This is a genomic window from Acinetobacter sp. WU_MDCI_Abxb74 (assembly GCF_025513915.1).
In the GTDB taxonomy this organism is placed as follows: domain Bacteria; phylum Pseudomonadota; class Gammaproteobacteria; order Pseudomonadales; family Moraxellaceae; genus Acinetobacter; species Acinetobacter calcoaceticus_C.
Window position 1 is genome coordinate 1 of the sequence record NZ_JAHPRP010000002.1, and the last position, 230,686, is coordinate 230,686.

At 38.2% G+C, this 230,686-nt stretch carries 201 protein-coding genes, 5 tRNA genes and 4 pseudogenes (1 of these 210 cut by a window edge); 115 read left to right on the forward strand and 95 right to left on the reverse strand.

All coding sequences use genetic code 11. The features are described from left to right. From KTH84_RS06105 to KTH84_RS06115, 3 genes are all read left to right on the forward strand, one after another. The coding region (locus tag KTH84_RS06105) for a beta strand repeat-containing protein (protein ID WP_262472494.1) at positions 1–4,419 on the forward strand (4,419 nt) is incomplete at its 5' end. A gap of 144 nt (positions 4,420–4,563) precedes the next feature. Then, entirely contained in the window at positions 4,564–6,219 is a 1,656-nt protein-coding gene (locus tag KTH84_RS06110) for a poly alpha-glucosyltransferase (protein WP_262472495.1), read from the forward strand. After that, a complete protein-coding gene (locus tag KTH84_RS06115; RefSeq protein ID WP_262472496.1) occupies positions 6,216–7,946 on the forward strand; it encodes a CapA family protein in 1,731 nt (576 codons plus the stop codon). Before KTH84_RS06110 ends, KTH84_RS06115 begins: the two co-directional genes overlap by 4 nt. 6 nt (positions 7,947–7,952) lie before the next feature. Here the strand turns inward: KTH84_RS06115 and KTH84_RS06120 are convergent, their stop codons facing one another. Continuing rightward, on the reverse strand, positions 7,953–8,672 hold the full coding sequence (locus KTH84_RS06120; protein ID WP_262472498.1) for a metalloprotease: 720 nt from the start codon (positions 8,670–8,672) through the stop codon (positions 7,953–7,955). An 81-nt stretch (positions 8,673–8,753) separates the two neighbouring features. Between KTH84_RS06120 and KTH84_RS06125 the strand changes: the two genes are divergently transcribed. Continuing rightward, positions 8,754–9,083: an MGMT family protein gene (locus tag KTH84_RS06125; RefSeq protein WP_080645654.1), complete on the forward strand. Its 330-nt coding sequence runs from the start codon at positions 8,754–8,756 to the stop codon at positions 9,081–9,083. 71 nt (positions 9,084–9,154) lie between these two features. Here the strand turns inward: KTH84_RS06125 and KTH84_RS06130 are convergent, their stop codons facing one another. From KTH84_RS06130 to carA, 5 genes are all read right to left on the reverse strand, one after another. Then, entirely contained in the window at positions 9,155–9,592 is a 438-nt protein-coding gene (locus KTH84_RS06130) for a universal stress protein (RefSeq protein ID WP_133972085.1), read from the reverse strand. A 115-nt stretch (positions 9,593–9,707) separates the two neighbouring features. After that, positions 9,708–10,346 carry a CatB-related O-acetyltransferase gene (locus KTH84_RS06135; RefSeq protein WP_262472499.1) on the reverse strand — a complete coding sequence of 213 codons (639 nt, stop codon included), beginning with the start codon at positions 10,344–10,346 and terminating at the stop codon, positions 9,708–9,710. Between the two features lie 74 nt (positions 10,347–10,420). Further along, a complete protein-coding gene (gene greA / locus KTH84_RS06140) occupies positions 10,421–10,897 on the reverse strand; it encodes a transcription elongation factor GreA (RefSeq protein ID WP_003650066.1) in 477 nt (158 codons plus the stop codon). Between the two features lie 87 nt (positions 10,898–10,984). Next, positions 10,985–14,215 (reverse strand): carbamoyl-phosphate synthase large subunit, encoded by a 3,231-nt coding sequence (carB, locus tag KTH84_RS06145; RefSeq protein ID WP_133972089.1) that lies wholly within the window; start codon positions 14,213–14,215, stop codon positions 10,985–10,987. 14 nt (positions 14,216–14,229) lie between these two features. Continuing rightward, positions 14,230–15,369: a glutamine-hydrolyzing carbamoyl-phosphate synthase small subunit gene (gene carA, locus KTH84_RS06150; protein ID WP_262472500.1), complete on the reverse strand. Its 1,140-nt coding sequence runs from the start codon at positions 15,367–15,369 to the stop codon at positions 14,230–14,232. Between the two features lie 123 nt (positions 15,370–15,492). Here carA and KTH84_RS06155 point away from each other — a divergent pair. Beyond that, a pseudogene (locus KTH84_RS06155) lies at positions 15,493–15,650 on the forward strand (hypothetical protein). Between the two features lie 29 nt (positions 15,651–15,679). Continuing rightward, entirely contained in the window at positions 15,680–16,267 is a 588-nt protein-coding gene (locus KTH84_RS06160) for a hypothetical protein (RefSeq protein ID WP_262472501.1), read from the forward strand. A 59-nt stretch (positions 16,268–16,326) separates the two neighbouring features. Here KTH84_RS06160 and KTH84_RS06165 read toward each other — a convergent pair whose 3' ends face one another. Together KTH84_RS06165 and yhbY are read right to left on the reverse strand one after the other, a co-directional pair. Further along, positions 16,327–16,863, reverse strand: coding sequence for a DOMON-like domain-containing protein (locus KTH84_RS06165; protein WP_042898475.1), 537 nt, complete (start codon positions 16,861–16,863; stop codon positions 16,327–16,329). 16 nt (positions 16,864–16,879) lie between these two features. After that, positions 16,880–17,203, reverse strand: a complete 324-nt coding sequence (gene yhbY, locus KTH84_RS06170) for a ribosome assembly RNA-binding protein YhbY (RefSeq protein WP_003650075.1) — start codon at positions 17,201–17,203, stop codon at positions 16,880–16,882. A 199-nt stretch (positions 17,204–17,402) separates the two neighbouring features. On the opposite strand from yhbY, the gene rlmE reads away from it, so the two are divergent. The 4 genes from rlmE to KTH84_RS06190 all read left to right on the forward strand — a co-directional run bounded on the left by rlmE (position 17,403) and on the right by KTH84_RS06190 (position 21,515). After that, positions 17,403–18,053 (forward strand): 23S rRNA (uridine(2552)-2'-O)-methyltransferase RlmE, encoded by a 651-nt coding sequence (rlmE, locus tag KTH84_RS06175; protein WP_042898476.1) that lies wholly within the window; start codon positions 17,403–17,405, stop codon positions 18,051–18,053. A 133-nt stretch (positions 18,054–18,186) separates the two neighbouring features. Continuing rightward, a complete protein-coding gene (gene ftsH / locus KTH84_RS06180) occupies positions 18,187–20,082 on the forward strand; it encodes an ATP-dependent zinc metalloprotease FtsH (protein ID WP_262472778.1) in 1,896 nt (631 codons plus the stop codon). Between the two features lie 134 nt (positions 20,083–20,216). Then, positions 20,217–21,068 carry a dihydropteroate synthase gene (gene folP / locus KTH84_RS06185; protein ID WP_262472502.1) on the forward strand — a complete coding sequence of 284 codons (852 nt, stop codon included), beginning with the start codon at positions 20,217–20,219 and terminating at the stop codon, positions 21,066–21,068. A gap of 132 nt (positions 21,069–21,200) precedes the next feature. Continuing rightward, complete coding sequence (locus KTH84_RS06190) at positions 21,201–21,515, forward strand: DUF5713 family protein (protein ID WP_003650079.1); 315 nt, start codon at positions 21,201–21,203, stop codon at positions 21,513–21,515. Here KTH84_RS06190 and KTH84_RS06195 read toward each other — a convergent pair whose 3' ends face one another. Then, on the reverse strand, positions 21,516–21,857 hold the full coding sequence (locus KTH84_RS06195; RefSeq protein WP_262472503.1) for a hypothetical protein: 342 nt from the start codon (positions 21,855–21,857) through the stop codon (positions 21,516–21,518). A gap of 76 nt (positions 21,858–21,933) precedes the next feature. Beyond that, positions 21,934–22,019: transfer RNA gene (locus KTH84_RS06200), tRNA-Leu, on the reverse strand. A 195-nt stretch (positions 22,020–22,214) separates the two neighbouring features. On the opposite strand from KTH84_RS06200, the gene KTH84_RS06205 reads away from it, so the two are divergent. Next, complete coding sequence (locus tag KTH84_RS06205) at positions 22,215–23,978, forward strand: alkaline phosphatase D family protein (RefSeq protein WP_262472504.1); 1,764 nt, start codon at positions 22,215–22,217, stop codon at positions 23,976–23,978. Between the two features lie 99 nt (positions 23,979–24,077). On the opposite strand, the gene KTH84_RS06210 is transcribed toward KTH84_RS06205, so the two are convergent. Then, positions 24,078–24,163: transfer RNA gene (locus KTH84_RS06210), tRNA-Leu, on the reverse strand. An 11-nt stretch (positions 24,164–24,174) separates the two neighbouring features. Then, positions 24,175–24,248, reverse strand: a tRNA-Cys gene (locus KTH84_RS06215). 152 nt (positions 24,249–24,400) lie between these two features. On the opposite strand from KTH84_RS06215, the gene folD reads away from it, so the two are divergent. Continuing rightward, complete coding sequence (gene folD / locus KTH84_RS06220) at positions 24,401–25,249, forward strand: bifunctional methylenetetrahydrofolate dehydrogenase/methenyltetrahydrofolate cyclohydrolase FolD (RefSeq protein ID WP_042898479.1); 849 nt, start codon at positions 24,401–24,403, stop codon at positions 25,247–25,249. 268 nt (positions 25,250–25,517) lie between these two features. Next, positions 25,518–26,186, forward strand: coding sequence for a class I SAM-dependent methyltransferase (locus KTH84_RS06225; protein WP_262472779.1), 669 nt, complete (start codon positions 25,518–25,520; stop codon positions 26,184–26,186). 21 nt (positions 26,187–26,207) lie between these two features. Here the strand turns inward: KTH84_RS06225 and KTH84_RS06230 are convergent, their stop codons facing one another. After that, positions 26,208–26,630: a hypothetical protein gene (locus KTH84_RS06230; protein WP_042898480.1), complete on the reverse strand. Its 423-nt coding sequence runs from the start codon at positions 26,628–26,630 to the stop codon at positions 26,208–26,210. Between the two features lie 117 nt (positions 26,631–26,747). Further along, positions 26,748–28,079: an MFS transporter gene (locus KTH84_RS06235; protein ID WP_262472505.1), complete on the reverse strand. Its 1,332-nt coding sequence runs from the start codon at positions 28,077–28,079 to the stop codon at positions 26,748–26,750. A 373-nt stretch (positions 28,080–28,452) separates the two neighbouring features. Here KTH84_RS06235 and glpK point away from each other — a divergent pair, with 373 nt between their 5' ends. Further along, on the forward strand, positions 28,453–29,961 hold the full coding sequence (glpK, locus tag KTH84_RS06240; RefSeq protein ID WP_262472506.1) for a glycerol kinase GlpK: 1,509 nt from the start codon (positions 28,453–28,455) through the stop codon (positions 29,959–29,961). A 150-nt stretch (positions 29,962–30,111) separates the two neighbouring features. Next, entirely contained in the window at positions 30,112–31,629 is a 1,518-nt protein-coding gene (glpD, locus tag KTH84_RS06245; protein WP_262472508.1) for a glycerol-3-phosphate dehydrogenase, read from the forward strand. Positions 31,630–31,670: 41 nt separating this feature from the next. Here glpD and KTH84_RS06250 read toward each other — a convergent pair whose 3' ends face one another. Continuing rightward, positions 31,671–33,503 (reverse strand): phosphoenolpyruvate carboxykinase (GTP), encoded by a 1,833-nt coding sequence (locus KTH84_RS06250; protein ID WP_042898484.1) that lies wholly within the window; start codon positions 33,501–33,503, stop codon positions 31,671–31,673. A 392-nt stretch (positions 33,504–33,895) separates the two neighbouring features. Between KTH84_RS06250 and KTH84_RS06255 the strand changes: the two genes are divergently transcribed. From KTH84_RS06255 to groL, 5 genes are all read left to right on the forward strand, one after another. After that, positions 33,896–34,834 (forward strand): diacylglycerol/lipid kinase family protein, encoded by a 939-nt coding sequence (locus KTH84_RS06255; RefSeq protein ID WP_202743092.1) that lies wholly within the window; start codon positions 33,896–33,898, stop codon positions 34,832–34,834. Further along, a complete protein-coding gene (locus tag KTH84_RS06260; protein ID WP_133972113.1) occupies positions 34,815–35,573 on the forward strand; it encodes a metallophosphoesterase family protein in 759 nt (252 codons plus the stop codon). The genes KTH84_RS06255 and KTH84_RS06260 overlap by 20 nt, the downstream gene beginning before the upstream one ends. Before the next feature lie 305 nt (positions 35,574–35,878). Continuing rightward, complete coding sequence (blp1, locus tag KTH84_RS06265; RefSeq protein ID WP_262472512.1) at positions 35,879–45,535, forward strand: biofilm-associated Ig-like repeat protein Blp1; 9,657 nt, start codon at positions 35,879–35,881, stop codon at positions 45,533–45,535. A gap of 240 nt (positions 45,536–45,775) precedes the next feature. Continuing rightward, positions 45,776–46,066: a co-chaperone GroES gene (gene groES, locus KTH84_RS06270; protein ID WP_002120604.1), complete on the forward strand. Its 291-nt coding sequence runs from the start codon at positions 45,776–45,778 to the stop codon at positions 46,064–46,066. A 58-nt stretch (positions 46,067–46,124) separates the two neighbouring features. Beyond that, positions 46,125–47,759 carry a chaperonin GroEL gene (gene groL / locus KTH84_RS06275; protein ID WP_042898487.1) on the forward strand — a complete coding sequence of 545 codons (1,635 nt, stop codon included), beginning with the start codon at positions 46,125–46,127 and terminating at the stop codon, positions 47,757–47,759. 174 nt (positions 47,760–47,933) lie between these two features. Here the strand turns inward: groL and KTH84_RS06280 are convergent, their stop codons facing one another. Beyond that, positions 47,934–48,308: a diacylglycerol kinase gene (locus KTH84_RS06280; RefSeq protein ID WP_202743090.1), complete on the reverse strand. Its 375-nt coding sequence runs from the start codon at positions 48,306–48,308 to the stop codon at positions 47,934–47,936. A 106-nt stretch (positions 48,309–48,414) separates the two neighbouring features. On the opposite strand from KTH84_RS06280, the gene KTH84_RS06285 reads away from it, so the two are divergent. Next, the gene (locus tag KTH84_RS06285; protein ID WP_262472515.1) at positions 48,415–49,377 is read left to right on the forward strand and encodes an MBL fold metallo-hydrolase; all 963 of its coding nucleotides are present in this window, start codon (positions 48,415–48,417) and stop codon (positions 49,375–49,377) included. Positions 49,378–49,421: 44 nt separating this feature from the next. Here the strand turns inward: KTH84_RS06285 and KTH84_RS06290 are convergent, their stop codons facing one another. Continuing rightward, entirely contained in the window at positions 49,422–50,564 is a 1,143-nt protein-coding gene (locus KTH84_RS06290) for a glycerophosphodiester phosphodiesterase (RefSeq protein WP_262472517.1), read from the reverse strand. A gap of 263 nt (positions 50,565–50,827) precedes the next feature. Between KTH84_RS06290 and KTH84_RS06295 the strand changes: the two genes are divergently transcribed. Continuing rightward, entirely contained in the window at positions 50,828–53,923 is a 3,096-nt protein-coding gene (locus tag KTH84_RS06295; protein WP_262472519.1) for a multidrug efflux RND transporter permease subunit, read from the forward strand. A gap of 72 nt (positions 53,924–53,995) precedes the next feature. Then, complete coding sequence (locus KTH84_RS06300) at positions 53,996–54,574, forward strand: DUF4112 domain-containing protein (RefSeq protein WP_262472521.1); 579 nt, start codon at positions 53,996–53,998, stop codon at positions 54,572–54,574. 48 nt (positions 54,575–54,622) lie between these two features. On the opposite strand, the gene htpX is transcribed toward KTH84_RS06300, so the two are convergent. Next, the gene (gene htpX, locus KTH84_RS06305; protein ID WP_133972127.1) at positions 54,623–55,528 is read right to left on the reverse strand and encodes a protease HtpX; all 906 of its coding nucleotides are present in this window, start codon (positions 55,526–55,528) and stop codon (positions 54,623–54,625) included. A gap of 247 nt (positions 55,529–55,775) precedes the next feature. Beyond that, entirely contained in the window at positions 55,776–56,636 is an 861-nt protein-coding gene (locus KTH84_RS06310; RefSeq protein WP_262472524.1) for a lytic transglycosylase domain-containing protein, read from the reverse strand. 504 nt (positions 56,637–57,140) lie between these two features. On the opposite strand from KTH84_RS06310, the gene ttcA reads away from it, so the two are divergent. Beyond that, a complete protein-coding gene (gene ttcA / locus KTH84_RS06315) occupies positions 57,141–58,046 on the forward strand; it encodes a tRNA 2-thiocytidine(32) synthetase TtcA (RefSeq protein WP_003650120.1) in 906 nt (301 codons plus the stop codon). 205 nt (positions 58,047–58,251) lie between these two features. After that, a complete protein-coding gene (locus tag KTH84_RS06320; RefSeq protein WP_002118641.1) occupies positions 58,252–58,635 on the forward strand; it encodes an SCP2 sterol-binding domain-containing protein in 384 nt (127 codons plus the stop codon). 91 nt (positions 58,636–58,726) lie between these two features. On the opposite strand, the gene KTH84_RS06325 is transcribed toward KTH84_RS06320, so the two are convergent. After that, positions 58,727–59,839: a transglycosylase SLT domain-containing protein gene (locus tag KTH84_RS06325; RefSeq protein WP_262472525.1), complete on the reverse strand. Its 1,113-nt coding sequence runs from the start codon at positions 59,837–59,839 to the stop codon at positions 58,727–58,729. 372 nt (positions 59,840–60,211) lie between these two features. On the opposite strand from KTH84_RS06325, the gene greB reads away from it, so the two are divergent. The 3 genes from greB (at position 60,212) to KTH84_RS06340 (ending at position 62,212) form a co-directional block, all read left to right on the forward strand. Then, positions 60,212–60,706 (forward strand): transcription elongation factor GreB, encoded by a 495-nt coding sequence (gene greB / locus KTH84_RS06330; RefSeq protein ID WP_133972131.1) that lies wholly within the window; start codon positions 60,212–60,214, stop codon positions 60,704–60,706. An 89-nt stretch (positions 60,707–60,795) separates the two neighbouring features. Further along, a tRNA-Ser gene (locus KTH84_RS06335) sits at positions 60,796–60,885 on the forward strand. A 448-nt stretch (positions 60,886–61,333) separates the two neighbouring features. Next, the gene (locus KTH84_RS06340) at positions 61,334–62,212 is read left to right on the forward strand and encodes a MetQ/NlpA family ABC transporter substrate-binding protein (protein ID WP_133972133.1); all 879 of its coding nucleotides are present in this window, start codon (positions 61,334–61,336) and stop codon (positions 62,210–62,212) included. Between the two features lie 157 nt (positions 62,213–62,369). On the opposite strand, the gene KTH84_RS06345 is transcribed toward KTH84_RS06340, so the two are convergent. The 3 genes from KTH84_RS06345 to KTH84_RS06355 are packed head-to-tail and all read right to left on the reverse strand — an operon-like array spanning position 62,370 to position 65,108. Continuing rightward, the gene (locus tag KTH84_RS06345) at positions 62,370–63,113 is read right to left on the reverse strand and encodes a TSUP family transporter (protein ID WP_202743109.1); all 744 of its coding nucleotides are present in this window, start codon (positions 63,111–63,113) and stop codon (positions 62,370–62,372) included. 43 nt (positions 63,114–63,156) lie between these two features. Next, entirely contained in the window at positions 63,157–64,221 is a 1,065-nt protein-coding gene (locus tag KTH84_RS06350; protein ID WP_202743082.1) for a hypothetical protein, read from the reverse strand. 35 nt (positions 64,222–64,256) lie between these two features. Further along, positions 64,257–65,108, reverse strand: a complete 852-nt coding sequence (locus tag KTH84_RS06355) for an alpha/beta fold hydrolase (RefSeq protein WP_262472528.1) — start codon at positions 65,106–65,108, stop codon at positions 64,257–64,259. Between the two features lie 163 nt (positions 65,109–65,271). On the opposite strand from KTH84_RS06355, the pseudogene KTH84_RS06360 reads away from it, so the two are divergent. Together KTH84_RS06360 and KTH84_RS06365 are read left to right on the forward strand one after the other, a co-directional pair. Further along, a pseudogene (locus KTH84_RS06360) lies at positions 65,272–66,196 on the forward strand (aminoglycoside phosphotransferase family protein). A gap of 204 nt (positions 66,197–66,400) precedes the next feature. Next, positions 66,401–67,114, forward strand: a complete 714-nt coding sequence (locus KTH84_RS06365; protein ID WP_202743079.1) for a DUF4882 family protein — start codon at positions 66,401–66,403, stop codon at positions 67,112–67,114. 231 nt (positions 67,115–67,345) lie between these two features. Here KTH84_RS06365 and KTH84_RS06370 read toward each other — a convergent pair whose 3' ends face one another. Then, the gene (locus tag KTH84_RS06370) at positions 67,346–67,624 is read right to left on the reverse strand and encodes a hypothetical protein (RefSeq protein WP_227574861.1); all 279 of its coding nucleotides are present in this window, start codon (positions 67,622–67,624) and stop codon (positions 67,346–67,348) included. 48 nt (positions 67,625–67,672) lie between these two features. After that, entirely contained in the window at positions 67,673–67,945 is a 273-nt protein-coding gene (locus tag KTH84_RS06375; protein ID WP_202743078.1) for a hypothetical protein, read from the reverse strand. A gap of 220 nt (positions 67,946–68,165) precedes the next feature. On the opposite strand from KTH84_RS06375, the gene KTH84_RS06380 reads away from it, so the two are divergent. The 4 genes from KTH84_RS06380 (at position 68,166) to KTH84_RS06400 (ending at position 71,206) form a co-directional block, all read left to right on the forward strand. Continuing rightward, positions 68,166–68,636: an Imm30 family immunity protein gene (locus KTH84_RS06380; protein ID WP_202743077.1), complete on the forward strand. Its 471-nt coding sequence runs from the start codon at positions 68,166–68,168 to the stop codon at positions 68,634–68,636. 84 nt (positions 68,637–68,720) lie between these two features. Next, positions 68,721–69,152 (forward strand): hypothetical protein, encoded by a 432-nt coding sequence (locus KTH84_RS06385; protein ID WP_262472532.1) that lies wholly within the window; start codon positions 68,721–68,723, stop codon positions 69,150–69,152. Positions 69,153–69,839: 687 nt separating this feature from the next. Beyond that, the gene (locus KTH84_RS06395) at positions 69,840–70,397 is read left to right on the forward strand and encodes a TetR/AcrR family transcriptional regulator (protein ID WP_262472781.1); all 558 of its coding nucleotides are present in this window, start codon (positions 69,840–69,842) and stop codon (positions 70,395–70,397) included. A 359-nt stretch (positions 70,398–70,756) separates the two neighbouring features. Next, entirely contained in the window at positions 70,757–71,206 is a 450-nt protein-coding gene (locus tag KTH84_RS06400; RefSeq protein WP_262472533.1) for a hypothetical protein, read from the forward strand. A 182-nt stretch (positions 71,207–71,388) separates the two neighbouring features. On the opposite strand, the gene KTH84_RS06405 is transcribed toward KTH84_RS06400, so the two are convergent. Together KTH84_RS06405 and KTH84_RS06410 are read right to left on the reverse strand one after the other, a co-directional pair. Beyond that, a complete protein-coding gene (locus tag KTH84_RS06405; RefSeq protein ID WP_133972155.1) occupies positions 71,389–71,994 on the reverse strand; it encodes a nitroreductase family protein in 606 nt (201 codons plus the stop codon). 50 nt (positions 71,995–72,044) lie between these two features. After that, complete coding sequence (locus KTH84_RS06410) at positions 72,045–73,187, reverse strand: glycerate kinase (protein WP_262472534.1); 1,143 nt, start codon at positions 73,185–73,187, stop codon at positions 72,045–72,047. 399 nt (positions 73,188–73,586) lie between these two features. Here KTH84_RS06410 and KTH84_RS06415 point away from each other — a divergent pair, with 399 nt between their 5' ends. The 5 genes from KTH84_RS06415 (at position 73,587) to epmA (ending at position 79,549) form a co-directional block, all read left to right on the forward strand. After that, the gene (locus tag KTH84_RS06415) at positions 73,587–75,995 is read left to right on the forward strand and encodes an FdhF/YdeP family oxidoreductase (protein ID WP_262472535.1); all 2,409 of its coding nucleotides are present in this window, start codon (positions 73,587–73,589) and stop codon (positions 75,993–75,995) included. 82 nt (positions 75,996–76,077) lie between these two features. After that, positions 76,078–76,869, forward strand: coding sequence for a formate dehydrogenase accessory sulfurtransferase FdhD (gene fdhD / locus KTH84_RS06420; RefSeq protein ID WP_262472536.1), 792 nt, complete (start codon positions 76,078–76,080; stop codon positions 76,867–76,869). Positions 76,870–77,012: 143 nt separating this feature from the next. After that, a complete protein-coding gene (locus tag KTH84_RS06425; RefSeq protein WP_133972163.1) occupies positions 77,013–77,405 on the forward strand; it encodes a YkvA family protein in 393 nt (130 codons plus the stop codon). Positions 77,406–77,510: 105 nt separating this feature from the next. Beyond that, positions 77,511–78,578: a 4-phosphoerythronate dehydrogenase gene (locus KTH84_RS06430; protein ID WP_262472537.1), complete on the forward strand. Its 1,068-nt coding sequence runs from the start codon at positions 77,511–77,513 to the stop codon at positions 78,576–78,578. Continuing rightward, positions 78,575–79,549: an EF-P lysine aminoacylase EpmA gene (epmA, locus tag KTH84_RS06435; protein WP_133972167.1), complete on the forward strand. Its 975-nt coding sequence runs from the start codon at positions 78,575–78,577 to the stop codon at positions 79,547–79,549. The genes KTH84_RS06430 and epmA overlap by 4 nt, the downstream gene beginning before the upstream one ends. A gap of 57 nt (positions 79,550–79,606) precedes the next feature. Here the strand turns inward: epmA and KTH84_RS06440 are convergent, their stop codons facing one another. Both KTH84_RS06440 and radA read right to left on the reverse strand, forming a co-directional pair. Next, entirely contained in the window at positions 79,607–80,578 is a 972-nt protein-coding gene (locus KTH84_RS06440; protein ID WP_202743068.1) for a Tim44 domain-containing protein, read from the reverse strand. 81 nt (positions 80,579–80,659) lie between these two features. Next, positions 80,660–82,048, reverse strand: coding sequence for a DNA repair protein RadA (gene radA, locus KTH84_RS06445; RefSeq protein ID WP_003650164.1), 1,389 nt, complete (start codon positions 82,046–82,048; stop codon positions 80,660–80,662). Between the two features lie 343 nt (positions 82,049–82,391). Between radA and KTH84_RS06450 the strand changes: the two genes are divergently transcribed. The 6 genes from KTH84_RS06450 (at position 82,392) to KTH84_RS06475 (ending at position 88,804) form a co-directional block, all read left to right on the forward strand. After that, complete coding sequence (locus KTH84_RS06450; RefSeq protein ID WP_262472539.1) at positions 82,392–83,885, forward strand: alanine/glycine:cation symporter family protein; 1,494 nt, start codon at positions 82,392–82,394, stop codon at positions 83,883–83,885. A gap of 316 nt (positions 83,886–84,201) precedes the next feature. Further along, positions 84,202–85,608, forward strand: coding sequence for an amino acid permease (locus KTH84_RS06455; RefSeq protein ID WP_262472540.1), 1,407 nt, complete (start codon positions 84,202–84,204; stop codon positions 85,606–85,608). Between the two features lie 139 nt (positions 85,609–85,747). Continuing rightward, positions 85,748–85,972, forward strand: a complete 225-nt coding sequence (gene lptM, locus KTH84_RS06460; RefSeq protein WP_262472542.1) for an LPS translocon maturation chaperone LptM — start codon at positions 85,748–85,750, stop codon at positions 85,970–85,972. Between the two features lie 22 nt (positions 85,973–85,994). Then, positions 85,995–87,245, forward strand: coding sequence for a diaminopimelate decarboxylase (gene lysA, locus KTH84_RS06465; protein WP_262472544.1), 1,251 nt, complete (start codon positions 85,995–85,997; stop codon positions 87,243–87,245). A gap of 5 nt (positions 87,246–87,250) precedes the next feature. Continuing rightward, positions 87,251–88,096 carry a diaminopimelate epimerase gene (gene dapF, locus KTH84_RS06470; RefSeq protein ID WP_262472546.1) on the forward strand — a complete coding sequence of 282 codons (846 nt, stop codon included), beginning with the start codon at positions 87,251–87,253 and terminating at the stop codon, positions 88,094–88,096. Positions 88,097–88,198: 102 nt separating this feature from the next. Then, the gene (locus KTH84_RS06475; protein ID WP_262472547.1) at positions 88,199–88,804 is read left to right on the forward strand and encodes an alpha/beta fold hydrolase; all 606 of its coding nucleotides are present in this window, start codon (positions 88,199–88,201) and stop codon (positions 88,802–88,804) included. 48 nt (positions 88,805–88,852) lie between these two features. Here the strand turns inward: KTH84_RS06475 and KTH84_RS06480 are convergent, their stop codons facing one another. Further along, positions 88,853–89,476: a LysE family translocator gene (locus KTH84_RS06480; RefSeq protein WP_262472548.1), complete on the reverse strand. Its 624-nt coding sequence runs from the start codon at positions 89,474–89,476 to the stop codon at positions 88,853–88,855. Positions 89,477–89,645: 169 nt separating this feature from the next. On the opposite strand from KTH84_RS06480, the gene xerA reads away from it, so the two are divergent. The 4 genes from xerA to gyrA all read left to right on the forward strand — a co-directional run bounded on the left by xerA (position 89,646) and on the right by gyrA (position 95,781). Further along, positions 89,646–90,536 (forward strand): site-specific tyrosine recombinase/integron integrase, encoded by an 891-nt coding sequence (xerA, locus tag KTH84_RS06485; protein ID WP_262472782.1) that lies wholly within the window; start codon positions 89,646–89,648, stop codon positions 90,534–90,536. Between the two features lie 461 nt (positions 90,537–90,997). Continuing rightward, the gene (locus KTH84_RS06490) at positions 90,998–91,747 is read left to right on the forward strand and encodes an electron transfer flavoprotein subunit beta/FixA family protein (RefSeq protein WP_003650176.1); all 750 of its coding nucleotides are present in this window, start codon (positions 90,998–91,000) and stop codon (positions 91,745–91,747) included. Between the two features lie 17 nt (positions 91,748–91,764). After that, entirely contained in the window at positions 91,765–92,697 is a 933-nt protein-coding gene (locus KTH84_RS06495; protein ID WP_016137313.1) for an electron transfer flavoprotein subunit alpha/FixB family protein, read from the forward strand. A gap of 366 nt (positions 92,698–93,063) precedes the next feature. Beyond that, complete coding sequence (gyrA, locus tag KTH84_RS06500; protein WP_262472551.1) at positions 93,064–95,781, forward strand: DNA gyrase subunit A; 2,718 nt, start codon at positions 93,064–93,066, stop codon at positions 95,779–95,781. Between the two features lie 44 nt (positions 95,782–95,825). On the opposite strand, the gene KTH84_RS06505 is transcribed toward gyrA, so the two are convergent. The 4 genes from KTH84_RS06505 to KTH84_RS06520 are packed head-to-tail and all read right to left on the reverse strand — an operon-like array spanning position 95,826 to position 100,675. Beyond that, entirely contained in the window at positions 95,826–96,923 is a 1,098-nt protein-coding gene (locus KTH84_RS06505; RefSeq protein ID WP_262472553.1) for an ABC transporter permease, read from the reverse strand. Continuing rightward, complete coding sequence (locus tag KTH84_RS06510; RefSeq protein ID WP_262472554.1) at positions 96,920–98,050, reverse strand: ABC transporter permease; 1,131 nt, start codon at positions 98,048–98,050, stop codon at positions 96,920–96,922. The genes KTH84_RS06505 and KTH84_RS06510 overlap by 4 nt, the downstream gene beginning before the upstream one ends. 3 nt (positions 98,051–98,053) lie before the next feature. Then, positions 98,054–99,175 (reverse strand): HlyD family secretion protein, encoded by a 1,122-nt coding sequence (locus tag KTH84_RS06515; RefSeq protein WP_262472555.1) that lies wholly within the window; start codon positions 99,173–99,175, stop codon positions 98,054–98,056. Positions 99,176–99,187: 12 nt separating this feature from the next. After that, positions 99,188–100,675, reverse strand: a complete 1,488-nt coding sequence (locus KTH84_RS06520; protein WP_042898529.1) for a TolC family protein — start codon at positions 100,673–100,675, stop codon at positions 99,188–99,190. Positions 100,676–101,060: 385 nt separating this feature from the next. Between KTH84_RS06520 and serC the strand changes: the two genes are divergently transcribed. After that, on the forward strand, positions 101,061–102,140 hold the full coding sequence (gene serC / locus KTH84_RS06525) for a 3-phosphoserine/phosphohydroxythreonine transaminase (protein WP_042898530.1): 1,080 nt from the start codon (positions 101,061–101,063) through the stop codon (positions 102,138–102,140). Positions 102,141–102,199: 59 nt separating this feature from the next. Here the strand turns inward: serC and KTH84_RS06530 are convergent, their stop codons facing one another. Both KTH84_RS06530 and KTH84_RS06535 read right to left on the reverse strand, forming a co-directional pair. Then, positions 102,200–102,346, reverse strand: coding sequence for a hypothetical protein (locus KTH84_RS06530; RefSeq protein ID WP_171061988.1), 147 nt, complete (start codon positions 102,344–102,346; stop codon positions 102,200–102,202). A gap of 33 nt (positions 102,347–102,379) precedes the next feature. Beyond that, complete coding sequence (locus KTH84_RS06535; protein WP_262472556.1) at positions 102,380–103,321, reverse strand: hypothetical protein; 942 nt, start codon at positions 103,319–103,321, stop codon at positions 102,380–102,382. A 245-nt stretch (positions 103,322–103,566) separates the two neighbouring features. Here KTH84_RS06535 and KTH84_RS06540 point away from each other — a divergent pair, with 245 nt between their 5' ends. Continuing rightward, positions 103,567–104,055, forward strand: a complete 489-nt coding sequence (locus tag KTH84_RS06540; protein ID WP_128814564.1) for a YaiI/YqxD family protein — start codon at positions 103,567–103,569, stop codon at positions 104,053–104,055. A gap of 7 nt (positions 104,056–104,062) precedes the next feature. Then, positions 104,063–104,971 carry a DMT family transporter gene (locus KTH84_RS06545; protein WP_042898533.1) on the forward strand — a complete coding sequence of 303 codons (909 nt, stop codon included), beginning with the start codon at positions 104,063–104,065 and terminating at the stop codon, positions 104,969–104,971. 29 nt (positions 104,972–105,000) lie between these two features. Here the strand turns inward: KTH84_RS06545 and KTH84_RS06550 are convergent. Then, a pseudogene (locus KTH84_RS06550) lies at positions 105,001–105,081 on the reverse strand (PilZ domain-containing protein); the annotation flags it as partial. A 147-nt stretch (positions 105,082–105,228) separates the two neighbouring features. On the opposite strand from KTH84_RS06550, the gene KTH84_RS06555 reads away from it, so the two are divergent. The 3 genes from KTH84_RS06555 to KTH84_RS06565 all read left to right on the forward strand — a co-directional run bounded on the left by KTH84_RS06555 (position 105,229) and on the right by KTH84_RS06565 (position 109,659). Continuing rightward, the gene (locus KTH84_RS06555) at positions 105,229–106,464 is read left to right on the forward strand and encodes a lipoprotein-releasing ABC transporter permease subunit (RefSeq protein WP_262472783.1); all 1,236 of its coding nucleotides are present in this window, start codon (positions 105,229–105,231) and stop codon (positions 106,462–106,464) included. After that, entirely contained in the window at positions 106,457–107,143 is a 687-nt protein-coding gene (locus tag KTH84_RS06560; protein ID WP_004643715.1) for an ABC transporter ATP-binding protein, read from the forward strand. The genes KTH84_RS06555 and KTH84_RS06560 overlap by 8 nt, the downstream gene beginning before the upstream one ends. Before the next feature lie 83 nt (positions 107,144–107,226). After that, complete coding sequence (locus KTH84_RS06565) at positions 107,227–109,659, forward strand: DNA internalization-related competence protein ComEC/Rec2 (RefSeq protein ID WP_262472558.1); 2,433 nt, start codon at positions 107,227–107,229, stop codon at positions 109,657–109,659. Here the strand turns inward: KTH84_RS06565 and KTH84_RS06570 are convergent. Next, entirely contained in the window at positions 109,612–110,595 is a 984-nt protein-coding gene (locus tag KTH84_RS06570) for a lysophospholipid acyltransferase family protein (RefSeq protein ID WP_128814565.1), read from the reverse strand. The two genes, KTH84_RS06565 and KTH84_RS06570, sit on opposite strands and share 48 nt — an antisense overlap. Positions 110,596–110,727: 132 nt before the next feature. On the opposite strand from KTH84_RS06570, the gene sppA reads away from it, so the two are divergent. Continuing rightward, a complete protein-coding gene (gene sppA, locus KTH84_RS06575) occupies positions 110,728–111,744 on the forward strand; it encodes a signal peptide peptidase SppA (RefSeq protein ID WP_262472559.1) in 1,017 nt (338 codons plus the stop codon). 21 nt (positions 111,745–111,765) lie between these two features. Further along, positions 111,766–112,575, forward strand: coding sequence for an alpha/beta fold hydrolase (locus KTH84_RS06580; protein ID WP_262472560.1), 810 nt, complete (start codon positions 111,766–111,768; stop codon positions 112,573–112,575). A gap of 66 nt (positions 112,576–112,641) precedes the next feature. On the opposite strand, the gene purN is transcribed toward KTH84_RS06580, so the two are convergent. Together purN and purM are read right to left on the reverse strand one after the other, a co-directional pair. After that, complete coding sequence (purN, locus tag KTH84_RS06585) at positions 112,642–113,271, reverse strand: phosphoribosylglycinamide formyltransferase (RefSeq protein ID WP_009393679.1); 630 nt, start codon at positions 113,269–113,271, stop codon at positions 112,642–112,644. Then, positions 113,268–114,338: a phosphoribosylformylglycinamidine cyclo-ligase gene (gene purM / locus KTH84_RS06590; RefSeq protein ID WP_262472561.1), complete on the reverse strand. Its 1,071-nt coding sequence runs from the start codon at positions 114,336–114,338 to the stop codon at positions 113,268–113,270. Before purM ends, purN begins: the two co-directional genes overlap by 4 nt. Positions 114,339–114,473: 135 nt before the next feature. On the opposite strand from purM, the gene cxpE reads away from it, so the two are divergent. The 4 genes from cxpE (at position 114,474) to KTH84_RS06610 (ending at position 121,023) form a co-directional block, all read left to right on the forward strand. Then, positions 114,474–115,667, forward strand: coding sequence for a chloramphenicol efflux transporter CxpE (gene cxpE / locus KTH84_RS06595; protein WP_262472562.1), 1,194 nt, complete (start codon positions 114,474–114,476; stop codon positions 115,665–115,667). A gap of 20 nt (positions 115,668–115,687) precedes the next feature. After that, on the forward strand, positions 115,688–116,386 hold the full coding sequence (gene hda / locus KTH84_RS06600; protein WP_042898540.1) for a DnaA regulatory inactivator Hda: 699 nt from the start codon (positions 115,688–115,690) through the stop codon (positions 116,384–116,386). Between the two features lie 330 nt (positions 116,387–116,716). Then, entirely contained in the window at positions 116,717–118,576 is a 1,860-nt protein-coding gene (gene rbtA, locus KTH84_RS06605) for a rhombotarget A (RefSeq protein ID WP_262472563.1), read from the forward strand. A 17-nt stretch (positions 118,577–118,593) separates the two neighbouring features. After that, positions 118,594–121,023, forward strand: a complete 2,430-nt coding sequence (locus KTH84_RS06610) for a CSLREA domain-containing protein (protein ID WP_262472564.1) — start codon at positions 118,594–118,596, stop codon at positions 121,021–121,023. 92 nt (positions 121,024–121,115) lie between these two features. Here KTH84_RS06610 and KTH84_RS06615 read toward each other — a convergent pair whose 3' ends face one another. The 5 genes from KTH84_RS06615 to KTH84_RS06635 form a co-directional block, all read right to left on the reverse strand. After that, positions 121,116–121,505: a DUF3106 domain-containing protein gene (locus tag KTH84_RS06615; protein ID WP_133972211.1), complete on the reverse strand. Its 390-nt coding sequence runs from the start codon at positions 121,503–121,505 to the stop codon at positions 121,116–121,118. Beyond that, on the reverse strand, positions 121,495–121,815 hold the full coding sequence (locus tag KTH84_RS06620; RefSeq protein WP_004643705.1) for a hypothetical protein: 321 nt from the start codon (positions 121,813–121,815) through the stop codon (positions 121,495–121,497). The genes KTH84_RS06615 and KTH84_RS06620 overlap by 11 nt, the downstream gene beginning before the upstream one ends. Next, positions 121,805–122,419 carry an RNA polymerase sigma factor gene (locus tag KTH84_RS06625; RefSeq protein WP_262472784.1) on the reverse strand — a complete coding sequence of 205 codons (615 nt, stop codon included), beginning with the start codon at positions 122,417–122,419 and terminating at the stop codon, positions 121,805–121,807. Before KTH84_RS06625 ends, KTH84_RS06620 begins: the two co-directional genes overlap by 11 nt. 159 nt (positions 122,420–122,578) lie before the next feature. Next, the gene (locus KTH84_RS06630) at positions 122,579–123,355 is read right to left on the reverse strand and encodes a TrmH family RNA methyltransferase (protein ID WP_075431506.1); all 777 of its coding nucleotides are present in this window, start codon (positions 123,353–123,355) and stop codon (positions 122,579–122,581) included. 59 nt (positions 123,356–123,414) lie between these two features. Then, positions 123,415–124,386, reverse strand: coding sequence for a class 1 fructose-bisphosphatase (locus tag KTH84_RS06635; RefSeq protein ID WP_262472565.1), 972 nt, complete (start codon positions 124,384–124,386; stop codon positions 123,415–123,417). 185 nt (positions 124,387–124,571) lie between these two features. On the opposite strand from KTH84_RS06635, the gene KTH84_RS06640 reads away from it, so the two are divergent. Continuing rightward, entirely contained in the window at positions 124,572–124,757 is a 186-nt protein-coding gene (locus KTH84_RS06640) for an NF038105 family protein (RefSeq protein ID WP_009393678.1), read from the forward strand. Positions 124,758–124,811: 54 nt separating this feature from the next. Here KTH84_RS06640 and pal read toward each other — a convergent pair whose 3' ends face one another. From pal to KTH84_RS06685, 9 genes are all read right to left on the reverse strand, one after another. Next, positions 124,812–125,372 carry a peptidoglycan-associated lipoprotein Pal gene (gene pal, locus KTH84_RS06645; protein ID WP_009393712.1) on the reverse strand — a complete coding sequence of 187 codons (561 nt, stop codon included), beginning with the start codon at positions 125,370–125,372 and terminating at the stop codon, positions 124,812–124,814. Positions 125,373–125,399: 27 nt separating this feature from the next. Then, positions 125,400–126,680 (reverse strand): Tol-Pal system beta propeller repeat protein TolB, encoded by a 1,281-nt coding sequence (tolB, locus tag KTH84_RS06650; protein WP_262472566.1) that lies wholly within the window; start codon positions 126,678–126,680, stop codon positions 125,400–125,402. Positions 126,681–126,773: 93 nt separating this feature from the next. Then, positions 126,774–128,207, reverse strand: a complete 1,434-nt coding sequence (tolA, locus tag KTH84_RS06655; protein WP_262472568.1) for a cell envelope integrity protein TolA — start codon at positions 128,205–128,207, stop codon at positions 126,774–126,776. Between the two features lie 3 nt (positions 128,208–128,210). Then, the gene (tolR, locus tag KTH84_RS06660; protein WP_042898128.1) at positions 128,211–128,663 is read right to left on the reverse strand and encodes a protein TolR; all 453 of its coding nucleotides are present in this window, start codon (positions 128,661–128,663) and stop codon (positions 128,211–128,213) included. Beyond that, on the reverse strand, positions 128,663–129,361 hold the full coding sequence (gene tolQ, locus KTH84_RS06665) for a protein TolQ (protein ID WP_003650232.1): 699 nt from the start codon (positions 129,359–129,361) through the stop codon (positions 128,663–128,665). Before tolQ ends, tolR begins: the two co-directional genes overlap by 1 nt. 23 nt (positions 129,362–129,384) lie before the next feature. Then, positions 129,385–129,792 carry a tol-pal system-associated acyl-CoA thioesterase gene (gene ybgC, locus KTH84_RS06670; RefSeq protein ID WP_042898140.1) on the reverse strand — a complete coding sequence of 136 codons (408 nt, stop codon included), beginning with the start codon at positions 129,790–129,792 and terminating at the stop codon, positions 129,385–129,387. A gap of 313 nt (positions 129,793–130,105) precedes the next feature. Further along, the gene (gene ruvB, locus KTH84_RS06675; RefSeq protein ID WP_042898127.1) at positions 130,106–131,110 is read right to left on the reverse strand and encodes a Holliday junction branch migration DNA helicase RuvB; all 1,005 of its coding nucleotides are present in this window, start codon (positions 131,108–131,110) and stop codon (positions 130,106–130,108) included. 7 nt (positions 131,111–131,117) lie between these two features. Then, positions 131,118–131,717, reverse strand: a complete 600-nt coding sequence (ruvA, locus tag KTH84_RS06680) for a Holliday junction branch migration protein RuvA (protein ID WP_151988359.1) — start codon at positions 131,715–131,717, stop codon at positions 131,118–131,120. Positions 131,718–131,807: 90 nt separating this feature from the next. Beyond that, positions 131,808–133,148 carry a deoxyguanosinetriphosphate triphosphohydrolase gene (locus KTH84_RS06685; protein ID WP_042898125.1) on the reverse strand — a complete coding sequence of 447 codons (1,341 nt, stop codon included), beginning with the start codon at positions 133,146–133,148 and terminating at the stop codon, positions 131,808–131,810. A gap of 310 nt (positions 133,149–133,458) precedes the next feature. Here KTH84_RS06685 and purL point away from each other — a divergent pair, with 310 nt between their 5' ends. The 4 genes from purL (at position 133,459) to KTH84_RS06705 (ending at position 139,290) form a co-directional block, all read left to right on the forward strand. Beyond that, complete coding sequence (gene purL, locus KTH84_RS06690; RefSeq protein WP_262472573.1) at positions 133,459–137,292, forward strand: phosphoribosylformylglycinamidine synthase; 3,834 nt, start codon at positions 133,459–133,461, stop codon at positions 137,290–137,292. Between the two features lie 76 nt (positions 137,293–137,368). Continuing rightward, on the forward strand, positions 137,369–138,574 hold the full coding sequence (locus KTH84_RS06695) for a multidrug effflux MFS transporter (RefSeq protein WP_262472574.1): 1,206 nt from the start codon (positions 137,369–137,371) through the stop codon (positions 138,572–138,574). A 201-nt stretch (positions 138,575–138,775) separates the two neighbouring features. Beyond that, positions 138,776–138,901, forward strand: a complete 126-nt coding sequence (locus KTH84_RS06700) for a KGW motif small protein (RefSeq protein WP_262472576.1) — start codon at positions 138,776–138,778, stop codon at positions 138,899–138,901. A gap of 68 nt (positions 138,902–138,969) precedes the next feature. Beyond that, complete coding sequence (locus KTH84_RS06705; RefSeq protein WP_262472577.1) at positions 138,970–139,290, forward strand: NGG1p interacting factor NIF3; 321 nt, start codon at positions 138,970–138,972, stop codon at positions 139,288–139,290. On the opposite strand, the gene KTH84_RS06710 is transcribed toward KTH84_RS06705, so the two are convergent. After that, on the reverse strand, positions 139,283–140,083 hold the full coding sequence (locus KTH84_RS06710; protein ID WP_262472579.1) for an enoyl-CoA hydratase: 801 nt from the start codon (positions 140,081–140,083) through the stop codon (positions 139,283–139,285). The genes KTH84_RS06705 and KTH84_RS06710 overlap by 8 nt on opposite strands. Positions 140,084–140,192: 109 nt before the next feature. On the opposite strand from KTH84_RS06710, the gene KTH84_RS06715 reads away from it, so the two are divergent. Beyond that, entirely contained in the window at positions 140,193–140,768 is a 576-nt protein-coding gene (locus tag KTH84_RS06715; RefSeq protein WP_133972231.1) for a nicotinate-nicotinamide nucleotide adenylyltransferase, read from the forward strand. Positions 140,769–140,783: 15 nt separating this feature from the next. Here the strand turns inward: KTH84_RS06715 and KTH84_RS06720 are convergent, their stop codons facing one another. The 8 genes from KTH84_RS06720 to dapD form a co-directional block, all read right to left on the reverse strand. Continuing rightward, positions 140,784–141,146 carry a glyoxalase superfamily protein gene (locus KTH84_RS06720; protein WP_133972233.1) on the reverse strand — a complete coding sequence of 121 codons (363 nt, stop codon included), beginning with the start codon at positions 141,144–141,146 and terminating at the stop codon, positions 140,784–140,786. A gap of 11 nt (positions 141,147–141,157) precedes the next feature. Further along, the gene (locus KTH84_RS06725; RefSeq protein ID WP_262472580.1) at positions 141,158–141,727 is read right to left on the reverse strand and encodes a CAP domain-containing protein; all 570 of its coding nucleotides are present in this window, start codon (positions 141,725–141,727) and stop codon (positions 141,158–141,160) included. Between the two features lie 118 nt (positions 141,728–141,845). After that, complete coding sequence (locus KTH84_RS06730) at positions 141,846–142,307, reverse strand: peroxiredoxin (RefSeq protein WP_262472581.1); 462 nt, start codon at positions 142,305–142,307, stop codon at positions 141,846–141,848. Positions 142,308–142,324: 17 nt separating this feature from the next. Next, positions 142,325–143,011 carry a diphthine--ammonia ligase gene (locus KTH84_RS06735; protein ID WP_262472583.1) on the reverse strand — a complete coding sequence of 229 codons (687 nt, stop codon included), beginning with the start codon at positions 143,009–143,011 and terminating at the stop codon, positions 142,325–142,327. A gap of 96 nt (positions 143,012–143,107) precedes the next feature. Beyond that, entirely contained in the window at positions 143,108–143,524 is a 417-nt protein-coding gene (locus tag KTH84_RS06740) for a hypothetical protein (RefSeq protein ID WP_003650267.1), read from the reverse strand. A gap of 16 nt (positions 143,525–143,540) precedes the next feature. Continuing rightward, on the reverse strand, positions 143,541–144,209 hold the full coding sequence (gene queC, locus KTH84_RS06745; RefSeq protein WP_004643680.1) for a 7-cyano-7-deazaguanine synthase QueC: 669 nt from the start codon (positions 144,207–144,209) through the stop codon (positions 143,541–143,543). A 40-nt stretch (positions 144,210–144,249) separates the two neighbouring features. After that, positions 144,250–144,960 (reverse strand): 7-carboxy-7-deazaguanine synthase QueE, encoded by a 711-nt coding sequence (queE, locus tag KTH84_RS06750; protein WP_133972243.1) that lies wholly within the window; start codon positions 144,958–144,960, stop codon positions 144,250–144,252. A 77-nt stretch (positions 144,961–145,037) separates the two neighbouring features. Continuing rightward, the gene (dapD, locus tag KTH84_RS06755; RefSeq protein ID WP_262472587.1) at positions 145,038–145,859 is read right to left on the reverse strand and encodes a 2,3,4,5-tetrahydropyridine-2,6-dicarboxylate N-succinyltransferase; all 822 of its coding nucleotides are present in this window, start codon (positions 145,857–145,859) and stop codon (positions 145,038–145,040) included. Between the two features lie 295 nt (positions 145,860–146,154). Here dapD and carO point away from each other — a divergent pair, with 295 nt between their 5' ends. Further along, positions 146,155–146,904, forward strand: coding sequence for an ornithine uptake porin CarO type 1 (gene carO / locus KTH84_RS06760; RefSeq protein WP_133972245.1), 750 nt, complete (start codon positions 146,155–146,157; stop codon positions 146,902–146,904). Between the two features lie 88 nt (positions 146,905–146,992). On the opposite strand, the gene KTH84_RS06765 is transcribed toward carO, so the two are convergent. The 6 genes from KTH84_RS06765 to KTH84_RS06790 form a co-directional block, all read right to left on the reverse strand. Continuing rightward, positions 146,993–147,916 (reverse strand): CysB family HTH-type transcriptional regulator, encoded by a 924-nt coding sequence (locus KTH84_RS06765; protein ID WP_003650277.1) that lies wholly within the window; start codon positions 147,914–147,916, stop codon positions 146,993–146,995. A 71-nt stretch (positions 147,917–147,987) separates the two neighbouring features. After that, on the reverse strand, positions 147,988–149,049 hold the full coding sequence (locus KTH84_RS06770) for a sulfate/molybdate ABC transporter ATP-binding protein (protein WP_003650279.1): 1,062 nt from the start codon (positions 149,047–149,049) through the stop codon (positions 147,988–147,990). A gap of 11 nt (positions 149,050–149,060) precedes the next feature. Next, positions 149,061–149,945: a sulfate ABC transporter permease subunit CysW gene (gene cysW / locus KTH84_RS06775; RefSeq protein WP_262472590.1), complete on the reverse strand. Its 885-nt coding sequence runs from the start codon at positions 149,943–149,945 to the stop codon at positions 149,061–149,063. Next, positions 149,942–150,775: a sulfate ABC transporter permease subunit CysT gene (cysT, locus tag KTH84_RS06780; protein ID WP_202743030.1), complete on the reverse strand. Its 834-nt coding sequence runs from the start codon at positions 150,773–150,775 to the stop codon at positions 149,942–149,944. Before cysT ends, cysW begins: the two co-directional genes overlap by 4 nt. An 81-nt stretch (positions 150,776–150,856) precedes the next feature. Continuing rightward, entirely contained in the window at positions 150,857–151,465 is a 609-nt protein-coding gene (locus KTH84_RS06785; protein WP_262472591.1) for an RBBP9/YdeN family alpha/beta hydrolase, read from the reverse strand. A gap of 30 nt (positions 151,466–151,495) precedes the next feature. Further along, a complete protein-coding gene (locus KTH84_RS06790; RefSeq protein WP_042898110.1) occupies positions 151,496–152,503 on the reverse strand; it encodes a sulfate ABC transporter substrate-binding protein in 1,008 nt (335 codons plus the stop codon). 263 nt (positions 152,504–152,766) lie between these two features. On the opposite strand from KTH84_RS06790, the gene pabC reads away from it, so the two are divergent. From pabC to KTH84_RS06810, 4 genes are all read left to right on the forward strand, one after another. After that, the gene (gene pabC / locus KTH84_RS06795; RefSeq protein WP_262472592.1) at positions 152,767–153,579 is read left to right on the forward strand and encodes an aminodeoxychorismate lyase; all 813 of its coding nucleotides are present in this window, start codon (positions 152,767–152,769) and stop codon (positions 153,577–153,579) included. A 1-nt stretch (position 153,580) separates the two neighbouring features. Further along, positions 153,581–154,651, forward strand: coding sequence for an endolytic transglycosylase MltG (gene mltG / locus KTH84_RS06800; RefSeq protein ID WP_202743026.1), 1,071 nt, complete (start codon positions 153,581–153,583; stop codon positions 154,649–154,651). Positions 154,652–154,660: 9 nt separating this feature from the next. Continuing rightward, complete coding sequence (gene tmk / locus KTH84_RS06805; RefSeq protein ID WP_262472594.1) at positions 154,661–155,260, forward strand: dTMP kinase; 600 nt, start codon at positions 154,661–154,663, stop codon at positions 155,258–155,260. 137 nt (positions 155,261–155,397) lie between these two features. After that, positions 155,398–155,814: a PaaI family thioesterase gene (locus tag KTH84_RS06810; RefSeq protein ID WP_202743024.1), complete on the forward strand. Its 417-nt coding sequence runs from the start codon at positions 155,398–155,400 to the stop codon at positions 155,812–155,814. 55 nt (positions 155,815–155,869) lie between these two features. Here KTH84_RS06810 and nadB read toward each other — a convergent pair whose 3' ends face one another. After that, positions 155,870–157,513 (reverse strand): L-aspartate oxidase, encoded by a 1,644-nt coding sequence (gene nadB, locus KTH84_RS06815; protein ID WP_262472595.1) that lies wholly within the window; start codon positions 157,511–157,513, stop codon positions 155,870–155,872. Positions 157,514–157,743: 230 nt separating this feature from the next. Here nadB and KTH84_RS06820 point away from each other — a divergent pair, with 230 nt between their 5' ends. From KTH84_RS06820 to KTH84_RS06875, 12 genes are all read left to right on the forward strand, one after another. Then, positions 157,744–159,120 carry a Do family serine endopeptidase gene (locus KTH84_RS06820; protein ID WP_197730988.1) on the forward strand — a complete coding sequence of 459 codons (1,377 nt, stop codon included), beginning with the start codon at positions 157,744–157,746 and terminating at the stop codon, positions 159,118–159,120. A 124-nt stretch (positions 159,121–159,244) separates the two neighbouring features. Beyond that, positions 159,245–159,694 (forward strand): acyl-CoA thioesterase, encoded by a 450-nt coding sequence (locus KTH84_RS06825; RefSeq protein WP_262472598.1) that lies wholly within the window; start codon positions 159,245–159,247, stop codon positions 159,692–159,694. A gap of 176 nt (positions 159,695–159,870) precedes the next feature. Beyond that, the gene (gene lepA / locus KTH84_RS06830) at positions 159,871–161,688 is read left to right on the forward strand and encodes a translation elongation factor 4 (RefSeq protein WP_133972255.1); all 1,818 of its coding nucleotides are present in this window, start codon (positions 159,871–159,873) and stop codon (positions 161,686–161,688) included. A 76-nt stretch (positions 161,689–161,764) separates the two neighbouring features. Next, positions 161,765–162,592 (forward strand): signal peptidase I, encoded by an 828-nt coding sequence (gene lepB / locus KTH84_RS06835; RefSeq protein WP_262472601.1) that lies wholly within the window; start codon positions 161,765–161,767, stop codon positions 162,590–162,592. A 24-nt stretch (positions 162,593–162,616) separates the two neighbouring features. Next, positions 162,617–162,991, forward strand: a complete 375-nt coding sequence (locus tag KTH84_RS06840; RefSeq protein ID WP_133972257.1) for a DUF4845 domain-containing protein — start codon at positions 162,617–162,619, stop codon at positions 162,989–162,991. After that, positions 162,963–163,655: a ribonuclease III gene (gene rnc / locus KTH84_RS06845; protein ID WP_004643662.1), complete on the forward strand. Its 693-nt coding sequence runs from the start codon at positions 162,963–162,965 to the stop codon at positions 163,653–163,655. Before KTH84_RS06840 ends, rnc begins: the two co-directional genes overlap by 29 nt. 11 nt (positions 163,656–163,666) lie before the next feature. After that, positions 163,667–164,689, forward strand: a complete 1,023-nt coding sequence (gene era / locus KTH84_RS06850) for a GTPase Era (RefSeq protein ID WP_133976197.1) — start codon at positions 163,667–163,669, stop codon at positions 164,687–164,689. A gap of 29 nt (positions 164,690–164,718) precedes the next feature. After that, complete coding sequence (locus KTH84_RS06855) at positions 164,719–164,922, forward strand: NF038104 family lipoprotein (RefSeq protein WP_133972259.1); 204 nt, start codon at positions 164,719–164,721, stop codon at positions 164,920–164,922. A gap of 9 nt (positions 164,923–164,931) precedes the next feature. Beyond that, the gene (locus KTH84_RS06860; protein ID WP_262472604.1) at positions 164,932–165,645 is read left to right on the forward strand and encodes a DNA repair protein RecO; all 714 of its coding nucleotides are present in this window, start codon (positions 164,932–164,934) and stop codon (positions 165,643–165,645) included. 13 nt (positions 165,646–165,658) lie between these two features. Beyond that, the gene (gene pdxJ, locus KTH84_RS06865; protein WP_133972261.1) at positions 165,659–166,384 is read left to right on the forward strand and encodes a pyridoxine 5'-phosphate synthase; all 726 of its coding nucleotides are present in this window, start codon (positions 165,659–165,661) and stop codon (positions 166,382–166,384) included. Between the two features lie 6 nt (positions 166,385–166,390). Next, positions 166,391–167,035, forward strand: coding sequence for a tRNA-(ms[2]io[6]A)-hydroxylase (locus KTH84_RS06870; RefSeq protein WP_262472607.1), 645 nt, complete (start codon positions 166,391–166,393; stop codon positions 167,033–167,035). A 289-nt stretch (positions 167,036–167,324) separates the two neighbouring features. Next, positions 167,325–168,083, forward strand: coding sequence for an SDR family NAD(P)-dependent oxidoreductase (locus KTH84_RS06875; RefSeq protein WP_262472608.1), 759 nt, complete (start codon positions 167,325–167,327; stop codon positions 168,081–168,083). Positions 168,084–168,261: 178 nt separating this feature from the next. Here KTH84_RS06875 and KTH84_RS06880 read toward each other — a convergent pair. Then, positions 168,262–168,337, reverse strand: a tRNA-Asn gene (locus KTH84_RS06880). Positions 168,338–168,383: 46 nt separating this feature from the next. Between KTH84_RS06880 and KTH84_RS06885 the strand changes: the two genes are divergently transcribed. Further along, positions 168,384–168,530 (forward strand): hypothetical protein, encoded by a 147-nt coding sequence (locus tag KTH84_RS06885; RefSeq protein ID WP_133976199.1) that lies wholly within the window; start codon positions 168,384–168,386, stop codon positions 168,528–168,530. Between the two features lie 42 nt (positions 168,531–168,572). Continuing rightward, entirely contained in the window at positions 168,573–169,004 is a 432-nt protein-coding gene (locus KTH84_RS06890) for a hypothetical protein (RefSeq protein ID WP_262472610.1), read from the forward strand. 15 nt (positions 169,005–169,019) lie between these two features. On the opposite strand, the gene KTH84_RS06895 is transcribed toward KTH84_RS06890, so the two are convergent. Continuing rightward, complete coding sequence (locus KTH84_RS06895; protein ID WP_262472611.1) at positions 169,020–169,457, reverse strand: PaaI family thioesterase; 438 nt, start codon at positions 169,455–169,457, stop codon at positions 169,020–169,022. A gap of 239 nt (positions 169,458–169,696) precedes the next feature. Here KTH84_RS06895 and KTH84_RS06900 point away from each other — a divergent pair, with 239 nt between their 5' ends. Next, positions 169,697–170,536 carry a DMT family transporter gene (locus KTH84_RS06900; protein WP_262472612.1) on the forward strand — a complete coding sequence of 280 codons (840 nt, stop codon included), beginning with the start codon at positions 169,697–169,699 and terminating at the stop codon, positions 170,534–170,536. A 55-nt stretch (positions 170,537–170,591) separates the two neighbouring features. Here the strand turns inward: KTH84_RS06900 and KTH84_RS06905 are convergent, their stop codons facing one another. Next, entirely contained in the window at positions 170,592–171,827 is a 1,236-nt protein-coding gene (locus KTH84_RS06905) for a pyridoxal phosphate-dependent aminotransferase (protein WP_262472613.1), read from the reverse strand. 207 nt (positions 171,828–172,034) lie between these two features. On the opposite strand from KTH84_RS06905, the gene KTH84_RS06910 reads away from it, so the two are divergent. Beyond that, positions 172,035–172,214 (forward strand): hypothetical protein, encoded by a 180-nt coding sequence (locus KTH84_RS06910; RefSeq protein ID WP_005038911.1) that lies wholly within the window; start codon positions 172,035–172,037, stop codon positions 172,212–172,214. 32 nt (positions 172,215–172,246) lie between these two features. Here the strand turns inward: KTH84_RS06910 and KTH84_RS06915 are convergent. Further along, positions 172,247–173,683, reverse strand: a pseudogene (locus tag KTH84_RS06915) (diguanylate cyclase domain-containing protein); the annotation flags it as partial. Positions 173,684–173,847: 164 nt separating this feature from the next. Continuing rightward, the gene (locus tag KTH84_RS06920; protein ID WP_042898096.1) at positions 173,848–174,639 is read right to left on the reverse strand and encodes a hypothetical protein; all 792 of its coding nucleotides are present in this window, start codon (positions 174,637–174,639) and stop codon (positions 173,848–173,850) included. 180 nt (positions 174,640–174,819) lie between these two features. Between KTH84_RS06920 and uvrB the strand changes: the two genes are divergently transcribed. The 8 genes from uvrB (at position 174,820) to proB (ending at position 184,367) form a co-directional block, all read left to right on the forward strand. Beyond that, positions 174,820–176,841 carry an excinuclease ABC subunit UvrB gene (gene uvrB, locus KTH84_RS06925; RefSeq protein ID WP_133972277.1) on the forward strand — a complete coding sequence of 674 codons (2,022 nt, stop codon included), beginning with the start codon at positions 174,820–174,822 and terminating at the stop codon, positions 176,839–176,841. A gap of 93 nt (positions 176,842–176,934) precedes the next feature. Then, on the forward strand, positions 176,935–177,522 hold the full coding sequence (locus tag KTH84_RS06930) for a lipocalin family protein (protein WP_042898094.1): 588 nt from the start codon (positions 176,935–176,937) through the stop codon (positions 177,520–177,522). 110 nt (positions 177,523–177,632) lie between these two features. Next, a complete protein-coding gene (gene rarD, locus KTH84_RS06935; protein WP_262472616.1) occupies positions 177,633–178,580 on the forward strand; it encodes an EamA family transporter RarD in 948 nt (315 codons plus the stop codon). A 216-nt stretch (positions 178,581–178,796) separates the two neighbouring features. Then, a complete protein-coding gene (locus KTH84_RS06940; protein WP_003650341.1) occupies positions 178,797–180,254 on the forward strand; it encodes a glyceraldehyde-3-phosphate dehydrogenase in 1,458 nt (485 codons plus the stop codon). 149 nt (positions 180,255–180,403) lie between these two features. Beyond that, the gene (locus tag KTH84_RS06945) at positions 180,404–181,129 is read left to right on the forward strand and encodes a hypothetical protein (RefSeq protein WP_042898092.1); all 726 of its coding nucleotides are present in this window, start codon (positions 180,404–180,406) and stop codon (positions 181,127–181,129) included. Between the two features lie 11 nt (positions 181,130–181,140). Then, positions 181,141–181,815 carry a hypothetical protein gene (locus KTH84_RS06950; RefSeq protein ID WP_202743007.1) on the forward strand — a complete coding sequence of 225 codons (675 nt, stop codon included), beginning with the start codon at positions 181,141–181,143 and terminating at the stop codon, positions 181,813–181,815. A gap of 182 nt (positions 181,816–181,997) precedes the next feature. After that, positions 181,998–183,218 carry an Obg family GTPase CgtA gene (gene cgtA, locus KTH84_RS06955; RefSeq protein ID WP_133972279.1) on the forward strand — a complete coding sequence of 407 codons (1,221 nt, stop codon included), beginning with the start codon at positions 181,998–182,000 and terminating at the stop codon, positions 183,216–183,218. Positions 183,219–183,233: 15 nt separating this feature from the next. Next, entirely contained in the window at positions 183,234–184,367 is a 1,134-nt protein-coding gene (gene proB, locus KTH84_RS06960; protein ID WP_133972281.1) for a glutamate 5-kinase, read from the forward strand. A 27-nt stretch (positions 184,368–184,394) separates the two neighbouring features. Here proB and KTH84_RS06965 read toward each other — a convergent pair whose 3' ends face one another. Together KTH84_RS06965 and KTH84_RS06970 are read right to left on the reverse strand one after the other, a co-directional pair. Continuing rightward, the gene (locus tag KTH84_RS06965) at positions 184,395–185,051 is read right to left on the reverse strand and encodes an HAD-IB family hydrolase (RefSeq protein WP_262472622.1); all 657 of its coding nucleotides are present in this window, start codon (positions 185,049–185,051) and stop codon (positions 184,395–184,397) included. Continuing rightward, positions 185,018–186,226: a DUF1615 domain-containing protein gene (locus KTH84_RS06970; RefSeq protein WP_262472623.1), complete on the reverse strand. Its 1,209-nt coding sequence runs from the start codon at positions 186,224–186,226 to the stop codon at positions 185,018–185,020. Before KTH84_RS06970 ends, KTH84_RS06965 begins: the two co-directional genes overlap by 34 nt. Positions 186,227–186,310: 84 nt before the next feature. Between KTH84_RS06970 and dusB the strand changes: the two genes are divergently transcribed. Beyond that, positions 186,311–187,336 (forward strand): tRNA dihydrouridine synthase DusB, encoded by a 1,026-nt coding sequence (gene dusB / locus KTH84_RS06975; protein ID WP_133972285.1) that lies wholly within the window; start codon positions 186,311–186,313, stop codon positions 187,334–187,336. Between the two features lie 36 nt (positions 187,337–187,372). Here the strand turns inward: dusB and KTH84_RS06980 are convergent, their stop codons facing one another. Together KTH84_RS06980 and KTH84_RS06985 are read right to left on the reverse strand one after the other, a co-directional pair. Next, positions 187,373–188,419 carry an NAD(P)H-dependent flavin oxidoreductase gene (locus KTH84_RS06980; protein WP_262472625.1) on the reverse strand — a complete coding sequence of 349 codons (1,047 nt, stop codon included), beginning with the start codon at positions 188,417–188,419 and terminating at the stop codon, positions 187,373–187,375. Positions 188,420–188,533: 114 nt separating this feature from the next. Next, positions 188,534–189,235 (reverse strand): VIT family protein, encoded by a 702-nt coding sequence (locus KTH84_RS06985; protein WP_133972289.1) that lies wholly within the window; start codon positions 189,233–189,235, stop codon positions 188,534–188,536. A gap of 251 nt (positions 189,236–189,486) precedes the next feature. Between KTH84_RS06985 and KTH84_RS06990 the strand changes: the two genes are divergently transcribed. Next, positions 189,487–190,707 (forward strand): tetratricopeptide repeat protein, encoded by a 1,221-nt coding sequence (locus KTH84_RS06990; RefSeq protein WP_262472626.1) that lies wholly within the window; start codon positions 189,487–189,489, stop codon positions 190,705–190,707. Position 190,708: 1 nt separating this feature from the next. Next, complete coding sequence (wecB, locus tag KTH84_RS06995; protein WP_133972291.1) at positions 190,709–191,851, forward strand: non-hydrolyzing UDP-N-acetylglucosamine 2-epimerase; 1,143 nt, start codon at positions 190,709–190,711, stop codon at positions 191,849–191,851. Here wecB and KTH84_RS07000 read toward each other — a convergent pair. From KTH84_RS07000 to KTH84_RS07040, 9 genes are all read right to left on the reverse strand, one after another. After that, positions 191,836–192,759, reverse strand: a complete 924-nt coding sequence (locus KTH84_RS07000; RefSeq protein WP_262472627.1) for a hypothetical protein — start codon at positions 192,757–192,759, stop codon at positions 191,836–191,838. The two genes, wecB and KTH84_RS07000, sit on opposite strands and share 16 nt — an antisense overlap. Beyond that, the gene (locus KTH84_RS07005; RefSeq protein ID WP_262472628.1) at positions 192,737–194,581 is read right to left on the reverse strand and encodes a hypothetical protein; all 1,845 of its coding nucleotides are present in this window, start codon (positions 194,579–194,581) and stop codon (positions 192,737–192,739) included. The genes KTH84_RS07000 and KTH84_RS07005 overlap by 23 nt, the downstream gene beginning before the upstream one ends. After that, complete coding sequence (locus KTH84_RS07010) at positions 194,578–195,831, reverse strand: glycosyltransferase family 2 protein (RefSeq protein ID WP_202743000.1); 1,254 nt, start codon at positions 195,829–195,831, stop codon at positions 194,578–194,580. The genes KTH84_RS07005 and KTH84_RS07010 overlap by 4 nt, the downstream gene beginning before the upstream one ends. Then, positions 195,818–196,714: a hypothetical protein gene (locus KTH84_RS07015; RefSeq protein WP_202742999.1), complete on the reverse strand. Its 897-nt coding sequence runs from the start codon at positions 196,712–196,714 to the stop codon at positions 195,818–195,820. The genes KTH84_RS07010 and KTH84_RS07015 overlap by 14 nt, the downstream gene beginning before the upstream one ends. Next, positions 196,714–197,457: a hypothetical protein gene (locus KTH84_RS07020; RefSeq protein WP_202742998.1), complete on the reverse strand. Its 744-nt coding sequence runs from the start codon at positions 197,455–197,457 to the stop codon at positions 196,714–196,716. Before KTH84_RS07020 ends, KTH84_RS07015 begins: the two co-directional genes overlap by 1 nt. Positions 197,458–197,653: 196 nt before the next feature. Further along, positions 197,654–199,096, reverse strand: a complete 1,443-nt coding sequence (locus KTH84_RS07025) for a cryptochrome/photolyase family protein (RefSeq protein WP_262472631.1) — start codon at positions 199,094–199,096, stop codon at positions 197,654–197,656. 117 nt (positions 199,097–199,213) lie between these two features. Further along, a complete protein-coding gene (locus KTH84_RS07030; RefSeq protein ID WP_003650377.1) occupies positions 199,214–199,696 on the reverse strand; it encodes a peptidylprolyl isomerase in 483 nt (160 codons plus the stop codon). A 136-nt stretch (positions 199,697–199,832) separates the two neighbouring features. Then, complete coding sequence (locus tag KTH84_RS07035; protein ID WP_262472633.1) at positions 199,833–201,119, reverse strand: NAD(P)/FAD-dependent oxidoreductase; 1,287 nt, start codon at positions 201,117–201,119, stop codon at positions 199,833–199,835. 99 nt (positions 201,120–201,218) lie between these two features. Next, positions 201,219–202,538, reverse strand: a complete 1,320-nt coding sequence (locus KTH84_RS07040; RefSeq protein WP_262472634.1) for a D-alanyl-D-alanine carboxypeptidase PBP6B — start codon at positions 202,536–202,538, stop codon at positions 201,219–201,221. A 170-nt stretch (positions 202,539–202,708) separates the two neighbouring features. On the opposite strand from KTH84_RS07040, the gene KTH84_RS07045 reads away from it, so the two are divergent. Continuing rightward, positions 202,709–204,412: a M61 family metallopeptidase gene (locus KTH84_RS07045; RefSeq protein WP_262472635.1), complete on the forward strand. Its 1,704-nt coding sequence runs from the start codon at positions 202,709–202,711 to the stop codon at positions 204,410–204,412. Positions 204,413–204,810: 398 nt separating this feature from the next. Next, positions 204,811–207,048 carry an NADP-dependent isocitrate dehydrogenase gene (locus KTH84_RS07050; protein ID WP_262472636.1) on the forward strand — a complete coding sequence of 746 codons (2,238 nt, stop codon included), beginning with the start codon at positions 204,811–204,813 and terminating at the stop codon, positions 207,046–207,048. Positions 207,049–207,165: 117 nt separating this feature from the next. On the opposite strand, the gene KTH84_RS07055 is transcribed toward KTH84_RS07050, so the two are convergent. Then, positions 207,166–207,954 carry an rRNA large subunit pseudouridine synthase E gene (locus tag KTH84_RS07055; RefSeq protein ID WP_075431495.1) on the reverse strand — a complete coding sequence of 263 codons (789 nt, stop codon included), beginning with the start codon at positions 207,952–207,954 and terminating at the stop codon, positions 207,166–207,168. A 196-nt stretch (positions 207,955–208,150) separates the two neighbouring features. Between KTH84_RS07055 and icd the strand changes: the two genes are divergently transcribed. Continuing rightward, on the forward strand, positions 208,151–209,407 hold the full coding sequence (icd, locus tag KTH84_RS07060; protein WP_202742992.1) for an NADP-dependent isocitrate dehydrogenase: 1,257 nt from the start codon (positions 208,151–208,153) through the stop codon (positions 209,405–209,407). 41 nt (positions 209,408–209,448) lie between these two features. Here the strand turns inward: icd and KTH84_RS07065 are convergent, their stop codons facing one another. Beyond that, a complete protein-coding gene (locus tag KTH84_RS07065; RefSeq protein WP_227574860.1) occupies positions 209,449–209,574 on the reverse strand; it encodes a hypothetical protein in 126 nt (41 codons plus the stop codon). Further along, positions 209,571–210,797 (reverse strand): MFS transporter, encoded by a 1,227-nt coding sequence (locus tag KTH84_RS07070; RefSeq protein ID WP_262472640.1) that lies wholly within the window; start codon positions 210,795–210,797, stop codon positions 209,571–209,573. Before KTH84_RS07070 ends, KTH84_RS07065 begins: the two co-directional genes overlap by 4 nt. Positions 210,798–210,845: 48 nt before the next feature. Here KTH84_RS07070 and KTH84_RS07075 point away from each other — a divergent pair, with 48 nt between their 5' ends. From KTH84_RS07075 to KTH84_RS07090, 4 genes are all read left to right on the forward strand, one after another. Further along, positions 210,846–211,727, forward strand: a complete 882-nt coding sequence (locus tag KTH84_RS07075; protein WP_262472642.1) for a LysR family transcriptional regulator — start codon at positions 210,846–210,848, stop codon at positions 211,725–211,727. 208 nt (positions 211,728–211,935) lie between these two features. Then, a complete protein-coding gene (locus tag KTH84_RS07080) occupies positions 211,936–213,327 on the forward strand; it encodes an L-cystine transporter (RefSeq protein WP_145988274.1) in 1,392 nt (463 codons plus the stop codon). Between the two features lie 147 nt (positions 213,328–213,474). Further along, positions 213,475–214,290, forward strand: coding sequence for a PhzF family phenazine biosynthesis protein (locus tag KTH84_RS07085; protein ID WP_262472644.1), 816 nt, complete (start codon positions 213,475–213,477; stop codon positions 214,288–214,290). A 128-nt stretch (positions 214,291–214,418) separates the two neighbouring features. Further along, entirely contained in the window at positions 214,419–217,181 is a 2,763-nt protein-coding gene (locus tag KTH84_RS07090; RefSeq protein ID WP_262472646.1) for a M16 family metallopeptidase, read from the forward strand. A 61-nt stretch (positions 217,182–217,242) separates the two neighbouring features. Here the strand turns inward: KTH84_RS07090 and KTH84_RS07095 are convergent, their stop codons facing one another. Continuing rightward, complete coding sequence (locus KTH84_RS07095; RefSeq protein WP_017387905.1) at positions 217,243–217,626, reverse strand: DUF3144 domain-containing protein; 384 nt, start codon at positions 217,624–217,626, stop codon at positions 217,243–217,245. 107 nt (positions 217,627–217,733) lie between these two features. On the opposite strand from KTH84_RS07095, the gene KTH84_RS07100 reads away from it, so the two are divergent. Further along, the gene (locus KTH84_RS07100; RefSeq protein ID WP_042898068.1) at positions 217,734–218,366 is read left to right on the forward strand and encodes a hypothetical protein; all 633 of its coding nucleotides are present in this window, start codon (positions 217,734–217,736) and stop codon (positions 218,364–218,366) included. A gap of 34 nt (positions 218,367–218,400) precedes the next feature. Here the strand turns inward: KTH84_RS07100 and KTH84_RS07105 are convergent, their stop codons facing one another. Next, a complete protein-coding gene (locus tag KTH84_RS07105) occupies positions 218,401–219,864 on the reverse strand; it encodes a CYTH and CHAD domain-containing protein (RefSeq protein ID WP_262472649.1) in 1,464 nt (487 codons plus the stop codon). A gap of 167 nt (positions 219,865–220,031) precedes the next feature. On the opposite strand from KTH84_RS07105, the gene KTH84_RS07110 reads away from it, so the two are divergent. The 6 genes from KTH84_RS07110 to rapA all read left to right on the forward strand — a co-directional run bounded on the left by KTH84_RS07110 (position 220,032) and on the right by rapA (position 227,013). After that, positions 220,032–220,415 carry a DUF962 domain-containing protein gene (locus tag KTH84_RS07110; RefSeq protein WP_262472650.1) on the forward strand — a complete coding sequence of 128 codons (384 nt, stop codon included), beginning with the start codon at positions 220,032–220,034 and terminating at the stop codon, positions 220,413–220,415. A gap of 116 nt (positions 220,416–220,531) precedes the next feature. Then, complete coding sequence (gene thiE / locus KTH84_RS07115) at positions 220,532–221,143, forward strand: thiamine phosphate synthase (protein ID WP_133972330.1); 612 nt, start codon at positions 220,532–220,534, stop codon at positions 221,141–221,143. 42 nt (positions 221,144–221,185) lie between these two features. Further along, positions 221,186–222,484 (forward strand): glutamate-1-semialdehyde 2,1-aminomutase, encoded by a 1,299-nt coding sequence (gene hemL, locus KTH84_RS07120; RefSeq protein ID WP_262472652.1) that lies wholly within the window; start codon positions 221,186–221,188, stop codon positions 222,482–222,484. Between the two features lie 62 nt (positions 222,485–222,546). Further along, positions 222,547–223,251, forward strand: coding sequence for an acyl carrier protein (locus KTH84_RS07125; protein ID WP_262472653.1), 705 nt, complete (start codon positions 222,547–222,549; stop codon positions 223,249–223,251). A gap of 132 nt (positions 223,252–223,383) precedes the next feature. Next, positions 223,384–224,022: an RluA family pseudouridine synthase gene (locus tag KTH84_RS07130; RefSeq protein WP_262472655.1), complete on the forward strand. Its 639-nt coding sequence runs from the start codon at positions 223,384–223,386 to the stop codon at positions 224,020–224,022. A 153-nt stretch (positions 224,023–224,175) separates the two neighbouring features. After that, positions 224,176–227,013: an RNA polymerase-associated protein RapA gene (gene rapA, locus KTH84_RS07135; protein ID WP_133972336.1), complete on the forward strand. Its 2,838-nt coding sequence runs from the start codon at positions 224,176–224,178 to the stop codon at positions 227,011–227,013. A gap of 57 nt (positions 227,014–227,070) precedes the next feature. Here rapA and KTH84_RS07140 read toward each other — a convergent pair whose 3' ends face one another. Both KTH84_RS07140 and fabR read right to left on the reverse strand, forming a co-directional pair. Then, entirely contained in the window at positions 227,071–228,087 is a 1,017-nt protein-coding gene (locus tag KTH84_RS07140) for an AI-2E family transporter (protein ID WP_133972338.1), read from the reverse strand. Between the two features lie 166 nt (positions 228,088–228,253). Then, complete coding sequence (fabR, locus tag KTH84_RS07145) at positions 228,254–228,949, reverse strand: HTH-type transcriptional repressor FabR (RefSeq protein ID WP_003650423.1); 696 nt, start codon at positions 228,947–228,949, stop codon at positions 228,254–228,256. A 139-nt stretch (positions 228,950–229,088) separates the two neighbouring features. Between fabR and KTH84_RS07150 the strand changes: the two genes are divergently transcribed. Together KTH84_RS07150 and KTH84_RS07155 are read left to right on the forward strand one after the other, a co-directional pair. Continuing rightward, entirely contained in the window at positions 229,089–230,156 is a 1,068-nt protein-coding gene (locus tag KTH84_RS07150) for a ferredoxin reductase (RefSeq protein ID WP_202742980.1), read from the forward strand. A 12-nt stretch (positions 230,157–230,168) separates the two neighbouring features. Beyond that, positions 230,169–230,686: the beginning of a fatty acid desaturase family protein gene (locus KTH84_RS07155; protein ID WP_042898060.1), read on the forward strand. Its footprint extends 577 nt past the window's final position; only the first 518 of its 1,095 coding nucleotides appear in the window; the start codon lies at positions 230,169–230,171; its stop codon lies beyond the right edge, outside the window.

The following is a 230,686-nucleotide window of genomic DNA, read 5'->3' on the forward strand; positions in this document are numbered from 1 at the left end:
GGCTTTATCACAGCAACTCTTGCGGCAACAGCGGCAGATCCTGTGACTGGTCAGATTGTGATTCACGCTGAGGCTGTAGATGCGCAAGGTAACGTAGATGTTGCAGATGCAGACGTGACCTTAACCATCGACACAACTCCACAAGACCTGATTACAGCAATTACGGTTCCTGAAGACTTAAATGGCGACGGTATCTTAAACGCTGCGGAACTTGGTACAGACGGTACTTTCAATGCACAAGTGGCATTGGGACCAGATGCAATTGATGGCACAGTGGTCAATGTTAACGGTACTAACTACACCGTAACAGCAGCTGACCTTACAAATGGCTTTATCACAGCAACTCTTGCGGCAACAGCGGCAGATCCTGTGACTGGTCAGATTGTGATTCACGCTGAGGCTGTAGATGCACAAGGTAACGTAGATGTTGCAGATGCAGACGTGATAGTAACACTCGATGTTACTCCACCAGATATCACTACAACAGTGTTAGCAATTGACCCAGTTACTGCTGATAACATCCTAGATGCCACCGAAGCTGGCGGAACTGTGACCTTAACGGGTACGTTGACCAACATACCTGCGGATGCGGTCACAACAGGTGTTGTGGTAACTGTAAATGGTGTTGAATACGTTGCGACAGTAGATACAGCAGCAGGTACTTGGACCGTTGACGTAGCAGGTAGTGGCCTTGCAGTGGATACAGACTTAACAGTTGATGCTACGGCTACCTTCACAGACCTCGCTGGAAACAGTAGTACTCTTCAAGATACACAAACTTATACTCTTGCAAGTTCTATTGTTGCCTTTGATAACACTGATACAGCCGTACTTGCTCCTCAACCATTGCTTGTACAAGATGATGCCTCTTTAGGTAGCGAAACTTACCTAGCCTTGGTTTCACTTGCTGGACTTGATTTACAGCTTGGTTCTGAAGCAATTGATTTTACAGTGGGTGCTGGTCAAGAAGGCAATGCGACCTTTACCTACAGTGCCTTAATTGGTGTAGATGCACTATCTGACTACTCGCTAGTTGTTCAGAAATTTGACACCGCAACAGGCGAATGGACTTCGGTCTATGGCGGTGGTGAAGCTGATATCCTTGATCTTACTTTACTAGGCTCAACTCCTGGTGTGGTTCTTGAGGGTCTAGAAGAAGGTCAATACCGTGCATTCATGACTTACAACGGTCTTCTAGGCATCGGTTTACTTGGTACCTTAACAGGGACAATGGATGTCTATGATACGACACAAGTAGGCGGATACTACACCGAAGTTGCCGATGGTAATGTTATTACTGATATTAATACCGGTGGTGAAATAGACATCGTAACTCCTACGACTGTAGTTACAGCGGTAAATGGTCAGCCTGTTACAGCGGTAGATACAGTGATCAACGGGTTGTATGGTACTTTGGTAATTGACCCAGACGGTACATACACTTACACACCTAACTTAGATTCCGCTGGAGTTGGTCAAACAGATGTGTTTGTCTACACATTAACTGATCCTCTAACTGGTGATACTGCTCAAGCAAATCTCAATATTCAATTGAGCTCTGTGAAAGCGGTAGACAATGTAGTAACGGCAGAAATTAACCCAGAGCCATTGCTTGTTGCAGATGATGTAGCTCTTGGAGATGCATCTTATCTTGCAGCCGTATCGTTGGCTGGTCTGGATTTACAATTGCTTGGTAACGAGGCAATTGAATTTACTGTTGATCCAAACCGTGAAGGTACAGCAACGTTCACATTCGATGCGATAATCACTGCCGATTTACTCAGTGATTATGCGATTGTTGTTCAGAAGTTTGATGAAGCAACAGGGCAATGGGTATCCATTGGTGGAACTAATCCAGAAGCTTCGCTTATCGATCTATCACTCATCGGTGGTACACCAACAGCCGTGCTTGAAGGATTGGATGCTGGTCAGTACCGTGCATTTATCGGATATGAAGGTTTGCTAGGCATAGGCTTAGGCGGAACATTAACTGGTACGATGGATGTCTATAATCCATACATCGTGGCTGGTTACTCTGTTGAACCGATCTCTGGTAATGTCATCAAAGATGCAAGCCTCACTGGTGAAGTTGATGCGGCAAGCAGCAGTGCTGTGATCTCTCAAGTTAACGGTGTTGCTGTTGATCCAGCTACTGGTGCAACAATTGTTGGTACTTACGGTACCTTGGTGATCGATCAAGATGGTAACTATACATATACACCAACTGTAAATGGGGCAAACCTTGGTCAGGTAGATCAATTTACCTACACCTTGCTTGATCCAGTAACAGGTAACACTTCTGAGGCAACACTTTATGTCCGCCTTGACAGTGACAGTGTAGATATGACTTGGAACGATGCAGATCCATCTCAACCAGCTGTAATTACTAGTCCGCTTCCAGTAGATGCAATGGATAACGTTGCTTCGGCTGAAATAGACATGGTGTACCCAGTAACAACTGAGGTACTTGATAATGCGATCAGCTATAACTGGTTACTCGGTGTAGGTGGAATTGTTATCGGTTCTAAAGAAGGTACTGCAACATTTACAGTTGACCCAGGTAACCTTACTGATGCCATTATTGCAGTGAACTTTGGTTCGGTTGCAACGGTTGTTGATGGTTTACATGTGGTATTAACACGATTAAATCCAGATGGCACGCGTACTGTAGTTGCTGATAGTTCTGATACTGGCGTGATTGATTTGTTAGGTATCTTTGGTTCTGAAGTTCAATTCAAGATTGATAACTTAAGTGCCGGTACTTATGAATTGTTCATGGAAAGCAACACACTTCTAACAGCTCTAGGTAGTGTTACTGCGGATATCACACTAAATCATGGTGATATTACTCAGCCTCCTGTACTGGTTGTTGATCCTGTGATTGGTAACGTACTTGCTGATGATAATTCTGCTGTTTACGGTACAAACTATGTACCAGACTACATTACGACAACTTCAGTAGTAACTACGGTTACAGCTGAAAATGGTAATACGTCTGCGGTTGTAGCAGGTACCCCAGCAACGATTGTTGGTGCATACGGAACTCTGACTATTGGTGCAGATGGTACTTATAGTTACCAAGCAACTGCAAATATGGCGAATGTAGGTAAAGTTGATAGCTTCACTTACACCGTCACAGACCCAGTGACCGGTAGAACTGATACAGCTACATTACATGTTCAAGTTGGTTCACCAGATGTTGATGTAACCTGGAACACAGCGGATCCTTCGGCAGACGCTACACTTCCAACACCTGCTGTAACAGCTGATACAGATGATGCAACGATCAGTATGGCACCAGTGGTAGATCCACTTGTGGATGTAACAAGTCCGAATGTTTCAATTAGTCTTTTTGATAATAGTAATACTGTGTTGTCAAATAACTTTACTGTAGCTGCTAATACTGTAGCGGATGTTAATCTACAGATGCTTTATACAGCTACTTTAAGTTTATCAGCCTTGCCAACTGTAGGTTATGTAATTCAACGTTCTACAGATGGTGGCACAACTTGGGTAGATACAGTGTACTCTGGCTCTCAAACTGCTTTAGCTGGCGTTCTTGGTGCACCTGCTTTATCTGATTCAGTGGCTCATCTGTCAGAAGGCCTATACCGAGTACAATTCAGCTTATCTAGTTTGATATCAATTGGTAACGTAACTCTAGATACTGTAGTGAATACAACAACTACACATCTAGACCAATACACACCAGATGGACAAACAGACTGGATTACTGGCAACGTACTTACTAATGATGTCGTAGAAGGTACTCAGCTCTATGTAATGAACTCAACAACTGGCACATATGAGCTAGCTGCTGGTCAAGGAGTGAATACTGGTGAAGGCACATTGTATCTATACAATGATGGTTCTTACTTCTACAAACCATTAGACAGTGCTGCTAATGCGACAGTTGATGTGATTGATTACAAATTAGTTTCGGTGATTGATGGTACTGAATATCCTTCTTCATTGACAATTAACTTGAGTCAAGAGTTGAATAGCCTTGCAGTAAGCACTGCGGCAAATGACACATTTGCTCTTGGTAACGGATCGGATACCTTGATCTACAACACATTAACAGCTGCGAGTGTCACTAACGCAACTGGCGGTAACACAACAGGTGGTGGTGTAGATATATGGACTGACTTCCATGTAGGGGATACTACAACTGATGATCAGGCTGATAAGATTGACTTGAGTAACTTGTTAATTGGTTCTCAATCTAACTTAACAATCGGTCAATATGTGTCAGTAAGCTACGATGCTGGTACGCAAACTGCCACAATCAGCGTAGACCGTGATGGTGGACTAGTATTAGAAGGTACTTATACTGAAACACCATTGCTTCAATTGACTAACCTCACAGGCCCAGTCACATTGAATGACTTGATCAACAATGGTCAAATCATTTTCTAATCTGACAATCGACTTATAGAAAAAAGGGCCTTCGGGCTCTTTTTTTATGTTTAAACAATACGTTAACTTTGCTTTTAGAAGGGGCATGATATGATGCTTGATTAGCGCTTTATAGAACAACAAACAATTAGGGACTGAATTCGAGTGACGGCATTTTTAAATTTCCAAAGACAACTTAACCTTTGGTTAGAACAAGTTGTTAAGCACGTTCCGAGTCTTAAACAGGATATTATTTTATTTTTATCTTATGGCCCCAAAGACCAAAGATGTAGCGTATGGCACAGTGAGAAAACCAATTTAGAGCAGGCTAAAAAACAATTATTAGATTTTATTAATGACCAATTTACACAGGCACCACTCGCTGATTATATAAAAATCGATATCACATATAATTTAATGCAACAGGTGTGGAAAGAAGTAGAACAACAGGTCCACCATCAATTTCACAACAACCATTACCGTAAAGGCATTGGCTTTGATGAACACTGTTCGGTGGCTTTTCTTGAACAAGAGATCTATGGAAAAGCAATTATTCGAGGCTTGAGCTACGACAAGCCGAACTTCTTTGATGAAACCAATCTGAATTATGCAGTTAAGCAAAAATATAACGCTACAAAACCGCAGATTAAACTACAAGAGTTGCAAGACATTTGGACTTTTGATACCTACGGAGCATTTTATGAAAATGGTCAATTCATTAATTTAGCGAGTCGCTATGATGTAAATGGTATTAGAGGAATTTCAAACAATAAGAAACAGCATTTTAAGCAGTTAATTGAGCAAAACTCTGCATTTCTACATGACCAGATTCAAGAAAATGGCAAATTTATTTATGGCTATTTTTCTGCCTATGATCGGGACATTCGTAACTACAATACGGTACGTCATTGTACCTCGGCGTATGCCTTACTAGAAACATTTGAGGTGCAAAATAAGCCTGAATATTGGCCTAAAATTCATGCCGCGATTCACTATGCACTGACCAACTTTTATAAAGAAAAAGATTCATCAACCGCTTTTATGATTGATGGAAAAGAAGGGGAGTTGGAAATTAAACTGGGTGCTAATGCGGCAGCTATTTTAATGCTAACAAAATATCAAGAAATTACCCAAAAAACTGATTATCAAAAATATGCAGAGAAACTCGCAAAAGGTATTTTAACGCTAGTAGATTCAAATGGATCAACGAATCATGTATTAAATTATCCAGATTATGATTTAAAAGAAAAATTCAGGATTATTTATTATGACGGTGAAGCTGCTTTAGCTTTATTACGTTTATACCAAATTAACCAAGATTCTAGATTATTAGAAACGGTTAAGTTAATGTTTGAATATTTTATTAAAAATAGATATGAGAAATATCATGATCATTGGTTAAGTTACTGTACCAATGAACTCACTAAAATATGTCCTGAAGATAAATATTTTATTTTTGGTTTAAATAATTATTTAAAACATTTTATTTTTATTCGAAATCGAAAAACGACATATGCAACTTTGTTAGAGATGTTAATGGCTGCTTATAAAATGGTGAGCCGTTTAAAAGAGCAGGGGCGTACAGCGCTTTTTGAGCAAGCTTATATGCCTGAGCTTCAAAAGCTAATTGAGTTTAGAGCTGATTTTCAAACCACTGGATTTTTCTATCCAGAAATGGCTATGTATATGGCGCGGCCAGATAAAATTTTACATACATTTTATATTCGACATGACCGTTTTCGAGTGCGGATTGATGACCAAGAACATAACTTGTCGGGTTACATCGCCTACGTTAAAGATTACAAGGGTGATGAGCCATGAAGTATCAACCCGTTGAGATCAAATTATTAGCACATGTCGATACTACAAGTTTTGATGAAACTTTATGGCAATTCGAATTTGATGATGATATTTCAACGCTATTACTTATCGACTATGCATTAGAGCAATTTCAGCAAAAAAATATACAGGCTCAAGATGTGTATGTTGTGCCTGACCAAATACTTGAGCACATAGGTCAGCAAACTCTGGGCTTAAAACCCTCTGAACATTACACCTTTACTGAGCTATTACAGTTCTTAATTTTTACCCAAGCAGCAGATGTAAAAAATGCTTTAAGTAATATGCTTTTTGGTACAACTGGACAAGCAACTTTAATTTTGTCTGAAAGAGCTGCTACCTATAACTTAACCATAAAAAATGAAGGTATCCAAAATCAGCTAAAACATTTGTTTTTATTAGTCAAAAATATTTATACCTATCCAGCTGAAATCAGAAAAGTTTTCTTTACTAAAGAGCTTATTTTTAAAGGAAAGCCTTATCTTCCCCAGACGCCATTAATGGCTCAGTCAGTCGTAACGGTCTTATATCTTTCTAATTCATTTAGAACAATTTATCTGACGTTCTTTGAAGAAAACCAGACCATCGGTTTCTTTTCATTTTTAGATGATATTCATCGAATTGAACATTTGGTTCCTTACTACCACTGCTTTCAAGAGCAGAACGTAAAAGCTAAAGTTTGCTCTACTCAAAGTGGCATGATCAACATTTTGGGAGATACTTACTTTGGGGAGTTCTATACAGAAAAACGTAAATCTAAGGGCCAAAGAGATGCTCTACAACAATATGGATACAGCCATTCATTCGAAAAAATAAAAGCCTTTTTATGTGAAAGTGACTTAAATATTGCTAACTTTGAAGCAGTATTTTCTTTAGAAGATCAATCACCATTAGTGCGTAAAAAGCCATTTATTCTTAAAGCTGAAGCTGAAAAAACATTAGCAGAGTTTAAGAATATTCACCTTAATCATGTTGTGCTGGCCAATAATCATCTAAAAGATTATGGGGATCGCGGATTAGCTTATACATTACAACAATTTGATCAGGCCAAAATTTCTTATATTGGCGCAGGATTGAACCAAAAAGATGCCCATAGTTACTTTGAAATTACGTTTAATAACAAGCATTATGCTATTTTTAATGGCTATTGGCACAGAGATACAGCGTATCTAGATTATGATTTTTATGCCTTAGGCGATAAGAGTGGGGTGGCTTGTCTAAATGGAGTTTTGCTTGAACAAATAAGCCGTTATAAGTTGGCTAATTCTCACCATAAAGTCATCGTTATTTGTCATTGGGGCATGGATTTTAAGCCGATTACAAAAGAACAAAGTAAACTCGCCAATATTTTGACCCAAGCTGGGGCTGACCTTGTGATTGGTCATGGTGCTCACACTGTTCAGCCCGTTCAATTCATTCATCAAAAGCCTGTAGTATTTGGTATTGGCAATGCAGTTTTTAATAGTAACGGTGAGTATGCAGAGCACAATGCTCTACCATATGGATGTATAGCACGGCTAGATTTGTCAAAAGATCGCCTTAGTTTATATCCGATCTATACCAATAATTTGAAAACATTTTGGCAGCCATATCCAGTCAATGAGGAAGATTTTTCAAAGGCCAGCAGTTATATGACTTCATTACTTGCCCATGAAAATTATAGTTTGGCTCAAGATAAATTAGGTTTTTATGTAGAGCTTGGTTTTTAAAATATTTTAAGGATAACTTTGATAATTCGATAAAATTGTTTGAAGTTGCACAGGTGTAAAACCTAAATTCCTAAGCCCACCGCTACCACGTTTACATTCAGCACTTGCCATAATATTTGTTGGCGTACGTTTTGTAGCATTCGGCGCACAAACATGTTTTAGTCCAAACACATGTCCCATTTCATGTACGCTACCAGCCTGAATATTATAATTTAGGCGGTTCCAGTCTAACAAAACAAAGGGTTCACCATTGTTGCGAAAAGCTCTACTGGTTACATCTGCAAATTTCCATTTGGGCGAATACGCATCATAAATGAAAACAATGACTTCCTTGCTAGCAGTCCGTTTTGGAAAACAGGTCTTTATGCTTGCCGGAATCGTTTCGAGGGAAATAGGATAGGGCTGATTAATTTGCTGCTTAAGGTCACATCGTAACTGAATGAACTGTTCATATGGGATATAACGGTTTAATTTGAACTTAAAAATCTTATTATTTTTATCATCTACATAATATTTATTTAATATTTTAATTTCTTTCCGCATTTGTTGGTAATTATCAAACTTTGTAGCTTCTGGAGAATCGGTGGTAAAAACGAAAGTGACTGGAACGATAGGACGGCCATCTGTAGCTACCTTAGGTATTTCCCCTGAAGGAAGAATAGGGGGGCGAGTAGTACAAGAAATACATAGTAAAGTTCCAGTGACTACCAGTATGGCTTTTTTCATGCAGATCTCCCTCAAACCTACCTTGGAATACATTTAATTTTAGTCAAATTTTTTTATATGATATGAAGAATGTCAATTTTTATGGAGTCCATTTTGACAACTCAGTATGAACTACATCGGCAGATTTTAGAAGTCATTGCTTTGATTCCTTACGGAAAAGTTGCAACTTATGGGCAAGTCGCTCGTATGGCAGGTTTACCTAAACATGCCAGATTAGTCGGCTATGTTTTGAAACATCTTGAAGCAGATCATCAAGTCCCTTGGTATCGGGTTATTAATTCTCAAGGCAAAATTAGCCTAAGCAAATTTAATGAAAAGGGTGAAAATGTTCAACAATTAAAGCTAGAAGCTGAAGGAGTTTACTTATTAAATAGTAAAGTCAATTTAAAGCAATTTGCTTGGCAGCCTTAAATTGACTTAAAGGTTGTTGATTAAAAATAATGCCTAAATTATTAAGATCAACAAGATAGGCAATATGGAAATTATCGAACAATCAAAACAGGAATATGACTTTCGCCTAAGACTTTTTGTGCAACGCTACCCAGCACCAGTTTTCGGACACCAGTACGACCATGTGAACCCATAACAATCAGATCTGCCTTTAAGTCTTGAGCAGCCTGAATAATTTCTTCATGTACGACAAAACCTTCAAGTAGTTTGGCTTCGACAGTAATGCCTTCATTAGCAAATTTTTGTTTTGCTTGTTCTAAAATGTCGAGTAAATAAGTTCTTGTGCGTTCAATTAATTCGTTAGTTTGCCCAGTTTTTACGTAGGCATCGGCAATATATGGGTCAAGAGCCATAACTTGCACTACGGTAATTTTGCTATTTATAGCTTTTGCGAGTTTAATCGCTTCATTCATGGCGACTACAGAAGTTTCAGAACCGTCAATTGGTACAAGAATATGTTGATATAACATGAGTCTTTTCCTTATTGTAATGATGCTTATTTATTCAATACTTTATACTTATTTTTTGACGATTTAAATTCAAGCACGTAATCATTTGTGTTTTATAACATTCAATTTTATAGCTCTATTTTTTATAAAGTCGCAAATTTTCTATATGGCTAGATAAAGCATTTATATCATCAGTTTGTAAATATTCACGTATTTTCAGAATTTGCTTCTCATCTAAATCATAAAGTTTTAAAGCAAGCAGTTTATCGATTTGTTCTTGAGGAAAGCGATATTTAATAATTTTCGCAGGCACGCCACCTACAATTGCATAGGGCGGAACATCTTTAGTTACTACAGCTCCAGTTGCAACCACTGCACCTTCACCAAGTTTGACACCTTGCATAATCATTGCGCGACTGCCAATCCAGCAACCATCAGCAATAATTGTATTACCAGCCGCTAAGAAGCTACGCGTATCAAAAGGGAAAGTCGAAATCCAGTCTGGTCGATGAAGTTGGTTACCGCCCATCATGATTACACATTCAGCGCCAAAGCAAACGAAATTACCAATATAAAGTTGATCAATCGGTTTGTCAGGTGTTGAGGCTTTGTCATGTAAATAACGTACCACACAACGCTCAAAACCTTGGTCCCAATAGGCTGAATAGTAGGAATAATTGCCTTTAATATGAATATTCGGGTTTTTAACCGTTTTATGGATAAATTCAAATTCACACCAATGACGAACTGGGGTGTTAATTAAAGAATTATCCATTTGTGATTTCCCAAAAATATATCAATGGTATTGAATAAAAACCCCTCATAAAGAGGGGCTAGTTGTGTATTATCTTAGAGATATTCTACACTTACGATTTCATATTCGACTTCGCCTTGAGGAGTCACGATTTTTACTTCATCGCCTTCACTCTTACTCAAAAGGCCACGTGCGATTGGTGAGTTCACAGAGATTTTATTAATTTTAAAATCTGCTTCGTCATCACCAACAATTTTATAAGTCTTACGTTCTTCGGTATCTAAGTTTTCAATGGTGACAGTCACACCAAATACAACACGACCATTTTGCTCAAGTGTTTTGACATCAATTTCTTGAACTGCACCCAATTTCCCTTCGATATCTTGGATGCGTCCTTCACAGAAACCTTGCTGTTCACGAGCAGCATGATATTCTGCATTTTCTTTTAAATCGCCATGTTCACGTGCTTCAGCAATCGCCTGAATAATACGTGGACGTTCAACAGATTTTAAATGTTGTAATTCTTTCTCTAAGGCAATTTTACCTTCAGGGGTCATTGGATAACGTTGCATTTTGGTCCCTCTTAAGTTGAGAAAACACAGTAAAAAAAATGAAAAAATCCCGCCACCGATAAGGTGGCGGGACTTATCGGTAATAAATTAACCTACAGTTAAATCTTGCAAGCGGTATACATCCATTGGCAATTTCACAGCAAAGGCTTGGCAAACAGCTTCAGCACCATTGATAGTCGTTGTGTAATACACTTTGCCTTGTAGGGCAGCACGACGAATCATGGCAGAATCATATTGAGCTTGTTTACCTTCAGTTGTATTGACAATAAGGTGTATTTCACCATTTTTCAAGCGGTCAACAATATGTGGACGACCTTCAGTTACTTTATTCACAGATTCACATTCTAAACCTGCTTCTTTAAGTACTTGGTATGTACCACCTGTTGCAATAAGCTTGAAGCCATACGCAACTAATTTCTTAGCAATATCTACAATGTATTTCTTGTCAGATTCACGTACAGATAAGAAAGCATTTTTTACTTCGCCTTCGGTTGGTAAACCAGGTAAGCGTTCATTTGAGCCTAAAACAGCTTTATAGAATGCTTCACCAAATGTTTTACCCACACCCATCACTTCACCTGTAGATTTCATCTCAGGTCCAAGCATTGGATCTACGCCTTGGAATTTAGCGAATGGGAAAACAGCTTCTTTCACAGCAAAGTGTTTTGGAATGATTTCTTTAGTAAATCCTTGAGATTCAAGTGATTGACCTGCCATACAACGTGCAGCAACTTTAGCTAAAGAATCACCAATACATTTCGATACGAATGGAACAGTACGTGATGCACGTGGGTTAACTTCAAGAATGTAAACATCATCACCTTTAACAGCGAATTGAACATTCATCAAACCAACCACACCAAGTTCTTTTGCCATCGCAACAGTTTGACGACGCATTTCATCCTGAATTTCTTTTGATAAAGAATAAGGAGGAATCGAACATGCAGAGTCACCTGAGTGAATACCAGCTTGTTCGATGTGCTGCATGATACCGCCGATCACAACGTCTTTACCGTCAGATACACAGTCAACATCAACTTCAGTTGCATCATCTAGGAAACGGTCAAGAAGAACAGGGGCTTCGTTAGATGCCTGAACTGCTTCACGAAGGTAACGTTTAAGTTCTTCTTCGTTATATACGATTTCCATTGCACGACCACCTAATACATAAGATGGGCGAACAACTAACGGATAACCTACTTTTGCAGCTTCAGAAATACCTTCTTCAGCAGATTTTACAATACTGTTGTTTGGTTGACGAAGCTGTAAACGCTGAATCATTTGCTGGAAACGTTCACGGTCTTCTGCACGGTCAATAGCATCTGGTGATGTACCAATAATTGGTGTACCTGCTTCTTCTAAAGCACGTGCCAATTTAAGAGGAGTTTGACCACCGTACTGTACGATCACACCTTTTGGCTTCTCTGTACGTACAATTTCAAGCACATCTTCAAGTGTTACAGGTTCGAAGTACAAACGGTCCGATGTGTCATAGTCAGTAGAAACAGTTTCAGGGTTACAGTTAACCATGATTGTTTCATAACCATCTTCACGCATAGCAAGCGCCGCGTGTACACAGCAGTAGTCAAATTCGATACCTTGACCAATACGGTTTGGACCACCACCAATGACCATGATCTTGTCACGATTTGATGGATTTGCTTCACATTCTTCATCGTAAGTTGAATACATGTATGCAGTACCAGATTCAAACTCGGCAGCACATGTATCAACACGTTTGTAAACTGGATAAACACCCAAATTCCAACGTTGTTTACGGAATTGCTTTTGTGAAATACCCATGAGGTCAGCAATACGCAGGTCAGATAAACCTTTGCGTTTGAAAGCACGGATATTGTCAGCGTTTAAGTCACCAAAACCTAAAGTTTTTACTTCAGCTTCAGTTTTAACAATGTCTTGAATTTGAATGAGGAACCAACGATCAATTTTGGTTGCTTCAAACACTTCATCTAAAGAGAAGCCATGACGGAAAGCATCTGCTACATACCAGATACGCTCAGGGCCTGGAACTTTAAGCTCTTTTAAAATGGTTTCTCTTGCATTTGTTGCACCAGCTTCGATTTTTTCATCAAAACCGCTTACACCAACTTCAAGACCACGTAATGCTTTTTGTACAGATTCCTGGAAGTTACGGCCAATTGCCATTACTTCACCAACAGACTTCATCTGAGTGGTTAATACAGGTTCTGCTTGTGGGAATTTCTCGAAGTTAAAACGAGGAATCTTCGTTACAACATAGTCAATCGATGGTTCAAAGCTTGCTGGAGTCACGCCACCAGTGATGTCATTTTTCAATTCATCAAGGGTGTAGCCAACAGCAAGTTTTGCTGCGATTTTTGCGATTGGGAAACCTGTTGCTTTAGAAGCAAGAGCAGATGAACGAGATACACGAGGGTTCATCTCAATGACAACCATACGTCCGTCTTTCGGGTTAATACCGAACTGAACGTTAGATCCACCTGTTTCAACACCAATTTCACGAAGAACTGCAACCGAAGCATTACGCATCAATTGATATTCTTTATCTGTTAATGTCTGAGCAGGAGCAACGGTAATTGAATCACCAGTGTGGACGCCCATTGGATCGAAGTTTTCGATAGCACATACGATAATACAGTTGTCGTTTTTGTCACGAACAACTTCCATTTCGTATTCTTTCCAGCCAATTAAAGATTCATCAATCAATAACTGGTGAGTAGGAGAGAGGTCAAAACCACGTTCACAAATTTCAAGGAATTCTTCGCGGTTATATGCAATACCACCGCCCGAACCACCCATTGTAAATGATGGACGGATAATTACTGGAAAACCAAAGCGTGACTGGATTGTTAAAGCTTCTTCCATTGTTTCAGCAATGGCAGCTTTTGGACATTCCAAGCCAATTTTACGCATAGCGATATCGAAGAGTTTACGATCTTCGGCTTTCTCAATCGCTTCTTTGCTTGCACCAATTAATTCAACATTATATTTAGCAAGAACGCCATGCTCATCAAGTGCGAGGGCACAGTTCAATGCAGTTTGACCACCCATAGTTGGTAATACTGCATCTGGACGTTCTTTTTCAATAATCTGTGCAACTGTTTGCCAAGTAATCGGCTCAATATAAGTTGCATCAGCCATTGAAGGGTCTGTCATGATGGTTGCTGGATTAGAGTTAACCAAAATAACACGATAGCCTTCTTCACGAAGTGCTTTACACGCTTGAGCACCTGAGTAGTCAAACTCACATGCCTGTCCAATCACAATCGGGCCAGCACCAATAATTAAGATGCTTTTAATATCCGTACGTTTAGGCATTATTCGCTCCGTAATTACTGTTTAGATGCTTCGATAAGTTCGATAAAATGATCGAACAAAGGTGCACAATCATGTGGACCAGGACTTGCTTCAGGATGACCTTGGAAGCTGAAAGCTGGTTTATCTGTACGGTGGATACCTTGTAAGGTGCCATCAAACAATGATTTATGCGTTGCTTTTAAGTTAGCCGGTAAAGTTTCTGCATCTACAGCAAAACCATGGTTCTGTGAAGTAATCATCACTGTACCATCTTCAAGATCTTGTACAGGATGGTTAGCGCCGTGGTGACCATGGTTCATTTTTACAGTTTTTGCACCAGAAGCGAGTGCCAGAATTTGGTGACCTAAGCAGATCCCAAATACAGGTAATGTTGTGGTTTCAACAATAGTTTTTACAGATTCGATCGCGTAATCACAAGCAGCTGGATCGCCAGGACCATTTGAGAGGAATACGCCATCCGGATTAAGTGCCAATACTTTTTCAGCCGGAGTTTCTGCAGGAACAACGGTTAGTTTGCAACCGCGATCTGCAAGCATACGCAAGATGTTGGTTTTGACACCGTAATCGTATGCAACTACATGGTATTTTAATTCAGGTTGAGAGAAGCCTTGGCCTAAGGTCCATGAACCTTCAGACCATTCAAAACCTGTTGGATCACAACATTCTTTTGCAAGGTCTAAACCATTTAAGCCACCAAAAGCACGTGCTTTTGCAATTGCCTCTTCTTCCGTAATATTTTCGCCAGCAAGGATACATCCGTTTTGAGCGCCAGTCTGACGTAAAATACGAGTCAGTTTACGAGTATCGATATCTGCAATAGCAACAACATTATGCGCTTGCAAATATTCACTCAACGACTGCTCAGCACGGAAATTACTGTGTAGTAGTGGAAGGTCACGAATAATTAAACCATTCGCCCATACTTTATGGATACGACCAGATTCAACGTCTTCCGCGTTGCAACCAGTGTTACCAATATGAGGGTAAGTTAATGTCACAATTTGTTGTGCATAACTTGGGTCAGTCAAAATTTCTTGATAGCCTGTCATGGCTGTGTTAAAAACGACTTCTCCAGTCGTACTTCCCGATGCGCCGATTGACGTTCCTTTAAAGATCGTTCCATCTGCGAGGGCTAAAATGGCGGGGATGCTCAAACCAAAGCTCCTGAATTTCGGCTGTAAAAAAGCGAGTAGACCCAAAAAAGATCGGCAATGCTTTGATAAAACATGCCCTCCCTATCGGTCTGCCCGCTTGTAACTTAACAGCGCATTATACGCATGGAACCCTCTAAAGTCTATTTCTTTTCTGCTAAAAAATATAATTCATCGCTTGCTTTTTACAAAAAAATATCCGCTTATCTGAATTAGATACTTTTGATAAATTGTCTAACAATTTGCATGAGGAATTCTTGGAACTGGATTTATTGTATTGCTAGTTAAAAAATAAACAATATGAGGAAATAGTATGAGCAATAATGAAGTTTCAAAAGATGTGAGTGAAAAAACTCAAGCAGTAGTTGAGTCGGTAAAAGCTGAGGTTAATGAAGTGAAAGAAACCATAGCTGCTACTACAACTAAGGCTAAAAAAACAGTAACCGCTAAAACAGCACAGGTAAAAGAAACTGTTGCTGAAAAAACTGAGCAAGTTAAAGAAGTTGCTACAGAAGCAAAAGCTCAGGTAAAAGAAGCAATTACTGAAACTCAAGAACACGTCAAAGAAGTTTTAAGCGAGACTCAAGAGAAAATTGAAGCTGAAACTCAAGAATTAAATAAGAACATTCAAAATCAACTTGTTCAGATTAAGCAAGATATTTTACAACGTCTGGATGTGATTAAAGCTCAGTTTAGTACTTCACAAGAAGGATTGTCTGACCTTAAAAATGCTTTGAAAGCAGAAATTAATGCCCTTATTGAAGATTTAACGAAAGTGAGCAAAGAGCTTAAGGGTGATATTAGTCAGATTTCTTTGAAACACAAAGATTCTCTAAGTGAAAGTATTAAGCGTACTAAAAGTAATGCAGTCGAAGCTTGGAATAAAGCACGAGACAATTAATGATCTCTGCTTTGATCCAGCTATAAAAAAGCGAGAATTAATTTCTCGCTTTTTTATTTTTAGAACTGATGTAACCAGTCACGTTTATTATGGAAATCTGCACTTTTTCCACTATGCTGCATTGCATAGTACTGCATACCTTCTTTAGTCTTTAAAACTGTAGTTAAACCTAAATAAAGGTTTGACCATTTCAAGCGATGCTGTTGCATAAATTGCCCTAAATCGAGACTAACATTTAAGCCATAGTGAGTGCGCTTGAGATGATTCAGTTCAATATCGTAAGCAGCAAGGGGAGGTATACTTTCTGGATAGCGATATTCTTCAAACTGATATGACTGCCATGCTTGAGAAGGGGAGAGATTAATTTCCCGATAATAATCTTCATCATGCACGCCAACAAAAATTTCGAAACAAGTTTCTTCCCACAAAAAATCTTGACGTGGATGAGCCGAGACTTCTTGAGGCCAGACAATAAGTTGATTTGGATCACGAATCCAAAAACCGATATTTAAAGTAGAGGATGCTTGCTGTTCAATTGCGCCAACAACGGAAACAGCATAAAAACGATCAAAAGCTGAAAGTTCGTAACTTGCCATAGTTTGTCAAATTAAATTAGTTTGCTAGGTGAGCGTGACGAACAAGATTAGACAAATGTTGGTTTTGTTTAGCTGCCTTTTTGTAAAGCAAAACAATTTTACCAATTTTTTGTACAGCTTGAGCACCTGTTGCTTCTACAATTGCATCAATTGTTGCAGTACGCGCTTCACGGTCTTCACCAGCAATCTTAACTTTAATAAGCTCGTGGTCATTTAAAGCACGAAGTGTTTCTTCGATTACTGCGTCTGTTAAGCCTTGTCCACCAATCATGACAACCGGATTAAGCACATGACCAATTTGACGTAAACGTTTACGTTCATGGATAGATAAAGCGGCCATTAAAAATACCTGATTTTAAAAACGGCTTAGTATAGCAAAAAACTTAAATCCAGATGTACGAAAAACTGTATAAATAATCGATCAACATTATTGGAAAAAAACTGTAAAACTTAGTGAGATTACGCTACATCCGTACTGTAATGAGAGTAATTTTCACGTACAATGAACGATCAGAAGTTTTTTTGATATTTAGTGAGTTATGGCAACACGCATTACAAACCAGAAATTGTCGAAAAGTAGTCGTGTATGGATGAGGGAACATCTAGACGATCCTTTTGTAAAAAAAGCACAAAAGGAAGGATATCGTGCTCGAGCAGCCTATAAACTTCTTGAAATTCAAGAAAAATATAAGTTGATCAAGCCAGGCATGACTGTAGTGGATTTAGGTGCAGCTCCTGGTAGTTGGTCTCAAATCGCTGGGAAACTCGTTGGTAGCAAAGGTTTAGTGATTGCTTCCGATATTTTACCCATGGATGCTTTGCCTGATGTCACTTTTTTACAAGGCGATTTTAGAGAAGAAGATGTATTTGAAAAATTGTTAAATATTTTAAATGGGCGACAAGTAGACATTGTAATTTCTGATATGGCCCCCAATACATCAGGTAATAGGGCCGTTGATCAACCTAGACAGATTTACTTATGTGAACTGGCTTTAGATTTTGCTCAAAAGGTTCTGGCTCCTCATGGACAGTTTGTTGTTAAAGTGTTCCAGGGCACAGGATTCGATGAGTTTCGTAAACAAGTAGTTGATAGTTTTGATGTGTTAAAGACAGCAAAACCAGCAGCTTCTCGGGCGCGGTCTAAAGAGGTTTTTTTGATTGGACAAGGGCGTAAGAAAGCATTGCGATAAAGTTTACTTGCCAAGCTCCTAAAAATTGTGCATTTTGTACTTTTAGGTTATCCGCAAGCAATACAGTTGCTGCTTTTATGACGATCGGCCAAGATTGGGCATGATCAAATTAGATCGATATGGGAATAAAGCTTTGAGCGATTACTTCAAGAATGCCGTATTGTGGCTAATAATACTTGGTGTTCTGATTTTAATTTTCAGTAATATCAGTGACCGCAATAAGCCTACTGCGATGAAATATTCAGATTTTGTTGCAGCGGTGAATAGTGGTCAAATTAAGCAAGTCACAATTGACGGTTTAAATATTAATGGTGAAAAAACTAACGGATCACAGTTTGAAACTGTTCGTCCGCAAGTTGAAGACACTGAGCTTATGCCAAGCTTAAATAAACAAAATGTTGTTGTAGAGGGAACAGCTCCGCAACGTCAAGGCATTTTGATGCAACTTCTCATTGCTAGTTTCCCTGTACTGTTAATCATTTTGTTATTCATGTTCTTTATGCGTAACATGGGTGGTGGTGCAGGCGGAAAGAATGGACCGATGAGTTTTGGTAAATCAAAGGCAAAAATGCTTTCTGAAGACCAGATTAAACTCAATTTTTCTGATGTCGCCGGCTGTGATGAAGCAAAACAAGAAGTTGTTGAAATTGTAGATTTCTTAAAAGACCCTGCAAAATTCAAACGTTTGGGCGCTACTATTCCTCGTGGCGTACTTATGGTTGGCCCTCCGGGTACTGGTAAAACGTTATTAGCTAAAGCAATTGCTGGTGAAGCCAAGGTTCCTTTCTTCAGCATTTCAGGTTCTGACTTTGTAGAAATGTTCGTGGGGGTGGGCGCGTCCCGTGTCCGTGATATGTTTGAGCAAGCGAAGCGTCACGCGCCATGTATCATCTTTATTGATGAGATTGATGCAGTGGGTCGTCACCGTGGTTCAGGTACAGGTGGTGGTCATGATGAGCGTGAACAAACCTTAAACCAAATGCTTGTAGAAATGGACGGTTTTGAAGGTAATGAAGGCGTAATTGTTATTGCTGCAACTAACCGTGCTGATGTGCTTGATAAAGCATTATTGCGTCCGGGTCGTTTTGACCGTCAAGTCATGGTTGGTTTACCTGATATTCGTGGTCGTGAGCAAATTCTAAATGTACATTTGAAAAAGTTACCTTCAGTCACGGGTGTGGATATGCAAGTCTTAGCGCGTGGTACACCAGGTTTCTCTGGTGCGCAGTTGGCAAACCTTGTTAACGAAGCTGCATTATTTGCTGCACGTCGTAATAAGAATACTGTTGACATGCATGACTTTGAAGATGCAAAAGACAAAATCTACATGGGTCCAGAACGTAAGTCGATGGTTCTACGTGAAGAAGAGCGTCGTGCTACTGCTTATCATGAAGCTGGTCATGCAATTGTTGCAGAGATTTTGCCTGGTACAGATCCTGTTCATAAAGTAACAATCATGCCGCGTGGTTGGGCTTTGGGTGTAACTTGGCAGTTACCTGAACAAGACCAGATTAGCCATTATAAAGACAAGATGCTAAACGAAATTGCGATTTTGTTTGGTGGTCGTATTGCTGAGGAAGTGTTTATCCAACAGCAATCTACTGGTGCTTCAAATGACTTTGAGCGAGCTACTAAAATGGCGCGTGCAATGGTTACTAAGTACGGTATGTCTGACAAAATGGGCGTAATGGTTTACGAAGACGAAAACCAGAATGGTTTCTTTGGAAATGTAGGTAATCGTACCATCTCTGAAGCAACTCAACAGTTGGTTGATGAAGAAGTACGCCGTATTCTTGATGAGCAATATAAAGTTGCGCGTAATATCTTAGAAGGTAATAAAGATATTGCACATGCAATGGTAAAAGCTTTGATGGAGTGGGAAACCATTGATCGTGATCAAATTCGTGACATTATGGAAGGTCGTGAACCACAACCACCTAAGGTCTATGTTGCTGAAAATCCAGTGGCTGCATTTGAACCACCAAAAGATGGTCCATCTACACCACCACCATTGCCAGCAATGAACTAAATAATTAAAAAAAAGAGCCACAGTCATGTGGCTCTTTTTTTATACGTGTATTTCAGGCAAAGCCGAAAAGAAATCAGCAGTATATCGAGCAGAGACTTGTTAAAATGTTGCCGAATATTAAATTGGAGCTTGTCATGCAGTTAATGCCTTTACCTAAGCAAATTTTACAATGTGGACAGCTTCAGTTGGATTTATCACACCCTCACATTATGGGTATTTTAAATGTCACTCCAGACTCTTTTAGTGATGGTGGAAAGCATAATAAGTTAGATCAAGCTGTGGCGTATGCATTAAATATGATTGAACAAGGCGCCACAATTATAGATGTTGGCGGGGAATCTACTCGACCAGGTGCATCAGAAGTAAGTGTAGAAGAAGAGGTACGACGAGTTGTTCCTGTAGTTGAAGCTTTGTCTAAATATGATGTGGTTCTTTCGATTGATACAAGTCAGCCAGATGTTATCCGTGCAGCGAAAGAAGCGGGTGCGCATATTTGGAATGATGTACGTGCGCTTACTCGACCAGATGCATTAAAAACCGCAGCAGAGTTAGATATACCTGTGGTGATCATGCATATGCGTGGTGAGCCCACCACAATGAATCAGCTAGATCAGTATACGGATGTTACATTGGATGTGATGCAAGAGCTTCAGCAGCGCATTAATGAGGCTTTAACTGCGGGTGTAAAAAAGCATAATATTATTATTGATCCGGGATTTGGTTTTGCAAAAAATGCTCAGCAGAATTTAAAACTATTAAAAGAGTTTTGGAAGCTTAATGATATGGGTTATCCAATTTTATCGGGTCTTTCTCGTAAACGTTTTATTGGTGAAGCTTTACAGGGTGCAGCAGCAGATCAGCGTGCAGTAGGAAGCGCTACGGGGCATTTGCTTAGTATTCAGCAAGGAGCATCCATTGTTCGTGCACATGATGTAAAAGCCATGCATGATGCAATTCTCGTTTGGAAAGCGATGGAACAAGCTTGAAAAATAAGCTTTTATAAACAAATCATAATTAATTAATTTCATAGATTGGATGATTGAGTCAGGGAAAATTGTCGTTATTATTTTGAAAATATGTTATAAGCGGCAGGTTTCTGCTGCTGTGTAAACTTTTGTATGTTCGAAGACTTACTTCTCCCAATGTTTGATGATGAGTATTATCCAGATATTTTAGTCGCTGAACTCAAGCAGTTAATTGAACAATTTGCCAAAAAAGTTCAAAAGTCTGCTTTAGCTGATCAGGATATCTATCGATATGCTCATCAAACTGTTATTGAAATTAATGAAATGAAACCACAGTTCGAAGATCTGGATTCTTCACTAGATGATAGTGCTGCTGACTATATTGCTGAGGCAATGATGATGGTGGCGCAGGGTGCAGGATATTTAGATCTTGAGATGGAAGAGCTGGTTGTGAATCGAGAGTGGTGATTACTCTCGATTCTCAATATTTTCAAATGCATCTAATAAATGACAAGATGCCTTTGAATGAATTTCGTTTATTTCTTTAATTTTTAACACTAAAACACCATTCTCTTGATAATCGGCATCTGCTAATAAACTGATCCAATAGGGTTCTCGTTCTTGTTGTAATGCTTTGAATTTATCTATGATCTGCTCAGGTGCTTTAATTAAGTAATCATCTTTGGTAATAGAGCAGCGTGAAAAGTACCAGTTGTCATCTTTGAAAGAAATAGTGCCAGAAAAAAGATCTGTAGCGTAAACCTTGGATATAGAAAGGATACTACACAGAAATAATAATATTCTTATCATAAAATTCATTTTAATTAGGCATAAAAAAACCAGCTTACGCTGGATTCTTTGTAACACCAAATTCAGTATTAGAAAATGGTGCCCGGGGCCGGACTCGAACCGGCACGCTTTGTGGGCGGGGGATTTTAAATCCCCTGTGTCTACCTATTTCACCACCCGGGCATGTGCGCAATAATAGATGACAAGACAGAGATTGGCAAGAGAAAATCAGATAGTTTGCTTTATTTTCAATCAGTTCGTACATGTATTTAAAAATAAGATCTACTTAAGTCATAATTTCTTCATCAAATTGAGATCAGTTGTTCATCTTATCTACTTAAGTTTAAGGCACTCATTGCTTAAAACTTAGGTAGTTGTATGTCAGAGAAAATTTCACGCCGAGAATTAATTCAAAAAAGTCTATTCGGTTTTGGGGCATTGTCTTTGCCTGTAGCTTTTACGGGTTGTAATGATGGCTCAGACGATGAAAGTACAGAGGCACAAGCAGATTTTTTACATGGAGTTGCGAGCGGCGACCCTTTGCAGGATAAAGTGATTTTATGGACGCGATTAACACCAGTAGATCTTAGTGCGCGCCTTAAAGTTATGTGGGAAATTGCCACTGATAACCAGTTTAAGCAGAATTTAAAGACGGGGATGGTTGAAACGACCAAGACTGACGACTTCACGGTGAAGGTGGATGCAGCAGGACTACAGGCGAATACCATTTATTATTATCGTTTCCGTTTTGGTAATAAAATTTCATCTGTCGGTCAAACTAAAACACTACCAATAAGCACCAATAAAGTTAGTTTTGCCGTATGTTCTTGTTCGAATTATCCCGCTGGTTACTTTTATGTTTACCGTGAAATGGCAAAGCAGAATGTTGATGTCATTATTCATTTAGGTGATTATATTTATGAGTATGGGGCAGATGGTTATGCGGCGGAAGATGCAGAAAAACTTGGTCGAACCTTACCAACAGATAATAATAAAGAAATTATAAAACTAGAGGATTATCGCAAACGTTATGCACTTTATCGTCAGGACAAAGATTTGCAGGTAGCTCACCAGCGTCATCCTTTTATTGTAATTTGGGATGATCATGAGTTAGCAAATGATACTTGGCGTGATGGGGCCGAAAATCATGAAAGTGATGAAGGGTCTTTTTCTGATCGTAAATTAGCTGCTCTACAAGCTTATTTTGAATGGATGCCTATTCGCCCAGTTTCTAGCACAGATCATTTAAATATTTATCGACAGTTTAATTTTGGCTCACTGGTTGAGTTGACGATGTTGGATACACGTATTATTGCGCGTGATAAACAGCTTGAATATGCTGATTATATGACAGCTGTTGGTTTGGATGCTCAAAAGTTTCAGGCTGACTTAACGGATCCAAAGCGTACTTTAATGGGTTATACACAAAGGGATTGGTTGATTGATAGATTGAAGCAATCTACAGCAACATGGAATGTGATTGGTCAGCAAGTTCTAATGAGTAAAATGTGGATTCCTGCCGAGTTATTGTTGTCTTTAGGACAAATTACTTCGGGTGGAGCTTCGGCTGAAATCTTGGCTAAAATGAATGCTCAAATTACAGAGCTAGTCACCTTGAAATTACGATTGGAACAGGGCGATCCAACTTTAACTGTTCAGGAAAAGACACGAGTCACAACAGTAGTGCCATATAATCTTGATGCTTGGGATGGTTATTATGCTGAACGTGAAACCGTATATGAAAACTTAGCTAGTTTGAATAAGAAAGTTATTGTTCTGGCAGGCGATACTCATAATGCTTGGGCATCTTATTTGTATAGTCAAAAAGGTCAATATGTAGGTGTTGAACTAGCAACGAGTTCCGTTTCTTCGCCAGGGCTAGAAAAATATTTAAGTATTCCAATGGCTCAATTACAACAATTTGAATTTGCTTTTACTACGCTTATTGATGAGTTAGCTTATTGTAATTTAAACCAGCGTGGCTATTTGGTGGTTACACTAGATGATAAGCGGGTGCAGTCGGACTGGATATTTGTAGATTCAATTAAAAATGCAGAATATAAATTAGATACAAGTAGGCAATATCAATTGGTGTTAGATATGAATTTGACGCCTGAAAAAGATAAGCAAAAAACTGCTTAAATAGACGGGAGAGGGGTGCTAATAAGTACCCTTTTTTATAGACATAAAAAAACCAGCTTACGCTGGATTTTTTATTGCACCACTTTCAGTATTAGAAAATGGTGCCCGGGGCCGGACTCGAACCGGCACGCTTTGTGGGCGGGGGATTTTAAATCCCCTGTGTCTACCTATTTCACCACCCGGGCTTTACCAAATTTGGAGGCGGAGGTCGGAATCGAACCGGCGTCCACGGAGTTGCAGTCCGCTGCATGACCACTCTGCCACCCCGCCTACATTTGGTGATGCACATATTAGCAACCTTTACAGAAAAAACAATACTGTTTTTAGAGAAGATGAACATAAAAGCAACATCTAGAATAAAATTGTCCAAATAATCATGTATTATTGGCACATTGAATTCATGTCTACCTTGGAGATGTGCTGTGGCATTGGTTTTAGACGGTCGTGCATTAGCAAAGCAAATTGAAGAAAATTTGTCGGTACGTGTTGAAGCTTTAAAAGCTAAAACAGGTCGTACCCCGATTTTAGCGACTATTTTGGTTGGGGATGATGGCGCATCTGCAACTTATGTGCGCATGAAAGGAAATGCTTGCCGTCGAGTAGGCATGGACTCTTTGAAAATTGAATTATCACAAGAAACAACAACAGAACAATTATTAGCAGAAATTGAAAAGCTTAATGCCAATCCAGATGTACACGGTATCCTTTTACAGCATCCAGTACCTGAACAGATTGATGAACGCGCATGTTTTGATGCGATTTCGTTAGCTAAAGATGTAGATGGCGTAACTTGCCTCGGCTTTGGGCGTATGGCAATGGGTGAAGCTGCATATGGTTCAGCGACTCCAGCAGGCATTATGACCATTTTAAAAGAAAACAATATTGAAATTGCTGGCAAACACGCAGTTGTGGTTGGTCGTTCAGCAATTTTAGGTAAACCAATGGCAATGATGCTTTTGCAAGCTAATGCAACGGTAACGATTTGCCATTCACGTACTCAGAATCTACCTGAGCTTGTGAAACAGGCCGATATTATTGTTGGTGCTGTGGGTAAAGCTGAACTTATTCAAAAAGACTGGATTAAACAAGGTGCAGTGGTTGTCGATGCTGGTTTCCATCCTCGTGATGGCGGTGGTGTAGGCGACATCCAACTACAAGGTATCGAAGAAATTGCTTCTGCCTATACACCAGTACCAGGTGGTGTAGGTCCAATGACAATTACAACTTTGATTCGTCAAACTGTAGAAGCTGCTGAAAAAGCTTTAGGTTAATTTAATTAACGCTAGGCAGTTATTGATACGCGTAACCGTCATCCGCAATTGTTTGAGGCAGGATTACATTAAAATTTAATATTTCTGCGATGCTATCGAGTGTAGATAGTATTTGTCGAGTTTTGCGGATGACATGGTTTTGCCTACTTTTCCCGAAAGCCTTGCGAAGCAGGGCTTCTCAGGTTTAACAGAAGGTTATTCTAAAAATTTAAATCATAATGGAATGACTCTGTTATGCTTGTTATATAAACGAATTAAAAGAACTCTGATGAGCTGCACCTTTCAATTGACCAAAGCCCCTGAACATTTACTTCAAGCCTTGCATGAAGTGATCCCTCATTGTGAGTTAATGGCACAACAGTTGCCTGAAACGCTTATTTCTTTATGGTTGATTCCACCAGTTTTTCCAACTGATCGCTTAGATGATGAGGTGATTCGCCGAATCTGGAATGACACGCCGTACTGGATTTTTTGTTGGGCATCTGGTTTAGCAATGGCGCAGTGGTTGCTTGCAGAGCCACATCATGTCAAAGATAAAGTCGTACTAGATTTTGGTGCAGGCTCAGGTGTGGTTGCAATTGCAGCAAAAATGGCTGGTGCTAAAAGAGTAATTTGTTGTGATATTGATCAAATTAGTCTTGCAGCTTGCCGTGAAAATGCTTTGTTAAATGATATTGAACTGGAATATCTGGACGATTTATATAAAGCAGAGCAAGTTGATATTTTATTGGCTGCTGATGTGTTGTATGACCAATGTAATCGTTTCTTTTTAGATGAGTTCTTGAAATTTGCGCCAGAGGTCTGGGTCGCAGATAGCCGTGTTAAAAACTTTAGCCATCCTAAATATCAAAAGATTGATGAAAGAAGTGCATCAACATGGCCAGACCTTGATGAAGCTAAAGAATTTAGAAATGTAAGTTTTTATAAGACGCTGTAAAAGAACAGCGTCTTATTTATATTATGAACAGGTATAACGAACGACTTTTAGCGTACTTGGACGTGCTTCAAGCGCTTGGCGAGTCGCATAATCTTCGCCATTATTTAAACTTGGCGTATTAGATAAACCAAATGAGGCACGAGTTTCCCCCAATTGAACACCATAATGTTCTTGTTGAGCAGGGTTTGAAATCTCATTAATGCTTAGAACTGATAATTTATAAACTTTTTGAGCACCTAATACATTTTGACAAGCACGTTGTAATTTACGTTCATCTAACTGCTGATTAGTGCGGCTAGCCAATGTATAAGCTAAAGTTGCCGAAGTTTTTGTTTGGTTTTCAATTTGATAGCCAGTTGAGCCATTATATTGTCGAGGGGTGGTCTGACAAGCACTTAAAATAAACATGCTGCTTAATGCCAAACATAAAATACTTCTATTCATCAGTATCATCCTTATATTCTTATCTCTAGTATCTCATAAAACACAACGATTGTTGGGGCTTAATCGCACGATTTAAGCTAACATCGACTGGCGATATTAGCTCTTATTGCTAAAATATTAATGTTCTTTAATTTTTGAATGATGCTTGGTATCTTTCATAAAAATATAAATAATAAGTGAAATGAAGATCATAATACTGACATAAATAAAGTACCAAGATTCATGTCCAGCTTCTTTAAAACTTAAAGCAAAGAACTCTGCTGTGCCGCCAAACAAGGTATTGGCAATCGCGTAGGGTAACGCTACCCCTAAAGCCCGAATATGCGCAGGAAAGAGTTCAGCTTTAACCACGGCATTAATTGAAGTATAACCTGTTACCATGACTAAGCCTGCCAAGCATAACCAGAAAGCAGTCCAATAGTTATGTGTGGTGGCAAGGGCATTAAATAAAATATATGTGAATAAAACCCCAGTCACACCAAAGGCAATCATAAGTGGTTTACGCCCGATTCGGTCTGATAAAGCGCCGGCTACTGGTTGTAAACACATAAAAATGAACAGCGCTAGAGTGGTGATTTGGGTTGCTTCCGGTTTGGTAAAACCTGATGTATTTACTAAATATTTTTGTAGATAAGTAGTGTAAGTATAAAAAGCTAAAGTACCACCGGCTGTTAAGAACAATACTGTAAAAGCTTCTTTAGGATAATGCTTGAATAAGGCAAACATACCTGATTTTGGTTGGTCTGTTTCAGCTTGAGCATTTTTAAAAGATTGTGTTTCTAATAAGCCACGACGAATACGGAACACAACAATTGCAAGTAAAGCGCCAATAAAGAATGGAATGCGCCATCCCCAATCATGCAACTGTTGTTCGGTTAATACCATTTGTAAGATTAAAAGAACACATAAAGCTGTCAGTTGTCCTGCAATTAAGGTTACATATTGGAAGCTTGAGAAAAAACCACGTCGATTTCTTTCAGCCATTTCACTTAAATAGGTGGCGCTTGCACCATATTCACCGCCTACACTTAAACCTTGAATTAAACGAGCGACGACTAATAAAAGCGGGGCAAATACACCAATACTTTCATAACTTGGTGTTACTGCAATAAGAAGTGAACCTACACACATTAACGTGACAGAAAGTGTAAGTCCGGATTTACGGCCTTTACGGTCTGAATAAATCCCCATAATCCATGCACCGATTGGGCGCATTAAGAAACCTACAGCAAAAATGGCGGCAGCTTGAAGTAGTTGTGCAGTTTGGCTACCTTTGGGGAAAAAGGCATGAGCAAAATAGAGTGTAAATGCAGCATATACATACCAGTCATACCATTCGACGAGGTTACCGGCAGACCCACCTAAAATTGATTTTACGCGGGTTTTTGTATCTAAATGACTTTGTGGAGTTGTTGCGGTAGAAGGTTGATCAACCATGGGTCGCTCCATGTTTCGCTTGGGTTGAATATTAAAGAGAAAAAATTATTCCGTTTTACATAGTTATCTAGAGGAGTATTCCACTTTATTTTTTTTATGTCTGTAAAACAATGTTTATTATTTAAGCAAAGAAATATATTGAATATTCATGTGATTTTAAATTAGACAATCAATATTTTTAGCAGCAAAACTTTGCCAATATCTTGAGTGAACTTTAAGTTTGATAGAAAATCGGCAACGAAAAGAGGTGGATTAACGTAAAATACATATATTCGTTAAAATCAATGATATATTCCAAAGAAAATTTTAAAGAATACAGTTAGGCATGGTTCCCTTGGTGACATGAACTAGATGTATATGTGTAAATATAGAAAGGGACATTCAGATGTCAAACTGCCCGAAAAAATATATTGTTGCTTTTGATCAGGGAACGACTAGCTCGAGAGCAATAGTTTTAGATCACGATGCAAATGTTGTAAGTATTGCTCAAAAAGAATTTACCCAGATTTATCCTCAACCAGGTTGGGTGGAACATGACCCCATGGAGATCTGGGCAACACAAAGTGCAGTGTGGGTAGAAGCATTGGCACAGGCTGGAATTAAAAGTGAGCAAGTTGCTGCAATAGGTATTACAAATCAGCGAGAAACCACCATCATATGGGATAAAAAAACAGGAAAACCTATTTACAATGCCATTGTCTGGCAAAGCCGCCAAACTACAGAAATATGCAATCAATTACAAAAGGCAGGTTGGCAAGACCATGTTCGTAAAGTCACAGGTTTAGTGATTGACCCGTATTTTTCTGCTACCAAAATCAAATGGATTTTGGACCATGTAGAGGGAAGTCGTGAACGTGCCGAACGGGGAGAGCTACTATTTGGTACGGTTGACACATGGCTAATCTGGAAACTGACCAATGGCGCCGCACATGTAACTGACTTTACCAATGCATCACGCACTATGTTATTTGATATTGAAAAGCTAGAGTGGGATGAATCACTTTTACAAGCTTTAGATATTCCTAAAGCAATCTTGCCTGAGGTCCGTAGCTCTTCAGAAGTTTATGGTTATACCCATACAATTAGTGGTCAGGAAGTCGGAATTCCAATTGCAGGTATTGCCGGTGATCAACAAGCTGCTCTTTTTGGGCAAATGTGTGTAGAACCGGGACAAGCAAAAAACACTTATGGTACAGGCTGCTTCCTGTTAATGAATACGGGGAAAAAAGCTGTCAGATCAGAGCATGGATTACTGACCACAATTGCGTGTGGTGCAAACGGTGAAGTGAACTATGCTTTAGAGGGCGCCGTATTTAATGGTGGTTCTTGTGTTCAGTGGCTTCGTGATGAGCTGAAAGTGATTAAGAATGCTAAAGACTCGGAGCTTTACGCAACACGTGTAAAGGACAGTAATGGCGTATATGTTGTACCTGCCTTTACAGGATTGGGTGCGCCATATTGGGACCCGACCGCCCGTGGGGCGATTTTTGGTCTCACACGTGGAGCGAGTATAGAACATATTATTCGTGCAACTTTAGAGTCAATTGCTTACCAGACAAGAGATGTACTTGATGCGATGCAGCAAGATGCAGAAGAAGAATTACGTACATTAAGAGTTGATGGTGGCGTAACTGCGAATAACTTCTTAATGCAATTTCAGGCTGATATTTTAGCAACGCCAGTTGAAAGACCAACCATGAAAGAAACAACGGCTTTAGGGGCTGCGTTTCTTGCTGGATTGGCAACAGGTTTCTGGCTAGATTTGAATGAATTAAGGAATAAGTCTGCGATAGAGAAAGTTTTCGAACCACGTATGAGCCTTGAAGAAACTGAAGTAATGTATAAGGGGTGGTTGAAGGCAGTTCAGCGTAGTCAAAACTGGACAGAGGATTGATGTCTTCTTGAATTAATTAAAGAGCAGAGTAATCAATAAAGAGCTAACCTAGTAGCTATTTAAAATTGATTATTCTGCTTTTTTGATTGTTGTTTCATCAATTTGATGTTTTAATTTTTAATAACATAAACAATAAAAAGAAAATGAGAAATGACAGTACAAGCTAATGATTATTCAAAAATATATGATATTGCCGTGATTGGTGGCGGTATTAATGGCGTCGGTATTGCTAATGATGCAGCAGGCCGCGGATTATCCGTATTTTTATGTGAAAAAGACGATTTAGCTAGTCACACTTCATCTGCGAGCAGCAAATTAATTCATGGTGGTTTACGCTATTTAGAACATAAAGAATTCAGGTTGGTTAGAGAAGCTTTAGCAGAGCGTGAAGTCTTGTTGGCTAAAGCGCCTCATATTATTAAACCAATGCGTTTTATTATGCCTCATCGACCACATTTACGTCCTGCGTGGTTAATTAGAGCAGGCTTGTTTTTTTATGATCATTTAGGGAAAAGAGAAAAATTATTAGGGTCAAATCTCATTTATTTCAAAGAAGATAGCCCCTTAAAACCAGCTATAACCCGTGGTTTTGAATATTCTGACTGTACTGTGGATGATGCACGTCTTGTCATGCTAAATGCACTGCAAGCCACAGAGAGTGGCGCCAAAGTTGTAACACGGACACGATGTGTTAAGGCTTATAGACAACAAGAATTGTGGTATCTGGAATTACAAAATGGGGCTGAATTTTACCAAATACGTGCAAAAGCCTTAGTGAATGCAGCAGGCCCTTGGGTCGAAGAAATTGTTAGCGAAAACCTACAGTTAAAATCACCATATCAAGTTCGGCTTATACAAGGAAGTCATATTGTTGTGCCTAAACTGTATGATTGCCATAAAGCTTTTATTATGCAAAACGAAGATCGACGTATCGTGTTTGCCATTCCTTATTTAGAACAATACACATTAATAGGTACGACAGATCAGGAATATTTGGATGATCCACAAAAGGTAGAGATTACGGAAGTAGAAATTGATTACCTTTTAACTGTGACAAATTCTCATTTTAAAAAGCAGCTCACCCGCGCAGATATTGTAAGTCAGTTCTCTGGAGTCCGAGCGTTATGTGATGATGAGTCAGATAATCCTTCAGCAGTGACTCGTGACTATACTGTGGCGTTGCAAGTGGAAGATAAAACCACTCCCTTGCTGTCCGTATTTGGTGGAAAGATTACGACCTACCGGAAATTAGCGGAATCAGCTCTGGAACAACTTAGCCCATTTTTCATAGAAATGGGAGAGGAGTGGACCGCAAATGAAGTATTACCTGGTGCAGAGAATTGGACCACACTTGAAGATTTAGTTATAAGGATTCAAAACCAAGTGGAAGGGGTAACTGAGCAGCTTGCTACGCGCTGGGCAAATGCCTATGGCTCTAGAGTTTGGAATATTTTGCATGAGCAAAAAACTCTTGAGCAGTTAGGACAAGATTTTGGTCATGGTTTATTTGAATCTGAAGTTCAGTATTTATGTGAAAATGAATGGGCAAATACGGCAGAAGATATATTGTGGCGTAGAACTAAGCTAGGTTTGGCATTTGATGAAAAACAAGTAAAAAATTTGGAAAGCTATTTGGCTGGACGTCGACAAAAAGATGATGCCGCATAATAAAAAAGGCCGCACATGGCGACCTTTTTTATATTTAGCAATTAGAAGCCAGTTTTTACAGCTTCAAGTAAAGCTGTTTGACGTTCTTTTAATGCTTTTGGTAAGCGTTCACCAAGTTTATTGAATAATTCAGTGTGGCTTTCAATTTCAGTAACCCACTGATCTTTATTTTGAGCTGTGATAAGGTCAAATTCTTCTTTAGAGAAATCAGTACCTTCCCAGTTCAAGTCATCGTAAGTTGGAACAAGACCAATTGGTGTTTCAACAGCGTTTGCACGACCTTCACAACGGTCAATGATCCACTCAAGAACACGCATGTTTTGACCGAAACCAGGCCATACGAAGTTGCCTTCAGCATCACGACGGAACCAGTTTACGTTGAAGATTTTTGGTAATTTATTACCAGCAGCTTCAGCTTTTGTACTTACTTCTTCACCAAGGCTTAACCAGTGATCGAAGTAGTCAGCCATGTTGTAGCCAGCAAATGGAAGCATCGCGAATGGGTCACGACGAACGATACCTTGTTGACCAACAGCAGCAGCAGTGGTTTCTGAACCCATAGTTGCAGCTTTATAAACGCCATCAACCCAATCAAAAGCTTCAGATACTAAAGGAACCGTATCTGCACGGCGACCACCGAAGATAAATGCAGAAATCGGAACGCCTGCTGGATTTTCCCAGTCAGCATCGATAGAAGGGCATTGACCAGCAGCAACAGTGAAGCGTGCATTTGGATGAGCAGCTTTTTCACCATTTACGTGAGGTTGACCTTTCCAGTTAGTTAAGTTAGTTGGAACTTCTTTAGAAAGACCTTCCCACCATACTTGACCATCATTAGTTACCGCAACGTTTGTATAGATAACATCTTTGTGAAGAGTTGCCATACAGTTAGGGTTAGTTTTGGTATTTGTACCAGGAGCAACACCAAAGAAGCCAGCTTCTGGATTGATCGCGTATAGACGACCATCTTCACCTGGTTTGATCCAAGCAATATCGTCACCTACAGTCTCAATTTTCCAGCCTTCATAGCCTGCTGGTGGAATTAGCATTGCGAAATTTGTTTTACCACATGCAGATGGGAATGCTGCAGCGATATAGTGTTTTTCACCTTGTGGATTAGTTACACCAAGAATAAGCATATGTTCAGCTAACCAACCTTGTTCGCGTCCCATAACAGAAGCGATACGAAGTGCTAAACATTTTTTACCAAGTAATGCGTTACCGCCATAACCAGAACCGTAAGACCAGATTTCACGAGTTTCTGGGTAATGAACGATGTATTTTTCAGGGTTACAAGGCCATGCAACGTCTTTTTGCCCTTCAGTGAGTGGAGCACCTACGGTATGAATACAAGGAATAAATTCGCCGTCTGTACCTAACACGTCATAAACTGCTTTACCCATACGTGCCATTTTGCGCATGCTAACAGCAACGTAAGGAGAGTCAGTTAATTCAATGCCGATATGAGCAATATGGCTTCCAAGTGGACCCATAGAGAAAGGCACAACGTACATTGTACGACCTTCCATTGACCCTTCAAACAAACCATTTAACTTTTCACGCATAACAGCTGGTTCTTCCCAGTTGTTTGTCGCACCAGCATCTTCTTTCTTTTGAGAGCAAATGTAGGTACGATCTTCAACACGCGCAACATCAGATGGATCAGAATTTGCAAGATAAGAACCAGGATGTTTTTCTTGGTTTAATTTCTGCATGGTGCCGTTAGCGATCATCAAGTCGATTAGACGTTGATACTCTTCTTCGCTTCCGTCACACCATTCGATTTTTGCTGGTTTGGTTAAGTTTGCAATTTCTTCAACCCATGCGATAAGCTTAGGATGACGAACGAATTCTGGTGCGTTCACTGTGGTCATGGTGAGGCCTATTCAAAATATGTACAACAATGTACAAGTCATTCATTGAGGTACAATGAAAGATCAAATAAAAAAGTGGCTGTATTAAAGCATAAAATCATAAAAAAAATAAGACTAAAGAATAAGAAATAGATATTTTAGTTTTTAATTTTTCTTTATTAAAATCATTGGTTTATTGTTTTTTAGGGTATTTTATTCTTTACATTTTTATGTTGTATGTGTGTTATTTATATTATTTATTTATTTTAAAATCAATGACTTGATGTTTAAATTTTTCTTGAGAATTATTATTGATTAAACAAATGATCATCATTCGAAATTTACATAAAGAGACTTTTATTAGGCGATTTTCTATACAAAATATAGGGTAAATACTCTCTAAGATAATAAAAATGCGGACTTTAAAACCTCTCTCTATCATCTATAACCAGAAATCGGGTTTTCATGCTTCAAAACATGAAGATATGTATGAACAATTAATGACTGTACTTACCGAATTTGGTTTTGAAATACAAGTTTTTGAATTAGCAGAGGAAGTCACCTTTGATGATTTGATGAATAAAGTCATCCATCGGCATAGTCAAAGTGCAAATTTAGGCGTTGTTGTTGCAGCTGGTGGGGATGGGACGTTAAATGCAGTTGCATCAAAACTTCGACATACCAATATCCCTATGGGAATTTTACCTTTAGGGACTTTTAACTATGTCGCTAAAGTTTTAGATATTCCTTTAGATGTGTTAGAAGCGGCTGAAGTTATCGCTACAGGTACACCTAGATCAGTACATGTGGCAGCAATTAATGATCATATTTATTTGAATAATGCGAGCTTAGGTCTTTATCCATTATTTATAAAAAAACGCGAGCTTTATAATCAATATTTAGGAAGATTACCCTTACATGCATATACATCTGCTTTGGATGTTTTATTAAGAGAAAATAAATCCATGAAACTCTCCGTCACGGTTGATGGAAATAAATATCCAGTTAAAACACCACTAATTTTCTTTGGTAATAATCAATTGCAACTATGTGATATGAAATTAAGAATTGCTGATTGTGCTGCACAGGGGAGAGTTGCTGGAGTGGTCATTACGAAAAGTGATAGGCTTAGTTTATTACACATGTTATGGCAATGGATTCAGGGCAAAGTTGAAGATGCACAAGATGTATATAGCTTTTGTGCAGATCATGTTGTTGTAGATTGTGCAAAAAAATCTAAACTCACAGTTGCATTGGATGGTGAAATAATAGAGATGAAAACACCTTTAAATTTCACTGTAGAGAAGAATGCTTTAAATATTATGGTGCCAAATGTTATTACATCTGTCTGATTTACACTTTGGGACAGAAAAAGAAGAGTGTTTAGATGCAATAAAAAGTTTCTGTATTCAGCAACAGCCTGAAGTTATTGTGGTGAGCGGTGATATTACTCAACGTGCTCGATATGAACAATTCTTTAAATGCCGACAGTTTTTAGATAGCCTTAATATTCCTTATCTTATTGTACCGGGGAATCACGATATTCCTTTGTATCATGTCTGGAACCGGTTTTTTTCTCCGTTTACCCGATATCAGTATTTTTTTGGTCAGCTTGAGCCTACATTAGAAACTGAGCATTTTTATATTGTTGGCGTAAATAGTATACGCCGCCGTTATCATACTCGTGGTCATATTTCGATTGAGCAAATTCAGAATACATATGAACGGCTAGAACAAGGACCAGCTCATAAACTTAAGTTAGTTGTTTTTCATCAGCCTTTTTATACTCCACCTGATGACGAGCACGGTATTAAAGATTGCCCCGTATTAGGGAAAATGGCTTTAGAAAAATGGAGTACAACAGGGCTATTTGGGATGTTACATGGGCATCTGCATAAAACGGCTGTATATGATTTAACACAGATTTATCATCTCGGAATAGATCATCCTATTTATGATATTCACGCAGGTACAGCCACATCTAGCCGTTTGCATTATCATGTTCCTAATAGTTTTAACGTCATTTCAAATGAAGGGAAAATTGATCATTATTGGTTTAATTACGATTTAAAGATTTTTCAATTAATTTAATTTATAAAAATTATATAAGACACTTAATTTAAGAGTAGATTGATAAAATTTTATCCATTACAATTCCTAAGCTTTAAATTCTATATATGGGGAATAGGAAAACATTCTAAATGTTTTATCATTTTAAAATAATATTAATGGATACGTAAAAATTTTTAACTATATAAAAAGCCGCGATTTTTAAGCAGCTATAATAAAGGGTTTAGTATTTTATGGAATTTAATAATATTTTATAAAAATGAGTTTCTATTTTACTTAATATTTTAGAAAAACTTAATAATTATTTAAAATTTCATGGTGGAAAAATGGTACAAGTATCATTAATGGCAAATAACGCTTCAAAAAATAATACAGTTGATATTCATGTAGGCCAGACAAAAAATATTGTAATAGATCCCCAAACAATCGCAAAATTAGATATAAGTCCAGACAAAATTTCCTCAATAACAAGAGAGGGAAATAAAGCAATTATTCATCTAAAAGATGGAACTGAAATTGTTTTAGAAAACTTTTTTATCAGCGAAAACCCACAAATTCTTTTAAATGAAGGGCAGAGTTATTGGACTGCCAATTTGGGTGAAGATGCCACAGGGCAAACTACAGTTAATTATCTAGAATTAAAAGATGCACCAAAATTTATAGATGCTTCATCTTCTGTACCTATCTGGTCTGGGGTGGTCAGTGCTTTAGCGGGTGCAGGAACAATTGCTTTATTGTCGCGGAAAGATCCTAAAGATACGACCCCTCCTGAGTCAGGTAATTTGATTCTCAAAAATCTTTTGGACTCAGGTGCCTCAACAACGGACCAGATCACTCAAGATAAAAACTTCAATTTAAAGATTGAGGGACAAGAAAGTGGTAGTAGAGTAACGTATTTAGTTTCTACTGACGAAGGAAAGACTTGGCAGGAAACAACAGTAACTCAAAAGGATTTAGCTGACGGAAGTTATCTTTATAAAGCTGTAGTGACAGATCGAGCTGGAAATGCATCTGAAACCGCTATACAAAAAGTAGTGGTGGATACTACAGCTGCGCCAAAAGCAGGTGAACTGGCTTTATCTGATTTGAGCGATACAGGCGTTTCAACAACGGATCAAATTACACAAGATAAAACTTTTGATTTAAAGATTAATGGACAAGAAATAAATAGCCAAATCACTTACTGGTTATCGAAAGATGAAGGAAAGACTTGGCAGGAAACAACAGTAGCTCAAAAAGATTTAGCTGATGGTACTTATCAATATAAAGCTGTAGTCACAGATGTTGCAGGTAATACATCCGAAACTGCTGTACAAAAGGTGGTTGTAGATACAACAGCACCTCAAGCAGGTGAACTAACTTTATCTGATTTGAGCGATACAGGTGTTTCGGCAACTGACCAGATTACACAAGATAATAGTTTTACTTTGAAGTTGTCCCAACCGATTGTGATCGGAGAACAAGCAGCTTTACTAGATCATTATGAAATTTCTAAAGATGACGGAAAAACTTGGCAAACTACCACGGCAGATCAAAAAGATTTAGCTGATGGTGTTTACCAATATAAAGCTGTGGTGACGGATCTTGCAGGCAACACGTCAGAAACCGCTGTGCAAAAAGTCGTTATTGATACAGCAGCACCGAAAGCCGGTGAACTGACTTTCTCTGATTTGAACGATACAGGTGCCTCAACAACGGACCAGATCACGCAAGATAATAGTTTTACTTTGAAGTTGACCCAACCGATTGTGATCGGAGAACAAGCAGCTTTACTAGATCATTATGAAATTTCTAAAGATGATGGAAAAACTTGGCAAATTACCACGGCAGATCAAAAAGATTTAGCTGATGGTGTTTACCAATACAAAGCTGTGGTGACAGATCTTGCAGGCAATACATCAGAAACTGCTGTGCAAAAAGTGATGGTAGATAATTCTTTAAATATTCAAGAAAGTACAGTAACTGTTAAACCAATTACTGTAGATAATAAGATAAGTTTAGTTGAAAAAGATCAAGTTATTTCAATAAGGCTTGAAGTAGATAATCTACCAACAGATTTAAACAGCGCGCTGATTACGGTAAATACTACCTTAAATGATGTTCTTTATAACTTTTATTTTGATGAAGTAACCCAAGAATGGGTTGCCGAAATTCCAGCAGATCTTCTGTGGTCAGAACAGTTGGAAACTAATATATTAGTTGATATTAGTCTTACTGACCAAGCTGGTAATACAGCGATTATTCAACAAGTGCATAGTTATAGTGTAGACCATACTCCAAATTCGCCAATACTAGATTCTCTAACTTTCAACAATCTAGATGGAGCTATCATTTCAGGTAGTGCTTATAAAGGAAGCAAGATTGATATCTACAATAAAAATGGTGATTGGCTTGCAAGTACAATAATTAATGATGAGGGTAAATTTACTCTACAAGACCTTTCAATTAGTTCAAATCAAGAAGTTTATGCCGTCGCTACTTATAATGGATACAGCAGTGAACACTCATCAATTGGTCTAGTTACTGAAGTTCCAGCTCTTAGTATTCTACGAATTAGTCCAGAAGGTATAATCATCGGCTATGCGACTGAAGGCAGCCACTTTATTGTAAAAGATCAAGATGGAAATATTCTACAAGAGTTTAATTCGATTGCATTTGATAACTCTGGTATTACTCCATTTAGTGTAATGGCATTAGGTGAAGTAAGACCATTTACTTTGTCTCTCGATCAGCCTTTAGAGGAAGGGACTCATATTATTATCTCTACAGATAAAGATAATATTTCAGGCCATCCGCAATATATTACAGCAGACTATACCCCAGCAGTATTTTTAGAAACTCCACAATTTGATGTAAGTGGTGAAACTTTATCAGTACATGTTAATGAACCTAACAGCTTTATTCTTGTATTTTCCGGAACAGGAAATCTAATCGCTAACGGTGTTACAGATGAGCAAGGTTTTGCAAGCTTATCTGTATTCCAATTTTTAAAAGAAGGCGAATCGGTTACCGTACAAGTAGTAGATAAAAATCAGAATATTAGTGAAGCTCTAATCGAGGTTCCAAACTTTGCTTATATTCCACATGTTGAACGTATTACACAAGAAGGTTTAATTTCTGGGGTTGCTGAAGATAATAGTACGGTAATTGTGCGTGATGCTGAGGGTAATGAATTAGGAAAAGTTACATTAGGTGATGATAATAGTGGGAGTGACTTTAGTCATTTTAGCTTGAGTGTAAACCGTCCTTTAATTGATGGAGAGCAGATTTCCGTTCAAATTGTTGATAATAAAGGTTTGATGAGCCCTGAGCAGAATATCATTGTAGATCTGACTCCTCCACCTGTTCCAACAGATTTAAATTTCAATGATATTGGTGATCTAGTTTATGGTCATGCAGAACCTTTCTCTGAAATTTTAATTAAAGATGGGCAAGGAAACATTCTTAATAAATGGTTTTGGAATAACTGGACCGATGAAAGTGGAAGTTTCTCGATAGAATTAGGTATGTTTTTAACCAATGCTGAGACTGTTTATGTCACGGCTACAGATGTAAATGGAAACGTAAGTTTAGCTGCTCAGATACAGGCACCTAACTATGCTTTTGCCCCATATGTAGATAGCTTTACTTCAGACGGAGTGATAAGTGGGCAAGCTGAAAATAATAGTACTCTTGTTGTTAAAGATGCCAAAGGTGAAGTCGTAGCTGAAATTAAAGTCGGTGAAGATAACGGTTGGAATGGATCAAGTTATTTTAAACTCCAGCTTGACCGTCCTCTTGTCGATGGCGAGCAGCTTTTCTTATCAATTACAGATGCTCGTGGGCAAGTAAGCACTGATACTGTAATTACCGCTGATACGGTTGCTCCTACAGCAGCCAGCAATTTAGTTTTCTCAGAAGACGGTTCATATCTGACAGGTGTAGCAGAACTAAATACTACGATTCAGGTTTTTGATCATAATGGTCAGCTCGTGAATATATGGAATAACAGCATAAATTCGGACGGTACATTTACTATTTCCTTAGGCAGCAATAATTTACATGGAGAGGCATTCACGGTCACTGTTAAAGACCAAGCTGGAAATGTGAGTGAAGCTGTTTCAATAAACGCTCCACTTGATGATATTGCGCCGAATCCAATTAAAAATATTTTACTTGATGCAAACGGTCAAAACTTTACAGCACAAGCAGAAGCAAATAGTCAGATCGAAGTTTTTGACTCATTGGGTAATCAGACAGGTTGGGGCTCTACAGATAGTGCTGGTAATGCCTCTGGTTCTTTTAATCAAATCTATTTACATGGTGAGGAACTTACTTTTGTTGTCATAGATCGAGTTGGTAACCGCAGTGTTGAATTTAAGCAAAATGCTTTAATTGATACCATTGCACCAAATCCGATTGAAAATATCATCTTCAACGAAGATGGCCAAAGCTTTACAGCTCAGGCAGAAGCTGGAAGCTCTATTGATGTATTAGATCAGGCTGGAAATAAGATTGCTTCTGGCTATGCGGATAGCTCAGGTAATGTATTTAGTTATTTCCCGCAAGTTTACTTACACGGCGAGGAACTTACTTTTATCGTGATAGATCGAGCGGGTAACCGCAGTGCAGAGGTCAAGCAGAATGCTTTGAATGATGATATTGCGCCAAATCCGATTGAAAATATTGTATTTGATGTCAATGGTCAGAGCTTTACAGCTCAGGCTGAAGCAAATAGCCAGATTGAAATTAAAAATACCAATGGTGACATTATTGGTTATGGATCAGCAGATAGCACAGGCAATGTTTTTGGTCACTTGTATCAGGTCTATTTACATGGAGAAGAATTAACTTTCATCGTTGTAGATCGAGCGGGTAACCGTAGTACAGAAGTTAAGCAGAATGCTTTGATTGATGATATTGCACCAAATCCGATTGAAAATATTGTACTTGACTCAAACGGTCAAAACTTTACGGCACAAGCAGAAGCAAATACTCAAATTGAAGTTAGAAATGCTGCAGGTGAGGTGGTAGGTTCAGGTTATGTAGATGGTGCTGGTAATGTGTCAGGTTATTTATATCAAGTCTATTTACATGGAGAAGAACTCACTTTTGTTGTCGTTGACCAGGCGGGTAACCGTAGTGCAGAGATCAAGCAAAACGCTTTAACTGATGATGTTGCACCAAATCCGATTGAAAATATTGTACTTGATGCGAACGGACAGAACTTTACAGCTCAGGCAGAAGCAAATACTCAAATTGAAATCAAAAATGCTGCTGGTGAAGTCATAGGATATGGTTCAACCGATAGCATGGGCAATGTTTCAGGTTATTTATATCAAGTCTATTTACATGGAGAAGAACTCACTTTTGTTGTCGTTGACCGAGCGGGGAACCGCAGTGTAGAGGTCAAACAGAATGCTTTAATTGATGACATTGCTCCGAATGCGATTGAAAACATCATTTTCAATGAAAATGGTCAAAACTTTACAGCGCAAGCAGAACCAAATAGCCAAGTTGAAGTTAAAAATGCTGTGGGTGAGCTTGTAGGTACTGGTTATGTAGATAGTGCTGGTAATGTCTCGGGTTACTTGAATCAAGTTTATTTAAAAGGTGAGGAACTCACTTTTGTTGTAATTGATCAAGCCGGTAATCGCAGCGTTGAAGTAAAACAAACAGCCTTTCTTGATAATACTGCACCAGAAAATGCGACTAATTTAGTATTTAGTGAAGATGGCTCATATCTAACTGGTATGGCTGAGCCAAATGCTACGATTCAAATATTTGATCAGAATGGTCAATTGGTAAATCAGTGGAATAATAATGTTAATTGGGATGGAACATTTAACATCTCTTTATACAGTAACTACTTGCATGGCGAAGAGTTTAAGGTAGTTGTAGTAGATCGGGCTGGTAATATGAGTGGTGGGGTTACTGTAAAAGCACCGCTTGATGATATTGCTCCCGCGGCTGCAAGTAATCTTACATTCAATGAAGATGGTTCGTCCCTTTCTGGTGTGGCTGAGCCGAATACCTTCATCCAGATTTTTGATCAAAATGGTCAGCAGATGAATACGTGGGATTATAGTGTAAACGCTGATGGTACATTCACTATTTCTTTCGGTACTTACAATTTACATGGTGAAGAGTTCACAGTCACTGTTAAAGACCGAGCTGGAAATGTGAGTGAAGCTGTTTCAGTTAAGGCTCCATTTGATGATATTGCGCCAAATCCGATTAAAAATATTGTACTTGATACGAACGGTCAAAACTTTACAGCACAAGCGGAAGCAAATAGTCGGATAGAAATCACAAATGCTGCTGGTGAATCTGTAGGATATGGTTATGCAGATGGAGCTGGTAGTGTGACGGGTTACTTCTACCAAGTTTATTTACGTGGAGAAGAAATCACTTTCGTTGTCATAGACCGAGTAGGTAACCGTAGTGATGAAGTGAAGTTAAATGCTTTGGTGGATACCATTGCACCAAAGCCGATTGAAAATATTATCTTTAATGAAAATGGTCAAAGCTTTACGGCACAAGCAGAAGCAAATAGTTTTATTAGTGTCAAAAATGCTGCAGGTGAGTTTGTCGGTTATGGTTATGTTGATAGCACTGGTAATGTGACAGGTCAGTTCAGCCAAGTTTATTTAAAAGGTGAGGAACTCACTTTTATCGTTATAGATAAAGCAGGTAATCAAAGTATTGAGTTTAAGCAAAATGCTTTGATTGATGATATTGCACCGAATCCGATCGAAAACATCGTCTTGAATGAAAATGGACAGAACTTTACAGCACAAGCAGATGTAGATAGTCGAATCGAAGTTACAAATAATGCTGGTGAAGTTATAGGCTCTGGTTATGTAGACAGTGCGGGTAATGTCTCAGGCTCCTTTTATAAATTGTACTTAAATGGAGAGGAGCTTACTTTTGTTGTAGTAGATCGTGCTGGTAACCGTAGTGCTGAAGTGAAGTTAAATACTTTACTTGATGACGTTGTGCCAAATCCGATTGAAAACGTCATTTTCAATGAAAATGGTCAAAACTTTTCAGCACAAGCTGAAGCAAATAGTCATATCGAAGTTAAAAATGCTGCTGGTGACGTGATAGGTTCTAGTTATGTAGACAGTACTGGTAAGGCTTCGGGTTATTTATATCAGGTTTATTTACATGGGGAAGAGCTTACTTTTGTTGTAATTGATCAAGCGGGTAACCGAAGTATAGAAGTTAAACAAAATGCTTTAATTGATAATGTTGCACCGCCAACTGCTTCAAATATTACGTTAACGTCAGACGGATTGCTTTTTGGTGAGGCTGAGCCAAATGCAACGATTGAAATTATTGATCAATATGGTGCAGTTATCACAACAACTGATGTTGGATATGGTGGGGTCTTTAATCAATGGATCAATTTGAGTCAATACCAGACACAAAATTTAAGTATCGTTGTCAAAGATAAAGCTGGTAACCGCAGTGAAGTTGTTCACGAAATAGTACCCTTATTTACCAACTCACCAATTGCTGCAACAGAGCTAAAACTGGATGTAGATGGCCATATTCTGACAGGAAAGGCAACAGCGGGGATGATGGTCGCTGTAACATCAGTCAATGGTCAGAGCATTAATTGGTTGTGGGACAGTACAGTGAATGAGGATGGTAGTTTTGCTATTCAATTAAATGACTATTATTTACAGGAGCAGACATTACAAGTTCGAGTTTATGACCATAATACGAATCAATATAGCCTAATCACTGAAATTATTGCGCCTTTAGACAATATTGCTCCAGTAATTAATGAAGTGGTAATTAACAATGATGGATATGGTATTACTGGGCAAACTGATTCAAAAGCAATCATTCAGGTAATGGATGCGGATGGGAATTTACGAGCAGAATCTCAATCGGATGAATTAGGATATTTCAGTACTAGTATTTATCCACCCCTATTACGTGGAGAGCAGTTATTTATCACGGCAACGGATTTAGCTAATAATAAAAGTACCCCATTTAATATTACTTTTAATCTAGACACTAATGCACCACCATCAGCAGATCATGTTATCGTATCTGCAAACGGTTTCTTTATTGAGGGAACTGCTACACCAGATAGTAGTGTGCGTATTTTTGATATACATAGTAATCCTATTGCCAGTGGTTATGTAGATGAAACGGGGCATTTTAATATCCAGTTATACCCACCTCAGGCAAGTGGGCAAACTTTACGCGTTGTTGTGGAGCATAATGGGTATCAAAGCGCTTATACTGAAATTAAGGCACCTATAGACATCGTCGCGCCAAATGCAGCAACTCAGCTTGTGTTAGAAGATGGAAATGTACTTTCAGGACAAGCGGAAGCATATTCAACTGTTAATATTTTTGATGCTGATAACAATCAGGTTGGGCAAACTACTGTCGGAAGAGAAGGTAGTTTCTTAACACAATTATGGTCACAATATTGGCATGGCGAAACATTGACGGTAAAAGTAGTTGATACCAATCAAAATGTAAGTGTGGGTACAACGGTTGTTGCTATAAATGATACAACAGCACCGAAAGTGGTCACCCAGCTTGCCATAAATGAATGGGGTAATGGGCTGGTAGGACATGCCGAAAGCAATGCTACTATTGAAGTCACTTATTATTTTGCTAATCAAGAACCTTCTGTAACGAGTACTACGGTCATGGCAGATGGAATTTTCTCTACTTATAGGTATGGGAATGCAACATCATTTGACTTTACCGTTATTGATCGTGCTGGAAATCGTAGTGAAACTATCAATAAAGCAATTAGTGATTTAACTACAATCACTGTTGATCAGTTTAAAGGTGACGCTACGGATAATACGTATGTAGTTGATAATACAAGTGATTTTGTTCAAGAGTATGGAGTTGCTCTTGTTGAAGTATTTGAGGATGTCTGGATAGATACAAGTCATTATGAGGAGCAATGGGTAACTTCTGGTTATACTGATAATATATGGGTAGATACAAGCCATTTTGAGAATGTTTGGATTGACACAAGTTACTCCCAAGATATTTGGATTGATACTAGCTATTATCAAGATACATGGATCGTTGATGGCACAAGAGATGTCTATACTGATCAACATGGCGTAAATTACTATTTGGATGATGGTTCGTATAATCAATATGTTAATAGTTATTATGATTATAATTTAAATCAATGGCAGCCAGGATATGGACTAACGGGTCCTTATACTGAAGAGATTGGACATTTTGAACAACAGTTCGTTCAAGATGGACATTATGAATCTCAATGGATTGAGCAAGGCTATTATGAGCAACAATATGTGTTTGATGGTCATAATGAAGAGACTTGGATTGATACAAGCCATTATGAAAATATTTGGGTCCTAAATGGTTATTTGGAACCTCAACTAGTTGGTTTTGATTATAAGGATGTGGATTTAGGCGGGCATGATAAAATTATCAGTTCTGTTAATTACAGTTTGGTTGGTTTATATCAAACAGTAAATGATCCCATGACCGTAGATTCGTTTTTGGAAAGTGGTCGTTATGTTGAAGACTTGGAGCTGGTTGGTTCTGCCCATCTAAATGCAACAGGCAATACTTTAGATAACCTTTTAACAGGTAACTCTGGTAATAACGTTTTGAATGGGCGTGAAGGTAACGATACCTATATGACTAATGAAGGTGCCGATACCATTCTGTTCCAATTGCTAAATAGCCAAGATGCGACTGGCGGGAATGGACATGATACGGTGTTAGATTTTACTTTAGGTGATGTAAGAACTGACCTCCAAGCTGACAAAATCGATTTAAGTGAATTATTAATTGACTACTCTAAAGATGTGAGCACATTAGCGAAATTTATTACTGTAGAGCAAGATGCTGGAAACACGACTATTAGTCTTGACCGAGATGGTGAAGGTACAATGTTTAGTAGTATTTCATTGATTACTTTGAATCATGTAAATACAACATTGGATGAATTGTTAAATAACCAACAACTTGTTGTTTAATATTGTTATTTTTTTTAATAAAAGGGGCTATGAAAATAGTCCCTTTTATTTTGTGCTTTAAATTTAATAAAAACTCTTCACAACCTGTTAAAAAATGACCAAAAAAGATAAGTTTTTTTTCATTTTCCCCTTGAAGCGTTTTTTTTCATCCCCACAAAAGTGACATCTAAATATTTTGTTATTGCTCTGGATTAAGGCAATAGCAATTAATCAAAAAGACTAAGTCTGGTGGAGTTAATTATGAGCAACATTCGTCCATTACATGATCGCGTTGTAATTCGTCGCGTAGAAGAAGAAACCAAAACTGCTGGTGGTATTTTACTTCCAGGTTCTGCTGCTGAGAAACCATCGCAAGGTGAAGTCATTGCAGTAGGTAATGGTCAAATCACTGAGAATGGCGTACGTGCTTTAGATGTTAAAGTTGGTGACAAAGTATTGTTTGGTACTTATGCAGGTACAACAGTGAAAGTAAGTGGTGAAGAACTCTTAATCATGAAAGAGTCAGACATTTTAGCTGTGTTGGAAGGCTAATCAATCCATAACTCAATTCATTATCAGATTCAGTATTTAAAAAGATTCGGAGTTTAATATGTCAGCTAAAGACGTAAAATTTGGTGATTCAGCTCGCTCAAAAATGATTGCAGGCGTAAACGTACTTGCAGATGCTGTTAAAGTGACTTTAGGCCCTAAAGGTCGTAACGTTGTTATTGACCGTTCTTTCGGCGCTCCCCACATCACTAAAGACGGTGTAACTGTTGCTAAAGAAATTTCATTAAAAGACAAGTTTGAAAACATGGGTGCTCAACTTGTTCGTGAAGTTTCAAGCAAAACTAACGACATCGCTGGTGACGGTACAACAACTGCAACTGTACTTGCTCAAGCAATTTTAAATGAAGGGATCAAATCTGTAACTGCAGGTATGAACCCAATGGATTTAAAACGTGGTATCGATATCGCAGTAAGAACTGTGGTTGAAAATATACGTTTAAATTCAAAACCTGCTGATGATTTTAAAGCGATCGAACAAGTTGGTTCTATCTCTGCTAACTCTGATACTACTGTTGGTAAACTTATCGCTCAAGCGATGGAAAAAGTAGGTAAAGAAGGCGTAATCACTGTAGAAGAAGGTTCTGGCTTTGAAGACGCATTAGACGTTGTAGAAGGTATGCAGTTTGACCGTGGTTATATCTCTCCGTACTTTGCAAATAAGCAAGATACTTTAACGGCTGAGCTTGAAAACCCGTTCATTCTTCTTGTTGACAAAAAAATCGGTAACATTCGTGAATTGATTTCTGTTTTAGAAGCAGTTGCGAAAACTGGTAAACCACTTCTTATCATCGCTGAAGATGTTGAAGGCGAAGCGCTTGCTACACTTGTTGTAAACAACATGCGCGGTATTATCAAAGTATGTGCTGTTAAAGCTCCTGGTTTTGGTGATCGTCGTAAAGCAATGCTTCAAGACATCGCGATCTTGACTGGCGCAACTGTTATTTCTGAAGAAGTTGGTATGTCTTTAGAGCAAGCGACTCTTCAAGATTTAGGTACTGCACACAAGATCACTGTTTCTAAAGAAAACACTGTGATTGTTGATGGTTCTGGCGATGCAGCTGCTATTGCTGAGCGTGTTCAACAAATCCGTGCTCAAATTGAAGAATCTTCTTCAGAATATGACCGTGAAAAATTACAAGAACGTGTTGCTAAATTAGCAGGCGGTGTTGCTGTAATTAAAATCGGTGCGGCAACTGAAGTTGAAATGAAAGAGAAGAAAGACCGTGTAGACGATGCACTTCATGCAACTCGCGCAGCAGTTGAAGAAGGCGTGGTTGCTGGTGGTGGTGTTGCGCTAGTACGTGCGGTAAATGCTTTAGACGGCTTAAAAGGCATTAACGAAGATCAAACAGCGGGTATCAATATTTTACGCCGTGCGATCGAAGCTCCACTTCGTCAAATCGTTTCAAATGCTGGTGATGAGCCATCTGTAGTTATCAATGCAGTTAAAGCTGGTGAAGGTAACTTCGGTTATAACGCTGCAACTGGCGAATATGGCGATATGTTAGAAATGGGTATTCTTGACCCTGCTAAAGTAACTCGTTCTGCACTTGAACACGCTGCTTCTGTAGCTGGTTTAATGTTAACTACAGAATGTATGATTACTGATATTCCAGAAGATAAAGCAGCTGTTCCAGATATGGGCGGTATGGGTGGTATGGGCGGGATGATGTGATAACGCATCAACGCTTGAACTAAAAAAAATCCCTGCTTAAGCAGGGATTTTTTTATTTTTTACGTGATTTTAAGAAATAGTTAAGTTCAATTGCTTATATTAAAAAACAGGAACAGCAGCTAGAAGTTCCTCTTTGTTACAGCCATGCTTATTTTCTTATAAGCATGGTTTTTTTTATCCTAATAAAATGAACAGCCATGTAATGGCAGTGATAGAAAGTGCAACAAATTGAGCCGCACTTCCCATATCTTTGGCATTTTTAGAAAGCTGATGTTTTTCAAGAGAAACTCGATCAACCACTGCTTCAATAGCTGAATTGAACAGTTCAACGATCATTGCAAATAAACATACAATAATGAGTAAGACATGTTCACTGCGAGTTACATCAACAAAAAAACTGATTGGAATTAAAATAAGATTAATCAAAACAATTTGACGGAAAGCTGCCTCATTTTTATATGCTGCTTTAAATCCGGAAATAGAGTAGCCCATTGCATTTAATATACGCTTAAGACCAGTTTTGCCCTTATAAGGAGAATAGCTATTCATTTACTTATATTTCTGACACTTTTCATGCATTATATAGTTTGGGTCTTAAAAAATTATTAAATCTTTTTTAAAGATTTTGACTTTATAACTGAATAGAGAAGAAGAGATGAAAAAATTATGTGTAGCTTTGGGTCTTGCATTTTGTAGCATGCATGCAACTTATGCCGAGCAAGCTCCTACCCAACAAGTACCTGGTTATTATCACCATCAATTTGGCAAATATCGTGTAACCTCTTTACTTGATGGCACGATTTATCTAAATCCTAACTTGTTTAAAAATTTAAATCAGACTCAGAAAACTAAAATATTAACTAAATATGCTGCTGTGAATGAGAAGGGGATTCAAACTTCGGTCAATGCATTTTTAGTAGATGATGGCAAAAGTTTGACGCTTGTCGATAGTGGCGCAGCAAGTTGTTTTGGCCCACAACTTGGTTCGATTGCAAAAAATATTGAATTAGCAGGTTATCAACTGGCAAATATAAAAACAGTATTACTCACGCATTTACACCCAGACCATGTATGCGGTATTACTCAAAATGGAAAAGCTGTATTTCCAAATGCAACCGTTTATGCACATGAACGCGAGGCTGATTATTGGTTAAATCCAGCTTCTGAAAAAACAGTACCAGCAGATAAAAAAGAAAGCTACTTAGGTACTGTGAAAAATGTAAAGACTGCTCTTGCCCCATATCAAGCAAAAAAAGCATTTAAGACATTTAAAGATGGTAATGTCATTCAAGGCTTTGAAGTGATCGATACACGTGGTCATACACCTGGTCATCACAGCTTCCGCTTAAAGAGTAATGATCAGCAAATCATTTTTGTCGGAGATATTGTCCACTCACATTCTTTGCAATTTGATGCTCCAAAAACTGGGGTAGATTTTGACGTGAACTCTGAGCAAGCGATTAATACCCGTTTAAAAATGTTTGCTGAAATTTCAAATAAGCAGCAATGGGTCGCTGCACCACATTTACCATTCCCAGGCATTGGTCATGTTTATAAAGTAAATGCCGAGCAATATCAGTGGATCCCACTTTATTTCGATAATGTCGTAGAGAAATAAAAAAACAGGGCATTTATTGCCCTGTTTTTTATTAGAAATTTTGATTATTTTGCTGCTTTTTCATAATTAATAACGGCTTCACGGCCAAGCGCTGGGTCATCTGTAAAGACGCCATCAACACCTGCTTTGAAATAGGCTTCAAATTCTTTTAAAGCACCAGTTGGGCAGCGCTCAGCTGGTTTATCTTGACTGCATTTTAAAGGCGCTGGTAAGAAATTATTTTCTGGACGGAATGTATAAGGATGTACTTTTAAGCCAACAGTATGGGCATCAGAAATAAATGAGGTGGTTTGAACTGAGCCATTGTCATTAAAGTTAAGAATATAGCCTTTACTTGGTCCTACACCGTTTGCATATTTAGCAACATCTTTTAAACCTTGTGCTGTGGCTAAATCAGCATAAGTTTTAGTTTCACCAGATTCAACGAAGTCGGCTGGTTGTGACGTCTTGGCATCATATAGTTGAATGATTTGTGCATGTTTAATCGTTTTATGAAGGTCCAGTTGATCTTTTAGATATTTTAAATTGCTGACTTCAAAAGACTGTAAATAGACAGGTGCAATATCACGTGTATATTTATATTTGGCTAAGGTTTTAAGAAGGTTATCTTCCATCGCCAGATTATGATTTTTAAAGTAAGTCGGATGTTTAGTTTCAATATATAAACCAATGATTTTTCCAGTTTTTTTATAATTCGCTTCAGCCAGCTCAATAACTTGTTCTAGAGTCGGGACAGGGTAAAGGTCATTATAAGCTGTGTTTGCTGGTCGGAATTCTGGAATACGTTCACGCGCTTTAAGTTGCTGTAATTCACTTAAAGTGAAGTCTTCCGTAAACCAGCCTGTTAAGTCTTTACCATCAATATTTTTTGTTATTTTACGGTCTGCAAACTGGCTTAAGGTACTTACATTGGTTGTGCCGCCAATCTCATTTTCATGGCGAGTAACCAATACACCATCTTTTGTGGATACTAGATCTGGTTCAATAAAATCTGCACCATCATCAATGGCTTTTTGATATGAAGCTAATGTGTGTTCTGGACGTAAAGCGCTAGCGCCACGGTGTCCTACTACTAAAATTTTAGGAAGTTGATATTCTGGCGTAGTTGGTGTGTTTTCAGTTTTATCATCGTCATTACAACCAACTAAGCTAATTAAACTTAAGCATAAAATTGCTTTTTTAAACATAATTCTACTCATATTGTTTTAGTCGAAACGCATTTAGTCTGCTCGTTGAGTTTGACGTGATCATGAAGAATTCATGAATTTTCAGTGACACTTGTTAAAACCTTTTTTATGGGTTTGTAGGAAATGCCCATTCTGGCTTTGTTTTTGTCTTAATTGCATTTATTGTGTTAATTCTACTTGTCTTTTATATATCGCTCGTTGATGATCAAGATGCCGAATTCGGTGTTGCCACCTGTTAATTGACGACTTAATTCTGAGCAGCCATGCTATCTAAATTTTTTATTCAGCGACCTATTTTTGCCAGTGTACTCGCAATTATTGTTATGGCATTTGGTATTTTCTCGGTGCTGAATTTACCCGTTGAACGCTATCCCGATATTGCCCCTCCAAAAATTACAGTGTCGGCAAGTTATAGTGGGGCAGATGCGCAAACGGTTGAGCAAAGTGTTACTCAGATTTTAGAGCAGCAAATACAAGGGATTGATCACTTACTTTATTTCAGTTCGACCAGTGACTCGTCGGGCCGTAGCCGAATTACGATTAGTTTTGATAATGGAACCAATCCAGATACAGCACAGGTGCAAGTACAAAATAGCATTAGTGGTGTAATAAGACGTTTACCAGATGAAGTACAGCGCCAAGGAGTGACGGTAAGTAAGTCTCTGGGCGATACTTTTATGGTAGTAGGTTTATATGACTCGACAGGTAAAACGGGCAATATTGAGCTATCGGACTATTTAACTACGCATGTGGTAGATGACCTGAACCGTATTGAAGGGGTGGGTGAGTCAGATGTTTTCGGTTCGCAATATGCAATGCGAATTTGGCTAAATCCCGATAAATTAAAACAATACAATTTAATGCCAAGTGATGTTGCCAGTGCGATTACAGCTCAAAATACTCAAGTTGCCGCGGGTGCACTTGGTGATTTACCCGTTATCGATGGGCAATATTTAAATACTAAAGTTACAGCAGGCTCTCGACTAAAAACAGTCGAAGAGTTTAAAAATATTGTCGTGAAATCAAATCAAGCAGCGAGGTATGTCTATTTAAAAGATATTGCTAGAGTTGAGTTGGGTGCAGAAAACTATCAGTCTTTTAACACCATTAATGGTTATCCCGCCGCAGGTTTAGGTATTTCGCTGTCTTCAGGTGCGAATGCGATTCAAACTTCTAAGCTTATTCATCAGACTTTAGATGAGCTTACAAACAAATTGCCTGCGGGTTATAAAATTGTTTATCCGCGGGATAATACGCCGTTTGTTCAAGAGTCAATTAAGGAAGTCGTAAAAACGCTTGTTGAAGCGATTATTCTTGTTATTTTGGTGATGTTCCTATTTTTACAAAGCTGGCGCGCTACACTCATTCCGAGTATTACCGTGCCGGTTGTTATTTTAGGGACTTTTGCTGTCTTATATCTGCTCGGTTTTAGTATTAACACCTTAACGTTATTTGCACTGGTGCTCGCCATTGGCTTGTTAGTCGATGATGCAATTGTGGTGGTAGAAAACGTTGAGCGGCTCATGCATGAACAGCATTTAACACCGAAAGAAGCAGCCATTGAGTCTATGGGTGAAATTAGTGGAGCCTTAATAGGGATTACATTGGTTTTAACTGCGGTTTTTATTCCAATGTCTTTTTTAGGCGGTTCAATTGGGGTGATTTACCGTCAGTTTTCTATTACCTTAGTTGCCGCTATGGCGTTATCGCTTGTCGTTGCATTAGTCCTCACACCAGCTTTATGCGCCTTAATTTTAAAGCCTAACCCTAAGCCTATGCGTTGGGCAGTTTGGTTTAACCAAAAAATTGATCAACTTAAAAATCAATATATCAAGATCGTACAAACAAGTATTCGTTACAGTAAATCGGTTGTTGTGATTTTTGTGGCTCTGATTGCTGTTTTTATGCTGTTTTATAGTGGTTTAAAAAGTGGGTTTATTCCTAAAGAAGATCAGGGCATTTTAAGCGTTCAAATTAAACTCGTTGATAGTGCCCCAATTTCTCAAAGTCAGAAAATTGGAGAACAAGTTCGTCAATATTTCCTGACTCAAGAAGATAAAAATGTCGACTTGGTTTTAATCCGTTATGGCCGAAATTATTCAGGTACAGGGCAGAACTTGGCCCAAGGATTTATTGCTTTAAAACCGTGGGATGTGCGTACAGGAAAAGAGGATTCGGCAGACGCTATACAAAAGCGTGCGATGAAATATTTTAGCCGTTTTAATAATGCTCAAATCAATGTGACTTTACCTGCTTCAGTCAATGGTCTAGGTCAAACTGATGGTTTGGATTTATGGATTCAAGATTTAAATGGGCAGGGGCAAGATTTTCTAGATAGCACCTTCCGTCAGTTGCAAACTCAAAGTAAAAACTACTCAAGTTTTGAAAACTTTGATAAGCAATCAACCAACAGTAAAGCCAACCTAAATATCAAAATTGACCAGAAACAGGCATTAGCAAATGGGTTAGAGCTACCTGCGATTAATAACACCCTGTCGAGTGCGTGGGGTGGAACTTACGTGAATGACTTTATTGACCGTGGTCGTATCAAGCGTGTCATGATCCAAGGTGATGCTGAATTCAGATCGAAACCTGAAGATTTATATAATTGGTCCGTACGTAATAACCTAAATGAAATGGTGCCTTTTAGTTCCTTCGCTAACTTTAGTTGGGGTGGGGCTCCTGAAATTGTAAAACGCTATATGGGTTATAGTGCTCTACAACTACAGGCTGATGTTGCGAGTGACAGCAGTTCTGGTCAGGCCATGAAAGATGTTGAGCAACTTGTAAATCAGCAAAAGGATGTGGGTTTAGCGTGGACAGGTTTATCTTTTGAAGAACAGAAGTCGACAAATCAGGCAGTCTGGTTATATTTAATTTCAGCAGGCTTTATTTTCTTATGTTTAGCAGCTCTATATGAAAGCTTGAGCATTCCCGCTGCTGTGATGACCTCTATTCCGCTTGGGGTAGGGGGAAGCGTTATTTTCTCTTATATTTTCGGTCTGCCAAATGATGTTTATTTCCAGATCGCATTGTTAACCACGATTGGCTTGTCGTGTAAAAACGCAATTTTAATTGTTGAGTTTGCCGCGTTGGCTCAAGAAAAGGGCAAGAATGCAATTGAAGCGGCTTTAGAAGGCGCTAGCTTGCGTCTAAGACCGATTTTAATGACATCTTTGGCTTTTGGTGCCGGAGTACTTCCTTTGGTCTTTGCACAAGGTGCAGGGGCTGTGAGTCGTCAGGAAATCGGTATTAGTATTTTAGGTGGCGTCATGTTTGGTACTGTGCTGGTTTTATTCTTTATTCCAGTGATGTATGTATTATTGCGTTCATTGTTTCGATCGAAAACTTCGAGTTAACAGCAAACAATTTAAAAACAGGCGTTAAATCAAGTATATTAAGTTCAACTTCTCTTCATATATTTGATTTAGATGCCTCAAGAAAAAAAATTAACAGAGCAGCAGGTCATTGCGCTAGAACGAGACCTTGCCAAGTTTGCCACCATGATGGACAGCGCAGTGCGTATTCCTTTTACAAAGCAGGGTATTGGTGCAGATGCGGCATTAAGTACCATTCCTGTTGCGGGTGATATCGCTGGTTTTGCCCTTACATGCTATGCCATTTATAAAGCTAAACAGATTGGCGTGCCCCAACACAAGTTAACTCCAGTGATTAAGCTGGCTGTTGTAGATGCTGTAGTGGGTTTTGTTCCGGTTGCAGGCACTATTTTTGATATTTTTATACGTCCTAGTAGAAAAGCATTAGATGTAGTGCACGCCCACATACGTGAAGAATATGCGATCCAGAGCGATATTCATGTTGTTCATCCATATTTACATGAAAAGCTCGAAAAGAAGCAGCAGCATTCAGCCTTTTGGCGTAATCCCGTAGTTAGTTGGTTATGGTTACATATCCCCGATTTATTAGGTGCCTTTGTACTGCTTTTAATTGGCTTGGCTATTTGGTGGGGAGCAAGTTATCTCTGGGGTTTATATCAAACCATGTCATAAAAAAATAAAGCCTCCAACTGGAGGCTTTATTACTTCACGTTAAACGTTTTATGGGCAATCTAATTGATGTAAAGCTGCCACACGTTGTTCAATTGTTGGGTGGGTCTGGAACAAGGCAGCTAGACTAAAACCTTGCTCTTTACCTTCCGCAATCGCGAAAGCTTTCATTTCTTTTGGCATTTGATCTGGCATTTCTGTCTCAGCTTGTAGACGTAATAATGCAGAAATCATTGCTTGTTTACCTGCTAAACGCGCACCTGCTTCATCAGCACGGTATTCACGATAACGAGAGAACCACATCACAATCGCAGAAGCGAGAATACCAAAGACGATATCTAATACTATGGTAATAACGAAGTAACCCATACCCGGTGCTTCACCATCTTGACGACCAAAAACATTACGGTCGATAAAATCACCGACTACACGAGCAAAGAACATAACAAAGGCGTTCACGACACCTTGGATGAGTGCTAGGGTAACCATATCACCATTCGCAACGTGACCAATCTCATGCGCAAGCACAGCACGTAGCTCATCTTTATTCATACGTTCAAGTAGACCGGATGAAACGGCAACTAAGGCATCATTCTTATTCCAGCCTGTTGCAAAGGCATTGGATTGATATGATGGAAAAATACCAACCTCTGGCATATTAATACCAGAACGTTGAGAAAGTTCAGCGACTGTTTGCAATAACCAGCTTTCAGCTTGGTTACGGGGAGCATTCGGGTCGATCAGTTCTGTACCGGTCGTTTTCTTAGCCATCCATTTTGACATGAATAACGAGATTAAAGATCCCACCATACCAAATACAAAACAGATCACTAAAAGGTTGCCTAGATTCAAGCCACCCGCGCCATGGTAACTACCGACACCGAAGAGTGACAAAATAATGCCAGCTACAACCAGTACCGCGAGGTTGGTAAGCAAAAACAAACCAATCCGCATCATTGAGAAAACCCTCTTATAAATAAAATGTTATCTGATTTACAAATTCTAAATCATGCAGCTAATATGCGGGGCTTAGGGGAAAAATTCAAGAAAAAAATAAGGAATTGATACATTCTTTCACGTAATAGAATGTACCTAAATTTAAGGAATTATTGGCTAAATTAGCCTAAATGGTAAAGATCAGGTAATAGATCATTACAATTTAAAGCCCAGAAACCTGATGGAATACAACCGTCAATAAATGTTCTTATTCTATTCGAATATGTGCAATTGCAGTGGCATTGTTCGTGACATAAGTACCTGTAGGCGCATCGGTAAATGTTCCATTAGATAAAGTCACAATTTGACGAGAAGAGGAATATTTAGGTGCTGGTGCTGCTGTTTGAGCTGTTGTATTTTCAGCTAAATTAGAAGATTGAGAAGAGACTTGCGCTGAAGTATTAGAAAAAGATGAAAAACCTGAACCAGATGAATATAAGTTTTGATATCGACTCGTTACACGGCGCACATAATCTTGTGTTTCACGAAAAGGTGGAATACCGCCGTATTTATCAACATTACCTTCACCTGCATTATAAGCAGCAAGTGCCATTTGTGTATTGCCACGAAAACGCTTGAGTAACCAGCTTAAATATTTTGCACCTGCAAAAATATTTTGCTGAGCATCAAAGGCATTGGTCACGTTAAATCGACGTGCAGTCGCAGGCATGAGTTGCATAAGACCTTGCGCCCCTACTGGAGAGCGGGCATTTACATTAAATCCTGACTCAGTATGCATAACGGCCTTAATTAAGCCTTCAGATACACCATGCTGTAGAGCAGCTTGTTTAATAATATGATCAAAAGCATTTTTATTTTTATTGTAGCTAGGCAGAACAGAGGCTTCTGATGCTCCCCAGTTCGTATAACTATGGATATTACTGTCAGGGTAGTAAGTCACTTTTACTTTTTTAAGTGATTGATCATAACTTTTTCGGTTAGTCAGCAATGTACTACCATTCTTATCTTGGTAAATATACATTTGGCCTGCTGAAGTCGACGTTATGCCGACCGAAAAAGTGGTCGTCCCCAGTAAACAAGAAAAAAGAAATTGAACCGATTTTTTCATTTTATGTTATTCACAATTTTAAGGTATTCAAAACTTGCCGAAGAGTTTATCAAAAAATATTACAGAAAGAACTTTTGTGTAATTTTTTTTATTTCGACTCTTTCAAAAAATCAAGCTGTTTTGTTCGAATGCTCATCAAAAAAAATTAAAAATTATTTTTAAAATGATTCTATTGACTTGAATAACATGTTGATATTAAAGGTTAAAAAACATTGGTTAAAAAATGATCAATTTAAATAAAACCCTTAACAGAAGGCCTCAACAGTTTGTCAAGTACGAAGAAATCCACAATTTTATCCACAGGTTTTGTGGAAAACTGTGGAAAAGTCCAAAAAGTAAGCACTTTGCACAAATTTTGAACGCTTCAGTCAAAAAATAGCAAGACTTTTGCATCATGCCGGAGCAATGTGACGGCTTCAAGAATTGAAACTATTCTTTTGATGCGATTCTCGTCCGAATCATATAAAATTGCGCGGTATTTTTATTTATGGGTATACCTCGTCTATGTACGCGCCAGTTGAGTCTAATCAGGGATTTAATTTTAAGCCTGAACTTCCAACAAGCTCGGCCTATTACCGTTTGCTCAAGAAGCTTCGCCGTCAAGTTGGGCATGCTATTCGTGACTTCAATATGCTTGAAGAGGGCGATAAGGTCATGGTGTGTGTTTCTGGTGGTAAAGACAGTTATACCTTGCTCGATATCATGTTGCAGTTTAAACGTATTGCCCCAATCAATTTTGATGTGGTCGCTGTTAACCTTGACCAAAAGCAACCGGGCTTTCCTGAAGATGTTTTACCACGTTATATGGAAGAGAATAACATTCCATATTACATTCTTGAAAAAGACACCTATACCATTACTAAGCGTTTAACACCGGAAGGTAAAACCTACTGTGCAGTGTGTTCACGTTTACGCCGTGGTTCTTTATATGGCTTTGCTCAAGAAATCGGTGCGACTAAAGTTGCTTTAGGGCATCACCGTGATGACATTCTTGCAACATTCTTCTTAAATCTTTTTCATGGTGGTAGTTTAAAGGCGATGCCTCCAAAGCTTTTATCATCAGATAAGAAGAATATTCTGATTCGTCCATTGGCATATGTTGAAGAAAAAGACATCATCAAATATGCCGAGTTACGTCAGTTCCCAATCATTCCGTGTAATCTTTGTGGCTCGCAGGAAAACTTACAGCGTGCCATGCTTAATGAAATGCTACGTGACTGGGATAAACAATATCCGAAACGCTTACACAGCATTTTCGGTGCGTTACAAAACGTATCTCCGTCTCAGTTAGCAGACCGTGAACTGTTTGATTTTGAAGCTCTAGATTCTCAGCGTGAGCTGGATTTTAAAGATCCAGAAGAGCTTAAAAACCGTTTAGATGTCGTGAACTTAAGCTTTGCTGCTGAATAAACAATAGACATAAAGAATGTTAAAGGCACTTTATAAATAAGTGCCTTTAATGTATCAAAATACTAAAAAATGAATGTTCCGTACAAAAAGTCATAGCCCTAAATTTAAATTACATGCTATAACAACGCTCAAGCAGAATTGCTTCACATGATGTTGTCTGGATAGACAACTAGAGAAATTGAACAAATAAATTTGAGGAAGAATCATGCCTGCATTTTTAACTGAAGATTGGTTTGCTACTGTCGAAAAATTAACTGCTGAAGCAGGGGATCTTAATTTGCCACCCGCTCTTGCGAATTTGGCAATTAATTTAGTAGTTACAGATGCTTCTGGAAATACCGAATTAGCTTTAGATGGGGGTAAAATCCAAAAAGGTTTGTCTTCAAATGCCAAAACAACTTTAAATATGGATGCTGAAACTTTACGTAAAGTATTCTTAGAGTTTGATATGGCTGCTGCTATGCAGGCATTCATGACTGGTAAAATTAAAGTTCAAGGCGATATGTCTCAATTAATGGCTTTACAAACAGCTAAGCCAAGCCAAGAACAAAAAGATTTGTTCAAAAAAGTATTAGAGCATACAGCTTAAATTTAAAAGAATTCATATAAAAAGCTTACCCATAGAGGTAAGCTTTTTATTTATACAAACAATGAATTTATCAACTTTTAAACAATAAAAATTAGATATTAATTCGCGTTTGCGCCGTTTTGATATGTTCAAGATAAGCACGGATACGAGTGACATATTGAACTGCTTGCTTATATCGACCATTTCGCGTTTTATTACTTTGCAAATAGTCATAGAGATTGACCCATTTGTTCGGATCTTTCCCTTGAGATTGCAAGCGCTTCTGAATTTGACTTACCGCACCCGGTCCCATGTTATAGGCCACAAGCGCATACCAGTTCCGATCAGGGAAGGGAATATTATCAAATTCAGTTAGCATCAAATCGTAATACTTTGCTCCACCTTGAATGCTTTGAGCTGGATCACTACGATTGCTCACACCCATTGCTCGAGCAGTGCTATTGGTGAGCATCATTAAGCCACGAACACCTGTGGGCGAAACAGATTCTGGCTTTAAGTATGATTCTTGATAACCAATTGCGGCAAGTAAATGCCAGTCGAGATCATATTTCGCTGCACTTTGTTTAAAGCTCGCTTTATAAATCGGTAAACGCGTCGTTAAGTCACGTTGAATGGTCGACCAAGCTTCTGGTTTCACCACATTACGATTATAAAAAGAAGCGAGTTGCTGCGTCACACCATTTTGCTTACTTTGGCATACAAAGCCACTGGCAGTCTGGGTGAGGGGGTCATCAGCTTGTTTAAACACCCAGCTTAACTCAGGATTTAAACCATTCTTTTGCAAATTGACGGTATCACCACAACTTGCAGAAAAGGACATTAAACCTTTGTTCTCGATGGTACTTAAACCTGCGGTCGTCATTGCAAAGTTTGCTTTACCTTGCTGAACCCATCTAAGTGCAGTGGCATTGTCTGCCACGATTTTAAAGTCCAGCTTTACATTAAGGGTTTGCGCATAGTTACGAGCTAAGTCATAACCAAAACCGTGTAAAAACTGATCTTCTTTGAAAACAGTTGTCGGGCTTTCTACAGCAACAACAGTTAGAGTGTTTGTATTTACTACAGTATTGTACTGTAGGGTTTTTCCTGCATTGATACTATGAAATGGAAAAAGCATAGTACTGAGTGCAAGTGCTTTTAACGGGAGAGAAGAAAATAAAGAGTTAAGGCAAAGCCTCGACTCTGAACTTGAATTACTGTGCATGTTGTCTCCGCTACAGATAATTTATGCCCAAAAAGTCAGACAATAAGCTGCCATAACTTTTAAAAGTTGATAAATTCAATAAGGGGTGGGCAGTCATGACGTCATTCAAAATGACATGAAATGAAAAAAACAAACTGTGTAGGAAATCTACATAGTTTTCTGAAAGGTTAAAAAATGCTCAACATTTAATCTGCGCGCATCATAATATTGAAAAAAAGTATTGTCAAATTTCGTACAATTAAATATTCGATATAACATTATAAACACATGAATTTCTTAAGGAAGAAAATTTATACACTTCTGATATGAGAAAATAGGGTATAAAATGCTACATCTTGTAAGCGATATGTTGTTGAACAGTGGTTTTTAATCATGAAATCTAACTTAATTACTCGGTCAGGGCATGACAAATTAGTTGCTGAATTAAAACAACTTTGGCATGAAGAACGACCGGAAATCACAAAGAAAGTGAATTGGGCTGCAAGCTTAGGTGATCGCAGCGAAAATGCAGATTATCAGTACAACAAGCAGTTACTTAGAAAAATTGATCGACGAGTACGCTATTTAGGAAAACGTTTAGAAGAATTAAAAATCATTGATTACGCACCAGAACAAGACGGTAAGGTGTATTTCGGCGCTTGGGTAGAAATTGAAAATGAAGAAGGTGAGCAGAAAACTTTACGTATTGTAGGGATCGATGAAATTTATGACCATCACCCGCAGCATATTTCGATTGAATCACCTATGGCCCGCGCACTGCTCGGCAAAGAAGTAGATGATGAGATTGAAGTGCATACGCCATCTGGAAAAAAGCTTTGGTATATCAATACAATTCGCTATGAAAAGAATGAAAACCCAGAAAAATAAATCAATTTGTATTTATTTTGAGCGTTTGAATTGAAAGTTAAATAAAAGATTTGCCAACTTGTGTTTTTGTTTATATTATAGCGCTCGTTGGAAGCGTGGCAGAGCGGTTTAATGCACCGGTCTTGAAAACCGACGAGGGTGTGAGTCCTCCGTGAGTTCGAATCTCACCGCTTCCGCCAAATTCTTAAAAAGCCCTTGTTAATGACGAGGGCTTTTTTTTATGTATAGGACATAAATTACAGTAATAGTTAGCTTAAATTTTGCTAACAACTCCTGAAAATTTCATATAAATCAAATAAGTATATATTTTAATCAAAATTGTTGTATTTATATAATATATTTTTTATTTTCAGTGCCTTACCAAGCACATGTCTATATATCAGAATCGAACAAGTTATTTGTAGAATATTCACTTATTGATATATGATGATCCCATATTTAGAAACTGATTCAAAACATAATTCTATTGTTCAGCGAGCAAGATCAAGGAAGAAATTAGGCTGAATTCAGGCTTCTAAACCCTTATATATCTGGAGTTATTTCCAGCCAAATATTGCATTTCTACCCAATGGTTGGGAATGCCTCGCTCTTTTGTAGAGTAGGCGTTTCCTATTTTAGGATGTATCTATGAAAAAATTATTTAGTGTCTTGTTCAGCGCATCTGTACTCACACTGACTGCATGTAATAAACAACCTGCACAAACTGAAAATACAGCACCAGCTAAAGACAAAACTGAGTCAGTACGCACCATTAAACTTGTTTCAACAGGTTCAGATACTGACGTATGGAAATACGTTGCAACGCTTCCTGAAACTGCTCAAGCGGGCATTAAACTCGAAGTGACCAACCTGACCGACTACGTTGTGTTAAATACATCTGTAGCAAGTGGCGAACAAGACGTAAATGCGTTCCAGTCATTTAACTATTTGGCCGCTTATAACGCTTCAAACACTGCTAAAGTTGCTGCTGTTGCGACAACTTACTTGGAACCAATGGGTCTTTATGCAAATACAGTGAAAACTGTTGATGAGTTCCCACAAGGCGCTACAATCGCAATTCCCAACGATACTGCTAATGAAGCTCGTGCATTAACATTATTACAGTCTGCTAAACTGATTAAACTCAAACCAGACTTTGACCCTATAAAAGGGACAACTAATGATATCGCTGAAAACCCTAAAAATTTGAAGTTAAAACCAATTCAAATGACAACAGCAGTTCGTGTTAAAAACGATGTTGATGCAATTGTATTGGGTAATACTTTGGCACTTGAAGGTGGCTTAAACGTACTGAAAGATTCTATCTTCCGTGAGCCTGTTGACCAGTCTACAAAGCTTTATGTGAACTTATTGGGTGTGGCTGAAGCGAATAAAAATGACCCGATCTATACGAAATTAGGTGAACTTTACCACTTACCTAAAGTACAAAAGTTTGTGAGCGAAAAATTTGCAGGTACAAAAGTTGAAGTCAACAAACCTGTTTCTGAGTTTACAGACATCAAATAAGTAATTTTTTAATTAAAATTATTTTTCAAAGCTAAGTCACGGTAATCGGGGCTTAGCTTTTTTTATAGTATGTTCTGTTTCAGAGTAATGAGCTCTTAATAGATTTAAGAGCTTCTAGAAAATATGCTATTGAGACGCAAATAATATAATAAATAGATTAAAAGAAATGGCTAAAATATATGAAAATTGGATTTTTATGATCCAATAATAATTTTAGAGCCATACATAAGCTTATCAGTATTAACAAAGGCTTAATCACTCTTGAGCCAAATCTTACAGCAAATTTTGCGCCAATCGAAGCCCCAATAAAAGCTCCACCAGCCATCACTAAAGCGATTGGAAAAATGACGTATCCTTTAATGATGAAAATAGATAGAGACCCTAGGTTACAAGCCACATTTGCTAACTTGGTATAAGATAAGGCGCTCACCAACTTAAAACCTAACAGTAGTACAAATGCAACTATGAAAAATGAACCGACTCCAGGGCCAAAAACTCCATCATAAAATCCAAGTAACGGTGCAACTATTAGAGCAAATATAAAGTAAGGGATAAGAGGTTTTTTATCAACATCACTTAATTTGGGTGAAAAAATAAAATATAGGGCTACTAGAATCAAAAGTATTGGAACGATAGTTAAAAGTACGTTTTTAGGCATTAAAGTAACTGAAAGCGCTCCTAATATTCCCCCTAAAAAAGACATACAAGCTATAGGAATTGCCTTTCGCCATTCGATTAGTCCTTTTCTTGCGAAACTAATAGTTGCTGAAAGTGTTGCAGAAGCAGCTTGCAATTTATTGGTAGCTATTGCAGATACAGGAGACACACCTGATATAAGCAATGCAGGTAGAGTTATTAACCCTCCACCACCTGCAATAGCATCAATAAATCCAGCTACCATCGCAACTAGACCTAAAATAAATAGGAGTTCAAAATTCAATTTATTAGCCTTTCACAATAAGAGGATTTTTTTGCAGTACAATATAGTCAAGATTTTTTCTATAACCAAATAAACGAACTAATGTTCTTCGGTTATCTTTAATAGTATCTCGACAATGTAAGCATAAACTATTATTAATAATTAAAACTGTGTTAGGATTTAAATTAATAGAATCAACAATACTAGTTTGTCGAACAATTGATTCAAATTTATAAAAAGCATTTTTAATTTTTATAGAAGCATTATCATTTGGAGTAAATCTATATGAATTGTATTTTATGGCTTTATAACCATATTTATCTACTTCTAGGATAGAAACATTTTCTCCTCCAGACCCTTCGCCCTCATTAAATGTTTCACTTCTTGTGAAATTAAAACTTTCTGTTGTTAAAGCCAGTGTCTCTTCAAGAGTTAATTGGCTTAATACTCTTGATATTGGAATTAAACTTGTAGGTTCATTTAAAGGATTCCATCTTGCTGTTAAAATTAAGGAAGAAGGAGCTGGTGAATGATTATTAACAACTTTAGTAACTGTATGGTAAGGAGCTTCGGTATGTGCCGTTAATTCTATACCTGAATGTGAACTCTTATCAGGATTCTCATTTTCAATTTTTGTAACTCCTCCACCTTTTAAGTTCGCAACGACTCTAACGATTTTACCCACATTATCAATATCAAATGCGAAAGCATCTTCCTCAAGAAGTGACAATATTATTTGTTCAGAAGAAGCTAATGTTAATATATCTATATCTTTTTCGAGTATTTCAAGAGATGGTAGTTGCTTTAATTGAGTAATATCAATTCCACTATGACCTAATTTTCTAATATGTAGCCCTTCAAGTACAAGATATGGTATTTCTCTATGAATATATTTTTCTATAATACTTTTTTCATATGAATTTAACTTTTCACTTAATATTTTTTTAAAATCTAAAATTTTTTCTTGTACATCTAAAGAATCTGGACCTCCTAATAAGGCTAATTCGTATGACATTTCACTAATTAAATGAGAAATCTCAGATGAAAGATAAAGATGATAAGTTTCGAAATTCTTAACTATTTGATTCATGATTTATTTGTATTGATTAAAAATTCCGCTACAGACTAGTCTGTATTTTTTTTAAAATCAATATATTTTGAAAAATTATATTTTTTTATATTTCTTAGAAGATAATGATCTGTGTTCTTTACCATCATTAAATTAAAATTAGCTTTTCGCATAGAAATTTTTTTAAATATTTGGACTATCTCATAGGGAATTGGAGAATACTTAGTCATACCATTGATTTCATAAAATCCTTTTGATTTTCCCTCTTTTGTTTCTACTCCATCTAATTCTCCATAAATTATTAATATTTCTCTTTCATATTTTATTAAAAAAGACCAAATTGATGATGAGAGAAAACTGTATGATTTAGAAATTTCTTTTTTAAAATCATTGCCATAATTTTTGTTTACTGCTTGATCTGAATATATAGCTGGACATAAGAGAACCAATCGATCTATTGTAAATTTTTTTGCTAAATTAATTGCAATATAACCACCTAAACTATATCCAATAACAATATCTACCTTTTTTAAAAGACTGTAAAAAAAAATGGCCTCATTGATGTTTTGGGATAAAGATGATTTTGTTTTACTTGTACTATTTAACCCACTTAAATTAAATGAAAGAGTTCCAATATTTTTATTCCTAAGCAGACTTTCTAACGGGTGCAAGGAGCTTAAATCAGAATTACCGCCATGTATAAGTAAAGCTATTCTTTCTGGAAAACCATCACAATAATTGAATTTGGCTTCTAATTCATAAGTACCAAAATTATGTATAAAAAAGAAAGAGTTTTTATTTTTAACAGGATCCTCATTTTTTAACTTATGCATAGGTAACTTTGTGACTTTAGAAATAGTATTAGAAAGATATCTATGTGCAATTGATATCATGTCTTGGTTTTCCATGACTTATATTCCTATTAGAGGTATTCAGGAGTTTGTTGTATAGAAATAAAACTTAAATAAATAACAATGAAAATTCTAAAAAGCCTTGTAAAACAGGGACTCTTATATATTCTTTATCATATAATGAATAGAGATTATAACTTTATATATTTAATAAAATATTATGAAAAATTTAGATGGCTTACTTAACAGAATCCAAGCAGAGACATTGAGTTTAGTTACTCATAGAGATAGCTACTGTATACAAAGCACAAACTACTCAAGGAGAGGTTTTTGTAAAAGCGTATACACGGAAAGTAGATAATGACAGATATTGTGAAATATTGAATGAGCTTAATGCATGTTCCCTAGTCCCCAAGTTATTAAATAAATTTGAATGGGAAAATTATTCTATTGTTGTAATGAGTGCTTTAGAAGGGCAGCCAGTAAACAATATTTTAAAAAGTTGTTCGAGAACAGAAAAATTATTATTGCTAAAATCCGCGGGATTATCTCTAGGAATTTTTCATCGAGCGATTAATTCTTGTGGTTTACTTGAGATGAATTTCTGGAAGGGACGAGATAATTCTTCTGAAAACCCAACTTTATGGAGCGAACATCTAAAATTAATGACATCAAAGTGGATGTCCCGAATCGATCCCTCTAAAGCTGACTATCAAGAATTTAGTTATGAGCTGAGTGAGTTGCTTTTATATTGCAAAGATTTACGAGAACCCGCCAAGTTGAGTCTTTTGCATTGTGACTATATTGGTCGGAACCTTCTGGCAACTAGTAGTAATAAAATCTCTGGTATTTTAGATTTTGAGGCTGCTCGTATTGGAGATGCGGTTTATGATCTAGCGAAGATGGTCTGGGTAGATATAGATTTCTCTGATTTAGAATTAAGAAATTCATTTCTACGAGGTTGGGAAATCACTTATGGGGAAGAAGTTCCTCAAAGGGAATTTTTATGCTATGTCGGTATTCAATGTCTTGCAGCAATAGCTTGGACAGATAAAAATAAGCCTATGGAAGATAATACTATCTTTAGAACTTCAGCCATTAAGACATTAAAAATAGTATTAGAAGAGTTGCAGATAAAGTTTTAGTAAATTTTTAGTTTCATTAATAAATATTGCTGATGTTTGGTAAGTAATCTTATTTTCATTTAATACATATTATTTTGATTTTAGAAAAACACCTATCTAATAAATCACTATAGAGCTTAACCTATTGTCTCTTTATCTGAAAAATTTCTAAACCTTAAATTTTTACCATACAATCAAAAATCACAATAAAATTAAGGTGAAATAATGAAAAAAAATATATTGATTCTTAGCTTATTAATTGTCAGTGTACAGAGCTGGGCTGAATGTAAAATTGGTGATCTAGAGATTGATCCAAGCGCTTCACAAACACCAGAAGGGACACCAAATCCAAGCAACTATATAACAATAACTGGGCAGAAAGTGTTAACTAAGGCTTTGGCTAATATAAACATAGGAACACTGATAAAAACTAAATCTGATACCAATATTGCTCAGTCTAATGTGATTGCTTTTGAATATATTTTCAAGAAACCAATAAATCTAAATTCAAATGAACTAGCTTCAGGGTTTATCACAGGAACAAGTAATTTTGATGGTATTGTTTTTGCTGCGCCAAGTTTTGGAAGTGCATATGGTTCACAGCAGAATTTATTTATGAGTTCTATTTCTGGAAACATAACCCCAACTCAGACACAAAATGAAGTTTTAGCAAATGAAACAGTGAGAGTTGGGATTTATTACAATCAAATCAGCAAGAAAATTGGTTATATTGTAAATGGCGTAGATAGGGGATACACATGGAGTTATACAACCCCATTAAGCAAAATGAAGTTTGCTATTGCAATTGAAGAGGGATTTTATGCTTCCAACTCTAGTGCTTTAGGTAAAGAAATATCATATGAAATAGTATCTGATCATTCGAAACTACAATTTACCTATCCAACAGGCACCACAGATATTTGTGGAACATCTCTTTAAAATAGACCACATATCCAAATGCTGCCTCGCTATCTAATGAGGCAGTTTTTATTAGTCTATTGAATAATCCATTTCTATACTCGCAATCAAATAAAATATTTTATACATTCTTGTCTATTAATATTGAAAAGATATTCCTTTAAAATTATTTTTAAAGTTATTTATAAAAGTAGTGCAAGCATTTATTAACTCTGGATATGTTGCATAAATATTGTTTTGATATTTATTGAACTAAACTGAGTTAATTCTCCATAAATTATCTTTTTCTTTTCCAAAAGTGAGAATATTTTTTTCATCAAACTCCATAGAGGTGTAAGAAAAATTGGGTTTCTCATCTCTATCAAGCCATTGTTTTATGTAAATGGCAAATTCCAATAAGAGTAGATCCTCTTCATTGAAGATAATTTTATTTTTAACTTTAACTATCAAAGTACCTTCAATTTCTGATGAAATAATAGGATCTATGATAGCGCTTTGTGGGCCATGCGTGATTATATGGGAAATTTCCATATTACCTTTTTTGAGTTTTATATAGTAAAATTTTTAATAAGTGTTCTATTATAAAAGGATTTTATTTAATTCAGTTTTGAGCCAATTAAAAAAATTAATAAAATCTGTTTCAGATTGAAAGTAAATATTTGCTTCCTCTGTAAAGATCTTCCAATCTAATAAATCATCATTTACTAGCTTTGAAATTTCATCAATACATATAGGAATTTCATCAGGATTTTTTTGAAAATAATTTAAAATATCTTGATTACTTTCAAGAATATCTAAATATCCCAGAAAAAATCCTATTAGATATCTATATTTATCTAAATATGTGGCCATGAAACTCCCTTTAGCTAAACCATATACAGGTTCATCTACTTCAAAATTGACATTATATTTTTCTAGTAATAGTGTTGCAGTTTGATGTGTGCGTATATATTTGACACTATTATATGATCAATCTCGGATAATTTTGAACAAATTTCTGCTCAAGGCAATCTATGAAGAGAATAATTTTAAAAAATGGTATGGTATATCCATTAAAGTTTAGAGAAAAAGAATGACAGCTCGTGCTCTTGAACAAGCAATTAAGAATTTAGTTAAAGCTGCACAAATCGATAACTTTGGTGATGTAGAAGCTGTTGATACGGCTCTTGTAGAAGTTATGATTTTTAATGATCCTTCAGTGATTCGACCCTTAATTCGGTTAATAGAAGATAGTGCCCAATACGATGAGGCAATATTTTCGATCATACATAGTATTGAATCTTTTGATGATGATATTTATATCTCTGAAGTTCTGAAAGAGTTACCTTACTTAGTGCATAAATCTCCAAAATGGGCTGATATTTTATTTAAGAGAATATTAAATAGTGATAGAGCAAGAGAAACCCTTACTGAAAAGCTCTATTCGGCCTCTTTAGAGATTAAGTCGGTAGTCTTATGCATTGTTGGAGTAATTAATAAAGAGAGTTCTAAGTTTTTAGAAAAAACAGTTGGTGTGATGGTTGCAGCAAAGACAGGTTTATAAATTATTTAGTGTTGAATTAAATATGTTATATGATGAAAAGCTCTTAATGTATCCTTATAAAATTCTAGAAATTTGAGTAAATTTATGTGGGACACGGTCATTTCTATTTCTATTTCTATTTTTGATCATTGGCTTTCAGAAGTAGAAGCTGATCAATCGAATATCATTTGCTACGACATTTCATTGAAAAATAATAGCTTGGATGAATATTTAAATGGAGAAGAAAAATTCTTAAACTTTTACTATCAACTTTTTGATGAGTATTCTTTTAAAGATAATAAAAAAATAGATTTTGATGAATATAAAGCCACAGTTATACAAAGTCTAAGAGAACAACGGTTAATGGATATTTATATTCAAAATGGAAGAATAAGGTTACAAGGTGGATTTGATAGGACTGATCAGCTCTTTTTAGCTAATAGATCTTTGATCCCAGATATTATGAAAAAACTAGAAATAAGTAAATTACACGTTTTAAAGATAATGAGTTATGAAGATTATTTAAAATTAACGTAATGCAGCTTATACGAAATCGTTCTAGCTCAATAAAAACAGCCTTTCGAGGCTGTTTTTATTTCCCCTTTATAAACCCTCATTTAACAATAACTCACTCATTATTTATCCTTACTTTTTAATGATCTAATTTAAAACAAATGTCATTTTGTGTGCTTGACTGTAAAAGAGCGGAGCACTATCCTTTGCCTGCTGGTCACATTGCCAGTCGGTTTTAGCAGACCGTATATTATCTCCCGCATCAGAGTTATTCCTTCTGAGGAATAGTCTTGTGTGGTAGCCACTCGTTCCTTTCCCGTAGCGGTAGGACGGGAAAGGGACACCTTCGGGTGTGCTAGTTTGAGATAATACTAGTCTGCTAACCCTTTTCCGTTCTGCCACCATAATTCTATAAATGTCTGGCAGAACTCCCAATAAAAAGGAGTTGGCTTTGCACATTCTTAATTTCTTGGCAGTCTTTGCCAAAAGCTATAACGACACAACGTAAATTATATTTAGCAGCTTGATTATCTTTAGGGTTCTCAGGCTTTAAGTCATTACGGCTCAAAAAACTTGCATCAACAATAAAACTTGAGATGTGCTAAGCACAGTCTTTACGGCTTTGCTATGCCTTTTTTTCTCCCAGAAAGGGCACAGGCTTTTTTTATCTCATTTATATACAACAAAAATTTAATTTATAACGGTAAAACTATGCCACATTCAGATCTTCCATTTCGTGCTTTGAGCGTACTTCATACCTCCCGATTTCTTTTTAATAAATACGGTTTTCACAAAGTCGGGGTGGACCGAATTATTGAATCTTCGAAAACCCCCAAAGCGACTTTTTATAATTACTTTCACTCAAAAGAAAGGCTCATTGAAATGAGCTTAACCTTTCAAAAAGATGGACTTAAACATGAGATGCTTTCAATCATCTATGTTCAAAAAGACTTAACTCTGCTTGAAAAGCTTCGCAAAATTTACTTTTTACATGCGGATTTAGACGGACTCTATCATTTGCCCTTTAAAGCCATTTTTGAAATTTCAAAAACACATCCAAAGGCGTATCAGGTGGTGGTTGAATATCGAAACTGGTTTATTAATGAAATCTATAATTTACTTTTAACAGCCAATTCAAATGCTTCAAAACAAGATGCACACATGTTTTTGTTTGTGATTGATGGGGCAATGGTTCAACTTTTAGACCCAAATAAGGCGGGGGAAAGAGAAAAATTACTAGATTATTTTCTAATTTCTTGGGGGAAGTGAGGTGAAAAGTGTGAGGATAATAAAAGATGAAATATAAATAAGCTATTTTTTAAAACCAACTTTTGATGTCGAGCTGAATTGCTAAGCTCCCTGCAATGCAGGAATATTCGCTAAATATTGAGAGTTGGGTGGTTTTTTAATTTTTATATTATTACCAATTATAAAAAATCACGGCTTAAATAATGTGACTGAAGTTGTGTTATGAATTATTTCTGTGGATTGTTTGGGCAGATAGTTTCATAGTTATTACATAGGTTACTTTTTGTTCAATCACTCTTACATATAGCAACGTTATATCCATCATACTTTCTTAAAAATCTGACTAACGGACAATGTTAGAATAAGAAGGAGAGAGAACAATGTCACAATTTTTAATCATTGCGGAGAAGGTTTATAAAAAATTTGAGGATGCAAAATTGTTCTCTGACAATATTATTGAGCAGTTGAATAATTTAGTAAGTATTATCCGACAAGAGCTAAAAGGAACACCTTACAAACTTAAGTATAATTTTATTAACTTTGAAGAGTGTCTCAACAAGCCTTTAAGTGAATGTATGGTTAAGCTGGATATCAGTTTAATGCCTTCTTATAAGAATAAGTGCGAATATATTATGTGGTTGGCAAGCTTTATTGAAAGAATAACAACAGGCGGTCAGCGGAAATTCCCTCCTTTGAAAAAGCATAAGCCACATACGGTTTTACAAGACATGGGGAGCCAAGAACTTAAAGCGCATAAGGTAGATCTCGGAAAAATGATTACGAATTATTTTGATTCACCGGAATTTAAGAAAGTTTTGGGAAAGAATTAAAAAAATCCTAAAATATGAAATAGATAGAGATAGCACCACACTTTCATAGTTGATGGAGCATTTTGAATATTTCACTTTAAATAAGATTCAAAATCAGCTTTATAGTGTATCTCAAATTAAAGGCTTCCAATTATTCATAATAGAATAAGAAGCGTATAGAAGCCTGAAATCTAATTAATAACTTAGAATGTATTTTGAATAATTACATCATCAAAAGGAAGTTTACCCACACGTGGGTAGGGCTGAGATGCTGATTTACCAACGGCAATCATTAAACACACCACGTGGTCTTCAGGTAAGTTAATTAACTTCGCCATTGCATCAAAGTCAAAACCATCCATTGGGCAACTGTCTAGACCATGCTCTTGAGCAAGAAGCATTAAGGTCTGAGCAAAAATACCCGCACTACGCATCACTTCGTCACGTTGGGTTTGTGGGCGGTCGCGGTAATATTGATCAATTGCGCCTACCATAATATTTTGCACTTCTGGCGAAGCCCCATCCCAAACACGTTTAGCATCGGCTTCCCACGAGCTTACTTTCGCGCATAACACAATCAGTAAAGAAGCTTCGGTAACTTGTGGCTGGTCCCACGCAATGGTGCGAATTTTTTGTCTGAGTTCAGCGTCTTCAATCACAACAGGGCGCCAGTGCTGCAAATTAAATGCACTTGGGGCATTTGCTAAAACTTCTTGTAATAACTGTTGTTTATTTTCTTCAGAGAGTTGAAATGATGGGTCGAAGCGTTTAATTGCGCGGCGTTGCTGAATGGCATCAATAACGTTCATAAGACATTCCTATTTGTTGGTTTAACCGTTTTAAAGATACGAAGTAATGTTTAGCGGTGGTTCTGATTAAACTTAATTAATCTAGCAATATCAATGGTTCTCTCGAAAATGAGTTCCGATGCATGTTCGCAGGCTTGTTCTAATGTGATTGGACCGTTTGTCAGTGAAAAAGCAGCCGTAACGCCATGTTGATAAAGCGTTTGGTAGCCTTCGCCTAAAGTGCCTGCAATCACAATAACAGGTATATTTTTCATTTTCGCGACTCGACTCACACCAAAAACTGTTTTGCCATTTAAAGTCTGTCGGTCAAATTTGCCTTCACCCGTAATGACCCAATCCGCATTAGAGACTTTATTGGCAAGCTGATTGAGCTCAGCTACAACTTCGACCCCAGCTTTAAACTCTGCATTTAAAAAACTTTTGGCAGCAAAACCTAAACCCCCAGCCGCACCAGAACCAGCTTCATTTCTTTTATCGAAACCGAGCAATTGTGCCGAAACATCCGCAAAATGGGCAAGGGCTTGGTCAAGTAGTTGTAATTGAGCAGGGGTAGCACCTTTTTGTGGACCAAAAATATGTGATGCACCATTTGGACCACAAAGTGGATTTGTGACATCGGCAGCCAATAAAAAACGTGTCTGGTGAATACGCTGGTCGAAATGAGTTAAATCAATTTTTGACAATGTTTGTAAAGCGAGACCACCATCGGGTAAAAGGTGTTGGTTCGAGTCTAATAAACGTGCACCTAGCGCAGTTAATAAACCAGTACCACCATCATTGGTTGCACTACCGCCCACAGTTAAAATAATTTCTTTTGCACCTGCGTCTAAAGCTTCCCTAATGAGCTGGCCTGTTCCAAAAGTTGTGCTGTGACAAGCATCGCGTTGTGAGGGTGGAACTAGCTGGATGCCGCTGGCTTGTGCCATTTCAATTATGGCTATTTTTTGTTTTTCTAACCAACCCCATTTTGCCTGAACAGGTTGACCTAAGGGGCCAGTTACTGTTTTTTCACGCCATTGGCCATCCCAGACTTCTAATATTGCTTCAATTGTGCCTTCACCACCATCTGCCATGGGGCATAAAACCGTTTCGGCTTCAGGAAAAACCTCATTCCATCCTTTGGCAATTGCCTGAGCTACATACAACGCAGATAGGCTGTCTTTAAAAGAGTCAGGGGCAATTACAACCTTCATAAGTTCTCTAAATTTAATTTCTTTTCAAATAATTTATACTGCTTAAAGCAATAAAAGCCTAGCTAAAGTCTTGTAAATTTCAGTGTGAAAAGTAATTAGGGGCCGTTAAAAATATAAAAGTAATTATGTTTTTATCTGTAAAAATTAAATCTTATAGATTTTAACTTTTTGTTATTTATTGAATTTTTAAAAATTATGGATGGGCTTAGAATAATTGTAATTGTAACGGATATGGCACATATTATAACAAGAGATGAGTCTGCTTTTGCAAAGTCATGGATAAGATAAAAAGCAAACCCATGTTATTAATTAAGAGATGAGTTAACTAATTTTACCATAATGAAAATGCGACCAAATGGAATGAGCTGATCTCGAAAGTATAACGAAGAGGATGAACAAGTGGATAATTCAGAAGAACAAAAGCATATACAAGAAAATAATGGCTTTGCGCGAATTGAACCCTACACGCATCCTGCTGGGGGATGGGGTGCGTTACTCAGCGTTGCTCGAAATTTAAAACGACAAGATATTTTAAAAAAAGGTTCTATTACTTTACTCAACATTAACCAACCAACAGGTTTTGATTGTCCGGGCTGTGCATGGCCCGAAAAGAAAAATGCTCATGCCTTTAATTTCTGTGAAAACGGCGCAAAAGCGGTTGCATTTGAAGCGACCAGTAAAACAGTGACTCCTGAATATTTTGCAAACCACACATTAAGTTGGTTATCAGAACAAAGTGATTTTTTTCTTGAAGATTTAGGTCGCTTAACTGACCCAGTCCGCTACGATGCCGCAACTGATAAATATGTACCTATTTCATGGGATGAGGCATTTCAACTCATTGCCAAACATCTGCATGCGTTAGACCATCCGGACCAAGCTGCATTTTATACGTCGGGTCGCGCTAGCAATGAAGCTGCGTTTTTATATCAATTGTTTGTACGTAGTTTTGGAACAAATAACTTTCCAGACTGTTCGAACATGTGTCATGAAACCACAAGTGTCGGTTTGCTTGACTCAATTGGTTTAGGCAAAGGCACGGTAACGCTGGATGATTTTGATTTAGCCGATGCTATTTTTAGTTTTGGACACAACCCAGGAACCAATCATCCACGTATGTTAGGAACTTTACGAGAAGTCTCTAAACGTGGCGGAAATATTATTGCGATTAACCCAATTAAAGAGAGAGGGCTTGAGCGTTTCCAAGACCCACAAGCACCACTTGAAATGATGACCAATGGTAGTACACCTATTAGCCGTTATTATTTCCAGCCTAAAATTGGTGGTGACTATGCCTTGATGTTAGGCATTTTAAAACACTTAAATGAGTGGGATAAAAAAGCCATTGCTTCAGGAAAACCAAGCGTTTTTGATCGAAACTTTATTGCTGTGAATACTATTGGTTTTGATGAAATGATTGCTGAGGTTGAAAGGACTGAATGGCAAGATATCTATAAACACTCAGGGCTATCTGCCGAACATCTGGAAAAACTATCTAAACTGTTTTTAGAGTCAGAGCGTTCGATTTTCTGTTGGGGAATGGGGATTACCCAACACCGCCACGGAACTGCCAATGTTCATATGTTAGCGAACTTGTTATTGGCGCGAGGTCAAATTGGCCGACCAGGTGCGGGATTATGTCCGGTTCGAGGCCATAGTAATGTGCAAGGTGACCGAACCATGGGCATTAATGAGTTACCTAATCCTAAATTACTCGACAACATTGACCGTGTGTTTGGGATTAAATCACCAAGAAAAAATGGTTTTGGCGTGGTTGAAACGATTAAAGCGATGTATGAGGGTGAGGTCAAAGTCTTTATTGGTTTAGGCGGCAATTTCGCGGTTGCGACACCAGATACACCGTATACCCAAGAAGCGCTTAAAAAATGTAATTTAACGGTACATGTAGCCACTAAGTTAAATCGTAGTCACTTGATTTGTGGTCAAGATGCGTTGATTTTGCCGTGTTTAGGGCGAACGGAAATTGATGAGCAACTTCATGGTCCACAGGCGATTACTGTTGAAGATTCGATGAGTAATGTTCACCTGTCGGCAGGACGTAATACGCCAATTTCTGAAAATATTTTATCGGAACCAGATATTGTGGCAAGAATGGCAGAAGCCGTGTTGCCGGACAGTCAGGTTAAATGGAAATGGTATATTGAAAGTTATGACCGCATTCGTGACTCAATCGCCGATGTGTTTGATGAATTTCATGACTTTAATTTACGGGTCTATGAATCAGGCGGTTTCCACTTAGAACATCCAGCCAATCAACACGTCTGGAATACAAAAAGTGGTAAAGCCCAATTTATGATTACGCCACTGAATGAAGTCTATGGCGATAAAGAAAATCAATATGCCGCGGCCTATACGGATAGTAAGGTTTATACCTTAATGACAACCCGTTCTCATGATCAGTACAACACAACTTTATATGGTCTTGATGACCGTTACCGAGGGGTATTTGGGCAGCGCCGTGTGTTGTTTATGAACCAAGCCGATATTGATGAAGCTGGTTTTGAAGCGAACCAGTGGGTAGATATTGAAAGTGTTTTCTCAGATGGTGTTAAACGTATCGTGCATAGTTTCCGTATTGTACCGTACAACATTCCACGGGGCAGTTTAGCCGCTTATTATCCGGAAACTAATCCTCTGGTGGCATTAAGTAGCCATGATCAATATGCCAAGATTCCTGCATCAAAAAGTGTTCCTGTCATTTTGCACGCAGGCAATGCGCCTGAGCATTTTAATCTGGCAACGGCAGTTGACCCCGAAGATGCTGATAGAAAGGTGAGCAGTCTTTAAGTGCAACAGTCTATTTAATATTAAAACTCATATCCGAATGGCGCTCATTCCAAGCGCCATGAATTAAAATAAGGACGTTATTTTGACACTGCATTTATATGGGGTTGAAACCTTAGAAGTACAGCGCTTCAAAAAAACTGAATCTGAAATTGCATTAGACAATATTGTTCAAGAGCACCCGATTGCTTTGGTATATAACGGTATTTCTCACGCCGTGATGATGGCAACGCCTACCGATGTGAGTTTATTTGCAAAAGGATTTAGTCTGTCTGAAGGGATTTTAACGAGTTTAAAAGAACTCTACGCCATTGAGGTACATCAACGTGAATTAGGCATTGAAGTTGAAATGACGATTTCATCTAGGGCGTTTGCGACTTTAAAACAACATAGAAGAATGATGGTGGGACGTACAGGTTGCGGTTTATGTGGAATTGAAAGTTTAGAGCAGTTTCATCTCGATGTTCCTAAAATTACAACTCGACTTTCTAAAGCATGGCTTGAGCAAATTCCGATGGCTATTTCTCACTTAAAGAATCGGCAAGAAATTACGGCTTTAACGGGAGGGGCACATGCCGCAGCTTGGGTCGTTGAAGGTCAAATCATCGCATTATTTGAAGATGTGGGACGCCACAATGCTTTAGACAAATTACTCGGTTATTTAGCCCAAGAAAACTATGATACCAGTTCTGGTTTTGTTGTCATGACGAGCCGTGCAAGCTATGAATTAATTCGTAAATGCGCTCAGTTGAATATCGGTTTACTAGCATCAATTTCCGCTCCAACCAGCATGGCCATTCGGTTAGCAAAAATATCGGGTCTAACTTTGGCTAGTTTTTGTCGTGGGGATGGCTTTGTTTTATATACCGAATTATGAAGCCTTAAAAGAACCATTAAATAAACTCTCATTAAAAAAATGAGCAAAAAGATAGAAATTTACATTTCTATTTTTTCTAATTTTAAGCTAGGCGGGAGTTTTATACTTTATTATCAGACTTCGGTAGGTCGGAGTGTGTCCCAATGTCTTGGTTGCAGTCTCTAAAAGATTGGGCAAAACATCTAAAAAAACAAATTATTATGTTGTGGTTCGCATCGAAGCACCCGCAAATGCCGTGGCTACCAAAAATTATTGCTGTTGTAGCGGTTGCCTATGCTTTTAGTCCCATTGATTTAATTCCAGATTTTATTCCTGTTTTGGGATTACTTGATGAGGCTTTAATTTTACCAATACTCATTTGGTTGGCTGTTCGCTTTACGCCTAAACACGTCATTTTAGAGGCAGAACAACAAGCTGAAGACTGGTTTGAACAACAAGAACGCCGCCCTCAAAATTATTTGGTCGCTGTGTTGATTATTCTAGTTTGGATAACTTTGGCTGTGATGGCTTATTTCTATTTTGGCGGTGATTTATAACTCATAAACGTTAAAAATAGAGAATACTAATTTCAAGGCATTAACATTGTACTTTGCTACAACTCAAAGGATAATAACGTTTTTATAAGCTATGAGTTGCAGACAATGAAAATCGTCGCAGATGAAAACTTGGCATTTACCGATTACTTTTTTTCAGAGTTTGGCGATATTCAACACCATGCAGGGCGTACTTTAACTCATGCAGATGTAAAAGATGCAGAGGCTTTATTGGTTCGTTCGGTAACAGCAGTGAATGAGAGTTTAATTCGAGACACTTCAATAAAATATGTAGGTAGTGCCACAATTGGTACCGACCATTTAGATATTTCAGCTTTAGAAAAACAAGGAATTACGTGGGCCAATGCAGCAGGTTGTAACGCGCAGGCAGTTGCTGAATATGTCATTACTGCTTTACTGCATTTAGATGCCAACCTTTTAGAACAACAAGAAAAATTTACTTTAGGCATTGTTGGGCTTGGAAACGTCGGTAAACGTTTAGCATATATGGCTCAGTTGCTTGGCTGGCGTGTGATTGGATGTGACCCATATGTACAGTTAAATTCGATTGAGAATGTAAGCTTAGAAACGCTCTTGCAACAAGCGAATGCAATTTCAATTCATGTGCCTTTAACCAAAAATGTTGAGCATGCGACTTATCATCTTTTTAATGAGCAAGCGTTTGCAGCACTTCAACCGAACACGATTTTAATTAATAGTGCGCGTGGCCCAGTCGTTAAAGAAGCGGCTTTAATCGAAGATATTCAACGTACAAAACGAAAAGTTGTGCTCGATGTGTTTGAACATGAGCCAGTCATCTCAGAAGAGCTTATAGACATGTTGGCTTTAGCGACACCGCATATTGCTGGTTACAGCCTCGAAGGCAAAGCCCGCGGTACGCAAATGATTTATGAAGCGTTTTGCCAAAAGTTTGGTTTCGATATAAATAAGCGTTTCGAAACTCAGTTGCCTGCATGTGAAGATTATTTTTCAGGTAATGACTTAAAGACTGTGTTAAAGCAAAAATTAACTGAAATTTATGACATTGCTCAAGACGATGCCAATATTCGTGCTTGTATTAAAGACGGCAAAGTCGAGCAAAAAGCATTTGATTTATTGCGTAAGAATTATCCGCTGCGTCGGGAATGGGCAGCACATGGAGGACCGCAGGCATGAGTTTAAGTTATCAACCTACTTGTTCAATTGATGCCTTAAAAGCACGTGCCAAACTCTACAATCAAATTCGTCAGTTTTTTGCTGAACGAGCTGTTATGGAAGTTGAGACACCTCTAGTTTCACAGGCAGGCGTAACCGATGTGCATTTAGCGTCTGTTCAGGCTTTACGTCATATTAATGGGAAATTGCAAACTCAATATTTGCAGACCTCACCAGAGTTTGCCATGAAACGGTTATTGGCGAGTGGTAGCGGGCCGATTTACCAGATTTGTAAGGTTTTTCGAGACGATGAACACGGGCGTAAACACAATAGTGAATTTACGATGCTTGAATGGTACCGCCCGAGTTTTGACCTAAAAGCTTTAATGCATGAAACGGCCGATTTATTGCAAACCTGCTTGCAGCATCGTTTTGGTGAAGTTCGTCCATTTATTTTAAGTTATAAACATGCCTTTCAGGACCGTTTAGACATTAACCCATTACAAGCAACTTTGAAGCAACTCAAAGAAACTGCAAATCGTGTGGGCTTAAACCTTGATTTAGGTGATGACCGTTTAGCTTATATCGATTTGTTATTTTCACATTTTGTTGAACCAAGTTTGGGATTTGATGCACCTGTCTTTTTAACTGACTTTCCACCAGAAATGGCATCTTTAGCAAAGGTGAAACTCGATGAAGATGGGGAAGAGGTTGCTGCTCGTTTTGAGGTCTATATTGAAGGTTTAGAGCTGGCAAATGCGTACGATGAATTGCTTGATGCTGAAGTTTTACGTTCACGCTTTGAAGCGGATAATGCCGAGCGAGCTAAGCAGGGTCTTCATGTTATGCCTTTAGATGAACATCTATTAGCTGCTTTACCTCATATGCCAGAATGCTCAGGAATTGCTTTAGGCGTAGATCGTCTATTAATGGTTGCAATGGACCAGCTTCAAATTGAAAAAGTGATTACATTTCCAGCAGACATTGCTTAAAACTAACAAATAAAAAAGCCACAATATTGTGGCTTTTTTATTTAGAGCTTATTCAGCTTAAGCTTGTTGAATACCTGCAACAACCCAGTCTTGCTGAGAGCCAGCAGGTTTAACAAAGTGCCAGATTTCAGCAAATGGCTGTGGCAAGCTGTTTAGATCTTCACTCACTGTACCAGTGAAACGTACGCTTACTACGTATTGACCATTTTCAGTCGCACTATCTACAACCATCGCATTGAGGTTACTAAACTCGGCAACATCTTGATCTTGGTTTTCCATGATGTCGTTATACATAGAAGTATAAAGTTCTGGCGTTAAGTAACGGCGAATTTCTTCAATGTTACTTGCAGTATTCATCGATTGGATGTGGTTAAAACGTTGACGTGCAATACGCAAGAAAGAAGCTGGTTCACTACCGTCTGGAAGTTGATTGCCATTACTGGTCGTTACACCGCCAAAAGGAGCTTGGGTTGCAGCACCACCAGTCACAGACTGTCCAAAGATATTTGTATTATCTCCAGCATTACGTGGTGTCGCTTGTGGTGCAGCAGAACGGCCAAATGGATTTTGACCGCCATTGTTTGGTGCGTATGGGTTATTAGCCGTTAGTTTTTTTTTTGATCCCAATTTACGGAATACAAAGAAAGCTAAAGCAGCTGCAAGTAACACCCAAATCCAGCTCGGGATACCACCTTTTTTCTCTTGTTGAGCTTCAGCCTGAGTGGCTTGCTGTTCAGTTGATGTCGGTTTGTCATCAGCTAAAGCATTTGCTGCAACAGCACCTACGGCAGCACCAGCTACACCAGCTGCAACCATTGAGCCAACACCTGGACCTGATCTTTGAGGTGCAGTGGCTGGTTGTTGAGCTGGAGTCACTTGACGAGGTTGTTGATATGACTGGCTTGACGTAGTAGAGCGTGCCATACCGTGGCTTTTACCACCACCCGCACGTTTAGCTTCAGCAAGAGGAGAAATTGCTAAAGCAGCCATTAAAATACCGCTAATCAAGCCACGCTGGTGTACTTCCATAAGAAATTCCTGTTTAAAATTAATTTACAATAGTATTTATGCAGGCATTTACCCTAAATTTCAACTATAAAAGTATATTTTTTATGTCAATTCATCACTCAATTGCATAGCTTCGGTCAAGGCTTCATGCAAACGGGCAACGGCAATGACCTGAACCCCTGGAATTGCTTTTTGCGGCGCATTGCCTCTTGGTAAAATGACATATTTAAAACCATGTTTAGCCGCTTCTTTTAAACGCTCTTGGCCATTAGGAACTGGGCGAATTTCACCAGAAAGACCAACTTCGCCAAAAACCGCAAGCTGCTGTGGTAAAGCCTTAGTACGTAAACTTGAAGCACATGCTAATAAAACTGCTAAATCTGAACCTGTTTCAGTAATTTTTAAGCCACCTACAATATTTACATAGACGTCTTGTCCTGTTGTCTGGACGCCTCCGTGACGGTGCATGACAGCAAGAAGCATGTTTAAACGGTTTTGTTCAAGACCTAATGCGACACGACGTGGTTGGCCTTGTGCATCGTCAACCAATGCTTGTACTTCGACTAAAAGAGGGCGAGTACCTTCACGGCTAATCATGACGATTGAACCCGGAATCGCTTCATCATAACGACTCAAGAAAATGGCAGAAGGGTTAGCAACTTCACGTAATCCTTTATCTGTCATGGCAAATACACCCAGTTCATTGACTGCGCCAAAACGGTTTTTAACTGCACGAATCATTCGATAGCGTGAATCTGACTGACCTTCAAAGTAAAGTACACAATCCACCATGTGTTCTAAAACACGAGGGCCTGCAAGAGCACCTTCTTTAGTGACATGGCCAACAAGAAATAGTGCCGTACCACTATTTTTTGCATAACGTGTAAGTAATGCAGCAGATTCACGAATTTGAGAAACACCACCTGGCGCCGATTGAAGGGTTTCGGTGTAAAGTGTCTGAATAGAATCTAAAATAGCCACAGCAGGCTTTTCTTGTTCTAAAACCTCACAAATTCGTTCTACGCAGGTTTCGGCCATAGCCTTTAACTTGTCAGTAGGTAAATCAAGACGTTGAGCACGAAGAGCAACCTGAGATAACGACTCTTCACCCGTAATATAAAGTGCGGAGCTTTTCGCGCTTGCCATATGGGTCGCTGTTTGTAACAGAATGGTGGATTTACCAATACCAGGATCACCACCAATCAGTACGACTGAACCGGTAACTAAACCTCCGCCAAGTACACGGTCAAATTCGCTAATACCTGTCTGTAAGCGGGTTTCATGGGAAACTGAGACTTTATTGAGTGTTGTAATGTTGGCGGCTTGGCCTGCATAGCCCCCAGTTTTGGGGCGTGCTCGGTGCGCAGTGGTTGGTTCAAGTCTGACTTCGGTCAGGCAATTCCATTCACCACACTCTGAACATTGACCTGCCCATTTAAGATGATCGGCACCACATTGCTCGCAACGGTAAATAGTTTTGACTTTACTCATAAAAAATTGAAATTTTGCTCGATATTATATAAATATAGTTCTATAGAGAGTCCTTAGCTCTTTTTCCTAAATTTTTCATGTAAAAGATTAGGAATTAGAAAAGCGGAGCTTTTTAGGAACTAAAAGGGAAAGACATCAAAAATAACACGATATAGGATTTTTACAAGTCAGATAGAGTTTGTTTTCAGTGGATATAAAAAATCTAATCTATCCCCAAGGAAGGTGTTTTTACTGACGTATATATCTACCTGTTTATTATAGAGATGGCATGGATATTGCTGAAGTAAAAAACGAACAAAATAATATGAGTATTGTATTTTAAAAATACAAAAGGTTGATATCTATGAGTGCAGCAGAAATTGTTGATTGGGTAAATAGCATAATCTGGAGTAAAGGACTGATTTACTTGTGCTTAGGCGCTGGTTTATTTTTTTCTATTTTGACTAGATTCGTTCAAGTACGCCAAATGAAAGAAATGGTAAGGTTATTAATAAAAGGAACTTCTTCAGAACAGGGGATTTCATCTTTTCAGGCGCTTGCAGTTTCATTATCTGGCCGAGTAGGTGTTGGTAACATTGCAGGTGTCGCGGCAGCAATTGGTTTTGGTGGTCCTGGTGCTGTCTTTTGGATGTGGCTAGTGGCATTTCTAGGAGCAAGTACTGCATATGTTGAATCGACATTAGGCCAAATCTATAAGGTTGAATATCAAGGGCAATACCGTGGCGGTCCAGCTTTTTATTTTGATAGGGGGTTAGGACAACGCTGGTTAGGAATCGTGTTTGCTATTGCTGCGATTATTTCTTGTGGTTTGTTTTTACCAGGTATCCAAGCAAATGCTGTAGGTAAAGCTTTTACCCAGATTACAGGTGAAGGCACAATTGTTTTTGGAGATATTGGATTATTTAAATTTGTTGCCCTTGCTGTAATTGTAAGTTTGCTTGCCATTATTATTTTTGGAGGAATCAAGCGGATCGCACGTTTTGCTGAATTTGTTGTTCCTTTTATGGCAGCAGGATACATTTTAATGGCTGTCGTTATTGTGATTGCTAATATTCAAGAGTTACCTGGCGTAATTAAATTAATTTTTGAAGATGCTTTTTCTCCTATGGCTGGTCTTGGTGCGGCGATTGGTTGGGGAGTAAAACGTGGTGTTTATTCAAATGAAGCAGGTCAAGGAACAGGTCCTCACGCAGCGGCTGCGGCTGAAGTTCAGCATCCGGCTCAACAAGGATTTGTTCAAGCATTTTCAATTTATGTGGATACTTTATTTGTCTGTTCCGCTACAGCGTTCATGATTTTAATCACAGGGATGTATAATGTACAAGGTACCTTAGAAGCAGGTCAATTTATTGTACAAAACGTGGGAGCTACAGTTGAAATTGGTTCTCCTGCATTCACCCAAATGGCTGTTAGTACAATGTTTGGTAATTTTGGCCAAATTTTTGTGGCTTTAGCTGTTTTCTTTTTTGCTTTCACAACAATTGTTGCTTACTACTACATCGCGGAAACTAACATTACTTATCTAAGCTATATTACAAAATCTCCATCACTATTATTTGTGGTTAAGTGCTTTATTATTTTATCGGTATCTTATGGTGTGCTTAGTGCAACTGGTTATATATGGGGTATTGGTGACATTGGTGTAGGTTTAATGGCATGGATCAACATCGTTGGTATTATTGTGACTTATTTTATATGGAAACCTACTATTAAAGCATTGAAGGATTATGAGGCACAGCAAAAAGCTGGAGTAACAGAATATACATTTGATCCTATTAAATTAGGAATAAAAAATGCGACATTCTGGGAAGAAAAATTGAAAAATAAACAAAAATAGAATTTCAGAAATTTAGTTTATTTAGTTATTAAATTCCGGAAGGGTAGTCTTAGGACTACCTTTTTTATTTGTATGAAAGAATGAACTTGTCAGACAAAAGTTGACTTAAAAGTGCGTTGTTTTGAAATGAGCTTGTGCGTATTATCGGCCATAATTGTATGTAGCTTGAAATCATCGGCAATACAGACAAAAATTGGTTAGCTGAAAAGTTGTCAAAAAATATACATTTAAAAGATACCTGCAAATGGTGCGATATCAACTTTTTGATTTGATTTTGGCTAACGGACTAAAAAAATTACTGGAGTGTATTCATAAGATGTCGAATCAAAATTTGAGTGAACCTCATGAACAAGGTGAACTCCATCGTAGCCTTTCCAATCGGCATTTACAGCTTATTGCGATCGGCGGTGCAATTGGTACTGGATTATTTATGGGATCAGGTAAAACCATTAGCCTTGCTGGTCCATCTATCTTATTTATTTATCTGATTATTGGTTTAATGGTGTTTTTTGTCATGCGTGCGCTTGGTGAACTACTCCTTTCAAATTTGGCCTATAAATCATTTATCGACTTTACAACAGATTTAATTGGCCCATGGGCAGGTTATTTTGTAGGGTGGACTTACTGGTTATGTTGGATCACGATTGGTATTGCTGACCTTTCCGCGATTATCTATTACTTACAATTCTTTAATAATGGTCTGCCTTTTTCGCCTTTCGAAGGAGCAATGATTAGTGTTGCGGCTATTGTCTTTATTATGGGTTTAAACCTGTTAACAGTACGTCTATTTGGTGAGTTAGAGTTCTGGTTTGCTCTCGTTAAGATCCTTGCAATTGTCATTTTAATTGCTGTGGGTTTATGGATGATCTTTACTGGTTTTACCTCTACTACAGGTGAAGTTGCTTCATTTACTCATCTTTGGGCTAACGGTGGTTTCTTCCCAACTGGTGTGAATGGTTTCTTAGCAGGCTTCCAGATTGCGATTTTTGCTTTCGTTGGTGTCGAGCTTGTTGGAACAACGGCTGCTGAAACTAAAGACCCAGCACGTAATTTGCCAAAAGCAATTAATTCAATTCCAATCCGTATCATTATTTTCTATGTGTTGGCACTATTGATCGTCATGTCAGTAACACCATGGAACAGAATTGATCCAAGCATCAGTCCATTTGTGAACTTGTTTAGTCAGGCAGGTATTGCTGCAGCGGCAATCTTGATGAACTTAGTCGTGTTGTCATCTGTAATGTCATCAATGAACAGTGGTGTATTCTCAACCAGCCGTATGTTATTTGGTCTATCGCGTGAAGATCAGGGACCAAAAGCTTTTGGTAAACTTAACAAACGTGCAGTCCCAGCAAATGCATTGTATTTCTCTGCAGCATGTTTATTGTTAGGTGCAGCATTACAGTATTTTGTACCAAATACTGTTGAAGCCTTTACGCTTGCGACGACACTCTCAACTATTTTTTTTATTTGTGTGTGGTTACTCATTATCTGGAGTTATATCCGTTATTACACTACACGCCCTGAGTTACATGCTAAATCAACATTTAAATTGCCGGGTGGTTTATTTACATGCTGGATCACGATTATTTTTTTCATTGGCATGATTTACGTGTTGTCTTTAGAAGCAGATACTGCCAGAGCACTTAAAATTAGCCCGATCTGGTTTGTGATCCTGATTATTGGTTACTACTTTTTCTATAAACCGCGCCATAAAAAATAAGTTTTTTCTTGGTACTAATCAAACGCTGGCTAAAAAGCTGGCGTTTTTTTATCGATATTGTTTTTCCTGGTAAGTTTACTCTTTAGCCGTTTGCCTGATCACGGTATACTGCACCGAATTGTTTAAATCAGGTGCTCAGATGCGTCGTGCCATTTGCCTCATCAGTTTATTGAGCAGCAGTATTGTGCTTACCGCTTGTGGTCAGTCAGGAGTATTGCAATTACCTTCTGATCCAAATTATGACAAACGTGCAAAATACTTGCTCTATCGTAATAACGAATCGAAACAAGCTGTGCAAAAACAAGATGAAGCTGAACAACCAGTTGAATCATCATCAGCTCCAACCCAAACAACATCACCTTAAGCTTTGAAATAAGGACACCTTCATGAGTTTCACCCGCATTAATGGAGTATTGCATGCAGAGCAATGTTCTCTCGAGCAGCTTGCGCAGCAATTTGGCACACCGTTGTATGTTTATTCAAAAACAGCTTTTGAAAAACATTATTTAGATATGGACCGTGCCTTTAACTTTATTGATCATCAAATCTGTTTTGCGGTGAAATCTAACTCAAATTTAGCTGTTCTTAATGTATTGGCAAAACTGGGTGCGGGTTTTGACATTGTATCTGGTGGTGAGCTTGCACGTGTTCTCAAAGCTGGCGGAGATGCATCTAAAGTTGTCTTTTCGGGTTTAGGTAAAACAGAAGTTGATATTGAAACTTCATTAAATGTGGGTATTGCCTGCTTTAATGTAGAGTCTTATGCAGAACTAGATCGGCTTCAAAAAGTTGCGGCTCGTTTGGGTAAGAAAGCTCCGATTTCTTTACGTGTAAATCCTGATGTAGATGCAAAAACACATCCTTATATTTCAACAGGTCTTAAAGAAAATAAATTTGGTATTCCAAGTGATACCGTTTATGAAACCTATCAATATGCAGCGTCTTTACCAAACCTTGAAATTATTGGGATTGACTGCCACATCGGTTCGCAATTAACCGAGACTAAGCCATTTGTTGATGCTTTAGACCGTGTCATGGTGATGATCGATGAATTGAAAAAACTTGGTATCAATCTTAAACATATTGATATTGGTGGCGGTTTAGGTGTTTGTTATAAAGATGAAACACCACCAAGTGTTGAAGAATATGCCAACTCAATGAAACCTGCTTTAGAAAAGTTAGGTCTCAAAGTTTATATGGAGCCGGGCCGTAGCATTAGCGCAAATGCTGGTGTGCTTTTAACAAAAGTTGATTTGCTTAAACCAACGAGCCATCGTAACTTTGCCATTATTGATGCTGCAATGAACGATTTGATTCGTCCTGCATTATATGAAGCATGGATGGATATCCAGCCTGTGGCGCCAAGTTCAGATACTGAAGAAAAAACTTGGGATCTTGTTGGTGCAATCTGTGAGACAGGTGACTTTATTGGTAAAGATCGTTCATTGGCTTTAAAAGAAAACGACTTGTTAGCTGTACTCGGTGCTGGTGCTTATGGTTTTGTAATGAGTTCAAATTACAACACACGTGGACGTGCCGCTGAAGTGATGGTGTCAGGTGATAAAGCTCATTTGATTCGTGAACGTGAAACAGTTGAATCCCTTTGGGAAAAAGAACGTTTATTGCCAGAGGAGTAAATGAGATGTTATTAGAATTTACTAAAATGCATGGCTTAGGCAATGACTTTATGGTGGTTGATCTGATCAGCCAACGTGCTTATTTAGATACAGAAACAATTCAACGCTTAGCTGACCGTCATTTTGGTATTGGTTTTGACCAACTTCTAATTGTTGAACCACCAGATTTACCAGAAGCAGATTTTAAATATCGTATTTTTAATGCTGATGGTTCTGAAGTTGAACAGTGTGGTAACGGTGTCCGTTGTTTTGCTCGTTTTGTACATGAACGTCATTTAACGAGCAAAACCAATATTACTGTTCAAACCAAAGCCGGTATTGTGAAGCCAGAGCTTGGGCAAAATGGTTGGGTACGCGTGAATATGGGTTACCCAAAATTCTTGCCGAACGAAATTCCATTTGTTGCTGAACAGCCAGAAGCTTTATATACACTTGGGTTAGCAAACGACCAAAACATTAGTATTGATGTGGTCAATATGGGCAATCCTCACGCCGTAACGATTGTTCCTGATGTACTCACAGCAGATGTCGCGGGTATTGGTCCACAAGTTGAATCACATAAACGTTTTCCTGAACGTGTTAACGCAGGATTTATGCAAGTAATTGATGAAAACCATGTGCGCCTTCGTGTATTTGAACGTGGTGTAGGTGAAACACTTGCATGCGGTACAGGTGCTTGCGCTGCTGCGATAAGTGGTATGCGCCGTGGTTTACTTGCCAACTCAGTGGAAGTTGAGCTTGCTGGCGGTAAGTTACAAATTGAATGGCAAGAAGGCGATGTGGTCTGGATGACTGGTCCAACAACCCATGTGTATGATGGGCGTTTGGATTTACGTTATTTCCAAGGCTAATAGCGTTACCTAAATAGAAGCCTCTTTTCATCAGCTAAACTGATAAAAGAGGCTTTCTTTTATATGTACAATAATATTTGATTTAACTACTTTATAAGAAATATGAATAATTTAATTTTCTTACCTGGCGCATCAGGCAGTACGACATTTTGGCATCCCTTAATTGAAAAATTACCTCAGCATTACCAGACAAAAATTATTGGTTACCCCGGTTTTGGAGATACACCAGAATCCTTTGAGGTCAAAAGTTTTGAAGACCTAACACATTATGTAGTTGATCAAATTAATGAAGAATCTGTAATTATTGCGCAATCTATGGGAGGAATTTTTGCTGTTGCTGCAGCGTTGCAAAAACCTCAGCTGGTGAAAGGGCTGGTTTTGATTGCAACTTCAGGTGGAATCAACCTTGAACGCTTTAATGTTCAAGATTGGCGTGAAGCATATCGCCAAGCCTTTTTTAAATATCCAGATTGGTTTATTACTACCAATGCTAACTACGAAGAGTTTTTATCAGATATAAACATTGAAACTTTATTAATCTGGGGCGATAACGATCCAGTGAGCCCCGTTCAGGTGGGGCAATATTTAAATCGAAAGTTTGAAAATTCGACGTTATATGTTGTTAAAGGTGGGGACCATCAATTAGCAGAAAAACATGCCGATGAAGTTGCAGTCCAAATAGAAACCTACTTAAAAAACCTAATCTAAGTTTTTAAGTCTTATTTAGCGTGCTAGATTTCAGCACGCTTTTTAGATTTATTTTTTGCTCAAAGCCAATTTCAAAGCAAACAACACAAAAATACTGCCTGTAATACGGTCCATATATTTCACAAATTTAGGTTGCTTTAGATAACGTGACAGTGGTTGCATGGCCAAAATTAATAGAGTTGACCATAACATTCCAATTACCACATGAATCATCACAAGCCCCATGACCCAAGTAACAGCCGATGCTTGTGGTGGAATAAATTGTGGAAGAAATGAAATATAAAAAATACCGACTTTCGGATTAAGTAAGTTACCTAAGAAACCTTTAATGAACCAGTTCTGTGAAGCTGAAGTGTTTGAATTATTATTTTGTATTTCTGCAAGTTGAGTACGTGGTTTTAAAATCATATTCAAACCCAGCCAAGCTAAATAAGCAGCTCCCATCCATTTCAATATATTAAAAGCTAAATCAGAAGCCATGAGCAAAGCCCCCAGACCACAAGCAACCACAATTCCCCATGCAATACAGCCAAGACTAATACCTACTGCCGCTTGGAATGCTTTAGATTTGCCTTCGAGTGTGGCGGTACGAATAATTAACGTTGTATCCAGACCAGGTGTAAGGGTAAGTAGTGTAATCGCAATTAAGTAAGGAAAGAGTAAGGTAGTCATGGCAGCAAGGTTCCGACAAATACTTGAGGTAAAGTGTAATATATAAGTCGATTAATTGTTGTGCTGTGGCTATTCAATTTTTCTGAACAACTACTTTTTGGTACACTGAAAAAATAAAATGAGCAAATAAATGGAGAGCAATTTGGATTTTGCATTACAACTGCTCTCAATGTGGTTAAAAGAAAGAAAAATTCAGAACCAATCTGAACATACGCTTACTGCTTATGAAAGAGATGTTAAAAGCTTTCTTGAGTTCTGTGATCTCAAACAAATTGATTTAAGAAATGTCGAAGCTTCAGATTTACGTGAATATTTGGCCCAGCGTGTTGAGCGGGACCAGTTAAGTTCAAGCAGTATGCAGCGCCATCTCACCTCAATTCGCCAGTTCATGAAATGGGCTGAACAAGGAAAATATTTAGAAATTAACCCGACTGATGATTTTAAGCTAAAACGTCAGCCTAGACCTTTGCCCGGTATGATCGACATAGAAACAGTTAATCAAATTTTAGATCAACCTATGCCTGAAAAACCGATTGATCAGCAACTGTGGTTACGTGATAAAGCTATGTTGGAGTTACTTTACTCAAGTGGTTTGCGTCTGGCAGAGTTGCAGGGATTAACAATTAAAGATATAGATTTTAATAGGCAACTGGTACGTATTACGGGTAAAGGAAATAAAACCCGTATTGTACCGTTCGGGAAAAAGGCGAAAGAAAGCCTATTGAATTGGCTAAAAATTTACAAAATATGGAAAGGCCATTTTGATCAAAATGCTTTTGTTTTTATTTCTCAAAGAGGTGGCGTGTTAACTCCGCGACAAATTGAAAAACGTGTAAAGCTGCAAGCGCAAAGGGCCGGCGTGAATGTAGATTTACATCCTCATTTATTAAGACATTGTTTTGCTAGTCATATGTTATCAAGTAGTGGTGATTTGCGATCGGTACAAGAAATGTTAGGTCATAGTAATTTGTCCACCACACAAATTTATACACATATTGATTTTGATCATTTGGCGCAAGTCTATGATCGAGCTCATCCGAGAGCGCAAAAGAATGAATAGATTTAAAAACTATCTTAATAATAAAGTTGATTAAAATGGCAAGTCTTATACGAATGTAGACATCATTTGTATTTTTTTAGAAATTTGTTTAAAAGAAATAGGGAAAATAGTCAAATTGACCATTTTGATCTTTGGATATTTTGTCGGTACCCCTGAGTCAAAAACATCTAATCTCGATTATTTAAAGGCGATCTTATGTTTCTGGCTAATAAGCTAAATAAAATAAAAAGATAATAAAAATCAATACATAAAATAGAGTGTAAAAAGAATGAAATAGCACCTAATAAGGCATAATATTTTTTTTATGAACTGATGGTTTCATCTTTTTTGTGCTGTTCTGGAAAATTGTGACTTGACCGAAATGCCAAACACATTGCAAGATAGGGTACCTAAAAAATTTTAATTGAAGAGTTAATATACTTTTCTCAACATTTACTTTTGCTAGAACAGCCGAGGATTACATGAAGGCTCTTGTTGCTGTAAAACGCGTGGTTGATGCCAACGTCAAAGTTCGTGTTAAGCCGGACAATAGTGGGGTTGACCTTACTAACGTTAAAATGTCAATTAACCCATTTTGTGAAATCGCAGTAGAAGAAGCGGTTCGCTTAAAAGAAAAAGGAACAGTATCAGAAATCGTTGTTGTTTCTGTTGGTCCTAAAGAAGCTCAAGAACAAATCCGTTCTGCAATGGCTTTGGGTGCAGACCGCGGTATTTTGGTTGAAACCACTGATGAAATTGGCGCTTTAGAAGTTGCTAAAATTTTAAAAGGTGTTGTTGATGCTGAAAAACCAGAACTTATCCTTCTTGGTAAACAAGCAATTGATGATGACTCTAATCAAGTAGGTCAAATGCTTGGCGCATTATTAGGTGCGGGCCAAGGTACATTCGCTTCTGAAGTGAAAGTTGATGGCGGCAAAGTACAAGTAACTCGTGAAGTTGATGGTGGTTTACAAACTGTTGAACTGGCACTTCCAGCAATCATTACAACTGATTTGCGTTTGAATGAGCCACGTTATGCAGCTTTGCCTAACATCATGAAAGCTCGTAAGAAGCCACTTGATACTAAATCTCCTGCTGATTATGGCGTTACAGCTGGTACTAAGCTTAAAACTGTTAAAGTTGAAGCTCCAGCAGAACGTAAAGCTGGCGTACAAGTGAAATCTGTAGATGAGCTTGTTGAAAAATTGAAAAATGAAGCGAAAGTGATCTAATACGGAAGGATAAAATCATGAGTATTTTAGTTATCGCTGATCACAACAACCAAGTACTTAACGGTGCTACTTTAAACGTTGTTGCTGCAGCACAAAAAATCGGTGGTGATATTACTGTATTAGTTGCTGGTTCTGGTGCTCAGGCAGTTGCTGATGCTGCTGCTAAAGTTGCTGGTGTAAGCAAGGTTTTACTTGCTGACAACGCAGCTTATGCAAACCAGTTAGCTGAAAACGTAGCTGCTTTAGTTGCTGATTTGGCTAAAGGTTACAAATACGTATTAGCTGCTTCTACAACAACTGGTAAGAACATTCTTCCACGTGTTGCTGCTCTTCTTGATGTAAGCATGATCACAGACATTATTTCTGTTGAATCTGCGAATACATTCAAGCGTCCGATCTACGCAGGTAACGCAATTGCGACTGTTCAATCTGACGAAGCAATCATTGTTGGTACAGTTCGTGGTACAGCATTTGATCCAGTAGCTGCTGAAGGTGGTTCTGCTGCGGTTGAAGCAGTAAGTGAAGCGAAAGATGCAGGTATTTCTAATTTTGTATCTGAAGAAATCGTGAAACTTGACCGTCCTGAATTGACAGCTGCTCGCATTGTTGTTTCTGGTGGTCGTGGTGTAGGTTCTGGTGAGAACTATCATAAAGTACTTGACCCATTAGCTGACAAGCTTGGTGCAGCACAAGGTGCTTCACGTGCGGCAGTTGATGCAGGCTTTGTACCTAACGACTTCCAGGTTGGACAAACTGGTAAGATCGTTGCACCTGACCTTTATGTTGCTGTAGGTATTTCTGGTGCGATCCAGCATTTAGCTGGTATGAAAGATTCTAAAGTTATTGTTGCAATCAACAAAGACGAAGAAGCGCCAATCAACAGTGTTGCTGACTACTGGTTAGTTGGTGATTTGAACACTGTAGTACCAGAGTTGGTATCTAAACTTTAATCCTTACTGGTTAAAGTCAAAAAACCCTTAGTTTTTACTAAGGGTTTTTTTATTGTAGAGATGGATGTTGAAGACTAAATTGGATTTGTTATCTCATTTTAGGTTTGATTTTTATAGAATAAAAATCACATAGTTTTAATAAGGTGAACCTATGCTCATTACAGCGATATGATAAGAATAATATGCAATTAAATTATACAAATATCACCAGATTGACCCTGTAGATTCAGTACATTCCAAAGCGCTTTTGTGCTATAGTATACAGCTATATTTTTTTCGACTTTAGTTCAGTTTTCGGAACTAAATTTTTTGCAAGATCAAGACATATAAGCAGATGGAAATTTCTATCTGTAAGAAGGAGTATGCATGAGCGTATCGGAAATCCGACCGATTGCCATTGAGGATGAACTCAAGCATTCATATTTAGATTACGCAATGAGTGTAATCGTATCTCGTGCATTGCCGGATGTGAGAGACGGTCTAAAACCTGTTCACCGTCGTGTGCTATTTGCCATGCACGAATTGGGCAATGACTATAACAAAGCCTACAAGAAATCTGCACGTGTTGTTGGGGACGTAATCGGTAAATATCACCCTCATGGTGACTCAGCTGTTTATGAAACCATTGTACGTATGGCTCAAGACTTTAGCTTACGTTATTTATTGGTAGATGGTCAGGGTAACTTCGGTTCGATTGATGGTGATAGCGCAGCTGCAATGCGTTATACCGAAGTCCGTATGACGAGACTGGCGCACGAACTTCTTGCAGATCTAGAAAAAGACACTGTTGACTGGGAAGATAACTACGACGGATCTGAGCGTATTCCTCAGGTGGTTCCGACACGTGTTCCAAACTTGTTAATTAATGGTGCTGCTGGTATTGCTGTTGGTATGGCAACCAACATGGCACCACACAACATGACAGAAGTTGTGAATGCATGTTTAGCCTATGCTGACAATCCAAATATCTCGATTGAAGGATTGATGGAATATATTACTGGTCCTGATTTTCCTACAGGCGGTATTATTTACGGTAAATCAGGTATTGTTGATGCTTACCGTACAGGTAAAGGCCGACTACATATTCGTGGTAAGTACCATTTCGAAGAAGATGAAAAGACGGGACGTACAACGATCGTCTTTACCGAAATTCCATATCAAGTCAATAAAGCAAGAGTGATTGAACGTATTGCCGAGTTGGTTAAAGAGAAAAAACTTGAAGGTATTTCAGAACTTCGTGATGAGTCTGATAAAGACGGTATGCGTATTGCGATTGATTTAAAGCGTGGTGAAAATGCTGAGATCGTTGTCAATAACCTGTTCTTAAATACACAGCTTGAAAACTCATTCAGCATCAATATGGTTTGCTTGGACAATGGCCAGCCAAAATTGATGAATCTGAAAGATATTATTGCGGCATTTATTCGTCACCGCCAAGAAGTAGTGACACGCCGTACCATGTTCGAATTGCGTAAAGCACGTGAACGTGGTCATATCTTGGAAGGCTTGACTGTTGCCTTAGCCAATATTGATGAAATTATCGAAACCATTAAAACTTCTGCTAACCCGGCTGAAGCGCGTGAGCGTTTACTTGCTGGTGAGTGGGCTGGTGGTGGCGTTGTTTCTTTACTAGAAAAAGCTGGTGCAATTTCTGTACGTCCAGATGAGATCGAAGGTGAGAACCCAGATCGTCCATTTGGCTTATCTGAAACGATTTACCGCTTATCTCCAACGCAAGTGGGTGCAATTCTAGAATTGCGTTTGCATCGTTTAACAGGTCTTGAACAAGACAAATTACATGCAGAATACACTGAAATTTTAGGTCAAATTGCAGAACTTACGGCAATCCTTAATGATTTCAATTTGTTGATGGCTGTAATTCGTGAAGAGTTAGCGCAAGTTTTACAACAATATGGCGATGCACGTCGTACTGACATTATCGAATCTCGTATTGATTTCAGCCGTGAAGATTTAATTCCGGAAGAACAAGTTGTACTAACAGTTTCACAAACAGGTTATGCAAAAACTCAACCGCTTTCAGACTATCAGGCTCAGCGCCGTGGTGGACGTGGTAAGTCTGCAACTTCAATGAAAGATGATGACTTTATTCAACATCTCATTGTAGCTTCAAACCATGCGACTGTGCTGTGCTTTACTAACGTAGGTAAAGTATACCGTCTTAGAGTGTTCGAAGTGCCTCAAGCATCACGTGGTGCAAAAGGTCGTCCAATTGTGAACTTGTTGCCTTTAGATGCGAATGAAACAGTAACAGCGATCTTGCCGCTAACACAGTTCCTTGAAAACCATTACGTATTTATGGCGACAGCTTCGGGTACTGTAAAACGTGTTGATTTGGAACAGTTTGCTAATATTCGTTCAAATGGTTTACGTGCGATTGAACTCAATGAAGAGGATACCTTGATTGGTGTTGCGATTACTGATGGTAATCAGCAAATCATGTTGTTCTCAAATGAAGGTAAAGCAATCCGTTTTGCAGAAACTGATGTACGTGCAATGGGGCGTACAGCTAAAGGCGTTCGTGGTATGCGCGTTAGCATTGCAAGTAGCATGTTAACTGAAGAAGATGCAGACGTCGTTGAAAATGATGCATCAGATGATAATGAAGATTCAACAGATTTAAATGTAGTTAGTCGTATCGTTTCACTTGTAGTCGTGCCTGAAACAGGTGAGGTTCTGTGTGCAAGTGCGAATGGTTATGGTAAGCGTACGCCTGTAAATGACTTCCCTACTAAAAAACGTGGTGGTAAAGGCGTTATTGCAATTAAGACCAGTGAACGTAACGGTGAGCTTGTAGGTGCTGTTTCTATTGATGAAACTAAAGAACTACTGCTTATTTCTGATGGCGGTACTTTGGTTCGTACTCGTGCAGTAGAAATTGCAATGACTGGGCGTAATGCACAGGGTGTTCGTCTGATTCGTTTAAGTGAAAAAGAAACTTTAGTTGGTGTTGTATCAATTGCAGCCGTTGAAGATGAAGAAGAGTTTCTCGAAGGAGAAGTTGATACTTCAGAATTAGATGGTGAAGAAGCAGTTTCTACGAATGACGATGCGTCAGAAGAATAAGTAGAACTTAAATAAAAAAGGAAGCGTAAGCTTCCTTTTTTATTTTATGAAGAAGATTTTTTAACAAGTCGATAATAAGCTAAGCACATTAATATTAATCCAGCTGTCGCAAGAAAAATCAATTTTGGTACAACCGTGGCTAACGGAACACCCATCTGATTAAGTTGTACAAACATTTGTACCGCATGTGTAGACGGTAAACACCACGCAAACCATTGTAACCATTCAGGCATTGCTTGATGTGGCCATGCAGCCCCAGTTAACAAGAATAAAGGTACAGAGCTAAACACAATAATATGTCCGGCACGTTCTGGCATATCTAAAAGTGAACCAATCAACATGCCTAATCCAATCACACAACTAATAAAAATAGGAACGGCGACTAGTAAACCTGTGAAGTTTCCACCGTGTGGATAATCATTGAACCACAAGGTAAAGCCAAAAAGATAAAAACATCCTAAGCAGCCAATCGTAAATATACTTGCAAAAATTCCAGCAAAGCGAACACCTGTAATTTTTTGGTGTTGTTCACGGTAGCTTGCGATTAGCATCGCTAAACCTAGCACAATGGTTTGATGAATAATTAGAGATGCAACAGCTGGAAAGATATAGCTTCCATAGCCTGAAAGCGGGTTAAATAGAGGCATTTGATGAATAGAAAGCGCTGGTTGGAAATGTGTACGTTGTCCAAATTTTTCAATATATTCTTTTAAGGTCGCTTCAATGGATGTAGCTAAGCCTAAACCAATTTCTTTAGTTTTTAAAAAGTTGGTTGTGCTCAGATATAAGCCAATTCCACCTGTTTCTCCTCGACGCAAGCTTTGTGTTAAGTTGCTTGGTAAAAGTAAAATACCATCGGCCTTTTGTTCACGAACCATTTGTTCAGCTTGTAAAAAATTACTTGTAACGGTAACAATATGAACATGCGGGCTATTTGTACTTTGGCCGATTAATTGAGAGGTTAATAGGCTTTGTTCTTCATCAACAATCACAATTGGAATTGATTCTGCACGCTCAGCTTTATAGGCGGTAGGATAAAAAAAGCTATAAAGAATGACCGATAAAATGAGAGTCGTGAAAACCGAGCTATTACTCACAATATCTTTAAATGTTTGCCCATAAGCCTTTAAAAACTCTTTCATGGAGTTGCTCCCCGAATTAATTTTTTAAGCAGCAGAGAACTTAAAAAGAAATAAATAAGGCAGTAACTTAGTAGTATTAAAAATGGAATGATTGAAATAGCAATTGGACTACCAATCACCCATTGTTCAGTTTGCAGTTTGGCATAAGGTGTATAGGGAATAATGAGTGACCAAAATTTAGTAAAAATGGGGGCATTGTTTAAAGGTAGAGTAACACCCGCAAAACTTAAAGATGAACCACCATAGACTGCAATAAAGCCAAAAGTTTTACTTAAATTTTTAGTGGCAAGAATGACTGTGCTGCTAATCAAAGCGTAGGCAAAATAAAGTAGGAACTGTGCGACCAGCAATAGACTTAAGGAACCTGCTACGAACCAGCCACGGATTTCAACTAGCCAAAACATCCATAACCAGGTCCATACACAAAAAATAAGGCTATAGAGCAAATTTTTAGCCAATAAGCCTTGAATAAAATTTTCTCGATTTACCCATTGAGTGAGTGTTCCACGTTTAAGTTCTTGTCCAATTGCAAAAGCAACACAGCAGCATAGCAACAGATGCAATACGGCAGGAACCATAAATGGCTCTAAATAAAACTCATAGCTCATGCTCGGGTTGTAAAGCGTTGATACTTTTACATGCGCCGTAGGTACATCTAAATAGGGAATACTATTTGCAAGATAACTTTGACCAGCATAGTCTGCTAAAGCATTAAGTGTACTCACCAGCATTGCGGAGGAAATCGTATTCCCCACGCTAAAAAAAGACTGGTTAAAAGCAATGCTGATTTGTGCATCCTGCGCTTTCACAAAGCGCTTTTCAGCACCGTCTGGAATGAGAACATAACCCCAGATTTTAGTTTCGTTAAGTAATTGTTCAGCTTCAGTTGAGCTTGCCGTAATCGTTTTAATATCTACCGTATGATTTAACGAAAGATACTTTTCAATATTACGACTAAGTTCACTTTGGTCTTGATCAATAATCGCAATCGGTAAGTGCTCAGCTTTACCTGCGTAAAACATGCTGCTAAACAAAAAAATGATAAAACCAGGGATGAGTGTCACCATACACAAATCCCATTTATTGCTTTTTAGATAGTTTAGTTCACGTAATATACTGGCAAACATGCGTTATTTTTCTTCTTTAATTTTAAATAGAACACTCATACCCACTTTTAAATCTTGCACTGGTTTTTCAGGTACAAGATGAAGTTTAAAGCTACGAATATCATAGCCTCCAGTTTGGCGAGTAGTTTTTATAGTGGCAAATTCACCTTCAGCATCAATATTCTTAATTTTAAAAGTCACATTCTGATTAAGTGCTGGAATGAATCCTTCAAGGGTTTTATTTTTATAAACAGAGGCATATTGATTTTCACCTACGTTTAAACTTACCCATAAATCATCATCTTCTAAAATGCTGACAACAGGCACACCCATAGCCACTAACTCAGAAGGCTTACCATAAGTTTTTGAAACTGTACCCGAAATCGGAGAGAGTAAGCGTGTCTCTTCCTCTAGCGCTTTTGCTTCGCCTACAGCTGCTTTTGCAATTTCAACCTGTGCATCTGCTGTAGATTTTTGCTGACTCGTACTACCTCGTTTTGCACGTGCATATTGTTGATAAGAGGCTTCACTTAATTCTTGGGCAGAAGTTTGTGCCGCTAGCATTTCATCTCGTCTTTGACGTGAAATTACACCTTGTTTATATAAATTTTCACCACGTTGATAAGTGGTTTTTGCAAGGTTTGCTTGTGCTTTGGTGCTTTGCCAGTTGGCATAAAGAGTATCGATATTTTCTTGTTGAGAACCGCGGTCTACCGTAGATTGAAATGCTAAAGCTGATTGTAAAGCTGCCAAGGCTTGTTGCTTTTTAGCTTCTATTTCTGGGCTAACCAAGCGAACAAGTGGCTGGCCTTTGGAAATTTTCTGGCCTTCTTGTACATAAATTTCTTCAATACGACTTGGAACTTTCGTACTCACGTGAATAGTTTCGGCTTCAACCCGACCTTGTAGTTCAATAGGCTTTGGCTGATAACTTTTCCATAAACCAAAAATAATTAAACCTAATAGGGCAATAATTACTAAGCCAATAATCAGTTTAAGCTTGGAGTTTCTAGGTGGTTGAGAGTCACCGTTATTTATGTTTGATTCAGGGGTGTCACTCGCTTGATCATTTTTTTGAGATTGATTCGTTTCTACCGTATCCGCAGCAAGAGAATCCTGTTCTGAATGAGATGATTCTTGATTCATTTTATACTCCTATTAACGGATATAGTCGGTATGTGGTTGATTGACATAAGCTTTAAATTGATCAATTGAACCATGACTTTGCAATAGAGTCGCGAGTGACATGACATATTTATAGGCATTTAAAGCCATTTCAGTTTTTAAAGCACTTAAAGCATTTTGTGCATCAATGACTTGGGTAGCTGTACCCATTCCTTCACGGAAAGAAAGCTCTTGAATACGTAAGTTTTCTTGAGCGGCATTTACGTTTCTTTGTAAGAGTTGATGGCTTTGCTGAGCAGAGTTGAGTTCGTTATATGACTTATTCAGAAGTGCCTCAATTTCTTGTTTAGTATGTTCAGTCATAAGTTCAGAGGCATAACGCTTTAATTCGGCGGCATGGATATTCTTATTTTTATCTACACCAGAGAATAGGTTGTATTTTGCCATTACACCTACAATCCAGTTTTCATTTTCATCAAGGGCATATTCACCAAATGCAAAAAGACTTGGTTTTTTTGCGGCTTGTTGAGCTTGAATATTTACATTAGCCAGTTGGGTATCCATCTGCATTTTTTGTACAAGACTGGATTTTTGCGAATAACTGGTTAAAAGTGATTCTAGAGTGTGGCTTGGAGTGTTATTTACAAATAATGGGGTACTTAAATCTACATTATTTTGTTGATGTAGAAGATTATTAAGGCTAAAGCGACTGGCATTTAAGTTGGCTTGAGTACTTTGTAAAGTACGTTCCGCATTATTGCGAGCTACTTCAAACTGCATGCGTTGTCCTTTACTAATAAACCCTTGTTGTTCGAGCTTTAGGGCATTGCTGTAATGTTTTTGCATGGCATTAAAGTTGAATAAACTACTTGCTACCAGTTGCTGTTGTAATTGAACATTAAAATAACTTTGTACAACTTCAAACCGCTGTACATCTTGTTGTTGTTGACTTGAAAGTTCCGAACGCTGTGCTTGAATGTTGGCTATTTTTTTTGCACTACTGGTTAAGCCGCCTGTATATAGTGGCATAACGACCGAAATAGAAGGGCGTACAACCTGATCTTCTACAGTCAGATTCGCATAGTCGGGAAAGCGATTTATACCATCATGAATAGTTTGATTTGCACCTTCTTGAACTTGTCCAAGCACATCCGATGGAATGACATTGTTCCACTGCGAAAGTTTATCGTTGAATCCCTGACTTAAATCATTCTCAAGCTTTTGTTTAAAAGAGGCGAGGGGGACGTCTGTTTCGCTATGAAAGGCATATGCTCTAACATTTAAATCAACTCGAGGTAATCCGAGTCCTTTCACTGCTTCAGCTTCTAATTGAGATGCTTGCTGTAATGCTTGATTGGCTTGAGTACTATATGAACTTTTCAAAGCTTGCTGCTCTGCTTCAGCATAGCTTATGCTTTGAGCATATAAATGATTTGTGCAAAAAAATCCTAAAGCCAAAGCAAGATGTTTTGGTTTAAATGAAAAGGGAAAAATAGACTGTCTATATCGATGTACTGGCATTTTAAATAACAATTTCTGGCATCCCTTATAGTTTAAATTTCTTGTTATTAAATTCAATTATCATCTTGTTTCTTATACATTTGTATAAAAACAAGATAGTTTAAGCTCCCTTTAATTCTTAAATATTATAAAGCCCATATTTTGTACTACATATCAAAGTATGTGAAATCATAATCACAAGTCAAGTTGATCTTTACTCAATGAAAATGTTTTAAACTGATAAAATCGCAAATAAAAGCAAAGAAATAAATACAACAATAATTGAAAAAATGATCCTAAATACAGCCCAGCATTGAAATATTTACTTGAGAAGCTGCTGCAAGCTTAAGCAATCTGTGGTTAAATGCCATTTTTATTGTGTTTGACTTTATACAAGGGAAAAATCATGCGCGCGTACAATTTCTGTGCTGGTCCTGCTGCATTACCTACTGCCGTTTTAGAAAAAGCTCAACAAGAAATGTTGGATTGGCATGGTAAAGGTCTATCCATCATGGAAATGAGTCATCGTAGTGCTGACTATGTTGCTATGGCTGAAAAAGCTGAAGCAGATTTACGCAAGTTAATGAATATTCCAGAAAACTATAAAGTACTGTTTTTACAAGGCGGAGCGTCATTACAATTTTCTGCGATTCCTTTAAACCTTTTAGGTAAAAACACTAAAGCTGATTATATTGATACGGGCATCTGGTCTGAAAAAGCGTTAAAAGAAGCAAAACGTTATGGCGACATTAATGTTGTAGAAGCTGGTATTAAAGTAGATGGTAAGTTCGCAATTTCTGAACAAAGCGAATGGAATTTATCTGACAACGCAGCCTATGTACATTATGCAGATAATGAAACGATTGGTGGCTTACAGTTTGCAGGAATTCCTGATGTAAAAGCTCCACTCGTTTGTGACTATTCATCAAGCATTTTATCTGCTCCATTAGATGTGACCAAATTTGGTTTAATCTATGCTGGTGCACAAAAAAATATCGGTCCTGCTGGTTTAACAATTGTCATTATTCGTGATGATTTACTTGATCAAGCTAAACCAGAAATTCCAAGCATCTTAAAATATGGTGACCAAGCGAAAAATGGTTCTATGGTGAATACACCATCGACTTACGCTTGGTACTTGTCTGGTCTGGTATTTGAGTGGTTACTAGAGCAGGGTGGGGTAGATGCTATCCATAAAGTTAACCTTGCAAAAGCTCAGTCAATATATGGTTATATCGACTCAAGCGATTTCTACAATAACCCGATTGCAATTCCAAACCGTTCAATTATGAATGTACCGTTTACTTTGGCAGATGAAGCTTTAGAAAAACAATTCTTAAAAGAAGCGGAAGCAAACCATTTATTAAACTTAGCTGGACATCGCTCTGTCGGTGGTATGCGTGCAAGTATTTATAATGCGGTGCCTTTAGAAGGCGTACAGGCTTTAATCAACTTTATGGATGATTTTGCAAAGCGTAATGGTTAAGTAAATCAAATAAATAAAGCCCTCAAATGAGGGCTTTATTTTTGAATAAATTTTATAAACTAAAAAGGAACTAAACCAAATTGGTGCATGAATATAGCTGCTAAAAACATACCCAATACAAAAAAGCAAAACGCACCAGTATCGACCTTTATGCGCAGGCTACTAGATTGAATGAGGCTGGTCGTTTGTTCGGGTATAATCTTCATTCAATAACCTAATTATTAAAATATTAGTGAAATTCAATTAGTTTCACCCTTTTTAGCACAAATAGTCGCCTGAATCCAGATATTACCGCGAATATATTCGCCAATATTAAAGTTTTTATACAAATCATTTTTGGTTGCTATACGCACTAATATGGCAGGAAGATCATCTTCTAAAACCAAAGTAACATCATAAAGGGTATATTCTGCCTCCATAAATGTCATAGAAGTTTTGCCAACGATATTGCCTTGGAACCATGCTTCATCTTCTTGACCAAGATTTTCACCATATAAATAAGCAACCATTTTTGAAAAATCAACGGTTACAGGTTCTTGATCTTCTGGAGTTTTTGGTTGCCATTCATTAATGAGCTCCTGTAAATTTTCAGGAGCAATACCATTATGTTCAGTTAAAATTGCATTTAATGCACGGTGATGTTTAATTGAAGTTGGGTCATCAACAACAATTTTTTCACCGGCTGGAACAGATTCTAATTCATAAGCCCATGCATTAAATTGGACTTGATAGTCTTGGGTTTTGTCATATTGACAATAATTAACGCTAAATAAATTATCAAATGCATAAACAGTTGTATTTTTATTTAGTCTTAAACTTAAAACTGCTTGCGTCGCAGAGTCACAAGTAATGATACGTTCAATTTTCGCATTATATTGATATGGACTTTCAAAACTTGGAAAGGCTGTTTTAAGTGCTCTAGGTTTCTGATTTTCAACCGCAATAATCTGGTTGATTGTAACTTTTTGGTCTTGTGGGCCTTGAATCAACCAAAAAGATTGATCCATGTCTTCTTCATGTTCACATAAGCCCATTGGCATTACAGGCGCATCAAGTGCTAGTCCTAACCATTTTGGTACATCTGTTTCAGGATGGGACGTCAATAGATTCCAATGTTCGCCATGACTACCAAAATTTTGGTCATTTACTTTAATAATTTCTGGACTGTTTTGATTTTTCATAAGCACGATGCTGTTGGGTTCACATTACTTGTTATATTAAATCGAGGGTGTTTGCTATTTTTCAAGTCACCCTCTGTAAATTCTCTTGTAAAAGCACATATTTAAACATTTAAAGACAGATATTCCTTCTATTTATAAAATAAAAGGTAGATCGAGCTCGTAAAAACTTAAACAGCAAATTAAAAATAAGTTTAATACTTATTACTATTCACCTTAGAAAAGCATCTGTTAGACTTATATTTTTAGTGGAAATAGAGAATAACTTGCTGCCATTTAAGCTATGGGTAGATGCAGACGCCTTACCAAGAATATTACGTGAAGTTATTTTGCGCGCATCAGATCGTTATCATTTAGAAGTCATCTTTGTTGCTAATCAAAATGTTGGGATTACACCTTCAGTTCGCATCAAGTCCATACAGGTTTTAAGTGGTGCAGATCAGGCCGATAAAGAAATAGTTGATCGTATGATTGAAAATGACATTGTCATTACGCAAGATATTCCACTAGCGGCTCAAGTCATTGAAAAGGGAGGCGTTGCTATTCACCCCCGAGGTGAGGTCTATACAACTGCGAATGTTAAAGCGCGGTTACATCTACGTGATTTCATGGATACGCTTCGTGGTGCAGGTGTACAGACTGGTGGACCACCGCCTATTTCAGAGCGGGATAAACGTGAATTTTCGAGTGCATTAGATCAAACAATTTTAAAGCAAAAACGTAAAACAGCTAAGTGAGCATCCCATGCCATCGCAAACCAATTTGGCTTTAACCTATGCCTTGTTAGTGTTTATCTGGGCAACAACCCCATTGGCAATCGTTTGGAGTGTGTCCGATTTACATCTTATGTGGGCATTGTTGTTACGCTTTTTTATTGCATTACCTTTGGCCGTAGCCATATTACTGATTTTAAGAACACCTTTTCCAACGCATCGACAAGCTGTTCATAGTTACGTTGCCGGTTCTTTTAGCTTAATTGGTTCTCAAATTTTTACCTATGCTGCTACCCAATATTTAAGTTCAGGCATGATTGCGCTTATGTTCGGTTTAGCACCCATTATGGCTGGGCTGATTGGTCGTTTTGCATTTGGGCAGCAACTTTATAAGTTGCAATGGCTAGGTATGGCGATTGCAGTATGTGGTTTAGCGATTATTTGCTTGAATGGATCAAATCAGCATGTACATCCGTTCGGCATTGTTCTCATGCTAATGAGTGTGTTTGTTTATTCTTTTTCAATTTTTTGGGTAAAGAAAGTGAATGCACAAATTCAGCCTATGGCTCAGGCAACGGGCTCTATTTTAGTTTCTTCAATTTTAGCAAGTTGTCTTATTCCATTTATTTGGCAATATGCACCGACACATTTACCAGAAGCTAAATCTTTATTTGCTTTAATTTATACAGTACTGATGGCTTCATTAGTCGCTATGTTCTGTTATTTCAAACTTATACAGAATATTCAGGCAACGACTTTATCTTTAACAACGGTAATTACCCCAATGTTAGCCATGATGATTGGAGCGGCTTTAAACCACGAACAACTTTCGATTATGGTTTTTGTGGGGGCTTTAATTATCCTGTTTGGACTATTTTTATACTTTTATAAAGACATTCAAGCAAATCGAAATTTTGTCCGACATATTAAGCCTAAATAGGAGAAGATTTGGGTAATTTGTTGAGCTTATTCATTAAATTGTTCTAATTCGTAGCGAAATGCATGATCAAATTGATCTCCCAACTTAAGTAGTAGAAAATAGCGCAGCAATATAATATTAGGATTGTTAAGGAAAGATCAGAACTTACTGATTTTTAAACCTTAATACAGCATCTAACGATATGGTAAATAGTAGATGTGGATGCGATTGACATGAGCATCAGCTATTTTCCATCAATCACCTTGGATTTAGAAGGTATGTTTAAACCAATCTCACTGTATATAGGGTTGAGATATACTCGCGCAAGACGCAGTAATCATTTTATTTCTTTTATTGCATTGGTTTCGATGATCGGTTTGACACTAGGTGTCGCTGTGCTGATTACGGTACTTTCTGTGATGAACGGTTTCGATCGCGAATTAAAAAACCGTGTTTTGGGAATGGTGCCGCAAGCGACAGTTTCATCTACACAAATCCTCACGGATTGGCCTGAACTGGTAAAGAGAGTTGAACATCATCAACATGTAACGGGGGTTGCACCTTTTACCCAATTGCAAGGTATGTTAACCGCGCAAGGGCAAGTCGCAGGTATTATGGTGACGGGTATTGACCCAAAATATGAAAAGAATGTGTCTATTATTCAAAATCATATTGTTGCTGGTAGTCTAGATTCACTTAAAAAGGGTGAGTTTGGTATTGTTCTTGGTAAAGATATGGCCGATTCATTAGGCTTACGTCTAAATGACAGTGTGACATTGGTTTTACCTGAAGCAACGCCATCTCCAGCGGGTGTAGTGCCTCGTTTCAAGCGCTTTAAAGTGGTTGGTATTTTTAGTGTAGGTGCTGAAGTCGACTCTATGGTGGGATATATCGCTCTCTATGATGCATCAACACTATTACGCTTACCAGATGGTGCTCAAGGTGTCCGTTTAAAACTAGATGATATTTTTGCCGCGCCACAAGTTGCTGACGACTTGGTAAAAAGTTTACCAAGTAATTTCTACGCAACGAACTGGACCTATACGCATGGCAATCTGTTTAATGCCATTCAAATGGAAAAAACACTAGTTGGTTTGTTACTTGTACTCATTATTGTGGTTGCAGCATTTAATATCGTTTCGTCATTGGTCATGGTCGTGACTGATAAAAAATCAGATATTGCAATTTTGCGTACATTAGGCGCTTCGCCATCAATGATTACTAAAATATTTATGGTGCAAGGCACCGTGATTGGTGTGATTGGTACAGTTGCGGGTACGGTTTTAGGTGTAATTTTGGCTTTAACCATTAGTGATATCATTTCATGGTTTAACAATGTGTTGGGCCTAAATCTATTTGATGCTTACTTTGTGCATTACCTTCCTTCTTATTTAAGATGGCAAGATGTGACGATTATTGTGATTGTGTCTTTACTTTTAAGCTTCTTGGCGACTATCTATCCGGCGCTTCGTGCTGCCAAAGTTCAACCTGCCGAGGCACTGCGCTATGAGTAAAATTGTTTTAGAAGCAAAAGATATCTATAAACATTTTGATGATGGTAAATCTAAGGTTGAAGTCATTAAAGGTCTTTCTTTACAAGTTGAAGCAGGGCAGTTTGTTTCGATTGTTGGTGCGAGTGGTTCAGGTAAAAGTACTTTGCTTCATGCACTAGGCGGTCTAGAGCAACCAACGCAAGGACAAGTATTTTTAAATGGTCAGCGTTTTGATAATTTAGGTGAAGCCGAGCGTGGTTTTCAACGTAACAAGTACCTTGGTTTTGTTTATCAATTTCACCATTTGTTACCTGAGTTTACTGCGCTTGAAAATGTGGCAATGCCTCTTATGCTTCGCCCAGATAGCCAATACAAATCGGTAAAAGCACAAGCTGAATATTTACTAGACCGAGTGGGATTATCTCATCGTATGGACCATCAGCCAGGTGAGCTTTCAGGCGGTGAGCGCCAACGTGTTGCTTTAGCTCGTGCTTTGGTCACTCAACCTGCGGTTGTTTTGGCTGATGAACCTACCGGAAACCTAGATCGTAAAACAGCTTTAGGCATTTTTGAATTATTGACCGATCTTAAGAAAGAATTAAATATGGCGATGCTCATTGTGACTCATGATGAACAGTTAGCTCAGGCAGCAGATTCAATCTTGCATATGGAAGACGGTCTTTGGGTGAGCGGTTCTTAAAAAATTGTCATTAAATCACATTGTTAAAGCCCACTCAGTTGGGCTTTAATTTTGCCCCTAAAAAGATAACGATATGACTTTAAATGTTAAAACTTATTTTAGTGGGGTGGGTTGGAGGTATTGCATTTATGGGAATAGATTTTCCTCTAATAACGCAATATGGTTGGGTTGGTAAAGTTCTCCTCTTTATCAGCTTTATTTTTTATGTTTTTAAGCAGTACATCGTTGTAAATCGACCTATATTAAAAGCAGTTTACTATTTAGTTTGTGGGGGAAGTCTCTTTATTATAGGTCATCAATATGCTCAGCACGCCTTAAATGAAAGATTACAACTACGGGAGATGCAACCTGAGTCTTTAGACATTGTTGTGTATATAGACCGAATAAGCGAGGAAAAAGATAATAAGACACAGCAACTCGCTCAAGTTCTAGGGCGATCACCCCATGTGGTGAATTGGTTATTATATTTAAAAAATGAAAATGAGAACGCATTGATAGAAGGACCAAAATTACAATTAGGCCACTACTATCGAATTTCGGGTAAAACCAGACCAGCTCATAGTTACGCAGTATCAGGTGCTTTTGATCAGGAGCAATGGTTCATTCAACGAAATATAATGTCAGGTTTCAGTGTCCAGCATATTGAACCTTTAAGCTCTGATGAAATTTATCGATTGGGTTATCAAAAACATTTACAACAGCAACAAAAGTTTTTTACTAGGCAACAATTAAATATAGAAAAATTGCGCCTAAAATTTAGATTGATGCTAAAAAAATCTCCCTTACAGAACAAAGGACTGCTATTAGCACTTCTAACAGGAGATGAAAGCCTTTTAAATGAGGATATTAAAAATCAATTTAAGCAGTTAGGAATCTCTCATTTGTTGGCCATTTCAGGGCCTCATGTCCTTATCTTTGCAATCATGTTGTCTTGGGGAGTACATCAATTAGTACGACGTTATTATCCGCAGATTTATTTGTGGCAACCCAAGCAAATATTGGCAATGATTCCCTTATGTTTTGGGGTTTTGATTTATACAGCTTTCGTAGGCTTTGAAATTCCAGCCTTAAGAACTTTAATTTCAGTATTTTTATTTGCCTTTTTATTGTTAGTCAAACTGCCTGTTAAACCATTTTCGCTCTTAGTTTACAGCGCAAGTCTACTTTTACTTTTTGATCCATTTAGTGTTTTATCGGCAGGTTTTTGGCTCTCTTATGGTTCTTGCTTTATTTTATTACGCATTTATCAAACCATAGTACAGACTCCAAATCTTGCTTCAGTGAGTCTGCTATCTAGAATAATTCTTTTAAGCAAAACCCTCATTGAATCTCAGGGCAAAATATTTATCGCCCTATGTCCCCTAATGCTGATTTTCTTTCAACAAATTTCATGGGTTGCACCTCTCACAAATATTATTGCAGTTCCTTTGCTAGGAGGAATAATTGTTCCTTTGAATATTTTTGCTGCTTGTTTGTGGCTTATTTTTAATTCAATTGGAAATGCACTCTTTCAGATTAATGATATTTTGCTCAGTATAGTGCTGACATGTTTTAGTCTTTTAGAAAAGTTATCTCTACCATTGCAAGGTTTTAGCCTGACACCACTTGCTTTAGTGTGTCTTAGCTGTGTCATTATTATCTTATTCTTACCACGTGGTGTTTTACCGAAATCTTGGGGTCTCATATGTTGTTTACCATTAATCATTCCAAATAAGTCATCCCAGCAAATCCAATTAAATATTATAGACGTAGGCCAGGGCCAATCTATTTTTTTACAACATCCAGAGCAGACATGGTTAATTGATACGGGTGGTTCTTATGATGAGAAAGCTTTTAGTATTGGTCAAAATGTAATGATTCCATATTTACGTCAGAAAGGTATTAAACAATTAGATCATGTGGTGTTATCTCATCTTGACCAAGATCATAGTGGTGCATTTCCTGCCATCAGTCAGGCTTTCCCTATCAAACAAGTTATATCGAATGAGTTGTGGAAAGAGCAGGTTAAAGAACCATTTACTTATTGTCATCAAGGGCAAAAATGGCAATACCCCCAGTTAGATATTGAGATACTTTGGCCTAAAGAAAATGATTTAAATTTAGTTTCTTCAAATCAAAATCAATACTCTTGTGTCGTTTATATTCATTTAAAACAAGTAAAGGGTTATCAAAATTATTTAATTATGGGGGATGCTGGATGGGAAGCAGAATATCAATTGATAAAAGAATATCCTGATTTAAAAGTAGATGTTTTGGTATTAGGTCATCATGGTAGTAAACATAGTTCTGCCTATGACTTTTTAGCAACTTTAAATCCCAAGCTGGTTGTTGCTTCTGCTGGGTTTAATAACCGATATGGTCATCCAAGCAAAGAAGTCTTAGCAAGAATACAAAAACTTAATATCCCGTTTAAAAGCACAGTTGAACAAGGAACATTAAGCTTTGTATCTCGCAATCATCAAATGGTTTTATACACTCGACGTTTCGAGCGTACATGGCTTCACAGGACTTTGTGAAGCTTCGGCTTTAAGTCTATCTACAATTTGAAGTGCTTCATTTGGATCAATATTGTAAATATTATCTAAAGCAGGATTTGCTTTAAAACGTTTATAGCTCCAGTGATAATGCTCTGGGTAACGCTGAATGAGTTGTTCGATAGCCTGATGAATGACATAAGTTCCATCATCCGCACTACCTTGGTAGATTTTCTCATCCATAGGTTCAATGTGCATCGTAAAGCCGTCATTTTCGTTACGAATTGCGTAAAGGAATAAAGCTTTTGCTTTAGTTTTTTGGATGAGCTTGGCACTTAAATTACTTGAAGCAAGTGGAACACCAAAATAATTGATCATATCGCCGCCTACGTTGGGTGTATGGTCAGGTAAAATTGCGGTGGTTTGACCTTGTTTTAAAGCTTTAAAAATTTGTCTTACACCACTTTCATCAGTAGGAACCAAGTTGGCTTGTTCACGACTACGGGCATCTCGAACAAAACGGTCCGCATCTTCATTTTTTACAGGCTTGTATAAAATTGTCATTGAAGTGAACTGTGAACACCAGGCATTCATGATTTCCCATGTGCCAAAATGTGGGATGATCATAACAAGCCCTTTTTTTGCTGCAAGCGCTTCGTGATAGTAATGTTCACCTTCAACATGATGAATTCTTTCGATATTCTTACTATTTGATGAACCCCAAATACTTAAAAATTCAAAGTATGAGGTGATTTCATTACGAATAGCTTGTTGCGTAATCTCTATTCGCTGCTGTGGTGTTAAATGTGGAAGGGCGATTTGTAGGTTTAGTTCTATACTTTTTGATGTTTTAGTAATTTTTAAAGTATTGATTAACCCTGCCAACATACGAGCAAGAAAACGTCCAAATTTAATTGGCTGACGGCTAAAAGTTTTGAGTAGGAAATAGTTCATGCTTTTTATATCTAATTTGGTCATCTATCGCGGAAAAAGGAAGCAATAATTAAAAAAAGATAAAATTATTATAAATGAAATCATATTATTTAGACAGTTTTTATCAAATCAACGTATATAATGACATCATTTTAGATTAATTTGGATTGGAATTTTATGTCCGATTGGCCGCCAAAACCACAAAATGAACCTATAACTCCTAAACAGAATGGACAAGAATGGCAAATTCTCGAGAAGGCTGTGCTTGCCTCCGTCGAGGAACAGCGTCGTAGCCGCCGTTGGGGCATCTTCTTTAAAACACTAACTTTTATTTATCTATTGTTCATTATTGTACTCATGGGTAAAGGCTGCTCAACCAGCAAAGAAGGCTCTGCTGTAAGTAGTAGCAGCGCTCATCTGGCAGTGGTAGATATTGTGGGTACTATTGATGCTTCAAGCAATCAAGCTGTAAATAGTGAAGACACCAATAAAGCACTTAAGCGTGCTTTTGAGGCATCAAATAGTAAAGCTGTTGCACTTAATATTAACTCACCTGGCGGTTCTCCAGTTCAATCTGATGAAATCTGGCAGGAAATTCGTTATTTGAAAAAACAGCATCCTGATAAGAAGGTTTACGCTGTTATTGGTGATATGGGTGCATCGGGTGCGTACTATATTGCATCTGCTGCTGATGAGATTATTGTCAATCCATCAAGTTTGGTCGGCTCAATTGGGGTCATCATGCCGAACTATGGGATTAGTGGTTTAGCTCAGAAACTTGGTATTGAAGATCGAACTTTAACAGCAGGAACGAATAAAGACATTTTAAGTATGACAAAACCGATTGATCCTGTTCAAAAGCAACATATTCAGTCTGTTCTTGATAATGTTCATACTCACTTTATCAGTGCAGTTAAAGAAGGGCGTGGAAAGCGTTTGAAATCGAATGATCCAGCTATTTTTTCTGGTTTATTCTGGACTGGTGAACAAGCAATCCAGTTAGGTATTGCTGACCGTTCAGGTAACGTTACGAGCTTGATGCGTGAGCTAAACCTTGGTAATAAAGTTGACTACACAATTGAGCGTAACCCTTTAGAATCAATTTTAGGTCGTATGGGTGCACAACTAGGGCAAGGGGTAAGTGAATCTATTGCTCAAGAAGTGCAGACTAGTCAAAGCGCAAAATTACAATAAAATCTGTTTTAGGATAGCGGTATGTCAATGAAACCAGTTATACACTTTGCTCATGCGAATGGTGTACCGTCAAAAGTGTATCAAAAACTGTTTGATCAGTTGAAAGGGGAATATGACTTTATTTATGTCCCTCTAATTGGCCCTGATAAACGTTATCCTGTGACTAACCATTGGCCTTCTTTGGTTGATCAGGTGATTGATAGTATTGTGCGGCAGGCGAAAGGACGTAAAGTCATTGGACTTGGACATTCTCTTGGTTCAGTTTTAACGTTGATGGCATCTTTTCAGCGTCCTGAACTGTTTTCTCAAGTGATTATGTTAGACCCACCTCTTATTTTAGGGCGATATTCATTTGCTTTTCATATGGCAAAATTATTTCGTCCTAAATTGGTTGATGCGATGACACCAGCAGGCTTATCTGCACGTCGTCGTGAACATTGGGAATCGAGAGAACAGGCGGCCGAATTACTGCGTCCTAAAGGCTTCTATAAAAATTTTGATGAAGATTGTTTTCAAGCTTACATTGACTATGCTTTAAAAGAAGACTCGGTCCGCGGTGGAGTTACTTTAACTATTTCTCGTGAAGATGAAGTTGCAATTTTCCGTAAAAATCCTTCTTGGTGGTGGTTACCTATGCCAAAACCTAAGATGCCTGTGCATTTAGTTGTGGGTAAAGGAAGTGATTTCTTAAAAAGAGGCTTTCCTCAAATGGCAAAGCGAAAAATGGGAATTCCGTTTACTGTAGTTGAAGGAGGGCATATGTTTCCTCTAGAACATCCTATTGATACTGTGAACTCTATAAAGAAATTGATTCATCAACAGCAAAGTTAATTTTTAAACTTATAAAAAAGGACATGTCAGCATGTCCTTTTTTATTTTTGCTTTTAAGTAAAAATTTTACCAATTTGCAAAACGAATAGGGTGTTCAAGAACTTGATCACGGAAATAAGCTTGACCATTTTTCCATGTAAGTTGACCGTTACATAACCACTCTGCTACTTGTGGGTAGATAAAGTGCTCAAGGGTATGTACTCGATCTGCTAATGAAGCGGCAGTATCATGTTCTTTAACTGAAATAGCGGATTGAGCAATTGATTGACCAGAATCTAGTTCAGCAGTGACAAAATGTACGGTACAACCATGTAAACGATCACCTGTGTTTAAAACACGTTGATGAGTGTTCACACCTTTATAAGCAGGAAGCAGTGAGGGATGTATGTTCAGCATTTTCCCTTGCCATTTATTGACAAAGGTGGGAGTTAAAATGCGCATGAAGCCGGCTAAAATAACCACATCCACTTGCCAAGCCAAGAGTTGTTGATGCATTGCTTCATCAAAAACTTCACGAGTTGGAAAGTCTTTATGGGAGATAACAGCGGTAGCAATATTAGCTTTTTGAGCACGCTCTAGGGCATAAGCATCTGCTTTATTAGACAGTACACCTACAATTTGCCCTGATAGATTTGCGTCTATCAAGGCTTGTAAATTACTGCCGTTCCCAGAGACTAGAACAGCAATTTTTATCATGCAAAGATCACACGAATTTTTTCGTCTGCACCTTCCACTGATTCAGCATTTTCTTGGATGTGTCCAATTTTCCAAGCTTTTTCACCTTGAGCATTAAGCACTTCAATTGCTTTTTCTGCATCATTGGCATCAACAGCAATGACCATACCTACGCCACAGTTAAACGTACGGTACATTTCAAAGCGTTCTACATTGCCTTCGCGCTGTAGAAGTTGGAATAACTCAGACCATTCCCAAGAAGCTTCATCAATGACAGCTTGTGCACCATTTGGTAATACACGAGGTAAGTTACCTGGTAAACCGCCACCAGTAATGTGTGCCATAGCATGTACATCAACTTGTTTGCATAGCTCAAGAACTGGTTTTACATAAATACGAGTTGGCTCCATCGCAACATCAGCAAGAGAGCGACCATCAATTATTTGAGTTAAATCAACGTTTTTAACGTCTAAAATTTTACGTAATAATGAATAACCATTTGAGTGAGCACCACTTGATGCAACACCAATAAGCACATCACCAGACTTTACTTTAGAGCCATCAATAATTTTACTTTGCTCAACAACACCAACAGCAAAACCAGCAAGATCGTAATCTTCGCCTTCATACATGCCTGGCATTTCTGCGGTTTCACCACCTACAAGTGCGCAACCTGCAAGCTCACAACCTTTACCAATACCAGTAACAACATTTGCAGCAACGTCAACATTTAAGTGACCAGTTGCATAATAATCAAGGAAGAATAATGGTTCTGCACCACAAACCAAAAGATCATTTACACACATAGCCACAAGATCTTGGCCAATTGTGTCATGACGATTAAGATTAAGTGCCAAACGTAATTTAGTTCCTACACCATCGGTTCCAGAAACTAAAACAGGCTCTTCATAACCTTTAGGAATTTTGCATAGTGCACCAAAGCCACCAAGTCCGCCCATTACTTCAGGACGACTTGTACGTTTAGCGACTGACTTGATACGATCGACCAGTGTGTCGCCCGCTTCAATGTCGACACCCGCATCTTTATAGCTTAAACCGGTATTTGGGGTAGAAGTTGAGTTGCTCATAAATGAAGTCTCCGCATTGGCGGCAGATTATAACCTGAATATACGAAACTCTTATGTTATTTATGCTCGAAAATGCTATCTTTAATAAAAATATTTTTTCATTTATAACGATTAAATCAAAAAAGGCTAGATTTTATGCAAGATCGTATACTGCGCCGTATTTTTTTACTCGCAGGTATTGTATTGCTGGTATGGGTATTGTACTTACTCAAGCCTGTAGTCATTCCTTTTATCGGCGCTTTTTTCCTGGCTTATTTATTCAGTCCACTTGTTGATGTTCTGGTAAAAATCAAATTGCCTCGCTGGTTAGCAATTAGCGTAGTGTTTATAGGAATCGGTGTAACACTAACCATTGCATTGTGGTATTTGGTTCCCCTTATCTGGAAACAATTAGTTTACGCCCGAGATAGCATTCCAGCTGGTATACATTGGATTAATGCAGAACTATTACCATGGGTTTCTTCGACATTTAATGTTCAGCAAATGGAAATTGACACAGAGCAGATGTCTAAAGCTGTGATGGAATATGTTCAAACCAATTATAGTGCCGATAGTATTCAATCAGTGTTATTAAAATTGGCCCAGTCTGGTTTGAATTTTATTCAAATTGGTGGAACAGTTGTTTTAATTCCAATTATTGCTTTTTATTTTTTACTAGACTGGGACCGTATGCTACAAAACTTACGTCGTCTCATTCCACGTCGATATGAAGCAAATACTTTACAGATCGTTGGCGAATGCCATAGCGTTTTAGGGGCATTTGTTAAAGGTCAGTTTCTCGTCATGCTATTGCTAGGCATAGTATATGCAGTTGGTTTGCAGCTCATTGGTTTGGAAGTTGGTCTTATTATTGGTATGGTGGCTGGCCTTGCCAGTATTATTCCTTATTTAGGATTTGCAGTAGGTATTATTGCCGCCGTAATTGCAAGTTTGTTCCAGTTCGGATTGGACTGGATGCACTTATTACTTGTTGGCGTAGTTTTTATGATTGGCCAAGCGATAGAAGGCTATATTCTACAGCCATTCTTATTGGGCGATAAAATTGGTCTATCTCCTGTAGCAGTTGTCTTTGCCGTATTGGCAGGTGCACAACTTGCAGGTTTCTTGGGAATGTTAATTGCATTGCCTGTTGCTGCTGTGATTGTGGTGCTATTGAAACACTTAAGAGATAACTATGAACGAAGCTCACTTTATGCTCCACCGTCTACGTTAGTCATACAACAAGGTGACATTAAGCAAATTCATGTAGAAACCGAAAGCACTAAGCTTGATCTTGAGGTTAAAACACAGCAAGATACAGATAAACTGAAACCATCTGACCAGAAATAATTTCAAGGTTAATTCAATATATGCGTCAACTCCAACTGGATATAGAACCTCAACTTGATGCCCGAATCAGTGATTTTTCGGGACCAAGTTGGGGGAATGTAGTCGATGCTGTGCGTCAACTACATGCTGGTCTGGTCAGTAGGTTTTATATCTACGGTGGTGCAGGGACAGGTAAGAGTCACTTACTTTCCGCAATTTGTGACTCTTATTTAGAAATAGGCAAATCTGCAATTAAAGTTTCTTTGCTTGAACTTCTTGATGCTCCTATCGAAGCAATTACTTCGTTAGAGCATTATGACCTTGTGGCTTTGGATGATATTGAATCAATTAGTGGTGTGCCGCATTGGCAAAAAGCTGTCTTTCATTTAATGAATAATCACGAAGGGCAGTTGGTATTTTCTTCGCGTGTAGCGCCTATCGAATTAAAGTTGGAATTACCAGACTTACAGTCACGACTTACCCAAGCTGTCAGCGTTAAAGTGCCGAGTGGAAGTTTATATGCGGACCGCTACGCCTTGGTTACCTCTGTAATGTCTAGACGTGGTATCCATTTTGATCAGCAAATTGTTGACTATTTATTGTTACATGGTCCTCATCAACCTTCTCTTTTATTACAGTCAGTTGCCCAATTAGAAAAATTACTTAAAGGTGAAAAAACAAAACTTTCGAATGCAACTTTAAGACAAATTTACGCTTTGATTGATGAATATCAACAATAGATATTCTTTCATTTGAGCTTATGGCTTTGTCTGAACTTTGCATTAGCCATTTAATTTTTCTGAATCAAAATATAAAAACGAATTATGAAGTAGTTATCTTTCTATACTTCAAGCCTTCTGTTGATTTTAAAATAGTTAATTTTTTGCATTTAAAAAAGTTTTTTAAATCTAACAGGCTTTTTGTAATGTAGCTTTAAAATGACTCTACAGACCGACCAAAATGTCTTGAGAAATTCTAGTTCCTGTGACAAAGTACGCACAAAGGATGCGGTTGCAAAAGCGGAAATTTTGCAATTTTGACAAAGAAAAATGAAAAAAAGATGTAAGGAGATGGGTATGCTCAAACGGAGCATTGCTTTTGCTTTATTGGCTGTCGCTGGACACGCTTATTCTGCCGATATTCAAGTCACAAGTTTAATTGATGAAGATAAAGATGATACGCTCTGTACATTGCGTGAGGCTGTACAATTTCTTAATTATCGAGCATCTTCCAATGCTGCTGATGTTGAAAAATATGCAACTGGTTATCATGGATGCGGAAATAAAGAGGCTTCTTCAAATATTATTTTGCAGCGTGATAAAGAATATACTTTGAATAAAAGTATAACAATTACTGTTCCTTTAGCTATTAGTACAGCAAAGAATGATTCTACATTGGTTGAGGAAGGAGCACCCAATTCTCATAATGCAACTATTAAAATGATAGGTACGGATCAATTATTCCGTGTAGATGATGGTAGTGTTGAAAAAGCCTCTTTTACAGTTTCATTTATTGATGTCAATTTAAAAGGTGCCGGATCAAAAAGTGCAGTACCTGATGGTGATGGTGGATTAATTTATAACCATGAACAATTGGTCATTCAAAATTCACGTTTAATAGATGGGTATGCTACTCGTGGCGGGGCAATTTATAACGCGGGAATTTTATCTAATACTACAAAAACAGCAGGCTCGGTAATGATTACTAATAGCCTGATGCAGAATAATAAAGCGAGTCAGGGCGGCGTTTTATATAGTGATATGCCACTTTACTATATTGGTCGCTCTGTCGTGCGTGATAATGAAGTGACTGCTGCAGATGGCGCATTGTTCCACGCACAAACTAAATTTGCAGATGAAAGTACTGGTGGCTATTTAACCTCTCGTGCTATCGGTTTAAGTAATAGTACGATTTTTCATAATAAAGGTAGTTTTATTGCCAATGTCCGAGATGGAATGGTGATCAATAACATTACAATGATTAAAAACACGGGTGGGCTATTTTTTGATGCTCCACAAGGAAAAGCTTCCGTTTCTAATAGTATTCTAGTGGGCAATACAACCAACTGTCAGACATCTGCAACAGATAAGACGATTGTACAGAGCAATTTGGTGACTACGGAATGTAACCGTAATGCTTCAGCAACACTTCCTAATATTATTTATCCAGCCAATGAAAAACTAATAGCAGGGAATGCAGATGAAGGAACATGTGATGTACCACCTGCAGATGGATTGCTTTGTCCTTATTCAACACCAAGTAATAGTTTCTTAGGTTTCTTTAAACCCAGAATTCTCGATAAATATACGAGCTTTTCACAATCATTATTAATTAACAAAGGCCGTTTATATAGTGATGGAACTTCAGTCGGTTTAGCAAGTTGTGAAAAACAAGATCAACGTGGAAAAAATAGAAGTGCTTATGATGAGCTATGCGATTTAGGCTCAATTGAATTAACAATTAACCGAGATGATATTAGTACGCATGGTCAAGATATTAAATATGGAGAAATTGCCAAGTTTAATATTGCTGATGTTGTGGGTGATGGTGAATTAGTTTCTCCACAAACATGTGAAAAAATGTTTGGAAAAAGAACAGATGGTAAAGCATGGCAATCAGGTTGTATGAAAGTGATTCAGACAAGCACGTCATCTAAGGGAACTTTGTCGATTGATACACAAGGAAACTTAACTTATGTTCCAAATGATAACTGGCATGGAGCCGATGTATTTAACCTTTTAATCGTCACAACTATAACACGTTTTAATAATGCAGCAGATGTTTATCTAACGGTTCCAGTTCAAATCGTACAAGATCCACCATCAGGTATTGAAGATAAAACTGTAAGCACGGGTGGCGGGGGGAGTGTCAGTGGTGGCTTAATTTTAGGTTTATTTGGCTTAATTGCTTTGCGACGTTTAAAGTCATAATCAAGGATGATAAGGCTATGAAAAATTATAAAAAAGCTTTTTTAGCATTAGCTGTAATTGCTGCAATGCCATTATTTGCAGATACTACAAATGGAAGAATTGATGTTACAACTTTTGTCGATGAAGATGGTGATAATACCAATGCCTGTTCATTGCGTGAAGCGATAAAGACTGCTGAATTGCGTAAGTCTTATGGTGGTTGTACAGTTATTGATACACGTGAGACTACACAGAAATCTATTCAGCTTAAAGCAGGAATCTATAATTTAAGCAAGGAGCTAGTTCCTAATGCCAATATTGCTATTTTTGGTGCTGACCCCGTAGATTGGCAGAAGAAAAGTGTTTTAACTAATGATTATCCCGCACAGCTTGAATTACAAACGTATATTGATGCCCAAGGTAAATCACGTATTTTTAATACAACTTCCTATAAGCAACCCCTAAGCTTAAATAATGTCATTCTTACAAATGGAGTTACAACTGGTCAGGGTGGGGCGATTTATGCCGGTGCTGATATTGCTTTACAAAATAGCCAGATTTTATTATCACGAGCAACAAGTGGTGGAGCAATTTATTTAGCTTCACCTAATATTACTTTGTCAGTAAATCATTCATTACTGAAAGGTAATAGCGCAACACAAGGCAGTGTGTTATCAATGGGGTGTTTTAGTGACACCGTCTATGCGCCACGTACCATTACCCTTACATCAAATAGTATTGTAAATAATGGTAATACAGCTTCAACAAGTACATTTGAGTTTTGCGGTAAACCTACTGCGACATTGTCGATTAATACTATTGCGAAAAATATAGCGAATAGTACTAACGGCAGTGTTATTAAGTTTACTGGCGATACCAATAATCCAGCCAATACATCAAGTATTTTAAGTTCAAGCAGTAGTCTAGTACTTTTAAATAATACAATTGTTGAAAACAATGCGAACAGTACTTTCCTCTACGACAAACTGGGCACAAAAAAGCTTAGTTTTAACGTACTGGCTTATAACACTGGAAGTTATGCTTGTAAATATTTGTTAGGCGCGGCAGCAGAGCAGAAGAGTGTAGGTTTAACACTGAGCTTCAATGCCCTTGATTGGACGTCTACGATAGCAAAATGTGATGTACCAAAAGAATCTCTGCCTGATGGTCATACGAATATTAATATCAGTACACAATCATTTAATACTCTATTGAGCCTACAGGATGCAACGGCTTCTACAGGTTTTTTACCTATTTATTATCCAAGAGATATTTCTTCTGACAAAGATTTAATTGATACTGATAAAGATGGAAAAGGAGGCTGTGCTACAACTGACCAGCGTGGTTTAAACCGTTTAGCAGATGGAGCCTCTTATTATCAGTCAGAGAACCGTAATAGTTGTGATATTGGGGCTGTTGAGTTAATGAAATTAACTTCAGGCGACTTAAAGGACGTCAGCAATATTTCATTAACGACCTTAATGGATACTTATCAACAAAATTTTGATTTATTTGATAAATATATTAAAGATCCTAAAACACCCTCTAATTTTATTACTTATTATAAAGTACGTTTAGCTGAGTTTAAAAACCTGATTGATACAACCAAAGCCAATCTTAAATATCGTGCGATTTATCTTGATTTAAAGAACTATGATTTACCTTTACCGGCCGAAGATGCTAATCATGTGTTGAAGTTCTTCAATACAACTGACTATCGTATTACAACAGAGGCATTGGGTATTGGATCACTTGATGACACATTTGATCAAAGCCAAATCGATGCTTTGACTGATGAGGACAAGGTATTTTGTGAGTGGAATAGCGCTTTACAGCAAATTGTTTTTTATCGCAAGGATGATGTAGTTACTCAAGCCGGTAGCTATGCTTATTGTAAATATACGATTACAACAGCCGATAGTAAATCAAGCTCGAGCGGTTTGATAAAAGCACGTTTTAATAATATTGAACCTGTTTCTGGAGATGGAACACTTACCTTTAAGTATCTGGCAAATGAAACAATCCCATTGAATCTTCTTAAATATGCGGATGATGATGGAGATGGGCCAGTAAGCACAATTTCAAAACCTAAAACACAATTTTGGGTGAATGAAAAAGGCGTAGAGTTACCAATCTATTTACCAAGCAAAACTTCAAAAGATGGAATTTTTAAGGTTGTTAAAGCAGATCGAGAAGGACCTTGTCCGGAAGATGATAAAGATAAAACTTGTTATGGTGGGAATATTTATATTCAGGCAAATAACGTCTTTAATGTTTTCAACGATTCATTGAGCTATAACGTTTATGATGCAGATGGTAAAATCTCATCTAAAGCTGGCACAATTAATCTAGTAAGTACTGCAACTACCACAGACGATACACGTGGCGGAGGCGGTGGCGGTAGCTTAGGAATTTTATCTATAGCATCTTTACTGGGTTTAGCGGCCTATAGACGCTACCGTAAATAAAATATATAAAACAAAAAGCCTCCAATTGGAGGCTTTTTTATAAAATTTATGTAAGACACTAAATTCACTACATAGGAATTTTGCAGAGTTATTTAATGTTCTAAATACTTATTCATATATTCTTCCCGAATAGCTGTTTTTTCTTCACCATTTGCTTTAAGCATCCGCTGGCGCAAATCATTACGCTCTTGCGTACTCATTTTTTGCCATGCTTCACGCATTTTTTCTTTTTCAGCATCGGGAAGCTGAGTAAACCAGTCCATACGTTGCTGTAGGTTTGTACTTTGATTCGCTGGTAACTCTTTTAAGCTCTGGTAACGTTTAATAACTGCACGTTGTTCTTCTTCAGAAAGAGCATTCCATGTGTCATCAACTTGTGTATTGGCATCTTTAGAAAAAATCCAAAATCGTTCAAAACCTGCAAAACTGGTTTGCAAGAAACTTAATGAACAAAGGATAAGCGCTAATTTTTTAGCTGCCATGTTGTACTTTATCCTCACCCAAGACCATTAGCATTTCTAAATCTTCCACCATTTGTGGGGATAATTTAGGATTTACAATCACTTGATTTTGTGGCTTATCAACAATATCTGCTGAATTAGGTAAAATTACAAAACCTGTGATCGCTGCTGCAAGTGCAAAACCAGACATTTTCCAGACACTATAAAAAGAGGCTGGTTTTTGTTGAATATGGTCAAGCACATGATTCATGACCACTGTTTTATTTTTATGGTGATGTGCCAAACTATCAAGTTTAGACGTCACCTTTTTAGTGAAATCATCATGATTCATCATAACCTCCCAAGGGATTTAAATGGGCCAAATACTCTCTAAGTCCCTGAATTGCTCGGTGATAATGGGTTTTTACACTACCTTCGGTACAGTTCATGATCTGAGCTGTTGTGTGTGTGTCAAAACCTTCCCACGCACGTAACATAAATGCCTGTTGTTGACGAACTGGTAGCTTTGAAATCGCTTCTCGAATTTCTTCGATAGTCACTGCTTGATCAAGAAAATCCGCAGGATTGATGGCTTTTTCATCAACTACATCAATAATTTCGTCGTCATCATTGTCGAGACTAACTTTTTTGAAGAATGAAAATGGGTTTGCTCTACGAGATTCTTTGCGACGCCAATCCTGAAGTTTGTTGTTTAAAATCGTATAAAACAGGGGATACCATTCTTCAGTACTTTTATCGGCATAAGATTTGTGTAAAGAAATAAATGCTTCTTGAACCAAATCCATTGCAATACCTTGTTGACCTTGGGTAGCACTCTCCATCATCACCAAAGCACGACCAGTTACATCTTGCATGAAAACTTTCAGGCGTTGCTCAGCCGTGCTTGCATGAGCACTAGATGTTTCCGATCGAGACTTTTTCGGTGCTAAATCCATGGAGATGGAAAATCCTGTCATTGGACATACCCACCTTATCTTCAATATATCTCTTATATAACGTTGAAAAGAGGTGGGAGGTTGACAACAATCGGCTATTTTTTACTAGTGTAATTGATTTTTTTCACAAATATGTGAGATGTAAAATAAATTAACGTTTTATTGGCGTTGACGAACCATCTCAAAAAAACAAATAGACCCTGCAATTGCTACGTTTAATGACTCTTGTCCACCTGGCTGTGGAATAGTCACTGATTGCGCGTGCTCTAAGGCGTAATCACTTGCACCTTGGCCTTCATTTCCTAAAATCCAGACACAGGGCTGAGAAAGATCTTGTGAGTAAAGGCTTGTTGAGTGATGAGAGCTTGTAACAAAAACTGGGATTCTAAATTTTGGAAGAATATCTGTAAGTTGGAAGTTTTCAAAACAATGTAAGCTAAAATGAGCTCCCATACCTGCTCTTAAAACTCGTGGAGACCAAAGTGATGCAGAGCCTTGTGTGCAAATGATTTGCTTAATATTTGCTGCTGCTGCTGAACGTAGCAATGTGCCTACGTTACCTGGATCTTGTATATTCTCCAGAATCAAAGTGTCCACTTTGTAATCAATTGTTGATGCAGTTTTAGGCAAATCAATAATAGCTAAACAAGGTAAGCTCGTACCTAATGTACTCAAATCTCTATATAAGACTTCGCTAATAACAAAGATATGACCTTGATGTAGCTCAATTATTTTTTTTAAATCAGTGTGTTCTAGTGCTTGTTCTGTCGTAAATAAAGAAAAAATCTTCTTTTGCTGTTGTAACCACGTTAAACAGAGATGGGTACCTTCAAGGACTGTTTGTTGGTGCTTTTTTCGAGCGCTATTAAGTTCGATTAATCCACGCAAATGTTTAATTTTTGCATTGTCTTTTGATTCTAAAAAAATAACCGCCATGAGAAAATATCCAACAAAAGGGCACCATCATACTATGATGCCCTAAATAATTAAAATTATTAATGATAGCTTGTTACGCGTTCAACTTCATTTTTAGAGCCAATAATTACAGGAACACGTTGGTGAAGCTCCGTTGGTTCAATGTCTAAAATGCGAACACGGCCAGTAGTTGATGTACCACCTGCTTGTTCAATGAGCATACTCATTGGATTTGCCTCATACATTAAACGTAAGCGACCCGCTTTTTTCGGATCTTTTAAGTCGTATGGATAAAGGAAAATACCACCGCGGCATAAAATACGGTGAATATCACCCACCATACATGCTACCCAGCGCATGTTGAAATCTTTTTCACGAACAGATGTTTTACCTGCAAGTAATTCATCAATATATTGTTTTACAGGTTCTTCCCAATGGCGCTGGTTAGACGTATTAATTGCAAACTCTTGAGTGTCTGCTGAAACTTGAACATTATCAGTAGTAAGCAAGAAGGTTTGAGTTTCTGGGTCTAAAGTAAAGAATACTACGCCATTTCCTACAGTTAAGGCCATCATGGTTGATGGGCCATAAAGTACATAACCAGCAGCAACTTGCTGAGTACCCGCTTGCATGAAATCGTCTGCTTGAGTTACCGCATTTTTTGCAGGCAGGATAGAGAAAATTGTGCCTACACACATATTGATATCGATGTTACTTGAGCCGTCTAACGGATCAAATAAAACCAGATATTTACCATTTTCTTGTGCAGGTGTGAACTCATCAAGCTCTTCAGAAGCAAGACCACTCACTTGTGGATGAACTTTTAAAGCATCAATTAAGTAGTCATTAGAAATCACATCAAGTTTTTTCTGTGTTTCACCTTGAACATTTTCATTACCAGCACTACCCAAAATACCAGCGAGCGCGCCCTTTTGTAAGGCTTGATCGATAGTTTTACAGGTGGTGGCAATAGTGTCGATGACTTGAGCCAACTCAGGTGTTAGATTCCCTTTTTGTTGTTGTAAAAATTGGGACAATGTGAGGTTGGACATATAAAATAGCTCCTGTGCTTCAAGCATCAAAATGAGTCAGATAAATACGTGGCATATTCTAGATGAGAATGTCACAAAATAAAAATTATCTTACTTTATTTGTGTTGGATTTATGCTTACAACCTCCATTTTAAATGGTATGTTGATTATATGACAACGGACTGTATATTTTTAGGAGAATCGAAATGACAACAAAGAAGTTTGATGCGACCCCCACAGCAGGTGAACCAATCAATCTAGATGAAATTTCGAAAGAGAATGTTCAGGAAGCTTGGAAAGATTATGAGGCAAAACCTGAATATAAAGATTTTAATAAGCATGATTTGATTGAATCTATGCAACATACGGAAGAAGAAAAGAAATCTTCTTAAGTTTTGTTGTTATAAAAAAACGCTCATATATGAGCGTTTTTTTATGCATATGCCTTATTTTAATAAAGGAGGCACTGCTTCGTAATTAATTTCAACGCGGCGATTTTCTTTCCACGCAGATTCATCATGTCCTGCATTAACAGGAGCTTCTTTACCATAACTTACAGCTTCAAGTTGCTGTGGGTTTACACCATTGGTAATTAAGTAGCTTTGTACAGCTTTAGCACGACGCTCGCCTAAAGCCATATTGTACTCACGTGTACCACGTTCATCTGTATGGCCAGTTAATGCAACTTTTGAATTTGCATTTGCCATAAGGAATTGTGCGTGAGCTTGCAGAGTTTGATAGTCTTCAGTAGATAAGTCACTGCTGTCATAATCAAAATGAACAACACGTTTAGCCAAAGCAGCTTTATTTGCCTCAGTCACACCTTTCGATGAAGCACCAGCCAAATTTTGAGCATTTAATGCCGCATCTTCACTTAAACCAGAAGTGTTTACCGTACTTGGATTTGTACCAGTTGTAGTCGTCGCTGCTGGTTTACGGCTCGCACAACCTGTCATCACAAGTGCTACGCTAAGAAAGGGTAAAGCTAAATATTTGATTGATTTCATGATCATCTCCATCAATGGAATTAAAAGTTATTTTGGTGCCCAAGCTGGTTCACGTACTTCACCTTGTTCGCTTGGTAAATTCATACGGAAACGTCCATCAGTAGACATGATAGATAACAAGCCACGGCTTCCTTCACGAGTTGCGTACACCACCATTTGCCCATTTGGTGAGAAACTTGGTGACTCATCTAAACTGGTTGGAGTAAGAATATTGGTGATGCCAGTATTAATGTCCTGAATTGCAACTTTATAACTGCTGCCACTTGGACGATGAACAAGAGCAATCTTTTTGCCATCTGCACTCAAAGTTCCACGTGCATTAAATGAACCTTTAAACGTTAGACGTTTTACTGAGCCATCAGCAAAGGTATAACGATAGATTTGGGCAGAACCACCACGGTCAGAAGTAAAAATAAAAGATTTTCCATCTGGTGTATAACGTGCTTCCGTATCAATGGCCGAGTCGTTTGTCATACGTTTGACTTGGCGAGTTGATAAATCCATTTGATAGATTTCAGGATTGCCATTCATCGATGCTGTAAATAGCATTGATTGGCCATCAGGTGAAAAACTCGGTGCGCCATTTAGGCCTTTAAAGCTTGTGAGTACTTCACGCGTTCCAGTAGATAAATCTTGTAAATAAATGGCTGGACGTTTGGTTTCAAAAGAAACATAAGCAATTTTCTTGGCATCTGGTGTCCAGGCCGGAGAAAGAATTGGGTCACGAGATGACAAAACAGTTTTTGGTTGTTCTCCATCCGTATCTGCAATTTGTAATGTATAACGTTCTGCAGGAGTAGCCGGATTTCTAAGCACATATGCAATACGGCCACTAAAATCACCAGGAATGCCTGTAAGAGCCTGATAAATAGCATCACTTACCATGTGGCCAGCTTGACGTATACGTGAAGCAGGTACATTTAAAAGTTCATTTAAAATGTATTGCTGCTTTTGTACATCATAAAGTTGGTAATGAACTTCAAAACCTGTAGCTGTTTGTTTAATTTGTCCAGTAACTACATATGGAATTCCGGCAGCTTGCCAGTCAGAAGCTTGAATCTGATTGATTGCAGCATTAGCAGGTAAATTTTTAGATGAGCTTGTAAAGCGCCCAGAACGGTTTAAGTCAGTTTCGACAATAGGAGAGAGCCCATTGTCATTACTAAACGGGACAATTGCAATTTTGGGTGCCTGATCTGGTGCTTTAGCAATTTCCAGATATAACTGGGCAAAAGCAGTTGTAGAAGCAAGAGGGCTTAGTGCGGTGATCAATGCTAAAGATAGCAGGTGTTTGCGGCTCGTATTCATAAGTTTAAAGTCATAGCTGGTATTTTTGTGACTGTTGATTTTGTAGCATAGTTACATGCCTTAAACTATTTAAAGCATGTAACTCTTTCAAAATTATTGCGCTCTAAATGTAGAGTTAACACTTCTTGATTCGCGCCTTGCATCTGGGTCCGATGGCATAGGATATGGCGCTGCGGCTTGAATTGCAGCTTTAATACTTGCATCTAAAGCATCATCTCCGCTTGAACGCGTGATTACAATTGAATTGACACTTCCCGAATCTGAGAGGGTAAAACGAACACCAACTGTTTTACTACTACTGCCTGTTGGAACATCCCAAGAGCGTCGAATTTTTTGCTCAAAATCACGTCTAGCTGAAGAAGCAACTTTTTTAGCCTCAGCTTTCTTTTGAGCTGCCTCTTCTTGTGCTTTTTGAGCAGATGCAGCTTTTGCTTCAGCCTCTGCTTCAGCTTTGCGTTTAGCATCGTCAGCAGCTTTTTGTTGTTTGGCTTTTGCATCTGCTTCGGCTTTGCGTTTAGCGTCGTCATTGGCTTTTTGCTGTTTAGCTTTTGAGTCGGCTTCAGCTTTACGTTTAGCGTCGTCAGCAGCTTTACGAGCTTCACTTCGTTCATGCTTAGCTTTTGCATCGGCGTCAGCTTTGCGTTTAGCATCTTCATTTGCTTTTTGTTGTTTAGCTTTTGAGTCGGCTTCAGCTTTGCGTTTGGCATCTTCATTTAATTTTTGTTGCTTGGCTTTTGCATCGGCGTCAGCTTTACGTTTGGCGTCTTCATTAGCTTTTTGTTGCTTAGCTTTAGCATCTGTCTCAGCTTTACGCTTAGCGTCGTCATTGGCTTTTGCCTTAGCTTCAGCTTTGTGTTTAGCATCTTGCTGCGCTTGTAGTTTAGCGTTTTCGGCCTTCTGAGCCTCACGTTTCAGCTTTGCCTCTGTCTCTGCTTTTCGCTTAGCCTCTTCAGCAGCTTTACGTTGTTCAGCTGCTTGTTTAGCTTTGGTCGCTTCATCAGCTTTTGCATTTTGCTCGACTTTACGTTTTTGTTCGGCTTCAGATCTCGCTTTAGATTCGGCTTGGCGTTTTGCTTCAGCATCAGCGCGTTGCTTTTGTGCTTGAGCTTCATCAGCTTTACGCTGTTCAGCAGCTTGTTTAGCTTTAGCTGCTTCATCAGCTTTACGTTTTTGTTCCGCTAATTTTGCTTGTTGTGTCTGTTCAGCTTTTTGCTTTTGAGCAGTAAGTTGCTGAGCAGTTGGCGGAGGAGGTGCGGCTGGAAGATTTTGAGGGAGAGTCTCATCTACAATAGGGGTTAACACCTCTTTTGCTTCATTTGTAGCAGTTGTCTCTTGTTCAACTGCTTTTGCTAAAGGAGGGGGTAAATCTTCTGGCTTAACTAAAATAGTTGTTAGCTTTTTTGGCTGTTCAGGTGGTTTACTCAAGCCTAAAAAAAGCAAGCCAACAATGGCAATTGCATGAACTCCAATTGTAAAGCTCAGTGCAATCGCATTTTGTTTAAAGTGCGGCTTTTGATTTTTATTCATAGCTTATTTTAAAGGCTCTGTCAGAAGGCCAACTTGAGTTAAACCTGCTTCTTGTAAACTTGCCATCAATGATACGACTTCTCCATAAGGACGAGACTTATCACCATTGACTAAAACTGTGAGTTGTTTATTTTCTTGTTCAGCTTGTTTTTGAGCATTGCTTAAAACTTCTTCAAGTTTTTCACGAGATAATGGCTCACTATCTTTATAATCTTCATACTGAAGATAAATATTGCCGTCTTTACCAATCGTTACCATGGCTGGCATATCTTTTGATTCGATTGGATGGTTATTTGCTTGAGGTAAATCGACTTTAATTCCACTGGTAATCATGGGAGCAGTCACCATGAAAATAACCAAAAGTACAAGCATAACGTCAATATAGGGTACGACGTTCATATCACTTTTTAGTGGTTTTTTTATGCGCTCAAAGCGCCCTGAACGCTGAATTGCCATTATGCATCTTCCTGTGATGAACCCACAGACTGACGTTGCAATAAAGCAATCATCTCTTCAGCAAATAAAGCACGATCAGAGTAAACACTTTCGCTTTTAGAAGTGAAATGGTTAAAAGCCAATACAGCAGGAATTGCAGCAAATAAACCAATTGCAGTTGCAATAAGTGCTTCGGCAATACCCGGTGCAACAGTGGCTAGAGTGACTTGATCAACAGCAGCTAAACCGATAAAGGCATTCATAATGCCCCAAACGGTACCGAATAGACCGATGTAAGGAGCTACAGAGCCAATACTTGCTAAACTACCTAAGCCGTATTCCAGATGGCTCTGATCACGACTCAAACCTACACGTAAAATACGTTCAGTTCCTTCAATCGTTTGTGAAACAGGGGCCTGACGTTTTTTAAGTTTAAAAAACTCACTCAATCCTTGATAAAAAATATCTTCAAGACCTGAGCGTTTTGAGTTGAGTTGAGCATTGTTGTAAAGCGTATTGAGTTCAGCACCTGACCAGAACATTTTCTGGAAATGTTCATCTTCTTGATGTGCTTTTTTATAACTCATATGTAACTTGGCAATCAGATACCAACTAAAGATTGATGCTAACAATAAAATTAGCATGACCAACTGAACGACTGGACTTGCCTGTAAAATAAGGTCAGAAATATGCAGGGTTGATTCAATGTTTGTTGCCATAGTTACATATGCCGGTTGTTTTTTTAGTCTTGTTCCAATTCTTTACGAATAAGATCACGTATTTCTTCTGGAAGACGACGAGCTATCAGTTCTTTGCTTAAACATGCCAACTCAACCTCACCAGAAGCAAGCAAGATTTCACCACGATAAATATTTTGTTGCAACACAAATGACGCAGCTTTACATGAAACTACACGTGCTGTAACAGTAATTAAATCATCCATTAAAATAGGACGCATGTATTTTACGTTAATTTTGTGTACGACAAAGTTGTAGTCTTTTTGATGCCAGTAATGATCAACACCAGAAGCACGGAGCCATTCAGTACGGGTACGTTCCATATAGCGAATGTGGTTGGCATGGTAGACAATACCACCTGCGTCCGTATCTTCAATATAAACACGAATGTTGAATTCAAAATGATTCGCCATGAGAGGATTCCGTTTTAGTTCACTATAGAGCTTTGCATTTAAAATATGACTGCTGAATAAAACATCAATTTTATTCGAAGCCACGTATATGCTTTAAATACGGGGCAGTTTAGCAGATTGCATACTAAGTCCTATGGCACAACCTTTCAATTGCGGCCAAAGCATTTTTACGTTTTATAACGCTGTGAAAAACGAAGAAAGTAAATATAGAAAGAAGACAATATTTGATTTCTTTAGCTATTATTTATAATGATATAAAATTAAAAATAATAATTTAGGAACCAAAGTAAGGAGAGACATGCTCTCCTAATCACTAGTTTTTAGGCTCAGGTGGCGTCAGTCCAAACTGTAAATAAGATTGATTAGTTGCAATACGCCCGCGCGCGGTACGCATCACATAACCTTGTTGAATTAAATACGGTTCAATCACATCTTCAAGCGTACCACTATCTTCTGCCATGGCTGCTGCAAGTGCTTCAACTCCGGCAGGTCCACCATCAAAACGTTCCAGAAGCATACTCAAATAACGGCGATCTAGAGTATCTAAACCTGCTTTATCAACCTTAAGCATATCAAGAGCAAGTTGTGCCATTTCGTGAGTGACTTCACCGTTACCTTTAACTTGTGCATAGTCACGAACACGTCGTAATAAACGGTTAGCAATACGAGGTGTGCCACGTGCACGGCGGGCAACTTCTTCTGCACCTTCAACTGTAATGGGTACATTCATTAGCTTTGCAGAACGGGACACAATATGTGTTAAGTCTTCTACAGAATAGAACTCAAGACGCTGAACAATACCAAAACGGTCACGTAGTGGTGAGGTAAGTAATCCCGCGCGTGTAGTTGCAGCGACAAGCGTAAAAGGTGGTAAATCCAGTTTGATTGAACGGGCAGCGGGGCCTTCACCAATCATGATATCTAATTGGTAATCTTCCATGGCTGGATAGAGGATTTCTTCAATAACCGGTGAAAGACGGTGAATTTCATCAATAAACAAAACATCGCCTTCTTCGAGGTTCGTAAGCATTGCAGCTAAGTCACCCGCACGCTCTAAAACTGGCCCCGAAGTAGATTTAAGATTACCACCCATTTCACGTGCAATAATGTTGGCAAGTGTGGTTTTACCCAAGCCCGGTGGACCAAAAATCAGCGTGTGGTCGAGTGCTTCACCACGACCGCGAGCTGCGCCAATGAAAATTTCCATTTGCTCGCGTACTACAGGTTGCCCGATGTAGTCGGCAAGAGAAGTTGGTCGAATAGCCCGATCAAAATGATCTTCTGGTTTTTCCGCTCCACTGATTAGACGGTCTTGCATAAGTGTTTTACTTCATCATTGATTTAAGAGCAGCACGAATAATATCGGCTGATTCTGTGTAATCGGCTTTAACCGCAGCAACAGCTTTTTGAGCTTCAAGAGGTTTATAGCCTAAAGATTGCAAGGCTGCTTCTGCTTCTGCCACAGGCGAGTTTGCAGCAAACTGAATTTGAGGCAGGGTAGTCGCAGAAGAAGTTCCTTGAGCCAACGTTTTGAAACGGTCGCGAAGCTCGATCATTAAACGTTCAGCTGTTTTTTTGCCAACACCCGGAACTTTGACTAACGTGTTGATATCGTCATGCTCAATCGTGTGCACTAATAACTCAACACTTAAGGTTGATAGAATCCCTAATGCCATTTTTGGGCCTACACCATTTACTTTTAATAAGGTGCGGAAAATTGTTTTTTCTTGAGCATCACTAAAGCCGTAGAGTTGCTGTGCATCTTCACGGACAACCAAATGCGTCCATAACGTAACTTTCTGGCCTTTTTGTAATTGGCAAAATGTTGAAAGTGGCGTATCGATTTCATAACCCACACCATTTACATTCAGTAAGACAGTAGGGGCTTCTAGGGCAAACACTTCGCCAATTAAACATCCGATCATAGAGGATTTCACTTATTTATTTCGGTAAATCTGGAAGTTCTAAATTCTTTTTAAAACTTCATACATTTCTTTAACTATAGTAAACCATACTTAAAACAGGCCAATTTTATTACCTCGTAATTCTTGAGCCAAGCTATAAGCCTGATGATCTGAGAATTTGCTGATAATATCGAGTACTTGCATAATATTACTGTAGTGATTATTGCTAAAGTCAGCACCATACAGATTAAGGATAGACATTAAACGTTGTTCTTTAAAGCTTAAAGATTTATGTGGTGTGGTCAGAGGTACAAATGCATCTAAAATCGTTTGCAAACTTTGGTGAGCAATAATTTCTAAACCAGACTTTTGTGGGTGCTCAAAAATTTTATCACGTGCCAGATTTTTGGCTGTTTCGATACCAATTGCAATATCAGGTGAGCAATATTGTAAAAGGTTGCCTTTAAGCTGACCGGTAATGATTTCATAATGATGTTTAGCAAAGGCTGTGGTGACTTCATCAACCAGACGTTTCATGACACGTCCACGTAATGCTGAAATCTTTTGCTGCCAAGTACTGTTTGGATGTGATAATTCTTCTGGTTGACCATAGTCGGCAATCAAATTAAGAAAAATAGGTTCAACTTCTTGGTAACTTAGCATATTTAAGATAATGCCGTCTTCTAAATCAATTAGGGCATAGCAAATATCGTCAGCGGCTTCTAATAAGTAGGTCAGTGGATGACGGCAGTAATGATATTCACCCAACTGAATAAGTCCGAGTTGTTCAGCAATCTGTTTTAAAATTTCTTTTTCAGATTGATAACATCCGAATTTTGCTCGTTGATGTGAGGGGCGATCACCTTGTTCAGCAATGGTTTTTGAAAGCCATGGGTACTTTAAATAAGCACCTAAGGTGGCATAGGTTAATCGCATTCCACCATCATTTGGATGATAGTCAATACGGCTTAATAGACGTAATCCTTGAGCATTGCCTTCAAACTGACGGACATCTGCTTCTTCTTCTGGGCTTAATTTTTTCAAAAAATCATTATGCGAAGCATCATCAAACCATTCACGAATCGCATATTCACCCGCATGTCCGAAAGGTGGATTACCAATATCATGGGCCAGACAGGCTGCTTGAATGATTGCGCCTACATCCGCAGGAGAAATCCAGACGGGTAATTCATTTTTTATTTTTTCTGCTGCGAGCATGCCCATTGAGCGGCCAATACAGGAAACTTCAAGTGAGTGAGTTAAACGGGTGTGAATACCATCATGCTGTGCGAGTGGGTGAACTTGTGTCTTACGGTTTAGTTGTCGAAAACTTTGCGAAAATATAATACGGTCATAATCTTTATGGAATGGGCTACGAGCCAGTTCTGTACTGCTTTTTTTACTGCCTAAACGAACTGCAGAAAGCAGCTCTAACCAACGCATTTGTTCCATTTATCATTATTCAAAAACTATAAAACCCGATCATGCCAAAAAAAAGTTAAAAGCACTAGCTTGGTGCGACATAGTTTGTCCTAGTTCAGGTTTTATTATGTTATTGAACAAACATGAAACAATTTATTTTTAGCTAAAATGAATAAAAAAATGATTTTGAACAAAAAAGAAATCACTTCTTACAGAATTAGGTTACAGAATACTGATTCTACATCTAGCTGATTTTAGCAAGACGCAGTAGAATATGCGCTCTCTCTAAAGTCACATTGCGGTAAGGTTCACAAGACCTGCCCGTGGAGCCAAAATCAACATGTTTATCGTGGCCGGTGCAGCAGCACATTCTTCTTTTAAGAAAGCTCAACTATTAACACGTTTATCGTCAATTAGTTCTGTTCAATCTTTTGACAGCCAGTGGGTCTATTTGTTTGATCAAGCGCTCAACGAGCAGCAACGTCAATCTGCTTTGCAATTGTTAAATGACGGAGAGTCTTTTGAACTTCGTCAAATTGCAAGTGATGAGATTCAGATTTTAGTTACGCCACGTGTGGGTACTATTTCACCATGGTCTTCTAAAGCAACTGATATTTTCAAAAACTGTAATACGCCAGTACACCGTTTAGAACGTGGTCTTTTATTTACGTTAAAAGGTGTTTCTGAAATTTCTAATGAAGTTAAACAAGTACTTCATGACCGTATGACAGAAACAGTTTTTGCTCAAATTGATGATGCAAAAGCATTATTTTCAGAAACTGCTCCAAAACCATTAAATTCAATTGATATCTTGGGTCAAGGTAAAGAAGCCTTGGTTAAAGCGAACAATGAATTCGGTTTTGCGTTATCTGAACAAGAAATTGATTACTTAACTGAAGCATTTGGTAAGCTTGGTCGTAATCCAAACGACATCGAGTTGATGATGTTTGCTCAAGCGAACTCTGAACATTGTCGTCATAAAATCTTTGGTTCTGAATGGACAATTGATGGTGAAAAACAACCATTGTCATTGTTCCAGATGATTAAAAATACCTATAAAGAATCTCCGAACGATGTGTTATCGGCATATAAAGATAATGCTTCAGTGATCGTGGGGTATGACACGATGCGTTTTTATCCGAAAGCGGATGAAAATGGTCACTTCGTTTATAAATATAAGAGCCAAGCTGCTCATATTTTAATGAAGGTTGAAACCCATAACCACCCAACAGCAATTTCTCCATTTGCTGGTGCTGCAACTGGTTCAGGCGGTGAAATACGTGATGAAGGTGCAACTGGTCGTGGTGGTAAACCAAAAGCTGGTTTAACCGGTTTCACCGTTTCGAACTTAAATATTCCTGGTTTTGAACAACCTTGGGAAGAAAACTACGGTAAACCTTCACGTATGGCATCGCCATTACAAATCATGATTGAAGGTCCATTAGGTGGCGCGGCATTTAACAACGAATTCGGCCGTCCTGCATTAAATGGTTATTTCCGTACTTTTGAACAGAATGTAAATGGTGAAGTGAAAGGCTTCCATAAACCAATCATGATCGCTGGTGGTTACGGTAATATTCGTCCTGACCATGTAGAAAAAGATGCGATTCAACCAGGTGATTTACTCATTGTATTGGGTGGCCCTGCAATGTTAATCGGTCTTGGTGGTGGTGCTGCATCTTCTGTAGACAGCGGTACAATGGGGGAAAGCCTTGATTTCGCATCTGTACAACGTGAAAACCCTGAAATGGAACGTCGTTGTCAAGAAGTGATTGATACTTGCTGGCGTTTAGAAGACTTCAACCCAATCGTTTCTGTACACGACGTTGGTGCTGGTGGTTTATCAAACGCTATGCCTGAACTTGTGAATGATCATGAGTTGGGTGCAGTGCTTAATCTTCGTAAGATTCCTTCATTAGAGCCGGGCATGAGCCCAATGGAAATCTGGTCAAATGAAGCGCAAGAACGTTATGTTCTCGCAATTCGTCCAGAATCTTTGGATCAGTTCGAAGCAATTTGTGCGCGTGAACGTTGTCCATTTGCTGTGTTAGGTGAAGCAACAGAAGCGCGTCGCTTAACAGTTGAAGATCCATTATTCCAAAATGATGCAGTTGATATCCCAATGCAGGTAATGCTTGGTGGTACACCGCGTATGCAACGTTCTTATGAAACTATTGAGCGTAGTGGCGATGATTTCGATGCTTCAAAAGTTGATTTGAAAGACGCAATTTTCCGCGTATTGAAAAACCCTACAGTTGCGTCTAAGTCATTCTTGATTACCATTGGCGACCGTTCAATTACAGGTATGGTTGCTCGAGATCAAATGGTTGGTCGTTGGCAGGTTCCTGTTGCAGATGCAGCAGTAACAACAACAAGTTTGCAAGGTTTCACTGGTGAAGCAATGGCAATGGGCGAACGTCCACCAGTTGCTTTGTTAAACCCAGCGGCATCTGCTCGTTTAGCAGTTGCTGAAGCAATTACTAATATTGCATGTGCGAACATTGAACAAATTAGCGATATCAAACTTTCTGCAAACTGGATGGCTGCTGCTGGTCAAAAAGGTGAAGACCAAGCATTGTTTGAAGGCGTGAAAGCGATTGGTATGGAAATGTGCCCTGCTTTAGGAATTGCGATTCCTGTAGGTAAAGACTCACTTTCAATGCGCACAACTTGGAATGATGACGGCGAAGATAAAGCTGTAACTTCTCCAATGACAGGGGTAATCACTGCGTTTGCTCCAGTAACAGATGTCCGTAAGACCCTAACTCCTGAACTTAAAAATTTAGAAGACTCAGTACTTGTACGTATTGATTTATCTAAAGGTCAGTTCCGTTTAGGCGGTTCGATTCTTGCGCAAGTATATAAAGCAATTGGTTCAATCACTCCAGACGTTGATAGTTTTGATGACTTCAAAGCATTCTTTGCTTTAATCCAAGACTGGAATAACCGTGGTTTGATTCAGGCTTATCATGACATCGGTGATGGTGGTTTATTAGCCTCTGTAGCTGAAATGATGTTTGCTGCGCGTTTAGGTGTTGCATTAGAAAACCAAACTCAAGCAAGTTTGTTTGCAGAAGAAATTGGTGCAGTACTTCAAATCAAAGCAACTGATTGGGAAGCTTTACAAGCAGAAATTGCTGCTTCTAGCTTGAAAGATGCAATTGCTGTAGTGGGTCGCATAAACAACACAGATCAATTATCTGTAGACGGTTTAACTTTAGATCGTGCTGAATTACAACAAGCTTGGTCTGAGGTATCTCATCAGATCCAACGTCTACGTGATAACGTAGAAACTGCTGATCAGGAATTTTCATTAATTACTGACAATGCGCACCAAGGTTTGATTGCTAAACCAACATTCGACTTGAATGAACCTGTTGAAGCGCCGTTTATCAACACACGTCGCCCAAATATGGCAATCTTGCGTGAGCAAGGTGTAAACGGTCATATTGAAATGGCAGCAGCCTTTGATAAGGTTGGTTTCAATACTGTCGATGTGCACATGAGTGATTTACTTGCTGGTCGTGTAAGCCTAAGTGATTTCGAAGGTTTAGTGACTTGTGGTGGTTTCTCTTACGGTGACGTAATGGGCGCTGGTGGTGGTTGGGCAAAATCAGTATTGTTCAATGCTAAATTACGTGATCAGTTTGAACAATTCTTCCTCCGTGAAGATACGTTCAGCTTAGGTATCTGTAATGGTTGCCAAATGTTGTCACAATTAGCGCCACTTATTCCGGGTGCTGAACACTGGCCGCGTTTCCACCGCAATATGTCAGAAGTTTTTGAAGCTCGTAGCGTAAACGTTCGTGTTGAAAAATCTGTTTCTGTATTGCTTGATGGTATGGAAGGTTCGATTTTACCGATTGCTGTTGCACACGGTGAAGGTCGTGCTGTTGCAAGTGAAAGTGCTCTTGCTGGTTTAAATGCAGGTAATCAAGTGGCGTTACGTTATGTTGACAGCCTTGGTAACCCAACTCAGCACTATCCATTGAACCCAAATGGTTCACCTGAAGCAATTACTGGTGTAACGTCTAAAGATGGTCGTGCAACGATTATGATGCCACACCCTGAACGTACTTTCCGTGCACTTCAGCATTCTTGGAAACCAGAAGAGTGGACTGAAGACGGTGCATGGTTGCGTATGTTCCGAAATGCGCGTAAGTTTATTGGTTAATATAAAGTTTGAAATAAGCCACCGTAAGGTGGCTTATTTATGTGTAATAGAATATTAAAAATAGTGGAGAAGAAAAATGAAATCAAAAATCCATTTCCGTGAGTTTGCATTGCTGATGGCATTGCTTATGTCGATTGTTTCTTTTTCAATAGATGCAGTTTTACCTGCTTTAGGTGAGATTGGACGTATTTTTGAATTAAAAAATAATAATCAGTCGCAGTGGGTCATCATTGGTATTTTTTCTGGAATGACCATCGGGCAGCTCATTGCAGGTCCATTATCTGATGCTATCGGGCGTAAACGCATTTTATTCACAGGAATTATTATTTATTTTCTGGGAAGTTTATTGTGTTTTTTCACACAAAGTTTTGAGTGGTTCTTAGTTGGGCGCTTTATTCAGGGACTTGGTGTTTCGGGGCCTTACGTTGCTTCTATTTCAATTGTTAGAGATAAATACAGCGGAGCTCAAATGGCTCGCATCATGTCTTTAATTATGATGGTGTTTATGGTGGCTCCTGCAATTGCACCAAGTTTGGGGCAGCTCATTATTCATTTCTTTGGTTGGCGTGAAATTTTTGTTTTATATATGGCCTATGCCACAGTTGTGGGAGCATGGGTCGCTTTACGACTAGAAGAGACGCTACTTCCCGAAAATCGTTTGCCCATGCGTATAGACGCATTTAAGGAAGGCTTTAAAGAGGTCGTAAGTAATAAAACCACCATGAGTTATCTCTTATGTGCTGGGTTCTGCTTCGGTGGGTTTATTGGTTATTTAGGAACTTCACAGCAAATTTTTATGCAGCAGTTTGGTAAAACAGGGCAAGAGTTTAGTGCTTATTTTGCTGTGCTGGCAGGTGTAATGGGAATTGCATCATTTACAAACTCTAAAATTGTCATGAAGTTTGGTATGCGCCCAATCTGTATTTATGGCTTTTTGGGCTTATGTTTAATTTCTTTAATTTTCTTGTTAATTCAACTTGCGGGTGTAACGGTATCATTTTGGATGTTTATGCTTTATGCCTGCATTTTGTTTTTATTATTTGGAACCCTCTTTGGTAATTTAAATGCGATTGCAATGGAGCCGATGGGGCATGTTGCTGGAATGGCATCGGCTATTATTGGTGCAGCTTCCTCTGTATTGTCACTTATTCTGGCATCTATTATTGGGCAGTTATATAACGGTACATTAATTCCAATGACTTGCGGTTTTGTGATTTTGTGTGGTTTAGCTTTTGTTATGACGATATATGAGAACAGACATTTAAGAAAAATGAGTGCTTAAGAGTTTAAAGGTGAAGATAGGCCACTGATTTTTTAAATTTTCTTTAGACTAAAAGTTGCATATGGATGAGTGCAGCTCTTTTAAGCGTTTTAGAAAACTTAGGAGACTATAGACATAGAGCTATTTATCCCCGTATGCTTGGTTTGAGGTTGGACCAATTTTTGCTTTCTCTGTAACAACGATAAAAAATCGGAGATCAAAATGATGAAAAACAAAAATCACATGAAAATGATTTATACAAAAGATAAAGGCTGGCGTTGGTTTGGTTTAGCGCTTGCTCTTCAAATACTATTTATTGGAGTGAATTATTTAGCAATGATGAGCTGACTTTGATTTTAGTTCTTTTTTAACGGTATGATTTAAACCTAATTTATAAGTCTTGAGCCATTTTACTCATGCTAAAGCTGATTTATTACGTACCAGAATCACATCTTGAGACGACTAAACAAGCCATTTTTTCTGCTGGTGCAGGCGGCATTGGTAATTACGAACACTGTGCATGGCAAGTGAAGGGAATAGGGCAGTTTAAGCCAGTTAAGGGAGCTGATCCTTATATCGGGCAACTAAATGAACTTGAGCAAGTCGAGGAATGGCGTGTTGAAACAATTGTTCCTGAAGAAAACGCAAAGGCTGTAGCGAAAGTATTAAAGGCAAGCCATCCTTACGAAGAGCCTGCCTTTGAGTTTGTTCAAATCATAGAAATTGATTTTAATTAAACTGAGAGAAGTCGGGTTTACGTTTTTGCATAAATGCTTGAACGGCCTCTAGCATTTCGGGTGAGCGAACGCGTTGCATAAAGATTTCAGCTTCATGATCAACACATTCAATAATTTGTTCTAAATTATGTTTCATGAGTGCTTTAGTTTGTTTTAAGGATGCAAGAGGTAAAGCTGCTAAGTGTTGAGCGGTCTGTTGAGCTGAAACATAAGCGTCTTCAACCACTTCATTGACTAAGCCTGCTTTTACCGCAGTTTCTGCATTAAACTTTTTCGCAGTAAATAAAAGCTCGGCTGCTTTATGATAGCCTGCTTGTTGAACCAGTAATTGGCTTGCTCCACCTTCAGGAGAAAGACCGAGGCTTACAAATGGAATTTGGAAAAGAGCTGTATTGTCAGCAAAAACCAGATCTGCATGTAATAAAATCGTAACGCCAATACCAATTGCGACACCTTTTATAGCAACAATAAGTGGCTTTGATAATTTGGCAGCGGCTTTAAGTAAAACGAATGGTGGGACTTCTCCGGCTGGGCCTGTGTTAGGATTTTGTACAAAACCCATAAAGTCTTTCATGTCATTGCCAGCAGTAAAATCTTGTTCTGCACCGCGTAGAACGACTACTCTAACTTCTTTATTGAGGTCGGCTTCATCAAGTGCTTTAGCAATCCATAAATAAAGTTCGCCATACAGTGCATTTTTTGCTTCTGGACGATTTATGGCTAAGGTGAGTACGCCACCCTCTAAATTTGCGTTTAAATGTTGATGAGGTTGTTGAATACAGCTAAGTGTCATCGTACTATCCTTGCTTTAAACCACGTTGTTAATTTTTAGGCTCTCATTATGGCGCATATTTTTTGTATTAAGCGTAACTGATGAGTTCATAAAAAGTGAAAATCTAATTATGTATAAATTTGACTATCTCGTTTTTATAGGCCGTTTTCAACCATTTCATTTGGCTCATATGCAGACAATTGAAATTGCCTTACAGCAAAGCCACTATGTGGTTTTGGCATTAGGCTCTGCGCAAATGGAACGTAATATTAAAAACCCGTTCCTTGCGATTGAACGAGAGCAAATGATTTTATCTAATTTCTCATTAGATGAGCAAAAACGTATTAAATTTGTGCATGTGGTCGATGTTTATAATGATGAAAAATGGGTAAAACAAGTCAAATCTTTAGTGAATGGGGTGATTGAACCTACCTCAACAGTAGGTTTGATAGGACATTTTAAAGATGAGTCTTCTTACTATTTAAAACTTTTCCCTGAATGGATTATGGTTGAGCTTGATAGTTTAAAAGATTCTATTTCGGCAACGCCAATGCGTGAAGCTTATTACCGTGGTGAAATCCAAACAGAATTTTTCCCTGTGGGAACCATTCAGTTTTTGGATGAATTTCAAAAAACACGTACTTATCAGCAGTTACAACAACGATTTGAACAAGATGACCGTTCTAATTTAGATGAGTTTGAATAAACGCATTAGAATAGATCAAGCATCTGCCCAAAAAATAATTCGATTGGAAAAAGGATCGGTGATACTAAGCTCAAGTGTTTCCCAATCTGTTTTTTCAACTTGAGGTTTGGCGAACTTATAATCTTTTTGACTCAATTCACTATGCAGCTCATAAATAGGTTCCCAATAAATACGGATTGCACTATGCGGGCTTGCATCTCCAAAATGTTCCGATAAGTGAATTACGCATTCATCTTTGGAAATTTGTAGATATAAGGGAAAGTTATCTTCAAATTGATGCTGCCAATCAAGCTGAAAACCTAAGAATTCTAGATAAAATGATTGGGCTAAATTCACATCAAAAATTCTTAAGATAGGAGTGATTGAACCTGATTGCATCATTATTCCTTTTAACGTATGCCAAATTGTTGAGTCCAATAACTCTTTTGTTTTACAGACTGATCAGAGGCGCAGGCAAGTGCGTAAGTTGTGAATTTCGGATTCATTATATTACTACAATGCAAAGGGCTAGCTATCCATTTAGTAATTACTTCATTTAAAGTTTTTTGACCACTTGCAACATTCTCGCCATTGGCTTTACCCAAGGCATTATAGTTTTTTAAACGTGTTCTTAAATCTTGACCTGTTGAGCTTACGTGGCTAAGAAAATTATGATTTGCCATATCTACACTATGGGCGAGGGCACCTTTATATAAATTATTATTCCAGCTAAGAGGCTTTGCGGCTGAGAAATATTGTTGGCCACATTGGCGTGATTGTTGGCGAACTTGATTAATTCTATCAAGTACAGCTTGTTGATAAGCTGGGTTTTGTAAATCTTGGCAGCTTATTTCAATGGCAGTTTTCTGAATTTGAGCAATTGATGGGGTGGTGTCGGTTGGCATGGGTAATGTATTTGCACTACATGCGCAGATAAAAAGAGTCAAAGGCAGTAAAGAGTAATTTTTGAGTAGACTCATGTGAACGCCTTAAAATAATTATTCTAATGTTTTTATCATACGCCAAAGTAAAATTATTGAGCAATTCTTTGCAATAAAAAAGCAAGTTCGATACTCGCTTTTTTATTGCATAACTTTATCAAACCGATTGAAGGGCTTTTAGGTCTTCAAGTACTTGTTCAGCATGTCCTGCTGCTTTGACTTTACGGTAGCTTTTAACTAAGGTTTTGTTATGGAAAATGAAAGTAGAGCGTTCAATTCCCATAACTTTTTTGCCATACATATTTTTTTCTTTAATGACATCAAAATGATTACAGAGCACTTCTTCTTTGTCGCTAATGAGGTCAATCGTGAGCGCTTGTTTTTCAGTAAAGTTTTGATGGGCTTTTACCGAGTCGCGTGAAATACCGAAAATACGTGTACCTAAAGCTTCAAATTGGTCTTTTAAACAAGAGAAACCAACTGCTTGTGTTGTACATCCTGGTGTTGAATCTTTTGGGTAGAAATAAATGATTAACCATTCATTTTCAACCTCGGCCAAGTTCACTTCACCATGGGTCGTTGGTAAAACTTGATTTGGTAATTGAATATTCTCAGACATTTCTCATCCTTCAAAAGCTAAATTTGATCTAATTCAAGTGGTAAAAAAGCATATTCTTCATGATAAACAATATCGAGCTTTCTTACAGGAATTGCTTTGTTAAAAATTGGACCGTCAATCACGGTTGTATGAAATTCGCCGCCTTCACCACATGGATCAATACCGCGATTCTCAAGTTCTGTTATATATTCTAAGGTTAAAGTTTTTCCTAAATCTTCAATTGTCATGCCTAGTTTTAAGTTCACTGTCACAATGATGCTACGAAAACCAAGATTGATAAACTCTTCAACAACCTCACGATGTGGACGTAGCCAAAGAGGCATGCCTAATTTGAGCCCCACTTGTTGAGTGATTCGATCATGCCAACACCCATGTTCAGGCATATCAAGGTCACCTGTAACGAGTACCTCTGCACCTTGTTGTTTTGCTTGAATGAGTAATGTAATAAATTTAGCTTCATAGTCATTCCAGCTTGATGAAGCCATGAATATTGGTAGGCCGATTGCTTCAGCTTGAGCTTGAATAATATCAAGTGGCATAGCATGTGAACGAGAGCGCTCGCCTTGTTCTTCCAGCATAACGATTAATCCATTAACCGTACCAGTTTGCATTGCATGGTAGAGTGCAAGGGAACTATCTTTGCCACCACTAAATGAGAAAATAGACTGTTTGTTAATTGCGTTGGTTTTCCATTGTTCTTGCATGGCTTATTTCAAATGAATTGGTCAAGATCGATGTTATTTTAACAGAGCTACAAAAAAGCCTGCATAAATGCAGGCTTTTTTTGGAATAACAAAAGCTTATTTTTTAGGAGCTTGTTGTTGAGCTGCTTTCATAGCATCTTCAGTTAATTTTTCAAGCTTAGTTGTTAACTGAGGGCCGAAACATGCTTTAAGATCACGGTTTTGTTGTTGTACAAATCCTAGAGAGCTTGGGCTTTTCTTGGCATTGATTGCACTTTGGATTTCCCATTTTTGTGCTTCAGTGACTTTACCTTGTGCTTCAACTTGGCAGCTACAGAATTTGCTAACTTCAGATGAACTTAGTTTGCCACCTTTAGCTGTTTGATCTTTACAAACGTTAACTAATGCACCTTTAACGTTAGTACTTTTATATGCTGCTTGAACTGGGTTTTCGGCAGCATGTGCTGCGCCAGCCATAAGAGCAACTGTTGAAAACAAAGATGAAAGAATAAGATTTGATTTTAACAACTTCATAAATTTTACCTACTTATTACGGTATATAGCGTGTTGGATCGGCAACACCGGCCTCGATAAAGCCTTCTTTACGCAAACGGCAACTGTCACATTTGCCACACGCACGTCCTTGAGCATCTGCTTGGTAGCAAGATACCGTTTGACTATAGTCTACGCCATGTTCAATCCCTAAACGTATAATATTCGCTTTGGATAAATGTAACAGGGGTGTTTCAAATTTAAGTGGTTTTCCTTCTACGCCAGCTTTAGTTGCTAACCGTGCCATATTGGCAAAAGCATCAATAAATTCAGGACGACAATCAGGATATCCTGAATAATCAACAGCATTGATACCAATAACGATAGCTTCAGCATTAAATACTTCGGCTGCGGCTAGGGCATAAGAGAGGAAAATAGTGTTACGCGCTGGTACATAAGTTACAGGAATACCTTCTTGTAACTGTTCTGGTACGGCAATGTTGTGATCTGTAAGTGCAGATCCACCTAAATTAGCCAAATCGATATTAATTACACGATGTTCAACACCTGCACGTTGAGTTAATGCTTTTGCTGCATCGAGTTCAGTGGTTGAGCGTTGACCATACATAAAACTAATAGCAATACATTCATAGCGTGCTTGTGCCCAAGCTAGGCAAGTGGTTGAGTCTAAGCCGCCTGAAAGTAAAACAATGGCACGAGGGCGCATATTTTTCTCCATATTCGGAATGATTTATTTTATTGAGTGATTAGCGACCTGATTCGTCATTCCAGAGCAGTTTATGTAACTGAAGTTGGAAGCGAACAGGTAATTTATCATCCAGTATCCACTGTGCCAGATCACGTGCTAGACGTGGCAGGCCAACAGCACCTTTTTCAACTGCAAAGGCAGGGGAGAACCAAACGGTACTGACTTTTTTATGCAGTTGATATTTTTCAACTTGTTGCTTTGACCATTCATAATCTTCGCGGTTACAAATGACGAATTTAATTTGGTCACGCGCAGTCAAATGATCAAGATTGCTGATGAGATTACGATGTTCCTCACCAGAAGTTGGAGTTTTTAAGTCGAGAACTTTAGAAACACGCGAATCTACTTTTGAGACATCGAGCGCGCCACTGGTTTCTAAAGAAACATCAAAGCCAGCTTCACATAGACGTTGTAATAAAATCAAACAGTTTGGCTGTGCAAGTGGTTCACCACCAGTTACACAAATATAAGGCGTTTGAAATTGAGTAGCTGTTTCAATGATATGTTCAAGTGAAAAACGTTCACCACCTTCAAAAGAATAAGTGGTATCACAATAGCTACAACGTAATGGACAGCCCGTTAGACGAATAAATACAGTCGGTAGGCCAGAGGCATTTGCTTCACCCTGCAACGAGTAAAAAATCTCGGTAATGCGTAAACCGGACGCAGGGTCTGAGACAGGAATTGCAGAGGAACGTAAGGAAGCCATTCTAGAAATACCACACTATATAAAAAATAAAATCTCTACGATCAGTTTGACCGTAGAGATATTTGATCAAACTGAAATTAGTCAGCGCGTAACAAATCGTTCAAACTTGTTTTTGCACGTGTTTGCGCATCAACTTTTTTCACAATAATTGCAGCGTATAAGCTGTAAGTACCACATTTAGAAGGCAGGCTACCTGCTACAACAACTGAACCTGCTGGAACGCGACCATAGTGGATTTCGCCAGTTGCGCGGTCATAAATTTTAGTCGATTGACCAATGAAAACGCCCATTGAAATTACTGAGCCTTCTTCAACAATAACGCCTTCAACGATTTCCGAACGCGCACCGATAAAGCAGTTGTCTTCAATAATGGTTGGGTTCGCTTGTAATGGTTCTAAAACACCACCGATACCTACACCACCAGACAAATGAACGTTTTTACCGATTTGAGCACATGAACCTACAGTTGCCCAAGTATCAACCATTGTGCCCTCATCTACATAAGCACCAATGTTTACATAAGAAGGCATTAACACTACGTTTTTAGCTTGGAAGCTACCACGACGTGCTACAGCAGGAGGAACGACACGAACACCTGCTGCTTTAAATTGTTCTTCAGTCCAACCAGAGAATTTAGTTTCAACTTTGTCGTAGAAACGAAGATCACATGACTCGATTGGTTTATTGTCATTTAGTTTAAATGATAATAAAACAGCTTTTTTTAACCATTGATGAACAACCCATTCACCTTTGATTTTTTCAGCAACTCGAAGTGTACCGTTATCTAAACCAGCAATAGCTTCTTCAACAGCTTGGCGAATTTCGCTTGGGCAGTCTGCTGCAGTAAGGTTTGCGCGGTCTTCAAATGCTTGCTCAATGATCTTAGAAAGCTGAGACATGATCTTCCTTCCATAAAAAATTTTAAAGATTTTACACTAATTTGTGACAAGAATCTTTGAAAAAACGTGTTACGTTTAATTGAAGATACAAATAGGTTAAATGAAAATAAGCTTATTAGATAATCAAGTGTTTTTTACACAAAAATGATTTGAAAATAAAAATTTAACTCAATTTGTATCAAAAAATAACAGAAATCTAGCATTTTTTGTATAAAAAAGACTCTAAGCTCTCTTTATTATGATTTCAGTCACAAGATGAATAAATTAAAAACAAAGCCTTTTTGAGGAGAAAACTATGAAAGTATTACGTGTTTTAGTAACAACAACAGCTTTATTCGCTGCTGGTGCTGCAATGGCAGATGAAGCCGTTGTTCATGACAGCTACGCATTTGATCAAAAACAATTACTTCCTGTGGGAGTGCGTGCTGAGGTAGGTACAACTGGTTACGGTGGTGCTTTATTATGGCAAGCAAACCCATATGTAGGTTTGGCTCTAGGTTATAACGGTGGTGACATTTCGTGGACAGATGATGTTTCTGTAAATGGTACTAAATATGACCTAGATATGGATAATAACAATATCTATTTAAATGCTGAGATTCGTCCTTGGGGTGCTAGTTCTAATCCATGGGCTCAAGGCTTATATGTAGCTGCAGGTGCTGCTTATCTCGATAATGATTATGACTTAGCTAAACGTATTGGTAACGGTGAAACTTTATCAATTGATGGTAAGAACTATCAACAAGCAGTTGCTGGTCAAGAGGGCGGTGTAAGAGGTAAGATGAATTATGAAAATAATATTGCCCCTTATTTAGGTTTCGGCTTCGCTCCAAAAATTAACAAAAACTGGGGCGTATTTGGTGAGGTAGGTGCATACTATACTGGCAACCCTAAAGTACAGTTAACTCAATATAACCTTGCTCCAGTGAATGGTAATCCAACATCTGCTCAAGATGCAGTTGATAAGGAAGAAAATGAAATTCGTAATGATAATAAATATGAATGGATGCCAGTTGGTAAAGTTGGTGTGAATTTCTACTGGTAATATCCTAAAGAAAAAACGAGCCACGGCTCGTTTTTTTCATCTAGCAAAATAAAAGAGCTAAAAAGCTCTTTTATTTTGTTCTTAATTTTTATTCATCTGGGTAAGCAATTTTCTTAAGTGCTTTAATATCAGCATCTGGAGAGCACAGCGAAATAAATTCATAGCCATAACCGCGTAATAGATGGCCTTTACGAACCGCAATCCATGTCGTGTTTACACCAAAAATATCGGTTTTAGTTTGTTTTAAACGATGATCACGTTCTGTGTCATAAGCTACGGCATTGACAATTCCGACCCCCATGCCCAATTCGACATAAGTCTTAATAACGTCCGCATCAAGTGCAGACATTACGATATCTGCATCGAGGTGAGCTTCTTCGAAAGCTTTGTCAATTTTAGATCGACCTGTAAAACCCCCATGATAAGTAATGAGTGGATAGTCCGCTAAAAGTTCAAGCGTAATCTTGTCTGCCTTCACTAAAGGATGATTTTGCGGTGTAATAATGCTGTGTTGCCATTGATAGTAAGGAATACTTGCTAGATTTTCTTCAGTCGTTAAAGACTCTGTAGCAATCCCAATATCTGCCTCACCTTGTAAAAGCATTTCTGAAATTTCAACAGGGCTGGCTTGTTGTAAAATCAAATGAACTTTAGGAAATAATTTCTTAAATTGATTGACGATCGGAGGCAGTACATAACGTGCTTGAGTATGGGTCGTCGCGATCGTTAATGTCCCTTCATCAACTTTATTAAAGTCTTCTGCAAGGCGTTTAATATTTTCAGCATCAACCAACATGCGTTCAACAATGCCAAGAAGAGATTGTCCTGGTTCGGTTAAACCTAAAAGACGTTTACCTTTTCGTATAAAAAGTTGTACACCTAGCTCATCTTCTAAATCTTTAATATGTTTACTTACACCCGATTGAGACGTGTAGAGTGCAGCCGATGCTTCGGTTAAGTTAAAGTTTTGGCGTACAGTTTCTCGGATAATTCTTAATTGTTGAAAGTTCATTCACACTTTTCCTCAAAAGAGGTGAGGAACTGCTTTAGTTCCGCAAGATATTTCCTCACCAAATATATTTCTTAAGCAACTTGATCTGCAAATAAGTGCAGTTGTGATGCACTTACCCAAACAGTTTGATTTGGTTTAAATGCATGTAATTTTGCAGCTTCATTGCTCAGAGCAATCTCAATTAAACGTCCATTACGGTCTTGTAATTCCGCCACAACTTTTCCAGCAATCCAGATTTCACGTACAAAAGTCGCTTCAATAGTATTAGCCTGCGGTTGCGAGTGAATATGTAACTCATCTGGACGGGCAAAAGCAATCACTTTTCCTTGAGGTGCCTCAACTAAAGTTGGTAATTGAATACGGTCATTGCCAATACGGATAATACCGCCTGTGTTTTCACCTTCAAAACGATTTGCCTGACCCAAGAAATCAAATACAAATGGCGTCGATGGTTTTTCATAAACTTCACGAGGAGAACCAATCTGCTCGACATTACCTTTATTCATGACAATAATCTGGTCTGCTACTTCAAGTGCTTCTTCCTGATCGTGGGTCACAAAAATTGAAGTAATGTGCAACTCATCATGTAGGTTACGTAACCAGCGACGTAATTCCTTACGGACTTTGGCATCTAAGGCACCGAATGGTTCATCAAGCAATAATACGCGTGGTTCTACTGCCAAGGCGCGTGCTAAAGCAATACGCTGGCGTTGTCCGCCTGAAAGCTGAGCAGGGTAGCGGTCTGCCAAAAATCCAAGTTGAACCAGATCAAGCAAACGAGTCACACGTTTTTTAATTTCAGCTTCAGAAGGGCGGGTTGCACGAGGACGAACACGTAAGCCAAAGGCAATATTGTCAAATACGGTCATGTGGCGAAATAAAGCATAGTGCTGAAATACAAAGCCGACCTGACGCTCACGCACATGTACATTGGTTGCATCTTCTCCTTCAAGCAGCACTTGACCGCCATCGGCTGACTCTAGGCCCGCAATAATACGTAGTAGAGTTGTTTTACCGCAACCAGATGGGCCGAGTAGGGCAACCAGTTCACCTTCCGGAAAATCTAGGGAAATATTTTTAAGCGCATGGAATGCACCAAAGTGTTTTTCAATATTTTTAACTTGAATACTCATGTGTTCATTCCTTACGAATTAGTTGAATGTGGTTCTGGTTTGTCTTGGCGTAGTTCTAACCAAGTTTTTAGTACCAGTGTTAATAGGGCTAAGAAAGCAAGTAATGAGGACACGGCAAACGCTGCACTAAATGTGTACTCGTTATATAGAATCTCGACATGAAGTGGCAGGGTATTGGTTTCACCACGGATGTGACCAGAAACCACTGATACTGCACCAAACTCACCCATTGCACGGGCATTACACAAAATCACGCCATAAATGAGGCCCCATTTAATGTTGGGTAGTGTGACCTTCCAAAATGTTTGCCATCCTGATGCGCCGAGTACAATTGCTGCTTCTTCTTCTTCAGTGCCTTGAGCTTCCATGAGGGGAATTAACTCACGAGCGACAAATGGAACAGTAATAAAAATAGTGGCTAAAACAATTCCAGGTACGGCATACAAAATCTTGATGTCATGGTCCATTAACCATCCGCCAAACCAGCCTTGCGCACCAAAAATTAATACAATCATTAAGCCGGCAATAACAGGTGAAACCGAAAAAGGCATGTCAATGATGGTGGTTAAAATGGCTTTACCTTTAAATTGAAATTTGGAAACTGCCCATGCTGCTGCAACACCGAATACCACATTAATTGGAACGGCGATTGCTGCGGTTAACAGCGTTAATTTCACTGCCGATAAGGTATCTGGGTCAATTAAAGCCTGAACATAAACTTCAAGTCCCTGTTTAAATGCTTCAACAAAAACCAGAATAAGTGGCAACATCAGGCAGCTTAAGAAGAAAATCAAAGCAACCGTAATGAGCGTGTAACGGACCCAAACTGGTTCGCGGGTGGCATCACGTGATTGCAATTTAAATGCAAGTGCATTGCTGTCGCTGTGTAGGTTCATGTGATATTTCTCCCTGTACGACGGTTTGCCCAGACTTGAAGTAAATTAATGGCAAATAAAATGATAAAAGAGAGAACTAACATGACAGCAGCAATCGTTGTTGCACCCGCGTAATCATATTCTTCAAGACGTGAAATGATCATGAGTGGAGCAATTTCAGTTTTAAAAGGTTGGTTACCTGCAATAAAAATAACCGAACCATATTCGCCAACGCCGCGGGCGAATGCTAAAGCAAAGCCTGTAAATAGGGCTGGTAATAAAATAGGCAAAATGATTTTTGTGATGGTTTGCCAGCGATTTGCCCCAAGTGCCGATGCCGCTTCTTCAAGTTCAGTTTCGATATCACTCAAAACAGGTTGTACTGTTCGTACAATGAATGGAATACCAATAAATACTAAAGCTAAAGTAATCCCGATAGGCGTGTACGCAACCTCAATACCCAGTGGCACTAAATATTGGCCAATCCAGCCGGTAGGAGCATAGAGTGAGGTAAGTGCAATACCTGCAACTGCGGTTGGTAATGCAAAAGGTAAATCTACTAGGGCATCAACCAGACGTTTTCCGGGGAAGTTATAACGTACAAGGCACCAAGCCAGAAGCAAGCCAAATACAACATTAATAAAGGCTGCAATTAACGCTGAACTAAAGCTGAGTTGAAGCGACTTTAAAATACGTTCAGAAGTTAAAATTTCCCACAACCCGTCCCATCCGATTCCAAATGATTTGATAAAGACTGCGGCTAATGGAATAAGCACAATAAAAGACACATAGGCGAGGGTGAAACCTAATGAAAGGCCAAACCCAGGCAGCACTCGGGATCGCTGCGACATGATATTTCCTCAAAGAGAAAAGCCTGCTGAAACCAGTAAGCGAATAAATAAAGATAAACAGTGCGATAACAAAGATGGGTATTAAGCAAATTTCAAAGAGAAATGAGTTTTTACCGGGTCGATAGATGAGCGACTACACATCGAATTTACTGGAATCAAATAATTCAGCAGGGCTGGAAAGGGACCAAAACCCGATGCAACATTAATATGACCAACTTCCCCTAAGTTAATCGGTTCTAGACGCCAAGCTTTTGCAAGCTGTAAGGCATCTACAAAACCCAACCATGGGTCATTTTCGCTAATGAGCAGCGTAGCTGGAACATCAATTCGCAAATGGTAGAAATACTCTTTGTAGTCAGTCAGACTATGCCGAGCAAAGCCTGCTTCACCAAAACGTGCCGGATTGGCTGGAGCCACCAAAATAAGTTTTTTGACTTGGCTTTTTAATTCAGGGTACTCAGCTAAAGCTGCGACACTGGTTAAGCAACCAAAGCTATGTGCAACAATTTGTACAGGAGCTTTTACTGCTTTAACGGTGTTAATGAACTGCTCAATCCATTCACTTAATACGGGTCTATCCCAGTTTTTTTGCTCAACACGAGAACTAGACACGAGTTGACGCTGCAACCAAGATTGCCAATGCTGATGTTCACTTCCACCTACGCCTGGAACAATTACAGTGTGAGTCATGTCTGTTCTCCTTGTCTTTAGTGCAAAGAATTACTTCTCTGTACTATTGATTTTCACGATTTGATCGAAAACACCACCGTTATCGAAGTGCTGTTTTTGCACCTTCGTCCAGCCACCAAATTCTTTATCAATCGTAACCAGTTTCAATGGCTTAAATACATTGCTGTATTTTTTAAGCACGGCTGCATTACGTGGACGATAGAAGTTACGTGCTGCAATTTCTTGACCTGCTGGAGAATACAAATAGTTGAGATAACCTTTAGCAATGGTTAAGTTGCCTTTTTTGGTTGCATTTTTCTCGACAATTGCTACAGGAGGTTCAGCTAAGATTGAAAGGGATGGAGTAATGATTTCAAACTTGCCCGGTTGTTCACGAGTTGCTAAATGTGCTTCATTCTCCCAAGCGAGTAAGACATCACCAATACCACGCTCAGCAAAAGTTGTAGTTGCACCACGCGCACCTGAATCTAAAACTTTGGTGTGTTTATAAATTTGACGAACAAATTCTTGAGCTTTTGCATCGTTACCACCTGCTTGATGTTTTGCCCATGCCCATGCAGCAAGATAGTTCCAACGAGCACCACCAGAAGTTTTCGGGTTTGGTGTAATAATTTCTACACCTGGTTTGATTAAATCACCCCAGTCTTTAATTTGTTTAGGATTACCTTTACGCACTAAAAACACGATAGTTGATGTGTATGGAGTAGAATTCTGCGGTAACTTTTTCTGCCAGTCAGTTGGAAGTAATTTTGCTTTTTCAGCAATTTCATCAATATCTGCTGCAAGTGCTAAAGTAACTACATCTGCATTTAAGCCATCAATAACAGCACGAGCCTGTTTACCAGAGCCGCCGTGTGATTGTTTAAACTCAATATCTTGACCAGTACGTTGTTTCCAGTAAGTACCGAACTGTTTATTGAAATCTGTATATAACTCACGAGTTGGATCGTAAGAGACGTTTAAAAATTCTTGAGCTGCAAATGATGAAACTGAAAGAAGTGCAGCGATAACCCCGACTTTTAACTGAGAAAAACGCATGAGATAAGTCCTCAAAAAATATGAAATGTTCAAAACATGAACGAAGAATAGCGCTAGTCTTTATTCTAAAAAAATAATAAAAAACGAATTTAATATGAAAAAAATAGAAATAGTAAAAACAGATAAGTTATTCTTAAATCTTGATATATAACAAGTTTCAAAAGTAGATACGAAATCGGTATAATTTTTAAAAATCAGTCATTTATTATTTAAATGAAAGGTGTTGTATTGTTGGATCGTTTTAAGCAGAGGGTGGATTAAACATGTGGTGTTTTAAAAATGGGCAACCTGTTGAAACCATTCCTTTACTCGATCGAGCATTTCATTATGGTGATGGATGCTTTACCACAATTCGTGTTTTTCAAAACCAGATTGAGCTTAAAGAAAGACATTGGGAACGGCTAAAACTTGCATGTCAAAAACTGTCTTTAACTGCAGATTTCGAATTAATAGAACAGAGTTTACAGCAACTACAAAAACAGCATCTTGTGCTCAATGGCACTTTAAAAATTGTGATTAGTCGTGGCGAAGGTGACCGTGGTTATAGTTTGCCAAAGCATAATGCTGATATTTATATCTGGTTTTATCCGAAAGCTTTAGAGCCATTTCAGCCAGACTCTATCCAGTGTGGCGTTTTAAATCAGGCCTTAGGTTTAACCATGCCAAGCTTAGTTGGGCTTAAATCTTTAAACCGTCTTGAACAAGTATTGCTAAAAAAAGAAGCAGATCAACTAAGGTGGGCTGAAGCATTAGTTACTGATGTACAAGGTTATATTGTTGAAGGGGTCAGTAGTAATTGTTTTATTCGTTTAAATGATGGATGGATTACTCCCGAACTTCGCTATAATGGCGTCCACGGTGTAATGCGGGCAGAAATTCTGGCGCGTATGCAGCACCATGGTATTGCCTGTGAAGTACGTGTGGTTGAATTAGATGAAGTATCTGAAATACAAAGTCTATTCTTCTGTAATGCTTTACACCCTATGCGAGTGGTCACTCATTTAGGTGAAAAAACGCTAGAAACACAGGCATGCATAGATTTATTTCATATCCTTAACTTGAATCAGATTCATTAATATGCCGAAGCCACCTGTGAATGCGAAAGCAAAAAACGCCAAGAAAAATAACAAGAAACAAGCTCCAAAATTTTCTAAGCGACTGGTTTTAATTGGCCTTTTTATTGTCTTAATTTCTACTTTTGCCATTTTATGGTCGAGTTTATTTAAAGCTTATCCTATTGAAGGCAAAAAACAGATGTTATCGATTACATCTGGTGAAACCTATTCTGGTTTTATTGATCGGTTGGCGAAAGAAGGCCAAGTTAGCTTTCCAGTAGTATTGAAGCTTTATCAGAAATTTATGATTCATGACAGCATGAAAGCTGGTGTGTATGAAATTGAACAGGGAATGAGTGTAAGAGAAGTATTAGAGATGTTATCTGATGCGGATAATGCTCAGATGAACCGTGTTTTGGTCATTGAAGGTACAACTTTTAAACAGCTTATTACTGCACTAAAAAATGATAAAAACGTAAAAAATACAATATTAGATTTACCTGACGATCAGCTCATGAAAGCATTGGGCATTCCGTATGATCATCCTGAAGGTTTGTTTGCACCGAATACCTACTTTTTTGCTAAAGGCGAGACTGACAAGAAAATCCTTACCGATTTATATCATCGCCAAAGGAAAGCATTGGATGCAGCTTGGGCAAATCGTGCACCAAATTTACCTTATAAAGATAAATATGAAGCATTAATTATGGCTTCTATTGTTGAAAAAGAAACGAGCTTAGACAGTGAACTCACACAGGTTTCGGGTGTTTTTGTACGCCGTTTAAAAATGGGTATGCGTCTACAAACTGATCCAACTGTGATTTACGGTATGGGTGAAACTTATCGAGGTAACATTACCCGAGAAGACCTTCGTACCCCAACAGCATATAATACCTATACCATTAATGGCTTACCGCCAACACCAATTGCTTTGCCGAGCCAGAAAGCAATTGAAGCTGCGTTGCATCCAGATGATTCAAACAACATCTATTTTGTTGCAACCGGAAATGGTGGTCATAAATTTACGGCAAGCTTGCAAGCGCATAATCAAGCGGTGCAAGACTATTTATCCGTGTTGAGATCGAAGAAATAAGGAAAAAAGATGTTTATTAGCTTTGAAGGCACGGAAGGTGTAGGCAAAACTACGCTTATTCGAAAAATTCATCAGCATTTTGAAGAACAAGGTAAACAGGTTGTTTTAACACGTGAACCGGGTGGCACACCGCTAGCTGAACAAATTCGCGCTATGCTTTTGGCGGTTAATCATGATGAAAATATGAGTCATGATACTGAGTTGCTTCTGATTTATGCTGCCCGTGCGCAACATTTACAGCAAGTCATTGTACCTGCTTTAGAAGCCAAAAAAATTGTGCTAAGTGACCGTTTTACCGATGCAAGTTTTGCTTATCAATGTTCTGGTCGTGGTTTAAGCCAAGATAAATTACAGCTTTTAAATCAGAACTTTGTTTCACGCATGCCAGATATTACATTCTGGTTAGATGCACCGATTGAGTTAGGCATGGATCGCGCACGCGAACGCGGAGCTTTAGATCGATTTGAACAAGAAAAGTTAAGCTTCTTTACCAAGGTTCGTGAAGGTTATGAAACCTTGTGGAAAGCTGAACCAGAACGGATTAAGCGATTAGATGCTACACAAAGTCCTGATCAGGTTTTTGAGCAAGCTTTGCAATATTTAGGATAGATAAGTGTATGGGCCACTCTCATATTTTATGGGAGTGGTTAAAAATAACGACAATTCTGGTTTGAATCGTCATAGAAAATATTCTTCATTTTCTTATGCTATCTTACATATGATTTATAGATTGAAGAATAACAAGGATGAAAAGTTCAAAAGAAGAAATCGTGGCTTTTCTTAAAAAGGAATTTCCACAAAGTCTAGAGCATTGTACTGTTGAATCAGTTACCCCAAAAGCAGCAGTTGTTTATTATCATATCGATCAAAAGCATCAACGTCCGGGCGGCACAGTATCTGGTCCAACCATGATGACTTTGGCTGACTTTGCTTTATATATTGCAATATTGGGTGAAATTGGAATTGTTGGTTTAGCTGTGACGACTAATTTTAATATTAATTTTTTAAGAAAACCCGCAGGTGATCAAGACTTGCGCAGTGAATGTAAACTGATGAAAGTCGGGAAGAGCTTGGTTGTTGGTGAAGTTTGGATTTATTCAGTGGGATTAGATGAACCTGTGGCGCATGTTACCGCGACTTACTCAATTCCACCTCGATCATAAATATTAAAGTAATAAAAAGCACAGTCTGAACTGTGCTTTTTTGTAGAAAAACAGCTTAAATATCAGTATTAACCAATGGTTGTTCTACTGCAAAATTAGGCGGAGTCAAAACGGTCTTGCGTATTTCTTTAGAGGTTTCTGGATAATCTAGAGTGTAGTGCAAACCTCGAGACTCTTTACGTTGCATTGCACAACGAACAATCATCTCAGATACGAGAACAAGATTACGCAGTTCAATCAGATTCTTGCTCACACGATAGTCTTGATAGTATTCAGTAATCTCACGCTTTAACATTTCAATACGGTGTAAAGCACGTTCTAAACGTTTCGTGGTTCTGACAATACCGACGTAATTCCACATGGTGGAACGTAACTCATCCCAGTTTTGTAAAATCACCACATCTTCATCTGGGTTGGTAACTTGAGAGTCATCCCAACTTGGTACTTCTGGAAGTTTTAAATCTTTATCAAATTTATTTTCGATGTCTTTTGCTGCACTCATCCCATAGACGAAGCACTCAAGTAATGAGTTGCTTGCCATACGGTTTGCACCATGTAAACCCGTATAAGACGTTTCCCCAATCGCATATAAGCCTTCAATATCGGTCTGGCTATTTGAGTCGACTACAACACCGCCACACGTGTAATGAGCAGCAGGTACGACAGGAATCATATCTTTGGTAATGTCGATGCCAAGTTCTAATAAACGTGCATAAAGTGTAGGGAAGTGTTCTTTAATAAATTCAGGTGATTTATGGGTAATGTCTAACCACACATGGCGAATACCGAGGCGTTTGATTTCATGGTCAATGGTTCGCGCTACAATATCGCGTGGAGCAAGTTCTGCACGATCGTCAAAACGCAGCATGAAACGTTCACCATCAGGCAAGCGCAAGTAAGCACCTTCACCACGCATCGCTTCGGTAATTAAAAAGGAACGAGCTTGAGGGTGATAGAGACAAGTTGGATGGAACTGATTAAATTCCATATTGGCAACACGGCAACCTGCACGGTAAGCCATGGCAATGCCGTCCCCTGTAGCAATATCTGGATTAGATGTGTAGAGGTAAGCTTTCATTGCACCACCGCAAGCAAGCGCGGTAAATGGTGCAAGGACGGTATGCACCTTTTCTGTATTTTCATCTAATGCGTATAAACCAATAGCACGGTTCGCTTGTTCGGTATGGCCTAATTTATGTGTTGTAATTAAATCAATCGCAATATAATTTTCAAAAATAGTAATATTTTTTCGTTCTTTAGCGCGTTCAACTAAAGTTGTTGAAATAGCTTTGCCTGTTGCATCAGCAGCATGAATAATACGGCGGTGTGAATGGCCACCTTCTCGGGTTAAATGAAGTTGTTCATCTTCGTCTAGGGTAAATTGAACGCCTTGCTTTAATAGAAAATCTACAGAAGAGCGACCACCTTCTACAGTATGCTGAACCGCATCCATTTCACACAAATGAGCCCCTGCAATCATAGTGTCATTAATGTGCTGTTGAATAGAGTCAGTCTCATCAAGAACAGCAGCAACACCACCTTGAGCATAGAAGGTACTTGCTTCGGTTAAAGCAGCTTTGGCTAAAACTGCAATATTAAAATGATTTGGTAACGATAAAGCCAGACTTAAACCAGCGCCGCCGCTGCCCACAATAATCACGTCAAAGTGGTGAATTGTCTGTAAATTAGGCATGTCCATTCGCAACAATTTAAAACGTCCGCTAATGACACCCCTTTTTATCTAAAAAGGCAAGAGCTTAAGCGCTCTAACTCACAGAAAAATTGCAATTGGCTTAAAAAGTTGCAATGCGTAAAATAATCATTGTGATGATGTATTACAAATAAACATATTGTTACCCACAACTCCAAAGTGTTGTGATACAAAAGTTTTATTCTTTTTCTCGTAGACCAATTGTGGGTGAGCACCAAATGAAAACTCGCTATTTACAACAAGGAATGTATGCAGCGGTATTTACAGTTGCTGCTGTTCAGACAAATGCTGCTGTTGATTTTTCAAACCTCGTTGAACAAGTTAGTCCAGCAGTGGTGAGTGTGAATGTCGTAAAAAAAATGACTCAGGATGAGTTGTTGCAGCAGCAAGTTCCTGAAATTTTAAAACGTTTCTTCGGAAATCAGGTCATCATTCCACAGCAACAAGGCCCACAAGAAAAGACTGCATATGGTAGTGCATTTTTTATTAGTAAAGATGGTTACCTACTCACAAACCATCATGTGATTGAAAATGCTTCACGCATTAGTATTACTTTAAATGATCGACGTGAAATTGATGCAACAGTTGTTGGTAGCGATGAGCGTACAGACGTTGCATTGTTAAAGGTGACCGGAAATAGCTATCCAGCTTTACGAGTAGGGAACGTTGACCGCTTACGAGTAGGAGAGCCTGTTTTAGCAATTGGTTCTCCATTTGGTTTTGACTATTCAGCATCTGCGGGTATTGTCAGTGCTAAATCACGAAATATGATGGGCGAAACTTCAGTACCGTTTATTCAAACTGATGTTGCGCTAAATCCCGGTAACTCTGGTGGGCCACTATTTAACCAAAATGGTGAAGTGGTCGGAGTTAACTCTCGTATATTTAGCGGTACTGGCGGATATATGGGGTTATCTTTCTCTATCCCAATTGATGTAGCAATGGATGTAGCTGATCAGCTTAAAACTAAAGGTAAGGTCACACGTTCTTATCTTGGCGTAATGATGCAAGATATTGATCGTAATCTTGCAGATGCTTACAAATTGCCTAAGCCTGAAGGCGCTTTAATTACTCAGATTTCTCCAAACTCACCTGCACAAAAAGCAGGACTTAGAGCTGGAGATGTCATCTTAAAATTAAATGGCGTCCCTGTACTTCGTACTAGTGATTTACTCTATTCTTTGAATAAGGTACAACCAAATCAAACTGTTCAGTTTGAAGTATTACGTGATGATAAAACCCGTAATATTTCGGCGACTTTAAGTACTGCACCAGATGAGACTCCTGCTACAGGAGCACAAGCTGCGGTGTCTAAAGGTCCAGTTCTAGGAATGAGCATTCGTGATTTAGCTGAACCAGAAAAAAGTGCTTTAAGTGTAAAAGGTGGTATCTATGTACAAGATGTTCGCCGTGGTGGCTTAGCGTCATTGTCAAATATCATTCCGGGTGATGTGATTATTCAAGTCAACAATAACCAGATTTTAAATAGTCAGGATTTTGCAAAAGTTGTTTCTAACTTGCAAAAAAATACGGTAGCACGTGTTGCGATTATTCGTCAGGGACAACGCGCAATGCTTGGTTTACGTATCCAGTAAACTTAAAAAAGAAACAATGAACCACCTTAAATATGGGTGGTTTTTTGTTATTTATCTTGAGCGTATAGTGATATCTACCTACACTTATTTTAGTTTGAACGTTAATAAATAAGAGTGAACATTTGTGAGTAGTATTTTTGATTTACATATTCAGGTACAGTCACATCATATTGATGCATTAGGACATGTGAATAATGTAATGTATGTACAGTGGATGCAAGATGTAGCTGCTGCTCATGTTGAAACATTAGGAGTAGGGGTAACTAAGTATCTTGAGTTAAAGCATGCAATGGTCGCGGTTGAGCATCATGTGCAATATCGTAAAGCTGCATTTGAAGGTGAACAAATTGTATTACGCACATGGTTAGATGATATCAACGCGCTTTATTCTTTCCGCCAGTATGTATTTTTCCGTCCATCAGATCAGGCTGTATTATTTGTTGGAAATACCAAATGGGCATGTATTGAAATTGCCACAGGGCGCCCAAAACGAATGTCTCCAACTTTTACCCATGCATACAAGCCACTTGATTCAAGCATAAACCCTTATGATTTTACTGTTTCTTATACATGAGGTTGCTTAAGAAGAAATTGGGCTGCATTGGCCTTTTAAAAACATAAGTAAAAGGTAATGATTATTTTGGATACTTTAAAATATCCATCTGTTATAATCGCACGCAATTAATTTAACTGCTTTGGCTGTGTATTAAAACAAGCTACATAGCACTCTATATTTTCTCAAGGTAACCCATGGCGCAAGCTAAAAAATCCGTCGATATCAAAAATATACGAAATTTCTCGATTATTGCTCACATTGACCATGGTAAGTCTACATTGGCTGACCGTTTTATTCAGATGTGTGGTGGTCTACAAGATCGTGAAATGCAAGCCCAAGTCTTGGACTCAATGGAGCTTGAGCGTGAACGTGGGATTACCATTAAAGCCGCTTCTGTCACGCTGTATTACACTCATCCGAATGGTCAGGAATATCAACTTAACTTTATTGATACTCCTGGACACGTAGACTTCTCGTATGAAGTTTCTCGTTCTTTAGCCGCATGTGAAGGTGCGCTATTGGTTGTAGATGCTGCGCAAGGCGTAGAAGCACAATCAGTTGCAAACTGTTATACCGCAATTGAACAAGGTCTCGAAGTTCTTCCTATTTTAAATAAAATTGATTTACCGCAGGCTGAACCTGAACGTGTAATTCATGAAATTGAAGAAATTATCGGAATTGAAGCAACCGACGCACCAACCTGTTCAGCAAAAACTGGTTTAGGTGTTGAAGGTGTTTTAGAGCGTTTAGTCGATGTTATTCCATCACCTGAAGGCAATCGTGATGCTCCATTGCAGGCATTAATTATCGATTCATGGTTTGATAACTACCTAGGTGTAGTTTCTCTTGTACGTATTAAACAAGGTCGTATCCGTAAGGGCGACAAAATGTTGGTTAAATCGACAGGACAAACTCATCCGGTAACTTCAGTGGGTGTATTTAATCCTAAGCATACTGAAACAGATATTCTTGAAGCTGGTGAAGTAGGTTTTGTTATTGCGGGTATTAAAGATATTTTTGGTGCACCAGTAGGTGACACTATTACCCTTGCTGCTACACCTGATGTTGCTATTTTACCGGGTTTTAAAAAGGTTAAACCGCAGGTTTATGCTGGTCTTTTCCCGATTGATGCGAGTGATTTTGAGCCATTCCGTGAAGCACTACAAAAATTGCAGATCAACGACTCGGCTTTATTTTTTGAACCAGAAAGCTCAGATGCATTAGGTTTTGGTTTCCGTTGTGGCTTCTTAGGAATGCTACACATGGAGATTGTACAAGAGCGTTTAGAGCGTGAATATGACCTTGATCTAATCAGTTCTGCGCCTACCGTAATTTATGAAGCATTAACCAAGAAGGGTGAAACGATTTATATCGATAGTCCATCAAAAATGCCAGACGGATCTACTGTAGAAGATTTGCGCGAGCCGATTGCAGAGTGTCATATCCTTGTTCCTCAAGAATACTTAGGGAATGTAATGACCCTATGTATTGAACGCCGTGGTGTTCAAAAAGATATGAAATTCTTGGGTAATCAAGTTTCTATTACCTTTGAAATCCCGATGGCTGAAGTCGTTATGGATTTCTTTGATAAATTAAAATCATGTTCTCGTGGTTTTGCATCGCTAGACTATAACTTTGTACGTTTCGAAAGTTCAGCTTTAGTTAAGGTTGATGTATTAATTAATAGTGACAAGGTTGATGCCTTGGCTATGATTTGTCACCGTAATGACGCACGTCATCGTGGTATTGCATTGGTTGAGAAAATGAAAGATTTGATTCCTCGCCAAATGTACGACGTTGCTATTCAGGCGGCTATCGGTGCACAGATTATTGCTCGTTCTACTGTAAAAGCGATGCGTAAAAACGTATTAGCGAAATGTTATGGTGGTGACGTTTCACGTAAGAAAAAACTACTTTCTAAACAAAAAGAAGGTAAGAAACGTATGAAACAAGTGGGAAGTGTTGAAATTCCACAAGAAGCGTTCTTGGCTGTATTGAAAGTAGAAAGATAAGAAATGAGGGTAGGGGGAAGCAAAATATTGCTTTTCCCTACTTTAAGACAAGCAGCTAGGCTGCGAGTGAGGTCGTGTGGATTTTGATTTTAATTTAATTCTTGTTCCAGTTACGCTGATTCTATTTGCAGTGTGGTTGTTAGATAAACTTGTATTCAAACAGCGTGCAAATAAAGGGCGCGGGAACGAAAATTTTGTTATTACCTGGGCCTATGACTTTTGGCCAGTTTTAGCTGTAGTACTTGTACTTCGTTCATTTCTTTATGAACCATTTAATATTCCATCAGACTCTATGGTACCCACTTTAGAAACTGGTGATTTTATTCTGGTTAATAAATTTGATTATGGTGTGCGTTTACCTATCGTCAATAAGAAAATTATTGATGTGGGAGAACCCAAGCGTGGTGATGTGATTGTATTCCGTTATCCACCTCAACCTACCATTAGTTATATTAAACGTGTAATCGGTTTGCCGGGTGATCATCTTGTTTATGATCATGGACAATTGATTATTAACGGACAAAAAGTACCGAAAGTATTAACACAGTTTAGTCGCGAAAAAGATGTGTTAGATACCCCAACGTCTATTTATCATAAAGAGACGATAGGTGAGCACACCTTTATGATGCGTGAACTTGAAGGCGTAAATGTGGCGCGTCAAGCACCGTTTATCAACTATGTTGAAAATGGTAAATATGCAAACCAAGACGGTTTATATTGGGAAGTGACTGTTCCAAAAGGACATTACTTTGCAATGGGAGATAACCGTGATCAAAGTGCAGACAGTCGTTTCTGGGGCTTCGTTCCTGAAGAAAATTTAACAGGGCGAGCATTCTATGTGTGGATGCATAAAGAACCGGGTTTACATCTTCCTAACTTTGGCCGAAATGGAAAAATAGATTAAAAACAACCATTAGGAAAAAAAGAAATGCGTAAGGCACAACAAGGTACTTCGTATTTAGCAATTTTATTTGGGGTGGTTATATTTGCAGTTGCAGTAAAAGCTGTACTTGCAGTTTGGCCAGCATATTGGGATGATCGCTTGATTAATAATCAGATAGAGGAGCTTTTACAAGAAAGCTCTTCTGAGATCACACCACAGAAGTTTGCGACACAAATGGATCAGCGACTGGAAATGAACAATATTCGTGATCTCCACTTTAAAGAGATTGCGCAAGTGTTTAATCAGTCTGGTCTGATAGTCAAAAAGAAATATGAAGTAAGAAAACCTTTCTTATCAAATATTGATTTAGTTTTAACATTTGAGAAGAGTTTTGATAAAACATCAGTTCAAACTAAGTGATCCTCGCTTATTGAGTCGAATCGGATATCAATTCAAGCAGCTTGAATTGTTACAGTTAGCTTTGACTCATCGTTCGGTGAGTCATAAATACAATTACGAGCGCTTGGAATTTTTAGGCGATTCATTATTAGGTATGATTGTTGCCAATTATCTATATCATGCCTATCCAAATGAAAACGAAGGTCGTCTAACGCGTATGCGAGCGACTTTAGTACGTCAGGAAGCTTTAGGTAAGATTGCAACCGATTTGCAACTTAGTCGGTGTTTAATATTAAGTACGGGTGAATTGAAATCTGGTGGTCATCATCGTGAGTCAATATTGGCTGACACGGTAGAAGCGATTATTGGTGCAATTTATATTGATAGTGGTGATCTCAACTTACTTACAGATATTGTGCTAAAATGGTATGTACCCTATTTAGACCATATTGAACCTACGGATCAACTTAAAGACCCGAAATCACGTTTACAAGAGTATCTACAAGCACGTAAAAAACCTCTCCCTGTTTACGAGGTTGTAGATATTCAGGGTGATGCACCTCACCAGCACTTTAAAGTTGAATGTTTGATTGATGGTTTATCAAAGATTTATGGTGAGGGTTCAAGTCGTCGTTTTGCCGAGCAGGCAGCAGCGGCGGAAATTTTAAAGTTATTGGAGCAATAACCTGCATGTCGATGCATTCTGATCAAATCAATCCAGATTCAAATGATAACCAAGATCCTAATAATCTGATTGATCAATTTTTTAGTTCCAAAGGCGTGACAATTCCTTCGGATTTTAAGAGCGGATTTGTGGCGATTGTAGGACGTCCAAATGTGGGTAAATCTACCCTCATGAACCATTTGTTAGGTCAAAAGCTCTCTATTACTTCGCGTAAACCTCAAACAACACGTCATAAAATTATTGGTATTGATTCGCGTGAAAAAATGCAGGCGGTATATGTAGATACCCCAGGTATGCATAAAAAAGAAGTACGCGCTATTAATAAAATGATGAACCGTGCAGCTCATTCTGCATTACGTGACGTCAATTTGGTCTTATTTGTTATTGATGCTTATAAGTGGACCCCAAATGATGATTTAGTGCTTGAAAAACTCAAGAATGCTGAAATGCCAGTTATTTTGGTGATTAACAAGGCTGATACTTTTGAAGATAAAAGAGATATTCTGCCTTTAATTCAAGAGCGTGCAAAGCTTATGAATTTTGCCGAGATCGTTCCTGTATCTGCATTACGCGGAGCAAATCTGGAACACTTGAGTGAAACGATTGAGAAGTATCTTCCTTATCAAGCGCCTTTGTATTCATTTGATCAGATTACTGACCGTTCTGAACGCTTTTTAGCTAGCGAAATTATTCGTGAAAAAATCATGCGCCAGTTAGGTGAAGAACTACCTTATGATTTAACAGTACAAATCGAATCTTTCAAAACGGAAGAAGCTGCTGTTAGTGAAAAAACGGGTCGTTTAAAACCAGCTTGTACTTATATTGATGCAACGATTTTTGTAGATCGTGCGGGCCAAAAAGCGATTGTAATTGGTGAAAAAGGTGCCAAGCTTAAAACAATCGGTATGGATGCCCGAAAAGACATGGAAAAAATGTTTGAGCAAAAAATTATGCTCACACTTTGGGTGAAAGTGAAGGGTGGCTGGTCTGATGATGAGCGTGCCTTAAAAAGCTTAGGATATAGTGATATCTAAAGGATAAGGATAAGGATAAGGATACTGGTATGAAAACAATTACATCATTGGTGACTATAGTTGGATGTACATTGATGTTACAAGGTTGTGTATATAAGCTTGTAACCGTACCAGTAGGGATCGCCTATAAAACTACAAAAGGTGTTGTCAAAGGTACAGCGGCTGTTGTAGGTGCGGTGATTCCTGATGGTGATGATGAGGATGACAAAAAAGAAAAAGAATCTGAGGAATAGTTTCTTTTTATGATGCGCAATGAAGTCCTCCATGGATATATGATTCATCACCGTAAGTACCGTGAAAAAAGTCATATTGTGCATCTTTTTACTCAGGAATATGGGCGAGTCGATGGTATTTTAAGACAGACTCCGCCCCCTCAGTATCAACCTATCCGATTACAAGCGACAGGTAAAAGTGAGCTAAAAAACTTTACCAAGTTAGAAATATTAAATCAGCCTGTTTTCTTTTTTGGTGACGCCTTTTTTGCCGGATTTTATTTAAGTGAAATCATTCTTCGGCTATGTCCACTAGAAGAACCAATGCCTCAATCTTTTGAGCAATATCAGTTAACGCTATTGCAGTTACAGCAGTTGGCTTCTACTGATCACCCCGATCTTTTTTTAAGACAGATACTGCGCCAGTTCGAACATGTGCTTTTGCCTGAATTGGGATACGCACTTGATTTTTCAGTTGATACTCAGCAGCAGCCGATTCAGCCTCATCAGTTTTATCAATTTCAAGTGACCGAAGGTTTTGCTCCCATTGCGCAGGCGAGTCGTTCCTCTTTGTCAGGAAAAGCGATTTTGTCTATGGTGGATTATGAGCAAGGGCAGGATTTTTCTCACGAACAACTGCAATTATTAGGTAAACTATACCGTCAAATGATTACATCGCTTTTAGGAGATCGTCCTCTAAAAAGTCGACAATTGTGGATTCAAAATACTCAAACTCAATCGTAATTAGGATTTATTTATGGCTGCATTGCTTGGTGTAAACATAGACCATGTTGCTACTTTAAGACAGGCGCGCGGTACTACTTATCCAGACCCTGTAGAAGCTGCTCTCATTTGTGAACAAGCTGGTGCAGAAGGGATTACCTTGCATTTGCGTGAAGATCGTCGCCATATTCAGGATGATGACGTACGTCGTATGCGACCATTATTAAAAACACGCATGAATCTAGAAATGGCTGTTACTGATGAAATGGTTGAGTTTGCCAAAGAAATTCAGCCACAGCATGTATGCTTCGTGCCAGAAAGACGCCAAGAAGTAACAACTGAAGGTGGTTTAGATGTAGTAGGTAACTTTGATAAGGTTAAAGCTGCAACTCAGGCCTTGGCTGCTATTGGTTGTGATGTATCATTATTTATTGATGCCGATTTAGCTCAGATTGATGCAGCAATTGCTTGTGGAGCACCTACTATTGAATTACACACGGGGGCCTATGCAGACGCGATAACAGAACAAGAGCAGCAAGAAGAACTAGCACGTATTATAAAAGGTGTGGAATACGCAGCTTCAAAAGGTTTGGTGGTAAATGCGGGTCACGGACTTAATTTAAAGAATGTTGCTCCAATTGCTGCTATCTCACAAATTCACGAGTTAAACATTGGGCACTCGATTATTGCTGACAGCATTTTTGTAGGTCTGGTTCAAGCTGTTAAAGATATGAAAGCGGCAATTCAGGTGGCAGGTTAATTGGTTATGTCGAGTATCAATTACGATGAATTAATGCAACCTGTCTTGGCTTTTTTAGGATGCCAAACACCAAACGCGTGGTTAGATGAGGCAATTAATAATTTAGATATCTTGATGCAAGATCATGCTAATTGCGAAAAAAAAGCAGCTAGTACAGCAATGAACTTAATGTTCCGTTATAGCTTTTTTCCTGATTTGCAAGTAAAGCTTGCACAACTAGTACGGGAAGAAATGCTCCATTATGAACAGGTGCTTGAGCTTATGGCCAAGCGTGGTCAGAAATGGGATGGCTTAAGTGCAGGGCGCTATGCGGGTGGCTTGCGTAAAGAGATTCGTACTTATGAACCCGAAGCTTTAATTGATGTACTAGTGGTAGGTGCTTTTGTTGAGGCTCGCTCATGCGAACGTTTCCATGCACTTGCTCCACGCGTAGATGAAGAGTTGGGGCGCTATTATCGCTACTTGCTTAAGTCGGAGTCTCGTCATTTTGAAGACTATTTGGCACTTGCACTTGATGCTGCAAAAAATACAAAAATGAAAAATCCTAAAGAGGATATTCAACAGCGCATTGAGCATATTCGTGAGGTTGAAAAGAATCTGGTTTTAACGCCTGATGATACCTTCCGTTTTCACAGTGGTGTGCCTGCATAATATTAAAAGTTTTAAAAAAGTTTATCTTATCTAGATAAACTTTTTTATTTTAACCCTTTAATTTTAAATTAATTTTTAGGATTGGTTAGCTCAGATCTGCGCTGTTTATTACCTGTTAATCTTAATAAAACTATATTCATATATTTTTATTTTCTCGATTTTTATTATTCGTAATAAAATTTTCGAAAATTTTTATTTTTAAAGTAATAACGAATATTATGTAAATATACAGATAAGATTGTTCATAATCGGATCAACTAAAGTAGTCAAATATTTTAAGGATATAAGAATGTTAGCATTAGTTACGGGTGCCTCGGCGGGCTTTGGTTATAGCATTTCTAAAAAACTGATTGAGTTAGGTTATAAGGTTATTGGCTGTGGAAGACGGGCAGAAAAACTAAAAGAATTACAGCAAGAGCTTGGTGATAAATTCTATCCGTTAGTATTTGATATGACAGATACGGCAGAAAATATAAATAAAGCATTGGTTGCTTTACCAGCCGAATTTCAAATCAGTCAAATTGATTTATTGGTTAATAATGCTGGTCTAGCATTAGGGTTAGAGTCAGCAGATAAATCAGATTTGGGTGATTGGTACACTATGGTTGATACCAATATTAAAGGGTTGATCACCGTTACACGGTTAATTTTACCGAATATGGTGAAGAAAAAGTCCGGTTTAATCATCAATATGGGTTCTATTGCAGGTACATATCCGTATCCGGGCGGTAATGTTTATGGTGCAACTAAAGCATTTGTGGAGCAATTTAGTTTAAATCTTCGAGCTGATTTGTCTGGTACTGGCATTCGAGTAACTAATATTGAGCCAGGTCTTTGTGGTGGTACAGAATTTTCTTTAGTACGTTTTAAAGGCGATCAGGAGAAAGTGAACAATCTATATGATAAAAAGAACCCAATTTTGCCTGAAGATATTGCAAATACGGTAGCGTGGGTTGCATCACAACCTCCACATATTAATATTAACCGTATTGAAATGATGCCTACTTCTCAGTCTTTTAATCCTTTAAAAGTTGTTGAGGTAGAGTAATAAGGTTCAGAATGAACCGATAGTGAGTTTATAGATGCTAGGTCTTTTGAATTTTGATTCGGACATTGAATGAAATTAATCATTAAATCCTCTATGTTATGAGAGGGGTTTTTTTATAGTTATTGATAAATTTATGGCAAAAAAAAGCCCGCTTTAATACTGCGGGCTTTTTAGTATTTGGCTCTCCCACCTGGGCTCGAACCAGGGACCTGCGGATTAACAGTCCGTCGCTCTACCGACTGAGCTATGGGAGAATCTGCATGCGATTATAAGGAGATTTTGAGAAGGGTCAAGTGTAAATTGCCATGTTTACTTTATTTTTGTGCTGTATGCTTTTTATTTGATCAGTTAAGGGGTGAGCTAAGAAATTACTTGCACTTTAAAAAATCAATTGCTAAATTCGGAACAGAACAAGCGTTTGAAGAAATTCAAACAGTGTGGATTTAAAACCAACTTGCCAGCACTAAAATGGCTAAATCGGAGATAAGTATGAAAACACTTACTGTTGCCTCTATTTTTTCTAATTTTGATTTTTATCAACGTAATTATCTCAATATTTTAAGTCAACCAGAATCTTATTACACGCCTGTAGAGGGTGCGTCGATTGATGCTTATCCTTTTAAAAAGCAGGACTTGTATTTAGGTGATTTATTGCAGCTTTGGTTTAGTTCCAAATGGAATGTGCATAGTTCACTAAAAATTTTAAAAAGTTCAAAACTATTAAACCCTTCTAAAGCTTTATATATTTTTCAATTAGAAGGAGAGTTGCTGCTGGGCAAAAATAAAGTTCTAGCTTGGTCTGTTGAACATCAAGAGGTGGTAGAGCTTCAACTCAAGAATATTTGGGCTTCTTATGTCGTGGCACAAACCTGTGACCGTCCAGATAATCCAGTTTACTCAATAAAAAAGGCAGCGGTTTAAAGCTGCCTTTAATGATTATGGACGAATAATCATGCAGGTTGCTGTTGCATAGGCATACAGTTTACCTTCCTCATCAATAATCTTTCCTTCGGAAATTCCTAAGTTTTTACTTAAGTTAATGACTTTACCTATCGCAATTAAAGGGTGGTTCTTTGGAATAGGGCGACACATTTTTACGTTAAGATCGATTGTTCCGTAGCCTACACCAGCAGGTAACATCGTATGTACTGCACAGCCAGTCACAGAATCTAAAACTGTAGCAGCAAAGCCACCATGTACGCCGCCTAGCGGATTTAGATGATTATGATCTGCTTGGGCTTTAAAAGTAACAGACCCTTCTGAAATTTCAGTAGGTTGCATAGGTATGGTTTTACTAATACTTGCTGCTGGAATATGGCCATCAATCATCGCTTGTAAAAATTCAAGACCAGTCATTTCCATCGGATTTTTCATTTTTGAGTCCTTTAATTATATAAGTTCTTAAATGGAACTTGTTGTTAGCCTATTATTAAGTCATCGATATGTCAATTCCACGAATTAAAGATTGAACTGATGAGTTGAAGACTTACAGCTTACCTACGGAGCATAAAACATCTTTATTCTAAAAAGTGGAATAAATTAGTTGCATAATGAATTAGATAGATAAGAAGTTCTTCTTATACACTATAAAAAATAGCAGGAGCATAAGGATAATGCTTTTAAAAATTGCACTTGCGATGGTGGCTTTTGCGGCAAATTCTGTGTTGTGCCGTTTGGCTCTGGCAGGGCATCATATCGACCCAATGAGTTTTAGCTTAATACGAGTAGTGAGTGGTGCAGTTGTTTTATTGGGGCTATTTTTATATTCAAAAACGTCTCAAACTGATGTTCAATGGAATTTTAAGAACGCATTTTTTCTAGCAGTTTATGTTTTAGCATTTTCTTGTGCCTATCTTCAAATAGATGCAGGTATAGGCGCTTTACTATTATTTGGTGTCGTACAACTTACCATGGTGCTTTACGGTTATTGGTATGGCGAACAAATTGGCATGTACCGTGGTATCGGTTTATGCATAGCTTTAGCAGGCATGATTGTTTTGCTATTACCTGGTACTCACGCACCTCATTGGAAGTATGCTTTGCTTATGATCCTGTCTGGTTTGGCATGGGCTGGATACAGCATTGCTGGCCGTAACATGACACAACCTGTCGGAAGCACATTGGCAAATTTTATATTGGCTGTACCAATCGTTTTGTTGGCAAATATATTGTTTAATCAAGAGCGGTATATTGATTTTTACGGTTGGGTATTAGCAATTTTGTCTGGTGGTGTGACTTCAAGTGGGGCTTATGTAGTTTGGTATGCAATTTTGAAGCATATTGATCGAGTGACTGCTAGTACCGTGCAGTTGAGTGTGCCATGTTTGGCAATTTTAGGTGGAAATCTATTTGTTAATGAAGTGGTAACAGGGCGAGTGATTTTGTCTAGTTTTATGGTTTTGTTTGGAATTTTTCTGGTTATTTATATGATGCCCAAGAAAGGCAAAGCATAGAACAATTAAAAAAGGGTTCTCTTTGAAGAGAACCCTTTTTTATAAAAGATGCAGATTATTTCGCAGCTTTTTCAGCTTCAATAGAAGCAATTGCAGCATCTACACCGTCAATTGAGTCAGCAGCTTTTTTGATACGTGCTAACGCATCAACAAGCACTTCATCAGCAGTCGCATATGAAATACGCATAAAACCGCCTAGACCAAATGCATCACCAGGAACTACTGCTACACCAGTTTCTTCTAGTAACCATTCAGAGAACTCTGTGCAAGATTTTAAGCCTTTTGCACGAATAAGAGGACGAATGTTTGCATAGGCATAGAAGGCACCGTCAGCAGGCAAACAAGAGATCCCTTGGATTTCATTCAAACCATTTACAACTAAGTCATGACGGCGTTTGAACGCTTTAATCATTGGTTGAAGTACATCTTGAGGACCATTTAATGCAGCTTCAGCAGCAACTTGTGAAATAGAAGTTGGGTTTGAAGTTGATTGAGACTGGATTTTTTTCATTGCGCCAATGATTTTTGCTGGGCCGGCTGCATAGCCGATACGCCAACCAGTCATCGCATATGCTTTAGACACACCATTTAAAACAATCGTACGATCATATAAATCTGGAGCAACAGTTGCGATGTTGTAGAACTCATCTTCCCAACGAATTGGTTCATACATATCGTCAGATGCAACAAATACTTGTGGATGACGACGTAATACTTCAGCTAAAGCTTCTAATTCAGCTTTGCTATAGATCATACCTGTTGGGTTAGATGGGCTGTTTAATACAACTAAACGAGTGTTAGGTGTAATAGCTGCTTCTAATTGTTCAGGAGTAATTTTGAAACGTTGGTCTTCACCACATTTCACAATGACTGGAGTACCTTCAGCAATAATGACCATATCTGGATAGCTTACCCAGAAAGGTGCTGGAATGATAACTTCATCGCCTTTGTTTAATAGGGCAAGCGCTAAGTTAAAGAAGCTTTGCTTGCCACCACATGAAACCAAAATCTGATTCACTTGATAATCAAGATTATTATCGCGTTTAAATTTAGCAATAATTGCTTTTTTTAACCCAGGAGTACCATCTACAGCCGTATATTTGGTGAAACCATTATTAATCGCTTCAATTGCAGCATCTTTGATGTGTTGAGGGGTATCAAAGTCTGGTTCGCCAGCACCTAAACCAATTACGTTCTTGCCAGCAGCTTTAAGTTCAGCAGCTTTGTTGGTTACAGCAAGTGTAGGGGACGGTTTGATAGCATTGACACGATCAGAAAGACGTACGTCCACGGCAATATTCCTCTTATGGGATTAAAAAATAAAAAGCATACTATCTTATCGCAAAAATTAAGTAATTTGCGGATGTGAACCTTTTCAGATGTAAAAAAGTTTAGTTTAGTAATCATCTTAAGCAATATTTATTCAATTGAAGCTTTTTTAGAAAGAAATGAGAAAATCATTTATAATAGGTCGCAATCGAAATTTCGAGAATGAATCATGACTGAGCAACAGCCAAAACAGAAAAAGGCTTTGGTGAAATTGCCATTCCCAATGCCGAATGATAGCAATGAAGCCGACGACGCGGTACACAACCAAGTGCGTCCAAAACCAGAGCAATACGCAGATAGAACATGGATGCCTCCACGTGGTACTCGTCGTTCTATGGGAAAACGTTAAGTTCAAAAACAGGCAATATGCCTGTTTTTTTATTGATTAAATAAAATTTCCTGATAATAGCTTTTTTTCTTTTGGTACATGTGATGGTCAGCTCGCTTCAACATGTCCTCAATTTGTTCATTTGCTTGAGTTGTTGCATGTCCAATTGCAATGCTAACTGGGTGGCTTGAATAATATTGATTGTCGATATTAAAAAGCTCCTGAATAGTTTGAAGCATAATTAGAACATTCGCTTCATCTGCCCCCGGCATTAAAATTACGAACTCATCGCCACCTATTCTAGAGGCTGTATAGGGCGTATTTATAATGGTCTGATTTAAAATATTTCCGACGCGACGCAATAAGCCGTCCCCAATATCATGACCAAACTGATCATTTGTTTCTTTTAATCCATTCATATCTAAGAAAATTGAAGAAACAGGCCGAATAATACTTCGGTTTAAACGATTAAGTTCTTCTGTAAAAAAAGCACGATTATATAGTTTGGTAAGAACATCGTGTTGTCCCAGATATTCAAGATAGTTTTCTGCTTTTTTACGTGCGGTAATATCTGTAAGTGCAACCTGTACCAGTCCCCAAGTCTCTTCATAACCAGGGAAAACGGTAAATTGAAGCAATACATTTCTTATTTGCCCATCTAAGGCATAATTGATGGCTTCACGTTTATGATGAATATTACCCTGCCAAAGTTCGATAAGTTGTTCCCGAAAGGTTTCAATCATCTCTTGTGCAAAAATTTTATGTGTATTTCTCAAGAGTGTCGTTTTATCAGGTGATTTAAATAAGTCTAAAGTTGCCTGATTAACATCTAAAATCAGAATATCTTCTATACATTGGCGGACAAATTCAGGATGAACATCTAGAAAAGTTCTAAAATCTTCAATTCCCAATAGCCTAAGTTGATCAATTCTATTTTTTATACGGCTGAAATCTTCAACCCAAAGAGAGGTGGGTGAATAGATAAACATAGACTCAGCTAATCGACGATTTTTTTCTTCCTCACGAAGTGCATTTTGATAGGGCGTAATGTCTTCGGTCGTGATTAATACACGCTCAAAGGTCGATTCAGAGCCGGGTAAAATAGAACCTCTTAGCTGAACATCAATACGTTTGCCTGATAAGGTGTAATTTACAGTCGTACTTGAAAAGTGAGTTTTACCCTTCCATAGTTCTTCAAGTTCATGAATATGTGATTCGAACATTTCTTTTTTAAAAATAAGATTTAAATTCGAATAGAGTTCTTCGTGAGTTTTTGCTTCAAAAAGTTCTAATGTTTTTTGATTAACGCGAACGATTTTAATTTTATGTGCGCATTCAATAATTAAATTTTTATTTTGACTTAAAAACTCATGGAGGTTTTCAATACCTTGATTTCTCCATAAGTCAAATTGTTGTTTAACTTCACTGAAATCTTCAATCCACATTGGAATTGGGCTAAGGTCAAAAATTGAAGAATCTAAAGTTTCCATATGTTTCTTTAAGTATTCAGTTTGCCTTAAAGTATAATGAGAAAAGCTCATATTTGAAAAGATAAAGATTTTAAATTTATTAGAATAATTAAATAGTAGTAATTGAAAATAGAATAATAAAAAAGCAGAAATTAATCTGCTTTTTGAGAATGTTATAAAATAAATTATCGATTAATAGGGTGATCAATATTTTTTTCACCACGCCATAATTTGATAAAGTCTTGCTCGTCAAAATCGTAAAGTTCCATGAGGGCAACGACTGCACTCACAAAAATCATGGCACCCTCAGAATTTCCATGAAGATCAAATATCTTGCCGTTGAGCTTACCTAAAATATCACTCAGCTCATGATCACGGCCTCGTCCATAACGATCCCGAGGGTAAAGCTCTTCATTTAAAACAATTAGAGCAATGGCTTTTTCGGCACTTGATAAATCTGTTTTATCTAAGGCTTCTTCAAAAGATTCACTTCCATGATTGAAGTAAAAAATAACCTCATCATTAATGAAACTTTTCACCATCTTTTGAGTTAATGTCGGAAATTGAGAAACTGCATTGTCTTCAACATAAGGTTTAAAAGATTCTGGAAAGATAACGTTGTGATGAATATCTTTAAACAGTGGTGCAATTTCAGAAACTTTATAACCCGCAATGCCGCAACCTAAAGCAGTGACAAAATATTTCATTTTAGGATGGTTTTTTGCATATATTTTAAAATCTTCAACATAGTGCTCAATTTGTGAAAGAGGCATTTGTTGAATATGTTCATTTAAGGTGGGAATTGCAAAGCTTTGACCAGCCCAGCCACGACCTACACCTTCAACTGCTCCGAAGTGTTGGCGGGCAACGCGTGCTGCACCGCTACCGTGCTGTCCAGCAAGGTTACTTCCAAATACAAAAACGGTATCTTCGGGAAGTTCGGTTACAATACTTTCATCATGATATTGGTAGGTCATGGTTATGCTTTTTATTTAATGGATAGGTCCATGTTGCAACTGATTATGGTATTGGTCAAGTGTTAAGATGCTTATTCTTTTGCATAGAATTTTCAACGCAATTTGGACTTTAAATTAAAAGAAAAATCCCCATTAATGAGGGAGACGTTAAATTCAATTTTTTCATAAAGAGAGATAACATTGAACGAAAATCAACCTTTTGATTTGGTCACTCATTATCAGCCAGCAGGTGATCAGCCACAGGCAATTGAAAAGCTGGTCAGTGGTATCGAACATGGTTTTCGTAATCAGTTATTGCTAGGGGTAACAGGTTCGGGTAAGACCTATACCATGGCAAATGTGATCGCCCAAACACAGCGACCTACAATTGTGATGGCCCATAACAAAACTTTGGCTGCCCAGCTTTATGGTGAGTTTAAATCTTTCTTCCCCAATAATGCGGTTGAATATTTTGTAAGTTATTACGATTACTACCAGCCAGAAGCTTACGTTCCATCTTCGGATACGTTTATTGAAAAAGATTCAGCCATTAATGATCACATTGATCAGATGCGATTATCGGCAACACGAGCTTTATTAGAACGTCGTGATGCAATTATTGTGGCATCAGTGTCTGCAATTTATGGTTTGGGTGACCCGAATGCCTATATGCAAATGTTGCTGCATGTGGTTGAGGGCGACCGAGTAAGTCGTGATGAAATCATCCGCCGATTGGTTGAAATGCAATATACGCGTAATGAACTTGAATTTTTACGTGGTACTTATCGAATTCGTGGCGAAATTATTGATATTTTCCCAGCAGAATCCGATCAACATGCAATTCGTATTGAACTATTTGATGATGAGGTCGACTCAATCCGTTGGTTTGACCCGCTAACAGGTAAAATGGTTCGTAAAGTTTCTCGGATAACAATTTATCCGAAAAGCCATTATGTAACACCAAAAGATCATTTAACCCGTGCCATCGATACAATTAAAGATGAATTACAAGATCAGCTCAAATTCTTCCGTGAACATGACAAATTGCTCGAAGCACAGCGCATTGAACAACGGACACGCTACGATTTAGAAATGATGCAACAGTTGGGCTATACCAATGGTATCGAAAACTATTCACGTCATTTGTCAGGACGTCCATCTGGTGAAGCGCCGCCGACTTTATTTGACTATATTCCAGAAGATGCTTTGCTCATTATTGATGAATCACACGTTACTGTTCCGCAAATTGGAGCGATGTATAAAGGTGACCGATCACGTAAAGAAAACTTAGTGAATTATGGGTTCCGTTTACCAAGTGCGCTTGATAACCGTCCTATGAAATTTGAAGAATGGGAGCGTATTGTACCGACGACCATTTTTGTAAGTGCAACACCTGCTAAATATGAATTAGAAAAGTCAGACCAAATCGTTGAACAGGTGGTACGTCCAACAGGTCTCATCGATCCTGAGATTGAAATTCGTCCTGTCTTAACCCAAGTAGATGATGTTCTTTCTGAAATTAATATTCGTAAAAACTTGAATGAAAGGGTATTAATTACCACTTTAACAAAGCGTATGGCAGAAGACCTGACTTCTTATTTAAAAGAATATGGCGTTAAGGTTGCTTATCTCCACTCAGATATTGATACGGTTGAACGTGTCAAAATTATTCATGAACTACGTACAGGTGTATTTGATGTTTTAGTCGGTATTAACCTATTACGTGAAGGTCTGGATATGCCTGAAGTTTCTTTGGTTGCTATTTTAGATGCAGATAAAGAGGGCTTTTTACGTTCTGAACGTTCACTTATTCAAACAATTGGTCGTGCTGCGCGTAATGTGAAAGGTAAAGCAATTTTATATGCTGACCGAATTACCGATTCTATGCAAAAAGCAATAGATGAAACTGATCGCCGTAGAGCTAAACAAATTGAGTTTAATGAGCTGCATGGTATTACGCCACGTAGTGCTGTCCGTCAGGTTATCAAAGAAATTGACTCGGGTGAGGTACTTTCAGACGACGAGATTGATGAAAAAGTACTTGAACAAGCACAAGCATTGAGTGCCGACGAAAGACATATTCTTTCAGATCCAAAATTGTTTAGTAAACATATTACTAAGCTTGAAAAAGATATGTTAAAGGCCTCGAAAGATCTACAGTTCGAGCAAGCAGCGCGGATACGTGATGATATCATTCGATTAAAAGCGCAGATGTTGCAATAAACGAATACATAACGCTACATAATGTGTTTAAAAAACAAGCTACTGTAGATGTTTGAGTTCTTTTGTATTCACAACTAATCGTTGAGGGCAACAATGGCATTTCGAAATAATGTTCCGCAAGCCAGTTGGCGTTTGGGTAAAATTGCGTTGGGCGGCATCGTTTTGGCTGGTTTAGCTGTTGGAACGTATGTCTATGCTCAACCGAAACCCTTGCAAACTGTTTATAAAGTTGAACTGGACCGATATTTAGGTGTCTGGTATGAAGTTGCCCGTAAGCCTGCATTTTTTCAAAAAAAATGTGCTTATAACGTATCTGCAACTTACACCTTAAATGAAAATGGCAATGTGGTTGTAGATAATCGCTGTTATGACAATAGAAAACAATTACAGCAATCTATTGGTGAAGCCTTTGTGGTAAATCCGCCATATAACACGAAATTGAAGGTGAGTTTCTTACCCGAAGCTGTGAGATGGATTCCTGTTATTCGTGGAGATTACTGGATTTTAAAAATAGATGAAGACTATCAAACTGTTTTAGTCGGAGAACCTTCTCGTAAATATCTGTGGGTATTATCAAGAACACCTCATCCTGAACAAGAAGTGGTTGATGAATATCTAAATTATGCAAAAACCTTAGGTTTTGATATTCGCGATGTTATCCGTACAGAACATCAAGAATAACAGTAGATGTCTGATTAATAAAAAACCATGTTTTTACATGGTTTTTTCTTTTTTATAGTGGATAAATCAAGTATTGTGGTGAGCTGTTTTTACTAAAGTCTAAGAGGGTGATGATGTTTAAAGGCGTGAGCTTGTCTGTCATGGCATCTATCACTTTTGGTGTACTTTATTTTTATACTCAGTTGTTAAGTCAGCTTGATAGTGAACAGACTTTTGGATGGCGGATTATTGCAACATTACCAGTTCTCACTTTGTTTATGTGGTGGAGTGGTGATTTAGGCTATATAAAAAATATCTACCAGCGTATTTTGGCTAAGCCATCTTTATTATTGTTGTTAATCACAACCTCCGTTTTAACTTCGGTACAGCTTTGGCTTTTTTTATGGGGGCCAATGCACGGGCGTGGCTTACAAGTATCTTTAGGCTACTTTCTATTGCCACTTGTTCTTGTCTTGGCTGGAAGTGTGCTGTATGGCGAAAAAATATCAAAATTTCAACGGGTCGCAATTATTCTTGCCGTCATTGGCGTAGGCCATGAGATCTGGCGTTTAGGAAGTATCGCTTGGGAAACTGCATTGGTTGCAGTTGGCTATTCTGCCTATTTTTTATTACGTAAGACCATTAAAACAGACAATTTAGGCGGTTTTTGGTGGGACTTAGTTATTATTCTACCAATTGCAATTTATTTGACCCATACAGGTTTACTTCCTTATAGCAAATTTATAGACCAACCGAGTCTTGCTTTGGTCATTGTTGGGCTTGGAATTTTAAGTGCTATTGGTTTAGGAAGCTATATTCTGGCAAGTCGCTTTTTACCATTAGTTGTGTTTGGACTTTTAGGATATTTAGAACCTGTATTACTTGCTCTAGCTTCTTTAGTTTTAGGGGAGAGTATTGGCCAAGAAGAATGGTTCACTTATATTCCGATCTGGTGCGCGGTATTTGTGTTGGTTTTAGAAGGTGCAGTACACCTTTATCAGCAACGTCAAAAAGCCAAAAATTTGCAGCTCAACATCGCGAAATATCAAAAAAGATTAAAAAATGATGAGTTTGATTAGAGACTCAGAATCTAAAAAGTAAGAAAAAGCAAAAATTTAGCTGCTTTAAACAATAAAATAATAAAAAATAATTATAGGTATTTTATGAATTTATGATGAATTTCAGGAAAATCTAATCACTAACGTCAGCTTTTGATTCATTCTTGCCAATAATTCCATTACAATTACGGGGTTTAAAAAATCACGCCTAGATATAATTAATTAGAGGACGTATCTGTGAGCAAAGACACTATCATCGCCCTGCATGCTGAACACCAAGGCCGTTGGAAAAACCGTGAAGAAATCGCGGAACGTATGATTGCATTAATCGGACAATTATACCGTGAAAAAAATATTGTCGTATCTGTTTACGGTCGCTCTTTAATTAACCGTTCTGTTATCCAAATTTTGAAAACTCACCGCCGTACACGTGTTGTAGACGTTGAGCTTTCTGTTGTAAATACATTCCCAATTTTAGAAGCTTTAGCTAAGCTTGAAAATATTGGCTCTGCAGAAGTTGATATCGGTAAACTTGCTGTTGAATATAAAGAAAAAGGCGGTGATGTTGATGCTTTTGTTGCTCAAGCAGTTGAGTCAATCAAAGGTAGCGCAACTTCTGAACAACCTAAAGATGTCGTTCTTTATGGTTTTGGTCGTATTGGCCGTATCTTGGCTCGTTTAATCATTAGCCAGTCAGGTTTAGGTCGTGGTTTAAGCCTTAAAGCAATTGTTGTGCGTAAATCTTCTGATGGCGATTTAGCAAAACGTGCTTCTTTACTTCGTCGTGACTCTATTCACGGTACTTTCGCTGGTACAATCGCTGTTGATGAAGAAAATGAAGCAATCATTGCGAATGGTAACTTCATTAAAGTGATTTATGCGTCTAGTCCAAGTGAAGTTGACTATACTGAATACGGTATTTCAAACGCACTTTTAATCGACAATACTGGTAAATGGCGTGATGCTGAAGGTCTAAGCCAACACTTAAAATGCCCAGGCGTTGCACGTGTTGTATTGACTGCACCAAGTAAAGGCGAAATGAAAAACGTTGTATTTGGCGTAAACAACACAGACATCTTAGATGAAGACAAAATCATCTCTGCTGCAAGTTGTACAACAAATGCAATTACTCCAATTCTTAAAGTATTGGATGACAAATATAAAGTTCTTAATGGTCATGTTGAAACTGTTCACTCATTTACAAATGACCAGAACTTGATCGACAACTACCATAAAGCAGATCGTCGTGGTCGTGCTGCTACTTTAAACATGGTAATTACAGAAACTGGTGCAGCTAAAGCGGTTGCTAAAGCATTACCTGCATTAAAAGGTAAGTTAACTGGTAACTCTGTACGTGTTCCTACTCCAAACGTATCTCTTGCTATCTTGAACTTAACGCTTGATAAAGAAATTGATCGTGAAGAAGTGAACGAATACATTCGTCAAATTTCAATTAACTCTAGCCTTCAAGGTCAAATTGGTTATACCAACTCGACTGAAGTTGTATCGAGTGACTTTATCGGTTCTCGTACTGCTGGTGTATATGACGCTCAAGCAACGATTACTTCTGGTAACCGTTTAACTGCTTATGTTTGGTACGATAACGAAGTAGGTTATAGCTGCCAGGTATTACGTATTGCTGAACAAATGTGCGGCGTAAGCTACAAGAAAATCCCAGCAGAATTGAATGCTTAAGATCATTTAACGATCTATAAAAGATTTTCACAAAAAGACCCAGTTTAGACTGGGTTTTTTTACAACCGTACAAAATATATGCTGACTATTTTTTGTAAATAAATGAGAATATGAATTAAGGAAAAAAAGAAAATAGTAAGGGATAGGAATTGTCGCAGTTTAAACGTTTGTTGGTCGTTTTTATATTCATCATTATTGCCAATTTATGTGGTGTACTCATTGCAATATGGGTGTTTAAGCATTTTAATATTTATATTCCATTGAAGAATCAAGCAGTTGCTATTGACTTGCAAGAACCTCTACAAGTTAAGGTTAAAGTACAAGATGCTTTAAACGTTGATGTGAAAGGGCGGGTAAATGCCAGTATTCCAATTGATGAGCAATTGAATATTCCTTTAACGCAAACTTTAACTCCGCGTGTCTATTTCGATAATATGGTCCCTATTAGTACAACAATTCCTGTTAAAGAAGTATTAAAGGTTGAGCAAAATTTACCAATTGATACGAAGGTTCAGGTTAGAGTTTTGGGGCGTGATATTACACTGCCATTAAAAGGAACAATTCCATTAAAACTAGATGTTCCAATTGATATTAATGTTCCTCTTGAGCAAAAGGTCCATTTGAAATTTGATGCACCAGTGCGGACAGTATTAAAAGAAAATTTACATATTCCTCTAAAAGCGAGATTGGATACTAATATTCCAATTGAGGGTAATTTGAGTGTCCCTGTTAAAACAGCATTAAATGCTTCGGTTGATGTAAAGAACACATTGCCTGTGAAGATTGCAAATGGTGAGTTAAAAATTCCTCTGTCCAGTATGCGATTAAATCGGGTAGTAGGTTCAGAAACATCGCAGACGACAGCTGATCAATAGGGTGGATGGTAATGTTTCGTTCACTCAAGAGTATGCTCATCAGTTTTATTTTAATGATGATACTTGCCGCGGTTATGTTTTGGGTATACCTCAATATTCAAGCAAACTTAGTTGTTTCGGCTCATAATGCCGATATTAGTTTACCTGACTCTTTAGAAACAAAGATTCAAGTTGGTAATACATTGCAAGTTCAGTCTATTGGTAAACTTGATACAACCTTAGATATAAATCGCCAACTGACTCTACCGCTAAAAGGGAGATATTTAGCAGATATAAGTTTTGCTGTAGAAACACCTGTTACAGTCAGTGTTGACTACACAACAACTCTAAAAATTGATCAGGTTATGCCGCTTGAAACAACTACAGATCTAATTTATCAAAATAAGTTTTTACCTAAATTTCCACTTAAACTTGATATTCCCATAAAGTTAGATGTGCCTTTTCAGTTAAAGCGTAGTTATACCATTCCGATTAAAATTGTTTTTGATGGTCCTGTTTATTTTGAATTTGATGAGCCAGTAAATTTATCGGTTAAACATCAGTTTAAACCAAGTTTAGAGGTGAATGACCCTATGGAAATGGGGAATATCTCTTCATTTAATGCCATTATGTATAATTCGGTTCCAAAAACAAAAGCCAATCTTGATATGCAAATGACCTTGCCTTTACGCAATGTTCATCCTTAAAAATTAAATAGGAATCCTGCATTTTATTTTGGATAAAGCCCATATTTGTGAATCTAAAATGCTTTTGATGACTTAAAGATAAAAACAGATCGTTATAAATGGGATTTGTCCCATTTTCTATTCGAGAATTTTATGAAAATATGGCAGAATAGGCGGTTTTAGAGTTTTTAGAGGATTGGCAGATGCGCTTTGTTGATGAAGCAGTCATTACCGTAGAGGCTGGCGACGGTGGCAATGGCGTAGCCAGTTTTCGCCGTGAAAAATTTGTCCCATTTGGTGGCCCAGATGGTGGTGATGGCGGACGTGGTGGAAGTATCTATATTCAAGCTGATGATGATACGAGTACGCTAGTCGATTACCGTTACACACGTAAGTTCCGTGCTGAGCGCGGAAAGAATGGTGCAGGCGCTAACTGTACCGGACGTGGTGGTGAAGATGTGGTTTTAAAAGTACCCGTGGGTACAACAATTGTTGATACAGATTCAGGCGATATTATTGGCGATTTGGTTGAAGACGGCCAAAGAATTCTGGTTGCAGGTGGTGGTGACGGTGGTTTGGGGAATACCCACTTTAAATCATCAACTAACCGTGCTCCGCGTAAATGTACGACTGGCATTAAAGGTGAATTTCGTGAAATTCGCCTTGAATTAAAAGTATTGGCAGATGTTGGTTTGTTGGGCATGCCAAATGCTGGTAAATCAACATTTATTCGTGCTGTAAGTGCTGCAAAACCAAAAGTGGCAGATTATCCATTTACAACCATGGTTCCAAACCTAGGTGTAGTAGATGCTGACCGTCATCGTTCATTTGTAATGGCCGATATTCCTGGGTTGATTGAAGGTGCTGCTGAAGGCGCTGGTTTGGGAATTCGTTTCCTTAAACATTTGGCCCGTACGCGTATCCTTTTACACATTATTGATGTGCAACCAATTGATGGTTCAGATCCGGCGCATAATGCAAAAGCAATTATGAACGAGTTAGCTAAGTTTTCACCGACTTTGGCTAAACTACCAATTGTTTTAGTACTGAACAAACTTGATCAGATTGCTGAAGAAAGTCGTGAAGAGTGGTGTCAGCATATTCTAGATGAACTAGAGTGGACTGGACCTGTCTTTAAGACATCAGGCTTATTAAGTGAAGGAACGAAAGAGGTTGTGTATTACCTCATGGATCAGCTTGAACAACAACGTGAACGCGAAGTTGAAGATCCTGAATATGCAGCAGAAGTAAGAGCTTTCCGTGAACAACTAGAAGTTGAAACACGTGAACAAACCATTGCGGCAAAAGAAGCATATCGCGCTATGCGTCGAGCACAACGTCTTGAAGGCATGTTGGGCGATGATGATGATTTTGACGATGATGAAGACGACAATGATGTAGAAGTCATCTACGTTCGTGACTAGAAAACCGAGGAAAACATGATAGAAGTGGTCGATGGGCAACGTCAGCTCAGTGAGTGTAAACGAATCGTTGTTAAAATCGGATCATCTTTACTCACAGCCAATGGGCAAGGTTTAGATTTGGATGCTATTTCGCATTGGGCGAAACAAATTGCAGATCTACACAATGCCGGACACGAAATTATTTTAGTGTCTTCTGGAGCCGTGGCTGAAGGTATGGTTCGCATGAAGTTTGCGAGTCGACCCACCGATCTACCCAGTCTACAAGCCTGTGCTGCAATTGGGCAGATGGGTTTAATTCATACTTGGTCTAGTGTGCTTGAAGAACATGGCATTCGTACTGCTCAGGTTTTACTGACACATGATGATCTGGCGGACCGCCGTCGTTATTTAAACTCATGTGATGCTTTGCAAAATTTGATTGATTGGCATGTAATTCCAGTCATTAATGAAAATGATACGGTATCTACCGATGAGATCCGCTTTGGTGATAACGACACTTTAGCTGCGATGGTTGCAGGTCAGGTTCATGCAGAATTGCTAATCATTTTAACGGATCAGCAGGGTATGTTTGACTCAGATCCACGTCATAACCCTGATGCTAAACTACTCTCTACTGTTCGTGCCATGGACGATGTTTTATTTGAAATGGCTGGCGGTGGCGGTGTACTAGGCAGAGGTGGTATGGTGACTAAGGTTCGTGCCGCACGTTTAGCTGCTAAGTCGGGTTGTCCAACGCTCATTGCGAGTGGCGAAAGTGATAATGTCTTGTCACGTGCTATGGCGGGTGAGATGCTAGGTACGTTGTTTACTACAGATAAAGACCGTATGACTGCTCATCAACAATGGCTCGCTGCTCATTTACAAACAGCAGGCCGTCTTGTAATTGATGATGGTGCTGTTGAAGCGATTAAATTGAAACATCGCAGTTTACTCCCTGTTGGAGTTAAAACTGTTGAAGGACATTTTGATCGTGGCGATGTGGTTGAATGTGTAGATAAACAAGGTAAACGTATTGCAGTGGGGCGAGTGAATTTTAGTTCGCGATCTGCTGAAATTATTAAAGGCTTAGCTTCTGATAAGGTTTATCAAGTACTTGGTGAAGCTCGTTCACTTGAAATGATTCATCGTGATCATATGGCGATTTACTAGATTATTGTAAAATTAAAAAAGCTCGCTTTATGCGAGCTTTTTTTCTGGCGATAAACGGGGTAGAACACGATCTTCACCCACCATATATGGATGTGTGGCGAGACTCAACATATCTAGGTCTTCTGAGCTATTACCATAAGCATAAATTTGATGGTAATGCTGTAGCTTATATTGTTGATGAATACGCAACTTCTTTTGTTCGCTACTACAATCTGGGGTGGAGTAGTAACCCGTCACCATGCCGTTTTTAATTTGTGTTTCAGTACAAATTAATTCGATATCGAGTAACTTGCAAAGTGGAGCAAGGTAGACATCAATTGAGGCAGAAACCAGTACCACCTGATCACCACGTAACTGGTGGTGTTGTAACTGTGCGAAAAGTTCAGGTGAAAGTGCAGAGACTAACTCTTGTGCATATTCTTCACCTAATCTTTGCAATTCAATTGCGGAGGTATCTTTGAACATGCTGCGAAATAACTTGGCGCGCATGGCATGGGCTGGATAAAAGTTAAGATAGTAGGCTTGAATCCATGGCAGGATTTTTAAGCTTTGTTTAACAATGTGGCGCTTAGACAAAGCATAAAAGATGAACCCTGTAAAACTGTCTTTGCTACACAAGGTTCCATCAAAATCGAACAGGGCGAGACTTTTTATAGTCTTATTCGTTTCGCTCGTTGCATACATGTTTCATATCGTCCGTTTACTCGGGTTGCAAACCAGTTGGTATTATAATCACGACTTAATTTTGGTCCAGAAATAACAACTTGCGGCATAATCGCATAGATAGGTTCTTTATCTGTCTTTGCTTTATAAAGTTTAGTCAGAGCAATATAGGTTTGTGTACTTTCAAACTTTTTCTCTTTTTCTAATTTAAGATCATCACGAATTTGTCTTGGTGTAACTAAAATATTATTTTTTGCAAATACAGTAATGAGTTCTTTTTCTGATTGGCTTTGAGTCGGACGTGGATCACCATCTTTTGTGTAAAGAAGTAGATCACCATCTAAACTTACTTCTGAGTCGGTCAGATCATTGAGCATACTTTGGAAAGCAGCATTACGGCTTGAATACATACCTGAGTTATAGTCTGCAAATCGATAAATAGCTTTATCATAATTTGCTGGATAAACCATTAAACGGTGGATGCCGTAATATAAACCGCCGTATTCTGTATATAAGTCATTACGAAGCTCAGCGATATTCATGCTGGAGCGTTTGTTGGCTTTGGCGTAGTTAATGTGTACTTGCATAGAACCCAAAGTGGTAATTGGGTTCATTTTTTCACCAATATCTTGTCCGACCAGTTTGGCTGCACCTGTTAAAGCACTGACATGATAATGCTTCGCCATGAAATCGAAAATTTCTCTATAGAGTAAGTCTAGTTCACGTTCAGTTTTAACTTTACGCATCCGACTCATATAATTATCATCTGGTGAAGGTTGTGTTTTAAGAACTTCTTCGAAGTAACCAGCAACTGTCCCACCAATTTTTTGGCCCAGTTTTGCTTCAAATTTTTCTTGTAAGCGCGTATTTACTTCTTGAACTGCTTTCGTGCCTAGTCCTGGAACTGATGGGTCAGCTACAAAATTTGATTCCTGATCGACCACAGCAATAATACTGCATGTATTTGTTTTAGTTTTAGCTATATCTAGCTCTTGCATAATATCATCAATATCTTTTGCCCAAGACTCACGGTTATGTACACGCGATGGGATCAGACGTTTAATCTGTTGGCTTTCTAGTTCAGGCTCATCACTATTTGACCACCAAGCTTTATCACCACAAGCAGCTAAACTCATGCACACGGTGACCATACCGAATGATTTTAATAAAAAACGGGAAGACAACGGTTTGTTCATGGCGAGGAAAGCACCTGCATAAAAAGATGAGCCGATCAAGCGGATTGAAGTATACTATGTTGATCATCAATTGTATGAATATATATGTATATTGGTCCCTATCAACTGTCAAATAATTTAATCGTTGCTCCTATGGCTGGGGTCACTGACCGCCCATTTAGAACGCTCTGTAAGTATTTTGGTGCAGGCCATGCAGTCAGTGAAATGATGACTGCCGATAAGACTTTGCAGATGAGCAAGAAAAGCCTCTACCGTGCAAATTTTGATGGGGAACTTGCTCCAATCTCTGCACAAATTGCCGGTTCTGATCCTGAGCAGTTAGCTGAGGCTGCACGTCATCAAGTGGCGAATGGCGCTCAAATTGTTGATATCAATATGGGATGTCCTGCCAAAAAAGTATGCAATAAACTCGCAGGTTCAGCTTTATTACAAGATGAAGACTTGGTGGCAAGAATTCTTGATACGGTGGTCGCTGCTGTTGATGTTCCTGTTACATTGAAAACCCGATTGGGATTTTTAAATGGTCAAGAAAATATTTTAAGGGTAGCGAAAAGGGCAGAAGAGGCTGGTATTGCAGCGTTAGCTTTACATGGCCGTACCCGTGAAGACATGTATTTAAATACAGCGCGCTATGACTTGATAAAACATGTCAAAGAATTAATCAATATTCCACTTATTGCGAACGGTGATATTGATAGCCCTGAAAAAGCAAAATATGTGCTCGACTATACAGGAGCTGATGCGATTATGATTGGTCGTGCCGCACAAGGCCGTCCATGGATTTTTCGTGAAATTGCTCATTATTTAAAAACTGGAGAGCACTTAGCCGCACCTAATATTGAAGAAGTGAAGCAGGTGCTACTTGGACATTTATCAGAACTTTATCAATTTTATGGTGAATATTCTGGATGCCGTATTGCCCGAAAACACATTGCTTGGTACACAAAAGGATTACGTTCAAGTAATGAGTTCCGCCAAAATATGTATAAAGTTGAAAGTACAGCTGAGCAAGCATTAGTGGTCGAAAAATATTTTAATCAGTTATTGGCTGAAGGAAATTTGATGAGTGATGTACAAGTTGAGCAAGTCAATTTATTGCAGACCCATTAAATTAAAAAGCCAGTATGATGACTGGCTTTTTAAGATTTATTCATCTTCTAACATTTCTACGACTAACTGATTAACTAAATCGGCAGCATTTAATTCTCGTATTTGTGAGACATTGCTACCTGCCCAAAAAGCACCAAAGCCATAATCTTTATGCTTACTTGCAATCGTATTTAATTGTTTAGCTAAATCATAAGTATATGGATATGCAGGTTGAGGCGGTCGATTCGGTAAATCAATTTGTGTGTGCCAATGGTTCAATAGACCACGGGCTGGACGACCAGAAAGACTCGCACTGATTTGTGTTACTGGTTCATTAAATAAAGCTTTACGATATTCAGTAGATGCATTGGATGATCGACACTGAACAAAAGCGGTCCCGAGTTGAACAGCCGTAGCTCCTAAGCTCAACATATGTCGCGCTTGTGCTCCATTCATAATCCCACCAGCAGCCACCACAGGTCGTGTGCAATGTTTCACAATAAGGTGTACTAAATCGCTTGTTTTAATCGCTGCATCAAAAGTCTTATTAAAGATTCCTCGATGACCACCAGCTTCAATACCTTGAGCAATAATAATATCAATACCAGCAGCTTCAATGGCTTGTGCTTCAACTAAATTGGTAGCAGAAACCATGGTTATAATTCCGGCTTCTTTTAATGCCTGAATTTGATGTGGATGGGGAATACCAAAATGGAAACTGACAGCTTTAGGTTTGGTTTCTAATACAACCTTTAAAAAGTCATCATTATCAAGAAAACTGGGATAAATGCAGTCCAAATTTTGAGGAGGTTGCTCACCAAACTTCTCAAATTGTGGGTGTAAATATTCAATCCATTGTGCTGAAATTTGAGGATTAAGTTGCTCAGGTTGATGGCAGAAAAAATTAACCTGAAAAGAACTTTCTGTAAGTGTTTGGGTTTTTAAAATCTGCTCACGGGCACTTTGAGCCGTATTTGCTCCTAGGCCTAGTGACCCTAGTCCACCTTGATTAGAAACTTCCGCGGCAAGTTCGGGAGTAGACACACCTGCCATGGGGGCAAGAAAAATTGGATGTTTAATTTCAAGTTGTTGTAACAGGGTCATTTTATTCACCTCATTTCTTTATGTTCACCATAACGTGGAATCTGAATCAAGAGCAAATAATATTGGCTATTTAGTTTTTAAATATTTGGGGAAGTCATCTTTAAAAAATATGTTTTATAAAGGAGTAACATTAAACAATGAGCCAATCCAACTTGAAAAAGCCATTGCCAGAATCCCCCACAATGTAATACGTAAACTGCCTTTAAGTTTAGATGTGCCTGCAAAATAACTTGCAAGTGCACCTAAGATAGCTAAAGCAACAATTCCTGTAACGAGAACACTTTGCATAATTAAATGTTCAGGAGTGAATAAGATGGCGAGCATTGGAAAAAAAGCGCCAAAAGTAAATGATGCAGCGGATGAAAGAGCGGCTTGAATTGGATTTGCAGCTGTATTTTCATGAATACCAATTTCATCACGGGCATGCGCACCTAAAGCATCATGTGTTGTGAGCTGTATCGCAACCTCTTTTGCTAATTCACTAGAAAGCCCTCTAGCGATATAAATTTGAGTTAACTCATCTAATTCTTTCTGAGGATATTTTTTTAATTCTTTTTCTTCAATTGCTAAATCTGATTTTTCAATATCTTCTTGAGATTTAACGGAAATATATTCTCCAGCAGCCATTGAGGTTGCACCAGAAATTAAACCAGCAATACATGTAATTAACAGAGTATGAGAAGCAGCTCCACTTGCAGCCATTCCCATAATTAAGCTAGTCACAGAAATAATTCCATCATTGGCCCCTAATACGGAAGCCCTTAACCAGCCTGAACGGTGAATAGCATGATGTTCTACATGATGTGGAAAAGCCATAATTTTTCCTTATAAATTCTTTATATATGCTATGAAATTTTACAATTTATTGATTAAAAAATATGTCATTATTATAGGGAATTTAGGGATAAGACAGAATAGATCAATAACAAAAGAGGGAGACTAAATAATTCATTTTAAATACCCTTAACCTAACTTAACGATGTAAATTATTCTTTCTAATTATAATATTATTGGTGATTTCAAGAATTTGCCTTCCCTAATAATTCTAATTTACTGTAGAGGTGAAAATGAAAAATAGCAAAACAATAAATTCTATAACGCATTCAATATTAATTATGGGAGCAGTGATTTCTAGTGTAGGCGTACTAAGCATTAGCTCGGCTTTTGCACAAGATCAACTAAATGCTGAATATAAGCCTGGCAATATCATTTATGATAAATGGGATAGATTTTATAAGATCGAACAATCTCAACCAGCAGAAGCTGAGAAAATATTAATCGAGCTAAGCAAGCTGACACCAACAGATATTAAAGTCTGGAAAAGCCTAACTTATTTACAAATTCGGCTTGAAAAGAGAGAAGAGGCTTTACAAAGCTTAAAACAAGCAAGAAATTTGGCTCCTCAAGATGATACCTTAAAACTACAAGAAGCTTATTTGCTTAATCAGCAAAAAAAGAATCGCGAAGCATTAGTTTTATTTAAAGAGTTAACGTCATCTTCAGATCCTGCAATTGCTGATAAAGCCAATCAGGCAGTTAAAAATTTAAGTGGTGGAGAGGTCAAAACTTATTTCCGTGATGTTTATTTTGCACCTTCATATGAGTCACGTTACGACGATGTAATTTTTCCACTCAAAGCCCGTTATGGTAAGAACTTTGATAATGGCCGAGCACAAGTATATGGCTTTTTAAACCTAAACCGTGACACTCAATCTCAAGGCGGTGTACGACCAGAAATTATTGATGAAAACGCGGTAACTTTAGGGATAGGGGCTAATTATCAACCTTGGACTTCAATCCCTGTGCGTGCATATCTAGAAGTTGGTGGAAGCTATGATTTGATTGATCGAAATAGAGATAAATTTCGTGAAAGTGTAGTGGGTGGCGTTACGGGTTACCAAGAGTGGTATTCTCAAAATAATTGTAATCATTTACTTTGCTTTAATGATTACTTCACTGATTTATATGGCAATGCAGCGACTTATTCTAGAGAAGATTATAACGTTATTGGGGATTTGCGCTTACGTACAGGCTTAAATGTCTATAAAGGTGAGAATGGAACTGTGCAGGCTTATGTGAAATTGCATGGTTTAGCCGATAGTAAGGATGAATATTATAATAATTTATTTGAATATGGCCCCGGCATTTCGTGGCAGCCTTTTAATTATCAACCTATAAAATTACGCGTTGAACGACTCTACGGCAATTACTTTAAAGATGTGCCAATAGATACGAAAGATCATTACAACAATACGCGAATAGAACTCGTATTTTATAAGGATTTCTAAAATGAAGAAAATTTTTATATCTATTGTATTTGGAACCCGTCCTGAATTAATCAAACTTGCTCCTGTTATTTTATTGGCAAAACAGGATTCACGTTTTCAAGTTGAAGTCATTTTTACTGGACAACATGATGAATTAGTAAGGGATGCGATAGATTTCTTTGGGGTTGAAATTGACCACCGCCTTAAAATTATGAATGCTGGACAAAGTCTAAATCAATTATTAATACATGGTTTAAGTCAAATCGAACAAGTATATACCGATGGTCAAAAAAGAGATGCTATCGTTATTCAGGGTGATACAACGACTGTTTTAGCGGCAGGGTTAGTCGCGTTCTCAATGAAAGTTCCTGTTGCGCATGTCGAAGCAGGTTTGCGTTCTTATGATTTAGATCATCCTTTTCCAGAAGAAGGAAATCGTCAGTTAGTTTCTCGTATTACTAAATGGCATTTTGCTCCGACTGAACAATCAAAAAGAAATCTACTCAATGAACAAATTTCACCAGAGCTTATTACTGTTACAGGCAATACCGTTGTTGATGCTGTGTATTTAGGACGTAAATTAATTTCTGAAAAATCAGGTTTGAAAAATCAGCTAGAACCTTATGGAATTCAATTAAAGCAAGATGATAAAGTTGTGCTTATTACGGCCCACCGCCGTGAAAATTTTGGAGATGGAATTCAAAATATTTGTAATGCAGTTGAGCATTTAGCGAATGGACATCCTAATTTACATTTTATTTGGCCAGTCCATTTAAACCCTGCCGTACATGATGTTGTCCATAATAAGTTTAAAGATCATTCCCAAATTCATCTTGTTAAACCATTAGACTACCCAAGTCTATTGGCAGTCATAGACCGATCTACTTTTATTTTGACAGATTCGGGTGGCCTGCAAGAAGAGAGTCCATCATTTAATAAGCCAGTTTTGATCCTGCGAGACACCACAGAACGACCTGAAGTTGTTGAAGTGGGGGCAGGTGTTTTAGTCGGTACAAACCAACAAAAAATTATTGAAGAAGCTGAAAAGCTAATTAATAACCAACAGCATTATGAAAAAATGGCCCATGTAGAAAATCCATTTGGTGACGGACAAGCTGCTCAGCGTATTCTTGACCAAATTGCGCAATCTTATGAATTAGCATAATGATGAGTTAAAGATTTATTCTCACTTATGGAAGTGTTGTTGGTATCGCCATAAGTGAGGCGATACCACAAGCTAACAATATTGACGGACCAACGATTCATATAGTGAGGTCCATCAAAAATATAGACAGTTTTTCCTTCATATGCTTTTAATTGAGAAATAATTTCCCAAGGATATGCGGCTCTAAATTGTCCATTCTTTTTAACTCTAAAGGCTTCTAGTACTATAATTACTTTATCTTTTCCAAGCTTTTGTTCAAGTTGGTCTAAAATATGTTTGGCTTGCTGAGGAGATCGTACACCTACGCCAACTCCGTCTTGGAAGAAAACACCGTTATGTTCTGGTAGCCAGCTTTTAACCCATAAATCATAATGTTCAGGTTCGCGTTCACCACTATAAATACTCACCCAAACTGGTACTGGAAGTTTATTTAAAACCTGACCTAAAGCACTTACTCTTAACCACGTTGGGTCTGCTTCCACTGGAAAATAATAACCTTTAGGCGCCGTTTTTTGCTCTTTTATAATTTCGGCAGATTTTTCACCTAACTCAGTTACATTTGCGCGAGCTTTGGGTTCATTATATTCGCCGGCTAAGCCCAATATTAGATTTTTAGCCCAGGGCTCTTGTCTAATTTTCTCTAAACTAATTGCTTTTTCCCATTGAGGAAAGTTCGACTCTTTCCACCATGATTTAGACTCAACAACAGACCATTGGGGAACAAATGTATTAACGCCCAAGTAGTGCCAGTTTCCCTCTGGTGGGGTCGTGTTATTGTCGGGCTGCCAGAAAATTCCTTCAATGTGAGGGGCTTGTCCTTGATGCTTGAACAACCCCGCATAAGCTATAAAACTACATATAATTAAAATAATAAAAGCAGCTATTTTAATTGGTATCTGTTTTCTCATTATTTCGTCTTAACCAGTACCACAAGAAGATAATTATTATCATAATTGCAGAGATAATCACAACTAATAAGAAGAAAGATGATTGTTGGACTAAAGGTGCTTTTTGATTTCCGACAATGAGCTTTTGTAGAACATAAATATTTCCATTTTCTGAAACCAACATTTTGGTGACATTATTTGGAATTTTATGCTGTATTTTCCCCCATAAATGCATAAAGGTTTGTGCGCCACCTTCTGAATCGGTAATAACATCGAAACGGTTGTTGTCATAACTCACAATAAAACCATTAACAGCAGCAGGTGAATAAATAATATCTTGATGCATTAAGACTTGTTGCTGGTAGATGTCTTTATTCACTCGGACATTTATTGACTGTGGCGTGCTCGGGGTATAACGGACTAGATTTAAAGGCATGGGTGCTTGTGTTAAAAGCATCTTTTTTGCAACTTGACCTAGAACAATAGCAATATTTAATGCCCCAGATTGATCATCAATTGCAATCGTCGGGGTCGTTGCTAAAGTCATTGAAATTGCGGCTACGCCATTTTTGAATTTATGCGGCAGTTTTACAGTAGATTTGGCCGTATCGATCCAGAGTGAACCATGGGCATTGGGTAGACACTGAGAATTAGCAATGACCGAATTTTCAAGCTTTAAGCTAAAATTGGTTGTGTTTGAAATCGCTTTTGCAAAAATATTGAATTGTCGGTTTACTGGATCTGAAGCAAGGTCGGCTGTTTTCATGCTCCCTGCGAGCCCGCCATCAATCCAAGCCGTAATATTTGAACCTTGTAATAAACCACTTTGAATACGAAGTGCGATTTGTCCTTGTAAGATATCAGTGGGTTGCCATACCGCAGGGAAATCAAGAAATAAGTTTTTTTCAGCATGATTTAATCTAAAATCTTCAATGCCTAAGTCTGCAAGTGTATTAATTTTTTTAAATTGGGCCCATGTCGGGTTTGAAATAGTAGTTGGGAAAATTGCACTGCTAGTATTTAATTGTTGGACATACAATGGGTTAATTAGTCCATTTATGGCAGCAGTGAGTTCTTGTTGACTGTGATAGGTAATTGATAGGGTTGCTACTCCTTCATTTGGTTTTGCAATCTGTACTAAAGCTCCACCTTTAAGTGGAGTGGATGAATGAATAACTTCAATAATAAAATTCGTTTCAGGATTTAAGTTGGTTTGCCCAGAGTCAACCCACTCAATTGGAGTTACAGAACCCCATGAGCTAGCTAATCTAGCTAACATAGAAGCTTCTATAATTTCTTTACGGTTATATTTTAAAATTCCAACAAAAGAGGTAGGTCGTCTAGCTTGCGGATTAAATAAAGCATCTGGTAAGTATTTTAGCTGATAGTCCTTTCGAATGGGTACAAAGTCGATTTGGGAATTATTGAAGTAGGTTAAGTGATCAATATCTTCAGAACAGAAAGATTCCTTTGTTCTGTTAAGTGTTGATGGTTTAGCATATTGTTGAATAATAAAATCTAATCGATGAAAACCGCTTTGACTTTTAGGAATATCAAACTTTAATTGGCCATCACCATTTAAGGTAGTGTTATAGATGAGTTTGTCATCATATTTAACCAATAAAGTTGTATCATTTTCAGTAGAGTAGTTACTTGAAAATTGAATATTTTCCCATTCTGCACCTTTCCCAATATAGAAGAAATGAGGCTCGACCGTATATTTGGTGGAGGTACTAATATCGTCTAGTTCCCAAGTATATGCATGAGCAGACATGGCTAACATTAGACTGGTGCTGGCAAGGAGCACTTGTACCGTTTGGTAAAGGTCAAAAGTCTTTTTCATTTGTTTTTCTCCTTGCTACGTTCCGTTTTGTACCATTGAAGGGAGTTACCCTGTATTTTATTTTTAAGCATGTCATATGCGGCTTTAAATACAATAAATAGAAAAATTTGTGAGTAACTTACATAAGACAAAACAGAGTAAAAATAGAGTTCTGCTTTAACTTTTTCTAAAGAAAGGGTAAACCACATTTGTGCTACATATAAGCAAAATGAAAGACCCCACAAAGTGGTAAATGGCCCCGGAACTGAAATACCTGCAATACCAAGTAAGCCCAAAGTTAAGGTGATATGGCTCCAGAATAACGCGGGTACGAAAAGTACGTAGCACATAATGTTATTCAGAATTTCAATTCCGATGGGAAAAGGTGTTCTTAACGCTACAGGTAGATATTTACGGGTCACATAAAAATTACCTTGAGTCCAACGTGAGCGTTGTTTAACAAATACGCTTAAAGAGGGTGGATCTTGTTGCCAGCCAATTGCATAGGGTACCCATTTAATTCGTTTCTGGCCGATAAAAATCCGGAAGCTCATTTCAGTGTCATCAACCAATGACTTCTCATCAAAACCGCCCAAGGTTTCTAACGCATCACGCCAAATAACATAGTTAGTACCCATGAGCGTGGATAGTTGGAAACGTTGCCAACGTCCGCCTTGAAAAATCCATTGGAAAAAGATGAACTCAATGGCAATAAAGCGAGTCAAAATACTATCTTGCCAATTACGGGTTCTTACTTTGCCATTTACAGCCACTAATTTTTTATCGGCAATGAGGGTCTGAGCTAATAACCGTACGCAATCGGGTTCGGGTGTACTGTCCGCATCATAGACAACAATGAGTTCACCTTTGGCATGGGGTAGGCCATTATTAAGTGTTCTAGATTTACCTTTGCCTCCCATTCCTTTCGGAACGTTGACAATTTTTATGCAAGGATAAATCTGCGCTAGATTTTCGGCAATTTCTAGGGTGTTATCTTTAGAGCCGTCATTAATGAGCAAAACTTCATATGCTTCGGCTGGATAATCCTGTTGAGCGATGGCGTGTAAAGTATCTTCAATTACTACGCCTTCATTATAAGCAGGAATCAGAACACTCAAAACGGGCCATTTATCTGGCACAGGTAAATTCTGCAACTCTTTTTCTGCTGTTTTTGAGTATTTCCAAGCCTGATAACTTAACCATGCCCAAAATGCTTGAGGAATCCAAATGCCTAAAAAACCAAATAGGAAGAGAATATCAATGGGAGCCATTTGATTTAACCCTCCTAATAATAGACGAGATCAGCAATAACAATAAAATCACCCCGATCACCAAGGAGATCCATGAAATATAGCTGCCGAAGGTGCCAAGAAGGTCTGGATAGGTAGTGGTTAAAATAAGATCGAGTGGAACGACGACTGTGCTTAAACCAATAAAAATATACCCAAGGAAACTAGTATTTATATGTTTAGGAGTGCTTATGTATTTAATATTATTAAATTTCCATGAAATGCCGAGTTGAGGATATCGAATATTTGTGGTCGGTAGATCGGCAGGAGGGTTAATAATAATTTCATAACCCGAAACATGACCATCAAAACTTTTAGCCGAATAGAATAAATGCTGCTTTTGTCTAATTTCTCTAGAAGGCAGAGGGAGTTCTTGTGAATTAAACTGAACAATATAGCTGCCAGCAGTTTGTGAAATTAAGTTTTCATCCCAGCCTGTTGAAACAAAAGCAGCCATAGGCCGTAAACCAATTGCAGTCGAAAATGTAGCTTTGGCGGCAAAATATTGAGGTTGTTCTGATTTAAAAATTGCAATGGGAATTGCTCCTTGGCTCACTGCTTCTTTTAATAAGAAATAATGAGAAAAGCTAAAAACCTCATCTGGTAATATGATACCTGGCTTTATCCCTTTATGAATAAGTCCTTGAAAACTATCCGAGCTGATTTGGTCAACTGTAAAAATAGGCCACCAAGTATCCTGTGATGGGAAAAACATAGAAAGGTCATTAATATTCTGAATTTCGGTTTTTGTTTGTTCAGCTTTAATTTCACAGTGATAATATTGACGATAAAACTGCTGTAAAGTGCCATCTGGATATTGACTAGAGGCGATAATAATTCCACAAATATTAAGAAGATTAGTCATTAAGTAATCTCCTCTTCAGGTGGAATCTGAATAATTTTATATTCTACTTCAAGCCGCAAAGTCATAATTTCTTTTAGCTTTTTAATAAATTCAGGTTCTTCCTCTGTTTTTTGTTTACGAATAACAATACTGTATATCGTTTCTAGATCATCATCAGCAAACTGGAAAACAATTTCTTGTGGATGATGTTGACTCAAAATTTTAATCATTTCATTTTGAGTGGTTTTCCATACATCATCGCCTAACATTTCTTTAATTAAGATTCGGTTGAGAATTCTAATTTCAAAGACTTCATAGTCTTGTATGTGGTGATGATCAAGAAGTTTAAAGAAACTACGTTGGAAATATTTGAGGGCGCTAAGCGGGAAAATATCACGGCGATAATTTCGATCATAACTTTGTATATCCCGATATTTTTGAACATTAATTTCAATATTGTGGCGTACAGCACTAAGAAAAAGAGGAATAAGGGGAATAATAAAAAGTAAAAGGAGCTGACGTTCAATATGTGTTTGTGCTCCTAGGTCGAGTAGGAAATATACTGCCACGCCTACGAAAGCGATTAAACCAACAATTAAAGATGCACCGACTTCTAAAAAAGCACCAGAAATTAAAAGAATAAGAATAAAAATCCAGCTTCCTCTAAAGCTTACAGGCAACCACTCATATGCCACCATTCCCATAAAGAGGTGAGCTGCGATAATCCATAAGACGAGTGTTCTTCCTGGGTTCTTTTGTTGCATGCGAGCTCTGGCTACCTTTTTTGTAATGTTAATTTTTATACTTTTATAATGAACTGTGATTGTGATGCTTTTTGAATTTATTGTTGTGTTTGTCCTTTTATAAATCCCTTTAGTATTATTTTTAGAGTAAAGTCACACTATAGTCAAATTTCTCGTTTTTTTTAATTAAAAGTAAACATAAAAACTGAATTGGTTTCTACATATTCTTAAATGTTTCAATTGCCTTTATTCGGGTTTCCTTTAAATCAACAATTGGTTTTGGATAATTTAATTGAAGATTAGTTTTAGTTGAGTAGGGTTCATGAATCATTTTATTGTCTAGATGAGCTAATTCCTCCACCCATTGACGAATATAGTCTCCGTTTGGATCAAATTTCTTAGATTGAGCAATAGGGTTAAAAATTCTAAAGTAAGGTACAGCATCAGTTCCAGTCGATGCACACCATTGCCAGCCACCATTATTGGCTGTTAAATCGCCATCGACTAAGTGCTGCATAAACCATTTTTCACCTATTCGCCAATCGATGAGTAGGTTTTTACACAAAAACATAGCGGTAATCATGCGGACTCGATTATGCATCCATCCTGTTTTTTGTAGCTGGCGCATGCCTGCATCAATAATCGGTATACCTGTTTGACCAATTTGCCACGCCACCAAATGCTCTTGATTATTTTCCCACTTAATATTTTGAGTATTTTGCTTAAAAGGAAAGTGTTTAGAGACATGTGGAAAATCAAATAAAATATGTTGATAAAATTCGCGCCAAAGCAATTCATCTAACCATGTTTGCTGGCCTTCGTTTGTCAGATGAAAGTTGCCATGTTCAGCACGAAAGAGAGCCTGTAAACATTGGCGAATAGATAAAATTCCAAGATTTAAATAAGGAGAAAGTTGGCTAGTGCCTTTTACATTTGGAAAGTCACGTTCTAATTTATAATGAGATAAATGATCTTCAATAAATAAATCGAGCTGTTCCAGAGCAAAATCTTCTCCGGTCGGCCATAAGTCTTGTTGCTCTTTAGAAATTGATGAGTCAAATAATACTTCAATTTCTTCTAAATCTAAGCTTTTTATAGTTGAAAAAGACTCTGGATAGGCATTTTGTTTCTCAGGAATTGGATAGCACTGAGGCAAACCACTTATATCCAGTTTCGAATAACAGGCTTTTTTGAATGCACTGAAAACTTGATACGGTTGTTGCGACTGATTACGAATGGAACGTAAAGGGAAAATTGTACGGTCATGAAATAAAAAAAGTTCTTTATTCTGCTGATTTAAAGCTTGTTGTACAGTTTTATCTCTTTTCAACTCATTCACGCCTACTTCTATATTCGAGTAAACATTTTCGATATGGAGTTGATGTGTGAGTTCACAAATATAATCTGCAATATCTTTCCAGTGGGGAATGACTTGAATGATAAGTGGAATATTAAGCTGTTCTAATTCTTTTTTTAATTGTTGAAGCTGAAGTAAATAGAAATTAATTTTTATAGGTGCATCATGATGTATTTTCCATTGCTCAGGCGACAATATAATTAACCCAATCGAAGGCCCTTGTTGGCAGGCATGCCATAACGCAGCATGATCCCGAACTCTCAAATCCTGACGAAACCAAATAAGCTGATTTACGTTTGACATGAAAGATACCCTTATAAAGTTAAATGAGGTAGAGGTTTGTTGTTCAGATAGTATATAAAAATAAATACATAAAAAAAGCAAAGCCGAAGCTTTGCTCTTATCATCTTTACAGATGACTTAGTGGTGATGACCACCAGCACCGTGTACGTGACCGTGATCTAATTCTTCTTCAGAAGCTTCACGGATTTCTACGATTTCAACTTCAAAAGTTAAATCTTGACCAGCAAGTGGGAAGTTTGCATCAACAACAATGTTGTCACCTTCAACCGCTTTAACAGTAACGATCTGTACGCCGTCGTCTGTTTGAGCTTGGAATTGCATACCAGGTTGAATGTTCTCAACACCTTGGAACATTTGAGCTGGAACTTCTTGAACTAGGTCTGGGTTGTATTCGCCATAACCTTCAGCTGCTGGTACGTTAACAGTAAATTTTTCACCAACAGTTTTACCTGTTAATGCATTTTCTAAACCAGGAATGATATTGCCTGCACCGTGCAAATAGGCAAGTGGTTCACCTTGAGATTGATCAAGTGTTTCACCCTCAGCGTTTGTTAATTTGTAGTGGAATGAAACCACGTGGTTATTTGCAATAGCAGTCATGTTTTTGATCCATTCAATCAATTAAAGCGTACATCATAAAGTGAAAAATAAATTTTGTAGACTACAAAATTTGAATCTTTAACACTTTTATATAATGCGTTTTTATCTAAATAGGGATGAACTTAAAAAATTCAACTCAATATAGTTTAATTTTTGGACGTACACGTCTTGTAAGTAAATCTTTCATTGTGAGTAGTCCAGCCTGAGTGTATCCATGAATTGTTGCTTGGTGTAAACGATACAAAGATACATACATGGTTTTGGCAATATAGCCTTGCACACTTACATCGCCAAGTAATTCTCCAACGGCTTTATTACGGCTTAAAGACACGAGTGAACCTTTGTCGTTAAATCTAAACATAGGTTGTGAACGATTGTTTAATCGAGCTGCCATAGCATCGACTAAAAAGCTCGCTTGTTGGCTCGCAACCTGAGCACGTGGCCCAAGAGGAGGATGTCTTGCATTAAGTTGGCAATGTGCACAATCACCAAATGCAAATACATTTGGGTCTGAATAGGTTTGTAATGTTGCGTAGACCATGAGGCGGTTAATATTGTCGCGTTCAAAATCGTTAAAGTTTTCTAAAACCTTGGGTGCTTTTACACCTGCTGCCCAGACGGTAATATCACTATTTAACTGGCTACCATTACTGAAATAGATGCAATGCTCATCAATTTTTTCAACGCGATGTTTGGTTAAAACTTCAATGCCCATTTTTTCGAGCTGTTTTGCACTATGCTCAGCTGTTTTTTCGCTGAGGGCAGGTAAAATACGTTCGGATGCCTCAATAAGCGTAATTTTGACTTGGTTTGGATGAATCTTTTTTAAACCATATCGATAAAAGTTTTTAGTTGTTTCAATGAGTTCGGCAGCAAGTTCTACACCTGTTGCACCAGCACCCACAATTCCAATATTTAAAGTCCGCTGATTTGGCTGGTTTTGAGCTTCAATATATAGATGTAATAAATCTTGCTGAAAAATATCGGCTTGTTTTCTGCTGTCGAGGAAATGGCAGTTTTCACGCACGCCTGCTGTATTAAAGTCATTTGACACCGAACCAAGCGCTAAAATAAGCGTGTCATAACTCAATTGCTGCACATCGGTGTTCTGCTCTTTAGAGACTTGAGGAGGAATTAACTCAATTATTTTTTGATCTTTGTTAACCCCAACTAATGTTCCAAGCACAAATTCATAGTGATGTTTTTCTGCATGGGCAAAATAGTTAGTTTGTTCTTCGTGTGGATTTAAAGATCCAGCAGCAATTTCATGAAGCAAAGGTTTCCAGATATGCGTCAGGTTTTGGTCAATTAACGTAATCTTCGCTTTATGAGTTTTCCCAAAAGTTTCACCGAGTTGTGTCGCAAGCTCTAAGCCTCCAGCACCACCACCAACAATTACAATATGATGTAAATTTTGGGTCATTTTTATCACCTAATTATTTTTCTGTAAAAAAAAGATGGCTGAATTATGCCATCTTTTTTTTATAAAATTTATTGTGCATCTGTGCACAATTTGATGTTTTTAGTGCGAATCTAGTGGATAGAGTTTTGCAGCACTGTGTTCACTTGATGAAAAAATAGAGAAGAGACTAGAAAACCACATCATGATTTTTTGGAAAATATTGGCTTCTTCAATATGCACGTTATCTTCAATTTGAAGACTACGGATAAGTTGATTGTTTTGGTAAATAGATACTGTTGCCAAACTCATGACTTTCATTAATGGCGCAGTGAGTTGTTTTTCATTTAATTCAATATTTACGTGTGTTTGAGTCGTTTCGAGTGGAGCAATAACTTTGGGTTGCAAATTATTATCAAGTACCTGAACGCGCTGAGTCACATTATCAAAATTATTTAAGTCAATCGGTGCTGGGTCCGCATATAAAGAAGTAGTCACAATCGTGGGTTGCTTTGTTGCGACCTTAAACATTTTTAAAGTCGATTTTACAACAGGCAGTTCGGCAATTAATTTCTGCTCAGGAATAATGACTTCATCGCGTGTATAGGTATAAGCAAGATTCATTAATTTATCTGCAATTTCAGCGCGTTTTACTGCACTCGGGGTACCTAAAACAATAACCAATAAACGTCTTTGAGCTAAGTCAGATGAAAATGAAGGACGTGAAGCTGTTAATGCCAAATTATAACCAGCTGCTTTCGTATAACCAGTTTTTAAACCATCAACAGATGGGTCATATTTCAAAGCAAGGTTAGTCGCATGATGAAAACGTTGGTTATAGCTAAAGCTTGGCATTTTTGAATAATGTAAATATTCAGGAGTTTGTTTAATTACAGCCTGACCTAATAAGCTTAAATCATGAGCGGTGGTGTAATGATCAGACATGGTAATACCAGCAGGATTACTAAAATGCGTATGTTTCATACCCAAAGCCTGAGCTTCCTGATTCATGCGTTGTACAAAGTGGGGAACATCACCCGAAATTTTTTCAGCTAAAGTCACGGCTGCATCATTCGCAGACATCACAATTAAACCTGCCAATAACTGATCAACTGAAATTTGTTCACCAGCTTTAAGATACATTTGTGATTCATCCCACTGCACCACACCGACCACCGGCGTTGCAGTAATGATTTCTTCTTTTTTCAGCTTTCCAGCTTTAATCTCTTTTAAAGCAATATAAGCAACCATCATTTTGGTTAAAGATGCTGGTGCGCGTTGCACATGGCTATTATGCTCGGCAATAATTTGACCCGATTGAGTATCCACAATAGTCCATGCAGCGGCTTCAACACTTTCAGGTGCAATATTGAGTAGCGAAGCATTCGCTAGCGTGGTGCAGAAAATACTGAATAGGGTAAAAAGAGATAGAAAAAATTTCACGGATAACCTTAACGTTTACTGGTAAATACTGAACACAGATGCACAGCATGCTATGCCTTTTTTTTATAGAAGGCTAGTGTGAATTGTTGCCAAAAAATACATCTACGCAAGTCGATACAAAAAAGTGATAATCTAATGTGAAACCGTTCTTATTTTAAATTGAAAAATTTATGTTGCATTATCAAATTGAATTCGATGATTACAAACAGCACCTTGTTCACGTAACAATTCGTTTTTTAGCCAATCCGAATCAGGAGCTTTGGCTGCCAACGTGGATTCCGGGTAGTTATCTAATTCGAGAGTTCTCAAAACATATTGAATCCGTTAAAGCTTACGATGAAGCTGGACGTATGCTGGATATTAAAAAAACCAGCAAAAATCGTTGGCGTTTATTTAATACAGATCATGAATTAATGACGATTGAATATGATGTCTATGCATATGATTTGTCTGTACGTGGCGCATATGTAGACCAGACTCGTCTATATATTAATCCAGCGTGTGTATGTTTAGGTTTGGAAGGACAAGAACAATCTGCTTGCGAGTTGGAAATTTTCTTGCCAGATGAATTAAAGCATTTTCAGTTAGCAACCGGCTTAGCTTCAAAAAGTTTAGTCAAAGGTCGTTTCACTTTAAAAGCTGATCATTATGATCAACTCATTGATAGTCCGTTCGAACTGGCTGATCAAACGCGCTTTAACTTCGAAACACATGGCATTGAACATGAGTTTGTAATTTCTGGTTCACACAATACCAATATTGATCGCTTAAAAGCCGATATTGAAAAGATTTGTGTGACTGAAATAAATATGTTCGGTTCAGCGCCATTTAAAAACTATACCTTTATGACCATGGCAACAGGTAATAGTTATGGTGGATTAGAACATTGCAATAGCACAAGCCTTATTACACCACGCGACGATTTGCCAAAAACGTCTGAACCAACTGAACCTTCTAAAGATTATCAGCGCTTTTTAGGCTTATGTAGTCATGAATATTTTCATTCATGGTTAGTAAAGTTTATACGTCCAGAAAACTTTGCAAATTATAATTTGCACCAAGAAGGCTATACCTCGCTGTTGTGGATATTTGAAGGCTTTACTTCATATTATGATGACTTGATTTTATTGCGCAGCGGTGTGATTTCTCAAAAGTCTTATTTGGATTTACTCAAAGCACAAATTGATCGCTATTTACAAAATCCAGGCCGCTTTATCCAGTCTGTTTCTGAATCAAGTTTTGATGCTTGGATTAAATTTTATCGTCAAGATGAAAACTCAAATAATGCGGGTACCAGTTACTACAACAAGGGTTCATTGGTTGCGCTTTGTCTAGATTTAGGTTTACGTTTACGTGGTTCTAGCCTTGATGCTTTAATGCGCCGTTTATATGAAAATACTCAAAATGGTCTTCAAGTAAATGAGCGAACCATTTTTGACTTATGTAAAGAGCTGACGGGTGATAATTGGATTGAACAAATTAATCACTTGATTAACACAACCGACGAATTGCCACTTGATCAGTTACTGCCAGAGTTTGGCTTAAGCTACAGAGTTAAAACTGACAAATCTTTGCCATTGGGCTTGAAACTTGTTGATAAGCCAGAAGGTGTGCTTGTGCAAAGTGCTCGCCGTGAGGGCGCTGGAGCAAAAGCAGGTATTTCTGCTCTTGATGTGATTGTTGCAATTGATGGTTTAAAAGCGTCCACTAAGCTTATCGAGAAGTATGCAAAACAGGGTGGCCCTTATACCGTATTTGCTTTCCGTCGTGATGAGTTAATATTTTTTGAAGTCGATTGTGCTACATCTGATTTAACCGAAGTTGAACTTGTCGTTGAAGATCAAGCTAAAACTGAAAAATGGTTAAAAGCTTAGATTAAAGCTAAATAGTTTATAAAAAACCGATGTTTTGCACATCGGTTTTTACTTTTAAGTACGTCCAAATGGTGAAATCCGTTTTACCTTTGAGTTTATTTTGAATGAAAAGTATAATAATTGTCAGAACACTGAAAGATATCTCATGTAATTTAATGATGTTTAATGCCTGAAAAGTGATCGGAATGTGTATATTACAATGACTTAGATATCAGAAAATTATCTATATATTTGAATTATGTATTATTTCGCTACGAAATGTCGTTATCACTGGATATTTCGTTGACTGAAAGGCAATGAGAGTCGATACTCTCAGGGTTTTATTTAAGTATATCGGTTCGTAGGCACTGGGCCAAAAGCTCGGTCCTCAACACTCAATCAAACGGAAGGGGCTATATATGGCTGGTGAAAAGTCAACTATTATTTACACACTGACTGACGAGGCGCCACTATTGGCGACCTATTCGCTACTGCCGATCATTGAGACCTTTACTAAGCCAGCTGGCATCGAGATTATTAAAAGTGACATCTCTGTAGCTGCACGTGTGCTCGCAGAATTCGCTGAATACCTAAGTGAAGAGCAAAAGGTAACTGACAACCTTGCAGAGCTAGGTCGTCTTACACAAGATCCAGATACTAATATTATCAAACTCCCGAATATCAGTGCGTCTGTTGCGCAATTAACTGCATGTATCAAAGAGCTTCAATCAAAAGGTTATGCAATTCCTGATTATCCGGAAAATCCTGCAAACGAAGAAGAAAAATCAATCAAAGCTCGTTATGGTAAGTGCCTTGGTTCAGCAGTAAACCCTGTCCTTCGTGAAGGTAACTCTGACCGTCGTGCTCCAGCAGCAGTTAAAAATTACGCAAAAAAACACCCTCATTCAATGAGCGAGTGGAAACAGTGGTCACAAACTCATGTTTCACATATGGAAGAAGGTGACTTCTACCATGGTGAAAAATCAATGACACTTGATCGCGCACGTAATGTGAAAATGGAACTTATCACGAACAGTGGTAAGAGCATTGTTCTTAAGCCAAAAGTTGCGCTACAAGACGGCGAAATCATTGATTCAATGTTCATGAGTAAGAAAGCACTTTGTGATTTCTATGAAAAAGAACTTGATGACTGTAAAGAAGCGGGTATTTTGTTCTCTTTACACGTAAAAGCGACAATGATGAAAGTTTCACACCCGATCGTTTTTGGTCACTGTGTGAAAATCTATTACAAAGAAGCTTTTGAAAAACACGGTAAGTTATTTGACGAATTAGGCATTAACGTAAATAACGGTATGGCTGGGTTGTACGAGAAAATCGAAACTCTTCCAACGTCATTACGTGAAGAAATCATTGAAGACTTACATGCTTGTCAAGAACACCGTCCTGCGCTTGCAATGGTTGACTCAGCAAAAGGCATCACAAACTTCCACTCACCAAACGACATCATCGTTGATGCTTCAATGCCAGCTATGATCCGTGCGGGTGGTAAAATGTGGGGTGCTGATGGTAAGCAATATGATGCTAAAGCTGTTATGCCAGAATCAACATTTGCCCGTATTTACCAAGAAATGATCAATTTCTGTAAATGGCATGGTAATTTTGACCCAAAAACTATGGGTACAGTACCTAACGTTGGCTTGATGGCACAAAAAGCTGAAGAATACGGTTCTCACGATAAAACTTTTGAAATTCCAGAAGCAGGTATTGCAAACATTACCGACCTTGAAACTGGCGAAGTTTTATTAACTCAAAACGTTGAGGAAGGTGATATCTGGCGTATGTGTCAGGTTAAAGATGCACCGATTCGTGATTGGGTTAAACTTGCTGTGACTCGTGCACGTAACTCTGGCATGCCTGCGATCTTCTGGCTTGACCCGTACCGTCCACACGAAAATGAATTAATCAAGAAAGTACAAACGTATTTAAAAGATTATGACACGAATGGCCTTGATATTGAGATCATGTCTCAAGTTCGTGCAATGCGTTACACACTTGAACGTGTAGTACGTGGTCTAGATACTATTTCTGTGACTGGTAACATCTTACGTGACTACTTAACTGACTTGTTCCCAATTATGGAACTTGGTACTTCTGCGAAAATGTTATCTATCGTTCCGCTTATGGCGGGTGGTGGTATGTACGAGACTGGTGCGGGTGGTTCAGCGCCGAAACACGTACAACAACTTGTTGAAGAAAACCATTTACGCTGGGATTCGCTTGGTGAGTTCCTTGCCCTAGCTGCTTCTTTGGAAGAGATGGGTATTAAAGAAAATAATGCTCGTGCTAAGTTACTTGCTAAGACTCTTGATGAAGCGACTGACAAATTGCTTGATAATGGTAAGTCTCCATCACGCCGTACCGGTGAGATTGACAACCGTGGTAGCCATTTCTACTTGTCACTTTACTGGGCTGAAGCACTTGCTGCACAGAACGAAGATGCTGAGTTAAAAGCTAAATTTGCTTCACTTGCAAAAACTTTAGCTCAAGACGAACCGAAGATTGTTGCTGAACTTGCTCAAGTACAAGGTAAACCAGCTGACATCGGTGGTTACTATGCAATTGATAAAGCAAAAGTAGATGCTGTAATGCGTCCAAGTGCTACATTCAATGCAGTTCTTGCAACTGTTAATGCTTAATTACTAATTCGTTAGTAAATAGCTTAAGGGCCGGTGCATATGCACCGGCTTTTTTATTTTTAGAAAAATAAAAGTCATTAAAAAAGCCCACCTAGGTGAGCTTTGAAAGCTTACATCTTATCGATCATTGCGGCCACGACCACGGGGTGCTTTAGCATTTGGACGAGTTGTACCATTGGTCTTGCGACGTGGTTTTTCACCGTCATCCATCTGCCAAATGCGTTTTGTACCAGACTTCTTCGTAGAACCGTCTTTATTTTTACGAACCATTGGCTTGCCGCCAGTGCCGCCTGGTTTTTTCACATATGAACGTGAACGATAAGGTTCTTCAGCAGGCACATCTTTAAAATCAGGGTAAAGCAAAGGCTCAATTTCTTTAACATCCCCAGGTTTTAAGCCGAGTTGAACTAAATCAATTGAACCAATTTTGGTACGAATTAAACGTAAAGTTGGAAAACCTACCGCAGAAGTCATACGACGTACTTGACGGTTACGGCCTTCACAAATTGAAATTTCGATCCAAGATGTTGGAATATTTGCACGAAAACGGACAGGTGGGTTACGTTCCCATAACCATTCTGGCTCGCTTACCTTAATGGCGGTGGCAGGAAGCGTTATACCATCATTAAGTTCTACACCTTTACGAAGCTGCTCAAGCGCTTCTTCAGTTACATCGCCATCAACTTGAACTAAATACGTTTTGTATTTTTTATTCGCAGGGTTAGTAATGAACTGATTCAAACCACCATGATCAGTTAAAAAAACTAAACCCTCAGAGTCCATATCAAGACGGCCTGCCAAACGCAAAGTCGGGTCATCAACAAAGTCAGAGACGGTCATATGCGCTTCGTCTTTACGAAACTGGGAGAGAACGTCATATGGTTTGTTGAGAATGACAATTTTCATAAAAAATGACTTCTTCTTTCAAATAACTAGAGAAAACATTGAGGTTTATTTAAGTGAGAAATCTGATTATTTCTCATATAAATCCCAAAAATGATTAATTTCAATTAAGCTATTATGCGTTAAGAAGAGTTGAAAGTATTGTGTATCGATAATTATTTTTAGTTAATTAAGTATTATAAAAGGGAGAATTCACACAATGGGTTATCAGAAGATTGTGGTTCCTGCAGATGGTGACAAAATTAAGGTAAATGCAGACCTGTCACTGAATGTACCAAATCATCCAATTATTCCTTTTATTGAGGGTGATGGTATTGGTGTGGATATTACACCAACCATGAAAGCAGTCGTAGATGCTGCTATTTTAAAAGCTTACGGTGGCAAACGCTCAATCGAATGGATGGAAGTGTATTGCGGCGAAAAAGCCAATAAAATTTATGGCAGCTATATGCCGGAAGAAACTTTTGAAGCACTTCGTGAGTTTGTTGTCTCAATTAAAGGTCCTTTAACGACACCAGTCGGTGGTGGCATTCGTTCACTCAACGTTGCCTTACGCCAAGAATTGGATTTATATGTTTGCGTACGTCCAGTGCGTTGGTTTGAAGGTGTTCCTTCACCTGTTCAACACCCAGAATTAACCGACATGGTCATTTTCCGTGAAAATTCGGAAGATATTTATGCGGGCATTGAATGGAAAGCCGATTCTGAAGAAGCTAAAAAAGTCATTAGATTCCTTCAAGAAGAAATGGGTGTGACAAAGATCCGTTTTCCAGAAGGCTGTGGTATCGGAATTAAACCTGTATCGAAAGAAGGTTCACAGCGTTTAGTACGCAAAGCCATTCAGTTTGCAATTGAAAATGATAAGCCTTCGGTGACCCTTGTTCATAAGGGTAATATCATGAAATATACCGAAGGGGCCTTTAAAGAGTGGGGCTATGAGCTCGCTCTCGATCGTTTCGGTGGGGAACTCATTGATGGTGGTCCATGGGTTAAAATTAAGAACCCTAGGACTGGTAAAGACATCATCATTAAAGATGTGATTGCGGATGCATTCTTACAGCAAATTTTAATGCGTCCCGCTGATTACTCTGTTATTGCAACGCTTAATTTAAATGGTGATTATATTTCTGATGCTTTAGCCGCAGAAGTAGGCGGCATTGGTATTGCACCGGGTGCAAATATTGGTGGTGCAATTGCTGTTTATGAAGCAACTCATGGCACTGCGCCTAAATATGCAGGTCAAGATAAAGTAAACCCCGGTTCAATCATTCTTTCTGCTGAAATGATGCTACGTGATATGGGCTGGACAGAAGCTGCTGATCTGATCATTAAAGGAATTTCAGGAGCGATTGCCGCTAAAACTGTAACTTACGATTTTGAGCGGTTAATGCCGGATGCAACCTTGTTACGTTGCTCTGAGTTTGGTGATGCGATTATTAAGCACATGGACGATTAAATAACTCTTCTATTAAAAAAGCCCTCGGTTGAGGGCTTTTTTTATTGCAAAAATTCAGGGTGATTAGTGGTCTTCGTGATGCCGACTTTCTTTTGATAACTCTGATCTAAGGCCTGAATAAAAAGAACAAAGGCAATTAAAAATAGGGGCAAGAACAGAGATTTCATGATTCGGTTTCTCCGAGAGTTGAAGTGGAAAAAGGACGTACAGGAAGTAAAAGGCAAACTGCAAAGAGTAGAACGATTCCACCCAGAAGAAAGAGATGTGCATAAGACCAATGCAAATGATGCAAAGTACTAATGACGACACCACCTAAAAGTTGAGTGCTAGCAAACCCAATCGTGGCAAGGCTCCAAAGCTTTTGATAACGTTGTTCATAAATCTGTAGCAGGCTATAAGAGCTAATAAATACCGCTGCGGGAGTTAGTAATCCTGTAAAAAAGGAGGATAAAGCGAGCAAAGAAGTGAACTGGGAAAAGAAAGGTAAAACAACAGCTAAGCAGTAAATGGCATATAACCATTTAATGGTTTGTAAATATCCCATTATTCGGCTTAAGCAATAAGCGACAAATGCACCAATGCAGCTTCCTGCTCCATAGAGAACCCAAAATAAATTCCTTTGCTCTAATGAAAAATGCAAAGTTCCAGATAAATAATCCATCCAGAATAGAGAGTGAGGAATATAAGCAAAGGCACTGCACATATAGGCAATAATAATGACTAGGCCTAAACGTGATTTTTGCGAGGCTTGCAGGTTTGTCGAATGCGGCTTAATCACCTGAGCTGTATTAGTTCTTAGTAATTGATAAAGCAGTACGCTTCCTAATATAGAAATGCTTGCAAAAATATCCCAAACATACTGCACGGGTATATTTTTAAGTACAGGAATAATAATGGTGGCAGATAACACACCCATGCCAATCCCGCTAAATCCTAAAAAATTAACTTTTAATCTTTGCGTGGTGGGAATGTATTTCATGGCAAAGCTCGGGGCTAAAATCATAAGCAAGCCGCCAGCAATACCAGAAACCGTACGCCAGAAAATGAACCATGCCAGAGGCATATCCATGAATGAGCAGCCTAGGAGGCTGAGGCTCCCGGCAATAGTTGAGAGTACGATCATGGATGGGATGTACTTTTCTTTAATACTCAATAACGCCAATAAGGCACCAATGAGATATCCCAATAAATTTGCACTCCCTAAGAAGCTGGCAAAATCATGGGTCCATCCATATTGCTCAATCATGATCGGCATGAGCGCAGTATAGGAAAATCTGAACACTCCAATACCCAAACAAGTTGCCAAAAAGACAAGTAAGCTCATTCGATAAAACGTAGACATGAGAAGGCTCTCAATTTTTTTATTATTAAAAGCTAGTTTTATGATCATTAAAAATGATTTAATAAGATGATGGTTATCTTATTTTGAGATAGTGTAATGTTATTAAAGTCACTAGAGTTTTTTTTGGCGGTCGCAGAGAGTGGAAGTTTTTCATTGGCTGCACAAAAAATGTATACCGTTCAATCGAATATCACCAGCCATATAAAAAAACTTGAAGAAGAGTTGGGGGTGATTTTATTAAATCGCCATAACCCAGTGACTCTAACCAATGCAGGACAACAGCTACATAGTTATGCTGTTCAAATGCTTGCACTACACCATAAAGCTAAAAGAATCTTTCAAGAAGGTGGAATTGATCCTGCTGAATCAATTCGACTTGGAAGTATGGAGACCACTGCTGCGATACGTTTGCCACAGTTACTCAATCAATGTATGCAGCAATATCCCACTTTACCTATAGAGCTACAAACTCATCCGACACGTTATTTATTAAATGCTGTACATCAGGGTAAATTGGACTGTGCTTTTGTGGCATCTAAACATTCCATTCCTGAGTTATATAGTTTTCCTGTGTGGCATGAAGAGCTGGTTCTGGTTTGCCCTAAGCAACAAGAGAGCTTTCCAGACATGGCAACCCTTGCAAAAACAAGGTTTATTGCATTTCGGCAAGGTTGTTCATATCGACATGCCATAGAGCTTTTCTTGGATGACTTTAGTATTCCGCCTTCGCAAATTATGGAAATGGGCAGTCTTGACGGAATCGTGAGTTGTGTGGAGTTGGGTGTTGGTTTTGCTTTATTACCTAAGTCTTATCTCACAAAAGTTGCAGATAAAGTGTCCGTCAATTGTTTTGGACTAAATACGGAATCTGCTTTTTTCACTACATATTTAGTTGCCCAGTTACCCGAAACATGGGGAACCAATTTAAAGCAATTTATTTATTTTATTGAGCAACAATTTGAATTAAAGGTTGCTTAGGTAGAGGCTGATTTTTATACATAAATATCTTACGTAATTTATAAATTAAAAGTGATATATATGTATTTAAAAGTCATTTTATATTCTCACGCAGGTTTGTAATCATCTTGATGCTATAAAATTGTTGAAAAGGGTAGTTTATATAGGCCGGCTATGGTCAAATATGCCCCCTTGAAAGATGACACAAGCAATAATTTGGAGTTTGGGAATGAATATACCCTTAATCATCAATATTGTGGTTTTTGTCGGGTTAATATTTTTACTCGCCCAAACACGTAAAACAGACTGGAGCTTATCAAAAAAAGTTCTGGCTGGCTTAATTCTAGGTGTGGTGTTTGGCTTAGGACTACATTTGATTTATGGCGGTGGCCATCCGATTCTTGCTGAATCTATTAGCTGGTTTAATATCGTTGGAAACGGCTATGTAAAACTTTTACAAATGGTTGTTATGCCTTTGGTGTTTGTGTCTATTTTGGGAGCGGTTGCAAAATTACACCAAGCCTCATCTTTAGGCAAAATCAGTTTTTATACGATTGGTACTTTACTCTTTACAACGCTAATTGCTGCGCTCGTAGGGGTGTTTGTTACTAATCTGTTTGGCTTAACAGCAAAAGGTTTGGTGCAAGGTGCTGCCGAAACTGCACGCTTAACTGCCATTAATACAGACTATGTGGACAAAGTTACCGATTTAAGTGTACCGCAATTTATTCTTTCCTTTATTCCAAGTAATCCATTTGCTGAATTAACTGGTGCAAACCCCACTTCAATTATTAGTGTGGTTATCTTTGCCGTCTTCTTAGGGATAGCAGCGCTAAACTTAATGAAAGATGATGAAGAAAAAGGTCAGCGTATTTTAACTGCAATCCAGACTTTACAGTCTTGGGTGATGAAGCTGGTTCGTCTGGTAATGACGCTTACACCTTATGGTGTTTTTGCACTCATGACCAAAGTTGTGGCAAGTTCTAATGTTGCAGATATCTTAAACTTAGGCGGTTTCTTGGTGGCGTCTTATTTAGGTTTGGCAATTATGTTTGTCGTACATGCCATTATTTTGACGCTTACAGGTGTTTCTCCGCTTAAATTCTTTAAGAAAGTTGCTCCTGTGCTGACTTTTGCATTTACCAGCCGTTCAAGCGCTGCAAGTATTCCACTGAGCATTGAGGCGCAAACTCGCCGTTTAGGTATTCCTGAATCTATTGCAAGTTTCTCAGCTTCTTTCGGTGCGACCATTGGCCAAAATGGTTGTGCTGGTTTATATCCAGCAATGCTAGCGGTAATGGTTGCGCCAACGATGGGAATTAACACGCTAGACCCAATGTGGATTGCATCGTTAGTTGGTATTGTGACTTTAAGTTCAATTGGTGTGGCTGGAGTAGGTGGCGGTGCGACTTTTGCTGCACTGATCGTACTTCCTGCAATGGGCTTACCTGTAACTTTGGTTGCGCTTCTTATTTCAATTGAACCTTTAATTGATATGGGACGTACTGCGTTAAATGTAAATGGTTCAATGACTGCGGGTGTTGTTACCAGTCAATTGATGGGCCAGACAGATAAAGAAATATTAAACAGTGAAGATGAAATTGAACTAACACATCATTAATAATCTGTAAGAGACGACTCAATCTCATTGGATTGGGTCGTTTTTTTATGTGTGAATCATAGCTGTAATGCTAATTTTTTAAAATCTGTGTCTGTTTATATTTAAAAAAATTGAAGACAATGAGTTAATTTAAAAGAGTTGAATATCATGAAAATGTATCAAGTCGATGCTTTTACAAAAGAGTTATTTCGAGGAAATCCTGCGGCAGTTATTGTAGAAAAAGAATGGCTAGATGCAGATTTAATGCAGAAGATAGCACTTGAAAATAACTTGTCTGAAACTGCCTTTGTAAAAATTATAGACTCTGAAAATTATGAAATCCGTTGGTTTACGCCAGCAGTTGAAGCCGATTTTTGTGGGCATGCCACCCTTGCCAGTGCTTTTGTCATATTTAAAGATTTTACCGACAAAAAGACCATTAATTTTCATGTGCGAAACTTAGGTATTTTTGTGATTCATCAAGATGATGATGGCAAAATCAGAATGGATTTTCCAATTCGTAAAGCTCATCAAGTTGAAGATTATCCAGCTATTTTACGTCAAGCTTTAACCAAACCTTTTAAAGCGGTTTATCAAAATGTTCAAGCCTACATTATTGAATATGAGTCAGTTCAAGATGTATTGGATGAGCAGCCTGACATGAACTTGCTCAAAACATTAGGTAAACGAACTGCTGTTACAGCAAGTGATATGGATGTTGCAATAACCTCAAAAGCCGCCCAGCAATACGATTGTGTGTCTCGTTATTTTGCACCTATCGCTGGTATTGATGAAGACCCTGTCACAGGTTCAATTCATACTGCTATAGCGCCGTTATGGGCAGAAAAACTTGGGGAAAATAATATTGTGGCTTATCAGGCTTCTAGTCGAGGTGGCGTTTTACATTGCAAGATTTTGTCTGAAGAACGTATTGAAATTTCAGGATATGGGAAGCTTTATATGCAAGCCGAGATTTACCTTTAGCAGAAAAGCAAAAGCCGTTTAAGTAAACGGCTTTTTTTTCAAAACTTTACTATGAAAAAAAGTTCAAATTTCCTACTATAGTACTCCCAAATATTGATTTTTTATTATTCAAATTAATTGGAATTTATATGTTTATGCAGTTTAAACAACTGACTCTCTCCCTATGTATTCTTGGTTTAAGTGCTGCAACTTGGGCACAAACCACACTAGTAAAAAGCAAGCAAAATATTGAGGAATATAAATTAGATAATGGTTTTCGGGTTGTACTTGCACCGAATGACAAAGAAAATAAAATCTTTATTAACACCATTTATTTGACGGGTTCATTAAATGACCCACAAGGCAAAAGTGGTTTAGCTCATTTGCTTGAACACTTAGCTTTTAAGGGGACAAAAAATGTTAAAGGGGAAGAATTCCAGCGTCGTCTAGATCAATATACTTTGATGACGAACGCAAGCACAGATTATTACTCGACTAAATATACCAACATCGTTCGCCCAGAAAAGACTGCACTCAATGAAGTGTTGTACCTTGAATCTGAACGTATGGATAAATTGGTTCTACAAGAAAAATTTGTTCCTTCCGAAATTGAAATCGTAAAACGCGAACGTGAAGTCCGCATGGATCAGCCTTTTGCTGTCCTGATGGATCAAATGTGGAAGTCAGCCTATGGCAACCAATATTTAGGGCGTTTACCGATTGGTGATTTGCCTGAGCTTAAATCTATTAAAATGTCTGAGCTAGACCGTTTTTATCGTAGCTGGTATGCACCGAATAATGCAGTCATGGTTGTTTCAGGTAAATTCGATAAGACAGAAGTTTTAAAAACAATTGACCAATATTTTAGTCCAATCGCAGCGCGTGAGGTTCCTAAAGCTGTTCAGATTCCTGTGCTCGACTCTACAAAAATAAAAAATCGTCAGTTTGTAGTAAAAAAGGGAAGTGATCTGGCGAAGTTCCATATCTATATGAATGGAAAAAATACCAAAATTCAGCCGACACTAGCGTTAGCTCCTTTGTTATATACCATGCAACCAAGTGGTCATTTATATCAGAACATGGTTGAAACAGGTATTACCACAAATGTTGAGGCGAGTACGTGGTTAGACCAAGATTTTAATGTGGTATTCCTAGGCGCTATATATGCACCAAGTAATGACCCTAAAAAAGTTGAAAACTCATTACTTACGGGTATCGAGAAAGGGAAGCCTTTTACTGAAGTTGAATTAAATCGTGTTAAGAGTTTAATGAAAACTCAAGGTGACTTAATCACCAAAGATGCGGTAGCACTTGGGTCGCGTTTAAGTGATTACACGGTCGCTGGTGGGCAATGGGATCAATATTTTAAAGATTTAGATTCGGTAAAAAACGTTAAGCTAGATGATGTGAATCAAACTTTAAAACAGTTCATTGTTGCTGAGCATCGTATTGACGGTGATATTTTGCCAACACCTGAAGATCAGAAAAAAGCTCAACAGCAAAATTCAAAAGAGGCCCCTAAAACTCTAGATCAGGTGGCAGCAAAGGCAGAACCTTTAAAAGACCCGAAAGCCTATCAACAAGAAGTGACAGAGTTTTTAAAAACTTCAAAACAGTATGTAGAAAGTAATGAGAAAAAGATTATCCGTGGCAAACTGAAAAATGGAATGAAGTACGCTTTATTCCCAGTTGAAACACGTGATGATCGTACTTATGCCACAATTACGATGGATTTCGGAACAGAGAAATCTTTATTTAATAAAGGCACAGTTGTCGATTTAACCTCATATTTATTACTCCGTGGTTCCGATAAATATAGTTTGCAGGATATTGCCGATAAATCGATTGATGCGGGCGGTGCGGCTTATGCAAGTGCTGACGGCAATGGTATGACCATTAACATTCAGTCTAAAACAGAAAAATTTGATGAATTTTTCAAGTTTGCTCTTGATGTGATGAAAAATCCAAAATTTGAGCAATCTCAATTTGATTTGATTAAATCGCAGAGTTTGTCAGGTCTTGATCGTCCTTATACTGAACCAGATGTAGTTGCTGGCTTAACACTCTCACGTTTGCTTGAAGAATATCAACCAGGTGATTTGCGTTATCACTTTGAACCGGAACTGGCAAAACAACAATTGAAAAATGCCACTCAGGAACAAGTGAAAGAATTGTACGAGCATTTCTTTGCAATGAATCATGCTCAAATTGCCATTACGGGTAAGTTTGATGCGAAAAAAATGCAGAAATTACTTGATCAGGAATTTGGTCGTTGGAATGGTAAACAACCTTATCAAAAAATCTTGATTGATCACGTTGATTTTCCAGCTCAGCAAGTTCATGTTTTATCTGAGCAGCGCGAATTTGGTAGTTACCAAAGTGTGCTCGCTCTACCAGTCGGGAAAAATCACCCTGATGCGCCAGCATTAATTTTACTCAACTATATTTTAGGTGAGTCTCAAATTTCATCACGTTTGGCCCAAGAGCTTCGTGAGAAAAATGCATTGGTGTATGGTTTTGGCAGTGGGTTACAGCTTGATCGTGATACTAATGTAGGTGCTTTAAGCATTAGTGCAAATTACACTTCGGGTCGCTCAGCGCAGGTTTCTGCATCAATACATAAAGTGTTGAATGACTTGTTGAAAAATGGTGTGACTGAGCAAGAGCTTGAAGCCGCTAAAGCAGATATCATGAAGAAACGCGTTACGGCTTTAGAAGATGAACGTAATATTCATGGGATGTTAAATCTCCAGCTTGAGTCTGGTAAAACATTACAAGACCGAATCCGCCATGATCAAGAGTTAACTAAACTGACTGTTGCGGACGTAAACACAGTAATTAAAAAGTATATTAAACCTGAACATTTAGTCGAGGTTATGGCTGATCAATATGGTCAGGCAGCAAAAAAATAAAGCCTTCTTTAAAATAAAAAGCCACTCAATCGTGGCTTTTTATTTGGGTATTTAAATCATATTAATGATCGTGTTTATGCGCGTGAAAATCTTCATTTTTACGGAAACGTAAATAATTTTCGAACTGTTCACAGTACTCATCAAAGTTATCTTCGAGCATCATTTGAAATTGTTGCACAAGATAAGACATGACTTGATCTTTAGCATCACGCATTTCATCGCCATCTTTAAAATTATTTGCCGCTACCCATGTGTTAAAACGGGCGCTAGCAAATAACATTGCCGCACTCACTTGACCACGCAGCTCGGCTGGATCTGTTTTTTCACCTTTTGGCGGGCGACAAAAATCATTCGCTTGTTTGATAAATTCATCCGCACGCTCAAAGAAAACCGCATTTAAAGCTTCTTCTTCAGTAACATCTGTTGCATTAATCTTTTGAGACATGACTTATTCCCGCAAAAATAGAGCTGCTTATTATAGGCAAAGCCTTGCGGAAACAAAACCTTTGACTTAGTCTGTAAATAGCCTAAGTGTCGGTAGGAGAGCCTAATATGCAAGATGCAATTGCGATTCAAAGTTTAAAAACAGATATTGCTTTATTACGCCAACATGTTTTTCCACCTCAATATTTAGAACATGTGGAAGGGCTGCCGATTTATTATGGTTTACAACAAGAAGTCGAAATCTATTACCAACAATGGCAAGGACTAATTGAAAGGGCACAAGAACTTTTTCAACCGTTTATGGAAGATGAATTACCAGATGCGATTCATTTGCCCAGTCATTTAAATTTACCCTTGTTCTTTTTTCATGTAGACCGAATTCGGATTAATAAAACACGAGCTAAGGAATCTAAGACTTTTCGCGGGGTCGCGAGCTTAATTGAAAAATGTGGGCAGTTCGAAGCAGACCAAATTTTTACGATGCAGGAATGGTTGCAGAGCGATGATACTGCTGCACTGGTGGCTCATCGTGAGTTCATCGACTTAAGAACCTATGTATTCCAACATGGACAAAGTGAATATACCCGTTCACGTTTTTATACCAATGGAATTGTGTTAGGAGTTGAGCCGCATTTTAAGCTGGTCGATGCCCGAGATAAGCCAAGAAAGCAACGTAGTGATAGCTATAATGACCCGTTAGCAGATAACGGTGTATGGAAAGTATTTGGTAAATACCGATAAAAAGTCGCTGCGCGTTTACAGCGACTTTTATAAATTACCAGAACGTTTCGGCCTGACTAAAAGTTTGTAAAGCTTTGGCGGACCGCTTTTGTAAGTGAGGCTGTTTGGCTTTTACCCAGCCTAATGCAAACCAGAAAGACGAGTCATTTTCGACAGCTTTATTGAAAATACCTTCAGCAATAAACAAATCGTTATAGTGACCTAAGGTATTTTGTACAGGTTGTAGCTGTTTTAAATATTGCTGTACTTTTTTGTCAGGGTAAAGACTCGAAATAAACTCAACACAATAACGTAACTGCTTAGCTTTCTTTCGGATTTTGTGCTGTTCAGTGACTTCAAGTTCAGAGAAATGTTCAGCATTGCTAATCACTTTATGATGTAGCTTATCTAAACTCTTTTTAATATGTTTTTTTAACCCACCTGTTTTGGACTTTGAATTTTCTTCCGAGTAGGCGAATGCTAATAAATCTAGTAATAGCTTAATCGTGTCCGAAGATGTAAATAGTATTGAGAGTTCTTTTAATGGCTGGGCTGAAACGGGCAATAAAAGTTCAGGTGAGCCATGTTGCTGGATGATAGGTAAAACTTCAGTTCGAATCGCATCTTCATCACGAGTGTCTCCAAGCTTACGGAAAAGCTCAGCAATTTGTTCTTCCCAAACCGGATTTACTTCGTTTGACCAGCTAGAAAAATGTTTAAGTGCACTACGTAAACGGCGCAAACTCACACGTGCCTGATGAATATGTTCAGCTTCGGCAACACCATCGGCAATTGCTGCCATATTTGGTAAGAATTGTCCTAAACAATTATCTACAATCTTTTTGAGAGCTTCTTCAGCAGTAATATCTTTATTTAATGTCAGTGCTTTGGCATGAACAGCGGGAGAGACCGCTTGCCCTAGTGCTAATAAATTACCACGCTCGGCTTTACTTCTGACATCGAGCCAAAGGGTATAACGATTAATCCATTGCTGTGCAAACTGAATAAGTGTTTTAACTGCGCCTTGTTTAAGTTCAAATTCAACTTCGCAAATTATGCTTTGAGCAGTTGCGGTTTTGACTACACCGTCATCAAGGCAAACTTCAATCGCTGTATTGTCTGCTTCAAACACATGATAGGTGCGCTGTACGTCAGTCTCAAATTGCAAAGTTAGCTTTTCAACTTCTGTACCTAGTGCTTCATGAAGTAAGCCTATAACAGTTTTATTATCTTGATATAGTTCGAGGTTTAAGTCAGGTTCTTTTTCGCATTGACCCAAATGAATTTCTTCTTCAACACGGTGTAGGTGGCTTTGACCTGCGGCTTTAAATGTTTGGACCCATTGATCATTTTCTTTACGCAAACGTAGTGCCATGCCATTTTTTGCAAGTAATCGTTCGGGTGTGTCGTAATATTTTGCCTGAAGATGAATCTGCTGTGCTTTATGCTTTTTTAAGTATTGCTGAACAGTTTTTTTCTTCGATTCAGGTAACTGAAACTTAAGCTCGACTTCAACCATAATATATTCTCCCCGAATCTCAGGTATTTAAACTATCTTGAATCAGTATAATAGCTTAGCGCTAAAAATAACGGATTTGATAGAGAAAGTTACAAAGCTGCATATCGCGCTAATCTTTCTTTTGGGTGTACAATCAACTAAATTTTGATCAAATAAAAATCAGGAAGATGATCGTGAATGTACCCGTAAATTTTAATCATGAAGTTCAACCAGAGTTTGAATTACCCCTTAAAAACTACCAAGAATTTTATCGTTTTTATTTAACTGAGCACCGCAACATCATGAGCAGACGCTTGCATGTGGTGGGTAGCAGTATTGGGCTATATTTCTTTTCAAAAGCAATCCATAAGAAACAGGCGAAATATGTACTCTATGGTTTGATGGCGGGTTACGCAAACGCTTGGGTTGGACATTTTGTGTTTGAAAAAAATAAACCTGCGAGTTTTAAACAACCTTTCTATAGCTTTATTTCAGATTGGCGAATGTTATCTGATGTTGCACGTGGTCGTTTGAGTTTGATTGATCGTAAACACGATAAGATTCCGAGTTAATTTTTTATTTCTATTCTTAATAGACCGATTGGTACTGGTAAGCCCATATCAATCGGTACTTATGATGACCTATAAATCCGTTATACTAGCGAAGTTTTTTAAAGCAAGAGTAGAGTATGCGCGGTTTATATCTGATTACCAATGATGACCCAATTCAATTATTATTAGAAAAACTAGATGTCGCGCTTGCAACTAAACAGGTCGCAATTTTACAGTACCGCCGTAAAAAAATAGAAAAAACTGACCAACCTGCTGAAGTTGAGCAAATCAAACTATTGTGTGAAAAATACCAAGTTCCTTTTGTAATTAATGATGACCTAGAACTGGCTGCTCAGTTTGGTTTAGGTGTGCATTTAGGGCAAAGTGACGGTGAAATTACCGATGCCAAATCTCAGTTACCACAAAATGTCATCATTGGTCGTACTTGTTTGAACTCTTTAGAGCTTGCCCAAAAAGCAATTGCAGATGGTGCAACTTATATTGCATTTGGTGCGGTCTATGCGACCTCTACAAAACCTGAAGCAGGTAATGTGGGCATAGAAGTGATTAAGCAGGCAGCGATTCAATATGATCTACCGATTTGTGCAATTGGCGGTTTAACCGTTGAAAACTCAAAACCTGTGATTGAGGCTGGGGCTGACCTGTGTGCGGTCATTAGTGATATATTAGGCCGATCAACTGCTGAAATTCCTGCCCGTGTACAAGCGTGGGCACAATTATTTTCTTAAGCTTTCAAAATTATTTTTTAGATATTTAAGACGAGCATTTCCATGAGTTTATCTCCAAAGCAAGAACAGTTATTTAAACAAGCCAGCAAACACATTCCTGGTGGTGTGAACTCTCCAGTACGTGCCTTTAATGGCGTTGGAGGAACACCTGTTTTCATCGAGAAAGCGAAAGGTGCATATTTATGGGATGTTGATGGTAAGCGCTATGTTGACTATGTTGGTTCATGGGGACCAATGATTTTGGGTCATGCTCATCCTGAGATTATTAAAGCTGTGCAAACTGCTGCCGAAGACGGTTTAAGTTTTGGTGCTCCGACCGTACATGAAACAACGTTGGCAGATATTATCTGTGAAATCATGCCATCAATTGAATTGGTACGTATGACGAACTCTGGTACAGAAGCGACTATGACAGCTATTCGTTTAGCACGTGGTTACACTGGCCGTGACAAAATTGTGAAGTTTGAAGGTTGTTACCATGGTCACTCAGACTCGCTTTTAGTAAAAGCAGGTTCAGGCTTACTCACTCTAGGTGAAGGTGAACCGACTTCAAAAGGCGTTCCAGTTGATTTTGCTAAACACACTTTAACGCTGCCTTACAACGATATTGCTGCGTTAAAAGAATGTTTTGTTAAATTTGGTCATGAAATTGCGGGTGTAATCATTGAACCTGTCGCGGGTAACATGAATATGGTGAAACCAATTGACGGTTTCTTACAAGCCATTCGCGATGTGTGTGATGAATATAAATCTGTCTTTATTATTGATGAAGTGATGACAGGTTTCCGTGTTGCTTTAGGTGGTGCTCAATCGGTTTATAATGTTAAGCCAGACTTAACGACCTTGGGTAAAATCATTGGCGCAGGCTTACCAGTTGGAGCGTTTGGTGGTAAACGTGAAATTATGGAATGTATCGCACCTTTAGGTGGTGTATACCAAGCAGGTACATTATCTGGCAACCCGCTCGCTATGCGTGCTGGTATCGAAATGTTCAAACATTTACGCCAACCAGATTTTTATAGCAAGTTATCTGCTCAACTTGAAAAGTTACTTGCAGGTTTGCAAGCGGCAGCTGATGAAGCGGGTATTCCATTTAAAACTCAGCAAGCTGGTGCAATGTTCGGTCTTTACTTCACAAACCAAGAAGATATTACAAGCTTCGACTCTATGTTGGCGTGTGATATTGAAGCTTTCAAAAAGTTCTTCCATGGCATGTTAAAATGTGGTGTGAACTTGGCACCGTCAGCATTTGAAGCAGGCTTTATTTCATCTGCTCATTCTGATGAAGATATCGAATATACGATTCAAGCTGCAAAAGAAACATTCGCTGAAATGAAGTAAGTAAAAAAGCCCGTTTAAAACGGGCTTTTTAATTTGGACCATTTTTATATTTGTAGAGAACAATGTTTTATCCCTTACCTCGAAAAATCCAATTAGCAGCAAATACTTCAAAGTGGTCAATTGAATCTGCGCAAAGTATATTGTTATTGGTCGGGCTAAATGAGCTTAAAGTTTTACCAGATTGGGCCGGGCAGCCATTAGCCGATCATTTAGAATTGCTAAGTAAAAGAGCACAGGCGCTCGAAATTCCAATCATTTTTATTGATGCATCTCAGCTTCAGCAAACCATGTTGCAGCTTGGTCAACAGTTGTCATCAAATAGTAAAGCCCAAGTTGTGATGGCTGGGCATTTGTCACCTCTATTTAAGCAAGTCATGCAGCTCGTTTTATCGATTACAGATCAGGTCAGTGTGGTAAATGATGCAATCTTGGCAGGTAATTTAGAACAGCATATCCAGTGGGTTGAAAAGATTAGTTTTGACCATATAAAACATTTAAATACGCAGAGCTTAATACGGTTGTGGTCTTTAAGTGCACCGTCTGAATATATTCTGTCGGATAAAGGAATTTTATTGGCAATTGCTGAACAGGTTGGGCGGCATCCCATGGAAATTCACCCTGAAATTGATTTACGAAACTATGGATTGAATCAATCTGCTGTGGATTACCTAGTCGACCTATGGCGTGCAAATGGTGCGAGCCTAAGCGCTGAAGAGGTGATGCAAGCACCTACATTGCAACATATTATGCAGTTATTGAAGCATTGATTCACCATAGACCCGTAGTGCTCCATAATATTTGCAAATTATGCTGTTAATTTACCCGAACGGCATTGTAATTCGGACGTAAGCTTTTTATTATTGCCCGCTTGTTTTTCATCTTACCTTGGGAATATAACTTTGAGTGATTTTCTAAGTGAACATCTGATCTATCGAGATGATGATTTTATGGTGATTCACAAACCTTCGGACATTTTGAGTGTTCCTGGTAAGGGTGATTTACATGATAGTGTTTTGACAAGGTTGGTTGCGATTGAACCTAAAACTTTGCTCATTCATCGTCTAGATCGAGATACTTCCGGTATTTTAGTGTTTGGCTTATCTAAACGCGGTCAAAGTGCAATTGCACGTCAATTCCAAGACCGTCAAACTTCAAAAATATATGAAGCGTTAGTCGCAGGTCATCTAGAAGGTGAGGGTACGGTAGACATTCCGGTTATCTATGACCCAAGCCGCCCCCCTCTACATATTGTAGATGCTTCTCATAATAAACCTGCTTTAACACATTGGCAGGCTCTAGAACATTTTCAGATTCAGGGACAGCTGGTAACTCGTGTGAAATTAACACCAATTACCGGCCGATCCCATCAACTCCGTGTACACATGCAATATCTTGGACATCCAATTGTAGGTGACACGCTGTATGCAACAGTGGAGCAGCAACTTGTTCCGCGTTTGTGTTTGCATGCCAAACAGTTAAGTTTTAATCATCCTGTCACAGCAGAAATATTAACTTTTAACTGTCCTGTACCGTTTTAATGTAAAAAACTTTTGATGAGTAATTTTTTGTAGTAAAGCTATTTAATTGGTTTTTGCTTCAAAATTTTCCTTTAAAGACTACATAAAAAGATGCAAAAATAAGCTAATTTGCATCGTACAATATGTAGTATGTAGCGCGAACTTAAGAGAAAGGTGGAAAAATTGCAGCAGTATGCTATTGGTCAACGTTGGCTATCAGACACAGAAACTGAGCTCGGTTTAGGTGTTCTTATTGAGGTAGATGAAAGATCTGTCAGCATTTTATTCCCCAAAAGTGATGAGACACGTGTATATGCACGTAATAATGCTCCGCTCTCTCGTATCATCTTTAACACCAATGATGAAGTTCAAGATCAGGAAGGTAAGAAGTGGATTGTTGAGTCTATTGAAGACCGTCATGGTGTTTTGCGTTATAACGTGATTCGTACATTAGAAAATGGCGAACAAGAACGTAAAGCGCTGAATGAGACACGTATTGGTGCACAAATCCAGCTATCGAAGCCTTTAGATCGGTTGCTTGCAAGTCAGGTTGATTATAAAGAGTGGTATGACCTGCGCATTGAAGCCATGTTAATGCAAGCACAAATGCAAAACAGCCCTCTACGCGGTATGGTTGGTGCGCGTGTTGGTTTAATTCCACATCAGCTTTATATCGCACACGAAGTTGGTAAACGTTTTGCACCTCGTGTTCTACTTGCCGATGAAGTGGGCTTAGGTAAAACAATTGAAGCTGGTTTAATTATTCACCAACAGCTTAAAACCGGACGCTCAGAACGAATTCTTATTTTAGTCCCTGATTCTCTACAGTATCAGTGGATGATTGAAATGCGTCGCCGTTTTAATTTGCAATTCTCTCTTTTCGATTTAACACGTACCGCATCTATTAAAGAACATGACCCGGAACTCAATCCATTCTTAACCGAGCAATGCATTATTGCGAGCGTTGATTTAATGGTTGACCATGATGATTTGCGCGAGCAAGCAATCGAAGCTGGTTTTGATTTACTCGTGGTCGATGAAGCACATCATTTGATGTGGAGCGAAGAAGAAGGCGGTAATGACCGTTACGATTTAATCGAAGAATTAGCTGAAAATACGGCAGGGGTATTGTTGCTGACTGCAACGCCTGAACAATTGGGTGTGGAAAGCCATTTCGCACGTTTACGTTTACTTGATCCGCAGCGTTTTAGTAGTTTAGAGCGCTTCTTAGATGAAGAAACTCAGTACCAGCAGACTGCAAAAATTGCTGAAGCGCTCATGTCTGATCAACCTTTAACTCCTGAGCATTTATCTGCTTTAGAGGGCTTGTTAGGGCATAGTATTGAAGACCAGCCTGAACAACGCTTTAGAGCAATTCACGAGTTATTAGACCGTCATGGTACGGGTCGTATTTTATTCCGTAATACGCGTGAAGCAATTCAAGGCTTCCCGGGTCGTGATTGTCAGCCAGCACCATTACCAGCACCAGAAGATTGGTCAAAAGATGGAAAATTGCGTGAGCAGATGTGGCCTGAAGAAGCACAACTTGATGGTTCATGGATGCAAAATGACCCACGTGTGCTATGGGTAATGGAAGTTCTGCGCAAAGATCTCAAGCATAAAAAAGTGCTTTTAATTGCGCGTAGTGGACCCGTTGTTGAAGCTTTAGAAAATGTATTGCGTTTGCATGCAGGCATTCGTACTGCAATGTTCCATGAAGGCATGAGCTTACTTGAACGTGACCAAGCGGCTGCTTATTTTGCTGAAGAAAGCTATGGTGCACAAATTCTACTGTGTTCGGAAATTGGTTCTGAAGGCCGTAATTTCCAATTCGCCAGTGATCTAATTTTATTTGATTTACCAGCTAACCCAGATGTTTTAGAGCAACGTATCGGGCGTCTAGACCGTATTGGTCAAGAAAACCGAATCCAGATTCATGTGCCATATCTTGTAGGAACGGCTCAAGAACGTATGTTCCGTTGGTACAATGAAGCACTTAATATTTTCAGCAATATTTCGCCAACAGCGCAAACACTGCAAGAAAACTTTATTGTTGAATTAAAAGACTGTTTACTTGCAGACCAAGGTCAAACTTTTGAAGATTTGCTTGAAGAAGTGAATGTTCAACGTCAAGCTTTGGAAGCTGAGCTTCAAGCAGGGCGAGATCGTTTACTTGAATATAACTCATGTCGTCCAATCGTGGCGCAAGAGATTGTTCAGGCCTTAGAAGATTATGATGACAATACAACACTACCAATGTTTGTGAAGCGTTTCATGTCATCAACCAATATCGACTTTGATGAGCAAAGTAATGGTACTGTAATTATTCGTCCAACAGACCAAATGCAAGTGCAAGGTTTGGCGCTAGACGAAGAAGGCATGACAGCAACGTTCTATCGTGATCAGGCTCAGCTTCGTGAAGATGCTCAATATTTAACTTTAGAGCATCCATTCATTGAAAGTGTAATGGAAATGATCCGTACGCAATCATTTGGTAGTACCAATGTTGCTGTACTCAAATCCAATGCATTAAAGCAAGGTTCAGTACTAATCGAAGTATGGTTTAAAGTCGATGTAGTTGCACCTAAAGCATTGAACTTGCCATCGAGCTTACCTAAGCAGTTAATTCGGGTATTGTTAAGTGAAAATGGTCAGGACTTATCTGAAAAGATTGATCCAGCTATTCTAAAACCATATTTACATCACTTAGATGGCAATAGCTGTCGTCAGGTGGTTAAAGCTCGCCGTGATATTATTGAGCAACGTTATAAACAAGCGTTAGATATCGCGAAAGTTGATTTGCCACAGCTTCAGCAGCAAGCAAAAGAACATTATGGTAATAAATGGCAATATGAAATTGACCGTTTAACTTATCTAAAACAGTTCAACCCAAGTATTCGTCAAGATGAAATTGAACGTTTGCAAAAGCTGCAAAAAGAAGGTTTGAGCTTGCTGGATGGTTTAACTGTTACACCAGAAGCAATTCAAGTATTAGTTGTGGTTAAGCCATAATTAACTCAAAATAAAAAAAGCGCCTAGAGGGCGCTTTTTTTATAGACCAATTTAGAATTAGATGAGACCAGCATCTTTCAGTTCTAATTTTAAATATGCATAGAAAATTGGAGCTGCGATTAAACCGCCTAAGCCAAAAATTGATTCAAATACCAGCATTGCTAATAAAATCTCCCATGCATTTGCATTGATTTTATGTCCAATAATTTTAGCGTTAACAAAATATTCAAGTTTGTGAACGAGAACGAGATAAAGTAATGCTGTTCCTGCTAGTCCGAGGGAAACAGTAAGAGCGGCAATGAACGTTAATGTATTAGAAATAAGATTACCTAAAATTGGAATTAGTCCAAACATGAAGGTCAAAATCGTTAAAGTTTTGGCAAAAGGAAGATGAACTCCCCAAAGCGGTAATAAAATAAAGGCGAATAAAATAAAGAGTAGCGTATTAATTGCTGAAATTTTTATTTGTGCAAAAACAACGTTTTTAAATGAAATTGATAGTTTCTGAATACGTTGGATCAGAAGAGACTTAAAAACAGGCTGGGGAGTACGACGGTGAAAACCGTGTATAGCGACCAAAATACCGATAATAAGGCCCATAACCATTGTCACGAAATTATGTAAGATATCGGAACTGGTATTTTTTAATATAGTCACGTTATCTTTCATAAACGCGAAAATTTCGTCTTTTAATTCTGTCACGCTATCGGGAATATAACCCGGAAGATATTTGCTAATTTCAGCTTGTAAATGCAGTAGCGTTTGATCGACTTTACTGTTGATATTATGGATGCCTACGCCTTTTAAATCATGAACGACAAAGCTAATTAGACTCGTAATGAAAAAACCAATAAGTGAAATGGTGACAATACTTAATAAAATACTAATAAAGATGCGGGCTCTTTGGCCATCAATATAACGTTCTACAACCGAGCTTAAGCTAATAATAATTTCATAAATAAGAAAGCCTGCAAAAAAACTTGCTAATAGATGTAATGGGATAACCGAAAGCAAAAAGATGCCCATAAGAATGTAGCTTGCAATCAGACTTGGACGATTATTCAAATTTTGCATGTTGATCCCTGAGATCGTGGGGAATATAGGAGAAAGAGCAAATGGACTAATTATTTATACTCTCGCAAGCTATTAGCTTCAATCGATGAGTTATATTTTTTCTGAAGAATAGAGGAGTTAGGTGCAAAAATGGCCTGTTCATCAACAAGCCATTCAGTAAATCATTTTAACGAATTTTTGCTTCATCCAAATGACGAGCACCTTCTAAAATCATTCGAATCATGATCATGGTCTGTTCAGCAAGTTCTGACCTTTGCTCAATAGGAAGGTCAATCGCTTTTGCGCCCATGTGAAACACAAGTTGTGTAATTGCTTTTGCAACAAGTTCTGGATGGTATAGATGATTGTTATTTAGGCGCTCTAATCGTATTAAATCTTCTTGTAGCTCTTGTTGAAAGAAGTTTAATTGACGTTCAACTGCGGCTTTATAAGAGGCAGAGCCTGTAAAACCTTCGCGTAATAATAAACTTAAGTTACCCTCATCGGCATCGAGCTGCTGAAGAAAAATATCGACAGAACTACGGATAATACTTTCTTGTAAGGATGCGCGTAGGCGAGCGTGGCGAATAATTTTACGTAAGACAATACCAGCTCGGTCAATTAAAGAAATTGCTAACTCATCAATATCTTTAAAATGTCGATAAAAACTATTTGGCGCAATACCAGCTTCTCTGGCTACCTCACGTAAGCTTAAAGAGGCAATACTTTTTTGTGGGCCAATTAGATTTAAAGCAGCTTGAAAAAGTTCTTCTTTAGTAATAGTCGCTTTTCTTCCCACAGAACGCGTAGCTGTTTTAATTTCAATGACATCTTGTTGTCGAGGTGTGTCATTCAGGTTCTGAGAAAGTGAAGATTGGGTCATGCTGTTCAATATATTTGTAAACTCTCAGGATTATAGCCTTAGAAGCTGAACTTGTGAAATTGTAATTAAAAGTACAGGTGTATATACAAATATATATACATGTGTATAATAATTAAAAAAGAGCGACAGAGCCCCAGCTATGCAAGTAATCGAAAAGAGAAATTCTCTATTCAATTCATTGACACAAGCCATATTTGATAGAGATACGGCTAACTTCTGGCTACAAAAAGTTAATCCTTTATGGTCTGTGAAACATGGGCTTGTTCAAATTGTAAAAAAAGAATTTGTCGCTCATGATATGGTAAGTCTTACACTAAAATGTAACCGTTTAGTGAAAGTAGGTGTTGCTGGTCAGCATCATCCTGTCATTGTTGAAATTGCTGGTCGTCGTTATGAACGTACTTATAGCTTGACGCAAATTGACGAACAACATTTACGTTTAACGATTAAAAAAGTTGCTGATGGCATCGTCAGTAATTGGTTTATGACTGAAAGCCAAATTGGCGATGTTTTTGAGCTTGGTCAGCCTTATGGCGACATGCAACAAAATATTAAAACACCGAAATTAATTATGCTGGCTGCGGGTAGTGGTATTACACCAATGTTGAGCTTAATCACTGCAATTAAACAGAGTCAGCAGTTAGATAAAGTTCAAGTGCAGCTTTTATATTGGGTGAAGCAACGCTCAGATGCAGCTTTTATTGAATACTTTGAAAAAGTTGCACAGCAATTCCCAAATTTTAGTTATCAGGTTTTCTATACGCAAGAAACACCAAATGATGAACGTTTAAATGCAGAGCATTTAGCATTAGCAGACGATTTGGAAAATAGCACTATATATGCGTGTGGACCTTCTGGTTTCGTTTCAACAGTGGAACAGCTTTTTGAAAAAGCACCGACTGTATTAACAGAAGCTTTTAGCTTAACTCGCGATAGTACGGCTGAAGTTGGTTATGTAAATGTCACATTAACCCAGTCTAATAAGGTCATTGCAATTCCAAAAGGCGAATCAATTTTGGTGAGTCTGGAACATGAAGGCCTTAAGCCAACACATGGCTGTCGTATGGGAATTTGTAATAAGTGCGTTTGTAGTAAAGCTCAAGGCTCTACACGTAACTTACTCAACGGTAGCGAAAATACCGAACCAAACCAATTACTCAAAATTTGTGTGAACTCAGCACAATCTGATCTAGTTATTGATCTTTAAGAGAGAATTTTTATGAATATGCCAGTGAAAGTCGAATATTTCAAAAATCCTAAAAATCGAGATTTAACACCAGCAGAACTTGACGCATTTGCGAAAGAACTCGATCAGATCAAACAAGAAGTATTGGATGATTTAGGTGAGAAAGATGCAAAATATATCCGCCGTGTCTATGCAGCAGTTCGCTACAGTAGCTTTTTAGGCCGCGCATGTTTATTTGCAGGTTGGTTCCCACCAGCTTGGGTTTTAGGAACAGGCTTATTAGGCTTTTCTAAAATTATGGAAAACATGGAACTCGGTCATAATGTTATGCACGGTCAATATGACTGGATGAACGATCCTAAATTTAATGGCCAAACTTACGAATGGGATACTGTCGGTACTTCTGATAACTGGCGCCAGACTCATAACTATAAACATCACACCTATACCAATATTAAAGGCATAGATGATGACATTGGTTATGGTTTGCTTCGCTTATTCCCAGAGCAACGTTGGAAGCCTGGTTTCTTGCTTCAACCCGTTTATAGCAT

Excerpts from the sequence above, each read along its gene's own strand:
- KTH84_RS07005 (WP_262472628.1), bottom strand. The coding sequence starts at position 194,581 with ATGAAAAAGACTTTTGACCTTTACCAAACGGTACAAGTGCTCCTTGCC.
- KTH84_RS06890 (WP_262472610.1), top strand. The coding sequence starts at position 168,573 with ATGAAAACACTTACTGTTGCCTCTATTTTTTCTAATTTTGATTTTTAT.
- purM (WP_262472561.1), bottom strand. The coding sequence starts at position 114,338 with ATGAGCAACTCAACTTCTACCCCAAATACCGGTTTAAGCTATAAAGAT.
- carO (WP_133972245.1), top strand. The coding sequence starts at position 146,155 with ATGAAAGTATTACGTGTTTTAGTAACAACAACAGCTTTATTCGCTGCT.
- KTH84_RS06620 (WP_004643705.1), bottom strand. The coding sequence starts at position 121,815 with ATGAATCATGATGATTTCACTAAAAAGGTGACGTCTAAACTTGATAGT.
- rarD (WP_262472616.1), top strand. The coding sequence starts at position 177,633 with ATGATGTTTAAAGGCGTGAGCTTGTCTGTCATGGCATCTATCACTTTT.
- KTH84_RS06260 (WP_133972113.1), top strand. The coding sequence starts at position 34,815 with ATGTTATTACATCTGTCTGATTTACACTTTGGGACAGAAAAAGAAGAG.
- dapF (WP_262472546.1), top strand. The coding sequence starts at position 87,251 with ATGTTATTAGAATTTACTAAAATGCATGGCTTAGGCAATGACTTTATG.
- groL (WP_042898487.1), top strand. The coding sequence starts at position 46,125 with ATGTCAGCTAAAGACGTAAAATTTGGTGATTCAGCTCGCTCAAAAATG.
- rlmE (WP_042898476.1), top strand. The coding sequence starts at position 17,403 with ATGGCAACACGCATTACAAACCAGAAATTGTCGAAAAGTAGTCGTGTA.
- KTH84_RS06430 (WP_262472537.1), top strand. The coding sequence starts at position 77,511 with ATGAAAATCGTCGCAGATGAAAACTTGGCATTTACCGATTACTTTTTT.
- KTH84_RS06840 (WP_133972257.1), top strand. The coding sequence starts at position 162,617 with ATGCGTAAGGCACAACAAGGTACTTCGTATTTAGCAATTTTATTTGGG.
- KTH84_RS06255 (WP_202743092.1), top strand. The coding sequence starts at position 33,896 with ATGCGGACTTTAAAACCTCTCTCTATCATCTATAACCAGAAATCGGGT.
- KTH84_RS06895 (WP_262472611.1), bottom strand. The coding sequence starts at position 169,457 with ATGAAAAATCCGATGGAAATGACTGGTCTTGAATTTTTACAAGCGATG.
- KTH84_RS06965 (WP_262472622.1), bottom strand. The coding sequence starts at position 185,051 with ATGTATGCAACGAGCGAAACGAATAAGACTATAAAAAGTCTCGCCCTG.
- KTH84_RS06515 (WP_262472555.1), bottom strand. The coding sequence starts at position 99,175 with ATGAATCAAGAATCATCTCATTCAGAACAGGATTCTCTTGCTGCGGAT.
- KTH84_RS06555 (WP_262472783.1), top strand. The coding sequence starts at position 105,229 with ATGTTTAAACCAATCTCACTGTATATAGGGTTGAGATATACTCGCGCA.
- icd (WP_202742992.1), top strand. The coding sequence starts at position 208,151 with ATGGGTTATCAGAAGATTGTGGTTCCTGCAGATGGTGACAAAATTAAG.
- KTH84_RS06640 (WP_009393678.1), top strand. The coding sequence starts at position 124,572 with ATGACAACAAAGAAGTTTGATGCGACCCCCACAGCAGGTGAACCAATC.
- KTH84_RS06410 (WP_262472534.1), bottom strand. The coding sequence starts at position 73,187 with ATGAAGGTTGTAATTGCCCCTGACTCTTTTAAAGACAGCCTATCTGCG.
- KTH84_RS06820 (WP_197730988.1), top strand. The coding sequence starts at position 157,744 with ATGAAAACTCGCTATTTACAACAAGGAATGTATGCAGCGGTATTTACA.
- KTH84_RS06695 (WP_262472574.1), top strand. The coding sequence starts at position 137,369 with ATGAAATCAAAAATCCATTTCCGTGAGTTTGCATTGCTGATGGCATTG.
- rbtA (WP_262472563.1), top strand. The coding sequence starts at position 116,717 with ATGGGTATGCTCAAACGGAGCATTGCTTTTGCTTTATTGGCTGTCGCT.
- glpD (WP_262472508.1), top strand. The coding sequence starts at position 30,112 with ATGACAGTACAAGCTAATGATTATTCAAAAATATATGATATTGCCGTG.
- fabR (WP_003650423.1), bottom strand. The coding sequence starts at position 228,949 with ATGACCCAATCTTCACTTTCTCAGAACCTGAATGACACACCTCGACAA.
- glpK (WP_262472506.1), top strand. The coding sequence starts at position 28,453 with ATGTCAAACTGCCCGAAAAAATATATTGTTGCTTTTGATCAGGGAACG.
- KTH84_RS07065 (WP_227574860.1), bottom strand. The coding sequence starts at position 209,574 with ATGAAATCTCTGTTCTTGCCCCTATTTTTAATTGCCTTTGTTCTTTTT.
- KTH84_RS07035 (WP_262472633.1), bottom strand. The coding sequence starts at position 201,119 with ATGACCCAAAATTTACATCATATTGTAATTGTTGGTGGTGGTGCTGGA.
- KTH84_RS06230 (WP_042898480.1), bottom strand. The coding sequence starts at position 26,630 with ATGAATAGAAGTATTTTATGTTTGGCATTAAGCAGCATGTTTATTTTA.
- tolA (WP_262472568.1), bottom strand. The coding sequence starts at position 128,207 with ATGAATAAAAATCAAAAGCCGCACTTTAAACAAAATGCGATTGCACTG.
- ruvA (WP_151988359.1), bottom strand. The coding sequence starts at position 131,717 with ATGATCGGATGTTTAATTGGCGAAGTGTTTGCCCTAGAAGCCCCTACT.
- blp1 (WP_262472512.1), top strand. The coding sequence starts at position 35,879 with ATGGTACAAGTATCATTAATGGCAAATAACGCTTCAAAAAATAATACA.
- purN (WP_009393679.1), bottom strand. The coding sequence starts at position 113,271 with ATGATAAAAATTGCTGTTCTAGTCTCTGGGAACGGCAGTAATTTACAA.
- KTH84_RS06395 (WP_262472781.1), top strand. The coding sequence starts at position 69,840 with ATGCCACATTCAGATCTTCCATTTCGTGCTTTGAGCGTACTTCATACC.
- KTH84_RS06560 (WP_004643715.1), top strand. The coding sequence starts at position 106,457 with ATGAGTAAAATTGTTTTAGAAGCAAAAGATATCTATAAACATTTTGAT.
- KTH84_RS06130 (WP_133972085.1), bottom strand. The coding sequence starts at position 9,592 with ATGTTATATCAACATATTCTTGTACCAATTGACGGTTCTGAAACTTCT.
- pdxJ (WP_133972261.1), top strand. The coding sequence starts at position 165,659 with ATGGCTGCATTGCTTGGTGTAAACATAGACCATGTTGCTACTTTAAGA.
- KTH84_RS06325 (WP_262472525.1), bottom strand. The coding sequence starts at position 59,839 with ATGCACAGTAATTCAAGTTCAGAGTCGAGGCTTTGCCTTAACTCTTTA.
- KTH84_RS07010 (WP_202743000.1), bottom strand. The coding sequence starts at position 195,831 with ATGGCTCCCATTGATATTCTCTTCCTATTTGGTTTTTTAGGCATTTGG.
- KTH84_RS06165 (WP_042898475.1), bottom strand. The coding sequence starts at position 16,863 with ATGGCAAGTTACGAACTTTCAGCTTTTGATCGTTTTTATGCTGTTTCC.
- KTH84_RS06810 (WP_202743024.1), top strand. The coding sequence starts at position 155,398 with ATGAAAAGTTCAAAAGAAGAAATCGTGGCTTTTCTTAAAAAGGAATTT.
- KTH84_RS07125 (WP_262472653.1), top strand. The coding sequence starts at position 222,547 with ATGTTTTATCCCTTACCTCGAAAAATCCAATTAGCAGCAAATACTTCA.
- KTH84_RS06320 (WP_002118641.1), top strand. The coding sequence starts at position 58,252 with ATGCCTGCATTTTTAACTGAAGATTGGTTTGCTACTGTCGAAAAATTA.
- KTH84_RS06970 (WP_262472623.1), bottom strand. The coding sequence starts at position 186,226 with ATGAACAAACCGTTGTCTTCCCGTTTTTTATTAAAATCATTCGGTATG.
- KTH84_RS06920 (WP_042898096.1), bottom strand. The coding sequence starts at position 174,639 with ATGACCTACCAATATCATGATGAAAGTATTGTAACCGAACTTCCCGAA.
- ttcA (WP_003650120.1), top strand. The coding sequence starts at position 57,141 with ATGTACGCGCCAGTTGAGTCTAATCAGGGATTTAATTTTAAGCCTGAA.
- KTH84_RS06505 (WP_262472553.1), bottom strand. The coding sequence starts at position 96,923 with ATGAAAGAGTTTTTAAAGGCTTATGGGCAAACATTTAAAGATATTGTG.
- KTH84_RS06610 (WP_262472564.1), top strand. The coding sequence starts at position 118,594 with ATGAAAAATTATAAAAAAGCTTTTTTAGCATTAGCTGTAATTGCTGCA.
- KTH84_RS06700 (WP_262472576.1), top strand. The coding sequence starts at position 138,776 with ATGATGAAAAACAAAAATCACATGAAAATGATTTATACAAAAGATAAA.
- KTH84_RS06715 (WP_133972231.1), top strand. The coding sequence starts at position 140,193 with ATGTATAAATTTGACTATCTCGTTTTTATAGGCCGTTTTCAACCATTT.
- KTH84_RS07000 (WP_262472627.1), bottom strand. The coding sequence starts at position 192,759 with ATGAGAAAACAGATACCAATTAAAATAGCTGCTTTTATTATTTTAATT.
- pabC (WP_262472592.1), top strand. The coding sequence starts at position 152,767 with ATGTGGTGTTTTAAAAATGGGCAACCTGTTGAAACCATTCCTTTACTC.
- KTH84_RS06225 (WP_262472779.1), top strand. The coding sequence starts at position 25,518 with ATGAGCTGCACCTTTCAATTGACCAAAGCCCCTGAACATTTACTTCAA.
- KTH84_RS06630 (WP_075431506.1), bottom strand. The coding sequence starts at position 123,355 with ATGGCGGTTATTTTTTTAGAATCAAAAGACAATGCAAAAATTAAACAT.
- KTH84_RS07105 (WP_262472649.1), bottom strand. The coding sequence starts at position 219,864 with ATGGTTGAAGTCGAGCTTAAGTTTCAGTTACCTGAATCGAAGAAAAAA.
- KTH84_RS06350 (WP_202743082.1), bottom strand. The coding sequence starts at position 64,221 with ATGAATCAAATAGTTAAGAATTTCGAAACTTATCATCTTTATCTTTCA.
- KTH84_RS07015 (WP_202742999.1), bottom strand. The coding sequence starts at position 196,714 with ATGACTAATCTTCTTAATATTTGTGGAATTATTATCGCCTCTAGTCAA.
- KTH84_RS06855 (WP_133972259.1), top strand. The coding sequence starts at position 164,719 with ATGAAAACAATTACATCATTGGTGACTATAGTTGGATGTACATTGATG.
- KTH84_RS06710 (WP_262472579.1), bottom strand. The coding sequence starts at position 140,083 with ATGACACTTAGCTGTATTCAACAACCTCATCAACATTTAAACGCAAAT.
- KTH84_RS06635 (WP_262472565.1), bottom strand. The coding sequence starts at position 124,386 with ATGTCCAACCTCACATTGTCCCAATTTTTACAACAACAAAAAGGGAAT.
- KTH84_RS07085 (WP_262472644.1), top strand. The coding sequence starts at position 213,475 with ATGAAAATGTATCAAGTCGATGCTTTTACAAAAGAGTTATTTCGAGGA.
- purL (WP_262472573.1), top strand. The coding sequence starts at position 133,459 with ATGTTTATCGTGGCCGGTGCAGCAGCACATTCTTCTTTTAAGAAAGCT.
- KTH84_RS06120 (WP_262472498.1), bottom strand. The coding sequence starts at position 8,672 with ATGAAAAAAGCCATACTGGTAGTCACTGGAACTTTACTATGTATTTCT.
- KTH84_RS06160 (WP_262472501.1), top strand. The coding sequence starts at position 15,680 with ATGAGCAATAATGAAGTTTCAAAAGATGTGAGTGAAAAAACTCAAGCA.
- KTH84_RS06405 (WP_133972155.1), bottom strand. The coding sequence starts at position 71,994 with ATGAACGTTATTGATGCCATTCAGCAACGCCGCGCAATTAAACGCTTC.
- KTH84_RS06380 (WP_202743077.1), top strand. The coding sequence starts at position 68,166 with ATGACAGCTCGTGCTCTTGAACAAGCAATTAAGAATTTAGTTAAAGCT.
- KTH84_RS06860 (WP_262472604.1), top strand. The coding sequence starts at position 164,932 with ATGATGCGCAATGAAGTCCTCCATGGATATATGATTCATCACCGTAAG.
- KTH84_RS06790 (WP_042898110.1), bottom strand. The coding sequence starts at position 152,503 with ATGCGTTTTTCTCAGTTAAAAGTCGGGGTTATCGCTGCACTTCTTTCA.
- KTH84_RS06290 (WP_262472517.1), bottom strand. The coding sequence starts at position 50,564 with ATGTTTAAAAAAGCAATTTTATGCTTAAGTTTAATTAGCTTAGTTGGT.
- KTH84_RS06625 (WP_262472784.1), bottom strand. The coding sequence starts at position 122,419 with ATGGATTTAGCACCGAAAAAGTCTCGATCGGAAACATCTAGTGCTCAT.
- KTH84_RS07080 (WP_145988274.1), top strand. The coding sequence starts at position 211,936 with ATGAATATACCCTTAATCATCAATATTGTGGTTTTTGTCGGGTTAATA.
- thiE (WP_133972330.1), top strand. The coding sequence starts at position 220,532 with ATGCGCGGTTTATATCTGATTACCAATGATGACCCAATTCAATTATTA.
- KTH84_RS06285 (WP_262472515.1), top strand. The coding sequence starts at position 48,415 with ATGAAAAAATTATGTGTAGCTTTGGGTCTTGCATTTTGTAGCATGCAT.
- KTH84_RS06455 (WP_262472540.1), top strand. The coding sequence starts at position 84,202 with ATGTCGAATCAAAATTTGAGTGAACCTCATGAACAAGGTGAACTCCAT.
- KTH84_RS07100 (WP_042898068.1), top strand. The coding sequence starts at position 217,734 with ATGCAAGATGCAATTGCGATTCAAAGTTTAAAAACAGATATTGCTTTA.
- KTH84_RS06510 (WP_262472554.1), bottom strand. The coding sequence starts at position 98,050 with ATGTTTGCCAGTATATTACGTGAACTAAACTATCTAAAAAGCAATAAA.
- KTH84_RS06720 (WP_133972233.1), bottom strand. The coding sequence starts at position 141,146 with ATGCAATCAGGTTCAATCACTCCTATCTTAAGAATTTTTGATGTGAAT.
- KTH84_RS07150 (WP_202742980.1), top strand. The coding sequence starts at position 229,089 with ATGCAAGTAATCGAAAAGAGAAATTCTCTATTCAATTCATTGACACAA.
- KTH84_RS06565 (WP_262472558.1), top strand. The coding sequence starts at position 107,227 with ATGTTAAAACTTATTTTAGTGGGGTGGGTTGGAGGTATTGCATTTATG.
- KTH84_RS06425 (WP_133972163.1), top strand. The coding sequence starts at position 77,013 with ATGTCTTGGTTGCAGTCTCTAAAAGATTGGGCAAAACATCTAAAAAAA.
- KTH84_RS06450 (WP_262472539.1), top strand. The coding sequence starts at position 82,392 with ATGAGTGCAGCAGAAATTGTTGATTGGGTAAATAGCATAATCTGGAGT.
- proB (WP_133972281.1), top strand. The coding sequence starts at position 183,234 with ATGATAGAAGTGGTCGATGGGCAACGTCAGCTCAGTGAGTGTAAACGA.
- hemL (WP_262472652.1), top strand. The coding sequence starts at position 221,186 with ATGAGTTTATCTCCAAAGCAAGAACAGTTATTTAAACAAGCCAGCAAA.
- dapD (WP_262472587.1), bottom strand. The coding sequence starts at position 145,859 with ATGTCTCAGCTTTCTAAGATCATTGAGCAAGCATTTGAAGACCGCGCA.
- htpX (WP_133972127.1), bottom strand. The coding sequence starts at position 55,528 with ATGATGCGGATTGGTTTGTTTTTGCTTACCAACCTCGCGGTACTGGTT.
- KTH84_RS06785 (WP_262472591.1), bottom strand. The coding sequence starts at position 151,465 with ATGACTCACACTGTAATTGTTCCAGGCGTAGGTGGAAGTGAACATCAG.
- ybgC (WP_042898140.1), bottom strand. The coding sequence starts at position 129,792 with ATGGCGAATCATTTTGAATTCAACATTCGTGTTTATATTGAAGATACG.
- KTH84_RS06115 (WP_262472496.1), top strand. The coding sequence starts at position 6,216 with ATGAAGTATCAACCCGTTGAGATCAAATTATTAGCACATGTCGATACT.
- KTH84_RS06980 (WP_262472625.1), bottom strand. The coding sequence starts at position 188,419 with ATGACCCTGTTACAACAACTTGAAATTAAACATCCAATTTTTCTTGCC.
- dusB (WP_133972285.1), top strand. The coding sequence starts at position 186,311 with ATGTATATTGGTCCCTATCAACTGTCAAATAATTTAATCGTTGCTCCT.
- KTH84_RS06490 (WP_003650176.1), top strand. The coding sequence starts at position 90,998 with ATGAAGGCTCTTGTTGCTGTAAAACGCGTGGTTGATGCCAACGTCAAA.
- lepA (WP_133972255.1), top strand. The coding sequence starts at position 159,871 with ATGGCGCAAGCTAAAAAATCCGTCGATATCAAAAATATACGAAATTTC.
- KTH84_RS06440 (WP_202743068.1), bottom strand. The coding sequence starts at position 80,578 with ATGGAAGTACACCAGCGTGGCTTGATTAGCGGTATTTTAATGGCTGCT.
- KTH84_RS06545 (WP_042898533.1), top strand. The coding sequence starts at position 104,063 with ATGCCATCGCAAACCAATTTGGCTTTAACCTATGCCTTGTTAGTGTTT.
- KTH84_RS06300 (WP_262472521.1), top strand. The coding sequence starts at position 53,996 with ATGCCTCAAGAAAAAAAATTAACAGAGCAGCAGGTCATTGCGCTAGAA.
- xerA (WP_262472782.1), top strand. The coding sequence starts at position 89,646 with ATGTGGTTAAAAGAAAGAAAAATTCAGAACCAATCTGAACATACGCTT.
- KTH84_RS06205 (WP_262472504.1), top strand. The coding sequence starts at position 22,215 with ATGTCAGAGAAAATTTCACGCCGAGAATTAATTCAAAAAAGTCTATTC.
- KTH84_RS06400 (WP_262472533.1), top strand. The coding sequence starts at position 70,757 with ATGTCACAATTTTTAATCATTGCGGAGAAGGTTTATAAAAAATTTGAG.
- KTH84_RS06195 (WP_262472503.1), bottom strand. The coding sequence starts at position 21,857 with ATGATAAGAATATTATTATTTCTGTGTAGTATCCTTTCTATATCCAAG.
- KTH84_RS07020 (WP_202742998.1), bottom strand. The coding sequence starts at position 197,457 with ATGCAACAAAAGAACCCAGGAAGAACACTCGTCTTATGGATTATCGCA.
- yhbY (WP_003650075.1), bottom strand. The coding sequence starts at position 17,203 with ATGGCCGCTTTATCTATCCATGAACGTAAACGTTTACGTCAAATTGGT.
- KTH84_RS06480 (WP_262472548.1), bottom strand. The coding sequence starts at position 89,476 with ATGACTACCTTACTCTTTCCTTACTTAATTGCGATTACACTACTTACC.
- tmk (WP_262472594.1), top strand. The coding sequence starts at position 154,661 with ATGTTTATTAGCTTTGAAGGCACGGAAGGTGTAGGCAAAACTACGCTT.
- KTH84_RS06530 (WP_171061988.1), bottom strand. The coding sequence starts at position 102,346 with ATGAAGATTATACCCGAACAAACGACCAGCCTCATTCAATCTAGTAGC.
- carB (WP_133972089.1), bottom strand. The coding sequence starts at position 14,215 with ATGCCTAAACGTACGGATATTAAAAGCATCTTAATTATTGGTGCTGGC.
- KTH84_RS06535 (WP_262472556.1), bottom strand. The coding sequence starts at position 103,321 with ATGAAAAATCAAAACAGTCCAGAAATTATTAAAGTAAATGACCAAAAT.
- KTH84_RS06735 (WP_262472583.1), bottom strand. The coding sequence starts at position 143,011 with ATGCAAGAACAATGGAAAACCAACGCAATTAACAAACAGTCTATTTTC.
- sppA (WP_262472559.1), top strand. The coding sequence starts at position 110,728 with ATGTCCGATTGGCCGCCAAAACCACAAAATGAACCTATAACTCCTAAA.
- KTH84_RS06740 (WP_003650267.1), bottom strand. The coding sequence starts at position 143,524 with ATGAAGTTGTTAAAATCAAATCTTATTCTTTCATCTTTGTTTTCAACA.
- KTH84_RS06190 (WP_003650079.1), top strand. The coding sequence starts at position 21,201 with ATGTTCGAAGACTTACTTCTCCCAATGTTTGATGATGAGTATTATCCA.
- KTH84_RS07025 (WP_262472631.1), bottom strand. The coding sequence starts at position 199,096 with ATGTCAAACGTAAATCAGCTTATTTGGTTTCGTCAGGATTTGAGAGTT.
- KTH84_RS06570 (WP_128814565.1), bottom strand. The coding sequence starts at position 110,595 with ATGACCAAATTAGATATAAAAAGCATGAACTATTTCCTACTCAAAACT.
- KTH84_RS06615 (WP_133972211.1), bottom strand. The coding sequence starts at position 121,505 with ATGGCAGCTAAAAAATTAGCGCTTATCCTTTGTTCATTAAGTTTCTTG.
- KTH84_RS06985 (WP_133972289.1), bottom strand. The coding sequence starts at position 189,235 with ATGGCTTTTCCACATCATGTAGAACATCATGCTATTCACCGTTCAGGC.
- KTH84_RS06340 (WP_133972133.1), top strand. The coding sequence starts at position 61,334 with ATGAAAAAATTATTTAGTGTCTTGTTCAGCGCATCTGTACTCACACTG.
- KTH84_RS06280 (WP_202743090.1), bottom strand. The coding sequence starts at position 48,308 with ATGAATAGCTATTCTCCTTATAAGGGCAAAACTGGTCTTAAGCGTATA.
- KTH84_RS06475 (WP_262472547.1), top strand. The coding sequence starts at position 88,199 with ATGAATAATTTAATTTTCTTACCTGGCGCATCAGGCAGTACGACATTT.
- mltG (WP_202743026.1), top strand. The coding sequence starts at position 153,581 with ATGCCGAAGCCACCTGTGAATGCGAAAGCAAAAAACGCCAAGAAAAAT.
- KTH84_RS06950 (WP_202743007.1), top strand. The coding sequence starts at position 181,141 with ATGTTTCGTTCACTCAAGAGTATGCTCATCAGTTTTATTTTAATGATG.
- ruvB (WP_042898127.1), bottom strand. The coding sequence starts at position 131,110 with ATGCAAGACCGTCTAATCAGTGGAGCGGAAAAACCAGAAGATCATTTT.
- KTH84_RS06765 (WP_003650277.1), bottom strand. The coding sequence starts at position 147,916 with ATGAACTTTCAACAATTAAGAATTATCCGAGAAACTGTACGCCAAAAC.
- KTH84_RS06125 (WP_080645654.1), top strand. The coding sequence starts at position 8,754 with ATGGAGTCCATTTTGACAACTCAGTATGAACTACATCGGCAGATTTTA.
- tolR (WP_042898128.1), bottom strand. The coding sequence starts at position 128,663 with ATGGCAATTCAGCGTTCAGGGCGCTTTGAGCGCATAAAAAAACCACTA.
- pal (WP_009393712.1), bottom strand. The coding sequence starts at position 125,372 with ATGAAATCAATCAAATATTTAGCTTTACCCTTTCTTAGCGTAGCACTT.
- KTH84_RS06870 (WP_262472607.1), top strand. The coding sequence starts at position 166,391 with ATGTCGAGTATCAATTACGATGAATTAATGCAACCTGTCTTGGCTTTT.
- KTH84_RS06900 (WP_262472612.1), top strand. The coding sequence starts at position 169,697 with ATGCTTTTAAAAATTGCACTTGCGATGGTGGCTTTTGCGGCAAATTCT.
- KTH84_RS06520 (WP_042898529.1), bottom strand. The coding sequence starts at position 100,675 with ATGCCAGTACATCGATATAGACAGTCTATTTTTCCCTTTTCATTTAAA.
- KTH84_RS06355 (WP_262472528.1), bottom strand. The coding sequence starts at position 65,108 with ATGGAAAACCAAGACATGATATCAATTGCACATAGATATCTTTCTAAT.
- KTH84_RS06685 (WP_042898125.1), bottom strand. The coding sequence starts at position 133,148 with ATGGAACAAATGCGTTGGTTAGAGCTGCTTTCTGCAGTTCGTTTAGGC.
- KTH84_RS06580 (WP_262472560.1), top strand. The coding sequence starts at position 111,766 with ATGTCAATGAAACCAGTTATACACTTTGCTCATGCGAATGGTGTACCG.
- folP (WP_262472502.1), top strand. The coding sequence starts at position 20,217 with ATGCAGTTAATGCCTTTACCTAAGCAAATTTTACAATGTGGACAGCTT.
- KTH84_RS07030 (WP_003650377.1), bottom strand. The coding sequence starts at position 199,696 with ATGACTGCTATTGCAAATAACCACGTGGTTTCATTCCACTACAAATTA.
- greA (WP_003650066.1), bottom strand. The coding sequence starts at position 10,897 with ATGCAACGTTATCCAATGACCCCTGAAGGTAAAATTGCCTTAGAGAAA.
- queC (WP_004643680.1), bottom strand. The coding sequence starts at position 144,209 with ATGCGCCCTCGTGCCATTGTTTTACTTTCAGGCGGCTTAGACTCAACC.
- KTH84_RS06495 (WP_016137313.1), top strand. The coding sequence starts at position 91,765 with ATGAGTATTTTAGTTATCGCTGATCACAACAACCAAGTACTTAACGGT.
- KTH84_RS07075 (WP_262472642.1), top strand. The coding sequence starts at position 210,846 with ATGTTATTAAAGTCACTAGAGTTTTTTTTGGCGGTCGCAGAGAGTGGA.
- KTH84_RS06365 (WP_202743079.1), top strand. The coding sequence starts at position 66,401 with ATGAAAAAAAATATATTGATTCTTAGCTTATTAATTGTCAGTGTACAG.
- KTH84_RS06725 (WP_262472580.1), bottom strand. The coding sequence starts at position 141,727 with ATGAGTCTACTCAAAAATTACTCTTTACTGCCTTTGACTCTTTTTATC.
- KTH84_RS06345 (WP_202743109.1), bottom strand. The coding sequence starts at position 63,113 with ATGGTAGCTGGATTTATTGATGCTATTGCAGGTGGTGGAGGGTTAATA.
- KTH84_RS06295 (WP_262472519.1), top strand. The coding sequence starts at position 50,828 with ATGCTATCTAAATTTTTTATTCAGCGACCTATTTTTGCCAGTGTACTC.
- KTH84_RS06310 (WP_262472524.1), bottom strand. The coding sequence starts at position 56,636 with ATGAAAAAATCGGTTCAATTTCTTTTTTCTTGTTTACTGGGGACGACC.
- KTH84_RS06370 (WP_227574861.1), bottom strand. The coding sequence starts at position 67,624 with ATGGAAATTTCCCATATAATCACGCATGGCCCACAAAGCGCTATCATA.
- cxpE (WP_262472562.1), top strand. The coding sequence starts at position 114,474 with ATGCAAGATCGTATACTGCGCCGTATTTTTTTACTCGCAGGTATTGTA.
- KTH84_RS07050 (WP_262472636.1), top strand. The coding sequence starts at position 204,811 with ATGGCTGGTGAAAAGTCAACTATTATTTACACACTGACTGACGAGGCG.
- KTH84_RS06375 (WP_202743078.1), bottom strand. The coding sequence starts at position 67,945 with ATGGCCACATATTTAGATAAATATAGATATCTAATAGGATTTTTTCTG.
- KTH84_RS06135 (WP_262472499.1), bottom strand. The coding sequence starts at position 10,346 with ATGGATAATTCTTTAATTAACACCCCAGTTCGTCATTGGTGTGAATTT.
- KTH84_RS07045 (WP_262472635.1), top strand. The coding sequence starts at position 202,709 with ATGTTGCATTATCAAATTGAATTCGATGATTACAAACAGCACCTTGTT.
- cgtA (WP_133972279.1), top strand. The coding sequence starts at position 181,998 with ATGCGCTTTGTTGATGAAGCAGTCATTACCGTAGAGGCTGGCGACGGT.
- KTH84_RS07070 (WP_262472640.1), bottom strand. The coding sequence starts at position 210,797 with ATGATCATAAAACTAGCTTTTAATAATAAAAAAATTGAGAGCCTTCTC.
- KTH84_RS07110 (WP_262472650.1), top strand. The coding sequence starts at position 220,032 with ATGATCGTGAATGTACCCGTAAATTTTAATCATGAAGTTCAACCAGAG.
- hda (WP_042898540.1), top strand. The coding sequence starts at position 115,688 with ATGCGTCAACTCCAACTGGATATAGAACCTCAACTTGATGCCCGAATC.
- epmA (WP_133972167.1), top strand. The coding sequence starts at position 78,575 with ATGAGTTTAAGTTATCAACCTACTTGTTCAATTGATGCCTTAAAAGCA.
- KTH84_RS07090 (WP_262472646.1), top strand. The coding sequence starts at position 214,419 with ATGTTTATGCAGTTTAAACAACTGACTCTCTCCCTATGTATTCTTGGT.
- groES (WP_002120604.1), top strand. The coding sequence starts at position 45,776 with ATGAGCAACATTCGTCCATTACATGATCGCGTTGTAATTCGTCGCGTA.
- era (WP_133976197.1), top strand. The coding sequence starts at position 163,667 with ATGCATTCTGATCAAATCAATCCAGATTCAAATGATAACCAAGATCCT.
- greB (WP_133972131.1), top strand. The coding sequence starts at position 60,212 with ATGAAATCTAACTTAATTACTCGGTCAGGGCATGACAAATTAGTTGCT.
- nadB (WP_262472595.1), bottom strand. The coding sequence starts at position 157,513 with ATGGACATGCCTAATTTACAGACAATTCACCACTTTGACGTGATTATT.
- lysA (WP_262472544.1), top strand. The coding sequence starts at position 85,995 with ATGAGTTTCACCCGCATTAATGGAGTATTGCATGCAGAGCAATGTTCT.
- KTH84_RS06705 (WP_262472577.1), top strand. The coding sequence starts at position 138,970 with ATGCTAAAGCTGATTTATTACGTACCAGAATCACATCTTGAGACGACT.
- serC (WP_042898530.1), top strand. The coding sequence starts at position 101,061 with ATGCGCGCGTACAATTTCTGTGCTGGTCCTGCTGCATTACCTACTGCC.
- KTH84_RS06875 (WP_262472608.1), top strand. The coding sequence starts at position 167,325 with ATGTTAGCATTAGTTACGGGTGCCTCGGCGGGCTTTGGTTATAGCATT.
- queE (WP_133972243.1), bottom strand. The coding sequence starts at position 144,960 with ATGGCTTCCTTACGTTCCTCTGCAATTCCTGTCTCAGACCCTGCGTCC.
- cysW (WP_262472590.1), bottom strand. The coding sequence starts at position 149,945 with ATGAACCTACACAGCGACAGCAATGCACTTGCATTTAAATTGCAATCA.
- KTH84_RS06235 (WP_262472505.1), bottom strand. The coding sequence starts at position 28,079 with ATGGAGCGACCCATGGTTGATCAACCTTCTACCGCAACAACTCCACAA.
- cysT (WP_202743030.1), bottom strand. The coding sequence starts at position 150,775 with ATGTCGCAGCGATCCCGAGTGCTGCCTGGGTTTGGCCTTTCATTAGGT.
- tolQ (WP_003650232.1), bottom strand. The coding sequence starts at position 129,361 with ATGGCAACAAACATTGAATCAACCCTGCATATTTCTGACCTTATTTTA.
- KTH84_RS06385 (WP_262472532.1), top strand. The coding sequence starts at position 68,721 with ATGTGGGACACGGTCATTTCTATTTCTATTTCTATTTTTGATCATTGG.
- KTH84_RS07055 (WP_075431495.1), bottom strand. The coding sequence starts at position 207,954 with ATGAAAATTGTCATTCTCAACAAACCATATGACGTTCTCTCCCAGTTT.
- gyrA (WP_262472551.1), top strand. The coding sequence starts at position 93,064 with ATGAGCGTATCGGAAATCCGACCGATTGCCATTGAGGATGAACTCAAG.
- KTH84_RS06990 (WP_262472626.1), top strand. The coding sequence starts at position 189,487 with ATGAAAAATAGCAAAACAATAAATTCTATAACGCATTCAATATTAATT.
- KTH84_RS06930 (WP_042898094.1), top strand. The coding sequence starts at position 176,935 with ATGGCATTTCGAAATAATGTTCCGCAAGCCAGTTGGCGTTTGGGTAAA.
- wecB (WP_133972291.1), top strand. The coding sequence starts at position 190,709 with ATGAAGAAAATTTTTATATCTATTGTATTTGGAACCCGTCCTGAATTA.
- KTH84_RS06910 (WP_005038911.1), top strand. The coding sequence starts at position 172,035 with ATGACTGAGCAACAGCCAAAACAGAAAAAGGCTTTGGTGAAATTGCCA.
- KTH84_RS07095 (WP_017387905.1), bottom strand. The coding sequence starts at position 217,626 with ATGTCTCAAAAGATTAATGCAACAGATGTTACTGAAGAAGAAGCTTTA.
- KTH84_RS06770 (WP_003650279.1), bottom strand. The coding sequence starts at position 149,049 with ATGAGTATTCAAGTTAAAAATATTGAAAAACACTTTGGTGCATTCCAT.
- radA (WP_003650164.1), bottom strand. The coding sequence starts at position 82,048 with ATGAGTAAAGTCAAAACTATTTACCGTTGCGAGCAATGTGGTGCCGAT.
- lptM (WP_262472542.1), top strand. The coding sequence starts at position 85,748 with ATGCGTCGTGCCATTTGCCTCATCAGTTTATTGAGCAGCAGTATTGTG.
- KTH84_RS06730 (WP_262472581.1), bottom strand. The coding sequence starts at position 142,307 with ATGTCTGAGAATATTCAATTACCAAATCAAGTTTTACCAACGACCCAT.
- KTH84_RS07140 (WP_133972338.1), bottom strand. The coding sequence starts at position 228,087 with ATGCAAAATTTGAATAATCGTCCAAGTCTGATTGCAAGCTACATTCTT.
- tolB (WP_262472566.1), bottom strand. The coding sequence starts at position 126,680 with ATGAATACGAGCCGCAAACACCTGCTATCTTTAGCATTGATCACCGCA.
- KTH84_RS06250 (WP_042898484.1), bottom strand. The coding sequence starts at position 33,503 with ATGACCACAGTGAACGCACCAGAATTCGTTCGTCATCCTAAGCTTATC.